The 225,579-nt window shown below is 67.0% G+C and carries 212 protein-coding genes, 1 tRNA gene and 1 other RNA gene (2 of these 214 only partly in view); 96 read left to right on the top strand and 118 right to left on the bottom strand.

Annotation, left to right across the window (positions count from 1 at the left end; all coding sequences use genetic code 11):
* Together mepK and J8I82_RS09680 are read right to left on the bottom strand one after the other, a co-directional pair.
* Positions 1 to 218, bottom strand: the 5' end (the start) of a protein-coding gene (mepK, locus tag J8I82_RS09685; protein ID WP_209756712.1) for a peptidoglycan L,D-endopeptidase MepK. It extends 343 nt beyond the left edge of the window; 218 of the gene's 561 nt are visible here — the first part of the coding sequence; the start codon lies at positions 216 to 218; its stop codon lies off the left edge, out of view.
* A gap of 30 nt (positions 219 to 248) precedes the next feature.
* Positions 249 to 1,907: a L,D-transpeptidase family protein gene (locus J8I82_RS09680; RefSeq protein ID WP_209756841.1), complete on the bottom strand. Its 1,659-nt coding sequence runs from the start codon at positions 1,905 to 1,907 to the stop codon at positions 249 to 251.
* A 506-nt stretch (positions 1,908 to 2,413) separates the two neighbouring features.
* Here J8I82_RS09680 and J8I82_RS09675 point away from each other — a divergent pair.
* The 3 genes from J8I82_RS09675 to J8I82_RS09665 all read left to right on the top strand — a co-directional run bounded on the left by J8I82_RS09675 (position 2,414) and on the right by J8I82_RS09665 (position 6,551).
* The gene (locus tag J8I82_RS09675; protein WP_209756710.1) at positions 2,414 to 2,956 is read left to right on the top strand and encodes a fimbrial protein; all 543 of its coding nucleotides are present in this window, start codon (positions 2,414 to 2,416) and stop codon (positions 2,954 to 2,956) included.
* A 182-nt stretch (positions 2,957 to 3,138) separates the two neighbouring features.
* Entirely contained in the window at positions 3,139 to 3,900 is a 762-nt protein-coding gene (locus tag J8I82_RS09670) for a fimbria/pilus periplasmic chaperone (RefSeq protein ID WP_209756708.1), read from the top strand.
* Between the two features lie 86 nt (positions 3,901 to 3,986).
* Positions 3,987 to 6,551: a fimbria/pilus outer membrane usher protein gene (locus tag J8I82_RS09665; protein ID WP_209756706.1), complete on the top strand. Its 2,565-nt coding sequence runs from the start codon at positions 3,987 to 3,989 to the stop codon at positions 6,549 to 6,551.
* Positions 6,552 to 6,559: 8 nt separating this feature from the next.
* Here J8I82_RS09665 and J8I82_RS09660 read toward each other — a convergent pair whose 3' ends face one another.
* The 3 genes from J8I82_RS09660 to J8I82_RS09650 all read right to left on the bottom strand — a co-directional run bounded on the left by J8I82_RS09660 (position 6,560) and on the right by J8I82_RS09650 (position 8,886).
* The gene (locus J8I82_RS09660; protein ID WP_209756704.1) at positions 6,560 to 7,186 is read right to left on the bottom strand and encodes a response regulator transcription factor; all 627 of its coding nucleotides are present in this window, start codon (positions 7,184 to 7,186) and stop codon (positions 6,560 to 6,562) included.
* 158 nt (positions 7,187 to 7,344) lie between these two features.
* Positions 7,345 to 7,770 (bottom strand): carboxymuconolactone decarboxylase family protein, encoded by a 426-nt coding sequence (locus tag J8I82_RS09655; RefSeq protein WP_209756703.1) that lies wholly within the window; start codon positions 7,768 to 7,770, stop codon positions 7,345 to 7,347.
* Positions 7,771 to 7,818: 48 nt separating this feature from the next.
* Positions 7,819 to 8,886, bottom strand: coding sequence for a CaiB/BaiF CoA transferase family protein (locus J8I82_RS09650; protein ID WP_209756701.1), 1,068 nt, complete (start codon positions 8,884 to 8,886; stop codon positions 7,819 to 7,821).
* Between the two features lie 373 nt (positions 8,887 to 9,259).
* On the opposite strand from J8I82_RS09650, the gene J8I82_RS09645 reads away from it, so the two are divergent.
* The gene (locus J8I82_RS09645; protein ID WP_209756699.1) at positions 9,260 to 9,697 is read left to right on the top strand and encodes a universal stress protein; all 438 of its coding nucleotides are present in this window, start codon (positions 9,260 to 9,262) and stop codon (positions 9,695 to 9,697) included.
* A 45-nt stretch (positions 9,698 to 9,742) separates the two neighbouring features.
* Here the strand turns inward: J8I82_RS09645 and J8I82_RS09640 are convergent, their stop codons facing one another.
* Together J8I82_RS09640 and J8I82_RS09635 are read right to left on the bottom strand one after the other, a co-directional pair.
* On the bottom strand, positions 9,743 to 10,795 hold the full coding sequence (locus J8I82_RS09640; RefSeq protein WP_209756697.1) for a serine/threonine protein kinase: 1,053 nt from the start codon (positions 10,793 to 10,795) through the stop codon (positions 9,743 to 9,745).
* 4 nt (positions 10,796 to 10,799) lie between these two features.
* Positions 10,800 to 12,389, bottom strand: coding sequence for a DEAD/DEAH box helicase (locus J8I82_RS09635; protein ID WP_209756695.1), 1,590 nt, complete (start codon positions 12,387 to 12,389; stop codon positions 10,800 to 10,802).
* Between the two features lie 330 nt (positions 12,390 to 12,719).
* Here J8I82_RS09635 and J8I82_RS09630 point away from each other — a divergent pair, with 330 nt between their 5' ends.
* The 15 genes from J8I82_RS09630 (at position 12,720) to J8I82_RS09560 (ending at position 28,731) form a co-directional block, all read left to right on the top strand.
* Positions 12,720 to 14,405: a ClcB-like voltage-gated chloride channel protein gene (locus tag J8I82_RS09630; protein WP_209756693.1), complete on the top strand. Its 1,686-nt coding sequence runs from the start codon at positions 12,720 to 12,722 to the stop codon at positions 14,403 to 14,405.
* Between the two features lie 113 nt (positions 14,406 to 14,518).
* Positions 14,519 to 14,926: a hypothetical protein gene (locus tag J8I82_RS09625; RefSeq protein WP_209756691.1), complete on the top strand. Its 408-nt coding sequence runs from the start codon at positions 14,519 to 14,521 to the stop codon at positions 14,924 to 14,926.
* 85 nt (positions 14,927 to 15,011) lie between these two features.
* Complete coding sequence (miaB, locus tag J8I82_RS09620) at positions 15,012 to 16,364, top strand: tRNA (N6-isopentenyl adenosine(37)-C2)-methylthiotransferase MiaB (RefSeq protein WP_209756689.1); 1,353 nt, start codon at positions 15,012 to 15,014, stop codon at positions 16,362 to 16,364.
* Between the two features lie 18 nt (positions 16,365 to 16,382).
* A complete protein-coding gene (locus J8I82_RS09615) occupies positions 16,383 to 17,390 on the top strand; it encodes a PhoH family protein (protein WP_209756687.1) in 1,008 nt (335 codons plus the stop codon).
* Positions 17,391 to 18,152, top strand: coding sequence for an rRNA maturation RNase YbeY (ybeY, locus tag J8I82_RS09610; RefSeq protein WP_209756685.1), 762 nt, complete (start codon positions 17,391 to 17,393; stop codon positions 18,150 to 18,152).
* A 133-nt stretch (positions 18,153 to 18,285) separates the two neighbouring features.
* Complete coding sequence (locus J8I82_RS09605; protein ID WP_209756683.1) at positions 18,286 to 19,173, top strand: CorC family transporter; 888 nt, start codon at positions 18,286 to 18,288, stop codon at positions 19,171 to 19,173.
* Entirely contained in the window at positions 19,170 to 20,777 is a 1,608-nt protein-coding gene (gene lnt, locus J8I82_RS09600) for an apolipoprotein N-acyltransferase (protein ID WP_209756681.1), read from the top strand. The genes J8I82_RS09605 and lnt overlap by 4 nt, the downstream gene beginning before the upstream one ends.
* Before the next feature lie 531 nt (positions 20,778 to 21,308).
* Entirely contained in the window at positions 21,309 to 22,256 is a 948-nt protein-coding gene (gene glyQ, locus J8I82_RS09595; protein WP_209756679.1) for a glycine--tRNA ligase subunit alpha, read from the top strand.
* A complete protein-coding gene (locus tag J8I82_RS09590; RefSeq protein WP_209756677.1) occupies positions 22,253 to 22,882 on the top strand; it encodes a hypothetical protein in 630 nt (209 codons plus the stop codon). Before glyQ ends, J8I82_RS09590 begins: the two co-directional genes overlap by 4 nt.
* A 35-nt stretch (positions 22,883 to 22,917) precedes the next feature.
* Complete coding sequence (glyS, locus tag J8I82_RS09585; RefSeq protein ID WP_209756675.1) at positions 22,918 to 25,041, top strand: glycine--tRNA ligase subunit beta; 2,124 nt, start codon at positions 22,918 to 22,920, stop codon at positions 25,039 to 25,041.
* Positions 25,042 to 25,072: 31 nt separating this feature from the next.
* Positions 25,073 to 25,663, top strand: coding sequence for a D-glycero-beta-D-manno-heptose 1,7-bisphosphate 7-phosphatase (gmhB, locus tag J8I82_RS09580; RefSeq protein ID WP_209756673.1), 591 nt, complete (start codon positions 25,073 to 25,075; stop codon positions 25,661 to 25,663).
* A 46-nt stretch (positions 25,664 to 25,709) separates the two neighbouring features.
* Entirely contained in the window at positions 25,710 to 26,474 is a 765-nt protein-coding gene (locus tag J8I82_RS09575) for a lysophospholipid acyltransferase family protein (protein WP_209756670.1), read from the top strand.
* A complete protein-coding gene (locus tag J8I82_RS09570) occupies positions 26,471 to 27,325 on the top strand; it encodes a M48 family metallopeptidase (protein WP_209756668.1) in 855 nt (284 codons plus the stop codon). Before J8I82_RS09575 ends, J8I82_RS09570 begins: the two co-directional genes overlap by 4 nt.
* A gap of 72 nt (positions 27,326 to 27,397) precedes the next feature.
* Positions 27,398 to 27,805, top strand: coding sequence for a lactoylglutathione lyase (gene gloA / locus J8I82_RS09565; RefSeq protein WP_209756666.1), 408 nt, complete (start codon positions 27,398 to 27,400; stop codon positions 27,803 to 27,805).
* 59 nt (positions 27,806 to 27,864) lie between these two features.
* The gene (locus J8I82_RS09560) at positions 27,865 to 28,731 is read left to right on the top strand and encodes a DMT family transporter (protein ID WP_209756839.1); all 867 of its coding nucleotides are present in this window, start codon (positions 27,865 to 27,867) and stop codon (positions 28,729 to 28,731) included.
* Between the two features lie 176 nt (positions 28,732 to 28,907).
* On the opposite strand, the gene trpS is transcribed toward J8I82_RS09560, so the two are convergent.
* The 5 genes from trpS to J8I82_RS09535 are packed head-to-tail and all read right to left on the bottom strand — an operon-like array spanning position 28,908 to position 35,936.
* Complete coding sequence (trpS, locus tag J8I82_RS09555; RefSeq protein WP_209756664.1) at positions 28,908 to 29,945, bottom strand: tryptophan--tRNA ligase; 1,038 nt, start codon at positions 29,943 to 29,945, stop codon at positions 28,908 to 28,910.
* A 55-nt stretch (positions 29,946 to 30,000) separates the two neighbouring features.
* Positions 30,001 to 30,834, bottom strand: a complete 834-nt coding sequence (rsmA, locus tag J8I82_RS09550) for a 16S rRNA (adenine(1518)-N(6)/adenine(1519)-N(6))-dimethyltransferase RsmA (protein WP_209756837.1) — start codon at positions 30,832 to 30,834, stop codon at positions 30,001 to 30,003.
* A 29-nt stretch (positions 30,835 to 30,863) separates the two neighbouring features.
* Positions 30,864 to 31,967 (bottom strand): 4-hydroxythreonine-4-phosphate dehydrogenase PdxA, encoded by a 1,104-nt coding sequence (pdxA, locus tag J8I82_RS09545; RefSeq protein WP_209756662.1) that lies wholly within the window; start codon positions 31,965 to 31,967, stop codon positions 30,864 to 30,866.
* Between the two features lie 33 nt (positions 31,968 to 32,000).
* Positions 32,001 to 33,473 (bottom strand): peptidylprolyl isomerase, encoded by a 1,473-nt coding sequence (locus J8I82_RS09540; protein WP_209756661.1) that lies wholly within the window; start codon positions 33,471 to 33,473, stop codon positions 32,001 to 32,003.
* A 9-nt stretch (positions 33,474 to 33,482) separates the two neighbouring features.
* Positions 33,483 to 35,936, bottom strand: coding sequence for an LPS-assembly protein LptD (locus tag J8I82_RS09535; RefSeq protein WP_209756659.1), 2,454 nt, complete (start codon positions 35,934 to 35,936; stop codon positions 33,483 to 33,485).
* 200 nt (positions 35,937 to 36,136) lie between these two features.
* Between J8I82_RS09535 and J8I82_RS09530 the strand changes: the two genes are divergently transcribed.
* The 17 genes from J8I82_RS09530 (at position 36,137) to J8I82_RS09450 (ending at position 51,564) form a co-directional block, all read left to right on the top strand.
* Positions 36,137 to 37,171 carry an aminoglycoside phosphotransferase family protein gene (locus J8I82_RS09530; protein ID WP_209756657.1) on the top strand — a complete coding sequence of 345 codons (1,035 nt, stop codon included), beginning with the start codon at positions 36,137 to 36,139 and terminating at the stop codon, positions 37,169 to 37,171.
* 4 nt (positions 37,172 to 37,175) lie between these two features.
* Complete coding sequence (locus tag J8I82_RS09525; RefSeq protein ID WP_209756655.1) at positions 37,176 to 37,958, top strand: AzlC family ABC transporter permease; 783 nt, start codon at positions 37,176 to 37,178, stop codon at positions 37,956 to 37,958.
* Positions 37,955 to 38,278 carry an AzlD domain-containing protein gene (locus tag J8I82_RS09520; RefSeq protein WP_209756653.1) on the top strand — a complete coding sequence of 108 codons (324 nt, stop codon included), beginning with the start codon at positions 37,955 to 37,957 and terminating at the stop codon, positions 38,276 to 38,278. The genes J8I82_RS09525 and J8I82_RS09520 overlap by 4 nt, the downstream gene beginning before the upstream one ends.
* On the top strand, positions 38,278 to 39,015 hold the full coding sequence (gene murU / locus J8I82_RS09515) for an N-acetylmuramate alpha-1-phosphate uridylyltransferase MurU (protein WP_209756640.1): 738 nt from the start codon (positions 38,278 to 38,280) through the stop codon (positions 39,013 to 39,015). The genes J8I82_RS09520 and murU overlap by 1 nt, the downstream gene beginning before the upstream one ends.
* A gap of 118 nt (positions 39,016 to 39,133) precedes the next feature.
* A complete protein-coding gene (locus J8I82_RS09510) occupies positions 39,134 to 40,525 on the top strand; it encodes an aminopeptidase P N-terminal domain-containing protein (RefSeq protein ID WP_209756638.1) in 1,392 nt (463 codons plus the stop codon).
* On the top strand, positions 40,522 to 41,004 hold the full coding sequence (locus J8I82_RS09505; RefSeq protein WP_209756636.1) for a hypothetical protein: 483 nt from the start codon (positions 40,522 to 40,524) through the stop codon (positions 41,002 to 41,004). The genes J8I82_RS09510 and J8I82_RS09505 overlap by 4 nt, the downstream gene beginning before the upstream one ends.
* Complete coding sequence (locus tag J8I82_RS09500) at positions 40,985 to 42,214, top strand: UbiH/UbiF/VisC/COQ6 family ubiquinone biosynthesis hydroxylase (protein ID WP_209756634.1); 1,230 nt, start codon at positions 40,985 to 40,987, stop codon at positions 42,212 to 42,214. The genes J8I82_RS09505 and J8I82_RS09500 overlap by 20 nt, the downstream gene beginning before the upstream one ends.
* 293 nt (positions 42,215 to 42,507) lie before the next feature.
* Positions 42,508 to 43,575 (top strand): tRNA dihydrouridine synthase DusB, encoded by a 1,068-nt coding sequence (gene dusB, locus J8I82_RS09495; RefSeq protein WP_209756632.1) that lies wholly within the window; start codon positions 42,508 to 42,510, stop codon positions 43,573 to 43,575.
* On the top strand, positions 43,572 to 43,805 hold the full coding sequence (locus tag J8I82_RS09490) for a Fis family transcriptional regulator (protein WP_019447044.1): 234 nt from the start codon (positions 43,572 to 43,574) through the stop codon (positions 43,803 to 43,805). Before dusB ends, J8I82_RS09490 begins: the two co-directional genes overlap by 4 nt.
* A 22-nt stretch (positions 43,806 to 43,827) precedes the next feature.
* Positions 43,828 to 45,402: a bifunctional phosphoribosylaminoimidazolecarboxamide formyltransferase/IMP cyclohydrolase gene (gene purH / locus J8I82_RS09485; protein ID WP_209756630.1), complete on the top strand. Its 1,575-nt coding sequence runs from the start codon at positions 43,828 to 43,830 to the stop codon at positions 45,400 to 45,402.
* Between the two features lie 217 nt (positions 45,403 to 45,619).
* On the top strand, positions 45,620 to 46,165 hold the full coding sequence (gene ruvC / locus J8I82_RS09480) for a crossover junction endodeoxyribonuclease RuvC (protein WP_209756628.1): 546 nt from the start codon (positions 45,620 to 45,622) through the stop codon (positions 46,163 to 46,165).
* A 91-nt stretch (positions 46,166 to 46,256) separates the two neighbouring features.
* On the top strand, positions 46,257 to 47,438 hold the full coding sequence (locus J8I82_RS09475; RefSeq protein WP_431831539.1) for a glycerophosphodiester phosphodiesterase: 1,182 nt from the start codon (positions 46,257 to 46,259) through the stop codon (positions 47,436 to 47,438).
* Between the two features lie 74 nt (positions 47,439 to 47,512).
* Positions 47,513 to 48,094, top strand: coding sequence for a Holliday junction branch migration protein RuvA (gene ruvA / locus J8I82_RS09470; RefSeq protein WP_209756625.1), 582 nt, complete (start codon positions 47,513 to 47,515; stop codon positions 48,092 to 48,094).
* Between the two features lie 45 nt (positions 48,095 to 48,139).
* The gene (gene ruvB, locus J8I82_RS09465; protein ID WP_209756623.1) at positions 48,140 to 49,198 is read left to right on the top strand and encodes a Holliday junction branch migration DNA helicase RuvB; all 1,059 of its coding nucleotides are present in this window, start codon (positions 48,140 to 48,142) and stop codon (positions 49,196 to 49,198) included.
* A gap of 215 nt (positions 49,199 to 49,413) precedes the next feature.
* Complete coding sequence (locus J8I82_RS09460; protein WP_245179581.1) at positions 49,414 to 50,028, top strand: hypothetical protein; 615 nt, start codon at positions 49,414 to 49,416, stop codon at positions 50,026 to 50,028.
* A gap of 44 nt (positions 50,029 to 50,072) precedes the next feature.
* Positions 50,073 to 50,657 carry a BPSL1445 family SYLF domain-containing lipoprotein gene (locus J8I82_RS09455; RefSeq protein ID WP_209756621.1) on the top strand — a complete coding sequence of 195 codons (585 nt, stop codon included), beginning with the start codon at positions 50,073 to 50,075 and terminating at the stop codon, positions 50,655 to 50,657.
* Between the two features lie 181 nt (positions 50,658 to 50,838).
* The gene (locus J8I82_RS09450) at positions 50,839 to 51,564 is read left to right on the top strand and encodes a queuosine precursor transporter (protein WP_209756619.1); all 726 of its coding nucleotides are present in this window, start codon (positions 50,839 to 50,841) and stop codon (positions 51,562 to 51,564) included.
* Between the two features lie 39 nt (positions 51,565 to 51,603).
* Here the strand turns inward: J8I82_RS09450 and J8I82_RS09445 are convergent, their stop codons facing one another.
* The 4 genes from J8I82_RS09445 to tyrS all read right to left on the bottom strand — a co-directional run bounded on the left by J8I82_RS09445 (position 51,604) and on the right by tyrS (position 54,734).
* A complete protein-coding gene (locus J8I82_RS09445; RefSeq protein ID WP_209756617.1) occupies positions 51,604 to 52,278 on the bottom strand; it encodes a histidine phosphatase family protein in 675 nt (224 codons plus the stop codon).
* A gap of 29 nt (positions 52,279 to 52,307) precedes the next feature.
* Positions 52,308 to 52,955, bottom strand: coding sequence for a YbhB/YbcL family Raf kinase inhibitor-like protein (locus J8I82_RS09440; protein ID WP_209756615.1), 648 nt, complete (start codon positions 52,953 to 52,955; stop codon positions 52,308 to 52,310).
* 65 nt (positions 52,956 to 53,020) lie between these two features.
* Positions 53,021 to 53,482, bottom strand: coding sequence for a D-aminoacyl-tRNA deacylase (dtd, locus tag J8I82_RS09435; protein ID WP_209756613.1), 462 nt, complete (start codon positions 53,480 to 53,482; stop codon positions 53,021 to 53,023).
* 10 nt (positions 53,483 to 53,492) lie between these two features.
* Entirely contained in the window at positions 53,493 to 54,734 is a 1,242-nt protein-coding gene (gene tyrS / locus J8I82_RS09430; RefSeq protein ID WP_209756611.1) for a tyrosine--tRNA ligase, read from the bottom strand.
* Positions 54,735 to 55,004: 270 nt separating this feature from the next.
* Here tyrS and J8I82_RS09425 point away from each other — a divergent pair, with 270 nt between their 5' ends.
* Both J8I82_RS09425 and J8I82_RS09420 read left to right on the top strand, forming a co-directional pair.
* The gene (locus tag J8I82_RS09425; protein ID WP_209756609.1) at positions 55,005 to 56,399 is read left to right on the top strand and encodes a M23 family metallopeptidase; all 1,395 of its coding nucleotides are present in this window, start codon (positions 55,005 to 55,007) and stop codon (positions 56,397 to 56,399) included.
* A gap of 50 nt (positions 56,400 to 56,449) precedes the next feature.
* On the top strand, positions 56,450 to 57,535 hold the full coding sequence (locus tag J8I82_RS09420) for an anhydro-N-acetylmuramic acid kinase (protein WP_245179600.1): 1,086 nt from the start codon (positions 56,450 to 56,452) through the stop codon (positions 57,533 to 57,535).
* On the opposite strand, the gene J8I82_RS09415 is transcribed toward J8I82_RS09420, so the two are convergent.
* Positions 57,523 to 58,440, bottom strand: a complete 918-nt coding sequence (locus J8I82_RS09415; RefSeq protein WP_209756605.1) for a LysR family transcriptional regulator — start codon at positions 58,438 to 58,440, stop codon at positions 57,523 to 57,525. The two genes, J8I82_RS09420 and J8I82_RS09415, sit on opposite strands and share 13 nt — an antisense overlap.
* Positions 58,441 to 58,530: 90 nt before the next feature.
* On the opposite strand from J8I82_RS09415, the gene J8I82_RS09410 reads away from it, so the two are divergent.
* A complete protein-coding gene (locus J8I82_RS09410) occupies positions 58,531 to 59,340 on the top strand; it encodes a phytanoyl-CoA dioxygenase family protein (protein ID WP_209756603.1) in 810 nt (269 codons plus the stop codon).
* Between the two features lie 54 nt (positions 59,341 to 59,394).
* Here the strand turns inward: J8I82_RS09410 and erpA are convergent, their stop codons facing one another.
* From erpA to rplM, 5 genes are all read right to left on the bottom strand, one after another.
* Positions 59,395 to 59,763 carry an iron-sulfur cluster insertion protein ErpA gene (erpA, locus tag J8I82_RS09405; protein ID WP_010813904.1) on the bottom strand — a complete coding sequence of 123 codons (369 nt, stop codon included), beginning with the start codon at positions 59,761 to 59,763 and terminating at the stop codon, positions 59,395 to 59,397.
* Between the two features lie 112 nt (positions 59,764 to 59,875).
* Positions 59,876 to 61,573 (bottom strand): group II intron reverse transcriptase/maturase, encoded by a 1,698-nt coding sequence (gene ltrA / locus J8I82_RS09400; protein WP_116369473.1) that lies wholly within the window; start codon positions 61,571 to 61,573, stop codon positions 59,876 to 59,878.
* A gap of 1,239 nt (positions 61,574 to 62,812) precedes the next feature.
* A complete protein-coding gene (locus tag J8I82_RS09395; protein WP_209756600.1) occupies positions 62,813 to 63,310 on the bottom strand; it encodes a bactofilin family protein in 498 nt (165 codons plus the stop codon).
* Positions 63,311 to 63,565: 255 nt separating this feature from the next.
* Positions 63,566 to 63,958 (bottom strand): 30S ribosomal protein S9, encoded by a 393-nt coding sequence (rpsI, locus tag J8I82_RS09390; RefSeq protein WP_018312775.1) that lies wholly within the window; start codon positions 63,956 to 63,958, stop codon positions 63,566 to 63,568.
* A 12-nt stretch (positions 63,959 to 63,970) separates the two neighbouring features.
* Entirely contained in the window at positions 63,971 to 64,399 is a 429-nt protein-coding gene (gene rplM / locus J8I82_RS09385; RefSeq protein ID WP_010813907.1) for a 50S ribosomal protein L13, read from the bottom strand.
* Between the two features lie 734 nt (positions 64,400 to 65,133).
* Here rplM and J8I82_RS09380 point away from each other — a divergent pair.
* On the top strand, positions 65,134 to 65,556 hold the full coding sequence (locus tag J8I82_RS09380; protein ID WP_209756598.1) for an OsmC family protein: 423 nt from the start codon (positions 65,134 to 65,136) through the stop codon (positions 65,554 to 65,556).
* A 64-nt stretch (positions 65,557 to 65,620) separates the two neighbouring features.
* On the opposite strand, the gene rnpB is transcribed toward J8I82_RS09380, so the two are convergent.
* From rnpB to J8I82_RS09355, 5 genes are all read right to left on the bottom strand, one after another.
* Positions 65,621 to 65,961, bottom strand: an RNA gene (gene rnpB, locus J8I82_RS09375) — RNase P RNA component class A.
* A gap of 23 nt (positions 65,962 to 65,984) precedes the next feature.
* The gene (locus tag J8I82_RS09370) at positions 65,985 to 66,833 is read right to left on the bottom strand and encodes a DUF3025 domain-containing protein (protein ID WP_209756596.1); all 849 of its coding nucleotides are present in this window, start codon (positions 66,831 to 66,833) and stop codon (positions 65,985 to 65,987) included.
* Positions 66,834 to 66,844: 11 nt separating this feature from the next.
* On the bottom strand, positions 66,845 to 67,879 hold the full coding sequence (pyrC, locus tag J8I82_RS09365; RefSeq protein WP_209756594.1) for a dihydroorotase: 1,035 nt from the start codon (positions 67,877 to 67,879) through the stop codon (positions 66,845 to 66,847).
* 49 nt (positions 67,880 to 67,928) lie between these two features.
* Positions 67,929 to 69,236, bottom strand: coding sequence for a glycerate kinase type-2 family protein (locus J8I82_RS09360; protein WP_209756592.1), 1,308 nt, complete (start codon positions 69,234 to 69,236; stop codon positions 67,929 to 67,931).
* Positions 69,233 to 70,306: a tartrate dehydrogenase gene (locus tag J8I82_RS09355; RefSeq protein WP_209756590.1), complete on the bottom strand. Its 1,074-nt coding sequence runs from the start codon at positions 70,304 to 70,306 to the stop codon at positions 69,233 to 69,235. Before J8I82_RS09355 ends, J8I82_RS09360 begins: the two co-directional genes overlap by 4 nt.
* A gap of 157 nt (positions 70,307 to 70,463) precedes the next feature.
* Between J8I82_RS09355 and J8I82_RS09350 the strand changes: the two genes are divergently transcribed.
* On the top strand, positions 70,464 to 71,294 hold the full coding sequence (locus J8I82_RS09350) for a class II glutamine amidotransferase (protein ID WP_029048545.1): 831 nt from the start codon (positions 70,464 to 70,466) through the stop codon (positions 71,292 to 71,294).
* Positions 71,295 to 71,356: 62 nt separating this feature from the next.
* Here the strand turns inward: J8I82_RS09350 and J8I82_RS09345 are convergent, their stop codons facing one another.
* From J8I82_RS09345 to J8I82_RS09315, 7 genes are all read right to left on the bottom strand, one after another.
* Complete coding sequence (locus J8I82_RS09345) at positions 71,357 to 72,091, bottom strand: amino acid ABC transporter ATP-binding protein (protein WP_209756588.1); 735 nt, start codon at positions 72,089 to 72,091, stop codon at positions 71,357 to 71,359.
* The gene (gltK, locus tag J8I82_RS09340; RefSeq protein ID WP_209756586.1) at positions 72,088 to 72,771 is read right to left on the bottom strand and encodes a glutamate/aspartate ABC transporter permease GltK; all 684 of its coding nucleotides are present in this window, start codon (positions 72,769 to 72,771) and stop codon (positions 72,088 to 72,090) included. The genes J8I82_RS09345 and gltK overlap by 4 nt, the downstream gene beginning before the upstream one ends.
* A gap of 9 nt (positions 72,772 to 72,780) precedes the next feature.
* On the bottom strand, positions 72,781 to 73,509 hold the full coding sequence (locus J8I82_RS09335; protein WP_209756584.1) for an amino acid ABC transporter permease: 729 nt from the start codon (positions 73,507 to 73,509) through the stop codon (positions 72,781 to 72,783).
* Between the two features lie 75 nt (positions 73,510 to 73,584).
* Positions 73,585 to 74,484, bottom strand: coding sequence for a glutamate/aspartate ABC transporter substrate-binding protein (locus tag J8I82_RS09330; RefSeq protein WP_133093716.1), 900 nt, complete (start codon positions 74,482 to 74,484; stop codon positions 73,585 to 73,587).
* A 277-nt stretch (positions 74,485 to 74,761) separates the two neighbouring features.
* Positions 74,762 to 76,069: a Glu/Leu/Phe/Val family dehydrogenase gene (locus J8I82_RS09325; protein WP_209756582.1), complete on the bottom strand. Its 1,308-nt coding sequence runs from the start codon at positions 76,067 to 76,069 to the stop codon at positions 74,762 to 74,764.
* A 143-nt stretch (positions 76,070 to 76,212) separates the two neighbouring features.
* The gene (locus J8I82_RS09320; protein ID WP_209756579.1) at positions 76,213 to 77,160 is read right to left on the bottom strand and encodes a LysR family transcriptional regulator; all 948 of its coding nucleotides are present in this window, start codon (positions 77,158 to 77,160) and stop codon (positions 76,213 to 76,215) included.
* Between the two features lie 122 nt (positions 77,161 to 77,282).
* Positions 77,283 to 79,184 (bottom strand): ABCB family ABC transporter ATP-binding protein/permease, encoded by a 1,902-nt coding sequence (locus J8I82_RS09315; RefSeq protein WP_209756576.1) that lies wholly within the window; start codon positions 79,182 to 79,184, stop codon positions 77,283 to 77,285.
* Positions 79,185 to 79,295: 111 nt separating this feature from the next.
* On the opposite strand from J8I82_RS09315, the gene J8I82_RS09310 reads away from it, so the two are divergent.
* On the top strand, positions 79,296 to 79,700 hold the full coding sequence (locus J8I82_RS09310) for an acyl-CoA thioesterase (RefSeq protein ID WP_063236959.1): 405 nt from the start codon (positions 79,296 to 79,298) through the stop codon (positions 79,698 to 79,700).
* 96 nt (positions 79,701 to 79,796) lie between these two features.
* Here the strand turns inward: J8I82_RS09310 and J8I82_RS09305 are convergent, their stop codons facing one another.
* The 7 genes from J8I82_RS09305 to clsB form a co-directional block, all read right to left on the bottom strand.
* On the bottom strand, positions 79,797 to 80,573 hold the full coding sequence (locus J8I82_RS09305) for an enoyl-CoA hydratase (RefSeq protein WP_209756574.1): 777 nt from the start codon (positions 80,571 to 80,573) through the stop codon (positions 79,797 to 79,799).
* Between the two features lie 20 nt (positions 80,574 to 80,593).
* Positions 80,594 to 81,550, bottom strand: a complete 957-nt coding sequence (locus J8I82_RS09300; protein ID WP_209756572.1) for a DegV family protein — start codon at positions 81,548 to 81,550, stop codon at positions 80,594 to 80,596.
* Between the two features lie 123 nt (positions 81,551 to 81,673).
* Positions 81,674 to 82,873: an acetyl-CoA C-acyltransferase gene (locus J8I82_RS09295; protein ID WP_209756832.1), complete on the bottom strand. Its 1,200-nt coding sequence runs from the start codon at positions 82,871 to 82,873 to the stop codon at positions 81,674 to 81,676.
* Between the two features lie 21 nt (positions 82,874 to 82,894).
* On the bottom strand, positions 82,895 to 85,351 hold the full coding sequence (locus J8I82_RS09290; protein WP_209756570.1) for a 3-hydroxyacyl-CoA dehydrogenase/enoyl-CoA hydratase family protein: 2,457 nt from the start codon (positions 85,349 to 85,351) through the stop codon (positions 82,895 to 82,897).
* Between the two features lie 221 nt (positions 85,352 to 85,572).
* Entirely contained in the window at positions 85,573 to 87,360 is a 1,788-nt protein-coding gene (locus tag J8I82_RS09285; protein WP_209756568.1) for an acyl-CoA dehydrogenase C-terminal domain-containing protein, read from the bottom strand.
* A gap of 76 nt (positions 87,361 to 87,436) precedes the next feature.
* Entirely contained in the window at positions 87,437 to 88,027 is a 591-nt protein-coding gene (locus tag J8I82_RS09280; protein ID WP_063236773.1) for a TetR/AcrR family transcriptional regulator, read from the bottom strand.
* A 344-nt stretch (positions 88,028 to 88,371) separates the two neighbouring features.
* The gene (clsB, locus tag J8I82_RS09275; RefSeq protein ID WP_209756566.1) at positions 88,372 to 89,727 is read right to left on the bottom strand and encodes a cardiolipin synthase ClsB; all 1,356 of its coding nucleotides are present in this window, start codon (positions 89,725 to 89,727) and stop codon (positions 88,372 to 88,374) included.
* A 58-nt stretch (positions 89,728 to 89,785) separates the two neighbouring features.
* Between clsB and mobB the strand changes: the two genes are divergently transcribed.
* Entirely contained in the window at positions 89,786 to 90,295 is a 510-nt protein-coding gene (mobB, locus tag J8I82_RS09270) for a molybdopterin-guanine dinucleotide biosynthesis protein B (protein WP_209756564.1), read from the top strand.
* A 43-nt stretch (positions 90,296 to 90,338) separates the two neighbouring features.
* Here mobB and J8I82_RS09265 read toward each other — a convergent pair whose 3' ends face one another.
* From J8I82_RS09265 to J8I82_RS09185, 17 genes are all read right to left on the bottom strand, one after another.
* Positions 90,339 to 91,124 (bottom strand): endonuclease/exonuclease/phosphatase family protein, encoded by a 786-nt coding sequence (locus tag J8I82_RS09265; RefSeq protein ID WP_209756562.1) that lies wholly within the window; start codon positions 91,122 to 91,124, stop codon positions 90,339 to 90,341.
* The gene (nudB, locus tag J8I82_RS09260) at positions 91,121 to 91,603 is read right to left on the bottom strand and encodes a dihydroneopterin triphosphate diphosphatase (RefSeq protein WP_209756559.1); all 483 of its coding nucleotides are present in this window, start codon (positions 91,601 to 91,603) and stop codon (positions 91,121 to 91,123) included. The genes J8I82_RS09265 and nudB overlap by 4 nt, the downstream gene beginning before the upstream one ends.
* 89 nt (positions 91,604 to 91,692) lie before the next feature.
* Entirely contained in the window at positions 91,693 to 92,607 is a 915-nt protein-coding gene (locus J8I82_RS09255) for a hypothetical protein (protein WP_209756557.1), read from the bottom strand.
* Positions 92,608 to 92,826: 219 nt separating this feature from the next.
* Positions 92,827 to 94,632 (bottom strand): aspartate--tRNA ligase, encoded by a 1,806-nt coding sequence (aspS, locus tag J8I82_RS09250; RefSeq protein WP_209756555.1) that lies wholly within the window; start codon positions 94,630 to 94,632, stop codon positions 92,827 to 92,829.
* A gap of 65 nt (positions 94,633 to 94,697) precedes the next feature.
* Positions 94,698 to 95,408 (bottom strand): DUF502 domain-containing protein, encoded by a 711-nt coding sequence (locus tag J8I82_RS09245; protein ID WP_209756553.1) that lies wholly within the window; start codon positions 95,406 to 95,408, stop codon positions 94,698 to 94,700.
* A gap of 13 nt (positions 95,409 to 95,421) precedes the next feature.
* Positions 95,422 to 95,760 carry an FmdB family zinc ribbon protein gene (locus tag J8I82_RS09240; protein WP_209756551.1) on the bottom strand — a complete coding sequence of 113 codons (339 nt, stop codon included), beginning with the start codon at positions 95,758 to 95,760 and terminating at the stop codon, positions 95,422 to 95,424.
* A 195-nt stretch (positions 95,761 to 95,955) separates the two neighbouring features.
* Positions 95,956 to 97,392 carry a high affinity choline transporter 1 gene (locus J8I82_RS09235; protein ID WP_209756549.1) on the bottom strand — a complete coding sequence of 479 codons (1,437 nt, stop codon included), beginning with the start codon at positions 97,390 to 97,392 and terminating at the stop codon, positions 95,956 to 95,958.
* Positions 97,393 to 97,681: 289 nt separating this feature from the next.
* Positions 97,682 to 98,302 carry a methyltransferase domain-containing protein gene (locus J8I82_RS09230; protein ID WP_209756547.1) on the bottom strand — a complete coding sequence of 207 codons (621 nt, stop codon included), beginning with the start codon at positions 98,300 to 98,302 and terminating at the stop codon, positions 97,682 to 97,684.
* A 44-nt stretch (positions 98,303 to 98,346) separates the two neighbouring features.
* The gene (ubiB, locus tag J8I82_RS09225) at positions 98,347 to 99,921 is read right to left on the bottom strand and encodes a ubiquinone biosynthesis regulatory protein kinase UbiB (protein ID WP_209756545.1); all 1,575 of its coding nucleotides are present in this window, start codon (positions 99,919 to 99,921) and stop codon (positions 98,347 to 98,349) included.
* Positions 99,922 to 99,996: 75 nt separating this feature from the next.
* On the bottom strand, positions 99,997 to 100,662 hold the full coding sequence (locus J8I82_RS09220; protein WP_209756543.1) for a ubiquinone biosynthesis accessory factor UbiJ: 666 nt from the start codon (positions 100,660 to 100,662) through the stop codon (positions 99,997 to 99,999).
* A gap of 141 nt (positions 100,663 to 100,803) precedes the next feature.
* The gene (locus J8I82_RS09215; protein WP_209756541.1) at positions 100,804 to 101,766 is read right to left on the bottom strand and encodes a Tim44 domain-containing protein; all 963 of its coding nucleotides are present in this window, start codon (positions 101,764 to 101,766) and stop codon (positions 100,804 to 100,806) included.
* A 61-nt stretch (positions 101,767 to 101,827) separates the two neighbouring features.
* Entirely contained in the window at positions 101,828 to 102,559 is a 732-nt protein-coding gene (ubiE, locus tag J8I82_RS09210; RefSeq protein ID WP_209756539.1) for a bifunctional demethylmenaquinone methyltransferase/2-methoxy-6-polyprenyl-1,4-benzoquinol methylase UbiE, read from the bottom strand.
* Between the two features lie 30 nt (positions 102,560 to 102,589).
* On the bottom strand, positions 102,590 to 103,015 hold the full coding sequence (locus J8I82_RS09205) for a gamma-butyrobetaine hydroxylase family protein (protein WP_209756831.1): 426 nt from the start codon (positions 103,013 to 103,015) through the stop codon (positions 102,590 to 102,592).
* A 92-nt stretch (positions 103,016 to 103,107) separates the two neighbouring features.
* A complete protein-coding gene (locus J8I82_RS09200) occupies positions 103,108 to 104,973 on the bottom strand; it encodes an ABC transporter ATP-binding protein/permease (RefSeq protein ID WP_209756537.1) in 1,866 nt (621 codons plus the stop codon).
* A gap of 132 nt (positions 104,974 to 105,105) precedes the next feature.
* A complete protein-coding gene (locus J8I82_RS09195) occupies positions 105,106 to 105,543 on the bottom strand; it encodes an HIT family protein (protein WP_209756535.1) in 438 nt (145 codons plus the stop codon).
* Between the two features lie 180 nt (positions 105,544 to 105,723).
* Positions 105,724 to 109,698 (bottom strand): DUF3683 domain-containing protein, encoded by a 3,975-nt coding sequence (locus J8I82_RS09190; protein WP_209756533.1) that lies wholly within the window; start codon positions 109,696 to 109,698, stop codon positions 105,724 to 105,726.
* Between the two features lie 180 nt (positions 109,699 to 109,878).
* On the bottom strand, positions 109,879 to 110,457 hold the full coding sequence (locus J8I82_RS09185) for a YqaA family protein (RefSeq protein WP_209756530.1): 579 nt from the start codon (positions 110,455 to 110,457) through the stop codon (positions 109,879 to 109,881).
* A 331-nt stretch (positions 110,458 to 110,788) separates the two neighbouring features.
* Here J8I82_RS09185 and J8I82_RS09180 point away from each other — a divergent pair, with 331 nt between their 5' ends.
* The 8 genes from J8I82_RS09180 to J8I82_RS09145 all read left to right on the top strand — a co-directional run bounded on the left by J8I82_RS09180 (position 110,789) and on the right by J8I82_RS09145 (position 118,946).
* A complete protein-coding gene (locus J8I82_RS09180; protein ID WP_209756528.1) occupies positions 110,789 to 111,286 on the top strand; it encodes a (2Fe-2S)-binding protein in 498 nt (165 codons plus the stop codon).
* 11 nt (positions 111,287 to 111,297) lie between these two features.
* Positions 111,298 to 113,673: a xanthine dehydrogenase family protein molybdopterin-binding subunit gene (locus tag J8I82_RS09175; RefSeq protein WP_209756526.1), complete on the top strand. Its 2,376-nt coding sequence runs from the start codon at positions 111,298 to 111,300 to the stop codon at positions 113,671 to 113,673.
* A 23-nt stretch (positions 113,674 to 113,696) separates the two neighbouring features.
* The gene (locus J8I82_RS09170) at positions 113,697 to 114,497 is read left to right on the top strand and encodes an FAD binding domain-containing protein (RefSeq protein WP_209756524.1); all 801 of its coding nucleotides are present in this window, start codon (positions 113,697 to 113,699) and stop codon (positions 114,495 to 114,497) included.
* Positions 114,498 to 114,599: 102 nt separating this feature from the next.
* Positions 114,600 to 115,496, top strand: a complete 897-nt coding sequence (locus tag J8I82_RS09165) for an AAA family ATPase (protein WP_209756522.1) — start codon at positions 114,600 to 114,602, stop codon at positions 115,494 to 115,496.
* Between the two features lie 9 nt (positions 115,497 to 115,505).
* Complete coding sequence (locus tag J8I82_RS09160) at positions 115,506 to 116,756, top strand: vWA domain-containing protein (RefSeq protein WP_209756828.1); 1,251 nt, start codon at positions 115,506 to 115,508, stop codon at positions 116,754 to 116,756.
* A complete protein-coding gene (locus J8I82_RS09155) occupies positions 116,747 to 117,304 on the top strand; it encodes an SRPBCC family protein (RefSeq protein WP_209756520.1) in 558 nt (185 codons plus the stop codon). Before J8I82_RS09160 ends, J8I82_RS09155 begins: the two co-directional genes overlap by 10 nt.
* Positions 117,277 to 118,317, top strand: coding sequence for an XdhC family protein (locus tag J8I82_RS09150; RefSeq protein WP_209756518.1), 1,041 nt, complete (start codon positions 117,277 to 117,279; stop codon positions 118,315 to 118,317). Before J8I82_RS09155 ends, J8I82_RS09150 begins: the two co-directional genes overlap by 28 nt.
* Before the next feature lie 23 nt (positions 118,318 to 118,340).
* Positions 118,341 to 118,946 carry a nucleotidyltransferase family protein gene (locus tag J8I82_RS09145; RefSeq protein WP_209756516.1) on the top strand — a complete coding sequence of 202 codons (606 nt, stop codon included), beginning with the start codon at positions 118,341 to 118,343 and terminating at the stop codon, positions 118,944 to 118,946.
* 57 nt (positions 118,947 to 119,003) lie between these two features.
* On the opposite strand, the gene J8I82_RS09140 is transcribed toward J8I82_RS09145, so the two are convergent.
* The 4 genes from J8I82_RS09140 to otsB all read right to left on the bottom strand — a co-directional run bounded on the left by J8I82_RS09140 (position 119,004) and on the right by otsB (position 123,541).
* On the bottom strand, positions 119,004 to 119,339 hold the full coding sequence (locus J8I82_RS09140; protein ID WP_209756514.1) for a 4a-hydroxytetrahydrobiopterin dehydratase: 336 nt from the start codon (positions 119,337 to 119,339) through the stop codon (positions 119,004 to 119,006).
* Between the two features lie 41 nt (positions 119,340 to 119,380).
* A complete protein-coding gene (otsA, locus tag J8I82_RS09135; RefSeq protein ID WP_209756512.1) occupies positions 119,381 to 120,772 on the bottom strand; it encodes an alpha,alpha-trehalose-phosphate synthase (UDP-forming) in 1,392 nt (463 codons plus the stop codon).
* Positions 120,773 to 120,834: 62 nt separating this feature from the next.
* Positions 120,835 to 122,700, bottom strand: a complete 1,866-nt coding sequence (locus tag J8I82_RS09130) for a glycoside hydrolase family 15 protein (RefSeq protein WP_209756510.1) — start codon at positions 122,698 to 122,700, stop codon at positions 120,835 to 120,837.
* 13 nt (positions 122,701 to 122,713) lie between these two features.
* The gene (gene otsB, locus J8I82_RS09125; protein WP_209756508.1) at positions 122,714 to 123,541 is read right to left on the bottom strand and encodes a trehalose-phosphatase; all 828 of its coding nucleotides are present in this window, start codon (positions 123,539 to 123,541) and stop codon (positions 122,714 to 122,716) included.
* Between the two features lie 300 nt (positions 123,542 to 123,841).
* On the opposite strand from otsB, the gene ilvA reads away from it, so the two are divergent.
* The gene (ilvA, locus tag J8I82_RS09120; RefSeq protein ID WP_209756506.1) at positions 123,842 to 125,380 is read left to right on the top strand and encodes a threonine ammonia-lyase, biosynthetic; all 1,539 of its coding nucleotides are present in this window, start codon (positions 123,842 to 123,844) and stop codon (positions 125,378 to 125,380) included.
* A 28-nt stretch (positions 125,381 to 125,408) separates the two neighbouring features.
* Positions 125,409 to 126,242 carry an NADPH-dependent 7-cyano-7-deazaguanine reductase QueF gene (gene queF / locus J8I82_RS09115; protein WP_209756504.1) on the top strand — a complete coding sequence of 278 codons (834 nt, stop codon included), beginning with the start codon at positions 125,409 to 125,411 and terminating at the stop codon, positions 126,240 to 126,242.
* 195 nt (positions 126,243 to 126,437) lie between these two features.
* Here queF and J8I82_RS09110 read toward each other — a convergent pair whose 3' ends face one another.
* A complete protein-coding gene (locus J8I82_RS09110; RefSeq protein WP_209756501.1) occupies positions 126,438 to 127,814 on the bottom strand; it encodes a carbohydrate porin in 1,377 nt (458 codons plus the stop codon).
* 169 nt (positions 127,815 to 127,983) lie between these two features.
* Here J8I82_RS09110 and J8I82_RS09105 point away from each other — a divergent pair, with 169 nt between their 5' ends.
* Genes J8I82_RS09105 through J8I82_RS09085 form a run of 5 tightly spaced genes read left to right on the top strand, consistent with a single transcriptional unit; the run spans position 127,984 to position 133,398 of the window.
* Positions 127,984 to 128,727 carry a TetR/AcrR family transcriptional regulator gene (locus J8I82_RS09105; protein ID WP_209756499.1) on the top strand — a complete coding sequence of 248 codons (744 nt, stop codon included), beginning with the start codon at positions 127,984 to 127,986 and terminating at the stop codon, positions 128,725 to 128,727.
* Positions 128,724 to 129,722, top strand: coding sequence for an HlyD family secretion protein (locus J8I82_RS09100; RefSeq protein ID WP_209756489.1), 999 nt, complete (start codon positions 128,724 to 128,726; stop codon positions 129,720 to 129,722). The genes J8I82_RS09105 and J8I82_RS09100 overlap by 4 nt, the downstream gene beginning before the upstream one ends.
* Positions 129,719 to 130,705 carry an ABC transporter ATP-binding protein gene (locus tag J8I82_RS09095; protein ID WP_209756487.1) on the top strand — a complete coding sequence of 329 codons (987 nt, stop codon included), beginning with the start codon at positions 129,719 to 129,721 and terminating at the stop codon, positions 130,703 to 130,705. The genes J8I82_RS09100 and J8I82_RS09095 overlap by 4 nt, the downstream gene beginning before the upstream one ends.
* Positions 130,702 to 131,889: an ABC transporter permease gene (locus tag J8I82_RS09090; RefSeq protein ID WP_209756485.1), complete on the top strand. Its 1,188-nt coding sequence runs from the start codon at positions 130,702 to 130,704 to the stop codon at positions 131,887 to 131,889. The genes J8I82_RS09095 and J8I82_RS09090 overlap by 4 nt, the downstream gene beginning before the upstream one ends.
* A 12-nt stretch (positions 131,890 to 131,901) precedes the next feature.
* Positions 131,902 to 133,398 carry an efflux transporter outer membrane subunit gene (locus J8I82_RS09085; RefSeq protein ID WP_209756483.1) on the top strand — a complete coding sequence of 499 codons (1,497 nt, stop codon included), beginning with the start codon at positions 131,902 to 131,904 and terminating at the stop codon, positions 133,396 to 133,398.
* Between the two features lie 21 nt (positions 133,399 to 133,419).
* Here J8I82_RS09085 and J8I82_RS09080 read toward each other — a convergent pair whose 3' ends face one another.
* Genes J8I82_RS09080 through J8I82_RS09055 form a run of 6 tightly spaced genes read right to left on the bottom strand, consistent with a single transcriptional unit; the run spans position 133,420 to position 139,981 of the window.
* Complete coding sequence (locus J8I82_RS09080; RefSeq protein WP_209756481.1) at positions 133,420 to 136,662, bottom strand: pilus assembly protein; 3,243 nt, start codon at positions 136,660 to 136,662, stop codon at positions 133,420 to 133,422.
* A 47-nt stretch (positions 136,663 to 136,709) separates the two neighbouring features.
* Positions 136,710 to 137,261: a pilus assembly PilX family protein gene (locus J8I82_RS09075; protein ID WP_209756479.1), complete on the bottom strand. Its 552-nt coding sequence runs from the start codon at positions 137,259 to 137,261 to the stop codon at positions 136,710 to 136,712.
* A gap of 23 nt (positions 137,262 to 137,284) precedes the next feature.
* Positions 137,285 to 138,328, bottom strand: a complete 1,044-nt coding sequence (locus J8I82_RS09070; protein ID WP_209756477.1) for a PilW family protein — start codon at positions 138,326 to 138,328, stop codon at positions 137,285 to 137,287.
* Entirely contained in the window at positions 138,325 to 138,966 is a 642-nt protein-coding gene (locus tag J8I82_RS09065) for a type IV pilus modification PilV family protein (RefSeq protein ID WP_209756475.1), read from the bottom strand. The genes J8I82_RS09070 and J8I82_RS09065 overlap by 4 nt, the downstream gene beginning before the upstream one ends.
* Positions 138,963 to 139,460, bottom strand: coding sequence for a GspH/FimT family pseudopilin (locus J8I82_RS09060; RefSeq protein WP_209756473.1), 498 nt, complete (start codon positions 139,458 to 139,460; stop codon positions 138,963 to 138,965). The genes J8I82_RS09065 and J8I82_RS09060 overlap by 4 nt, the downstream gene beginning before the upstream one ends.
* 2 nt (positions 139,461 to 139,462) lie before the next feature.
* A complete protein-coding gene (locus J8I82_RS09055; RefSeq protein WP_280906369.1) occupies positions 139,463 to 139,981 on the bottom strand; it encodes a type IV pilin protein in 519 nt (172 codons plus the stop codon).
* 287 nt (positions 139,982 to 140,268) lie between these two features.
* On the opposite strand from J8I82_RS09055, the gene J8I82_RS09050 reads away from it, so the two are divergent.
* Positions 140,269 to 141,201: a MurR/RpiR family transcriptional regulator gene (locus J8I82_RS09050; protein WP_209756471.1), complete on the top strand. Its 933-nt coding sequence runs from the start codon at positions 140,269 to 140,271 to the stop codon at positions 141,199 to 141,201.
* 8 nt (positions 141,202 to 141,209) lie between these two features.
* On the opposite strand, the gene J8I82_RS09045 is transcribed toward J8I82_RS09050, so the two are convergent.
* The 5 genes from J8I82_RS09045 to J8I82_RS09025 all read right to left on the bottom strand — a co-directional run bounded on the left by J8I82_RS09045 (position 141,210) and on the right by J8I82_RS09025 (position 145,079).
* On the bottom strand, positions 141,210 to 142,079 hold the full coding sequence (locus J8I82_RS09045) for a transporter substrate-binding domain-containing protein (RefSeq protein ID WP_245179595.1): 870 nt from the start codon (positions 142,077 to 142,079) through the stop codon (positions 141,210 to 141,212).
* Between the two features lie 433 nt (positions 142,080 to 142,512).
* Complete coding sequence (locus J8I82_RS09040; protein ID WP_209756467.1) at positions 142,513 to 142,866, bottom strand: hypothetical protein; 354 nt, start codon at positions 142,864 to 142,866, stop codon at positions 142,513 to 142,515.
* A 131-nt stretch (positions 142,867 to 142,997) separates the two neighbouring features.
* The gene (locus J8I82_RS09035) at positions 142,998 to 143,492 is read right to left on the bottom strand and encodes an ion channel (protein WP_209756465.1); all 495 of its coding nucleotides are present in this window, start codon (positions 143,490 to 143,492) and stop codon (positions 142,998 to 143,000) included.
* 120 nt (positions 143,493 to 143,612) lie between these two features.
* Complete coding sequence (locus tag J8I82_RS39060) at positions 143,613 to 144,698, bottom strand: collagen-like protein (RefSeq protein WP_209756463.1); 1,086 nt, start codon at positions 144,696 to 144,698, stop codon at positions 143,613 to 143,615.
* Between the two features lie 168 nt (positions 144,699 to 144,866).
* Complete coding sequence (locus tag J8I82_RS09025) at positions 144,867 to 145,079, bottom strand: hypothetical protein (protein WP_209756461.1); 213 nt, start codon at positions 145,077 to 145,079, stop codon at positions 144,867 to 144,869.
* Between the two features lie 146 nt (positions 145,080 to 145,225).
* On the opposite strand from J8I82_RS09025, the gene J8I82_RS09020 reads away from it, so the two are divergent.
* A complete protein-coding gene (locus J8I82_RS09020) occupies positions 145,226 to 145,474 on the top strand; it encodes a PA2433 domain-containing protein (RefSeq protein WP_209756458.1) in 249 nt (82 codons plus the stop codon).
* A 96-nt stretch (positions 145,475 to 145,570) separates the two neighbouring features.
* Here the strand turns inward: J8I82_RS09020 and J8I82_RS09015 are convergent, their stop codons facing one another.
* The 6 genes from J8I82_RS09015 to J8I82_RS08990 form a co-directional block, all read right to left on the bottom strand.
* Positions 145,571 to 145,918, bottom strand: coding sequence for an RcnB family protein (locus J8I82_RS09015; RefSeq protein ID WP_209756456.1), 348 nt, complete (start codon positions 145,916 to 145,918; stop codon positions 145,571 to 145,573).
* Between the two features lie 199 nt (positions 145,919 to 146,117).
* Complete coding sequence (locus J8I82_RS09010; protein ID WP_209756455.1) at positions 146,118 to 146,765, bottom strand: hypothetical protein; 648 nt, start codon at positions 146,763 to 146,765, stop codon at positions 146,118 to 146,120.
* Between the two features lie 25 nt (positions 146,766 to 146,790).
* On the bottom strand, positions 146,791 to 148,287 hold the full coding sequence (locus J8I82_RS09005; RefSeq protein ID WP_209756453.1) for an ATP-binding protein: 1,497 nt from the start codon (positions 148,285 to 148,287) through the stop codon (positions 146,791 to 146,793).
* Positions 148,288 to 148,426: 139 nt separating this feature from the next.
* Entirely contained in the window at positions 148,427 to 149,071 is a 645-nt protein-coding gene (leuD, locus tag J8I82_RS09000) for a 3-isopropylmalate dehydratase small subunit (RefSeq protein ID WP_209756451.1), read from the bottom strand.
* Positions 149,064 to 150,482, bottom strand: a complete 1,419-nt coding sequence (gene leuC / locus J8I82_RS08995; protein ID WP_209756449.1) for a 3-isopropylmalate dehydratase large subunit — start codon at positions 150,480 to 150,482, stop codon at positions 149,064 to 149,066. Before leuC ends, leuD begins: the two co-directional genes overlap by 8 nt.
* Before the next feature lie 28 nt (positions 150,483 to 150,510).
* Complete coding sequence (locus J8I82_RS08990) at positions 150,511 to 151,485, bottom strand: tripartite tricarboxylate transporter substrate binding protein (protein WP_209756447.1); 975 nt, start codon at positions 151,483 to 151,485, stop codon at positions 150,511 to 150,513.
* A gap of 102 nt (positions 151,486 to 151,587) precedes the next feature.
* On the opposite strand from J8I82_RS08990, the gene J8I82_RS08985 reads away from it, so the two are divergent.
* Positions 151,588 to 152,514 (top strand): LysR family transcriptional regulator, encoded by a 927-nt coding sequence (locus J8I82_RS08985; RefSeq protein WP_209756445.1) that lies wholly within the window; start codon positions 151,588 to 151,590, stop codon positions 152,512 to 152,514.
* Positions 152,515 to 152,539: 25 nt separating this feature from the next.
* On the opposite strand, the gene kdpE is transcribed toward J8I82_RS08985, so the two are convergent.
* The 4 genes from kdpE to J8I82_RS08965 form a co-directional block, all read right to left on the bottom strand.
* Positions 152,540 to 153,235: a two-component system response regulator KdpE gene (gene kdpE, locus J8I82_RS08980; protein WP_209756443.1), complete on the bottom strand. Its 696-nt coding sequence runs from the start codon at positions 153,233 to 153,235 to the stop codon at positions 152,540 to 152,542.
* Positions 153,236 to 156,145, bottom strand: a complete 2,910-nt coding sequence (locus tag J8I82_RS08975; RefSeq protein WP_209756441.1) for a sensor histidine kinase — start codon at positions 156,143 to 156,145, stop codon at positions 153,236 to 153,238.
* A gap of 277 nt (positions 156,146 to 156,422) precedes the next feature.
* Positions 156,423 to 156,989, bottom strand: a complete 567-nt coding sequence (locus tag J8I82_RS08970) for a single-stranded DNA-binding protein (RefSeq protein ID WP_209756439.1) — start codon at positions 156,987 to 156,989, stop codon at positions 156,423 to 156,425.
* Between the two features lie 278 nt (positions 156,990 to 157,267).
* Positions 157,268 to 158,518 carry an MFS transporter gene (locus J8I82_RS08965; RefSeq protein ID WP_209756437.1) on the bottom strand — a complete coding sequence of 417 codons (1,251 nt, stop codon included), beginning with the start codon at positions 158,516 to 158,518 and terminating at the stop codon, positions 157,268 to 157,270.
* Between the two features lie 409 nt (positions 158,519 to 158,927).
* On the opposite strand from J8I82_RS08965, the gene uvrA reads away from it, so the two are divergent.
* The gene (gene uvrA / locus J8I82_RS08960) at positions 158,928 to 161,792 is read left to right on the top strand and encodes an excinuclease ABC subunit UvrA (protein WP_209756434.1); all 2,865 of its coding nucleotides are present in this window, start codon (positions 158,928 to 158,930) and stop codon (positions 161,790 to 161,792) included.
* 19 nt (positions 161,793 to 161,811) lie between these two features.
* On the opposite strand, the gene J8I82_RS08955 is transcribed toward uvrA, so the two are convergent.
* Positions 161,812 to 162,414: a histidine phosphatase family protein gene (locus J8I82_RS08955; protein ID WP_209756432.1), complete on the bottom strand. Its 603-nt coding sequence runs from the start codon at positions 162,412 to 162,414 to the stop codon at positions 161,812 to 161,814.
* A 114-nt stretch (positions 162,415 to 162,528) separates the two neighbouring features.
* On the opposite strand from J8I82_RS08955, the gene J8I82_RS08950 reads away from it, so the two are divergent.
* Positions 162,529 to 163,014, top strand: a complete 486-nt coding sequence (locus J8I82_RS08950) for an adenosine-specific kinase (protein WP_115679317.1) — start codon at positions 162,529 to 162,531, stop codon at positions 163,012 to 163,014.
* Positions 163,015 to 163,023: 9 nt separating this feature from the next.
* Here the strand turns inward: J8I82_RS08950 and J8I82_RS08945 are convergent, their stop codons facing one another.
* From J8I82_RS08945 to J8I82_RS08935, 3 genes are all read right to left on the bottom strand, one after another.
* Positions 163,024 to 164,703, bottom strand: coding sequence for a Na/Pi cotransporter family protein (locus J8I82_RS08945; RefSeq protein WP_209756431.1), 1,680 nt, complete (start codon positions 164,701 to 164,703; stop codon positions 163,024 to 163,026).
* A 169-nt stretch (positions 164,704 to 164,872) separates the two neighbouring features.
* Positions 164,873 to 165,484, bottom strand: a complete 612-nt coding sequence (locus J8I82_RS08940) for a LysE family translocator (protein WP_209756430.1) — start codon at positions 165,482 to 165,484, stop codon at positions 164,873 to 164,875.
* Positions 165,485 to 165,530: 46 nt separating this feature from the next.
* Positions 165,531 to 166,103 (bottom strand): adenine phosphoribosyltransferase, encoded by a 573-nt coding sequence (locus tag J8I82_RS08935; RefSeq protein WP_209756428.1) that lies wholly within the window; start codon positions 166,101 to 166,103, stop codon positions 165,531 to 165,533.
* A gap of 160 nt (positions 166,104 to 166,263) precedes the next feature.
* Between J8I82_RS08935 and J8I82_RS08930 the strand changes: the two genes are divergently transcribed.
* Positions 166,264 to 166,842, top strand: coding sequence for a DJ-1/PfpI family protein (locus tag J8I82_RS08930; RefSeq protein ID WP_029046786.1), 579 nt, complete (start codon positions 166,264 to 166,266; stop codon positions 166,840 to 166,842).
* An 84-nt stretch (positions 166,843 to 166,926) separates the two neighbouring features.
* Entirely contained in the window at positions 166,927 to 167,316 is a 390-nt protein-coding gene (locus tag J8I82_RS08925) for a ribbon-helix-helix domain-containing protein (protein ID WP_209756426.1), read from the top strand.
* Between the two features lie 19 nt (positions 167,317 to 167,335).
* Here J8I82_RS08925 and J8I82_RS08920 read toward each other — a convergent pair whose 3' ends face one another.
* Positions 167,336 to 169,315: a monovalent cation:proton antiporter family protein gene (locus J8I82_RS08920; RefSeq protein ID WP_209756823.1), complete on the bottom strand. Its 1,980-nt coding sequence runs from the start codon at positions 169,313 to 169,315 to the stop codon at positions 167,336 to 167,338.
* Between the two features lie 151 nt (positions 169,316 to 169,466).
* On the opposite strand from J8I82_RS08920, the gene J8I82_RS08915 reads away from it, so the two are divergent.
* From J8I82_RS08915 to J8I82_RS08865, 11 genes are all read left to right on the top strand, one after another.
* Positions 169,467 to 170,450 (top strand): KpsF/GutQ family sugar-phosphate isomerase, encoded by a 984-nt coding sequence (locus J8I82_RS08915; RefSeq protein WP_209756424.1) that lies wholly within the window; start codon positions 169,467 to 169,469, stop codon positions 170,448 to 170,450.
* Positions 170,451 to 170,484: 34 nt separating this feature from the next.
* Entirely contained in the window at positions 170,485 to 171,114 is a 630-nt protein-coding gene (gene lptC / locus J8I82_RS08910; protein WP_209756422.1) for an LPS export ABC transporter periplasmic protein LptC, read from the top strand.
* Between the two features lie 120 nt (positions 171,115 to 171,234).
* Positions 171,235 to 171,882: a lipopolysaccharide transport periplasmic protein LptA gene (gene lptA, locus J8I82_RS08905; protein WP_209756419.1), complete on the top strand. Its 648-nt coding sequence runs from the start codon at positions 171,235 to 171,237 to the stop codon at positions 171,880 to 171,882.
* A 53-nt stretch (positions 171,883 to 171,935) separates the two neighbouring features.
* Positions 171,936 to 172,736: an LPS export ABC transporter ATP-binding protein gene (lptB, locus tag J8I82_RS08900; protein WP_133093642.1), complete on the top strand. Its 801-nt coding sequence runs from the start codon at positions 171,936 to 171,938 to the stop codon at positions 172,734 to 172,736.
* Positions 172,737 to 172,891: 155 nt separating this feature from the next.
* Entirely contained in the window at positions 172,892 to 174,370 is a 1,479-nt protein-coding gene (locus tag J8I82_RS08895; protein WP_209756417.1) for an RNA polymerase factor sigma-54, read from the top strand.
* Between the two features lie 48 nt (positions 174,371 to 174,418).
* Positions 174,419 to 174,769, top strand: coding sequence for a ribosome hibernation-promoting factor, HPF/YfiA family (gene hpf / locus J8I82_RS08890; protein ID WP_029046778.1), 351 nt, complete (start codon positions 174,419 to 174,421; stop codon positions 174,767 to 174,769).
* A gap of 368 nt (positions 174,770 to 175,137) precedes the next feature.
* A complete protein-coding gene (gene ptsN, locus J8I82_RS08885) occupies positions 175,138 to 175,593 on the top strand; it encodes a PTS IIA-like nitrogen regulatory protein PtsN (RefSeq protein WP_029046777.1) in 456 nt (151 codons plus the stop codon).
* 79 nt (positions 175,594 to 175,672) lie between these two features.
* A complete protein-coding gene (hprK, locus tag J8I82_RS08880; protein ID WP_063236682.1) occupies positions 175,673 to 176,644 on the top strand; it encodes an HPr(Ser) kinase/phosphatase in 972 nt (323 codons plus the stop codon).
* A 177-nt stretch (positions 176,645 to 176,821) separates the two neighbouring features.
* Positions 176,822 to 177,154, top strand: a complete 333-nt coding sequence (locus J8I82_RS08875; RefSeq protein ID WP_209756415.1) for a PsiF family protein — start codon at positions 176,822 to 176,824, stop codon at positions 177,152 to 177,154.
* 124 nt (positions 177,155 to 177,278) lie between these two features.
* Positions 177,279 to 178,166 (top strand): RNase adapter RapZ, encoded by an 888-nt coding sequence (gene rapZ / locus J8I82_RS08870; protein WP_209756413.1) that lies wholly within the window; start codon positions 177,279 to 177,281, stop codon positions 178,164 to 178,166.
* Positions 178,167 to 178,275: 109 nt separating this feature from the next.
* Positions 178,276 to 178,944 carry an LON peptidase substrate-binding domain-containing protein gene (locus tag J8I82_RS08865; RefSeq protein ID WP_209756411.1) on the top strand — a complete coding sequence of 223 codons (669 nt, stop codon included), beginning with the start codon at positions 178,276 to 178,278 and terminating at the stop codon, positions 178,942 to 178,944.
* 18 nt (positions 178,945 to 178,962) lie between these two features.
* Here J8I82_RS08865 and mutY read toward each other — a convergent pair whose 3' ends face one another.
* From mutY to mutM, 3 genes are all read right to left on the bottom strand, one after another.
* Positions 178,963 to 180,135 carry an A/G-specific adenine glycosylase gene (gene mutY / locus J8I82_RS08860; protein ID WP_209756408.1) on the bottom strand — a complete coding sequence of 391 codons (1,173 nt, stop codon included), beginning with the start codon at positions 180,133 to 180,135 and terminating at the stop codon, positions 178,963 to 178,965.
* Positions 180,136 to 180,261: 126 nt separating this feature from the next.
* Positions 180,262 to 182,211, bottom strand: a complete 1,950-nt coding sequence (locus J8I82_RS08855) for a dynamin family protein (protein WP_209756406.1) — start codon at positions 182,209 to 182,211, stop codon at positions 180,262 to 180,264.
* Positions 182,212 to 182,491: 280 nt separating this feature from the next.
* Positions 182,492 to 183,376 (bottom strand): bifunctional DNA-formamidopyrimidine glycosylase/DNA-(apurinic or apyrimidinic site) lyase, encoded by an 885-nt coding sequence (gene mutM, locus J8I82_RS08850; protein ID WP_209756404.1) that lies wholly within the window; start codon positions 183,374 to 183,376, stop codon positions 182,492 to 182,494.
* Between the two features lie 140 nt (positions 183,377 to 183,516).
* Between mutM and J8I82_RS08845 the strand changes: the two genes are divergently transcribed.
* The 8 genes from J8I82_RS08845 to J8I82_RS08810 all read left to right on the top strand — a co-directional run bounded on the left by J8I82_RS08845 (position 183,517) and on the right by J8I82_RS08810 (position 191,823).
* Positions 183,517 to 185,478: a tetratricopeptide repeat protein gene (locus tag J8I82_RS08845; protein WP_209756402.1), complete on the top strand. Its 1,962-nt coding sequence runs from the start codon at positions 183,517 to 183,519 to the stop codon at positions 185,476 to 185,478.
* Between the two features lie 105 nt (positions 185,479 to 185,583).
* Positions 185,584 to 186,192 (top strand): lipoprotein insertase outer membrane protein LolB, encoded by a 609-nt coding sequence (gene lolB, locus J8I82_RS08840; RefSeq protein WP_209756400.1) that lies wholly within the window; start codon positions 185,584 to 185,586, stop codon positions 186,190 to 186,192.
* Entirely contained in the window at positions 186,189 to 187,073 is an 885-nt protein-coding gene (gene ispE, locus J8I82_RS08835) for a 4-(cytidine 5'-diphospho)-2-C-methyl-D-erythritol kinase (RefSeq protein WP_209756398.1), read from the top strand. The genes lolB and ispE overlap by 4 nt, the downstream gene beginning before the upstream one ends.
* Before the next feature lie 59 nt (positions 187,074 to 187,132).
* A tRNA-Gln gene (locus J8I82_RS08830) sits at positions 187,133 to 187,209 on the top strand.
* Between the two features lie 97 nt (positions 187,210 to 187,306).
* Complete coding sequence (locus J8I82_RS08825; protein ID WP_209756396.1) at positions 187,307 to 188,260, top strand: ribose-phosphate pyrophosphokinase; 954 nt, start codon at positions 187,307 to 187,309, stop codon at positions 188,258 to 188,260.
* Positions 188,261 to 188,383: 123 nt separating this feature from the next.
* Entirely contained in the window at positions 188,384 to 189,001 is a 618-nt protein-coding gene (locus tag J8I82_RS08820; protein ID WP_209756394.1) for a 50S ribosomal protein L25/general stress protein Ctc, read from the top strand.
* Positions 189,002 to 189,162: 161 nt separating this feature from the next.
* Complete coding sequence (gene pth / locus J8I82_RS08815; protein ID WP_209756392.1) at positions 189,163 to 189,759, top strand: aminoacyl-tRNA hydrolase; 597 nt, start codon at positions 189,163 to 189,165, stop codon at positions 189,757 to 189,759.
* A gap of 207 nt (positions 189,760 to 189,966) precedes the next feature.
* The gene (locus J8I82_RS08810) at positions 189,967 to 191,823 is read left to right on the top strand and encodes a PhoX family protein (protein WP_209756390.1); all 1,857 of its coding nucleotides are present in this window, start codon (positions 189,967 to 189,969) and stop codon (positions 191,821 to 191,823) included.
* A gap of 133 nt (positions 191,824 to 191,956) precedes the next feature.
* On the opposite strand, the gene J8I82_RS08805 is transcribed toward J8I82_RS08810, so the two are convergent.
* From J8I82_RS08805 to J8I82_RS08785, 5 genes are all read right to left on the bottom strand, one after another.
* Positions 191,957 to 192,217, bottom strand: a complete 261-nt coding sequence (locus J8I82_RS08805) for a YfhL family 4Fe-4S dicluster ferredoxin (RefSeq protein ID WP_209756388.1) — start codon at positions 192,215 to 192,217, stop codon at positions 191,957 to 191,959.
* Between the two features lie 67 nt (positions 192,218 to 192,284).
* Entirely contained in the window at positions 192,285 to 192,770 is a 486-nt protein-coding gene (gene coaD / locus J8I82_RS08800) for a pantetheine-phosphate adenylyltransferase (RefSeq protein ID WP_029046761.1), read from the bottom strand.
* 239 nt (positions 192,771 to 193,009) lie between these two features.
* Positions 193,010 to 193,708: a 16S rRNA (guanine(966)-N(2))-methyltransferase RsmD gene (gene rsmD, locus J8I82_RS08795; protein ID WP_209756386.1), complete on the bottom strand. Its 699-nt coding sequence runs from the start codon at positions 193,706 to 193,708 to the stop codon at positions 193,010 to 193,012.
* A gap of 88 nt (positions 193,709 to 193,796) precedes the next feature.
* A complete protein-coding gene (locus J8I82_RS08790; RefSeq protein ID WP_209756383.1) occupies positions 193,797 to 195,188 on the bottom strand; it encodes a M16 family metallopeptidase in 1,392 nt (463 codons plus the stop codon).
* 9 nt (positions 195,189 to 195,197) lie between these two features.
* On the bottom strand, positions 195,198 to 196,736 hold the full coding sequence (locus J8I82_RS08785; protein WP_209756381.1) for a M16 family metallopeptidase: 1,539 nt from the start codon (positions 196,734 to 196,736) through the stop codon (positions 195,198 to 195,200).
* A 227-nt stretch (positions 196,737 to 196,963) separates the two neighbouring features.
* Between J8I82_RS08785 and ftsY the strand changes: the two genes are divergently transcribed.
* Complete coding sequence (gene ftsY / locus J8I82_RS08780) at positions 196,964 to 198,094, top strand: signal recognition particle-docking protein FtsY (protein ID WP_209756379.1); 1,131 nt, start codon at positions 196,964 to 196,966, stop codon at positions 198,092 to 198,094.
* Positions 198,095 to 198,349: 255 nt separating this feature from the next.
* On the opposite strand, the gene maiA is transcribed toward ftsY, so the two are convergent.
* Positions 198,350 to 198,997, bottom strand: a complete 648-nt coding sequence (gene maiA / locus J8I82_RS08775) for a maleylacetoacetate isomerase (protein WP_209756377.1) — start codon at positions 198,995 to 198,997, stop codon at positions 198,350 to 198,352.
* A 4-nt stretch (positions 198,998 to 199,001) separates the two neighbouring features.
* Positions 199,002 to 199,703 carry a fumarylacetoacetate hydrolase family protein gene (locus tag J8I82_RS08770; RefSeq protein ID WP_209756375.1) on the bottom strand — a complete coding sequence of 234 codons (702 nt, stop codon included), beginning with the start codon at positions 199,701 to 199,703 and terminating at the stop codon, positions 199,002 to 199,004.
* A 244-nt stretch (positions 199,704 to 199,947) separates the two neighbouring features.
* On the opposite strand from J8I82_RS08770, the gene J8I82_RS08765 reads away from it, so the two are divergent.
* The 5 genes from J8I82_RS08765 to ybiB all read left to right on the top strand — a co-directional run bounded on the left by J8I82_RS08765 (position 199,948) and on the right by ybiB (position 205,184).
* On the top strand, positions 199,948 to 200,583 hold the full coding sequence (locus J8I82_RS08765) for an ANTAR domain-containing response regulator (RefSeq protein WP_209756372.1): 636 nt from the start codon (positions 199,948 to 199,950) through the stop codon (positions 200,581 to 200,583).
* Between the two features lie 383 nt (positions 200,584 to 200,966).
* Positions 200,967 to 202,307: a CmpA/NrtA family ABC transporter substrate-binding protein gene (locus J8I82_RS08760; protein WP_209756370.1), complete on the top strand. Its 1,341-nt coding sequence runs from the start codon at positions 200,967 to 200,969 to the stop codon at positions 202,305 to 202,307.
* A 56-nt stretch (positions 202,308 to 202,363) separates the two neighbouring features.
* Entirely contained in the window at positions 202,364 to 203,275 is a 912-nt protein-coding gene (gene ntrB / locus J8I82_RS08755) for a nitrate ABC transporter permease (protein ID WP_209756367.1), read from the top strand.
* 18 nt (positions 203,276 to 203,293) lie between these two features.
* Positions 203,294 to 204,097, top strand: a complete 804-nt coding sequence (locus J8I82_RS08750; RefSeq protein ID WP_209756365.1) for an ABC transporter ATP-binding protein — start codon at positions 203,294 to 203,296, stop codon at positions 204,095 to 204,097.
* A 94-nt stretch (positions 204,098 to 204,191) separates the two neighbouring features.
* A complete protein-coding gene (ybiB, locus tag J8I82_RS08745) occupies positions 204,192 to 205,184 on the top strand; it encodes a DNA-binding protein YbiB (protein WP_209756821.1) in 993 nt (330 codons plus the stop codon).
* A 27-nt stretch (positions 205,185 to 205,211) separates the two neighbouring features.
* Here the strand turns inward: ybiB and J8I82_RS08740 are convergent, their stop codons facing one another.
* On the bottom strand, positions 205,212 to 206,090 hold the full coding sequence (locus J8I82_RS08740; RefSeq protein ID WP_209756363.1) for a pirin family protein: 879 nt from the start codon (positions 206,088 to 206,090) through the stop codon (positions 205,212 to 205,214).
* A gap of 359 nt (positions 206,091 to 206,449) precedes the next feature.
* Between J8I82_RS08740 and rpoH the strand changes: the two genes are divergently transcribed.
* Complete coding sequence (gene rpoH, locus J8I82_RS08735; protein WP_209756361.1) at positions 206,450 to 207,379, top strand: RNA polymerase sigma factor RpoH; 930 nt, start codon at positions 206,450 to 206,452, stop codon at positions 207,377 to 207,379.
* 94 nt (positions 207,380 to 207,473) lie between these two features.
* Here rpoH and J8I82_RS08730 read toward each other — a convergent pair whose 3' ends face one another.
* The 5 genes from J8I82_RS08730 to J8I82_RS08710 all read right to left on the bottom strand — a co-directional run bounded on the left by J8I82_RS08730 (position 207,474) and on the right by J8I82_RS08710 (position 211,809).
* Positions 207,474 to 208,088 carry an SCO family protein gene (locus tag J8I82_RS08730; protein ID WP_209756359.1) on the bottom strand — a complete coding sequence of 205 codons (615 nt, stop codon included), beginning with the start codon at positions 208,086 to 208,088 and terminating at the stop codon, positions 207,474 to 207,476.
* Positions 208,089 to 208,210: 122 nt separating this feature from the next.
* A complete protein-coding gene (gene cyoE, locus J8I82_RS08725) occupies positions 208,211 to 209,155 on the bottom strand; it encodes a heme o synthase (RefSeq protein ID WP_209756357.1) in 945 nt (314 codons plus the stop codon).
* Positions 209,152 to 210,264: a COX15/CtaA family protein gene (locus tag J8I82_RS08720; protein WP_209756354.1), complete on the bottom strand. Its 1,113-nt coding sequence runs from the start codon at positions 210,262 to 210,264 to the stop codon at positions 209,152 to 209,154. Before J8I82_RS08720 ends, cyoE begins: the two co-directional genes overlap by 4 nt.
* A 10-nt stretch (positions 210,265 to 210,274) precedes the next feature.
* Complete coding sequence (locus J8I82_RS08715; RefSeq protein ID WP_209756352.1) at positions 210,275 to 210,952, bottom strand: SCO family protein; 678 nt, start codon at positions 210,950 to 210,952, stop codon at positions 210,275 to 210,277.
* Between the two features lie 74 nt (positions 210,953 to 211,026).
* Complete coding sequence (locus J8I82_RS08710) at positions 211,027 to 211,809, bottom strand: SURF1 family protein (protein ID WP_209756349.1); 783 nt, start codon at positions 211,807 to 211,809, stop codon at positions 211,027 to 211,029.
* A gap of 117 nt (positions 211,810 to 211,926) precedes the next feature.
* On the opposite strand from J8I82_RS08710, the gene J8I82_RS08705 reads away from it, so the two are divergent.
* A complete protein-coding gene (locus tag J8I82_RS08705; protein ID WP_029046742.1) occupies positions 211,927 to 212,136 on the top strand; it encodes a twin transmembrane helix small protein in 210 nt (69 codons plus the stop codon).
* 123 nt (positions 212,137 to 212,259) lie between these two features.
* On the opposite strand, the gene J8I82_RS08700 is transcribed toward J8I82_RS08705, so the two are convergent.
* The 8 genes from J8I82_RS08700 to J8I82_RS08665 all read right to left on the bottom strand — a co-directional run bounded on the left by J8I82_RS08700 (position 212,260) and on the right by J8I82_RS08665 (position 219,074).
* Positions 212,260 to 213,120, bottom strand: coding sequence for a cytochrome c oxidase subunit 3 (locus tag J8I82_RS08700; RefSeq protein WP_209756347.1), 861 nt, complete (start codon positions 213,118 to 213,120; stop codon positions 212,260 to 212,262).
* Positions 213,121 to 213,260: 140 nt separating this feature from the next.
* On the bottom strand, positions 213,261 to 213,485 hold the full coding sequence (locus tag J8I82_RS08695) for a DUF2970 domain-containing protein (RefSeq protein WP_209756345.1): 225 nt from the start codon (positions 213,483 to 213,485) through the stop codon (positions 213,261 to 213,263).
* 13 nt (positions 213,486 to 213,498) lie between these two features.
* Entirely contained in the window at positions 213,499 to 214,146 is a 648-nt protein-coding gene (locus J8I82_RS08690; RefSeq protein ID WP_209756343.1) for a cytochrome c oxidase assembly protein, read from the bottom strand.
* A gap of 17 nt (positions 214,147 to 214,163) precedes the next feature.
* Complete coding sequence (locus J8I82_RS08685) at positions 214,164 to 214,295, bottom strand: cytochrome oxidase small assembly protein (protein ID WP_209756341.1); 132 nt, start codon at positions 214,293 to 214,295, stop codon at positions 214,164 to 214,166.
* A 69-nt stretch (positions 214,296 to 214,364) separates the two neighbouring features.
* A complete protein-coding gene (ctaD, locus tag J8I82_RS08680; protein WP_209756339.1) occupies positions 214,365 to 215,972 on the bottom strand; it encodes a cytochrome c oxidase subunit I in 1,608 nt (535 codons plus the stop codon).
* A gap of 38 nt (positions 215,973 to 216,010) precedes the next feature.
* Positions 216,011 to 217,273: a cytochrome c oxidase subunit II gene (coxB, locus tag J8I82_RS08675; RefSeq protein ID WP_209756337.1), complete on the bottom strand. Its 1,263-nt coding sequence runs from the start codon at positions 217,271 to 217,273 to the stop codon at positions 216,011 to 216,013.
* A gap of 58 nt (positions 217,274 to 217,331) precedes the next feature.
* Positions 217,332 to 217,841: a DUF2244 domain-containing protein gene (locus J8I82_RS08670; RefSeq protein WP_133094196.1), complete on the bottom strand. Its 510-nt coding sequence runs from the start codon at positions 217,839 to 217,841 to the stop codon at positions 217,332 to 217,334.
* Positions 217,842 to 218,102: 261 nt separating this feature from the next.
* Positions 218,103 to 219,074, bottom strand: a complete 972-nt coding sequence (locus J8I82_RS08665) for a methyltransferase domain-containing protein (RefSeq protein WP_284183046.1) — start codon at positions 219,072 to 219,074, stop codon at positions 218,103 to 218,105.
* A gap of 120 nt (positions 219,075 to 219,194) precedes the next feature.
* Here J8I82_RS08665 and J8I82_RS08660 point away from each other — a divergent pair, with 120 nt between their 5' ends.
* Both J8I82_RS08660 and trmL read left to right on the top strand, forming a co-directional pair.
* Entirely contained in the window at positions 219,195 to 219,902 is a 708-nt protein-coding gene (locus J8I82_RS08660) for a ComF family protein (protein ID WP_245179578.1), read from the top strand.
* Between the two features lie 62 nt (positions 219,903 to 219,964).
* Positions 219,965 to 220,435, top strand: coding sequence for a tRNA (uridine(34)/cytosine(34)/5-carboxymethylaminomethyluridine(34)-2'-O)-methyltransferase TrmL (gene trmL / locus J8I82_RS08655; protein ID WP_209756331.1), 471 nt, complete (start codon positions 219,965 to 219,967; stop codon positions 220,433 to 220,435).
* Positions 220,436 to 220,449: 14 nt separating this feature from the next.
* Here the strand turns inward: trmL and J8I82_RS08650 are convergent, their stop codons facing one another.
* The 5 genes from J8I82_RS08650 to J8I82_RS08630 all read right to left on the bottom strand — a co-directional run bounded on the left by J8I82_RS08650 (position 220,450) and on the right by J8I82_RS08630 (position 224,116).
* Positions 220,450 to 221,427: a Bug family tripartite tricarboxylate transporter substrate binding protein gene (locus tag J8I82_RS08650; protein WP_209756329.1), complete on the bottom strand. Its 978-nt coding sequence runs from the start codon at positions 221,425 to 221,427 to the stop codon at positions 220,450 to 220,452.
* A gap of 45 nt (positions 221,428 to 221,472) precedes the next feature.
* Positions 221,473 to 222,489, bottom strand: a complete 1,017-nt coding sequence (locus J8I82_RS08645) for an NAD(P)H-dependent glycerol-3-phosphate dehydrogenase (RefSeq protein ID WP_209756327.1) — start codon at positions 222,487 to 222,489, stop codon at positions 221,473 to 221,475.
* Between the two features lie 97 nt (positions 222,490 to 222,586).
* The gene (gene secB / locus J8I82_RS08640) at positions 222,587 to 223,105 is read right to left on the bottom strand and encodes a protein-export chaperone SecB (RefSeq protein ID WP_029046730.1); all 519 of its coding nucleotides are present in this window, start codon (positions 223,103 to 223,105) and stop codon (positions 222,587 to 222,589) included.
* 180 nt (positions 223,106 to 223,285) lie between these two features.
* Positions 223,286 to 223,543, bottom strand: coding sequence for a glutaredoxin 3 (grxC, locus tag J8I82_RS08635; protein ID WP_209756325.1), 258 nt, complete (start codon positions 223,541 to 223,543; stop codon positions 223,286 to 223,288).
* Positions 223,544 to 223,702: 159 nt separating this feature from the next.
* Positions 223,703 to 224,116 (bottom strand): rhodanese-like domain-containing protein, encoded by a 414-nt coding sequence (locus J8I82_RS08630; RefSeq protein WP_209756323.1) that lies wholly within the window; start codon positions 224,114 to 224,116, stop codon positions 223,703 to 223,705.
* Positions 224,117 to 224,297: 181 nt separating this feature from the next.
* Between J8I82_RS08630 and gpmA the strand changes: the two genes are divergently transcribed.
* Together gpmA and J8I82_RS08620 are read left to right on the top strand one after the other, a co-directional pair.
* Positions 224,298 to 225,044, top strand: a complete 747-nt coding sequence (gene gpmA, locus J8I82_RS08625; RefSeq protein WP_209756322.1) for a 2,3-diphosphoglycerate-dependent phosphoglycerate mutase — start codon at positions 224,298 to 224,300, stop codon at positions 225,042 to 225,044.
* A 201-nt stretch (positions 225,045 to 225,245) separates the two neighbouring features.
* On the top strand, positions 225,246 to 225,579 hold the 5' portion of the coding sequence (locus J8I82_RS08620) for a S41 family peptidase (protein WP_209756321.1). Its footprint extends 1,256 nt past the window's final position; 334 of the gene's 1,590 nt are visible here — the first part of the coding sequence; it begins with the start codon at positions 225,246 to 225,248; its stop codon lies beyond the right edge, outside the window.

Here is a 225,579-nt window from a genome sequence, read left to right as displayed (position 1 = left end):
TTGAGCGATGTGAGTGCCTCGGGAACAAAGTTGTCGCCGACGGCATAGACGAGCTTGATGCGCTCGCCGGTATGGGTATGGTCAAAGGCCAGCGAGCGTGCATCGGGCAGGCTGGCAAGCGCCTGGCGCGACGCCAGGGGCATCAGACCGGCGGCCAGAGCCAGGCCTCCGGTGGTATGTAGAAAGCGGCGGCGTGCCTTGCGCGTCGCATCATTCATGGTACTTCCTCTGCGTGTGCTGGGCGCGCCTTACTGCCTGGCAGCAGCGGCGCGCGCGATGGCTGGCGGCGAGGGGCGCCCGGTGCGTTGCCGCAGCGCCTTGTCCAGCAGTTTGTCGTGACCGTAGATGTCAGGCAGGAAGGATACACGACCATCGGCCCGGGCGATGACCGTGCCATAGGCCAGCACCACCGGCAGAGGCTGCTGCAGCCTCACCGTGCTCGACTTCCCGCGGGTCATCGCCTCGCGGATGCGCGCCTCGTTCCAGTCTGGCATATCCTGCAGCACGAACTGCGCCAGTGCCACTGGGGATTCCACGCGGATGCATCCATGGCTGAAGTCGCGCCGGTCGCGCTTGAACAGCTGCGGCGTCGGGGTGTGGTGCAGGTAGATGTTTTCGTTGTTGGGAAACACGAATTTGATGTCGCCCAGCGCATTCACGGGGCCGGGGCGCTGCCGGATGCGCATGCGGCCATTGAGCACGGCCTCGAGGTTGTCCTCGGACAACGTGGTCACGGCCTTGCCGTCGCCGGTGACGAACTCAAAGCCCTGCTGGTTGAAATATGCCGGATCGCGCCGCAGCCGGGGCACCGTCTCGCGTTTGGCAATCGAAGGCGGCACGTTCCAGTACGGGCTGAACTCGATGTAGCGCATGCCTTCCTCGAACAACGGCGTGCGCGTGTCCAGCGCCTTGCCGACGATCACTTTCATCTCCAGCTTGATGTCGAGCTTGCCATCGCGGATCTCGTAGGCGCGCAGCATGAACTCGGGCACATTGACCACGATCATGCGCGGACCATCCAGCGGGGTCCAGCGCATCCGCTCCATGGTCAGTTCGATCTGCCGCACCCGGCTGGCCATGGGCAGATTGAGTTGCCCCAGCGTTCCGGCGCCGATCACGCCGTCGGCCTGGAGCCCGTGCCGCGACTGGAACGCCTTGACGCCATTGACGAGTGCGCCTTCATAGCGCGCCGGCGGCTTGGAGCCGGCCGGCAGGTCCCCCAGTGCCACCAGGCGGGCCGTCAGCGCGGCAGTGCCCGCCCACGGCTGCCCGGGTGCCAGCTTGCCCGCGGGCAGCGCGGGTAACGGCTGCGCCCAGACCGGCTGCGCGGCGATCTCGCGGTAGCGCGCCAATGCTTCGCGCAGCGTGCCATACAGGGGAAAAGTGGGCGCGGCCTGGCGCACGGCGTCCGGCACGCGGTGTTGCGCAACCGCTTCGCGCAGCACCGTCGCGGCGTCATACGGGCGTTCTTCCTGAGGCGCGAAATTGGCATGGACCGCGCGGGGATTGATACGGCCGCCGTGCAGGTCGGACAGCATGCGCTCCATCGCAGCAGTCAGCGCGGCGTCAAGACGCGCGGCGGCATCCGCCGCGAGCACCGGCCCGCTGGCCGCCTGGTGCACTGCCTGCCGCAGCGCCTCGGCATCGTAGTCGCTGGGATCAAGCCCATCAGCGGCCGCGTTGGACAGCGCGTCGACCGCCCGCCTGGCCTCCGGTATGGGCCTGCCCTGGGCGAACCATAGTGGTCCCTGAGGTGCCGGAGTGGCTTGTGGCAACGACGCTTGGGGCGCTTGGGACGATTGGGACGCCTGTGGCGCTTGTGGGGTCTGGGTCGTCTGAGGTGGCTGGGCCAGGACCGGGGTTCCGAAGGCGCCTGCCAGCAGCAACGCGGCGAACGCATGCTTCATGTCGGGATGGCGGCTCGGACGGTGGCCGCTGGCCTGACGCACGGCCAGGCAAAACGAAGGAAGAGCAGCCTTGGCTGCAGCAAGACTGGCGCCGGTCAGGCGCATGGCGGCTGTCGGGAACGAAGGCATCGTGGGGACGGGCTCGTTTCGTGGCACACGCCCACAGTCTACCCGTGTTGGGGAAGCGGCGTCAGGAGCGCACGGCGGCCGCTCGGCGACTGGGTTGAATCGGAATCTGGCCAGTCCCCCGGCAAGCCAATGCGAGGCAAATCGGCTTCAGACCACATCGAACGTCGCAAGTCACCGGTCCAGTACGTTGAGAAGGCAAATTCGGCCGATTCACTCAGCTTGCTCGGAAGTTTCACACGGTGGGCGTATCGCCATATTCCTACACTGGGCGCGGTTCACAAGGCAATTCCGATGTCCGGATGCAGCCACTGCCTTGGAACGCCCGCGTGCCACGGCAATCGTGCGGCGGCACGCCTTCCACAACCAAGAGACCCAACATGAAATTCGCATTCGCGCCGGTGGTACTTGCCGCCGGCATCGTCTTCGCGTCCCAATCCGCGCATGCCGTCGACGGCACCATCACCTTCAACGGCAACATTACCCCCAACTCGTGCGTGATCAACGGCAATGGCACCGGCTTGAAGTCGTTCACCGTTACCCTGCCGACGGTGTCGGCAAAGACGCTGGACACGGCGGGTGCGCGCGCCGGCCGCACCCCGTTCACGATTGCGCTGAACTGCGATATGGATACCGGCGCGGTCCATACCTACTTCGAACCGGGACCGACCACCGACGCCAGCACCGGCAACCTGGTGGTCAACAGCGGCGCCGGCACGGCGACCAACGTGCAGATCGGGCTGCTCAATGCCAACTTCACCCCGATCAAGGCTGGCTTTGCGGACAGCGCCCAGAACTCGCTGTCAGTGCCGCTCGTAAGTGGCGCGGCCACCCTGTCCTACTTTGCCGAATATGTCGCCACCGGCCAGGCCACCTCGGGCGCGGCCAATTCCAGTGTGATGTACACCATCGCCTATCCGTGACGCCAGCGCGTCCCTGAGATTTCCCCGAAAGGTAAATCCGATCCCGGGCGTGGCACACATGTGGTGCAGTCCGGTGCGTCGGCACGCGCCGTGTTGGCGGCGCGTGCCGACCCATTCTCCTCCGCTGTGCTTGCCGGTCCTGCCGACGACTGATTCTTCAAGCCCTGTTTTCCCGCCTCACCATGCTTTCCACATCCCTGCGAAACTTGCTGGCCGCCCCCATGGCCGCGCTGGCGCTAGCGTGCGCATTGCCCGTCAGCGCGTCCGTCATCGTTGGCGGCACGCGCGTGGTCTATCGCGCCGCGGACAAGGAAGTCACGCTAAAACTGACCAATGAAGGGCAATCGCCCGCGCTCACGCAGGCGTGGGTCGATGCAGGCACGGCGACCCCGACGCCTACCTCGATCGACGTGCCCTTCACGATCACGCCGCCGATTGCGCGCATCGACCCGGGCAAGGGCCAGACGCTGCGCATTCTCTATACCGGCGAGCCGCTGCCGCAAGACAAGGAGTCGCTGTTCTGGCTCAACGTACTCGAAATCCCGCCCAAGCCGTCCGCCAATGAAGCTGGCGTCAACTCGCTGCAAATGGCGTTCCGTTCGCGCTTCAAGCTGTTTTTCCGCCCCGCAGGACTGCCGGGCAGCGCCACCGAGGCGCCGGCCGCGTTGCGCTGGGAACTTGGCAACCGCGACGGCAAACCTGTGCTGGTGGCGCATAACCCGACGCCATACCATGTCTCGCCAGTCAGCGTCGAGGTCGTCGCCGGCGAGCACCTTGCCAAGGCGACAGACCCCGACATGATCGCGCCTGGCGCCAGCGCGACCTTCCACCTGGACAGCGACGTCCGCAACCCTGCCGGCGCCACCGTGCGCGTGCACTGCATCAACGACTTCGGCGGCAGGGACAAGTTCAGCGCGCCGCTGAGCACCTCCGGCTCTCGCTAGCCCTCATCAACCCACGGTCCGTTACGCCCTTCGGCAGCCGCCGGCTGCCGGCGCCTGCGTGCGGCCATCGTCGACACGCCGGTTCCATGCTGACACTCCCTCCCCGTCACGTCCCGTTTCGCCTGCGCCCGCTTCATGCCATGCTGCTGGCCCTGTTCGCCAGCGGCGCAGGCGCGGCCGGACAACCCCAGGCCAGCCCGATGCCTGTCCGCTCCGCGCAGGACGTGGAGTTCAGCGATACCTTCCTGCAGGGTACGGCGGGCGGCGTTGCGGACCTCAGCCGCTTCAGCAAGGGCAATCCGGCGTTGCCCGGCCAATACCGTGCCGAGTTGTACGTCAACGAAATCTGGCTGGGCCGCGCCGACGTGGAGCTACGCCAGGCCGGCGACCCCTCTGCCCCTGCGACGCCGTGCTTCGATCGCGCCCTGCTGGAGCGCATCGGCGTCGACCTGGCCCGGCTGCCGGCGGCAGCATCGCTGAACGGCAACGGCTGCCAGCCGCTGGCAGCGCTGATCGCCGATGCCACGGCGAACTTCGACAACGGCGAGCAGCGGCTCGACGTCAGCGTGCCGCAGGCTGCGATGGTGCGCCGCGCGCGTGGTTACGTCAGTCCGGAGAACTGGGACAACGGAGTTCCGGCTGCGCGTTTGCAGTACAACGCCAACCTCTACCACTCCGACGCATCCGGCCTGTCGACCACGCAGGCCTATGTGGGCCTGAACGCAGGCATCAACGTGGGACCATGGCGCTTCAGCCACCAGGGCAGCCTGAACCGCAATGACCGGCAGGGAACGCGCTACCAGAGCGTGCTGACCAATCTGCAGCGCGCCATCGCGCCCTGGAAAAGCCAGTTGGTGATCGGCGATGCCTTTACCGACGGCACCCTGTTCGACAGCATCGGTTTTCGCGGCGTGCGCCTGGCCAGCGACGAGCGGATGTATCCTGAATCGCTGCGCGGCTATGCCCCCATCGTACGCGGCATCGCGCGCAGCAATGCCCGCGTGCAGGTCCGCCAGCAGGGCAACATCCTCTACGAAACCACGGTGGCACCCGGGCCATTCGAGATCGATGACCTGTACCCCACGGGCTACGGCGGCGACATCGAAGTCGTGGTTACCGAGGCGGACGGCAGCGTGCACGTATCGACGATGCCTTATGCCGCCGCGGTGAACGCCTTGCGCGCCGGCCAGAGCCGCTACAGCGTCACCGCGGGCCAGTACCGCAACACGGTGCTGCAAGGCTCGACCCTGCTGCTGCAGGGCACTTACCTGCACGGCTTCACCAATACGGTCACCGGCTACGGTGGCTTCGTGGCCGCGCAAGGCTATGGTGCAATCGCCGCCGGCGCGGCGCTGAATACCGACCTGGGTGCCTTTGGCGCGGACATCACGCATGCCAGCACGCGGCTGCAGGGTCAACCGGACCGCAGCGGCCAGAGCGTGCGGCTGAGCTACAGCAAGCTGGTTGCGCCCACCAACACCAATTTCTCGGTCGCGGCATACCGCTACTCCAGCCGGGGCTACCTTGGCCTCGCCGACGCCATGTCCTGGCTTGCGCTTGACCAGGCGGGGAGGCTGCCAAGCCTGCCGACCGCGCGCGGCAAGCTGCAGCTGAGCATCAACCAGGCCTTGCCGGGCGGCTATGGCAACTTCTACCTGACCGGGTCGGTGCAGAGCTACTGGCAGGGCAGCAGCACCGTCAGCCAGTTCCAGGCCGGCTATAACAATACCTACCGCGCCATCGCCTATGGCGTGTCGGCGTCGCGGCAATTGAATGTTGCCACCAGCAAGTGGGACACGCGCGTCATGCTGACCGTCGGCCTGCCGTTGGGCAAGTCGCCACGGTCACCCTACTCGCTGACCAGCGTCGAGCGCGGCTCCGACGGTTCCTTCACGGCACAGGAGACCGTGACCGGCACGCTCGGGAGCGACAATGCCTTCAGCTATGCCCTCAATGCGGGTCATAGCGGCGGTGGGTCCGGCAGCAGCGCCAACAGTATCGGTGGCAGCGCCGCCTATATCTCGCCGTTCGCGACGATGACTGCCAGCGCATCCAGGAGTACCGCTTATACGCAGGCCGGCGCGGGCATTTCAGGCGGCATCGTGGCTTATGCGGATGGCGTGGCGTTCTCGCCTTCCCTCGGCGATACGGTCGCGGTGGTCGAGGCCAGGGACGCTGCCGGCGCGCGCCTGGCCAATGGCGCGGGCCTGCGCGTCGACCCGTGGGGCCATGCCGTGGTCTCTAACCTGGTGCCGTTCGCGCGGAACGAAATCGAGATCGATCCGCAGGGCCTGCCTCTGGAAGTCGCGCTCAAGTCAACGCAGCAGCGGATCGCGCCCACCGCGGGCGCGGTGGTGCGGGTGCGCTTCGAAACCGAGAATCCGGGCCGTGCGGCGATCCTGCGCACGCGCCTGCCTGATGGCGCGCCGGTACCATTCGGCGCCGAAGTGTTCAGTGCCGATGGCAAGCCGGTCGGGACCGTGGCGCAGGCGGGCCGCGTGCTGGTGCGCGGGCTGGCAGCGGACGCCGGCACGCTGACGGCGCGGTGGAGCCAGGCCAGCGGCGATGCCTGCACGCTGCACTACGATCTAGGCAAGCCTGGCCACCAAGCGGCGGCGGCGGTGGTCAGGGATGCACCGTGCACGCCCTGATGCAGCCGTCACCACACCAGCTGGTGGCGCCGCGCATAGTCGACCATCTCCACCAGCGAGCTGACGTTGAGCTTGGCCATGATATTGGCCTTGTGGGTGCTGACCGTCTTGCTGCTGATCAGCAGCTCCGCGGCGATCGCCTTGTTGGAATGGCCGCGCGCCAGGTATTGCAGAATGGTGATTTCGCGATTGCTTAGCCGCGGGATGCCAGAGTCTTGCGCTTCGCCGAGCTGGCGCGCGGCTTCCAGCGTGTACATGGGGAACACCAGGTAGCCGCTCAGCACGCCGCGCGCGGCCTGCAGCACCTCGGGCACGCCGCGGTGCTTGACCACGAAGCCGTGCGCGCCGGCGCGCAGCGCCCGCACCGGGGCAGCGGTGGCGTCGGTGCCGGACAGCACCAGCACGTGTACCGTGGGAAAGGTCGCCGACACACGCCGGACGAAATCGACGCCGGGATTGCCGAAATACTCGACATCGACCAGCACCAGCCCGGGGCGGTGATCGCGCACCAGCCGGAAGGCATCGCGCACGCCGTCGGCTTCCAGCACTTCGGCGGCATCCAATGCCGCGGTCAGTTGGCCGGACAGCGTAGTGCGGAACCGGGAAGGCTCGTCGACGATCAACGCGTGGTGCAATTGGAACTCCTTGACAGCTTGGGGAACTGCCAAGGTTAAGGGCCATGCTGCGTGCTGAAGCGCGGAATACTCGCTGCTCGGGAGCAGCAGAATCTGCGCGGCGCTTGGGCAATTCCGCAGGAGTGGACAGCCAGGCGTAGTCCAGGCCGGCCCGCGCGTCAGGGCCCGGCGGCGTCCAGCACTTCGGTCAGTTTGCGGCTAGCGTCCAGCGCGGCGGGGAAACCGCAGTAGACGGCGCTGTGCACCATCAGCTCGCGCAGTTCCTCGGGCGTGACGCCATTGGCCAGCGCGCCGCGCAGGTGGCCAGCCAGTTCCTGCGGCCGGTTCAGAGCGATCAGCATCGATACCGTGGCCAGGCTGCGCTGCTTGCGGTCCAGCCCTTCGCGGGTCCACACCGTGCCCCATGCAAATTCCGTGACCAGCTGCTGCAGGCTGGTATCGCCCTGCTGCACGCCGGCATCGAGCGCTCGCTGCACGTGCGCCCGGCCAAGGACCTCGGTGCGGACTTCGAGGCCGGCCGCGAACGCGGCCGTGGGGGTGTAGTCGGCAGGGGTGTGGTCATCATTCTGGCTGGGTTCGGCCATGGCATCTGTCTCCGGTGATTGGTGACAGATGTTAGCCGAAGCCGCCGCTCACTCCGTGCCGGCGGGCAGGAAGCGCGGCGCCGGGGCCGAGCGCGGCACTTCGCGCTCGCCCTGCCGGAACATCCGGTAGGTGCCGCGCGCCTGGTTGTGCGGATGGCGGGCGGCCTCGTCCAAGGTCAGCACGCGCGCGAAGCAGACATCGGTGCCGCCCAGCAGCGCTTCCCAGTGCGTGCTCGGCTGCGCCGCAATGCAGGCGGCGATGCGCGCCTTCATTGCGGGCCACTGGGCGCGGTCGTATTGCGCAGCGGGATCGACGTCGGCCAGTTCCAGCCGTTCAAGCAGTTCGCGGTAGAACTGCGGCTCGAGTGCGCCCAGCGTGATGGCGCGTCCGTCGGCGCAGCGGTAGACGTCATAGAACGGCGAATCATGGAACGGGCTGGGCTGGGGTCCGCCGAGCGAGCCGGCGGCCCGCGATACCTGCACCAGCGAGCCGAGCATGGCAACAATGTCGGTGATCGCCGCATCGACCACGCAGCCCTCGCCGCTGGCACGCGCGCTCAGGATGGCGCTGGTCAGGCCGAAGGCCAGGCCGAGCGCACCGGTGGCGTCGCCCATCACGGTCGGCGGCACCATCGGCAGCGCATCGTCGCGCGCGGCCATCGACAGCAGGCCGGTCAGCGCGATGTAGTTCAGGTCATGGCCCGCGCTCTGCGCCAGCGGGCCGCTTTGCCCCCAACCGGTCATGCGGCCGTACACAAGGCGCGGATTGCGGACGTGGCAGGCCTTGGGACCCAGGCCCAGCCGCTCCATCGCCCCGGGGCGCAGCCCTTCGATCAGCGCATCGGCGCCTGCCACGAGGTCGAGCGCCGCGGCGAGGCCCTCGGGCGATTTCAGGTTCAGCTGCACTACCTGCTTGCCGTGCTCCAGTTCCATCTCCGGCGGCACGGCCTGGCCGCGCAGGATGCGGCGCGCGTCAGGCGCGACCGGGCGGGTCACCAGCGTTACCTCGGCGCCGAGGCCGGCCAGCATGGCGCCGCACAGCGGGCCGGGGCCGATGCCTTCGAATTCCACCACCTTGATGCCGCGCAGGGGCAGCAGCTTGCCATGCTCACTCATTTGCTTGTCTCCGGTTGCCGTGCGCCGGGATCCGGATCCCGGGCCAGCCTGTGTGGGATGTGTGGTGCGCCGCGTCAGAACGGCCCCTTCGGACCCGTCACGGCGCTTGCGAGCCATGCTACGCGGTACGGCGCCGGGGCGGCAATGGCCGAAACTGCCAGCCGGGTTGACAGATTTGCCATGCGGCCGGTTATCGCACGCGAGACCGTGGCGGCATCGTAGTTTTCCGAACCAACTTGATCTAAGTCGGGTCACAGCGGGAAACTTGCTGCGATGATGGTTTCAGATGGCGCCGACGCCCCCGGCGGCAGCGTCAGGAGGTGTTCCTCAACCTGGCTCGTCCCGACAGCCCCCAATCCAGGAGATTCCCGTCATGACCAATATCGTCCTCGCTACCGATGGCTCGGCCTTCAGCGATGCCGCGGCTCGCTTCATTGCCGAAGGCAAGCTGCTGCAGAACGGCTTTACCGTGCATGTCGTGCATGTGGCCCCGGAAGTGAGCGGCCAGGTGCGCGCCTTTGTCAGCAAGGAAACCATCGACGACTGGCACAAGGAGGCCAGCGACAAGGCGATGGCGGGTGTCAGCGAGATCCTGTCGGCGGCCAGCGTGCCGTTCGAGCAGCATGCGCTGCACGGTTTTGCGCCGGAACGTATCGTGGCCTATGCGCGTTCGGTGAATGCCGAAGCCATCGTGATGGGCACGCATGGCCGCGGTTCGTTCTTTGATGCGGTGATCGGTTCGGTGGCCGGACGCGTGCTGGCGCAGGCGGATTGCCCGGTGCTGCTGGTCAAGGCGCCTGAGAAGAAGTAAGGCAATCTCGGGAAACGCGGCGCGCCCGGCGCCGCGTATCGCTTGTCAGGCGCCCCACAGGGGCGCTTCGTCCATCAGGGCTACCTGTTCGCGCAGTTCGAGAATGCGGTCCTGCCAGTAGCGCGCGGTGCCGAACCACGGGAACGCGGCCGGGAAGGCCGGGTCGGTCCAGCGGCTGGCCAGCCAGGCGCTGTAGTGCAGCAGGCGCAGGGTGCGCAGCGCCTCTACCAGCCACAGTTCGCGCGTGCGGAATTCGGCGAAATCCTCATAGCCGGCCACAACGTCGGCCAGCTGGTCCTGCATCGCCGCGCGGTCGCCCTCCAGCAGCATCCAGATGTCCTGGATCGACGGCGCCATGCGGCTGTCGTCAAAGTCCACGAAGTGCGGGCCCGGCGCGCCGTGGCTGCCGCCACGCGCATCGTCTTCGTCGATCCACAGCACATTGCCGCGGTGGCAGTCGCCATGCACGCGCAGCAGCGGCACCTCGCCGGCGCGTTCGTAACAGCGGCGCACGCCGTCCAGCGCGAGGTCGGCGACCGACTGCCACGCCGGCAGCAGGTCTGCGGGGATGCAGCCGCTGGCCAGCAGCCAGTCGCGCGGGGCAACGCCAAAGGTGTCGATATCCAGTGCTGGCCGGGCCTGGTAAGGCTGCGTCGCGCCGACGGCGTGGATACGGCCGATAAAGCGGCCGAGCCAGGTCAGCGTGTCCTTGCGGTCGAGCGCGGGTTCACGGCCGCCGCAGCGCGGGAACACGGCGAAGCGGAAGCCGGCGTGGTGACGCAGCGTGCCGGCATCCGGCGCAGCGGCCGGCAAGTACAGCGCCGGCACGGCCGGGATCTCGGCATCGGCCAGCTGCTGCACGAAGGCGTGTTCTTCCAGGATGGCCGCGTCGGTCCAGCGGCCGGGACGGTAGTACTTGGCGATGACCGGACCGGCGTCCTCGATGCCGGCCTGCCACACCCGATTTTCATAGCTGTTGAGCGCCAGCAGGCGCCCGTCGGGGCGCAGGCCGGCACTCTCGAGCGCGTCCAGCATCAGCTCCGGCGTCAGGCCGGCATAGGGAATACCGGAATCGGCCGAAGCGGTGGACGCTGTCATGGTGTCAGTCGCGGTTGCGGTTGCCGCCGAGCAGCGCGGCTTGCGGCGCCGGGCGGCGGTTGCGCGCAGGGGCCGGGGCGGCATCGTGCGGCTGGCGTGCCGGCTGGGCGGCGGCACGCTGCTGGCCGCGTGCCGGCTCTTGCCCGCCCTGGCGCGGCGCGCCGCTGCGTGCGCCGCCATTGCCGCCACCATGGTTGCCGGCGTTGCCGTTGCCGCCGCCGCGGCGCTGGCCGCCTTCGGCCTGCCGTTGACGCGGCTGGCCGCCCTGGCCCTGGCGCGGTGCGTCCTGGGCCGGGCGCGGCGCGCGTGCGCGTTGTGCCGGCTCGCCATCGGCGTTGGCCGGACGTGACTGGCTGCGACCGCGGCCCTGCCCTTGCCCCTGCCCGCCACCACGTTGCTGGCGGCCCTTCTGGATCGGCTCGGGTGCGATAGTCGGGTCGACTTCAAACCCCGGCAGCACGGTCTGCTCGATCTTGCGCTTGATCAGGCGTTCGATATCGCGCAGCAGCGCGTGCTCGTCCACGCAGACCAGCGAGATCGCCTCGCCCTCGGCGCCGGCGCGGCCAGTGCGGCCGATGCGGTGCACGTAGTCCTCGGGCACATTGGGCAGGTCGAAGTTGACCACGTGCGGGAGCTGGTCGATGTCGATGCCGCGCGCGGCGATATCGGTCGCCACCAGCAGCCGCAGCGTGCCGGCCTTGAACTCGGACAGCGCGCGCGTGCGCGCCGACTGGCTCTTGTTGCCGTGGATCGCCAGCGCCGACAGACCATCCTTGGTCAGCTGCTCGGCCAGGCGGTTGGCGCCGTGCTTGGTGCGGGTGAACACCAGCACCTGGTGCCAGTCGTGCTGGCGCACCAGGTGCGCCAGCAGTTCGCGCTTGCGTTCGCGGTCGACCGGGTAGACGCGCTGGTCGACGGTCTCGGCGGTGGTGTTGCGCCGCGCCACCTCGATCGAGGCGGGGTTGTTCAGCAGGCGGTCGGCCAGCGCGCGGATATCGTCCGAGAACGTCGCCGAGAACAGCAGGTTCTGGCGCTTGGCCGGCAGCACGTTGAGGATCTTGCGGATATCGTGGATGAAGCCCATGTCGAGCATGCGGTCGGCTTCATCGAGCACCAGCAGCTCTACCTGCGACAGGTCGACGGTGCGCTGGGCCACGTGGTCGAGCAGTCGGCCGGGCGTGGCCACCACGATATCGACGCCGCGCTTCAGCTGCTCGATCTGCGGGTTGATGCCGACGCCGCCGAACATCACCATCGAGCGCAGGCGCAGGTACTTGCCATAGTTGCGCACGCTCTCCTCGACCTGCGCGGCCAGCTCGCGCGTCGGCGTCAGCACCAGCGCGCGTACCGGCGGCTTGCCGGCGCGCGGTGCGTTGCCGGCGGCACGGGCCGCGGCGGACTCGGACAGCAGGTGCAGCATCGGCAGGGTGAAGCCGGCGGTCTTGCCGGTGCCGGTCTGGGCGCCGGCCAGCAGGTCGCCGCCCTTGAGGACGGCCGGGATTGCCTGCGCCTGGATGGGAGTCGGTGAGGTGTAGCCCTGCTCGGCCACCGCACGCACAATCTTTTCGGACAAGCCGAGTTCAGAAAAAGACATGAATTGCTGCTTCGGCCATCCCTGCGCACGCGGTGCGCCGATCGCGGGATGGCTCGTGTAATCGATGTTCGGTATCGGTAACAGGAGCGGCCGGAGGGCCGGCCCGGCAGGCCAGTGGCCCGCCCGCGGGAAAGGTCGCTAGTGTACCAGTCCATCGCGAGCCGGTTCTGCACATGCGGCAGGGCCGCATGCGTGGCTGCGCACATCGGCCCCGCCAGGTGACGCTGCGCTATCATGACTGGCGCCGCAGTCGGCCCGCCCCCGGAGCCGTCGCCATCACGCCGGCCCCCTTCCTGCCCCGGCACCCTGCTGTGCCCTCCGGAGCCCGCCATGCGCTTGCGTTTCCTTGAAGACCAGGAAGTCACCCTGTTTGCGGCCATCCCGGTCGGCATCGTGGCGGCCATTGCGACCACGCTCTTCAAGGAGGCGCTGGAAGGTGCCGGCGTGGTGCTGTTTTCCAGCCATGCCGACGTGGTGGTCGTCTTTGCGGAACTGGCACTGGGCTGGCGCGTGGTGGTACCGGCAGTGGGCGGTGCACTGGCCGGCGCATTGCTGGTCCTGTCCAACCGGCTGGCCAGCAGCCATCGCGGCGCGACCGACTATATGGAAGCGGTGGCGAATGGCAGCGGCCGGCTGCCGGTACGGATCACGCTGCTACGGGCCATGTCGTCGTTCTTCTCCATCGTCAGCGGCAGCTCGGTCGGCAAGGAAGGCGCGATGATCCAGCTCGCGGCGCTGTGCGGCTCGTTGTTTCCGACCACCCGGCTGGAACGGGGCGGCGGCTCGAACATGCGCCGGATGCTGACCGCGTGCGCCGCCGCAGCAGGCCTGGCAACCGTCTATCACACCCCTTTCTCCGCGGCCGTCTTTGTCGCTGAAGTGGTTTTTGGTGCACTGGCGGTGCAGCGACTGATGCCCCTGTTCCTTGCCTCGGTAGCCGGCGCGATGGTCAGCCAGTGGCACGGCGGACTGCAGCCCCTGTATCCGGGGCTGGATATCGCGCCCGACCTGCGCCCGCATATCCTGCTCGCAGCAGCCGGGCTCGGCGTGGCGGCCGGCATCGTCGGCGCGCTGTTCATGCGCGCGTCTGGCTTTGCCCGCAGCCGCTTCGCCGCGATGCCGGGCGGGCCGGTGGCGCGGCTGGCGCTGGGCGGCGCGCTGGTCGGGGTGCTGGCGATGGCAGTGCCCGAAGTCGTGGGCAACGGCTACCACACCATCCAGACCATCCTGCAGGAACAGCCGCTGAGCGTGCCGGTGGCCGGGGTGCTGCTGGCCAAGCTGGTGGCCACGGTGATCAGCATGGGTTCCGGCGCGGTCGGCGGGGTGTTCACGCCGTCGCTGTTCGTTGGCGCGGCGCTGGGGCAGCTGCTGGCGCTGGCCATGCATGGCGTCGCCGACGGCGCCACGCCGCTGCTGCCGCTGGTCGGCATGAGCGCGTTTCTGGCGGCGACCAGCCAGGCACCGCTGATGTCGGTGCTGATGGTATTCGAGATGACGCTGGCGCCGGCGCTGCTGCTGCCGTCGATGATCGGCGCGGTGGCGGCGTACTATACGGCGTCGCGCTGCCAGACGCTGTCGCTGTACAGCGTGATCGCCGAGCGCGCACAGGCGTCGGCCGCGGCCGAGCACGCGCGCACCATGACGCTGGCGGGGCTGTGCGATCCGACCGCCACCGTACTCGCCCCCAACGCCAGCCTGGCCGAGGCGGCCGACAAATTCGCCGAGACCGGTACCCGCTATCTCTACCTGGTGCAGTTTGACGGGCGCCTGCTGGGCGCGCTTTCGATCCACGCCGTGCAACGCGCCCAGCGCGAAGGCTCGCAGCAGGGCGTGCTGGAGTTGGCCGAACGCGACTTCCCGGCGCTCACGCCTGATTCGCGCCTGCGCGATGCGCTTGAGGTGTTCGCCGAACACGGCATCAACCGGATCCCGCTGGTGCGGGACACGGTCGACCGTGAGCTGATCGGCACCGTGTCAAAGCAGCGTGTGCTGCAAGAGGCATCCTGCCTGTTCTGAGTGCCGTCTTGCCGGGCCGCCCCCGGGCAGCGCCAAGCGAGTAAAATGGCGGGTTGCGCCCGCTCCGGGCCATCCCCACCCACACGCTTCGCCTCACTTGACGGAGTTTTCCCATGCCAGCAGGTCGTGATACGCGCCGCGAGGCGCCGGAAGAAGCCAGGTCCTTGCGCGGACGGCTGCCGCGGCTGGCGGGCGTAACGTTAACGGTAGCGACCCTGCTGTTCGGCACGGCCGCCGCCTTGGCCCAGCCGGTGCGGGTGATCCCGGAGGACGCGCAGGCAGCCAGGCTGGTGCTCGCCGCCCCGTCGGCCAGCGCGCCGCCGACCGCCACGCTGGACGGCAAGACCGTGGGCGTGGCCCCGGGCCTGCGCCTGTTCGGCACCGACAACCAGTTGCTGGCCACCGCCGCGGTGGCAGGCCAGAAGCTGCCGGTGCGCTACAAGCTCGACCTCTACGGCCAGTTGCTGACCGCCTGGGTGCTGAGCGAGCCGGAGCAGAAGGCGCTGAAGCAGAAATCGTAGTCCCCGAAAGAGCGCGGCGTGCCCCACGCGACCGCGCGTTGTTGCAACACCCTGATGCCCCCAGGTCAACCACTGAGATCGGCATATGAAGAAAGTTTTCGTCAAGACGTACGGCTGCCAGATGAACGAGTATGACTCGGACAAGATGGTCGACGTCCTCAACGCCAGCCAGGGGCTGGAACCCACCGACAACGTCGAAGACGCCGACGTGATCCTGTTCAACACCTGCTCGGTGCGCGAGAAAGCGCAGGAGAAGGTGTTTTCCGAACTGGGCCGGATGAAGGCGCTCAAGGCGGTCAAGCCCGACCTGGTGATCGGCGTGGGCGGCTGCGTGGCCAGCCAGGAAGGCGCCAGCATCGTCTCGCGCGCCCCGTATGTCGACGTGGTATTCGGCCCGCAGACGCTGCATCGCCTGCCCGACCTGATCGCGCGCCGCCAGCGCACCGGCCAGTCGCAGGTCGACATTTCCTTCCCCGAGATCGAGAAGTTCGACCACCTGCCGCCGGCACGCGTGGAAGGCCCGAGCGCCTTCGTCTCGATCATGGAAGGCTGCTCCAAGTACTGCAGCTACTGCGTGGTGCCCTATACCCGTGGCGAGGAAGTATCGCGTCCGTTCGAGGACGTGCTGGCCGAAGTGGCCGGACTGGCCGAGCAAGGCGTGCGCGAAGTCACGCTGCTGGGCCAGAACGTCAACGCCTATCGCGGCAAGATGGGCGATACCACCGAGATCGCGGACTTTGCGCTGCTGATCGAGTACGTGGCCGAGATCCCGGGCATCGAGCGCATCCGCTACACCACCAGCCACCCGAAGGAATTCACCTCCCGGCTGGTCGATCTGTACGGCCGCTGCGACAAGCTGGTGAATCATTTGCACCTGCCCGTGCAGCATGCTTCGGACCGCATCCTGATGGCGATGAAGCGCGGCTACAGCGTTCTGGAATACAAGAGCATCATCCGCAAGCTGCGCGTGCTGCGCCCGCAGATGTCGATGTCGTCGGACTTTATCGTCGGCTTCCCCGGCGAGACCGATGCCGACTTCGAGAAGCTGATGGCGATGATCGAGGAGATCGGTTACGACACCTCGTTCTCGTTCATTTTCAGCCCGCGTCCGGGCACGCCTGCCGCCAACCTGCACGACGACACCCCGCACGAGGTCAAGCTGCGCCGGCTGCAGCGCCTGCAAGCCACCATCGAGGAAAACGTGCAGCGCATCAGCCAGAACATGGTCGGCACGGTGCAGCGCATCCTGGTCGAAGGCCCGGCGCGCAAGGATCCGACCGAGCTGCATGGCCGCACCGAGAACAACCGCGTGGTCAACTTCGCGCTGCCGGGCGTGCCCCAGGCGGGACGCGACCGGCTGGTCGGCCAGATGGTCGATGTCAGCATCACGCAGGCGTTCCCGCACTCGCTGCGCGGCGAGATCGTGGTGCGCCAGTAATCGAGCCTCCGGCAAAAGATGAAAATCCCTTCGGCAGAATTCGTCGCCCCCAAGGACGACAACACCCGCCTGCAGAACCTGTGCGGGCCGCTCGACGAAAACCTGCGCCAGATCGAGCAGGCGCTGGACGTGACCATCCAGCGGCGCGGCCATCGCATGACGGTGCGCGGCAACCATGCGCAGGACGCCGCGCTGGCGCTGGAGCGTTTCTATAACCACGCGCGCACGCCGCTGTCGATCGACGACGTGCAGCTGGGCCTGGTGGAAACGCGCCAGCTCAGCGCGCATGGCAGCTACCTGCCCGGCAACGACGACGACAAGGGCAACAACGACGAGCGCGAGTTCGAAGATGAATCGCCGGTGCTGCACACCCGCCGCACCGGCCTGCAGGGCCGCACCGTGGCCCAGCGAGAGTACCTGCGCAATATCCTGTCGCACGACCTGACCATGGGCGTCGGCCCGGCTGGCACCGGCAAGACCTACCTGGCGGTGGCGTGCGCGGTCGACGCGCTGGAGCGTGACGCGGTCAAGCGCATCGTGCTGACGCGCCCGGCGGTGGAAGCCGGCGAGCGCCTGGGCTTCCTGCCCGGCGACCTGGCGCAGAAGGTCGATCCTTACCTGCGCCCGCTGTATGACGCGCTTTACGACCTGCTCGGCTTCGACCGCACGCAGAAGATGTTCGAGCGCCAGATGATCGAGATCGCGCCTCTGGCCTATATGCGCGGGCGCACGCTGAACCACGCCTTCATCATCCTGGACGAGGCGCAGAACACCACGCCCGAGCAGATGAAGATGTTCCTGACCCGGATCGGCTTCGGCTCCAAGGCGGTGATCACCGGCGACATCACGCAGATCGACCTGCCCAAGGGCCAGAAGAGCGGCCTGGTGGAAGCGCAGCACGTGCTGCGCGACGTGCGCGGCATCGCCAGCACCCGCTTTACCAGCATCGACGTGGTGCGCCATCCGCTGGTGGCGCGCATCGTCGATGCCTATGACGAATACCACGCCCAGCACAAGGACGCGTAATTGAAATCCCCGAAGAACCAGAAACTTAAGCCCCCCGGCGTCAGCCTGACCCTGTTCGATGGCGACGGCCGCGCGCGCAAGAGCGCCGCGCACGCGCTGCGCGTGCAGCTGCCCGACGGCCGCAGCCTGACGCTGGACCTGTCGCAGGCCGCCGACGGCGTGGTCGCGCTGCTGGCCGAGCACACCGACACCAACCAGCAGGCCGGCCTGCTGGTACGCCCGGACAACCATGACTCGCTGTCCGTGGCCGTGACCGCCACGCCGGTCGTGACCACCACCGGCACCCCGGCCACGCCGCCGGCGCTGGAACTGGAAATCCAGCAGGGCGACGGCATCGGCAAGCAGGACGGCCTGCCGCCGCGCAGGAAGATCGAAACCTGGGTCAAGTCGGCACTGTATGCCGATGCCGCACTGACGATCCGCTTCGTCGGCGAGGAAGAAGGCCGCCTGCTCAACCGCACCTACCGCGGCAAGGATTACGCCACCAACGTGCTGACCTTTGCCTATGCGGAGAACGAGGACGACCCGGTGACCGGCGATATCGTGCTGTGCTGCCCGGTGGTCGAAGCCGAGGCGCGCGAGCAGCGCAAGCCGCTGGAAGCGCACTATGCACACCTGATCGTGCACGGCGTGCTGCATGCCCAGGGCTACGAGCACGAGGAAGACGCCGAAGCCGAGGAAATGGAGGCGATCGAGACCGAGACCCTGCAGGCGCTGGGCTACGCGGATCCCTACCTCGCCGAGCGCACCGGCACGGCGTGATTGACGGCGCACCGGCGGCGCGGCACAAAGGCCGCCGGCATCACATCCAACTACGGCGGCCCGGCGGCTGTCACGGGATCGACAGCCTTTTGGTGTATCCTTCAGTCGATCTCCACCACGCGCTCGCCGCGAAATGAACGACCCCTATCCCAGTTCGAAGCCCGCCTACCTGAAGCAGGTCGATCGCCCCAGATCGCTTCTCGAACGCCTGTCAGACCTGATCTCCCCCGAGCCGGACACCCGCGCAGAACTGCTCGAAGTGCTCCAGGACGCGCATGAGCGCAACCTGATCGACGCCGACTCGCTGTCGATGATCGAGGGCGTGTTCCAGGTCTCCGAACTGACTGCCGGCGACATCATGGTGCCGCGCGCGCAGATGGACATGGTCAATATCGCCGACGCGCCGGAAACCTTCATCCCCTTCATGCAGCAGACCGCGCACTCGCGCTTCCCGGTCTGTGAAGGCAGCCGCGACAACATCATCGGCATCCTGCTGGCAAAGGACCTGCTGCGCTACTACACCGACCCCGCCTTCGACCTGCGCGAAACGCTGCGCCCGGCGGTGTTCATCCCCGAATCCAAGCGCCTGAATATCCTGCTGCGCGAATTCCGCATCAACCGCAACCATATCGCCATCGTCGTCGACGAATACGGCGGCGTGGCCGGGCTGGTGACGATCGAAGACGTGCTCGAGCAGATCGTCGGCGATATCGAGGATGAGTTCGACCTGGACGAAGACCAGGACAATATCCTGCCGATGCCCGACGGCAGCTGGCGCGTCCACGGCCTGACCGAAATCGCCCAGTTCAACGAGGCCTTCGGCACCGGCTTTTCCGACCACGACGTCGACACCGTGGGCGGACTGCTGTCCAACCATGTGGGCCACGTGCCCCACCGCGGCGAGGTCATCATCCTGCCGCCGATCCGCTTCGAAGTGCTGCGCGCCGACGCGCGGCAGGTGCACCTGCTGCAGGTGCGCCGCGAATCCCTGGCTGACAGCGCGAGCGCTGCCGGCGCATGAAGCGTCCCGCCCCGATCCCCAACGGCGCGGCCGCTGCCGACGCCGGCGTAGGCAGCGTGCCCGGCGCGCGTTCGCGCGCAGCCGCCATGGCGCGCCTGCTGCTGGCCGGCGTGCTCGGCGTTGCCCATACGCAGGCCTTCGCCCCGCATGACTGGTGGTGGCTGCAGATCCTTTCGCTGGCCGGCCTGGCCGCGCTGATGACCGACGCGCCGCGCGCACGCATCGCCGCGGCCACCGGCTATGCCTTCGGCCTGGGCTGGTTCCTGTCCGGCATCTGGTGGCTCTATATCAGCATGCACGTCTACGGCGAAATGCCGGCGTGGATGGCGGCGCTGGCGGTGGTGCTGTTCTCGGGCTACCTTGCGCTGTGGCCGGCGCTGGCGGGCGCGCTATGGCACCGGCTGACGGCACGACTGCGCGCAGGCACATGGGCCGCCGCGCTGCTGGCGCCGCTGGCGTTCGGTGCCGCGTGGGGGCTGTCGGAGTGGCTGCGCGGTGTCGTTTTCACCGGTTTCCCGTGGCTGTCGGGCGGCTATGCCCATACCGACGGGCCGCTTGCCGGCTTCGCGCCGCTGGTCGGCGTCTACGGCATCGGGGCGCTGGCGGCCGCCGTCGCGGCCTTGCTCGCCGGGGCTGTGCGCGGGCTGGGGCAGGGAGCGCACACGCGTGCCATCGTTTCGCTGGTGCTGGCGCTGTTGCTGCCGTCGCTTGGCGCGGCGCTGTCGCCGCTGGCCTGGACCACGCCGGCCGGCAAGCCGCTGACGGTGCGGCTGCTGCAGGGCAACGTGCCGCAGGACATCAAGTTCGAGGCCGTCGGCATCCAGCGCTCGATCGCGCTATACCGCGACATGATCACCGCCGCGCCCGCCGACCTGGTGGTGACGCCCGAAACCGCGTTCCCCGTGATCTTGCAGGACCTGCCGGTCGACGTCGCCGTGGCGGTGCGCGACTACGCGCTGCAGAGCGGCACCACGGTGCTGTTCGGCGCGGCCGGAGCCGATTCGCCGGTCGATTTCACCAACAGCGTGTTCGGGCTGGGGCCGCTGACCGAACGGCTGTACCGCTACAACAAGCACCACCTGGTGCCGTTCGGCGAGTTCATTCCGCTGGGCTTCCGCTGGTTCGTCGACATGATGAAGATGCCGCTGGGCGATTTCCGCCGCGGCGGACTCGACCAGCCTTCGCTGCCGGTGCGCGGCGTGCGCGTGGCGCCCAACATCTGCTACGAGGATCTGTTCGGCGAGGAGATCGCGCAGACGTTGCGCCAGCAGCCCGCGCCAGCCAACGTGCTGGCCAACCTGACCAACCTGGCCTGGTTCGGCGATACCATCGCACTGGACCAGCATCTGCAGATCTCGCGCATGCGCGCGCTGGAAACGCGCCGCCCGATGCTGCGCTCGACCAATACCGGCATGACCGCGGTGGTACGCCCCGACGGCACCGTGCAGGCGCGCCTGCCCACCTTCACGGTCGGCACGCTGGAGGCCGAGGTGCAGGGCATGCAGGGGCTGACCCCATATATCCGCTGGGGCAACGCGCCGGTGCTGGCACTGTTTGCGCTGGTGCTTGGCGCGACTGCCTGGCGCGCGCGGCGCGCGGGCTGAACCCGGATCCGGGGCGCGCGGCGGGCTTCCGCCGCGGTCTCGCGAGCCGCGGCGTCCATGGCGCGTCAGACGCGCGCCGGCTGCGTCAGTTGATCAGCCCCGTCGCCACCGACACGACGGCCGCGGCGATCATGACCGCGATTGCGACCAGGTAAGGTTTGCGAGAAAGCAGCGTCATGATTCCAAGTCCCCATCATTAATCGTCTACCGGCAGGACGGCCAGGCCTGCCAACCGCAACTCTCGAGCGGGTTGCTTACTAATACTGTATACAAAAACGTTATCGGTTAGCGTTGCCGCAACTTGAAAACGGGGTCGGTATTTTCCCCATGCGTTGCGAAAGACCGACATCGGCCGGCACCTCCGTGCACCAGCCGACACCCCGCCAATCGGGGCGGGCGGCCAAAAAGCCGATAGAATTCAGGGTTTGGCAAAATCCGTATGCGGCGGCCCCGGCACGCGCTGCGCCGCCAGCACGCCGGGCGGAGCAAGTTCGCCCGCAGCCGACCGATCAGCCACTACCTAGTCTTCATATGCTGACCTTCCAACAAATGATTCTGACCCTGCAGGCCTACTGGGACCGGCAGGGTTGCGCGCTGTTGCAACCCATCGATCTGGAGGTCGGCGCCGGCACTTCCCACGTGCATACCTTCCTGCGCGCGATCGGCCCCGAGCCGTGGCGCGCCGCCTACGTGCAGCCGTCGCGGCGGCCGAAGGACGGCCGTTATGGCGAGAACCCGAACCGCCTGCAGCACTATTACCAGTATCAGGTCGTGCTCAAGCCCGCGCCGGAGAACATCCTCGAGCTGTACCTGGGCTCGCTGGAGGCGCTGGGCCTGGACCTGAAGCAGAACGATATCCGCTTCGTCGAGGACGACTGGGAGAACCCGACGCTGGGCGCGTGGGGCCTGGGCTGGGAGGTCTGGCTCAACGGCATGGAAGTGACCCAGTTCACCTATTTCCAGCAGGTCGGCGGCATCGACTGCAAGCCGATCACGGGCGAAATCACCTACGGCATCGAGCGCCTGGCGATGTACCTGCAGAAGGTCGAGAACGTCTTCGACCTGGTCTGGACCGAATGGGTCGAGAACGGCGACACGCGCCGCCTGACCTACGGCGACGTGTACCACCAGAACGAAGTCGAGCAGTCGACCTACAACTTCGAGCACAGCAACACCGAAATCCTGTTCCGCCATTTCGCCGAGCACGAGGGCGAGGCCAAGCGCCTGATGGGCAATGCCGAAGGCGCCGAGGCGAGCGAGGCCACCGGCACGCGCCTGGCGCTGCCCGCCTATGAACAGGTGCTGAAGGCCGCGCACACGTTCAACCTGCTGGACGCCCGCGGCGCCATCTCGGTGACCGAGCGCGCCGCCTATATCGGCCGCATCCGCAACCTGTCGCGCCAGGTGGCGCAGGCCTACTACGATTCGCGCGAGGCCCTCGGCTTCCCGATGTGCGGCAACGGCGGAGCCCGGGCATGACGCAACTGGCGCGCAGCGCGCTGTGCTGCGCCTTGGCCATCGCCACGCTGTCAGCCACCGGCAATGCCGCCGCCGCGCGCGCGGTGGCTGCCCCCGCGCCGCAGGCGCTGCTGCTGCCGGCCGAGCTGAGCAATGTCTGCGAGGCCGACCCGCAGGCGCTGCAGCTGGCCATGTCGCGCCACTGGCGCCCGTCGCTGAACGCGCTCGACCAGTGGACGCAGCTGGTGCGCTCGTTCGCCTGCGACCTCTCGGGACAGCGCGACCTGGGCTGGCACCGCGTGCCGCTGCGCGCCTATGAAAGCGCGATCCGCTACCCGCTGACCTGGGTGGAGGTGGAAACCACCAACGGCCGCACCCGGCGCAAGACCAAGACCTATTACTCGGCCGCCCAGCTGCCGCCGAAGATCGACTTCTGGGTGGGCGGGCGCATCGACGAGATCCGCTATGACAAGCGCCTGCGCCGCATCGACGCGCGCTTCCCCGCCGCGGGCAGCCGCGGCGGCAGCAACGGCGCCGCCAGCGCCGCGGCGGCCGCGCAATGCGCCTTCACCACGTTGCAATTCCGGCAACAGAACGGCCTGTGGCTGCTGTCCGGAGTGGAACCTAATCATTCGCCGCGCTGCTGACAGCGGCGCGCGCCACAACCTGTTGGATACGATTCATGTCGCAACCCATGACCGACTCGCTGCTGATCGAACTGTTCACCGAAGAGCTGCCTCCCAAGGCGCTGGCGCGTCTGGGCGACGCCTTCGCGCAGGGCCTGTTCGCCGGCCTGGGCGAGCGCGACCTGCTTGAGCCGGGCGCCACCGTGACGCCGTTCGCCACGCCGCGCCGGCTGGCAGCGCTGGTGTCGGGCGTGCGCCGCAGCGCGCCCGACCGCGAGCAGCGCGAGAAGGTCCTGCCGCTGTCGGTGGCGCTTGGCGCCAACGGCGAGCCCACCCCGCCGCTGGCCAAGAAGCTGGCCGCGCTGGCCAAGTCGGTCGGCGTCGCCGAGATCGACTGGCAGTCGCTGGAGCGTGCCTCGGACGGCAAGGCCGAGGCCTTCTTCTACCGGTACACCGCACGCGGCGCCGAGCTCGCCGCGGGGCTGCAGGCGGCGCTGGAAGATACGATCGTCAGGCTGCCCATCCCCAAGGTGATGAGCTACCAGCGCCCGGACGGCAGCACCGTGCATTTCGTGCGCCCGGCGCACAGCCTGATCGCGCTGTTCGGCAGCGAGATCCTGCCGGTGTCGGTGCTGGGCCTGCAGGCCAGCAATGTGACGCAGGGCCACCGCTTCCTGTCGCACGGCATGATCGAGATCACGCATGCCAGCGACTACGCGAAGCAGCTTGAATCGGCAGGCCGCGTGCTGGCCAGCTATGCCGAACGCCGCGAGCGCATGCGTGCCGCATTGCTGGCCGAGGCCGGCGCCGACCAGGTGATCATGCCCGAGTCGCTGCTCGACGAAGTCAACTCGCTGGTGGAATGGCCGGTGGTCTACGCCTGCCATTTCGAGGAAGCGTTCCTGGCGGTGCCGCAGGAATGCCTGATCCTGACCATGCAGACCAACCAGAAGTACTTTGCGCTGACCGATGCCCAGGGCCACCTGCGCAACCGCTTCCTGATCGTATCGAACCTGGCCACCGAGACGCCGCAGTCGATCATCACCGGCAACGAGCGCGTGGTGCGTCCGCGCCTGGCCGATGCCAAGTTCTTCTTCGACCAGGACCGCAAGAAGACGCTGGCCTCGCGCGTGCCGCAACTGGCCAGCGTGGTCTACCACAACAAGATCGGCACGCAGCTGGACCGCGTGCAGCGCCTGCAGCAGATCGCCGGCCATGTCGCCGATGCTCTCAACGCCGCCGGCGTGGCCACCGACAAGGCGGCCGCGATGCGCGGCGCGGAGCTGGCCAAGGCCGACCTGCTGACCGACATGGTCGGCGAGTTCCCCGAACTCCAGGGCACCATGGGCACGTACTATGCGCGCCACGACGACGAAGCCGGTGACGTGGCGCTCGCCTGCTCCGAACACTACCGCCCGCGCTTCGCCGGCGATGCGCTGCCCGAGGGCTCGGTCAGCACCGCCGTCGCGCTGGCCGACAAGCTCGAAACGCTGGTCGGCATCTGGGGCATCGGCCTGCAGCCGACCGGCGAGAAAGACCCGTTCGCTCTGCGCCGCCATGCGCTGGGCATCCTGCGCATGCTGATCGAGAAGCCGCTGGCGCTGTCGGTGACCGGGCTGCTGGCGCTGACGCAGCAGACGTTCGAAGGCATTGCCGCGGTCAAGCCGGCGCCGGATGCCATCGCCGACTTCCTGTACGACCGCGTGCGCGGCTACCTGAAGGAAAAGGGCTACACCACCAACGAGGTCGAGGCCGTGGTCAGCCTGCGCCCGGACCAGTTGCACGACGTGCTGGGCCGCATGGAGGCGGTGCGTACCTTCGCCGCGCTGCCCGAGGCCGAGGCCCTGGCCGCCGCCAACAAGCGCATCACCAATATCCTGCGCAAGAACACCGAGCCGGTCGGCGCGGTAAACCCTGCGCTGTTCCAGGAAGAGGCCGAAGGCGCGCTGCACGCGGCCATCGAGAAGGTACGCCCGGCCGTGGAAGCCGCCTTCGCCAGCGGCGATTTCACCGCCGCGCTGCGCGACCTGGCCCAGCTGCGCGATGCCGTCGACCGCTTCTTCAACGACGTGATGGTGATGGCCGAGGACGCGCAGCTGCGCGCCAACCGCCTGGCGCTGCTGGCCTCGCTGCATGCGCTGGCCAACCGCGTGGCCGACATCTCCAAGCTGGCCGCCTGAGCGCCGCCAGCACGCGATACCGGAGCCGCACATGCCGCAGACGCCGCCCAAGTTCGTCATCCTGGACCGCGACGGGGTGGTCAACCTCGACAGCGACCAGTTCATCAAGTCGCCGGACGAATGGATCCCCATCGACGGCAGCCTGGAAGCCATTGCCGCGCTGAACCAGGCCGGCTATCGCGTGGTGATCGCCAGCAACCAGTCCGGCATCGGCCGCGGCCTGTTCGAGATGAGCGCGCTCAATGCCATGCACGAGAAGATGTACACGGCGCTGGCGCGCCTGGGCGGGCGCGTCGAAGCCGTATTCTTCTGCCCGCATACCGCCGCGGACGGCTGCGACTGCCGCAAGCCCAAGTCCGGCATGCTCGAGCAGATCAGCGAGCGCTTCGGTATCGAGCTCAGGGGCGTGCCGATTGTCGGCGATTCGCTGCGCGACCTCGAGGCCGGCGTTGCGGTCGGTTGCGCGCCGCACCTGGTGCGCAGCGGCAAGGGCATGAAGACCCTCGACAAAGGCGGCCTGCCGCCCGGCACGCAGGTGCATGACGACCTGCGCGCCTTCGCGAGCTGGCTGACCGGCAACCATGGCGGCAACGACGGCGCCACCCGCGAGTCCGCACAATAATCCATTGCCGACGCTGGCACCGATCCTCTTTTTTGCGCCCCCACGCATGACGTTTCTCCGTTCCCTGCTGTTTGCGCTGTACCTGCTGGTGCTGACGCCTCCCTACGCCTGCGCCTGCTTCATAGTGTTTCCCTTCATGAATGCCGACCAGCGCTTCCGCTTTGTGCGCGGCTGGCCGCGGCTGGTGATCTGGGCCGCGCGCGGCATCTGCGGCATCCAGTACCGCATCGAAGGCCATGAGCATATGGACAGCATGCTCGACAAGCCCGTGGTGCTGCTGTCCAAGCACCAGTCGGCGTGGGAAACGGTGGCCTACGTGGCGCTGATGCCCAGGCCGCTGTGCTTCGTTTTCAAGCGCGAGCTGCTGCTGGTGCCTTTCTTCGGCTGGGCGCTGGGCATGCTGAAGATGGTGCATATCAACCGCAAGGAAGGCACCCGCGCCTTCGCCTCGGCTGTGCGCCAGGGACGCGAGCGGCTGTCCGAAGGCGCCTGGATCATCATGTTCCCGGAGGGCACGCGCACGCCGTCGGGGCTGGAAAAGCCGCGCTACAAGAGCGGCGGCGCGCGCCTGGCGGTCGAGACCGGCGCCTGGGTGCTGCCGATGGCGGTCAACTCCGGCCGGGTGTGGCCGCGCAACAGGTTCCTCAAGTACCCGGGCATGGTGACGATCTCGGTCGGACCGCCGATCGCCTCGGCCAACAAGACCGCCGACCAGCTCAACCAGGAAGTGGCCGACTGGATCGAGGGGGACATGCGCCGCATCGACGCGGACAGCTATCGCAGGGAAGCACGGGTAGAGCCGGCCGCATGAAGCTGCTGCGCCCCGCCTCCGACACCGACGGCGCGCAGCTGGAACTGCCGCTGGCAGAGGCCCCTGCCGGCGTCCACGCGCCGGCCGCGCCGCTGGTGCCGGAGCAGCCGGCATGGCCGGTACCGCAGCCCAATGCCCGTCTGCTGCACGTCGGCGAGCGCGCGCTGCACTATACGCTCAAGCGTTCGTCGCGACGCACCATCGGCTTCACCATCGACGACCGCGGCCTGTCGATCACCGCGCCGCGCTGGGTCACGCTGGCCGACATCGAATCGGCCATCCTGGAGAAGCAGCGCTGGATCTTCAACAAGATGGGCGAGTGGCGGCACCGCGAGGCACGCCGCGTGCTGCCCACCGTGCAGTGGCGCGACGGCGCCAGCCTGCCCTTCCTGGGCCAGCCGCTGACGCTGTCGCTGGAGTCGCCGATCGGCGCGCTGCTGTTCGATGCCGACCGCCGCTTGCTGCACCTGGCGCTGCCCGCGCACGCCGACGAGCAGCAAATCAAGGATCGTGTGCAGGGCTGGCTTCAGCAACAGGCGCGCCGGCTGCTGGCCGAGCGGCTCGACGTCTATGCCGGCAAGCTGGGCGTGCGCCATACCGGCTTTGCGCTGACTTCGGCGGCCACGCGCTGGGGCAGCTGCACCGCCGACGGCAAGATCCGGCTGAACTGGCGCCTGATGCATTTCCCGCTGTCGATGATCGACTACGTTGCGGCGCACGAGCTCGCCCACCTGAAGGAAATGAACCACGGGCCGCGCTTCTGGGAAACCGTGGAATCGATCTTTCCGGAATTCCGCGACGCCCGCGCGCAGCTGCGCGCGCATCCGCCCGAGCTGCTGCCGAGCTTTTAAGCAGCCGGTGCGTTTCGGCTAAACGCACTAAAATGGCGCCTTCCAATACCTAAAACAGTTGAAGGCCCTCAAATGCGACTCCTCCACACCATGCTGCGCGTTGGCGACATGCAGCGCTCCATCGATTTCTACACCCGCATCCTCGGCATGCAACTGCTGCGCGAGAGCGACAACCCCGAGTACAAGTACCGCCTGGCCTTCGTCGGCTACGGCCCCGAAAGCGAGACCGCGGTGCTGGAGCTGACCTATAACTACGGCGTCGACCAGTATGACCTGGGCACCGCCTACGGCCATATCGCGCTGGAGACCGACAACGCCGCCGCGGCGTGCGAGCGCATCCGCGCGGCCGGCGGCAAGGTCACCCGCGAAGCCGGCCCGGTCAAGGGCGGCACCACCGTGATCGCCTTCGTCGAAGATCCGGACGGCTACAAGATCGAGCTGATCGAGCGCCATTCCACCCGCGACGCCGGCCGCCCGTAACCCGTCCATCGACCGCGGCCGTGGACGCGCAAACCCTGACCCGCCGGCCGCTGGACGGCATGGCGGTGGGCCTGATGGTGGTGCTGTGCGCCGCCTGGGGCCTGCAACAGGTGGTGATCAAGGTGACCGCGCCGCTGATGGGCGCGGTGCTGCAGGCCGGCGTGCGCTCGGCCGTGGCGGCGCTGCTGGTGTTCGGCTTTGCCGCGTGGCGCGGCACGCCGATCTGGCGCCGTGACGGCACGCTCAACGCGGGGCTGCTGGCGGGGCTGCTGTTCGGCGCCGAGTTCTTCTGCATCTTCGTCGGGCTGGGCCACACCACGGCCTCGCGCATGGCCGTGTTCCTGTACACCGCGCCGATCTTCACCGCGCTGGGACTGCATTTCGTGGTGCCGGGCGAGCGGCTGCACACCGGGCAATGGCTCGGCGTGGCGCTGGCGTTCGCAGGCATGGCACTGGCGTTCGCCGATGGCATCGCGGCGCCGTCGGCCCATGGCAGCACACTGCTGGGCGATGCGCTCGGCATCCTGGCCGGGGCGCTGTGGGCCGCCACCACCGTAGTGGTGCGCGCCAGCCCGCTGGCGACCGCGCCGGCCAGCAAGACGCTGCTGTACCAGCTGGCGGTATCGGCGGTGCTGCTGCTGGCGATGGCGGTGGCCGCGGGCCAGACCGCGACCGTGCAGGTCGACGGCGTGGTGCTGGCGAGCCTGTTCTACCAGTCGGTGCTCATCGCATTTGCCAGCTACCTGACGTGGTTCTGGCTGCTGCGGCGCTACCTGGCGTCGCGGCTGTCGGTGTTTTCCTTCCTGACGCCGCTGTTCGGGGTGGCTTTCGGCGTGGTGCTGATGCACGACGCGGTGGGGCCGCGTTTTGCGGTGGCGGCCGTGCTGGTGCTGGCAGGGATCGTGCTGGTCAATCGGCGGGCGTAAGGCGCACGTCAGGGTTCGGGTTAAAACCGTGACCTTGCTTGGTGTGGCGCCTTGCTAGCCCACCCCTCACCCCGGGCCCTCTCCCCCTGAGGGGAGAGGGAGAACACCTTGCTCAGGCAAGCTCGGACGGCCGGGGAGCACCCAAAACCGGTGGGCGCTTTTGGCCGCCCCCAAGATCAGCGGCGCGCCTCGAACGAGAACATTCCCAGCGCGTCGCGCACTTCCTCCAGCGTCTGCTGGGTCAGCTTGCGTGCCTTTTGCGTGCCCTGGCGCAGCACATCGAACACATAGTCCGGATTCTTGGCCAGCTCTTCGCGGCGGGCACGGATCGGGGCGAGCATGTCCTGCAGGATGCCTTCGATGCGGCGCTTGAGCACCATGTCGCCCAGGCCGCCCTTGCGATAGTGTTCCTTCAGCGCTTCGACTTCCTCGGTGTTGGGATCGAACGCGTCCAGGTACGTGAACACCACGTTGCCCTCGACCTGGCCAGGATCCGACACCTTCAGGTGGTTCGGGTCGGTGTACATGCTGTGCACCGCGGCCTTGATCTGCTCCGGCGACGCGCCCAGCGCGATCGCGTTGCCCATCGACTTGCTCATCTTGGCCTTGCCGTCGACGCCAGGCAGGCGGCCGAACTTCGGGATCAGCGCCTTGCACTCCGGCAGCACGTCGCGGCCGACCTGGTTGTTGATGCGGCGCACGATCTCGTTGGTCTGCTCGATCAGCGGGGCCTGGTCTTCGCCCACCGGCACCACCTGGGCCTTGAAGGCAGTGATGTCCGCGGCCTGCGCGGCCGGGTAGCACAGGAAGCCCGCCGGGATATCACGGCCGAAGCCGCGCGCCTGGATCTCTTCCTTGATGGTCGGATTGCGCTCCAGGCGCGAGACCGTGACGAAGTTCAGGTACATCAGCGTCAGCTCGGCCAGCGCCGGCAGGTGCGACTGCACGGTGATAGTGGTCCTGGCCGGGTCGATGCCGACCGCCAGGTAGTCCAGCGCCACTTCCAGCACGTTGCGGCGCACCTTGTCGGGATCGTGCGCGTTGTCGGTCATGGCCTGGGTGTCGGCCAGCAGCAGGTATTGCTCATGCGAATCCTGCAGCGCCACGCGGCTCTGCAGCGAGCCGACGAAGTGGCCGAGGTGCAGCGGGCCGGTGGGACGGTCGCCGGTCAGGATCACGGGACGCCGGTTGGTTTGGCTGGTTTGGGCTGTCATGGGACGGTCTTGCACGAAATAAGTCGCGGAAATTCGGGTTCGTTGATCTGGGGCTTCAGGCGGCCTGCCCCGCGGCGCCGCCACCCAAGCGGCGGGCCAGTTCGACATACTCGCCGACGGGCACTTCCTCGGCGCGGCGGCCGAGGTCGAAACCCATCGCGTCGAAGTCGACCTGGTCGCGCAGGAACGACAGCGTATTGCGCAGCACCTTGCGCCGCTGCGAGAACGCCGCGGTGACCACGTCGCCGAGCACGGTGATGTCGCAATCGGCATGCGGCGAGCGCAGGCGGCCGTCGTGATGGCGCGGCCACGGGATCATCCGCACCACCGCCGAATCGACCTTGGGCGGCGGGTTGAAACTGCCGGGCGGCACGTCCAGCACATGTTCCATGTAGTAGCGCACCTGCAGCATGATCGACAGCCGCCCGAAGGCCTTGCTGCCGGGCTCCGCCACCATGCGCTCGACCACTTCCTTCTGCAGCATGAAGTGCTGGTCGCGCACCCGGTCGGCGAACTGCATCAGGTGGAACAGCAGCGGGCTGGAAATGTTGTACGGCAGGTTGCCGACGATGCGCAGCGGCCTGCCCGGCACTTCCAGCTTGCCGAAGTCGAAATCCAGCGCATCGCCGGCATGTACCTGCAGGCGCTCGCCATAGCGGCGGCGCAGGCGCTCGACCAGGTCGCGGTCGAGTTCGACCACCTGCATCTGCGGGATCCGTTCGAGCAGCGGGCTGGTCAGCGCGCCGAGCCCCGGCCCGATCTCGACCAGCACGTCTTCGGCTTGCGGATTGATGGCATTGACGATGCCGTGGATGATGGTGTCGTCGACCAGGAAGTTCTGCCCGAATCGCTTGCGGGCCACATGGCCCTGGTGCACGTTGGAACGCATGGTTCGATGTTGCAGCATGAGGTCCGGCTTCAGCAAGGCGGCTGCAAGCCAGGATTGGGATGGCCCGGATGGCTGGTGCCGGCGCCATCGGGATGGCGGCCGTTGGCATGGCCGGCCATGGTGACCGCACTGCGGATGGCCTCGATCATGCTGCCATGCTCTGCCTGGCCGGTGCCAGCCAGGTCCAGCGCGGTGCCGTGGTCCACCGAAGTGCGGATGAAAGGCAGCCCCAGCGTGATGTTCACGCCGTGGCCGAAGGTGCCGTATTTGAGCGGCGCCAGCCCCTGGTCATGGTACATCGCCAGCACGCAGTCGGCATCTCGCAGGTGGCGCGGCTGGAACAGCGTGTCGGCCGGGAAGGGACCGCGCGCATCGATGCCGGCATCCTTGGCCTGCGCCAGCGCGGGCACGATCACGTCGATCTCTTCGCGGCCCATGTGCCCGCTTTCGCCGGCATGGGGGTTCAGGCCCGTGACCAGGATGCGCGGGCGCGCGATGCCGAAGTAGCGGCGCAGGTCGGCATCGATGATGGTCAGGGTGTGCAACAGCAGCGGGACGGAAAGCGCGTCGGGCACCGCGCGCAGCGGCAGGTGGGTGGTCGCCAGCGCCACGCGCAGCATGGCGTTGTCGTGCGCGGGCTGCGGGCCGGCCAGCATCATCACCACGCGCGGCACGCCGGCGCTGTCGGCCAGGTATTCGGTGTGGCCGGTGAAGGGCACGCCGGCATCGTTGATGGTGCTCTTCTGCACCGGCGCCGTGACCATGGCCGCATAGCGCGGCGCGGCGCGGCCATGCGGGCGGCAGCCGGCGATGGCGGCATCGAGCAGCGCCAGCACGTACCGGCCATTGCGCGCGTCCAGGCGGCCCGGTTCGCACGCGACCGCCAGCTTGATATCCTCGATCACCACGTCGCCGTCGGCGATGCGCCGCTCCCAGGCGTGCGTCACGCCCAGCGCCGCGGCGCGATCGGCCAGCAGGCGGGCATCGCCCAGCACATGGAAGCGGTAGTGCCCGCTGCCGCCGTTGTTGCCATGGTTGGCGCCGGCGAGCTGCAGCAACGCCCCGATGGTGATATCGGGGCCGATGCCGGCGGGCTCGCCGGTGGAAATGGCCAGGGATAGCGGGTCAGGCATGTCGGCGTGGGCGGTCGGCGGCGCTTGCGCGTGTCAGCGCTGGCGGTTGATGCGGTACTCGACGTACGCCTGCGAGCGCAGCTGGCGCACCCAGTCATCATACGCGGCCCGCAGCTTCTGTTCGCGGACCTCGGCGCGGGCAAAGTCGCGCTGCTTCTCGGGCGACAGCTCGGTCTCGCGGCGGTTCAGCACCTGGATCAGGTGCACGCCGAATTGCGTGACCACCGGCTCGGAGATCTCGTTCGGGCGCAGGCGGCTCATGGCCTGCTCGAACTCGGGCACCAGCTCGCCCGGCGAGACCCAGCCGAGGTCGCCGCCGTTCTGTGCCGAGCCATCCTGCGAGAAGCGCTTGGCCGCGTCGGCAAAATCGCCGCCGTGGGTGATGCGGTCGCGCAGCGTGCTGAGCTGGCGGCGCGCCTCGGCTTCGGGCATGTTGGGGCCGGTGCGGATCAGGATATGGCGCACTTGCGTCTGCGTGATCTTGCCTGCAGCGGCCGTGCCGGATGCCGGCGCGGCGCGCTTGGCCAGCAGCTTGACCACGTGGAAGCCCGCGGCGCTTTCCACCACCTGGGGCGCCACGGCGCCAGGCTGGAGGTCCACCACCAGGTTGGCGAACAGCGCCGGCAGGCGGCCGATCTCGCGGAAGCCCATCACGCCGCCCTGGGCGGCTTCCGGGCCTGTCGAATTGGCTTGCGCCAGCTGCGCAAAATCCGCGCCGCCCTGGGCCTGCTTCAGCAGCCCCTCGGCCTTGGCGCGCTGCGCCTGCTTCTGCGCGTCCGAGGCATTCTCGGGCACGCGCACGAGGATCTGCGCCACGTTGTATTCGGTCGGGCCGGTAGCGCCGGCCTGGCCGCCGCGGGCAGCGAGGAAGTTGTCGATCTCGCCGTCGTAGACCTGCACCTTGGAATCGACCTCGCGCTCGCGCAGGCGGATCACCTGCACCTGCTTGCGCAGCTCATCGCGGTATTTGGTCCAGGTCATGCCGCTGGCTTCCACGCGGCGGCGCAGCTCGGTGGCGTTCATGCGGTTCTGCTGCGCCACCGATTCGATGGCGCGGTCGATCTCCTGGTCGGTCACGCGGATGCCGGCTTCCTGCGCGGCCTGGGTCTGCACGCGTTCCATCACCAGGCGCTCCAGTACCTCGCCGAGCAGGTCGGCGCGCGGCGGGACGGGACGGCCGGCGGCACGCAGCTGGCCTTCGATTTCATCGGCGCGGTCGAGCAGCTCGCGGCGCGTGATCACGCTGTTGTTGACCACGGCGACCACCTCGTCGACCAGCTGCGAGCGCTTCTGGTCGCCGGGCCGCGGCACGCCGAGCTTGGGCTGGCTCGCCGGCGCGGCGACGTCGGAAGACTGCGGCACGAAGATGCCGGTGGCACGCCCGGTGCCCGGCGCCTTCAGCTGCGCGGCGGCCGGAACGGCGATCGCGGCCAGCACGGCCGGCAACAGCAGGCGGTGCCACGACGTCATGAGAAAGGAAAACAAGGCGAATTCTTGACGTTTCATCTTAATCCGTCATTCATAGTGATCGTACTGGGTCGTCGGTACCGGCTTGGCGGACACGGGCTCGTAGCCCGGCACGTTCAGGCGCAGGATGTTCAGCGGATTGGACCCGATCTTGGAAAGGCCACGGAACTCCACCTGCAGGAAGACCCGCCCGGTGTAGCCCTGCGTGGTGTTGCGGAAACGCTGGTAGACCACCCGGCCGACCCAGCAGTCCGCGGCGTATTCGACGCCGGCCAGCGTATCGACCATCTGGCTCGCGCTCAGGTCGAAGGCGAAGCGCGCGATGGCGTAGGCACGCCGCGTGATCGGCCACTGGCCCGACAGCTCGAACTGGTCGATCGCGGTGTTGTCGGTCACGGCGGTCGGACGGCGGTAACGGTAGCCGGCGTTGAAGACCTTGCGCGGCTCGGGGCGGTACGCAAAAGCCACGTTGCCGTAGTTGATCCGGTCGGTATCCAGGTTGTACTGCACGCCCATGTCCAGGTAATAGCCCCGGAACATCTGGATAGTGGTCGCCGCGAGCAGGTCGGAGGCGCCAGGCTTGGGGTCCGCCAGCGTGCCATTGATCTGCACGCGCTGCCCGGTGAAATCGTAGCGCTGCGCGATGGTGCCGCGGAAGCGCTCGATGCCGGAGTCAGCCTCGATCAGGCGCGTGGTCAGGCCACCCGTGATCTTGTTGTTGTCGGCAATGCGGTCATAGCCGGTGAACGGGTTCTCGCTGAAGATCTGGCCATAGCCGAAGTCGGACTGGACCGTGTCGAACAGCGGGAACAGGCTCTGGTCGCGGAACGGCGTGTAGACGTAGAACAGGCGCGGCTCCAGCGTCTGCAGGTAGTTCACGCCGAACAGCCGGCTCATGGTTGGCGCCTCGCGCTCGAACGTCATGCCCGAATCCAGGCTGACGGTGGGCAGCACGCGCGAGAAATTGGTCTGCGCGTTGGGCGTATTGTCCTGCGACTCCATCTGGTACTGGGTCGCGTTGAACGTGACCTTCGGCGTCACGTACCAGCCGGCGCGCACGATCGGGTAGCTGATGCTCGGCTGGATGAACATGCGCTCGCCCTGCGGCTGCTGGAAGCCGGTGGACGTCAGCGGGATGCGGAAACGGGTGTAGTCCGCCTCCACCTGCACATCGAAGCCGCGCAGGTCATAGCGGATGTACTTGCCGTTGAGCTGCGGCTCGCGCTCGTACGACGGCTCGCTGGGGCGCAGCGTCTGGAACTTCTGCACCCGCGCCATCAGGAAGAAATCCTGCCAGTTGTAGGTAACGCCGCCTTCCTGAATGTACTGGCGCTGCGCGGACTGCGCCACGCTGCGGTTGAAGTCGTCCGGGTACTGGTCGTCCGAGACCCGGTTGACGTTCAGGTAGGCGTTCAGCCCCTTGGCCAGGTTCTGGTTGTGCTGGATCGAGTAGGCCCAGCGGTTCGAGTTGGTCTTCTGGTCATCAGGCAGGAACTCGGCGCGGATGCGGCCGGAGTAGCCCTGCCCCAGGTAGCGGTACTCGCCGCCCAGCTGCAGCCCCCGCTCCGTCATCAGCCGCGGGTAGATGGTCAGGTCGCGGTTCGGCGCGATGTTGACGTAGTACGGCATCGTCAGGTCGAAGCCCGAGCGCGAGCTGTAACCCATCAACGGCGCCAGGAAGCCGCTGCGACGGTCATCATTCAACGGAAAGCTGAATGCCGGCGCTGCCGCGATCGGCACCCCGAAGAAATTCAGCACGCCGCCATAGGCAACGCCCACCTGGCGGTCGCTGTCCAGGTCGATCTGGTTCGCGCTGAAATACCAGTCCGCGTTGTCCGGCGAGCAGGTGGTGTACGACGCCCGCTTGATGGTGCTGCGGTCCTTGTCCAGGAAGTCGATGCGCTCGGCCTTGCCGGCGCCGCCGGTCTGCTGGAAGTAGTAGTCCGGCGACAGCATGTAGCCTTCGTTGGCCTCGACCTTCAGCTTGGCCTCGGGCCCTACCGCCAGCGTGCCGCTGCGCGACAGCCGCACGTTGCCCTGGGCATGGGCCTCGTCCGTATCCTGGTCGTAGCTCAGCTTGTCGCCCTTGACCACGCCGCCGTCGCGACGCAGCTCCGCGTGACCCTCGAGCTCGACGCCGCGCTCGCTGTAGCCGGTCATGCGGTCCCCCTCGATGAACGTCGGCGCGCCGGAATCAGGCTCGCTGGTCTTGGGGGGCTCGGCCAGCCGCGGCACCAGTTCGCCGGATACCGCGGGCAGCTCGGGCGCCTGCGGTGCGGCTTCGAACACCGGCTCGACCTGGTCCAGGTCCGGAATCGCCGAGCCCGACATCTGCGCCTGAGCGCCGGCCGACAAGCCGGCCATGGCCAGCACCAGCGGGCGCAGCCGGCCCGCGTTCAGGCGGCCCTTCAGGCGACCAGCGAGCCTGGCGCCGGCGGCGGCGCCAGTGGGGGCAGGCGAAAGCAAGGCCCTGTTATTCGGTGTTCGTCGTTGTTCGGTCATTCGCACGGGTTGTCAGTCTCGGCGTGGGCTGCGGCCGCCTGCAAGCCGCCAACCCCTGCCAGAGCAGGCTGCGGGGCAACGAAGGCCCCTCCCGGGGGCCGCCCGGCGCCCGGGTCTGGTCGGGTATTATACGGGGCAACCAAACCTGCCCTTGCGGCCGGCTTGCCCCGCTCCACGATATTTTTCCGCGCCCTTCCTGTATGGCAGCTCTTCCCCACGACCTACGCCTGGACCAGCTCAAGGCTTGGGTGTCCGGCCTTGGCCCGGCATGGTCCGCCGACCCCGACTCCTGCGTACCCGCATCGGCCGATGCCAGCTTCCGTCGCTATTTCCGCGTGCGCACCGGCAACCCGGCGCACCCGACTGCCATCGTCATGGACGCGCCGCCGGCACACGAGGACTGCCGACCCTTCATCCACGTCTGCCAGTTGTTCGGCGAGGCCGGCGTGACCGTGCCGACCGTGCTGGCGCAGGACCTGACGCAGGGCTTCCTGCTGCTCGCGGACCTGGGCAGCCAGACTTACCTGTCGCGGCTGGACGACTCCACGGCCCATGGCATGTATACCGATGCTGCCACGGCGCTGGTCCGCATCCAGGCCGCCACCCGCCCAGGCGAGCTGCCCGCCTACGACCGCGCGCTGCTGCAGCGCGAACTCGACCTGTTCCCGCAGTGGTACGTGGCCAGGCACCTTGGCGCAACGCTGAGCGACGCCCAGCAGGCCGACCTGCTCGAAGTGATGAATACGCTTCTTGCCAACAACCTTGCGCAACCGCAGGTCTACGTGCACCGCGACTACCACTCGCGCAACCTGATGGTGCTGGATGGCGGCGCCAATCCTGGCGTGCTGGATTTCCAGGACGCGGTGATCGGCCCGATCACCTATGACGCCGTCTCGCTGTGGCGCGACGCCTATATCGAATGGGAAGAAGAGCAGCAGCTCGACTGGCTGATCCGCTACTGGGAGCGCGCACGCAAGGCCGGCCTGCCAGTCAATGCGGATTTCGGCGAGTTCTACCGCGATTTCGAATGGATGGGCCTGCAGCGCCACCTGAAGGTGCTGGGCATCTTCGCCCGCCTGTACCACCGCGACGGCAAGGACGGCTACCTGGCCAACTTGCCGCTGGTGCTGAAGTACACCCGCAGCGTTGCCGGCCGCTATACGGAGCTGCGCAAGCTGATCCGCCTGCTGGATGCGCTGGAAGGCGTGGCCAGCCCGGCCGGCTATACCTTCTGACAACATGCCTGACGTCGACGGCAAGGCCGGCCCCGCCCCCATCACCGCCTTCGGCGAGTGGCTGGCCGGCGCGCGCGCGCTCGCGCCGATGCTGCTTGGCGTGGTGCCGTTCGGCCTGATCTACGGCGTGCTGGCGGTGGGCGCCGGCATGCCGGCATGGCTGGCCTGTGCCATGAGCGTGATCGTGTTCGGCGGCGCGTCGCAGATGATCCTGACCCAGTTGTGGACCGCCGGCACGCCCGCGGTGGTTATCACGCTGACGGTAGCCATGGTCAACCTGCGCCACGCGCTGTATTCCGCGACGATAGCGCCCACGCTGGCTCACCTGCCGCGCCGCTGGAAGGCGCTGATCGCTTACCTGCTGACCGACGAAGCCTTCGCCGCGATGACACACCGGCTGGGCGATACCGGGCCGCGCGCGCAATACCGCCACTGGTACTACTTCGGCGGCGGCTTCGCGCTGTGGGCCAGCTGGCAGGTGTCGACGCTGGCCGGCGTGCTGGTTGGCGCCCAGGTGCCGCGCGACTGGCCGCTCGATTTCTTCCTGCCGCTGACCTTTATCGGCATCATCGTGCCCGGTCTCAAGCACCGCTCGCACGTGGCCGCCGCGGTGGCCGCCAGCGTACTGGCGGTGGCCTGCTACGGCCTGCCGCACAAGCTCGGACTGATGGTGGCGGCACTGGGCGGCATCGCCGCCGGCATGCTGGTGCTGGGCCGCAACCGCCCCGGCGCGCGCCGGGCCGGCGCGGCAGATCGGTCCGGCTCGGTCGGCAAGGAGGCCGCATGAATGCGCTGACCTTGCTATGGGTCTTTCTGGCCGCCGGCATGGCGACCTTCCTGATCCGCCTGTCATTCATTGCCGTGGAAGGCCGCGTGCGGCTGCCGGCGTGGTTCCGAACCGCGCTGCAGTTCGTCCCGGCCGCCATGCTGTCGGCGCTGATCGCCCCCGACCTGCTGATGCAGGGCGGCGAACTCGCGCTCACCCCAACCAATGCGCGGCTGGTGGCCGGCGTGGTCGCCATCCTGATCGCCGCGCGTACCCGCAGCGTCGGCTGGACCATCGCCGGCGGCATGGCCACGCTGCTTGCCCTGGAGGCCCTGTTCTGATGAAGGTGATGATCTTCGCCGCCGGCCGCGGCGACCGCATGCGCCCGCTGACCGATACCTGCCCCAAGCCGCTGCTGGCCGTGGGCGGCAAGCCGCTGATTGTCTGGAAGATCGAAGCGCTGGCGCGTGCCGGCCTGCGCGACATCGTCATCAACCACGCGTGGCTCGGCGAGCAGATCGAAGCCGCGCTCGGCGACGGCAGCCGCTTCGGCGTGCGCATCGCCTACTCGCCCGAAACCGAGGCACTGGAAACCGCCGGCGGCATCGCCAGGGCCCTGCCGCTGCTGTCGCACGACCCGGCCCGCGGCGAGATCTTCCTGGCCGTGTCGGGCGACATCTTCTGCGACTACGACTTCCGCACGCTGCTGCCCCGCGCCATTGCGCTGGCCGGCCAGGCCGAGCCACGCATGCACCTGGTGATGGTGCCCAACCCCGCATTCCACCCGCGCGGCGACTTTACGATGGATGCGCAGGGCCGACTGTCGCTGGACGAGGATCCGACGCACGGCGAGCGCCTTACCTTCGGCAATATCGGCCTGTACGACACGCGCTTGTTCACTGGCATCGCCCCCGGCAGCCGTGTCGCCATGACGCCGCTCTACCGCGCCGCGATCACCGCGGGCACCGCTACGGGCGAACGTTTCGCAGGTCGCTGGGAGAACGTCGGCACGCCGGCGCAGCTGGACGAGCTGAACGCCAGTATTACGCCTGTGGCGGCCGCCTTCGTGGGCCGTTGATCGAGGCGGGCCGGAGCCCTGCCATGGCAGTGGCGCGGCGCGCCTTTTGCTGCACCGACGCTGCAACGCGCCCGGCGGCGTTAGAATCGGCCTGATCCTCCTCTTCCCAGGCCACACCATGTCCGCACCCGACAACGCCCTCCTCGCCGCCTGCCGCGAACGCCGCGCCCGTGTGCTGCAGCACCTGCGCGCCGGCGGCGGTGGCGTGGCGATCCTGCCTACGGCGCCGGAAGCCATGCGCAACCGCGACAGCGACTATCCGTACCGGCACGACAGCTATTTCTATTACCTGACCGGCTTCACCGAGCCCGAGGCCGTGCTGGTGCTGGTGGCCGGCGCGCCGGGCGACCCCGCCGATGCCGACCGCAGCATCCTCTTCTGCCGCCCCAAGCACGAAGAGCGCGAGATCTGGGACGGTTTCCGCTACGGCCCCGAAGGAGCGCGCGCCGCGTTTGGCTTTGACGAAGCGCATTCGGTCGAAGAGATCGACGCGACGCTGCCGCCGCTGCTGGCCAATCGTGCCCAGGTGGCCTACCCGCTGGCCGAGTCGACCCGCACCGACATGCAGATGCGCCGCTGGCTCGACGCCGTGCGCATGCAGGGCCGTGCCGGCGTGGCCGCGCCGTCGGTGGCGATCGATATCCGCACGCTGCTTGACGAGATGCGCCTGTTCAAGGACGCCGGCGAGCTGGCGATCATGCGCCGCGCGGGTGAAATCTCCGCCGGCGCCCATGTGCGCGCGATGCGGGCCACGCGCCCCGGCCTGCGCGAGTACCACCTCGAAGCCGAGCTGCTCTATGAATTCCGCCGCCATGGCGCGCAGAGCGTGGCCTACAACTCGATCGTCGCGGCTGGCCCCAATGCCTGCGTGCTGCACTACCGCGCCGGCCCGGCCGAGCTGAAGGACGGCGACCTGTGCCTGATCGACGCCGGCTGCGAGCTCGACGGCTACGCTTCGGACATCACCCGTACCTTCCCGGTGTCGGGGCGCTTTTCGCCCGCGCAGCGCGAGCTGTATGACCTGGTGGTGGCGGCGCAGGAAGCCGCAATCGCCGAAACCCGCGCCGGCGTGCCCTACAACGTGCCGCACGATGCCGCCGTGCGCGTGCTGGCGCAAGGCATGCTCGATACCGGCCTGCTCGACCGCAACAAGGAAGGCACGCTCGACGACGTGCTCGCCAGCGGCAGCTACCGCCGCTTCTACATGCACCGCACCGGGCACTGGCTTGGCATGGACGTGCACGACGTGGGCGAATACCGCGTCGCCAGCCACAGCGGCGAAGGCGAGCGTCCGTGGCGGCCGCTGCAGCCGGGCATGGTGCTGACCATCGAGCCCGGCATCTACGTGCGCCCGGCGCAGGACGTGCCGGAGCGCTACTGGCATATCGGCATCCGCATCGAGGATGACGCCGTGGTGACCGATGGCGACTGCGAGCTGATCACCCGCGGCGTGCCGGTGCATGCCGGCGAGATCGAAGCGCTGATGCGCGATGCCGGAGGCCGGCGATGATCGGTTGGCTGCGCAGGCTCTTTCCCGGCCAGGCCAGCGCCCAGGCCGCGGCCGCGCGACCGCGCGACCCGTCAGAACCGTTCATCATCAACCTGTTCGACGACCGCGTCGTGGTGCACCGCCCCGATGGCCAGCGCGAGGAAATCGCGTGGGACACGCTGGAACGCGTCGTGGTACGCGTCTCCAACCGCGAGCCCTGGGCGGGCGCCGCCTGGCTGATCCTTGTCGGAGCGCCCGACAGCGGCCAGGGTTGCGTGGTCCCGGCCGATGCCGCCAACTATGCCGCGCTGCTCGAGCAACTGCGCGCGCTGCCCGGTTTCAACCAGCAGAAGCTCGACAATGCGCTGCGCGACGCCGCGGCCGGCAAGTCGCGCACTGACGCGATCTGCTGGAAGCGCGGTGCCGGCGAGACTGGCGGCGGCAGCGATGCCCCGGGCGGCAATACCGGAGGCAGTGACGATGCCGGCCGCACCAGCTGATCTCCACGACATCGCCATCGTCGGCGGCGGCCCGGTGGGACTGGCGCTGGCCTGCCAGCTGCTGCGCACCACCGACTGGCGCATCGCGCTGATCGATGCGGCCACGCCGGCGCGCGCCGCGCGCGATCCGCGCGCAATCGCGCTGTCGCACGGCAGCCGCCAGTTGCTCGAACAGATCGGCGCCTGGCCCGTGCCCGGCAGCCCGATCGAGCATATCCACGTGTCGCAGCGCGGCCGCTTCGGCCACGTCCGGCTGCACCATGACGACTACGGCGTGCCGGCATTGGGCTACGTAGTCCGCTATGGCGAGCTGTGTGACGTGCTCGAACGCGCCCTCGCGCGCGCCGCGCAGGCTTGCCCGGCCGACCGGCTCCAGCGCGTATTCGAGACCCGCATCGACCAGATCGAGCAGCCGACATCGGCCGGCACCGGCGACGATGCCGACGGCGGCACAGTGCAGCTGACCGGCACCGCCCATGACGGGCAGACAGCGGTCTTTGCCTCCCGGGTGGCGATCCAGGCCGAGGGCGGCTTGTTCCACGAGCAGGCCCGGCACCAGGGCCGCGGTGCGCGTACGCGCGACTACGGGCAGACCGCCGTGATTGCCCATGTGGCCTGCTCGCGCCCTCAGCCAGGCTGGGCCTGGGAGCGCTTTACCGAGGAAGGCCCGCTGGCGCTGCTGCCGTACGACGAGCACGGCGTGCCGGGCTACGCGCTGGTGTGGTGCTGCCCGCCGGAACAGGCCGCACGGCGGCTGGCGCTGCCCGAGGCGGAGTTCGCACTGGAACTTGGCCGTACCTTCGGCGACCGCATGGGCTATTTCACGCTGGCGGGCAAGCGCCATGCCTTTCCGCTGGGGCTGAACGCCGCGCCGGTCACGGTCAGCGGCCGCGTCGCGGCGGTCGGCAATGCGGCGCAGACGCTGCACCCCGTGGCGGGCCAGGGCCTCAACCTGGGTCTGCGCGACGCCTTCGCGCTGGCCGACTCGCTGCGCGCCGCCTGCACGCCGCAGGCGCTGCAGGCCTTTGCCAGCCGGCACCGGTTCGACCGCGCGGTCACCATCGGCGTCACCGACCTGCTGCCGCGTCTGTTCGGCGTGCCCTACCCGCTTGCGGCGCATGCCCGCGGGGCGTCGCTGGCAGCACTCGCCTGCCTGCCGCCGCTGCGGCACGCGCTGGCGCGCCACATGATGTTCGGCATGCGCCGCTGAGGCCGGGCATCGGGTATCTGTGGCGCGTGCGCCACGCCCCACGGATCCCGTTACCGATTGCGCCATCGATGCTCAAATCTTGGGCAGTCGCTCCCGTTTGGCGGTAGAATCTCGCCCTCGCACATGTCCCGATCCATCGCCGGCTGCAGTTTCGGCAGGGGCATGTTTTTCCGTTTCGTCTCTGTTTCGCCCGATCGTCACAAGGTCTCCCGAACCAGAGCAGGCCATCCCGATCCCTTCCCGGCGCGCGTGCCGCGAGGGCGGCAGGGCCCCAGCTGAACCGCCGCCCTATCGTGCAGATCGGACCTCACCAACTCCGCAACAACCTGTTTGTCGCCCCCATGGCGGGCGTGACGGACCGGCCGTTCCGCCAGCTGTGCAAGCAGCTCGGCGCCGGCTATGCGGTGTCGGAAATGGTGGCGTCCAACGCACAACTGTGGAAAAGCGAAAAGACCATGCGCCGCGCCAACCACGCCGGCGAGGTCGAGCCCATCTCGGTGCAGATCGCCGGCGCCGAGCCGTCGATGATGGCCGAGGCGGCGCGCTACAACGTCGACCGCGGCGCGCAGATCATCGATATCAACATGGGCTGCCCGGCCAAGAAGGTGTGCAACGTCGCCGCCGGCTCGGCGCTGCTGCAGAACGAGCCGCTGGTGGTCCGCATCGTCGAGGCGGTGGTCGCTGCCGTTGGCGATCGCGTGCCGGTCACGCTGAAGATCCGCACCGGCTGGAACCGCGAGAACCGCAATGCGCTGCGCATCGCGCGCATGGTCGAGGATGCGGGCATCAGCATGCTTACCATCCACGGGCGCACCCGCGCCGACCTGTACCACGGCGACGCCGAGTACGAGACCATTGCCGCGGTCAAGGCAGAAATCTCGATCCCGGTGGTCGCCAACGGCGATATCACCACGCCGCAGAAGGCGAAGCAAGTGCTGGCGCTGACCGGCGCGGACGCGATCATGATCGGCCGCGCGGCACAGGGCCGGCCGTGGCTGTTCCGTGAAATCGAGCACTTCCTGAAGACCGGCGAAATGCTGCCTTCACCCGAGGTGGCCGAGATCCGCGCGATCATGAACGCGCACCTGGAAGACCACTACGCCTTCTACGGCGAGTTCACCGGCGTGCGCACCGCGCGCAAGCATATTGCCTGGTACACGCGCGGCCTGCGCGGCGCGAACCTGTTCCGGCACCGGATGAACACACTGGAATCCACCACCGAGCAACTGTCGGCGGTCAATGCCTTCTTCGACGAGCAGGCGGCGTTCTCGGACCGGCTGGTGTACGGGGACGACGACCAGGGCAAACAAGATAAAGACGAAGCGAACAACAACAAAAACGGGGAGTTGCTTGCCGCATGAGCCGCAACGCTATCGACCAGTGCATCCGGGACAGCCTGGACACGTATTTTCGCGACCTGGACGGTGAAGAGCCTTCCAATATGTACAACATGGTGCTCGAGGCCGTCGAACGGCCGCTGCTGGAAGCCGTGATGGTGCGCGCCGAGCGCAACCAGTCGCTGGCGGCCGCCTACCTGGGCATCAACCGCAACACGCTGCGCAAGAAGCTGCAGCAGCACGGTTTACTTTGAATTTGAAGCGTTTCCCACAGCCATGATCAAGCAAGCCCTCCTTTCCGTTTCCGACAAGACCGGCATCGTCGAATTCGCGCGCGAACTGAACGCGCTCGGCGTGACGCTGCTTTCCACCGGCGGCACCGCCAAGCTGCTGGCCGACAGCGGCCTGCCCGTGACGGAGGTGGCCGACTACACCGGCTTCCCGGAAATGCTCGACGGCCGCGTCAAGACGCTGCACCCGAAGGTCCACGGCGGCATCCTGGCGCGCCGCGACCTGCCCGAGCACATGGCCGCGCTGGCCGAGCACAATATCCCCACGATCGACCTGCTGGTGGTAAACCTGTACCCGTTCCAGCAGACCGTGGCCAAGGATGACTGCACGCTGCCGGACGCAATCGAGAACATCGATATCGGCGGCCCGACCATGCTGCGCTCGGCGGCCAAGAACCACCGCGACGTGACCGTCATCGTCGATCCGGCCGACTACGCCGTGGTGCTCGACGAAATGCGCGCCAATGGCAACGCCGTTGGCTACGACACCAACTTCCGCCTCGCCACCAAGGTGTTCGCGCACACGGCGCAGTACGACGGCGCCATCACCAACTACCTGACCAGCCTGGGTGCCGACAAGTCGCACCAGGCCCGCAGCGCCTACCCGCAGACGCTGAACCTGGCGTTCGACAAGGTCCAGGAAATGCGCTACGGCGAGAACCCGCACCAGTCGGCGGCGTTCTACCGTGACCTGAAGGCGGTGGATGGCGCGCTGGCCAACTACGTGCAGCTGCAGGGCAAGGAGCTGTCGTACAACAATATCGCCGACGCCGATGCGGCGTGGGAATGCGTGAAGTCGTTCGATGCGGCCAATGGCGCGGCCTGCGTGATCATCAAGCACGCCAACCCGTGCGGCGTGGCACTGGGCGCCAACGCGCTGGAAGCCTATGAGAAGGCATTCAAGACCGATTCCACCTCGGCCTTCGGCGGCATCATCGCTTTCAACGTGGAACTGGATGAAGCCGCTGCGCAGGCCGTGGCCAAGCAGTTCGTTGAAGTGCTGATCGCGCCGTCGTTCAGCGCCGCCGCGCGCGCCGTATTCGCGGCCAAGCAGAACGTGCGCCTGCTGGAGATTCCGCTGGGCAAGGGGATCAACCAGTATGACTTCAAGCGCGTCGGTGGCGGCCTGCTGGTGCAGAGCCCGGATGCCAAGAACGTGCAGCCGTCCGAACTGCGCGTGGTGACGCGTCGTCATCCGACGCCGAAGGAAATGGATGATCTGATGTTTGCCTGGCGCGTGGCGAAGTTCGTCAAGTCCAATGCCATCGTGTTCTGTGGCGGTGGCATGACGCTGGGTGTCGGTGCGGGGCAGATGAGCCGTGTGGATTCGGCCCGGATTGCCAGCATCAAGGCGCAGAATGCCGGGCTGACGCTGGCTGGTTCCGCGGTGGCTTCGGATGCGTTCTTCCCGTTCCGTGATGGGTTGGATGTTGTTGTGGATGCGGGTGCTACGTGCGTGATCCAGCCGGGTGGGTCGGTGCGGGATGATGAGGTGATTGCTGCTGCTGATGAGCGGGGGATTGCGATGGTGCTGACTGGGACGCGGCATTTCAGGCATTAAGCGTTTTGGTTGACGGCTGGGGTTGTTGCTGTTGGTGACATGCTGTCGGCTTTTGAAGCTGTGTTGTCGCCGTTGATGACATGCTGTCGGCCGTTGAAACGCCTGGTTCAACGGCCGACAGCATGTCATCAACAGCGACAAAGCAGCTTTAGAAGCCGACGAGCATGTCACCAATACCGACCACAGCGCCAAAACCCAACACCAAATCAATCCCAAAATGCGAATCCTAGGCATCGACCCCGGCCTGCGCACCACCGGCTTTGGCGTGATCGAGAAACAAGGCAACAAGCTTGCCTACATCGCCTCGGGCACGATCAAGAGCAACGGCAACGAGAGCCTGCCGGAACGGCTGAAGACGCTTTACGACGGCATCAGCGAGGTTTCCCGCACCTATGCCCCCGACTGCGCCGCGATTGAAAAGGTCTTCGTCAACGTCAACCCGCAATCCACACTGCTGCTCGGCCAGGCCCGCGGCGCAGCGATCTGCGGGCTGGTCGGCTACGGCCTGCCGGTATTCGAATACACCGCGCTGCAGCTGAAGGTCGCTGTGGTCGGCTACGGCCGCGCCAACAAGGCCCAGGTCCAGGAAATGGTGACCCGCTTGCTGATGCTGCCAGGCCAACCCGGCAGCGACGCGGCCGATGCGCTGGGCGTGGCCATTTGCCATGCCAACGGCGGCGATACCCTGGGCACACTGGCCGGCATGGCCCCTGAACTGGTGCGCAAGGGCATGCGCGTGCGACGCGGCCGGCTGGTCGGCTGAGCCAGTCTCCGGAGTCTCTTACAATCAGGCATTCGTCTTCCCGCAGGAATACTGAATGCCAAGCCAGATTGATGTCCTCGCCCGCCCCGTAATGCTTGCCTTGCGGCGCTGGCGGATCCCGGTCACCGCGGCCGCCGCCAGCGCCATGCTGGTCGCCGGCTGTGCCACCGCGCCCCGGCCGAAGCCCCATGCAACGCCTGCGCCAGCACCGGCCCCGGCACCAGGCGCGCCGCAGCCCCCCACCGCAGAGAAGCCCAAGGCCCTGGTCATCGCCCACCGCGGCGCCAGCGCATTGCGCCCCGAACACACGCTGGCCGCCTATGCCAAGGCGATCGAGGACGGCGCCGATGCAATCGAGCCCGATCTCGTCATCACCCGCGATGGCGTACTGGTAGCCCGCCACGAGAACGACATCACCGGCACCACCAACGTCGCCGACGTGGCGCAATTTGCGGACCGCAAGCGCACCAAGGTCATCGACGGCGAGCGCCTGACCGGCTGGTTCACCGAAGACTTCACGCTGGCAGAACTCAAGACGCTGCGCGCGCGCGAGCGCATCCCGCAACTGCGCCCGGCCAATGCGCGCCTGAACGACCAGTTCGAGATTCCCACTTTCGATGAGATTGTTCGCCTTGCCGAGCAGGCATCGCTTCGCACCGGCAAACCCATCGGCATCTACGCCGAGCTGAAGCATCCGAGCTATTTCCGCGGCATCGGCCTGCCCATGGAAGACAAGCTCGCCGCCGCGGTGCGCGCCAAGCCTTATCTCGGCCAGGCACCGCTGTTCATCCAATGCTTTGAAGGCGGCAGCCTGCGCGCACTGCGGCGCACGTTCGGCCACGCGCAGCCCAACGTCAAACTGGTGCAACTGGTCGGCAACCCGCGCAAGAGCCCCGCCGACTGGAAGCTCGCCGGCGACACCCGCACCTTCGGCGACATGCTGAATACGACCGGCCTGCGCGAAGTCGCGACCTACGCCGACGGCATCGGCCCGGAGAAAAGCAGTGTAGTGCCGCGCGACGCCCAGGGCGCGCTCGCCGCGCCGACCGCGTTGGTCCGCCAGGCTCATGCCGCCAGCCTGTTCGTCCATCCCTATACCTTCCGCCCGGAGAACAGCTTCCTGCCCAAGACGCTGCAGACGGGCGGCGACGAGGCCACGCGCAGCCCGTCGGGCATGGTGCGCGAGCTGGAAGCGTTTATCGCGGCGGGCGTCGATGGCTTCTTCACCGACGACCCGGCGCTGGGGCGCCGCGCGGTCGATGGAAATCGCTGAGGCCACAAGATGGCGGCAATGCGGCCGCGGGGTACACTTGCGGCCGCCTTATTCCCCACCCAACAAACCCAGACATGATCGGACGCATCGCCGGCACCCTCATCGAGAAAAATCCTCCGCACCTGCTGGTCGACTGCCATGGCGTCGGCTATGAAGTCGACGTACCGATGAGCACCTTCTATAACCTGCCGGCGGCGGGCCAGCCGGTCACGCTGCTGACGCAGCTCATCGTGCGCGAGGACGCGCACCTGCTGTACGGCTTCGGCACGGCGGCCGAGCGCAATACCTTCCGCGAGCTGATCAAGATCAGCGGCATCGGCGCGCGCATGGCGCTGGCGGTGCTGTCGGGCATGTCGGTATCCGAGCTGGCGCAGGCGATCACGCTGCAGGAAGCGGGCCGGCTGACACGCGTGCCGGGCATCGGCAAGAAGACCGCCGAGCGGCTGCTGCTCGAGCTCAAGGGCAAGCTGGGCGCGGAACTGGGGCACGCGCCCGGCGCCACGGCGGTGCCCGACAGCGCCGTCGATGTGCTTAACGCGCTGCTCGCGCTGGGCTACTCGGAGAAGGAAGCCGCCTCGGCAATCAAGCAGGTGCCGGCCGGTACCGGCGTGTCCGAGGGCATCAAGCTGGCGCTCAAGGCCTTGTCCAAGGGCTGAGGCGTAGAATGGCGGGGTGTTTTCCGGGTATCCCCCATTAGCGCCATGATCGAGACCGACAAGCTTTCCGCCCCCGCCCGCGTGATTACCGCCACCCCCGCCTCGTCGCAGGAGGAGGCGTTCGAGCGCGCGCTGCGGCCCAAGCTGCTGGATGAGTACGTCGGCCAGGAAAAGGTGCGCGGGCAGCTCGATATCTTCATGCACGCCGCGCGCAAGCGGCGCGAGGCGCTCGACCACGTGCTGCTGTTCGGCCCCCCTGGCCTGGGCAAGACCACGCTGGCCCATATCATCGCGCGCGAAATGGGCGTAGGCCTGCGCCAGACTTCCGGGCCGGTGCTGGAGCGCCCGGGCGACCTCGCGGCGCTGCTGACCAACCTGGAAGCCAACGACGTGCTCTTCATCGACGAGATCCACCGGCTGTCGCCGGTCGTCGAGGAGATCCTGTACCCGGCGCTGGAGGATTACCAGATCGACATCATGATCGGAGAAGGCCCGGCGGCCCGCTCGGTCAAGCTCGACCTGCAGCCGTTCACGCTGGTGGGCGCCACCACGCGCGCCGGCATGCTGACCAATCCGCTGCGCGACCGCTTCGGCATCGTGGCGCGGCTGGAGTTCTACAACGCCGAGGAACTGGCGCGCATCGTCACGCGCTCGGCGCAGTTGCTGCACGCCAGCATCGATCCGCAAGGCGCGCTGGAGATCGCGCGGCGCGCGCGCGGCACCCCACGTATCGCCAACCGGCTGCTGCGCCGCGTGCGCGACTATGCCGAGGTCAAGGGCGACGGCACCATCACGCGCGAGATGGCCGATGCCGCGCTGGCCATGCTGGACGTCGACCGCGTCGGCTTCGACCTGATGGACCGCAAGCTGCTGGAAGCGGTGCTGCACAAGTTCGGCGGCGGCCCGGTGGGCGTGGACAACTTGGCCGCGGCCATCGGCGAGGAGCGAGACACCATCGAGGACGTGCTCGAACCCTACCTGATCCAGCAGGGCTACCTGCAGCGCACGCCGCGCGGGCGCGTGGCCACGGCGGCAGCCTACCGGCATTTCGGGCTGGCGTCGCCGCAGTCTGGCGGCGGCGGCGAGTTGTTCGACGGGCAGTAAGGCGCGGCGCCGACGCAGGGGCATCAGCCAATTAAACGTTTTAATTTCGCGCCACAAATTTTTTCGAAGTGGATTGCTGGCCCATGGCCCATTGTCCACAATGGCTTCATCGGCACCTGCCTGGTGCCCGCCGATGACCGCCCAGGAGGCAGCCCAGGGTTGCCCCGCGGTTGCGGCGCCATTGTGAACCGGTTTCCGACCCTGCAAGGAATGCCATGAGCCGTCGCCTGCGTCGCTCCACCTCGTCCCTTCTCGCCGCCACCCTGGCCAGTGCCGCATTCGCGTTACTAGCTGCCGGGAACGCCAACGCCCAGCGTGCGCAGGGGCCCGTCGGCGTCGCCGAGGAAGCCGTGATCAGCGGCAAGATCATCGATATCGATCCCAACTCCAAGGCCGTGCTGGTGCAAGGCCCGCGCGGCAATGTGGTCGAACTGGTCGCGGGCGACGAAGCGAAGAACTTCGGCCAGGTCCGCAAGGGCGACATCGTCACCGTGACCCGAGGCGCGGCCCTGGTGGCATCGCTGGAACCGCTCGACAGCAAGACCACGGCCATGGCCGAACAGGTTGACCGCACCACGCGCGCCGCCGACGGCGGCAAGCCCGGCATCGCGCGCGAGATCACCACTACGGTCACCGCGGAGATCACCAAGGTCGATCCGGCCAAGCGCCTGGTCACGTTCCGTGGACCGCGCGAGACGCTGCGCACCGTCAAGGTCGAGGATCCCGCCATCGACCTGAACCAGATCAAGCGCGGGCAGATGGCCAAGCTCGTCTATCGTGAAGTGGTGGCCATCACGGTCAAGGCACCGGCGGCGGCCGCAGCCAACTAAACACCGTGCCGGGCGCGGTACTTTTCCCCACCAGGAGGTTACCTATGAATCGTCGCCACTTTGTTACCCGGGTTGCCGGCTCGGGCCTGCTCGTTGCCACCGCAATGGCGGCAGGCTGCACCACCACCGGCACCAGCGCCTCGAAGGATCCGGTCGCCAAGAAGCAGGAAATCGATGCCGGGGTGGACGGCGCGCTGAACCGGCTGTACTCCGCCAACGCCGGCGCACGCGACCTGGCGCAGCGTGCGCAAGGTGTCCTGGTGTTCCCGCGTGTCATCTCGGCCGGCCTGGTGGTGGGCGGCGAATACGGCGAAGGTGCGCTGCGATCGAAGGGCGCGACGGTCGGCTACTACAGCACGACGCAGGCCTCGGTCGGGCTGACCGCCGGCGGGCAATCGAAGGCCGTCATCATCATGTTCATGACCCCGGAGGCCTACAACAAGTTTGTCTCCAGCAAGGGCTGGACCGCCGGCGCCGATGCCAACGTGGCGGTGGCCAAGGTCGGCGCGGATGGCAGGCTCGACACCCTGACCAGCCAGCAGCCGGTGATTGCCTTCGTGCAGACCAATGCCGGCCTGATGTTCGACGTCTCGGTGAACGGCTCCAAGATCACCAAGCTGGATATCTGACGCGGCCGCCCGATCCCGCAATTTGTGCAATTCCCGGCTTCGGCCGGGAATTTTCATTTCGGACGGCCGCGGCAACACCCGGGCTCGCCTGGCTCACCGCCTCAGGCGCGGCAGATTGCGAGGCCCGCTGGCATAATCGCGCCCAAAACACCGCGCGCCAGCGCCTCCGACCGGAGCCCTCATGTCCGCCGTCCCCGCCAGCACGACCCATCCGGGCCGCGTCTACCGCTACTATGACTTCGTCATGGTGGCATTCGTCACCGTGCTGCTATGCTCGAACCTGATCGGCGCGGCCAAGGCGGCGCAGGTGACGCTGCCCGTGATCGGCACGGTGACCTTCGGCGCCGGCGTGCTGTTCTTCCCGATTTCGTACATCTTCGGCGACGTGCTGACCGAGGTCTACGGCTATGGCCGCGACCGGCGCGTGGTCTGGGCCGGCTTCGCCGCGCTGGCGTTCGCCACCTTCATGAGCCTGGTGGTGCTGAACATGCCGGTCGCGCCGTTCATGGCCGACTACCAGAAGAGCTTGCAGGATGTGTTCGGCAACACCTGGCGCATCGCGCTCGGTTCGCTGATCGCATTCTGCTGCGGCAGTTTCACCAACAGCTATGTGCTGGCGAAGATGAAGCTGTGGACGGGAGGGCGGTGGCTGTGGACGCGCACGATCGGCTCGACCCTGGCGGGCGAGCTGGTCGATTCATCGCTGTTCTACGTGATCGCCTTTTATGGCATCTGGCCGCTGGAAAAGGTAGTCCAGGTCGCCGTGGCGCAGTACGTGCTGAAGACCGGCTGGGAAGTCGTGATGACGCCGGTGACGTACAAGGTGGTGGGGTTCCTGAAGCGGGCGGAGAACGAGGACTACTTCGACCGGCATACCAACTTCACGCCGTTCCGCGTGAGGGTCTGAAGCCCTCTCCCGCCGGTCGGGAGAGAGAAATCCAAGGATTCAGGGGACCCGCCGGTCGACCTCGTCCAGCGCCAGGTTTTCCAGGTAGCTGACATCGCCCCACGCCGCCAGCATCAGGTGCGAGCTGTCGCTGCGCAGCCGGTTGACGCTGGCATTGAGCAGCTCGTGCTGGCGCGGCGCTTCCAGCGTCATGCCGGTTGCCTCGCGGTACAGGCAGTCGAGCACGCCGCCATGCGCGACCAGCGCGATACGCTCGCCGGGATGGCGGCGCGACAGCGCCAGCACAGCGTCGACGGTGCGCTCATGGAAACCGAGCAGCGATTCGCCCTCCGGCGGCGCGTAGTCCGGCACGCGCGCCTGCCAGCGGGCGAAGTCTTCGGGCAGATCCTCGGCCACTTCGGCGTAAGTCTTGCCCTGCAGCGTGCCGTAGCTGCGCTCGCGCAGGCGCGCGTCGGGGCATATCTGCAGCCCCAGCGCCTCGGCCAGCGGCGCCGCGGTTTCCATGGCCCGCGACAGGTCGCTGGAATACACCGCATCGATCGGCTCGCCGGCCAGCGCGGCCGCCAGCGCGCGCGCCTGGGCGCGGCCGGTCTCGTTCAGCGGAATATCGAGCTGGCCTTGCAGCCGGCGCTCCCGGTTCCAGGCCGTTTCGCCATGGCGGATTACGATCAGGTGGGTAAAGGCCAGCGATTGCAGCCCGGGGCTTAACGACATGCCGATTCCTTCGGTTTCCTTGAAGCCGCTTACTTCGCCAGCTTGGGATTAAGCGTGTAGGTGCCGGTCAGGCTGGCCTGCGCCAGCACGTGGCCCTGGATCGCGTCGCGCACCTGCGCGCCGGTGAAGGTGCCATCGAGCGGCAGGCGGTCGATGTCCAGCGCATACAGCGTGAACACGTAGTGATGCAGCAGCGTGTCGTTCCACGGCGGGCACGGGCCGTCATAGCCAAAGTAGTCGCCCTTCATGTCGGCATCGCCGGCGAACCAGCCGGTGTAGTCGTTGATGCCGTGGCGCAGGCCACCCGCGGTAGCGGTGCCGCCGGTAGCCTCGGGGCCCGGCTTGCCGCGCGCGATCACGCCATCGCTGTGCGAGGCGGCGGCGATCGAGCTCAGGCCCGGCGGAATGTCGACCAGCACCCAGTGGAAGAAGTCCACGCGCGGCAGCGAGGCCGGCACTTCGCGGCCTTCCTGGTTAACGTCGTCGCCCTTGCTGGGCACATCGCGGTCGTGGCAGATCAGCACGAACGAACGCGTCTCGGCCGGTGCATCTTCCCAGTGCAGGTCGGGATTGCGGTTGGTCGACAAGGCCACGTGGCTGGCGGCGTCGGGCACGCAGAAAGCAAACTCGCCAGGGATCGGCGCGTTGTCGTTGAAGGACTTGCTCCAGAGTTTCATTTGTCTCTCCTGTCTTGATGCCGCGCCGGGGCGCGGCAGCTTGGATCTGTGTCTTGAGACCTGTGTCAGGCCGGCGGCACCCGCAGCCAGAACGTGACCGGCCCGTCGTTGACCAGGCTGACCTGCATCATCGCGCCGAACTCGCCGGTCTCCACCCGCGGATGCGCCGCGCGCGCCTTTGCCACGAAATGTTCGTACAACCGCTTGCCGTCCTCCGGCGACGCCGCCGGCGTGAAGCTGGGCCGCGTGCCGCTGTTGGTGTCGGCCGCCAGCGTGAACTGCGACACCACCAGCAGGCCGCCGGCATTGCCGTTGCCGTCCATGTTCTGCACCGGCAGGTTCATCTTGCCGGCGGCATCCGAAAACACCCGGTATGACAGCGTCTTGGCCAGCAGCCGCTCGGCCTGCGCCTCGGTGTCGCCGCGCTCGGCGCAGACCAGTGCCAGCAGGCCGGCGCCGATCTCGCCGGTGGTGCGGCCGTCGACGGTCACGCGGGCCTGCGCGACACGCTGGATCAGTGCGATCATGCCCGCTGCCTCAGGACAGCGTCACGCGCGCGAAGCGGCGCTTGCCGACCTGCACAACGTAGGTGCCGGCGGCGACCCTGGTCGCCTTGTCACTGACCGTGGCGCCGTCGATCTTGACACCGCCCTGCTCGATATTGCGGTTGGCTTCCGAAGTCGACGGCACCAGGTTCGCCTGCTTGAGCAGTTGTGCGATGCCCAGCGGCGCACCTTCCAGGCTGACCGCGGGGATATCGTCCGGCACACCGCCGCGCGCGCGGTGGTTGAAGTCTTCCAGCGCCTTCTCGGCATCGGACTGGCTGTGGAAGCGCGCCACGATCTCCTGCGCCAGCATCACCTTGCAGTCGCGCGGGTTGCGGCCCGCGGCGATTTCCTGCTTCATCAGGTCGATCTCGGCAAGCGGGCGGAACGACAGCAACGTGTAGTACTGCCACATCAGGTCATCGGAGATGCTCATCAGCTTGCCGAACATGTCGTTGGGCGCCTCGGTCACGCCGACATAGTTGCCCTTGGACTTGGACATCTTTTCCACGCCGTCCAGGCCCACCAGCAGCGGCATGGTCAGGATGCACTGCGGCTCCTGGCCGTATTCCTTCTGCAGTTCGCGGCCAACCAGCAGGTTGAATTTCTGGTCGGTGCCGCCGAGCTCCAGATCGGACTTGAGCGCGACCGAGTCATAGCCCTGCATCAGCGGGTAGAGGAATTCATGCACCGAAATCGGAATCCCGGAGCGGAACCGCTTGGTGAAGTCGTCGCGCTCCATCATCCGTGCCACGGTGTACTTGGCGGCCAGCTGGATCATGCCGCGCGCGCCCAGCGGGTCGCACCACTCGCTGTTGTAGCGGATTTCGGTGCGGGCCGGGTCCAGCACCAGGCTGGCCTGGCGGTAGTAAGTCTGCGCGTTGGCCTCGATCTGCTCGCGCGTCAGCGGCGGCCGCGTGCTGTTGCGGCCCGACGGATCGCCAATGGTCGAGGTGAAATCGCCAATCAGGAAAATCACCTGGTGGCCGAGGTCCTGCAGCTGGCGCAGCTTGTTCAGCACCACGGTGTGGCCGATATGGATGTCGGGCGCGGTCGGATCCAGGCCCAGCTTGATACGCAGCGGCACGCCGGTGGCCTCGCTGCGCGCCAGCTTCTGCGCCCATTCGGATTCGATCAGCAGCTCGTCGCAGCCACGCTTGGAGACCTCCAGGGCGTGCAACACCGACGGCGTCAGGGGGAATTTGGCCGCGGGGCCCGTGGAAACTTCAGTCATGACGTAAGTCTTTGAAATACATGAAATTTTAGGAAAGATTCCGACAGCCGCGAGCAGCGGATTTTGGTATAATCCGCCTTTCCGGGCGCCAACGGGACCCTTTCCTGTGCGCCACCCGTCACCTGCCGCAGCACTCGATCCGAATCGAGGCCGCGATCCGATGCAGATGGCCCGATAAAGTGAACAGCACACGCCGCACCTCGGGGGAGGAAGGCAGACGAGACACATCGTTCCGGCAGCGGTGCTCAGACCAAGGTTGAATTTTACGTGATGTGGTCAAGACTCCGCGAAGTTTTCGCGCGCGAGCTGGTGGTTCTTGTTGACCCAACCAACCCCCAGCATGCGCGCCGGCGCAAGCAACTCACTGCCTCTGTGGGCGCGATCTTCACGCTCGGCATGGCCGCGGCGATGGGCGTTGCACCGCGCAGCGCCTTCGATGATCCGCTCGCCCCGCGCACCGAGCAGGCCCTGCGCATGCCCGATGTGCGCGAGCAGCTCGACCTGCTCACCGACAGCCAGGCCGTGTACGTGCGCGAAGAGCGCATGCAGCGCGGCGACACCATCGGCAGCCTGCTGCGCCGTCTCGGCGTGGACGATCCCGATGCGCAGTCCTTTATCGTCAAGAACCCCACCGCGCGCGGGCTGTTCAGCCTGAACCCCGGCCAGGCGGTGCAGGCGGAGATCGATGAAAGCAACATGCTGGTGTCGCTGCAGGCCAACCTCGGGGGCGACGCCGCGGCCTCGCGCGAGCTGGTGATCGAGCGTGTGCGCGCGGCAGCCGGCAATGGCAGCGCCACCTACAAGGCCAAGGTCCAGCGCGTCGACAACGACGTGCACTACGAGATGGCGTCGGGCGCGATTTCCGGCGCCGGCTTCTTCAAGGCCATGGATGCAGCCAACGTGCCCGACGAGGTCGTGCAGCAGATGCTGTCGATCTTTTCCGGCGTGATCGACTTCCACCACGATATCGCCAGCGGCGACCGCTTCCGCATCATCTATGAAGCGGGCTTCCGCGACGGCACCTTCGTGCGCAATGGCCGCGTGATCGCGATCGAGCTGATCAACCGCAACCAGCTGCACCAGGCGCTGTGGTTCTCGCCGGAAGACAGCAAGGATGGCGCCGGCGCCTACTACACGTTCGACGGGCGCAGTATGAAGCGGCCGTTCCTGCGTTCGCCAGTGGAGTTCTCGCGCGTGTCGTCGGGCTTCGGCGGCCGCGAGCATCCGCTGCACCACGACTGGGCCCAGCACAAGGGCGTCGACTTCGCAGCCCCGACCGGCACCAAGGTGCTGGCCACCGGCGACGGCGTGGTCGAATTCGTCGGCCAGCAGAACGGCTACGGCAACATCGTCATCCTGAGCCATGCCAACGGCTACTCGACCTACTACGCGCACCTGTCCGGCTTTGCCGGCATGCGCCAGGGCCAGCCGGTGCGGCAAGGCCAGCTGATCGGCTATGTCGGCTCGACCGGCTGGGCCACCGGGCCGCACCTGCACTATGAGTTCCGCTTCAATGACGTGCCGCAGAACCCGCTGACCATCACGCTGATGGAATCCCCGCCGCTGAGCGGCAAGTCGCGCCAGGAATTCCAGACCTACACCAGCGGGCTGCTCAGCCGCATCAATGCGCTGCGCGCCTACAACGTGCTGACCGCTTCCAACTAACGCGGACCGTGAGCCAGCCCGTGCCAGGCAGCGAACGCTATATCGGCATCATGTCCGGCACCAGCATGGATGGTGCCGATGCGGTGCTGGTCGATTTCAGCGGCGCGCGGCCGGAGGTACTGGCCGCCGCCAGCGAACCCTTCGCCGACGCGCTGCGCGCGGCATACAGCGCCCTGCAGCAGCCGGGCGAGGATGAGATCCACCGCGAGGCACTGGCGGCCAATGCGCTGGCCGAGGTCTACGCCGCATGCGTGGCCACGCTACTGCGCGAGTCGGGCGTAGCAGCCGCCTCGGTCGCCGCCATCGGCGCGCACGGCCAGACCATCCGGCACCGGCCCGGCCTGTACGACGGCATCGGCTATACGCGCCAGAGCCAGCATCCGGCCCGGCTGGCCGAACTCGCCGGCATCGATGTGGTGGCGGACTTCCGCAGCCGGGACGTCGCCGCCGGCGGCCAGGGCGCCCCACTGGTGCCAGCGCTACATCATGCGCTGTTCGGCAGCGACGCCGAGACCCGTGTTGCCTGCAATATCGGGGGCATTTCCAATATCAGCATCCTGCCTGCCACCGGCGCCGTCAGCGGCTTCGACTGCGGCCCGGGCAATGCGCTGCTCGACTACTGGATCCATCGCCACCGCGGGCTGCCGTTCGACAGCAATGGCGACTGGTCAGCCGGCGGGCGCGTCGACGATGCACTGCTGGCGCGGTGCCTGGCGGAACCCTACTTCAGCGTGCCGCCGCCCAAGAGCACCGGCCGCGACCTGTTCCATCCCGGCTGGCTGGAGCTCCAACTGCAAGCTTTCGCACACCTCGCGCCTGGCGACGTGCAGGCGACGCTGGCGGCGCTGACCGCCGAAGCCATCGCGCGCGACGTCCGTATCCACGCGCGTGATGCAAGGCGCCTCGTGGTCTGCGGCGGCGGCGCCCGTAACGCCTTCGTAATGGCGCGGCTGGCGCAGGCGCTGCCCGGCGTGGCCATCGAGACATCGGAACACTACGGCGTACCGGTCTCGCAGGTCGAAGCCATCGCCTTTGCCTGGCTGGCGCGCCAGTGCACGCTGCGCCTTCCTGGCAACGTACCTGCCGTGACCGGCGCTGCCGGGCCGCGCGTGCTGGGCGCGATCTATCCGCGCTGAACGGCTTGCGCCTCGGCGGCGCCCTCTTCCACGTACATCATGAATGCCTGCGCCAGCGGCGACGCCCGCATGGCCGGCGAGCGCGCCAGCACCACGTGCTGCGGCGTCACCGGCTCGCGCAGCGGCAGGCAGACGATTGGCATGCCGTCATAGCTGTGGTCCCCGGCCGGCCGTGTGCAGGACAGCGCCACGCCGTAGCCATGCGCGACCAGTCCGCGCTGCATCTCGAAGGTCTGCGTGTACTGGTGCGGCGCCGGATGCAGGCCATGCGTCCAGAACAGCGACAGGAAGTATTCGCGCGTCTGCGGGATGTCCTCGAGGATCAGGCGCTCGCCAGCAAGGTCGGCCAGGCTCACGTCGGCGCTGCATGCCAGCGCATGCCCCGTGGGCAGCAGCGCGTAAGGCGGCAGTCGGGCAAGCGTGCAGCGCTCGGTGCGCGCATCCAGCCCGAGGTCGTAGGTCAGCGCCAGTTCCGCCTTGCCGGCCTGCAGCGCGCGGTGCACGGTAGCGAGATCAGCCTCGAACAGGGTCACCGAGACGCGGGGGTGCCTCTCGCGAAAGCCGGCCAGCAGGCGCGGCACGAAATACGGCCCCAGGTCCTGGAAACACGTCAGCGACAACTGGCCGCTCAGGCCGCGCTCGCCCGCTTCGTCGGCAGTCAGGCCCGCGGCCAGCGCCAGTATGTCGCGCGCACGGCCAAGCAGGCGCTGTCCGGCCGGCGTCAGCGCCAGGCCACGGCTGACCTGGCGCCGGAACAGCGACTCGCCCAGCGCGTCCTCCAGCTGTGCGATCGCGGTCGACACAGACGGCTGCGACACATGGCGGGCGCGCGCCGCGGCGCTGATGCTGCCATGCTCGGCGGCGGCGACGAAGTACTCGAGCTGGCGAAAAGAGAAAGGGATCATGTTTTCCTATATCACACCATAGGAAATATATGCTTTTCCTATCCATCGCCGATGCCGATACTGCGAGCATCGCCAAACGGAGCCCCCACCATGGAAATTACCCAGGAACAGATCGATACCTACCAGCGCGACGGCGTGCTGGTGCTGCGCGGCGCGTTCGCTGAGTGGGTCGAGCCCTTGCGCGAAGGTTTCGCGCAGAACCTGGCCGAGCCCGGCCCCTTCGCCATCGAGAACGTACGGGCCGGCGAAGGCGGGCGCTTTTTCGAGGACTACTGCAACTGGCAGCGCATCGCGCCATTCGATGCCTTTATCCGCCAGTCCCCGGCGGCGTCCATCGCCGGCCGCATCATGCAATCGCATGCCGTGCAGGTGTTCCACGAACACATCCTGGTGAAGGAGCCTGGCACGGCCAAACCCACGCCGTGGCACCAGGACCTGCCCTACTATTGCGTCGACGGCACGCAGACCGCGAGCTACTGGATCCCGCTGGATCCCGTCACGCAAGCCAATACCCTGCGCGTGGTGGCCGGCTCGCATCGCTGGCCAAGGCTGGTGCGGCCCAAGCGCTGGGCCAGCAACGAAAGCTTCTATGGCAGCCAGGACGACGATGACAGCGCGTTCATGGACATGCCGGATGTCGAGGACGGCAGCCACACCCTGCTCGCGCCCGAACTCGAGCCGGGCGATGCGGTAGTGTTCGACTTCCGCACCGTGCACGGTGCCGCGGGCAATACCGGCAACGGCCGCCGGCGTGCGTTCTCGGCGCGTTTCCTTGGGGACGACGTGCGCTTCATGCAGCGGCCGGGACGTACCTCGCCCCCGTTTCCCGGCATCGGCCAGCAGACTGGCGAGCGTTTGCGCGAAGACTGGTTTCCGGTGGTGTGGCGCGCCGGCCAGTAATCACGATCCAAAAAAAACGCACCCGAAGGTGCGTTTTTTTAAGGCCGGAACCGCTCAGACCGAGAACGACGAGCCGCAACCACAGGTGGTCGAGGCGTTCGGGTTCTTGATCACGAACTGGGCGCCGTTGATGTCTTCCTTGTAGTCGATCTCGGCGCCGACCAGGTACTGGTAGCTCATCGAGTCGATCAGCAGGGTGACGCCGTTCTTGACCATGGTGGTGTCGTCTTCGTTGACTTCCTCGTCGAAGGTGAAGCCGTACTGGAAGCCCGAGCAGCCGCCGCCCTGCACGAACACGCGCAGTTTCAGCTCGGCATTGCCCTCTTCCTCGATCAACTGCTTGACCTTGTCGGCGGCGCTGTCGGTAAAGACGAACGGTGCCGGCACGTCCTCGGTAACGGGTGCCTCTGCGACTGCGTTCATGGGGTGTTCTCCTGTTTAGTTGGGTAGGGACAGGTCATTGCTGACCCATCCCCCCCTAAGAACCGTACGTGCGAGTTTCCCCGCATACGGCTCAAGCCTTTCAAAGTACGTTTTATTGTACCGGTTTCACTACGGGTCTGCCGTGGTGGTGCACTTGCTTGTGGCAATCAGGGTGTAGCAGCACACGATTCCCTAGAGCGTCCGAGCCTCCGTATGTACGGTACTCGATGTGATGGTCTTCCCACCCTGTCTCTTTGGTGATCTTGCACTCACACACCGCACACAACCCCCGCTGGGAAATGTAGAGCTTAATCCACTGCTTCCGGTGCGACATGTTGTTTAACATGCGCTCCTGACGCAGCGTTTCACCATACCTTTCCTGCGCTGGGTCGAAGGGATGATAGTCCCCACGAACCTTGTTGTGCCTTCGGATAGGGGTACCCGCGAGGGAATAAAGCCCCATCCATCGGCTATTGCCGTCGCCATCCACGATTGTGGTTCCAAACACCCAACTCCGATCCCCTACTGGCGCGTAGTACTTCTTCCGCACCCATTGGGTGTTCTTCTGTGGATGTCGCCGTTTCGCCCACCGCCATAGAGCCTTGGATACTTCGTACTCCAAGCGGTTGAACGTCGCCTTCGCAACCACCGGGCTGTGATACTGCGCCCATCCTCTTAGCATCGGGTTCAGCAAGTTGATGATGCTAACTTGCTTCGCCGTCTTGTTAGCACTGATGACCCCTTTCACCTTGCTATAGAACGTTTGCACGTTCTTCTTGCTCGGCTTAATGAGCAGCGTTCCCGAATATTTCCGGAAATTCCACCCAAGGAAGTCAAAGCCGTCAGCGATGTTGACGATCCGCGTTTTCTCCGTCGATAGCGTCAGCCCCCGTACTGCCAAGAACTGTTCTACCCACGGCTTCACTTCGCTTTCTAGGATCTCCGGCGTACTGCCAGTGATCACGAAGTCGTCCGCGTAACGCACTACATTCACTTTCAGCTTCTTCGTGTTGACGACGCCTAGCTTAGTCTCGAGAGACTTAACCAGTTGCCGTTCCAACCCATTCAGCGCCACGTTAGCCAGAGTCGGGGAGATGATGCCCCCCTGCGGTGTTCCGGCTTCGGTCGCCTGAAACTGGCCCTGAAATACCACGCCAGCTTTCAACCACTTCTGAAGGATTGCGCTGTCCATTGGGACATTGCGCACCAGCCAGGCATGATCGATATGGTCAAAGCAGCCCTTAATATCCGCTTCCAGAATCCATTGGGACGAGGCCTTCTTGGACAGGTTTCGGAATAGCTGGGACATAGCGTCCGCTGTAGAACGGTTGATCCGGAACCCGTAAGAGTTCGGATCGCTCGTCCCTTCGGACACCGGCTCCAGCGCCAGCAGATACAGCGCTTGCATGGCTCGGTCTAACATGGTCGGGATGCCCAGAGGGCGCTCCTTCCCATTGGCCTTGGGGATAAAAACCCTCCGTAATGGCAAAGGTCTGTACCCCCGGCGCTTCAACCTCCCGATGGCTTCCCACCGAGCTTCAGGCGAGTCCCACTTTTCGCGATCGACGCCTGCCGTTCGCTTACCTTGGTTCTCCGTCACTCGCTTCACCGCCGATGCCTTGGCGGAAAACGAGCGGGTCAGAGACCGTTGCAGGGCTTTCACCCTCCGCCAGTCCCCTTCCTGTGTCGCCTTCGCAATTCGAATCTGCGTCGCTCGAACGTTCCGCTCCACACGGCGCCAATCAATGGCACCCCAGGTTTGCGGCACGCCGGAGGGCGCAGATTCATCCTCGCGGATCAATGCTTCCATGCTGCCCTCCTATCTTGAGGATCTTCCCCAAACATTCGAGAGACAGCACGCCCCTTGAGGGACGTGTTGCCCCCCAAGGGAAGAAAATTTAAACAAGCGAGATCAGTCAGCCGTCCTGCGACGATTGACCAGTTGGAAGTCTGCCCGCTTTCGCGTGGGATGATGTTTCAACCCCTATCCGAGCCATTACAGCCAGGCATTCGCTTTCTCCAACCTCCCATACCCGCACAGCCAACAGCGTTCCTTGCGGTTCGCTTGCCTGAGCCAAACTGCACTCCGGCAGCCATACGGGCTTACCACGTTCCCTGCGCATTACACGACTGGGTTAGGGCCTGCCTTTCCGCCGGCGGTTGTATGGCGACGTGTTCCGGCGTACCAGCGGAACAACCAACCGCACACCTTTTGGTTGATGCCTATCAGCAGCTTTGGCATCTCAATACTGACGACGTTTACCAGCAGTTCACTTACGTTGCCCGTACCAGCCAGCCTAGCTCCTCGACCCCATTGCTGCTCGGAGTCTCTGCCATCAGTCTCACAACTGGGTGACACCCTTGCGGGGAAACATTGTCGGGAGAGCTTCATACCCCACCGTTGCCAGTGACGCATGTCCCCCTAGGCTACTGCTAGTCGCATAGCAGGTTCTCTATCGAAGCACCCGCATGAGCGCATTCGACCGAACCATAACGCGCAGAGCTTGCGCTCCGGGACCTCACTTCCTTACTTCATGTGCCCCCATACTGGCGAGCGCTTGACGGTGGCTAGCTCTCGAGAGCGCCAACCTCCGTCCCAAGGACTGCAGCGCCGACCCCACTGGATCGGTTCAAATGCATGTAACGATTTAGCAACAAAACAGACGTTGCATAGCCGTCCGCACCTCCGTAGAGGGGCGTTTACAAAGAAACTCGCCCAAAGGCGAGCGTCCCCGCCCTTGGGCAATGGCTGGAAATTCATCCAGCAAAAAGCAAACCGTGGGGCACCAATACTCCGGCTCCCACAGCACATCGGACTCACCCTGGCTGTTAGGCTGGGCTTGTCTAAGCAAGAAATGGTTGGGATTGGACGGTCTGGCCGAAGCCTTTCCTTGTCCCAACAAGGTCGATGCTCCTTACGTTGGAGCTACCCGGACACGATAGTGCGTGTCGCACGATACGCCTGTATTCTAAGCGCTACTGAAAGATCGTGCCGAACCCCTTTGTTTTCAAGGGTTTCGTGCAGGGTTTCGTGCGTGCGGCAGGCCGCTCAGGCGGCCTTTTCCGTGGGACTGGCGGCATCCGCCGGAGTTTCCCCGGCCGCCGCGTCGTCGCCAGGCGGCGTTTCCGCAACTTCGGTAACCGGTCCTGCGTCGACCACATTGGGCAACGCCTTGATTTCGCCGGCCGCGCCCTGCGCAAGCGGGACCAACCGGCCTTCGACCAGCGCGCCCTGGTGCATCTCCAGCGCTGCGTAGCGCACGTCGCCCAGCACGCGGGCCTCCGGTTGCAGTTCCAGCAGGTCGGTCGCCTGCACCGGACCCTTCACCGTGCCGTTGAGCACGAGGTGACCGACGCTGATCTCGCCTTCGACCACACCCTTCTCGCTGACCACCAGCATGCTCGGCTTGCCGGGCGCCGCAATAACGTTGCCGCGCACACGCCCGTCCAGCCGCAGGCCGCCGCCAAACACCAGGTCGCCGTCGATGGCGGTATCTGCGCCGATCAGCGTATCGATCGAAAGGCCCTTCTTCTTCGAAAACAACATCGCTCTCACTCCTCTCTCGTTCGTACCGGGCGCCGCCGGGCCCGGGGCGCGTCGCCATGGCAGACGGCTTGCCGATGGCGACAGGGCGTGATTGTATCCGCGTGCAGCTCATACCCTACAAAAGTCTGGTGGCCCATCCGCAATTTCGGCAGCCGCGGGTGAAACCGTTGCGTCGTGGCAAAAAAAAACCGCACGGCAAGCGTGCGGTTTTTTGGATTTCGCGGCATCCAGTTGGACCGGATCCGCGAAAACGCATCAGCGCTTCGAGAACTGCTTGCGACGACGCGCCTTGTGGAAGCCGACCTTCTTACGTTCGACTTCACGTGCATCGCGCGTGACGTAGCCAGCCTTCGACAGGGCCGACTTCAGGGTCGCATCGTAGTCGATCAGGGCGCGGGTGATGCCGTGGCGCACTGCGCCGGCCTGGCCCGTTTCGCCACCGCCAGTCACGTTGACCTTGATGTCGAACGTTTCGCCGTGGGCGGTCAGTTCCAGGGGCTGGCGCACGATCATCAGCGAGGTTTCGCGAGCGAAATACTCTTTGATGGGCTTGCCGTTGACGACGATGTCGCCCTTGCCCGACTTGATGAAGACACGAGCCACAGCGCTCTTGCGGCGGCCAGTACCGTAATTCCAGTTACCGATCATGGATTGGCCTCCTTAGATTTCCAGCGCCTTGGGCTGCTGCGCTTCGTGCGGATGCTCGGCTTCGGCGTAAACCTTCAGCTTCTTGATCATCGCGTAGCCCAGCGGACCCTTCGGCAGCATGCCCTTCACAGCCTTTTCCAGGGCACGGCCCGGGAAACGCTGCTGCATCTTGCCGAACGTCGTTTCGTAGATACCGCCCGGGTAACCCGAATGGCGATAGTACTTCTTGTCCGTTTCCTTGGTACCCGTGACACGCAGCTTGGCTGCATTGACGATGATGATGTAATCACCCGTGTCGACGTGCGGAGTGAATTCCGGCTTGTGCTTGCCGCGCAGACGGCGTGCCACTTCGCTGGCGACACGGCCGAGGACTTTGTCCGTCGCGTCAATCACGTACCAGTCGCGCTTTACCTCATGAGGCTTGGCGGAAAAGGTCTTCATGATTTTTCCTGACTATTAGTTCGTGCCCGAAATCCGACTCGCGAAGGCTTGTGCTCGCCCCTGCAAGTCTTGTGGCCCGCCCTGAGACTGGCCGGATGCTGCTTCTCTTTCCCGCGGGCATGACGGAAAAGCCCACGATTATAATGGCGGCTGTCGGACTGGCACAAGCAAAGACTGAGGTTTTCGTCAAGATCGTCGCCCACAATTCGCCCGCCCGGGCAGCATGCGCCACGCCGCTGCTCTGGTCGCGCGGGAACTGCGCCCTCGCACGGACGAAAAAAAACCCAAGCTGGTTTAGCTTGGGTTTGAATCCACCAAAGGAGGAGGGTGGAGGAGACACCTGGAGATCGACGGGGAACTGCGGGCGGTGCGGCTGGCGTATCCGGAAGGCTTCGCTTTCGCACTCTGGCGCGCTGTTGGCGCCGTCGTTCAATGATTGGAATTATACATGGGGTTTTCCCGGATGCAAGGGAAATTTGTACTGCGAAATGCGATTTCGTATTGCGGGAAGACGTCCTGCTTTCCCGCCGCGTACAAATTTCCTTTAAAAACAAAAGCTTGATCGAAAAAATATGTCATTGCCGAGCCGGCACATTAGAGGAAACCCTCAGGTTTCTTAAGGATATCGGCATCCCAGAGCCAGACTTGACGATGCCATATACTGAGAATTGCAAGATGCGAGATCACGCGATAGTGATTGCAATAGCACAACACAAACGACAGGAACGAACAAAATGGAATGCAAAGTGACATGGATGGGTGCCGACGGCATGAGCTTCGTGGCCCAGACCGGCAGCGGCCATATCGTTGCGATGGACGGCGCTCCCGAGGGCGGCGGCCATAACCTTGCGCCGCGGCCGATGGAAATGGTGCTGGTCGGCACCGGTGGCTGCACTGCCTATGACGTAGTGCTGATCCTCAAGCGCGGCCGCCAGGACGTGCGCGGCTGCAGCGTGCAGCTGCAGGCAGAGCGCGCCAGCGAGGACCCCAAGGTCTTCACCCGCATCAACTTCCATTTTGTGGTGACCGGCAAGAATCTCAACCCCGCCACGGTCGAGCGCGCGATCAAGCTGTCGCACGAGAAGTACTGCTCGGCGTCGATCATGCTGGCCAAGACGGCCGAGATCACGCACACGCTGGAAATCGTCGAAGGCTGAAAAAAGCAGATGGAAGTTTGCAGACCCGGTAAGCCGCGCGGGCGCCGGGTCATGCCGAAGACTGAAGCAAAGCAGGCCGATAAGCCGGATTCTGTGCACACCGCTCGCCTTGCGGCCAGCGGCGCGTGACAACCATTCCTCTAGGCCGGCTGTTACCAGCCGGCTCCAGCTCCCTACCCGCAGACTCAGCGGGCCGCTTCATCGCCTGCCTATTTGGGATTGCTCCAGGTGGAGGTTACCGCGTTTCACCCTTCCCGCCAGGCGAACCCGGCGGCAAGACTCGTCTCTGTGGCCCTATTCCGCACGTTGCCGTGGATGGCTGTTAGCCAACACCCTGCCCTGTGGAGTCCGGACTTTCCTCCCCCTGCACCTCGCGGTGCAGGCAGCGGTTGCCTGGCCTGCTTTGCGGGCCGCAGTCTAACACCGATTCAATCCGGTTGCCGGCGTAAATCCCGCATGCGTCCGGGCCGGAACACCGTGGTGTCGGCATAGAAACCGGGCGAGGCGTTGTCGTCACACCACCCCGGGATTCCCATGACGGGCAGCGGCGCGAAGCAACGGCCGCCGCGCAGCGTGCCGGCTACAGCCGCCGCCTGCAACGACAGCGCCACCGCCTTATCCAGCATATCCGGCGCGCCACCCGGCACCAGCGGCAGCGTCCAGGCATGCGCGGTCACGGCCTTGTACGGCCGCACCAGCTTTTCCAGCAGTGCATGGCCGAACGGCACGACTCTGCACGCGGTGTCCCACGCGTGGCGCCGCGCGACAAAAAGCTGCTGCCAGGCAAACCCTCGCAGCGCTTCGGCATGTTCATCGCCCTCGCTCATGAACAGCACCGCGTTTTCGTCAAACAGCGTGGCGGCATCGCGTACACCGCCGCGCGCGGTCCGCACGCCTTCGCGCGCGATCACCGTGGCCTGGATCTGGTTAAGCACGCGCTTGGCCTGCGGGAAATGCAGCCAGACCAGCGCGTTGAAGAAATCGTGGAGGTTGTCGCGCGTCGGGACTTCGCCGGTGGCGTCGATATGCGCTTCATAGGCGCTGCCCTCGGCCAAGGCCTGCTGCGGGACAAAGCGCAGCGACAGGCCGCGCGCGTTGCGCAGGCCCAGCGCGCCAGACTGGGCATCCAGCAGTGCGCGCAGGTCGGCACCGCGATGCACTGCCGCGGCCAGCGCTGCGCCGCGCGCGGCAAAGGGTTGGAACCATGGCCGGGACCAGTCGATCCCGGCCAGCGCGGCGACGAAGGACTCGGCCGCCGCGCTTGCTCCGGCGTGCAACGCCGCAGCGGTCAGCGCGCCTTCCAGCGCAGCGTTTCGCCGCCGCGCAGCGGCACCATCGTGGTGTCGCCGTACGGCAGTTCGGCTGGCAGCTGCCAGTCTTCGCGCTCCAGCGTCAGCGTGCCGGTGTTGCGCGGCAGGCCGTAGAAGGCCGGGCCGTTGAAGCTGGCGAAGGCTTCCAATTTGTCCAGTGCACCGGCGGCGTCAAAGGCCTCGGCGTACAGCTCCATCGCGTGCAGGGCCGTGTAGCAGCCGGCACAGCCGCAGGCGTGTTCCTTCAGGCCGCGCGCGTGCGGCGCGCTGTCGGTGCCCAGGAAGAAGCGCGGGTTGCCGGAGGTAGCGGCCGCGACCAGCGCCTCGCGGTGGGTTTCGCGCTTGAGCACCGGGAGGCAGTAGTAGTGCGGGCGGATGCCGCCGGTGAAGATCGCGTTGCGGTTGTACAGCAGGTGGTGCGCGGTAATGGTGGCGCCGACCGGGCCGCTGGCTTCCAGCACGTACTGGGCGGCATCCTTGGTGGTGATGTGCTCGAACACCACTTTCAGCTCGGGCATGTCTCGGCGCAGCGGGGTCATCACCTGGTCGATGAACACGGCCTCGCGGTCGAAGATATCGATGGCCGGGTCGGTGACTTCGCCGTGCACCAGCAGCGGCAGGCCTTCGCGCTGCATCGCTTCCAGCGCGGCGTAGCAGCGGCGGATGTCGGTCACGCCGGCGTCGCTGTTGGTGGTGGCGCCCGCCGGGTACAGCTTGACACCGTGCACGAAGCCGCTGGCCTTGGCCGCGACGATTTCCTCGGGGCTGGTGTTGTCCGTCAGGTACAACGTCATCAGCGGCTCGAACTGCACGCCGGCCGGCAGCGCCGCCAGGATGCGGGCACGGTAGGCCTGCGCCTGCTCCACCGTGGTCACGGGGGGCTTCAGGTTCGGCATGATGATCGCGCGGGCGAACTGGCGGGCGGTGTCGGGCAGTACGGCGGCAAGCGCCGCGCCGTCGCGCAGGTGAAGGTGCCAGTCGTCCGGGCGGGTGATGGTGAGCTTCTGGGTCATGGCTTGCGTGGGCCCGCCGCGGGTGACGGCGGCGGGCACTTTTTCAGAATCAGAGAATCAGGATGGCGCGGTAATCGTTCACGTTGGTGCGCGTGGGTCCGGTGACAACCAGGTCGCCGATGGCGTCGAACAGGCCCCAGGCGTCGTGCACGTCGAGCTGGCGCTGGCCCGGCAGGCCGGCGGCTTCGGCGCGCGCCAGTGTGGTCGGGTCGGCCAGCGCGCCGGCGTTGTCTTCCGAGCCGTCGATGCCGTCTGTGTCGGCCGCGATCGCGTGCACGCCGGGCGTGCCTGACAGTTCGACCGCCAGCGACAGCAGAAACTCCGAGCAGCGCCCGCCGCGCGCCTTGCCCGCGCCGCCGCCGGCCGGCAAAGTGACCGTGCACTCACCTCCGGAAATCAGCGCCACGGGCGTGGCGAACGGCGCATTGTACGCGCGAATCTCGCGCACCAGCGCGGCATAGACCCGCGCCACTTCGCGCGCCTCGCCCGTCACCGTGTCACCCAGTACCACCGGCGTGATGCCGCGTGCGCGGAACAGCGCCGCGGCGGCTTCCAGGCTGCCGTGGGCGGTCGCGATCATGATATTGTCGACACGCTCGAACAAGGGATCGCCGGGCTTGGGCGTCTCGGCCACTTCGCCACGCGCGCCGCGTTCCAGGTGCGACTGCACGCTGGCCGGCACCTGCGCGCCATAGCGGCGCAGGATCTGCAGCGCATCATCGAAGGTGCTGGGGTCGGCCACGGTCGGGCCCGAGGCGATCGCGCTGGGATCATCGCCGGCCACGTCCGAGACAATCAGCGTGGTCACCGGCGCCTGGCTCGCCTGCGCCAGCCGGCCGCCCTGGATGCGCGAGATGTGCTTGCGCACGATGTTCATGTCGGTGATCGGCGCGCCACAGCGCAGCAATTCCCTGGTGGTCGCCTTCAGGTCGGCCATCGGAATGCCCTCGGCCGGCAGCGACAGCAGGCTCGAACCGCCGCCCGAAACCAGCACCAGCAGCCGGTCCTGCGGCGTCAGCGATTGCACCGCGGCCAGGATCTCCGCCGCGGCCTGCTCGCCCGACTCGTCCGGCACCGGGTGGCCGGCCTCGATCACTCGGATATGGTCGGTCGGCATGCCGTGCGCGTAGCGCGTGACCACCAGCCCTTCGAGCGTCGCCTTGCCGGCATAGGCGCGCTCGACCGCCGCAGCCATCGATGCGGCGGCCTTGCCTGCGCCCACCACCAGCGTGCGGCCACCGGCGTGCGGCGACGGCAGATGCTGCGCGACGATCTGCAACGGATCGGCGGCGGCCACGGCGGCGTGGAAGGTCTCGAGCAGCAGAGCGCGGGCGTCCCCCGCGAACGCGGCGCTCACAGCGCCTCCGCGATGGCGCGGCCCAGGTCGGCGGTACCGGCCTTGCCGCCGATATCGCGCGTCAGCGGCGCCTGCTCCGGCCCGGCGGCCAGCACCTTTTCGATCGCGCCCAGTACGGCGGCGCCGGCTTCGTCATGGCCCAGGTGTTCCAGCATCATGGCACCACACCAGATCTGGCCGATCGGGTTGGCCACGCCGCGCCCGGCGATGTCCGGGGCCGAGCCGTGCACCGGCTCGAACAGGCTTGGGAAGGTCCGGTCCGGGTTGATATTGCCCGACGGCGCAATGCCGATGGTGCCGGTGCAGGCCGGCCCCAGGTCGGACAGGATGTCGCCGAACAGGTTGCTGGCGACCACCACGTCGAACCAGTCCGGGTGCTGGACGAAATGCGCGGTCAGGATGTCGATGTGATATTTGTCGACCTTCAAGCCGGGGTAATTCGCGGCCATTGCCTCGACTCGCTCGTCCCAGTACGGCATCGTGATCGAGATGCCGTTGGACTTCGTCGCCGAGGTCAGGTGCTTCTTCGGCCTCTTCTGGGCGAGCTCGAAGGCAAACTTCAGGATGCGGTCGACGCCGGTGCGGCTCATCACCGTTTCCTGCACCACGATCTCGCGGTCGGTGCCCGGGAACATGCGGCCGCCGATGCTGGAGTATTCGCCCTCGGTGTTCTCGCGCACTACGTAGAAATCGATGTCGCCAGGCTCGCGGCCCGCCAGCGGGCTCCTGATGCCGGGCATCAGCCGCACCGGGCGCAGGTTAACGTACTGGTCGAAGGAACGGCGGAACTGCAGCAGCGAACCCCACAGCGAGACGTGGTCGGGCACCGTATCCGGCCAGCCGACCGCGCCGAAGTAGATGGCGTCGTACTTGACCAGCGTGTCGAACCAGTCGTCGGGCAGCATCTTGCCGTGACGGGCGTAGTAGTCGCAGCTGGAAAAATCGAAGTGATCCCACTGGAAGTCGATGCCGAAGCGGCGCGCCGCGGCGTCCATCACGCGTATGCCCTCGGGCATGACTTCCGTGCCGATTCCGTCTCCGGGAATCACGGCAATCTTGTATTGGCTCATCGTTCTCGGGATTGTTAGCAGGTATGGTGGCGCCATGGTTGGCGCCATTGGCACCGCACTGGAGCGCCCGCGGGTTGCTTGGCAGCGGGCCGGGCGCGCGGGATAATGTCTGCATTCTATTGCAAAGCGGCAGCCCGCTGCCGACCGGTGCCCCGATATGTGCCAGTTGCTAGGCATGAACTGCGCCACGCCGACCGACGTGACGTTCTCCTTCACCGGCTTCGCTGCCCGCGGCGGCGTGACCGACCACCACGCCGACGGCTTCGGCGTCGCCTTCTTTGAAGACAAGGCCTGCCGCCTGTTCATCGACAACCAGTCCGCCGGCACCTCGCCGGTGGCCGACCTGATCAAGCGCTACCCGATCAAATCCAAGAACGTCATCTCGCATATCCGCAAGGCGACGCAGGGCACGGTGCTGCTGGAGAACTGCCACCCGTTCATGCGCGAGCTGTGGGGCCGTCACTGGATCTTTGCCCACAACGGCGACCTGTTGAATTTCTCGCCGTTCCTGTCGGGCGTGTACCAGCCGGTGGGCGATACCGACAGCGAACTGGCCTTCTGCACGCTGATGCAAGGCCTGCGCAAGCGCTTCCCGGGCTCGCAACCGCCGCTGAATGAACTCGGCCATGCGCTGGCCGATATCACACGCGATATCACGCTGCATGGCGTGTTCAATTTCCTGCTGAGCAACGGCCAGGCCCTGTTTGCCCACTGCTCGACCCGCCTGTACTACATCGTGCGGGAGTGGCCTTTCTCGACCGCTCACCTGATCGATGCAGACCTGTCGATCGACTTCGCCCAGGTGACCACGCCGGACGACCGCGTTGCCGTGATCGCCACCGCCCCGCTGACCGACAACGAGACCTGGACCCAGTTCGCCCCGGGCGAGCTGATCATGTTCGAGCACGGGCGTCCGGTGATGACGCTGACCGTGCCGATCCCGCCCGAAGTCCAGGCCAAGAACGCCGCCAATACAGCCTGTACCTGAGCCATCCGGCATAAGGGAAAAAGGGACGCCGAGGCGTCCCTTTTCATAAGCTGGCAGTCCGTTCAGTGGTGCAGGATCTTCGACAGGAACTGCCGCGCACGCTCCGACCGGGCTTCGATATTGCCGAAGAATTCCTCCTTGTCGGCGTCCTCGACGATCTTTCCCTGGTCCATGAAGATGACGCGGTTGGCCACCTTGCGCGCGAAGCCCATTTCGTGGGTCACGCACATCATGGTCATGCCTTCCTGCGCCAGCTGCACCATCACGTCCAGCACTTCGTTGACCATTTCCGGATCAAGCGCGGAGGTCGGCTCGTCGAACAGCATGCAGATCGGATCCATCGACAGTGCGCGCGCGATCGCCACGCGCTGCTGCTGGCCGCCAGACAGCTGGCCGGGGTACTTCTCGGCCTGGCTCTTCAGGCCCACGCGCTCCAGGTATTTCATGCCCTTCGCCATCGCCTCGTCCTTCGAACGGCCAAGCACCTTCATCTGTGCGATGGTCAGGTTCTCGGTGATCGACAGGTGCGGGAACAGCTCGAAGTTCTGGAACACCATGCCCACGCGCGAACGCAGCTTGGGCAGGTTGGTCTTGGGATTGCCCACCGAGGTGCCGTCGACCAGGATGTCGCCCTTCTGGAACGGCTCCAGTGCGTTGACAGTCTTGATCAGCGTGGACTTGCCCGAACCCGACGGGCCGCACACCACCACCACTTCACCCTTGGCAACCTTGGTGGTGCAGTCGGTCAGCACCTGGAAGGAGCCGTACCACTTGGAAACATTGTTGATTTCGATCATACAGCCACCTTTTTCTGGTAACGCTTGACCAGCAGCGAAGCGGAGAAACAAATGATGAAGTACACCAGGCCGGCGAACAGCAGCAATTCGACGATACGCCCGTCGCGCTCGCCAATGCCGTAGGCCTGGCCGAAGAAATCAGCCAGCGCGCTCACGTACACCAGCGACGTATCCTGGAACAGGATGATGCCCTGGGTCAGCAGCAGCGGCACCATGTTGCGGAACGCCTGCGGCAGGATCACCAGCCGCATCGACTGCCCGTAGGTCATGCCCAGCGCCTGCGCCGCGAACATCTGCCCGCGCGACACGCTCTGGATCCCCGCGCGGATGATCTCGGAGTAGTACGCCGCCTCGAACAACGCGAACGCCACCAGCGCCGAGGTCATGCGCAGATCGGTCGCGGGCGACAGGTTGAAGATCCCCTGCAGCACCTGCGGAATGATCAGGAAAAACCACAACAGCACCATCACCAGCGGGATGGAGCGGAAGATGGTCACGTACCCCTGCGCGAACCAGTTCAGCAGCCTGAACGACGACAGCCGCATCATCGCCAGGATGGTGCCCCAGATGATGCCGACCACCACCGCGGTGACGGTAATCTTGAGCGAGACCATCATGCCCTCGCCCAGCACGTGCAGCGTGCTGGCGTTGATCGAGGTGAAATCGAAGGAATAAGCCATGGCGCCCCCTTACTTGCCGCCGATGAAGCCGGGCACGCGCGTGCGGGCCTCGACCCAGCGCATCAGCAGCATCACCGTGATGTTGATCAGCGCGTACATCAGCGTGACCGCGATGAACGATTCATACGGGCGCGCGGTGTAGTCCACCAGCTGGCGGCCCTGCGCGGCCAGCTCCAGCAGGCCGATGGTCGACGCCACTGCCGAGTTCTTGAAGATGTTCAGGAATTCGGAAGTCAGCGGGGGGACGATCACGCGGAACGCCATTGGCAGCAGCACGTGGCGATACGTCTGCGGCAGCGTGAAGCCCATCGCCAGGCCCGCGTTCTTCTGCCCGCGCGCCAGCGAGTTGATGCCCGAGCGCACCTGCTCGCAGACCCGCGCGGCCGTGAAGGTGCCCAGGCACAGCATGGCGGCCAGGAACTGCTGCGCGAACGGGTTCATCTGCTTGATCGCCTCGCCGCCGGGCAGCAGCTCGGGCATGACGAAATACCAGATGAACAGCTGCACCAGCAGCGGGATGTTGCGGAAGATCTCGACGTAGGTGGCGGCGAAACCCGACAGCCACTTGTTGGGCACGGTGCGCAGCACGCCGAGCACCGACCCGATGACCAGGGCAATGACCCAGGACGAAAGTCCCAGCGCGATCGTGACCTTCAGGCCGGAGATCATCCAGTCCAGGTAGGTCTCGTTCTGGGCGGCCTGTTCGAGGAAGACTCCCCAATGCCAGTTGTAGTTCATGTTGCGTCCTCAAAAAGAAACGGAAGGACATGCCTTCCACATGCCCTTCCGTCGCGCACTGCTGTCCCCGTCAGATCAGTCCAGCGCCTTGTCGTTCGGCGCCTTGATCAGGGCCTTCATGTCATCGGACAGCGGGAAGTCCAGGTTCAGGCCCTTGGGCGGAACCGGTTGCATGAACCACTTGGTGTACAGCGTGTTGACCGAACCGTCCTTCATCATGCCGGAGATCACGGTGTCGGACAGCTTCTTGAATTGCGGGTCGTCCTTGCGGATCATGCAGCCATACGACTCGCGCGACTGGGCCTTGCCCACCACGATCCAGTCGGCCGGGTTCTTGGCCTTGGCGCGCTCGCCGTACAGCAGCGCATCGTCCATCATGAACGCCACCGCGCGTCCCGATTCCAGCGTCAGGAACGACTGGCCGTGATCCTTGGTGCTGATGATGTTCAGGCCCAGCTTCTGGTCGTCGTTCATCTTGCGCAGCAGGCGCTCCGACGTGGTGCCGGCGGTGGTGACGACGTTCTTGCCCTTCAGGTCGGCCCAGTCCTTGATGCCGGCATCCTTCTTCACCATGATGCGCGTGCCAATGATGAAGATGGAGTTGGTGAAGGCGACCTGCTTCTGGCGTTCCAGGTTATTGGTGGTCGAACCGCACTCCATGTCGATAGTGCCGTTCTGCAGCAGGGGGATGCGGTTCTGCGAGGTGATCGGGATTTCCTTGACCTGCAGGTTCGGCAGCTTGAGCTGGTCCTTGATGGCTTCCACGATCTTCATGTTGATATCGTAGGAATAGCCGACCTGGCGCACGCCGCCCAGGTTGTAATTGAACGGAATCGACGACTCGCGCACGCCCAGCGTAATCACGCCGGTGTCCTTGATCTTCTTCAGCGTGCCCGTCAGTTGTTCAGCTGCCTGAGCCGTTCCGCACATCACCCCGGCGGCAATCATCAGGGAAGCCAACTTGGCAAAATTCATAACATCTCCTTGACCATAGAAGAGAAAGCGGGATTCTAGAGACAAAACCCCCTCTGGTGAAACAGTATTGCGCAGCATCCGCCGCAATACAACTGGGTTTTCTCCTAGAACCCTTGTTCAGGGCAATCGGTGCGCACGTCGTCCGGATACGACAACGCGGTCTCCGGCGCTTGCCGGAGACCGCGTCTGGCGGTCATGAACCTGGGGAACCGGATCGGCTGCTGCATCGCACCATGCCAGTGCCACGCGCCTGTTCCGGTTCACCCGTACCTTGCGATCAGGGATACAGGCCGCGCATTTCGCGCGCCTGCAGAATCCGCGAGCAGGCCACGATAAATGCGGCAGTCCGCAGCGTTACCTTGTTGTCCTGCGCCACCTGCCAGATTGCGCGGAACGCCTCTTGCATGATTCGTACCAGGCGCTGGTTGATTTCTTCTTCGGTCCAGAAGAACGACGAGAAATCCTGCACCCATTCGAAGTAGGAAACCGTTACGCCGCCGGCGTTGGCGATCACGTCCGGCGCCACCAGGATATTGCGCTCGCGCAGGATATCGTCGGCTTCCGGGGTGGTCGGGCCATTGGCGCCCTCGATTACCAGGCGGGCCTTGATCAGCGGCGCGTTCCTGGCGGTGATCTGGCCTTCCAGCGCGGCCGGAATCAGGATGTCGCAGTCGACTTCCCAGAACTGCTCGGTGCGCAGGACTTCGCCGCGGAAGCCTTCGATGGTGCCGCTGTGCGCGGCGTATTCCATCATCGCCGCCACGTCCAGGCCGGCCGGGTCGAACAGCGTGGTGCGGTGGTCCTGCACCGCCACCACCTTGGCGCCGGCCTCATGGAACAGCTTGGCCGCCACGGCACCCACGTTGCCGAAGCCCTGCACGGCGACGCTCGCGCCCTTGATGTCCAGGCCGATATTGCGTGCAGCCTCCGAACCCACCACGAACACGCCGCGGCCGGTCGCCTCATGGCGGCCCAGCGAGCCGCCCAGCGAGATCGGCTTGCCGGTCACCACGCCGGTGGAGGTGCTGCCCGAGTTCATCGAGTAGGTGTCCATCATCCATGCCATCACCTGGGCGTTGGTGTTGACGTCCGGCGCCGGGATGTCCTTGCTCGGCCCGATGATGATGTTGATTTCGCTGGTGTAGCGGCGCGTCAGGCGCTCCAGCTCGGCGTGCGACAGCGTGCGCGGGTCAACGCGGATGCCGCCCTTGGCACCGCCGTAGGGCACGTTCACCGCGGCGTTCTTCACCGACATCCATGCCGACAGCGCCATCACTTCCGACAGCGTCACGTCCTGGTGGAAACGCACGCCGCCCTTGCCCGGGCCGCGCGACAGGTTGTGCTGCACGCGATAGCCCTCGAAGTGTGCGATGGTGCCGTTGTCCAGCTCGATGGGAACGTCGACGACCAGCGCGCGCTTGGGGCGCTTCAGGGTTTCAACCCAGCGTGCCAGCGAGCCCAGGTAGGGCGTGACACGATCGACTTGCTGCAGGTAGATGCCCCAGGGGCCGAGGTTGTCGGCGTTGAGGTAGGACGGGAGTGCGTGCTTTTGGCCAGCAATGTTGGTCGGTGCTGCGGAGGACATCGGTTGGTTCCGGGGTGGAGGATGGCCGCAAGCTTAGGCTTGGCGGCCTGCCGGAATCCAATGCCGTTTGCTCATCCGGTTATGCAAGATGCGCATAACGTTTGAGGGTGACCTGTCAACGCTCTGCTTGCCGACGGGACGTGTCAGGCTTCCAGCAAGGTCGACCACACCCGGTCCACCAGCTGCCGCTTGCGCCGTGCTCCCGCACCACGCCGCTCGCCACCGTTCTCCCCGGGTTTCTCGCGATACAAGCGGATCTCCATGTCGATCGACAACGGCAGTCCGCGCGCCGACTCCGCCCGCACCAGCTTGCCCTGCGCCACGTCCTCGCGCACCGCGCTCTCCGGCAGGAACGCCATGCCGTGGCCGGACAGGGCCATGACCTTGAGCGCCTCGGCCATGTCGGTCTCGTAGCATTTGTCGAGCTTGAGCGCTTCGGCGGTATCCGACAGCAGCAGGTCTACCATGCGCCCGAGGAAGGCATTGGGGGTGTAGCTCAGGAACGGCACCGGCTTCTTGTCGGTGCCTGGCAGCCGGAACTGCGGCTTGCCGGCGGCGTCCGGCACGCTGTACGGCGACAGCCGCTCGGTACCAAGCACCAGCATGTCGTACCGCGCCGGATCGAGCTGAATGGCCTGGCGCGCGTGGTGGTAGACCATCACCAGGTCGCAGCCGCCCTCGACCAGCATCAGCACCGCATCATGGACGTTGAGCGCGCGCAGCCGGCACGGCAGCGTGCCGATCTTGCCTTCCAGCACCTTGAGCCATTCCGGAAAGAACGTCAGCGACAGCGTATGCGGCACCGCGAACTCCAGCACCTGCGCGTTGGCCGAGCGCTGCCCGCGCATCAGCGCGCGGGTCTCGCTGACCTGCGCCAGCATGGCCAGGGCCTGCTCGTAGAACACCTTGCCGGCCGCCGTCAGGCTGGTGGGATAGCTGGAGCGGTCGATCAGCTCGGTCCCGACCCACGCCTCCAGCGACTGGATGCGCCGGGAGAAAGCGGGCTGCGTCACGTGGCGCAGCTCGGCCGAGCGCGAAAAGCTGTGCGTCTCGGCCAGGCTGACGAAGTCTTCAAGCCATTTGATTTCCATGACGCAGGATTATCCACCCGCTGCATGGGCGCCGTCACGTGGCTTTGGCGGCCTGCCGCTGGCGCAGCCACGCGTTGCGCCCACCGCGCCTGCGGCGAGCTTCCGGCGCCCCGCTTGCGGCGCTACGCGTCCTGCGTGGCGTCGCCCACGTCCACCGCAAGCGCGTCCGCGCTGCGCTCTGCCTCGCCACCTTTTGCCGCCGCGCGGGCCTGGATGTCCCACATTTCCGCATAGCGGCCGCGCGCGCGCATCAGTTCTGCATGCGTGCCGCGCTCGACCACACGGCCATGGTCCATCACCAGGATCTGGTCGGCATGCACCACGGTGGAAAGGCGGTGTGCGATCAACAGCGTGGTGCGGTTCTGCGCCAGCCGCATCAGCTCGGCCTGGATCGCCTGCTCGGTGCGCGAGTCCAGCGCGGAGGTGGCCTCGTCAAAGACGAGCACCGGCGGGTTCTTCAGCAGCGTGCGCGCGATCGCCACCCGCTGCTTCTCGCCGCCGGACAGCTTCAGGCCGCGCTCGCCTACCGGCGTGTCGTAGCCCTGCGGCAACTCGCGGATAAAGGTGTCGATCTGCGCCGCCTGCGCCGCCGCGATGACTTCCTCGCGCGTCGCATCCGGGCGCCCGTAGGCGATGTTGTAGTAGATGCTGTCGTTGAACAGCACCGTGTCCTGCGGCACGATGCCGATGGCGCGACGCAGGCTGTCCTGCGTGATCGCGCGGATATCCTGCCCGTCGATCTCGATCGCACCGCTGTTGACGTCGTAGAAGCGGAACAGCAGCCGCGCCAGCGTCGACTTGCCCGAGCCGCTGTGGCCGACCACCGCAGTGGTGGTGCCGGCCGCGATGTTGAAATCCACCCCATCCAGGATCGTGCGGTCCGGCTCGTAGCCGAAGCGCACGTCGCGGAACCGCACCTGCGCGCCGTTGACCTTGAGCGGCTGCGCGCCCGCAGAGTCGGCCACCTCCTGGTTCGTGCCCAGCAGCACGAACATCCGGTCCATGTCGGTAGTGGCCTGCTTGATCTCGCGGTAGATCACGCCGAGGAAGTTCAGCGGGATATAGAGCTGGATCATCAGCGTGTTGACCAGCACCAGGTCGCCCAGCGTCAGCTTGCCGTCGACCACGCCCACCGTGGCGCGCCACAGGATCAGGATCAGCCCGACGGCGATGATGACCTGCTGGCCGAAGTTCAGGAACGACAGCGAATTCTGCGAGCGGATCGCCGCGGCGCGGTAATTGAGCAGGTTCTCGTCGTAGCGCCGGGCTTCGTATTCCTCATTGCCGAAGTACTTGACGGTCTCGAAGTTCAGCAGCGAATCGATCGCCTTCTGGTTCGCGCGCGAATCCAGCTCGTTCATCTTGCGGCGGAAATGCGTGCGCCACTCCGTCACGACGATGGTGAAGACGATATAGCTGACCAGTGCGCAGCCGGTGATCGCCGCGAACCAGATGTCGTAGTGCAGCACGAAAAAGCCGATCACCAGCGCCATCTCGACCAGCGTGGGCAGGATGCTGTACAGCGAGTACGAGATCAGCGACTGGATGCCGCGCGTGCCACGCTCGATGTCGCGGCTCATGCCGCCGGTCTGCCGGTCCAGGTGGAAGCGCAGCGACAGCGCATGCAGGTGGCGGAACACCTGCAGCGCGATCTCGCGCACGGCGCTCTGCGTGACCTTGGAAAAGAGGATTTCCCGCAACTCGGTGAACAGCGTCGCCGACAGCCGCAACATGCCGTAGGCGACGATCAGCCCGACCGGCACCACCAGCAGCGCGCGCGGGTCGCCCGCGGTGATATTCATGCTGTCGATCAGGCGCTTCATCAGCACCGGCACGCCCAGGTTGGCCACCTTGGCCGCGACCAGGCATGCTAGCGCCAGCATCACGCGCCACTTGTAGTGCCAGACGTAGGGCAGCAGGTTGCGGACGGTCTGCCAGTCGCTGCGGGGGGCGCGCTGGCCGGGAAAGAGCTTGACCGAGGCTGGGTCGGGGGCCTGCTCGGAGGTCGTGGAATAGCGGCGCATACGTTAGAATTCGGGCCAATGCGCGATTGTCGCAGGAATCGCATTGCGCGGCAGGCGAAGGGTTTTTCGCCGCGGCCGGCGCCCCCTTCGGAAGTCCACCCGCATACCGTCATGAACGCTCCCCATACCGTCCCCGCCCTGCCCGCCGGCAAGAATCCCGCGCTGCGCGTGGTGCCGATGCCCGCCGACGCCAACGTGCACGGCGACGTGTTCGGCGGCTGGATCATGGCGCAAGTGGATATTGCAGGGTCGATCCCGGCGGTCGAGCGCGCGCAAGGACGTGTCGCGACCGTAGCGGTCAATTCTTTCCTGTTCAAGCACCCGGTATTTGTTGGCGACCTGGTGAGCTTCTACGCCGATATCGTCAAGACCGGGCGTACCTCGATCACGGTCGAGGTGGAAGTCTATGCGCAGCGGATGCGGCATAGCAACGAGATCGTCAAGGTGACCGAGGCGACGTTGACGTACGTGGCGACGGATGAGTCGCGGCAGCCGCGGGTGTTGCCGACGGCTTGAGGTCCCAGAGGCTATCGCTCATCGATCGGTGTGCTCCCCTCTCCCGCAAGCGGGAGAGGGGAGCAAACAAGTGGCAAAGCGAAGTCTCCCCGCCCCTCACTCAAACTTCGAAAAATCCGGCTTCCGCTTCTCAAAGAACGCGCTGAACGCCTCCTTCGCCTCCGGCGCCACCAGCATGCGCCGGAACACCTCGCCTTCATCGGCCATCTGTTTTTCCACTTCGGCCATCGCGCCGGATTTCATCAGACGCTTGCTCTCGCGCAGCGACGAGGCCGGCAGCGCCGCGAGCTTGCGCGCCTGCTGCAGCGCGAAGTCGTGCAGTTCCGCCACCGGCAGCACGCGCGTCACCAGGCCCATCTCCAGCGCTTCCTGCGCACTGAACGCCTCGCCCAGCATCAGCTTCTCGGCGGCGCGCTGGTAGCCGACCAGGCGCGGCAGCAGCAGGCTCGATGCCGCCTCGGGACACAGCCCCAGCTGCACGAACGGCAGCGACAGCTTGGCCGTGTCCGACGCATAAACCATGTCGCAATGCAGCAGCATGGTGGTGCCCACGCCGACCGCCGCGCCGCTGACCGCCGCCACGACGGGCTTGCTGGCATGGCTGATCTGGTACAGGAACTGGAACACCGGCGCCTGTTCCGCGCCCTCGCCTGCAGTCGGCGGGCGCTGCATGAAATCTTCCAGATCATTGCCGGCGGTAAAGATCTCTGGCTTGCCGCGCAGCAGGATCACGCGCACGTTGCGATCGGTCTCGGCCGCGCGCAGCGCGTCAGCCAGCGCCTGGTACATCGCCGCGGTGATGGCGTTCTTCTTGTCGATGCGGTCGAACTCGAGCGTCAGGATGCCCTGCTCGATGCTGGTACGGATGCTCATGGTGTCCTCGTCTGTGGGATTTATTCGAAAGGTGGCGGCGATTCGGAAAGGTAGCTCAGGCCGAATGCCCGCGCACCGACATTCAGCGCCACCGTCAGGCTCATCGGCGCCAGCATCAGCTCGACACCCTGGCTGCGCGCGACATGTGCCAGCGACTGGTAGGCCGGCATCGCGCGCACGTCGTCGAGGGGACCGGCGTAGCAGACCGAAATCGCCGGCACCAGCAGCTCGCCGGCGCGGATGCATTGCTCGGCATGCTGCAGCACCCGTCGTGCGCCCTCTTCCGAGCCGCGCGCCCTGGCGATGGCTTCGGTATGGCCGCGATGCATGCGCACCACCGGCCGGATATTGAATGCGCTGCCCATCACGTAGCGGCCCCAGGTGATGCTGCCCTCGCCCTTCTGCCGCGCGCGGGTGTACATGTAAAGCAGTTCGTCCGGCACCAGGAACATGTGGGCGGCATCGCGCAAACGCGTGTCCACGGCCTCGCGGACGGCCTGCGGGCTGGCGCCGTCCATGGCGATGCGCGCGGCTTCGCGCACGATCAGCGCCTGGCCCGGACCAATGGCGCCGGTGTCCACCACGGTCAGGTCGAACAACCCCGAGCGTCCGGCTTCCTTGCGCAGCCGCACGCTGCGGGCCACGGTGCCGATCACCGCGCCGCTCGCATGCGCGTACAGCTTGCTGCGCGCGCTGGCGATGGTGAACAGGATCGCGCGGTCGCATTGCGTGACCACGTTGCGCAGCAGGTGTTCTTCCAGCTCGCGTTCCAGCAGCGGAATGGATTCGGCGTAGTGGTCCTGCCGGCCGACCAGGTATTGCCGGTAGAGCGTGGGCAGCGCATCTTCGTCGCGCGTGTCGGCGACAAAGCGTTCGCCCGCGCGGATGCGGAACGGAATGGTGTGGACCTTCAGCGCGGCCATGATGTCGCGCGGCAAATCGCACGCGGCGTCGGCCAGGATGGCTGTCTCCTGCATATTGTTGTCTCCTCCCTGCTGGTGACCCGCGCTCGCGGGCGGCAGCCCCCGGTACTGCTTTCTTCACCTGACAGAAGGGCGGGACGGTCTCCCCCCGTAAAGCCGTCCCGCAGGCGCGTTTGCTTATACGCGCTCGAAGATCCCTGCAGCGCCCATGCCCGTGCCGACGCACATGGTCACCATGCCGTACTTCAGGTTGTGGCGGCGCAGCGCATGCACCACCGTGGCCGAACGGATCGCGCCGGTCGCGCCGAGCGGGTGGCCCAGCGCGATCGCGCCGCCCATGCGGTTGACCCTGGCGGGATCAAGGTCCAGGTCGCGCATCACGGCCAGCGATTGCGCGGCGAACGCTTCGTTCAGCTCGATCCAGTCGATCTGGTCCTGGATCAGGCCCGCTGCCTTCAGCGCGGCCGGGATCGCTTCCTTCGGGCCGATGCCCATGATTTCCGGCGGCACGCCGCGCACCGCGAACGAGACGAAGCGCGCCAGCGGCACCAGGTTGAACTGCTTGAGGATCTTTTCCGAGACCAGGATCAGCGCGCCGGCACCGTCCGAAGTCTGCGAGCTGTTGCCGGCGGTGACGCTGCCCTTGTTGGCAAACACCGGGCGCAGCTTGGCGAGGCCTTCCAGCGAGGTTTCAGGCCGCGGGCCTTCGTCCAGCGAGATGGTGCGCGTCTTCACGCTGACCTGGCCGCTGGCGAGGTCAGGGAAGCGCTCGACGATCTCGATCGGCGTGATCTCGTCCTTGAACTCGCCGGCCTGTTGCGCGGCGATGGCCTTCTGGTGCGAAGCGAGCGAGAACGCGTCCTGGTCCTCGCGGCTGACCTTCCATTGCTGCGCCACCTTCTCGGCGGTCAGGCCCATGCCATAGGCAATGCCCACGTTGTCGTCGCGAGTAAAGATATCCGGCGACATCGACGGCGAGTTGCCCATCATCGGCACCATGCTCATCGACTCGATACCGGCGGCGATCATTACATCGGCCTCGCCCACGCGGATGCGGTCGGCCGCCATTGCCACCGCGCTCACGCCAGAGGCACAGAAACGGTTGACGGTGATGCCGCCCACGGTATTGGGCAGGCCCGACAGCAGCGCGCCGATACGCGCCACGTTCAGGCCCTGCTGCGCTTCGGGAATGGCGCAGCCGACGATGGCGTCCTCGATCAGCTTCGGGTCCAGCTCCGGCACCTGTGCCACCGCGGCCTTCAGGATGGTAGCCAGCAGGTCGTCCGGGCGCGTGTTCCTGAACGCGCCCTTGGGGGCCTTGCCGATCGGTGAGCGGGTGGCCGCAACGATATATGCGTCTTGCAGTTGTTTCATGATGTCGGTTCCTCGCTTGCCCTGTTAGTTACGCACCGGCTTGCCGGTCTGCAGCATGCCCATGATGCGCTCCTGCGTCTTGCCGGTTCCCAGCAGGTCGACAAAGGCCTTGCGCTCCAGCGTCAGCAGCCAGTCTTCGCTGACCAGCGAGCCGGCCTCGACCTCGCCGCCGCACACGACTTCGGCGATGCGGGCGGCGATCAGGAAGTCATGCGCGGAGATAAAGCCACCGTCGCGCATATTGACCAGCGATGCCTTGATGGTGGCGATGCCCGAGCGGCCAGCCACCGGGATCAGCGCCGGCAGCGGCGCTCGGTAGCCGGCATCGGCCAGCGCGCGCACTTCGTTCTGCGCCACGTGCAGCAGCTCGTGCACGTTGAAGACGATCTTGTCGGACGGCTGCAGGTAGCCCATCTGGCGCGCTTCCAGCGCTGATGCGGATACCTTGGCCATCGCCGCGCTCTGGAAGCGGCTGGTCAGGAATTGCAGGTAGTTGGTGCTGCCTGCCGCCTGCGCGGCGCTTGCAGCGGCCAGCGCGGCTTCCTTCAACCCGCCGCCGGCCGGGACCAGGCCCACGCCGACTTCCACCAGGCCGACATACGTTTCGAGCGCAGCCACGCGTGCGGCGGAGTGCAGCATCAGTTCGCAACCGCCGCCCAGCGCGATGCCGGACGCCGCCGACACCACCGGCACCGAGGCGTACTTCACGCGCATCATGCCGTCCTGGAACTTCTTCACGAACGGCTCGATGCCCTTGGCGCCGCCCATCATGAAGGCAGGCATCGCCGCTTCCAGGTTCGCGCCCGCGGAGAACGGGCCGCCCGGGGCGCCGAGCTGCAGCGAAGTCGGCTGCCACACCACCAGGCCCTTGTACTGCGCTTCGGCGAGGTCGATGGCGCGGGTCAGGCCGTCGATCACGTCCGGCCCGATGGTGTTCATCTTGCTCTTGAACGAGACCACCAGCACGTCGTCCTGGCCTTCGCTGACCCAGATGCGCACGGCATCGTTTTCCTCGACGGTGCGGCCCGCCTTGCGCGGATCGACAGCTTCGCTGCCCTTCAGCGCGGCACGGAACACCTGACGCTGGTACACCGGCAGCGTGCTGCGCGCAACGAACGACTGCGTCGCCGGCGACCACGAGCCTTCGGGGGTATGCACGCCCTGGCGCTCGGCGACGGCGCCGTCAAAGACCCATGCCGGCAGGGGTGCGGCCGACAGTGCCTTGCCCGCGACCACGTCTTCCCTGACCCACTCGGCCACCTGCTTCCAGCCGGCCGACTGCCAGTCCTCGAACGGGCCCGAGTTCCAGCCGAAACCCCAGCGGATCGCCAGGTCGATATCGGCGGCCGAGCCGGCGATCTGCTCCAGGTACACGGCGATGTAGTGGAACACGTCACGGAACACCGCCCACAGGAACTGCGCCTGCGGATTGGTCGATTCACGCAGCAGCCTGATGCGCTCGGCGGGCTCCTTCTTCAGCATGCGCACGACGATCTCGTCGGCCTTCTTGCCCGACTCGACATACTGGCCGGTCCTGGCGTCGAGCACCTTGATGGCCTTGCCTTCCTTCTTGTAGAAGCCGGCGCCGGTCTTCTGGCCCAGCGCGCCCGCATCGACCAGGCCCTGGAGCACGGCCGGGGTCTTGTACACCGGCGCGAACGGGTCGTCGTGCAGGTTGTCCTGCATGGTCTTGATCACGTGCGCCATGGTGTCGAGGCCGACCACGTCCGCGGTGCGGAAGGTGGCGGACTTGGCGCGGCCCAGCTTGGAACCGGTCAGGTCGTCGACCACGTCGAACGGGATGCCGAACTTCTCGGCCTCGGCGAACACGGCCAGGATCGAGAAGATGCCAACGCGGTTGGCGATGAAGTTGGGTGTGTCCTTGGCGCGCACCACGCCCTTGCCGAGCGTGGTGGTCAGGAAGGCTTCCAGCTTGTCGAGGATCTCCGGCTGCGTGGTCGCGGTCGGGATCAGCTCGACCAGGTGCATGTAGCGCGGCGGGTTGAAGAAGTGGACGCCGCAGAAGCGCGACTTCAGGTCGGCATCAAACCCGTCGGACAGCGCGGTGATCGACAGGCCCGAGGTGTTGGTGGCGAAGATCGCATGCGAAGCCAGGTGCGGCGCAACCTTCTTGTACAGGTCGTGCTTCCAGTCCATGCGCTCGGCGATCGCCTCGATCACCAGGTCGCATTCCTTGAGCAGGGCGATATCGTCTTCGTAATTGGCGGCCTGGATCAGCCCGGCCTCGTCCTTGAGGCCCAGCGGCGCGGGCGACAGCTTCTTCAGGTTCTCGATGGCGCGCAGCGCGATACCGTTCTTCGCGACCGGGGAAGCGGACGGGGCCCCTCCCCCGTCCTTGTCCTTTGCAGGCAGGTCGAACAGCACCACGGGCACGCGCGCATTGATCAGGTGGGCGGCGATCTGCGCCCCCATGACGCCGGCACCCAGCACGGCGACTTTCTTGACGATGAAATTGGACATGCTCGCTCCTAGGTCAGTGAGCGTTGAGGTGAGAGTGTGTGGCTCTCCCATTGCCGGCGGTTGGCTCCCCTCTCCCGCTTGCGAGAGAGGGGTAGGGAGTGAGGGCAGGAGGTTGTTATGCCGATGCACTGCGTTGAAGCGCCCGCCCTCACCCCCGGCCCCTCTCCCATAAATGGGAGAGGGGAGCAAACCGTCAGCAGGAGTCAGCCATGCAGATCAGATCAGAACAAATCCGCGTCCAGCGCCATCAGCGAAGCCGAACCAGCCCGCGCCTTGCGGATTTCCGCCGCGGTTTCCGGCAGCAGCTTGGCAAAGTAGAAGCGCGCCGTGGCCAGCTTGGCGGTGTAGAACTTGTCGCCGCTGGCTTCCTTCTCCAGCGCGATCTTGGCCATCCGTGCCCAGAAGTACGAGAACACCAGGTGGCCCACCACGCGCAGGTACGGCACCGCGGCAGCGCCCACCTCATCGGCGTTGCCCATGGCCTTCATGCCGATTTCCATGGTCAGTTTCTGCACCTTGTCGCCCAGGTCGGCCAGCGGGTTGATGAACTCCTGCATGGCTTCGTTGGTGCCCTCTGCTTCCACGAACTCCTGCACGATCTTGCCGAAGGCCTTCATCCTGGCGCCCATGTCGCCCAGGATCTTGCGGCCCAGCAGGTCCAGCGACTGGATCGTGTTGGTGCCTTCGTAGATCATGTTGATGCGGGCGTCGCGCACGTATTGCTCCATGCCCCATTCGGAGATGTAGCCATGGCCGCCGAACACCTGCATGCCTTCGTTGGTCGAGGTGAAGGCGTTGTCGGTCAGGAAGGCCTTGATCACCGGCGTCAGCAGCGAGACCAGGTCGCCGGCCTGCTTGCGCACGGCTTCGTCCGGGTGCGACAGCTCGCGGTCGATCTGCAGCGCGGTCCAGTAGCTGAAGGCGCGGCCGCCTTCGGCGTAGGCGCGCTGGGTCAGCAGCATGCGGCGCACGTCGGGGTGCACGATGATCGGGTCGGCGGCCTTCTCCGGCGCCTTCGGGCCGGTCAGCGCGCGCATCTGCAGGCGGTCCTTGGCGTAGGCGACCGAGTTCTGGTACGCCACCTCGGTCAGGCCCAGGCCCTGCGCGCCCACGCCCAGGCGCGCGGCGTTCATCATCACGAACATGGCGTTCAGGCCCTTGTTGGCCTCGCCCACCAGCCAGCCGCGCGCGCCATCCAGGTTCATCACGCAGGTGGCGTTGCCATGGATGCCCATCTTGTGCTCGATCGAGCCGCATTTGATGCCGTTGCGCTCGCCCGGGTTGCCGCTGGCATCGGGGATGAACTTGGGCACCACGAACAGCGAGATGCCCTTGGTCCCGCCCGGCGCGTCCGGCAGGCGGGCCAGCACCAGGTGGATGATGTTCTCGGCCAGGTCATGCTCGCCGGCGGAGATAAAGATCTTGGTGCCGGTGATCAGATAGGAGCCGTCTGCCTGCGGTTCTGCCCGGGTGCGCAGGATGCCCAGGTCGGTGCCGCAGTGCGGCTCGGTCAGGCACATGGTGCCGGTCCAGACGCCGGACACCAGCTTGGGCAGGTAAGCCTGCTGCAGCTCGGGCGTGCCGTGCGCATGCAGCGCCTCATAGGCGCCGTGCGACAGGCCCGGGTACATGGTCCACGCCTGGTTCGCCGAATTCAGCATCTCGTAGATCACGTTATTGACCACGATCGGCAGGCCCTGGCCGCCAAAGGCCGGGTCGCACGCCAGCGCCGGCCAGCCGGCTTCGACGTACTGCTGATAGGCTTCCTTGAAGCCGGTGGGGGCCTTGACCACGCCGTCGCCGACATAGGTGCAGCCCTCGCGGTCGCCCACCTGGTTGAGCGGGAACACCACGTCCGAGCAGAACTTGCCGGCTTCCTCGATGACCTGGTTGATGGTGTCCGCGTCGATGTCCGCGTGCGGCGGCATCGCCTTGAGTTCGGCTTCGGCGCCGAGCAGTTCATGGAGCACGAACTGCATGTCGCGCAACGGTGCGGTGTACTGGCCCATCAGAGACTCCTTGGAGTTATACGATGCCGCCACGCCGCCCGCCTCGCTTGTCGCGCTCCGGTCCGACCCGACGGCCTCAGGTACGGTAAGACTGAATCAGTTTGTTGAGCGCGACCATGGCAAGCTCGGCACTGTCAGGCAGGCGCAGGAAACGGGCGTCATGATGCAAGCCTAGTTCAAGGCTATACATCTCGAACAGCATCAGGCGCGGATCGCAATCCGCACGCAGGTGCCCCTCTTCCTTGGCCTGGTCGATGGCGCGATTCAGCGCTGCCCGCCAGATGGTGACGCTCTTGACCAGCTCGTCACGCACCAGGCTGCCGGTGCGGTCGTCGTACTCCACCGCGCCGCTGATGTAGATGCACCCAGTCGTCACTTCCTGGATGCGCTTCTCCATCCAGCGCCGCACCATCGACCACAGCCGGGGCAGACCGCGCGGTTCTTGCAGCGAGGGGTAGAACACCTCCTGCTCGAACCTGCGGTGATACTCCCGCACCACCTCCACCTGCAGGTCTTCGCGCGAACCGAAATGCGCGAAGACGCCGCTCTTGCTCATCTGCATGCGTTCCGCGAGCAGGCCGATGGTCAGACCCTCAAGCCCGTCGCGGGACGACAGTTCCAGTGCGGCATCCAGAATCGCCACGCGCGTCATTTCACCCTTGCGCATAGGCGCGGGGGAAGCGGCGGTGGATTCGAGACGGGCTGACTGGTGTCGCATGTTATTTCTCCGTTCTGCAAAGGCCCTGCTGCGGCCTGTGCGTATGACCCTGACGTTGCATTTTGTTTGCGGACGCTGGCGAATTTGCCGCTGCATACCGCGAATGCACGCAGTCTAAGCCAAAAAAGAACGGTCGTTCAGATTATTCTGGCGCAGCAGCCGACCTTCAAGCTTTTAATTAGACCCGTGTTTCTAAACGGGCCGCAATGCAGCATGCCCGTCACGCAAGGCGCCACAAAGGCGTGCAAGCCGCGCCTTGCCGCATGGCAGCAAACGCACAGTGGGTAACGGTTTCAGTAGCGCCCCGTGACGCCGGCGATGATCACGCCGAGCCGCAGCAGCATGTACGCGGTCCAGTTCGCCAGCCGGTGCAGCGGCGAGCGCCGTGCATGGACCTCCGGCATGACGCGCACGCTGCGGTGCGCAATGGCGCGTTCCAGCGCCGTACGCAGTTCCGCGGCAAAGGCAGCATCATAAACGGCCACGTTGGCTTCGCGCGCCAGCAGCAGGCTGAACGGGTCCATATTGCTCGAGCCCACGGTGGCCCACGCTTCGTCGACCACGCCGACCTTGGCGTGCAGGAAGCTCTCTGCGTACTCGTAGATCTCCACGCCGGCTTCCAGCAGGGAGGCATAAAGCGCGTGCGTGGCGTAGTGCTGCAGCCGGTATTCGACCATGCCCTGCAGCAGCAGCCGCACGCGCACGCCGCGCTCGCGGCAGGCCAGCAGCGCGCGCCGCATCTTGTGGCCGGGCAGGAAGTAGGCGTTGGCCAGGATCACGTCCTGGCGCGCGGCGCCGAGCGCGCGCAGGTATTCGCGCTCGATGGTGCGGCGGTTGCGCAGGTTGTCGCGCAGCAGCAGCGCGGCGCGCACGCCGCCGGTGGGCTCGGCACGCGGTGGCAGGTCGGTCAGCAGCGGGTAGTCGGCCACCGCCGCGGCGCGGCCGCCGGCGTGCGTGTCCCGAAGTGCCAGGCGCCACCAGAGCCGTTCGGCGGTCAGCGCGATGCGGTCCACCAGCGGGCCGCTGACCTGCACCGCGAAGTCGTAGCGCGGTCCCAGGTCGGCGCCCTCGAACGGGCCGTGATTGAGGTCGTCGATGATGTTGATGCCGCCGACGAAGGCCACTTGCCCGTCGATCACGGCCAGCTTGCGATGCAGCCGGCGCAGGTGGCGCCGGGCCAACCGGAAGCCGCGCAGCTTGCGGTAGACGCGCAGCTGCACGCCGCCCGCGCCCAGGCGTTCGGCCATTGCGGCGGGCATGTCGCCGGCGCCGAAGCCGTCGACGGTGACGCGCACCGAGACGCCGCGCGCGGCGGCACGTACCAGCGCGTCGCTGACGGCGCGGCCGATATCGTCGTCGGCATAGATGTAGGTTTCCAGCACCACCTGGAAGGCAGCCTGGTCGATCGCTTCGATCAGCGCGGGAAAGAAGTCCTGGCCGCCGTGCAGCAGGCGCACGGTGTTGCCTGTGGTCGGCTTGCCGCGGCGCCATGTCCAGCGCAGCATGCGGTGGCGTTGCCCGCCGGCCTGTTGTTCGGAGGTCTGTTCGGCGGTGCCAGCGGCGGTCGCGTCCGGCCGCTCGGAGTGGGAAATCCGTGACATGCCGAGATTATCGGACAGAATGCTGTCCGAAAGGCGCCGCGCGCACATGCCGCCGGATCTCTGCTATCGTCGTTGCCATCATCGACGCGCCCCGACGGACCTGAACGTGAAGGTATTTGGCATCACCGGCTCGTCCGGCAGCGGCAAGACCACGCTGCTCGACCAGCTGATCCCCCGTTTTGTCGACGCCGGCCTGCGCGTGGCCGGGGTCAAGCATACCCACCACGGCTTCGATCCCGACACGCCGGGCAAGGACTCCTGGCGCATGCGCGAGGCTGGCTGCGCCAACGTCGTGCTGGTCGGCGCGCGCCACCTGACGTTGATGCGGCATTACCCCGAGGCGGTGCCGTCGCCGGAGCTGGACGATGCGCTGGCGGTGCTTCCGGCTGACACCGACCTGGTGCTGGTGGAGGGCTACAAGCGCAGCGATTTTCCCAAGCTTGAGGTGTTCCGGCCCGGACTGGGACGTACGCCGCTGTGGGACGAGGTGCCCGGGGTGGTCGCGGTAGCGAGCGACGACGTGGCCGTCGCCGCGGCGATGACGTCGTTGCCGGTGCTGGACCTGAACGACGCCGACGCCGTCTTTGCCTTTATCCGCGACTACTCGAGCCGTTGACGGTTGCCAGAGCGTTGAGCAAGCCGCGGCATCCGTGACGGCCTCAGGCCGCCTTGTCCCGCTGCTCAGCCGCCGCTTCCACTGCTTCCTTGTGCTGCCGACCCAGCTCCGCGACCAGCGGCACATGGTCCGACCGCTGCGCCCAGTCCCGCCCGGTCAGCGCATGCGCGCGCTCGATCTCGAAGCCGCGTACGTAGATCCGGTCCAGCTGCCACCACGGCATATGGCTCGGAAACGTATGCAGCCGCGCGCCGCGCGCGTGCGACGCCTCCACCGCATGCAGCGTATTGCAGATCTGCGCGTCGAGCCGGTGGTTCCAGTCGTTGAAGTCGCCGGCGATCACCAGCGGCACCCCCTCGGGCACCACGTTGCGCACGCGCTCGACGAGTGCCTCGGCCTGGCGGGCGCGGCTGCGGGCGAACAGGCCGAAATGCACGCAGATCAGGTGGGTCTCGATGCCGTGGATGTCCGCTACCGCGTGCAGCAGCCCGCGCTGCTCGAAACGGTGGTCGGAAATGTCGAGGTTTTCGGACATCAGGATCGGATGGCGCGACAGGATCGCGTTGCCATGATGGCCGTAGTCATAGACCGCGTTGCGTCCGTAGACCGAATGCGGGTACGCATCGGTCGCCAGGTAGTTGAGCTGGGTATGGTCGGGGTCGAACAGCGCCGCCGCCACCAGGCGGTCGTTGCGGTCCTGCACTTCCTGCAGGAAGACGATGTCCGCATCCATCGCATGCAGGCCGGCCCGCACGTTCTGGATGCGCGGGCGCCGCGACAGGCCGGTCACCCCCTTGTGGATGTTGTAGGTGACCACGCGCAGCTTCATGGCTGCGCTCCGCATAATGCCTGCCGCCCAGAAGCACCGGTCGAGCGCCAGGCCAGCTGGCGGATGGCTTCGGCGTTGCTGCTGGAGAAGCATTGCGCGGCGGCCTGCTCCCACGGCAGCCACTTGTATTGCAGGTGCTCGCGTGGCGCCAGCATCACCGGCAGCGCTTCGTGCACGCGCAGGCCGAACCAGTGCTCGGTATTGCGCGTCACGCCTTCGGCATAGCGGTGCCGCCACTGCGGGTAGATTTCGTACTGGATCGAATGGCCCCAGTCGGCCAGCAGGTGCTCGCCAGCGATGATGCCGGTTTCCTCCGCCACCTCGCGCGCGGCGGTCAATGCCAGGGGTTCGTCCAGGGTATCGAGGCTGCCGGTCACGGACTGCCAGAATCCTGGGCGATCGGCGCGTTCCAGCAGCAAGACTTGAAGATCTGGCGTGTAGATCACGACCAGCACGGATTCCGGAATCTTGTAGGGCATGGGACTGGGCGAAAGGACAAACCCAAGGATAGCGCAGCCGCGCGCGCTTGCCACGCGAAAGCGCTGCCCTCGGGAGCGATGGCCCTGTCTCAGGCGGCGTTGCGCGCGGGGGCGTGGGGCGCCAGGTAAGGCTCGGTGCCCTGGCCGGTGACTTTATGCTGCCAGGTATCGAACACCTGCGGTGAATCGCCATGGCCCCAGGCTGCACGCAACTGTTCCATCAGCGGCGCCAGTGACTCGCGGTAGCGCCGCGAGGCAGCATGGGCGCGCTCGGCCAGCACGTCGGCGCTCAGCCGCGCCTGGGCCTGCAGGTGTACGCGCTCCTGGGCGATTTCCTTTTCACGCTGGCCAAGAGCGTTGTACTTCTGGATCAGGAAGCGCTGGTAATCGCCGCCATCGACGCCCTGGGCAGCCTGCGCATTGACCTGCTCGAAGCGCAGCACAATGCTGCCGGTTTCCTGCTCGATATGCGCCGCCTCGGCGTCAAGCGCCTGCAGCGCTTCCTGGTGGCGCTGGGCATCGCGGCGCAGCCCCTGCACCTGCGCGGCCTCGTCCTCGAATACGCGCTGGGCCGCCAGGTAAGCCTGCACCGCCGGCTGCGGCGCCACCACCAGCAGCGGGTCGGCGCCGCCGGCACGCTGGCCGTCCAGCAGCGCGTCGTCGGCCAGGCGCAGGTTGCCCAGTTCATCGAGCCAGCGCCCGCGCGTCATGACCGCGCCGACGGTGTCCAGCGCCAGCCGCCGCAGCGCTTCGGCGCGCTGCATCTCGACCGGCTCGGCCAGCGGCTGCGGCGACGCCGCCTGCACTGCGTGAGCGATATCGGGCACGCAGGCGGCCACCGTGGTCGCCACCGATTCGGACATGGCCAGCGCCGCGCGGCGCTGGGCGCGCCGCAGCTCGAAGCGGGCCAGCAGCATCATCACCAGCCCCGCCACCAGCCAGGTCAGGATGGTTTCCTGGTGAGCCAGCAGGAACTGGCGGATCAGTTCGGTATCCAGATTCATGTTCACGAATTTCCTCCCGAGCGCCGGGAGCCTTCATCGTGGGGCCCCTCGGCAAATTGCGTGTCAAAGAAAGGAGACACGGCCGCCGCGGGCTTCGTTCCGACCAGTAACAAATCGAAACCAAAGCGCTGGCCGGCGGCACCGAGGAACCAGTATTGCGCAAAAAGCAAAAAAGCCGCGCATTGGCGCGGCTTTTTTTTACCCGGGAGCTTGAATAGCTCAGGCGTTCGGCTTCGGCTCGGCAGCGCGCAGGCGGATGTGCAGCTCGCGCAGCTGCTTCTCGTCGACCGAGCTCGGGGCCTGGGTCAGCAGATCCTGGGCGCGCTGGGTCTTGGGGAAGGCGATCACGTCGCGGATCGAGTCGGCACCGGCCATCATCGTCACGATACGATCCAGGCCGAAAGCCAGACCGCCGTGCGGGGGCGCGCCGTACTGCAGCGCGTCCAGCAGGTAGCCAAACTTGGCAGCGGCTTCCTCGTCACTGATGTTGAGTGCGCGGAACACCTTGCTCTGGATGTCCGAGCGATAGATACGGACTGAACCGCCGCCCATTTCCCAGCCGTTCAGCACCATGTCGTAGGCCTTGGCCACGCACTTGCCCGGGTCCGTCTCCAGGTACTCCAGGTGCTCGTCCTTGGGGCTGGTGAACGGATGGTGCATGGCGACCCAGCGGGCGTCGTCCTCGTCGTACTCGAACATCGGGAAATCCACCACCCACAGCGGCTTCCAGGCGTCCTCGAACAGGCCGTTGGCCTTGCCGAAGTCGGAGTGGCCGATCTTCAGGCGCAGTGCGCCGATCGAGTCGTTGACCACCTTGGCCTTGTCCGCGCCAAAGAAGATGATGTCGCCGTCCTGGGCGCCGGTGCGCTTCAGGATCTCGGCAATGGCGGCGTCGTGCAGGTTCTTGACGATCGGCGACTGCAGGCCGTCGCGGCCCTTGGCCACTTCGTTGACCTTGATCCAGGCCAGGCCCTTGGCGCCATAGATGCCGACGAACTGGGTGTAGGCGTCGATCTCGCCACGCGAGATGGCACCGCCGCCCGGCACGCGCAGGCCGACCACGCGGCCGTTGTCGCTGTTGGCCGGGCCCGAGAACACCTTGAAGTCGACGTCCTTCATCACTTCGGTCAGCTCGGTGAATTCCAGCTTGACGCGCAGGTCAGGCTTGTCCGAGCCGAAGCGGGCCATGGCCTCGCGGAACTCCATCACCGGGAAGGCGTCCAGGTCGACGTCGATGGCGTTCTTGAACACCGTGCGCATCATGTCCTCGAACAGGTCGCGGATCTCCTGCTCGGTCAGGAACGAGGTCTCGCAGTCGATCTGCGTGAACTCGGGCTGGCGGTCGGCGCGCAGGTCTTCGTCGCGGAAGCACTTGGTGATCTGGTAGTAGCGGTCGAAGCCAGAGACCATCAGCATCTGCTTGAAGATCTGCGGCGACTGGGGCAGCGCGAAGAAGTGGCCCGGGTTCACGCGCGACGGCACCAGGTAGTCGCGTGCGCCCTCGGGCGTGCTCTTGCCCAGCATCGGGGTCTCGATGTCGATGAAGCCCTGGGCGTCCAGGTACTTGCGCACTTCCATCGCCACCTTGTAGCGCAGGCGCAGGTTGTACTGCATCTGCGGGCGGCGCAGGTCGAGCACGCGGTGCGTCAGGCGCGTGGTTTCCGACAGGTTGTCGTCGTCGAGCTGGAACGGGGGCGTGACCGACGGGTTCAGCACGGTCAGCTCGTGGCACAGCACTTCGATCTTGCCCGAGGTCAGGTTGGCGTTCTCGGTGCCGGCCGGGCGCGGGCGCACCTTGCCGGTGACGCGGATGCAGAACTCATTGCGGATCTCTTCCGCGGCCTTGAACATCTCGGGACGGTCCGGGTCGCACACCACCTGCACCAGGCCTTCGCGGTCGCGCAGGTCGATGAAGATCACGCCGCCATGGTCGCGGCGGCGCTGGACCCAGCCGGTCAGGGCCACTTCCTGGCCCGAGAATTGTTCGGTCACCAGACCGCAGTAGTGAGTACGCATGGAGGACATAAGGAGATTCCCGGTAAAACGCTGCCGCCCGAAGCAGATCGGGCGGCTCGTATCTGTTTGAATGCTTAAGGATCGGTCGTCTCGACCGCTTCCCCGCTGCTGGCGCGGCTCGCCGGCGGCCGCTGCGGCGGCACTGGCCCGCTGTCGCTCTTGCGGGGCAGTTCGGCCGGCGCCACCACGCCCATCGAGACGATGTACTTGAGCGCCGCGTCGACAGTCATGTCGAGTTCGATGGTGTCGGCCTTGGGCATCATCAGGAAGAAGCCCGAAGTCGGGTTCGGCGTGGTCGGCACGTAGACGCTGACGTACTCGCCCTGCAGGTGGTTCTGCACGTCGCCGCCGGGGCGGCCGGTCAGGAAGGCGATGGTCCAAGAGCCCTCGCGCGGATACTGCACCAGCAGCGCCTTGCGGAAAGCATTGCCCGACGACGACAGCAGCGTGTCCGACACCTGCTTGACACTGGTGTAGATCGGGCCGACCACCGGGATATGGCCCAGCAGCGCTTCCCACCAGCGCACCAGGCGCTGGCCGATGAAGTTATGCGCCAGCAGGCCGACCAGCAGGATGAACAGCAGCGTCAGGATGGCGCCGAGCCCGGTGACGCGCTTGCCGAACATGAGCCGGTCCGGGCGCCAGGCCTCGGGCAGCAGTGCCAGGCTCTGGTCCATCGTGCCGATGATCAGGCTGAGCACCCACAGCGTGATGCCCAGCGGCACCAGCACCAGCAGACCGGTCAGGAACCAGGTCTTGAGGGCGGAAGTCTTCTTGGCGACCACGTGGCGATCCGGATCAGTGGCAGGCGCAGGCGCTGCCGCAACCGCCGGCGGCAGGTGCGGCGGCGGCCGTGCTGGCCGAAGACGATTCGGCGGCGGCAGCCGGGGCGCTGGCCGCTGCGGCGCCGGCAGCCGCACCGCCGGCGGCGGGCGCGCTGGTGCCGCCGCTGCCGCCGCGGAAGTCGGTCACGTACCAGCCCGAGCCCTTGAGCTGGAAGCCGGCCGCGGTCAGCTGCTTCTTGAACGAACCGGCGGCGCCGCACGACGGGCAGTCCGTCAGCGGGGCATCGCTCATTTTTTGCAGCACATCGCGCCCGTGTCCGCAGGCGTCGCAACGGTAGGCATAGATCGGCATGGTGTCTTTTCGCGAGAAAACTACGGAAATCGGTACAAAGGCGGGCATCGCCGCCGGTGCCGGGAGCGCGGAAACCCGCGCAGGCCGTCCCGCATGGCGATGCAAAGCCTTGAATTATAAACCGTTCTGTGGCTGGCTGATGGCCGGAAATGGAGGGCTATCGGGACCCTGCGCGAGGGTGGCGATCCCGCCGGGTCAGGCGATATGCACTTCCTTGACCGGCGCGTGATCCGCGATCCACTGCGGCAGCAGCGAGCCGACCACCATGCCGCTGATCGAGAACAGCAGGCCGACCATCTGTGGCGGCACCACCGCATCGGCAAAGGCAACCTCGCAGGTCAGCCACGAGGTCAGGCCCAGCAGGATCGCGGCCAGGCCGCCCTGGCGGGTGGCGTGCTTCCAGAACATGCCGAAGGCCAGCGGCACGAAGGACGACACCAGCGTGACCTTGTAGGCATTTTCGACCATATGGAAGATCGACAGGTGCGAGTTCAGCGCGAACAGCGTCACCAGCGTGGTGAACACCAGCACCACCGCCTGCATCACGCGCAGGAACTGCTTGTCGTCGAGGTGGCGGAAGTAAGGGCGCAGGATGTTCTCGGCAAAGGTCACCGACGGCGCCAGCAGCGTCGCCGAGGCGCAGCTCTTGATCGCCGACAGCAGCGCGCCGAAGAACATCACCTGTGCGAACATCGGGGCATGCTGCAGGATCAGCTGCGGCAGGATCAGCTGCGAATCGGAGTCGATGTACTTGGCCACCATGCCCGGATCGATCAGCGTGGCCGAATACGCCAGGAACATCGGGATAAAGGCGAAGCAGAAATACAGCACGCCGCCCAGCACCGAGGCGCGGCCCGCGATCAGCTCGGTGCGCGACGAAGTTACCCGCTGGAACACGTCCTGCTGCGGGATCGAGCCCAGCATCATGGTGAACAGCGCAGCGGCGAACCCTATGATCTGCACGAAATCCAGCGCCGGCAGGAACTCGAACTTGCCCGCCGCGGCCGCATGCGACACCACCGCGGTGACGCCGCCAGCCTGGCCGCTGACTTCGTAGCCGATATACATCATGCCGATCACGATGATGATCATCTGGATGAAGTCGGTGATCGCCACCGACCACATGCCGCCAAACAGCGTATAGACCAGCACGCTGGCAGCGCCGATCATCATGCCGGCCTCCTGCGACAGCGCGCCGTCCGACACGGTATAGAACACCAGCCCCAGCGCCTTGATCTGCGCCGCGACCCAGCCCAGGTACGAGACCACGATGCACAGCGTGGTCAGCACCTCGGCCAGCCGGCCGTAGCGGTTGTGGTAGTAATCGCCGATGGTCAGCAGGTTCATCCGGTACAGCGGCCGGGCGAAGAACAGGCCCACCAGGATCAGGCACAGCGACGAGCCGAACGGGTCGGACACCACCCCCGACAGCCCCTCCTTGAGGAACACGGCCGGGATGCCCAGCACGGTCTCGGAGCCGAACCAGGTGGCAAAGACGGTGGCGGTGACGATGTGGAACGGCAGGCTGCGCCCGGCGACGGCGAAATCGGTGGTGTTGCGCACGCGCAGCGCCGCCCACAGGCCGATGCCGACCGAGATTACCCAGTAGATGATGACGAACCAGATCAGCATGCCGCTGCCCTATGCAGAAAGTGCCCTTGTGGCGAAAAACCGAATGCCGGGCGGCTTGCGTGATACGTCAGGTGCGCACCTGCCCGGAGTCCAATTCATCGGTCGGGGCCGCGTGTGGAGCTTCTTGGCGAGTTCCCGGGTCGGGAGCGCGCGGCAGGGCCTGCGGTCGTAGCCGAATCAAAACGCGGATTATAGCGACGCAGACCAGCGCGGGAGAAAAAAATTCCCGGGTGGGGCAAAAGCGCCACGCGGGTGCATCCGGGGCGCCACAACGGCTGGAAGCGTGCGCTCAGCCGCCCAGCCGCCGCCACACCTGCCAGCGCTCCTGCCCCTGGAATACGGGCAGCGGCGCGGCCGAGGGGCGGTCTTCCATGCGCTCGAAGGCTGGCCCGAGCAGGGCATCGAGCTCCGCCTCGGGCATCGCGAACGGCGGTCCGCCGCGATTTTCGCCCAGGTAGAAGTAACCAGCCAGCAAGCCGCCCGGCGCCAGCAGCTCGGCCACGCGGACGGCATACGCGCCACGCATCGCTGGCGGCAGCGCACACAGGAAGGCACGCTCGTAGACCAGCTCGCACGGCGGCTGGGGCGTGAAGGCGAAGAAATCGGCCTGCTCCACCACCGCCCCTGCCGGGCCCAGCGCGCGTTTGGCCGAGGCCACTGCCTCCGCCGAAAAATCGATCGCCGTCACCGGCCAGCCCCGCTCGAACAGCCAGGCTGCCTCCCAGCCGTTGCCGCAGCCCGGCACGAGGGTCGGGCACGGGTTGCGGCCGGCGATGAACTGGCGGAACTCCTCCGGCACGCCGCCCGCGTCCCAGGGCGTGAAGTTCTGCGCGAAACGCTCGTCCCAGAACGACGGATCGCCGGCGTTGCGCGTACTGAACGCCGGGGCGGGCTTGGGCACGTCGGCCATGGGGTCTCCTAGTCTCCCTGCTTGTTTATATAACAGGCCGCTTATCAGTAGCCGCCCCACGCCAGCACGTGCGTCAGCACGATGCCGGCGACAAAGCCGCCGACCAGCAGCAGCGCCGTGCCCAGCAGCCGGTTGGTGCGGCGCTGCTCGGCCACCAGTTGCGCCAGCAGCCTGTCCTGCTCGCCGTTGCCGGCCAGCGCGCGCCGCTCCAGGAACTGATGCGCCAGCCGCGGGAAGTCCGGCAGCATCTTGGCCCACTGGGGGGCTTCCACCTTGACCCGCTCCCAGGCGCCCTTCCAGCCGACCTGCTCGTACATCCAGCGCTCCAGGAACGGCTTGGCGGTCTTCCACAGGTCCAGGTCCGGATCGAGCTGGCGGCCCAGCCCTTCGATATTCAGCAGCGTCTTCTGCAGCAATACCAGCTGCGGCTGGATCTCGACATTGAAGCGGCGCGAGGTCTGGAACAGGCGCATCAGCACCATGCCCAGCGAGATTTCCTTCAGCGGCTTGTCGAAGTACGGCTCGCAGCAGGCGCGCACCGCGCTTTCCAGTTCTTCCACGCGGGTCTCGGGCGGCACCCAGCCGGATTCCACGTGCAGCAGCGCCACGCGATGGTAGTCGCGGCGGAAGAAGGCAATGAAGTTCTGCGCCAGGTAGTTCTTGTCGAACTCCGACAGCGCCCCGACGATGCCGAAGTCCAGCGCGATATAGCGGCCGAAGGACTCAGGCTGCACCGACACCAGGATGTTGCCCGGGTGCATGTCGGCATGGAAGAAGCCGTCGCGGAACACCTGGGTGAAGAAGATCTCGACGCCCTCCTCGGCCAGCTGGTGCATGTCGACGCCGGCGGCCTTGAGCGATTCGGTGCGCGAGATCGGGATGCCGTGCATGCGCTCCATCACGAACACCGAGCTGCTGCACCAGTCCCAGAACACCTCGGGCACCAGCAGCAGGTTGGTGTCGGCAAAGTTGCGGCGCAGCTGGCTGGCGTTGGCCGCCTCGATCATCAGGTCGAGCTCGTCGTGCAGGTATTTGTCGAACTCGGCCACCACCTCGCGCGGCTTCAGCCGCTTGCCGTCGGCCCAGAAGCGCTCCAGCCAGGTGGCCATGTCGCGCATCAGCGCCAGGTCGCTGTCGATCACCGGCAGCATGCCCGGGCGCAGCACCTTCACCGCGACCTCGCGGCCGTGGTTGGGGCCGCCCTTGAGCGTGGCGAAGTGGACCTGCGCGATCGACGCGCTGGCCACCGGCTGGTGCTCGAAGGTGTCGAACAGCTGGGCGATAGGCCGCCCCAGCGAGCGCTCGATGATCCTGACCGCCACCGCCGAATCGAACGGCGGCACCTGGTCCTGCAGCTTGGCCAGCTCGTCGGCGATGTCGGGCGGCATCAGGTCGCGCCGTGTCGACAGGACCTGGCCGAACTTGACGAAAATCGGCCCCAGCGCCGTCAGCGCGCGCCGCAGGCGCTCGCCGCGAGGCATGTCGAGCTTGCGCCCGATGGTGATGACGCGAACCAGGAAACGGATCTTGCGGTTGCTGAAGCCGGACAGCACCAGCTCGTCCAGGCCGTAGTAAAGGATGACGAAGAGGATCTTGCCAAGGCGCAGGAGGCGGGTCATTCGGAAGTCTTCTCGGGGCCGGGGCGGGCAGTCAGGGTAGCGGTTGGCATGGGGTGGATGCGGGCGGGGCCGGACTCAGCGGTGCGGCGACGGCAGCTGGCCGGGCGCCGGGCTGGCGCGCTCGAGCTTTTCCAGCCGCTTCTCCAGCCGGGCCAGGCTGTCGCGCAGCTGGCCCACGTCGGCGCCGAAGGCATCCAGCGCGGCATGGCGCACCAGCGTCGGCTGCTCGTCCAGCAGGTAATCGGTGACGTTGTCGACCAGCGCACGGCCGATGCGCGTGGCCTGTTCGTGGACCTGGCGCGCCCCGCCGACCACGCGCTGCGCCACGCTGTCGCTGAGCGGCCCGCCCAGGATGCCGCGCAGCGCGAGGGACAGGTCTTCCTCGGCATCCCAGCGCAGGTTGCGCGCCAGTGCCGACACGGTGTTGGCCAGTTCGGCATCGCCCTCGATGCGTACATGGCGCATGGCCGCGGCCTGGCCGCCTTCGGCGACATCGGCGGCAACCAGCGGCCACTGCTGCACCGGCACGCGCAGCGTCACCGCCGGGGCCTCGGCTTCCGGCGCCAGCTCGGTGCCGCCATGCTCGGTCACCTTCAGTGACAGCACGAAGGCAGCGGCATCGAAGCGGATCACGCGCCCGGCAAACGGGGCGAGCTGGTTGCGGGCCCACGGCTCCTGCTCGAGCAGGTGGTTCAGTGCCGAGATCGCGGGAGTGGCCAGGGCGGAAGGCAGAGTGGTCATGGCAGCGCGGATTGGCTGGCGGTGAGGCATCCGGCGAGGTTGCACGCCGGGTGCCCAAAAACAAAAAAGGCCCACGCTTTCACGTGGGCCTCCATTCTAAGCTACTCCCCCGGGCGCATCACTCGCCACGGAGGCGCGGCATCACGACTCCTGCTGGATGCCGGCCAGCAGCCAGCCGCCGGTGCCGGTCGCCGGCTTGGCCAGGTTCCAGACTTCGGCGAACGGCTGCGCCGCCTCGCCGGCCTTCTCGCGGATCATGCCGGAGAAGCGGACGCTGGCGATATGCTGGGCCGGCGTCGATTCGATGCCGAGCAGCTGGCCTTCCAGTGTGACCACGTCGGTCTTGTTGACCTCGGCGCCGCGCTCGGACAGGTCCATCTTGATCTCGGCGAACATTTCCGGCGTGGTGAATTCGCGGATGTCGTCGAGATTGCCGGCGTCCCAGGCTGCCTGCAGGCGCACGAAGTGGACCTTGGCGTTGCGCAGGAAGTTTTCGGTATCGAAGTCGGCCGGCACGCCCCAAGGCTGCGGGGCGACGGCATCAGCCGCCACCGGTGCGGCCGCCGCGCCCGGCATCACCGGGTTCGACGCCGGGGTCGCAGTAGGCTGGCGCAGCATCGGCTCGGCGCTGCGGCCCATGCCGCCGGCATTGCCGGCGCCCGCATAAGCCGGCTGCTGGCTGCGCTGGCTGCCGCCGCGGAACTTGCGGATCAGCCAGATCACCGCGAAGGCGACGATCGCGATCAGGATCAGGTTGGACAGGAAGCTCAGCGCCGCGCCGCCCAGGCCGAAGTGCGACAGCAACCAGCCGATACCCAGGCCGGCAGCGATGCCGCCCAGGATGCCGCCCCAGTTACGCTTGGGCGCCGCGGCCGCTGCCGCGCCGGCCGCCCCGGCCGTAGCCGGCGCCGCCTGCTGTGCAGGTTGCTGCGCTTGCTGCGTGGGCGAGGTGGGCTGGGTCTGCTGACGCTGGGTCACCGATTCAGACTGCTTGCCAACGCTGCGCGAGCCGCCCATGCGCTTGGCCTCGGCGTCGAACGCCATCCCGACGGCCAGCGCCGTGACCAGCGACCCCACCAGGAACTTTCCACGAATTGACGACATATGCTGTTATCCCCTGTCAGATTCACCCATATATGGGCGAGCATGGCGATTTCAAGTGTTCTTAATACTTCCGCCCGACGTGGAGCGCCACCACTCCGGCCGTCAGATTGAAGTATTCGACATTCTCCAGGCCCGCATGTTCCATTAAGCGTACAAGTGAAACCTGGTCTGGATGCATTCTGATCGATTCCGCGAGATAGCGATAGCTGGGAGCGTCCCCTGCCACGCGTTCGCCCAGCCAGGGCAGTACCTTGAAAGAATAGACGTCGTACGCCTTCTCCAGGGGTTTCCACACCTTGGAGAACTCCAGCACCATGACCTTGCCGCCCGGCTTGACCACACGGCGCATCTCGGCCAGCGCGGCCTCCTTGTGCGTCATGTTGCGCAGGCCGAAGGCCACCGTGACCAGGTCGAAGTAGTTGTCGGGGAACGGGATCTTCTCGGCGTCGCACAGCGCCACCGGCGTGACGATGCCCTTGTCCAGCAGCCGGTCGCGGCCGACGCGCAGCATCGACTCGTTGATGTCGGTCAGCCAGACCTGGCCGGTCGGGCCGGCCTGCCGGGCGAACGCCTTGGCCAGGTCGCCGGTGCCGCCCGCGATGTCGAGCACCTTGTGGCCGGGCCGCACATTGGCCTGGGCGATGGTGAACATCTTCCACAGCCGGTGCATGCCGCCCGACATCAGGTCGTTCATCACGTCATACTTGCTCGCCACCGAATGGAACACGCCGGCGACCTTGCCAGCCTTTTCCGTTTCGTCGACTTTCTCAAACCCGAAATGGGTTTCACTCATTTCTCAGACTCCAGGGTGGTCGGGGGCGGCTCAATGATGGTGGCCGCAACCGTGGCCGCCGGCAGCGCCGGCGCCAGGCATGGGGGTATCGCGATCGACGCCGGCGGCTTCCAGCCGCTTCAGGTAGTCCTGCCACAGCGCGTCCTGCTGGTCGCCCAGCCGGTACAGCAGTTCCCACGAATAGATGCCGGTATCGTGGCCGTCGGTGAAGCGGATCAGGATGGCGTAGTTGCCCACCGGCTCGACCGCGCCGATGCCGACGTCGCGCTTGCCGGTCTGCAGGACTTCCTGCCCGGGGCCGTGGCCCTGCACTTCCGCCGATGGCGAATACACGCGCAGCAGCTCGAACGGCAGGCGGAAGCTGCGGCCGTTGTCGAAGCCGACTTCCAGCACGCGCGATTGCGTGTGGACGGTCAGCGCGGTGGGATAGGGGGTGTCTTTTTCCAGGCCAGCCATGGTGATCGCGGCCCGGTTCACGGGCGCTCTATAGGAGGAATCCGGCGCGGCGGCATGGGCGAGCGTCGCTTCAGGCGCCGCATCACGCCGCATCACGCTTCGCTTACGACCCGATAGCTTACCCCAGGCTCGCCGGCTTGCGCAGCCCGCGCCGCCTCCTCGTCCTGCGGCACGTAGCGCAGGCGCCGGCCATGGAAGGCCGCGACCGTGCTGCGGTGCGCAATGCTTACGATGGCCGCATCCGGCAGCGATTCCACCATCAGCCGGTACATCGCCTCTTCGGTGTCTTCGTCGAGCGCGCTGGTGGCTTCATCCAGGAAAAGGTAGTCGGGCTTCTGCAGCAGTGCGCGCGCGAACGCCAGCCGCTGCTGCTCGCCCGGCGACAGCCGCAGCGACCAGTTGTCGAATACGTCGAGCTGGTCGGTCAGCGCCGCCAGCCGCGCCTGGCGCAGCGCCGCCTGCAAGGCTTCCTTGCTGTGCTCCGTCCCGGCGTCCGGGTAAGCCAGCGCATCGGCCAGCGTGCCGATCGGCAGGTAGCTGCGCTGCGGCAGGAACAGCATGCGCTTGTCCTCGGGCATGCTTACGGTGCCGCTGCCATACGGCCAGATACCGGCGAGCGCACGGAACAGCACGCTCTTGCCACAGCCGGAGGGGCCGCTGACCAGCCAGCGCTCGCCCGGCGCGACCGACAGCGAGAACGGCGCCACCAGCGGGCGCTGGCCGACGGCAGCGCCGCGCGCGGCGCGCACCGGCAGCGCCAGCGCGAGGCCCTCGATCACGATGCCTTGCTGCGGCTTGCCAGTATGCTCGACCTCGATGTCACGCGTGCCGCCGGGGGCCAGGTCCTGGCGCTCGGCCACGCGGATCGCTTCCTGGAAATCGATCAGGCGGTTGGCCGCGGCCTTCCAGCCCACCAGCGTGGCATAGCTGTCGACGAACCACGACAGCGCCCCCTGCACCTGCCCGAACGCGGAACTGGTCTGCATCAGACCGCCCAGCGTCATCTTGCCGGCGAAGTAGCGCGGCGCCGCCACCAGGATCGGGAAGATGATGGCGAACTGCGCATAGCCGGAACTGACGAAAGTCAGCCGCCGCGTATAGCGCATCAGCTGGTTCCAGTTGGCGCGGATGCGGTCGAAGCGCGCGCGCAGACCGGCCTGCTCGGTCGGCTCGCCGCGGTACAGCGCCACCGGCTCGCTGTTCTCGCGCAGGCGCACCAGCGTGAAACGGAAATCCGCTTCGTACTGTTCCTGCTGGAAGTTCAGCCCGATCAGCGGGCGTCCTACCAGATGCGCCACCAGCGAGCCAATCACCGCATAGCCGGCCGCGAACCAGACCATGTAGCCGGGGATGGTCCATTCCCTGCCGCCCAGCACAAAGCTGATCGGCCCCGACACCGCCCACAGGATGCCGACGAAGGACAGCAGCGTCACCACCGAGTTGAGCAGCCCCAGCGACAGCGACAGCGCGCCGTCGGTGAACAAGCGCAGGTCGTCGGCAATCCGCTGGTCGGGGTTGTCGGTGGCGCGGGTCTGTTCGATGCGGTAGTAGGCCTGGTGCCCGAGCCAGTGGCCCATGAAGCGGCCGGTCATCCAGGTACGCCAGCGCATCTGCAGCATCATGGTGTAGTACTGGCGCGAGATCGCCGCCACGATAAAGAACGCCGCGATCCACGAGAAGCGCAGCAGCAGCACCTTGAACGAGGCGTAGTCGCGCTGCTCCAGCGCGTTGTAGAACACGCGGTTCCACTCGTTGAGCAGCACGTTGATATAGACGATGCCGAGGTTGAGCACGACCACCAGCGCGAGCAGGCCGAGCCCGGCGACACGGTCTTCGGATTTCCAGTAGGGCTTGATCAACGCCCAGGTCGCGGCCATGCGCAGCCGGCTCTGGATCTTGAGGGCCTTGGCGGGGACGGCCGGGCCCGGTACGGTGACGGAAGTGGGAGTCGAGGACATAGCGGCAGCTTTCTGGCCCGCCAGCGGGATGCGTGGCCGGGCTTGTTGTTCTCGTGCCGCGGCGCGCGGGCGCGACCGCGGCGGCAACAGCATTCAGACGGTTGCCGGCCGGCGCGGGTTCCGCGCCCGGCTTCAGGCGTCGTCGGCTTCGATCAGCGAAAGTGCCGTACGCAGCGCCGGCAGCCGGCTAGCCAGCTCCTGCACGCGCACGCTGTCCGCCGCGCGCTGCGGCGCCGCCCAGATCGCCTCGGGGAAATGCGTGTCCCAGCAGTAGCGCGGGATGATGTGCCAGTGCAGGTGCGGCACCATGTTGCCGAACGCGGCCAGGTTGACCTTGTCGGGCGCCATCACCTCGCGCACCACGCGCTCCACGCGCGCCACCAGCCGCATCAGCCAGGCCTGGTCGGCCTCGTCCAGGTCGGTGAGCTCGGCCACGTGGTCGTTCCAGACGATGCGGCAGAAACCGGGAAAGCGGTCATGCTCGACCAGGAGCAGGCGGGCGCGGTCGCCCATCCAGACCAGTTCGCCGCCGTCGGTTTCGCAGAGGGGGCAGTTGGGGGTGCGGGGCATCGTGGTGCGTACCTTTCTTGCTGAGTGTGGTCTCCCTCTCCCGCCTGCGGGAGAGGGGTTGGGGGAGAGGGCGGGAGCCGCCACGAAGTGAGCGACGTCGCCATGCGATACGCCGGCCCTCTCCCCCGGCACCTCTCCCGCGCTCGGGAGAGGGGAGCAAACCCGCGGGCAGCGTAGGACCTACACCAGCACCCGCTCGATGCCGCCCGCATTGGCCTTGGCCACATACTCCGGCATCCAGTTCTCCCCAAGCAGATGCCTGGCCATCTCGATCACGATGTAATCCGCCTGCACCGACGCATCTTCCTTGTAGCGCGACAGGCCCTGCAGGCACGACGGGCAGCTGGTCAGGATCTTGACGTCGCCGGTAAAGCCGTCGGCACGCAGCTTGTCGGCGCCCTTGGTCATTTCCTCTTCCTTGCGGAAGCGGACCTGCGTCGAAATGTCAGGACGCGTCACCGCCAGCGTGCCCGACTCGCCGCAGCAGCGCTCGTTCTTCTCGATCTTGCCCAGCCCGGGGTTGCCGCCCATCAGGTCGTTGACCAGCTTGGTCGGATCCATGGTCTTGATCGGCGTGTGGCAAGGATCGTGGTACATGTAGCGCGTACCGGTCACGCCTTCCAGCTTGACGCCCTTCTCCAGCAGGTACTCGTGGATGTCGATGATGCGGCAGCCCGGGAAGATCTTCTCGAATTCATACCCGGCAAGCTGGTCGTAGCAGGTGCCGCAGCTGACCACCACGGTCTTGATGTCGAGGTAGTTCAGCGTGTTGGCCACGCGGTGGAACAGCACGCGGTTGTCGGTGACGATCTTCTCGGCCTTGTCGTACTGGCCGCTGCCGCGCTGCGGATAGCCGCAGCACAGGTAGCCCGGCGGCAGCACGGTCTGCACGCCGACGTGCCACAGCATCGCCTGCGTGGCCAGCCCGACCTGCGAGAACAGCCGCTCCGAGCCGCAGCCCGGGAAGTAGAACACCGCCTCCGATTCCGGCGTGGTCGCCTTCGGGTCGCGGATGATCGGCACGATCTCGTTGTCTTCGATGTCGAGCAGCGCGCGCGCGGTCTTCTTGGGCAGGTTGCCCGGCATCTTCTTGTTGATGAAGTGGATCACCTGCTCGCGCACCGGCGGCTTGCCCACCGTCGCGGGCGGATGCGCGGTCTGCTTCTTCGCCAGCTTCTTCAGCACCTCGTTGCCCAGGCGCTGCGCCTTGTAGCCCCAGTCGATCATGACCTTGCGGGTCAGGTTGATGGTCTCGGGGTTGGTCGCATTGAGGAAGAACATCGACGCCGCTGTGCCGGGGTTGAACTTCTTCTGCCCCATCTTGCGCAGCAGGTTGCGCATGTTCATCGAGACGTCGCCGAAGTCGATCTTGACCGGGCACGGCGTCACACACTTGTGGCACACCGTGCAGTGGTCAGCCACGTCGGAAAACTCGTCCCAGTGCTTGACCGAGATGCCGCGGCGGGTCTGCTCTTCGTACAGGAAGGCCTCGACCAGCAGCGAGGTCGCAAGGATCTTGTTGCGCGGGCTGTACAGCAGGTTGGCGCGCGGCACGTGCGTGGCGCACACCGGCTTGCACTTGCCGCAGCGCAGGCAGTCCTTGACGCTTTCGGCAATGGCGCCGATGTCGCTCTGCTGCATGATCAGCGACTCATGCCCCATCAGGCCGAACGACGGCGTGTAGGCATTGCGCAGGTCGGCGCCAGGCAACAGCTTGCCCTTGTTGAAGCGGCCCTGCGGGTCGACCTTCTGCTTGTAGGCGCGGAAGTCGCCGATCTCTTCCTCGGTCAGGAACTCAAGCTTGGTGATGCCGATGCCGTGCTCGCCCGAGATCACCCCGTCCAGCGAACGCGCCAGGTCCATGATGCGGGCCACCGCGCGGTGCGCGTCCTGCAGCATGTCGTAGTCGTCGGAGTTGACCGGGATATTGGTGTGCACGTTGCCGTCGCCGGCGTGCATGTGCAGCGCGACGAAGACCCGGCCGCGCAGCACCTGTTTGTGGATCTTCTGGGCCTCGTCCAGGATCGGCTTGAATTCGCCGCCATTGAAGATCTTGCGCAGCTCGGCGCGGATCTCGTTCTTCCACGACACGCGGATGGTGCGGTCCTGCAGCAGGTGGAACACGCTGGCGTCCGGCTGCTGATGCAGCCGCGCTTCGAATTCCTGGCCGAGCAGCCCCAGCCCGTGCCCGATCAGCGAGGCCTTGGCCTGCGCCAGCGGCGTATCCAAGTGGTCTTGCAGGTAGCGCCAGCGCGCGCGGATCTCGCGCAGCAGCGTCAGCGCGTGCTGAACGCGGTCTTCCAGCAGCTCGGCGCTGGGGATTTCGTTGGCGTCGTCGCTGCGGCCCAGCGGCAGGTTGCCGCGCGCGAAGAACGCTTCCAGCGCGTCGACCAGCTGCAGCTTGCTCTTGATCGACAGCTCGATATTGATGCGCTCGATGCCGTCGGTGTACTCGCCCATGCGGTTGAGCGGGATCACCACGTCTTCGTTGATCTTGAAGGCGTTGGTGTGCTTCGCGATCGCCGCGGTGCGCGAGCGGTCGAGCCAGAACTTCTTGCGGGCCTCGGGGCTGACGGCGATAAAGCCTTCGCCACTCTTGCCGTTGGCCATGCGGATCACTTCCGAGGTGGCGCGCGCCACGGCGTCTTCATCGTCGCCGACGATATCGCCGATCAGCACCATCTTCGGGAAGGCGTTGCGCTTGCTCTTGGTGGCGTAGCCGACCGCACGCAGATAGCGCTCGTCCAGGTGCTCCAGGCCGGCGAGGATGGCGCCGCCGGGCTTTTTGGTTTCCGCATCGAGGAAATCCTTGATCTCGACGATGCTGGGGATGGCGTCGCGCGCCTGGCCGAAGAACTCCAGGCACACGGTGCGGATGAACTTCGGCATGCGGTGCAGGATCCAGCGCGCGCTGGTGATGATGCCGTCGCAGCCTTCCTTCTGCACGCCGGGCAGGCCGGCCAGGAACTTGTCGGTGACGTCCTTGCCCAGGCCTTCCTTGCGGAACTTGCGGCCTTCGATGGCGAGCGTCTCGGTGCGCAGCACCTTCTCGCCCGGGGCGCGATTGCCGTCCGACCACTTCAGCTCGAAGGTGGCCACCGGCACGTCGTGGATCTTGCCCAGGTTGTGGTCCAGCCGGGTGATTTCCAGCCAGTTGCCCTCCGGGTCCACCATGCGCCACCAGGCCAGGTTGTCGAGCGCGGTGCCCCACAGCACGGCCTTCTTGCCGCCGGCGTTCATGGCGACGTTGCCGCCGATGCATGAAGCGTCGATCGAAGTCGGATCGACCGCGAACACCAGGCCAGCGCGATCGGCGGCATCGGCGACGCGGCGCGTCACCACGCCGGCGCCGGAGAAGATGGTCGCCACCTTGTGCGACACGCCGGGCAGGTCGGTCTGCTCGACCGGCCCCAGCTGTTCCAGCTTCTCGGTATTGATCACCGCGCTCATCGGCGTCAGCGGCACGGCGCCGCCGGTGTAGCCGGTGCCGCCCCCGCGCGGGATGATGGTCAGGCCGAGTTCGAAGCAGCCCTTGACCAGGCCGGCGATCTCTTCCTCGGTATCCGGCGTCAGCACCACGAAGGGGTATTCCACGCGCCAGTCGGTGGCGTCGGTCACGTGCGACACGCGCGACAGCCCATCGAACTTGATGTTGTCCTTCTGCGTGACGCGGCCCAGCACGCGCTGCGCGCGCTTGCGCAGGTCGTAGGCGGCGGCGAATTCGTTCTTGAAGTCCTCGATCGCCTGCTTGGCGAAGGCGACCAGCTGCTCCACGCGGTGCGAGCGGTCCTCGGCCGCGGGCTCGGCGTGCTCGGCACGGTCGGCGGCGCGGCGCTTCTCGATCTCGTTCAGGCGGTGGTGCAGCGCGCTGACCAGCATCTGGCGGCGCTTGGGATTTTCCAGCAGGTCGTCCTGCAGGTAGGGATTGCGGCGAACCACCCAGATATCGCCCAGCACCTCGTAAAGCATGCGGGCCGAGCGGCCGGTGCGGCGCTCGCTGCGAAGCTCGTCCAGGATGCGCCAGGCCTCTTCGCCCAGCAGGCGGATGACAATCTCGCGGTCCGAGAAGGACGTGTAGTTATAGGGAATTTCACGCAGGCGCGGCGGGGCGTCCTGCGCGGCGAGCTTGGCGTCGAGCACGAGTGGGGCGTTCATTGGGGGACCGCTTCCTGCTGCGCACGGGGACAGTGCGCGAATCGTTCATTAAAGGGCGATTGTACTGCAAGGCCCGGTTTCGCCGCACCGCAACAAAGCGGAATCCTTGTCGGAACAAGGGATTAGGCGTGGCCCGGCGATGATGACGTCACGCGGCATATGCCCCGTGAAGCACTTTCTTCAGAAGAAGGACTTGAACGTTTGCGCAATGTTCTGCCAGAAGCTGTCTGGAATCCATAGCAGGCTGGCAGTCATTGCCAGGTAGCGCAGAAACTTGCCGACGGCCATCCAGGCCAGGCTGGGCCAGAACGACAGCCGCAGCCAGCCGGCCAGCGTGCACAAAGGATCACCGATTCCCGGCAACCACGAGAGCAGCAGCGTGGGCGGCCCCAGCCGGCGCATCCAGCGGAAATACCTGGCGTCGAGCTTGGGCTTGGGCGGCTTGCGTGCGTGCTCGCGGTGCTGTTCGTGCTCCAGCTCGTGCTCGCGCGCCCGGCGCCGCAGGTGGTAGCGCACCAGCGCCAGCTTGGCCGCATAGCCCAGCCACCAGTCGATCGCTCCGCCCACGGTATTGCCGGCGGTGGCCACCAGGATCGCCGGCCAGAACATCTCGGGATTGAGCTTGATGTAGCCGAATACGGCCGGCTCCGAGCCCAGCGGCAGCAGCGTGGCCGACACCAGGCTGACCACGAAGATCGCGGGCAGGCCTACCTTGGGCAAGGCGACGGTTTGAAACAGCCAGTCGAAGAAGGCTTCCATGTCGGGGCAGGCGGGGGGGCCGGGCCATTCTAGCAGCGGCCCCGCCGAGGGCGCCCTACCCCGGTTGGGGCGGGCAAACCTCATGGCACCTGTCAGGGATTTGTGATTAACTGTTAGAGCCTGTCGCGGCCAAACGTTCGCCGGCCGTGCCAATGCGCCGGCCGCAGCGTTCGCTGGCGCACCTGGAGCAGTTGCAGCGGCAGCACCAATATCACGAATTAGCCGTCCTATAGCCGTCTTAAGCGGCAGTACCGCGTCGTGGCCAGTCCCGCGCAGTTGCTTTCGGGATCTGGGAATTGGTCATGCGCGTCCACCCCACATGGAGACAAGCATGGCGATTCCGATCCGCCTGACGGTCAACGGCAAGCCCGTTGACGCGCAGGTAGAACCCAATACCCTTCTGGTCCAGTTCCTGCGCGAACAGCTGCGCCTGACCGGCACCCACGTCGGCTGCGACACCGCGCAGTGCGGCGCCTGCACGGTCCACCTGGATGGCCGGGCGGTCAAGTCGTGCAACATCCTGGCGCTGCAGGCGGACGGCGCCACCGTAACCACCATCGAAGGGCTGGCTGGCGACAGGATTGGCAACGGCCTGCACCCGATGCAGGAAGCCTTCCGCGAATGCCACGGGCTGCAATGCGGCTTCTGCACGCCAGGCATGGTGATGAGCGCGACCGCGCTGGTCCAGCAGTATCCCAACGCCGACGCCGCCACCATCCGCGCCCACCTGGAAGGCAACCTGTGCCGCTGCACGGGCTACCACAACATCGTGCGTGCGGTGCAGCAGGGCCAGGCGGCCATGCAGGGCACCACCGCCAGCGCTGAATAAGGGGACCGGCCATGAACGCACCCGAGAATCAACGCCTGGTCGGCGCCCCCGTCAAGCGCAAGGAAGACTACCGCTACCTGACCGGCAATGGCCAGTACACCGATGACATCGTGCTGCCGCAGCAAAGCTACGCGTATTTCCTGCGCTCGCCGTATGCGCACGCGCGCATCCGTTCGATCGACAAGACCGCGGCGCTGGCCGCGCCCGGCGTGATCGCCGTGCTGACCGGCGACGACCTCGCCGCCGACAAGGTGGGCGGCCTGCCCTGTGGCTGGCTGATCCACAGCATTGACGGCACGCCGATGAAAGAGCCCCCGCACCCGGTGATCGCACAGGGCAAGGTGCGCCATGTGGGCGACCAGGTGGCACTGGTGATCGCCGAGACGCTGCAACAGGCGCGTGACGCCGCCGAGAAGATCGACGTCGACTACGAAGAGCTGCCCGCCGTGGTCCGCGCCGCCGATGCCGCGTCGGCGTCGACGCTGGTGCACGACGACGTGCCGGCCAACACCTGCTACACCTGGGGCCACGGCGACAAGGCCGCCACCGACGCCGCCTTTGCCAAGGCCGCGCACGTGACCACGCTGGAGATCGTCAACAACCGGCTCATCCCCAACGCGATCGAGCCGCGCGCGGTCAACGCCAGCTATACGCGCCAGGACGACAGCTACACCGTCTACGTCGCCAACCAGAACCCGCACGTCGAACGCCTGCTGATGGGCGCGTTCGTGCTGGGGCTGCCGGAATCGCGGCTGCGCATCATCGCGCCCGACGTGGGCGGCGGCTTCGGTTCCAAGATCTTCCTGTATCCGGAAGACGTGGCGCTGACGTGGGCCTCGAAGAAGGTCGGCCGCCCGGTCAAGTGGACCGCCGACCGTAGCGAGTCCTTCCTGACCGACGCGCACGGCCGCGACCACGTGACCAAGGCCGAGCTGGCGCTCGATGCCGACGGCAAGTTCCTGGCGATGCGCGTGCATACGGTCGCCAACATGGGCGCGTACCTGTCGACCTTCGCCAGCAGCGTGCCGACCATCCTGTACGCGACGCTGCTGGCCGGCCAGTACTCCACGCCGGCGATCTATGCGGAGGTCAAGGCGGTGTTCACCAACACCGCGCCGGTCGATGCCTACCGCGGCGCCGGACGGCCCGAGGCGACCTTCGTGGTCGAAAGGCTGGTCGAAACCGCTGCGCGCGAGCTGAAGACGGATCCGGCCGAACTGCGCCGCAAGAATTTCATCCGCCAGTTCCCATACGCCACCCCGGTGGGGCTGACTTACGATACCGGCGATTACGAGCCCTGCCTGGCGCGCGCGCAGGAACTGGCCGACGTCAAGGGCTTCCCGGCACGGCGCGATGAAGCGAAGCAGCGTGGCAAGCTGCGTGGCCTCGGTTATTCCTGCTACATCGAAGCGTGCGGGCTGGCACCGTCGAACATCGCCGGCGCGCTCGGCGCGCGCGCTGGCCTGTTCGAAGTCGGCGAGATCCGCGTGCACCCGACCGGCACCGTGACGGTCTTCACCGGCTCGCACAGCCACGGCCAGGGGCACGAGACCACCTTCGCGCAAGTGGTGGCCGACCGCCTCGGGCTGCAGCTCGACCAGGTCGAGATCGTGCACGGCGATACCGGGCGCGTGCCGTTCGGCATGGGCACCTACGGCTCGCGCTCGCTGGCGGTGGGCGGCTCTGCCATCGTCAAGGCGCTCGACAAGATCGAGGCCAAGGCCAAGAAGATCGCCGCGCACCTGCTGGAGGCGTCGGACAACGACATCGAGTTCAGCAACGGCGTGTTCCGCGTGGCGGGCACGGACCGGACCAAGACCTTCGGCGAGGTCGCGCTGAGCGCCTACGTGCCGCACAACTACCCGCTCGACAAGCTGGAGCCGGGCCTCAACGAAAACGCGTTCTACGACCCGGCCAACTTCACCTACCCGTCGGGCGCCTATGTGTGCGAGGTCGAAGTCGATCCCGACACGGGCGAGTCGCAGGTGGTCAAGTTCACCGCGGTGGACGACTTCGGCAACATCATCAACCCGATGATCGTCGAAGGCCAGGTGCATGGCGGCATCGGCCAGGGGCTGGGCCAGGCAATGCTGGAGCAGTGTGTGTACGACGAGGACAGCGGCCAGCTGTTGACCGGTTCCTACATGGATTACGCCATGCCGCGCGCCGGCGACCTGCCCGACTTCACCGTCGAGACCGCCAGCGGCACACCGTGCACGCACAACCCGCTGGGCGTGAAGGGCTGCGGCGAGGCCGGCGCGATCGGCTCGCCGCCGGCGTTCATCAACGCGCTGGTCGATGCGCTGTCGCCGCTGGGCGTGAAGGACATGCAGATGCCCGCCACGCCGCATCGTGTGTGGCAGGCGATCCAGGCCGCGCGCCCCTGACCCGCACCGCAAAGGAAACCGACATGTACGCATTCAACTTTGAACGCGCCGCGGATGCCAAGGCGGCGGTAACCAGGCTCAAGGCCGATCCCGACGCCAAGTTCCTCGGCGGCGGCCAGAGCCTGCTGGCGGCGATGAAGCTGCGGCTGGCATCGCCTTCCACGCTGGTCGACGTGACGCGCATTCCCGGCATGGCCGCGATCCGCGTCGATGGCAAGGAGATCGTCATCGGCGCCGCCACGCGCCATGCCGACGTGGCCGAGAACGCCGAGGTGCGCCAGCGCATCCCGGCGCTGGCGGCGCTGGCCGGCGGCATCGGCGACCGCCAGGTGCGCGCGATGGGAACCATCGGGGGCGCGCTGGCGAATGATGATCCGGCGGCCTGCTATCCGGCAGCGGTGCTGGGGTTGGGCGCTACGGTGGTCACCGACCGGCGCAGCATCGCGGCGGATGATTTTTTCAAGGGTCTGTATGAGACCGCGCTGGAGCCGGACGAACTGATCACCGCGGTGCGCTTCCCGATCCCGGATCAGGCGGCATATGTGAAGTTCCGCAATCCTGCATCGCGCTTTGCGCTGGTGGGGGTGATGGTGGCGCGCTCCGGGAATACGGTGCGCGTGGCGGTCACCGGAGCTGCCGACAGCGTGTTCCGGTGCCAGCCGCTGGAGCAGGCGTTGTCGGCCGACTTCAGCGCGCAGGCGGCGCGTGGCGTGAAGGTCGATGCGGGGCAGCTGAATACCGACCTGCATGCGTCGGCGGAGTACCGGGCGCATCTGATTCCGGTGCTGGCGGCAAGGGCGGTGGAGGCGGCGTTGAAGGGCTGATGGCGCTTCGCCTCTCGCATTGTGGCCTCCCCTCTCCCGCAACGCGGGAGAGGGGTGCAAACCGACGGCGCGTTTGGTTGCGTCGGCAAACAAGATCGCCCCATGCTCCCCACCTCCATCGACCACACCCTTGTACAGCTCGAACACCAGCAATACTTCGCCGACCGCGAGACCGCCACGGTGCTCTACCTTGCCCTGCGCATGCAGCGCCCGCTGTTCCTCGAAGGCGAGCCCGGCGTCGGCAAGACCGCGCTGGCGCAGGCGATGGCAGGCGTGCTCGGCACGCGGCTGCTGCGGCTGCAGTGCTATGAAGGACTCGATGCCGCGAGCGCGCTGTATGAATGGGACTATCCGCGCCAGATCATGGCGCTGCGCCTGGCCGAAGCCCGCGGCGAGCGGCCCGAGGCGCAATCGCTGTACCACGACGACTACCTGCTCAAGCGCCCGCTGCTGGAGTCGCTGCTGCCCGACCCCGCCGCACCGGGCGTGCCGCGCGTGCTGCTGATCGACGAGATCGACCGCGCCGACGAACCGTTCGAGGCCTTTCTGCTTGAGGTGCTGTCCGAATTCCAGGTTTCGATTCCCGAAATCGGCGTGATCCGCGCGGAGCGGCCCCCGCTGATCGTGATCACCTCCAACCGCACACGCGAGGTCCACGACGCGCTCAAGCGCCGTTGCCTGTACCAGTGGGTGGGCTATCCCGAGCGCGACCGCGAACTGCAGATCGTCGCCGCGCGCGCGACCGAGGCTGCCGCCGCGCTGCAGGCGCAGGCAATCGACTTCGTGCACCGGCTGCGCGGCATCGACCTGTTCAAGGCGCCCGGCATCGCCGAAGCCATCGACTGGTGCCGCGCGCTGGCGGCGCTGGGCGTGACCGAACTCGACCCGCAATCGGTGCGCGACACGCTCGGCGTGCTGCTCAAGTACCAGGACGACCTGGCGCGCGTCGACGGCCCCACCGTGGCGGAACTGCTGGCAGGCGCCGCGCCGGGAGGCTGAACCGTGCCCATGCTGCACGCCGCGGTGCGCAGCGGCGGTCCGCAAGCAGGACTGCCGGTGCTGGCGCGCAACGTCACCCATTTCATGCGGCTGCTGCGCGACGGCGGCTTCGCCCTGTCGCCGGCGCACGCTGTCGATGCACTGACCGCGCTGCGCCTGGTCGACATCGGCCGGCGCGACGACGTGCGCGCCGCGCTGGCGGCGCTGGTGCTGTCCGGCCCCGACCAGCGGCCGCTGTTCGACGCCGCCTTCGACCTGTTCTGGCGCGACCCCGACTGGGAAGGCAAGCTGCGCGCGCTGCTGCTGCCGCGCGTCGACGCGGGGGCGCCGCCGCCCAGGCGCAGCAACCGGCTCGCCGACGCGCTGGCCGCGCGCCAGCCGGAAATGCCATCGCGCCCGGCGCAGGCCGAGGCGGAACGCATCCACGTGCCGCTGACCTTCTCCGACCAGGAACGCCTGGCGCAGCGCGACTTCGAAACCCTGACCGCGCAGGAATGGCGTGCGCTGCAGCACCTGGTACGCACCCGGCGCACGCACCTTGCACTGCAGCGCACGCGCAGGCTGCGCGCCGCCACCTGCGGCACGCACGCCGACCTGCGCGCCAGCGCGCGCCTGGCGGTGCGACAGCACGGAGAATGGCTGCGCTGGAAATTCCGCAAGCACGCCGAGCGCAAGCCGCCGCTGGTGCTGCTGCTCGACATCTCCGGCTCGATGAGCCAGTACTCGCGCGCGGTGCTGTACTTCTGCCATGCGCTGATGCAGTCGCGCGAGCGGCTGTCGGTGTTCCTGTTCGGCACCCGGCTGACCAACATCACCCGCTCGCTGCGCGAACGCGACCCCGACGAAGCCGTCACCATGATCGCAGGCCAGGTGCGCGACTGGGCCGGCGGCACCCGCATCGGCGCCGCGCTGGCGAACTTCAACCGCCACTGGGCGCGCCGCACGCTGTCCGGGCGCGCCACCGTGCTGCTGGTCACCGACGGCCTCGACCACGAGCATATCGACCTGCTCGGCGACGAAATGGCTCGCTTGCGCCGCTTTGCGCACCGCATCGTCTGGCTCAACCCGCTGCTGCGCTACCCTGGATTCACGCCGCAGGCGCGCGGCGTGCAGGCGATCCTGCCGCATGTCGACGCCTTGCGTCCCGCGCATAACCTGGACAGCCTGCTGGCGCTCGAATCGCTGCTGTCCGACCAGGGCGGCCCCGCGCGGGCCGGCGCCCCCAACCCACCAAGAAAGGAAGCCCCGCCATGGAAATGAACCAGAGCCAGCGCCTGCCGATTCCGCAGCAGGTGGCATGGGAAGCGCTCAACGATACCGCGCTGCTCAAGCAATGCATCCCGGGATGTGAGAGTATCGAGCCCGACGGCGACAACGCCTACCAGGTGGCCATGACGGCCGCGGTGGGCCCGGTCAAGGCGCGCTTCAAGGGCCGCATGGCGCTGGAAGACATCCAGGCCCCGGACAGCTACACCATCCGCTTCGACGGCCAGGGTGGCGCGGCCGGATTCGGCAAGGGTACGGCCCGCGTCAAGCTGGAGCCCGACGGCGACGAGACCGTGCTGACGTACACCGTCGACGCCCATGTGGGGGGCAAGATCGCACAGATCGGCTCGCGGCTGGTGGACGCCGCGGCGCGCAAGCTGGCGGATACCTTCTTTGCGCGCTTCACTGAGGCGGTCACACCGGACACCACACAAGAAGCGCCAGCGGCCGAGGGCGCCCCCGCCGCAGCCGCTGGCGAGAATGAACAGACAGAGGAACCGAAGCGGAAACGATCATGGACAGCGTGGATCTCGAAGTCCTGAAGAACAGCGTGCACTGGCAGCAGCAGGGCCATCGCGTGCTGCTGGTCACGGTAGTGCGCACCTGGGGCTCGTCGCCCCGCCCTGAGGGCGCGATGCTGGCGGTGCGTGATGATGGCCTGGTGGTCGGCTCGGTCTCGGGCGGCTGCATCGAAGACGACATCATCGACCGCGTGCGCCGGCAAGGCATCACGTCGGACCAGCCCGAGGCCATCAAATACGGCATCAGCGCGGAAGAAGCCCACCGCTTCGGGCTGCCGTGTGGCGGCACCATCGAACTGGTCACCGAGCCGCTCAAGCCGGCCAGCGGCATTGCCGAATTGCTCGACGCCGTGGAAAACGGCCGGCTGGTCGCACGTACGCTTGACATGGCTACGGGCGTGGCCACGCTCGGGCCGGCCAGTGCCACCGACGGGCTGGTCTTCGACGGCAAGACGCTTCTGACCATCCACGGCCCACGCTACCGCATGCTGGTGATCGGCGCGGGACAATTGTCCAAGTACCTGTGCCAGATCGCCGTCGGGCTGGGCTTCCAGGTCACCGTGTGCGATCCGCGCGAGGAATACACGGAAACCTGGGACATCCCCGGCGTGACCATGGTGCGCACCATGCCGGACGACACCGTGATGGACATGAAGCTGGACGAGCGCTGCGCAGTGATCGCGCTGACGCACGATCCCAAGCTGGATGACCTGGCGCTGATGGAAGCGCTGCGCACCAGCGCCTTCTATGTGGGCGCGCTGGGCTCTCGCCGCAACAACCAGACGCGGCGCGAGCGGCTGAAGGAATTCGATCTGACCGAACTGCAGCTGGCACGGCTGCATGGGCCGGTTGGCATCTATATTGGCAGTCGTACGCCGCCGGAAATCGCCATCTCGATTCTGGCCGAAGTGGTCGCGGCCAAGAACCATGTGTCGCTGCCGGACATCCTGCAGGTGGAAGGCGCCAAGGCCGCGCGCGAGATGGCGGCCAGCACCGGCAGCAGCTGCGATGTTTCCCCTGGTCCGTCGACCTGACGCGTGATAGCCGAGTGCCCGCCATGACTGCCGCCCCCAATGCTCCCTTGCTTCGCACCGACCTGCCTACCGGGATTTTGCTCGCAGCGGGTTTTGGCCGACGGTTCGATGCTTCCGGCACGCGGAACAAGCTGCTTGAAGTGTTGCCCGGTGGGCGCACGGTTGCCTGGCGCAGTGCGCGTACGTTGGCGGCGGCGTTGCCGGATTCGATTGCGGTGATCCGGCCGGGAAATCCCGCGCTGGCGGAAGAGCTCAGGCGCGGGGGGTGCCGTGTGCTCGAATCGGCCGACGCCGAGCAGGGCATGGGGGCCGCGCTGCGCGCGGCGGTGGCGGCGACGCCTGATGCGCGGGGATGGGTGGTTGCGCTTGCCGATATGCCTTGGCTGCCGTTGGAACTGGTACGGGCGGTGGCGCTGACGATCACCACCCCTGAAACGATTGCCGCGCCATGGCGCGATGGCCAGCGCGGGCATCCCGTGGGCTTTGGTGCCGCCTGGCGGGACGATCTGCTGAAGCTCGATGGGGATGAAGGGGCGCGGGGTTTTCTTCAGGGGAAGCCGGTGACGCGGATATTGACTGAGGATGAGGGGGCGTTTAGGGATATTGATACGCCGGGGGATATGGGGTGAGTTTTTTTGCCTCTGTGTCTGTGCCTGTGTCTGTGTCTGTGCCTGCGGCAACAAACTCTACCCCACCAATTCCCCCGTCTTCACCGCCATAATGAAATCATTCCGATGCAGCCCTTTGATCTTCTTGGTCCGCCAGGAAACCGTGGCATGCCCCCACCCAAAACTGATCTCCGGATGATGCCCCTGCTCTTCCGCCAGCTGACCAACGCGAGCAACAAACGCCAGCGCCTCGGCAAAATTGGGAAAAGCAAACCGCCTCTCCAACCGCGTAGCCCCATCCACCAAATCCCATCCCGGTGCCTGCGGCAATAACGCCTCAGCCTCGTCAGGCGTCAACGGCGGCACCCCGCCGCGGCACGGCGTGCAAGTTTGCGATGCCAGATCTTCACTCATAGTCCCCACTCCCCGACTGGCGGGCAAGCAGAAGAAAAACCTCACCCGCCCTCAGTCTCAGACAACGCGCGCAGAAATTCACTGCTCCACCAGTGCACATCCTGCGCCCGGATCCGTTCCAGCAGCTTCTGGTGCCGCGACTGGCGCTCGGCCAGCGGCATATGCAACGCCTGCTGGATCGCCTGCGCAGTCGCACGGGTATCGTAGGGATTCACCAGCAGCGCTTCCTTCAACTGCTCGGCCGCCCCGGCAAAGCGCGACAACACCAGCACCCCCGGATCTTCCGGATCCTGCGCAGCAATAAACTCCTTGGCCACGAGGTTCATCCCGTCTCGCAGCGGCGTCACCAATGCGACGCGACTCGCGCGGCACAGCCCGGGCAGCCGCTTGCGCGCGGTAGTGCGATGGATATACCGCACCGGCATCCAGTCCAGCTCGCCGAACTCGCCATTGATCGCCCCAGTCAACTGCTCCATCGCGCTGCGCAGGTCCACATAGGCATCGACCGACTCGCGCGACGGCGCGGCGATCTGCACCAGCGTGGCGCTCATCCGGTTTTCCGGATACTCCGCCAGCAGCCGGTAGAACGCTTTCAGCCGCTGCGGCAGGCCCTTGGAGTAATCGAGCCGGTCGATGCCAAGCAGCAGCCGCCGGCGCGCGTACTGGGCGCACATCATCTCGAAGGTTTCCTGCGCTTCCTCGCCGCGGCCGAGTGTGATGAACTCATCCACGTCGATCCCGATCGGGAACGCCTGCGCCCGCACCGTGCGATGGAAGGCGCGGTAGCGGTGCTCGCCCATCGGCTCGGCCTGGGCTTCGGCCTGCACGTAGCGCGAAAAGTGCTCCACGTCGGCGTGGCTCTGGAAGCCGAGCAGGTCGTACGCAAACAGAGCGCGCATCAACCACTCATGCTGCGGAATGGCTGCCAGGATCAGCGGCGGCGGCAGCGGCACGTGCAGGAAGAAGCCGATCTTCTGGCCGCAGCCGATCGCGCGCAACTCGGACGCCAGCGGGATCAGGTGGTAGTCGTGGATCCAGATGACGTCGTCGGGCTTGAGCAGCGGCGCCAGCTTGCGCGCAAACAGCTGGTTTACCCGGCGGTAGCCGTTGAGGAAGTTGGAATCGAAGTCGGCGAGGTCGAGCCGGTAGTGGAACACCGGCCACAACACGCCGTTGCTGTAGCCAAGGTAATACGCGTCGTGGTCTTCGCGGCTCAGGTCCACCGTGGCCAGCGTCACATTGCCGGCCTGCTGCAGGTGCAGTTCGCCTTCGCCGGGGGTGCCGCCCTGGGCGGAGTCCAGCGCCTTGCCGCTCCAGCCAAACCACATCCCGCCGGTCTGGCGCAAGGCTTCGGAAAGCGCCACGGCGAGGCCGCCGGCGGCCACGTTGCGCGGATCTGCGACACGGTTGGATACCGCTACAAGTCTTGGCATATGTTGTTTTCTGGATTCCTTTGTTCTTGTCGTGCGGGATGCCGGGAGCGCGGGTGCTAGGATCAGATCACCGTGTCCCACGGCGCCGACAACCGCATCGCGCCATTGATCAGTCCGACCATCGAGTAGGTCTGCGGGAAATTGCCCCACATCTCGCCGGTCACGGGATGGGTGTCCTCGGACAGCAAGCCGAGCGGATTGCGTGCGGCGAGCATCGCTTCGAAGATCTCGCGCGCCGCTTCGCGCCGGCCGATGCGCGCCAGTGCGTCGATGCGCCAGAAAGTGCAGATATTGAACGCGGTCTCGGGCTTGCCGAAATCGTCGGGCGCCTCGTAGCGGCGCATATACGGCCCGTCGCACAGCGAAGTCTCCAGCGCCTTCACCGTGGCGATAAAGCGCGGATCGCGCGGATCGATGAAGTTGACCTCGGCCATCAGCAGCACGCTGGCGTCGAGCTCGCGCCCGCCGAAGCTTTCGGCAAAGGCCTGGCGCGATTCGCTCCACGACTCGGCCAGGATCTGTTCCTTCATGCGGTTGGCATGGTCATGCCAGTACGCCGCGCGCGTCGGGATCTGCAGCTTTTCGGCGACCTTGGCCAGCCGGTCGCACGCGGCCCAGCTCATCAGCGCCGACGAGGTGTGCACGCGGGCGCGCGTGCGCAACTCCCACATGCCGGCGTCGGGCGTGCCGAAGACTTTCACCGCCTGCTCGCCCACCTCCTCCAGCCGGTGGAACTCGGCGGGGCCGCCGCGGTGCAGCAGCCGGTGGTCATGGAAGGCCTGCGCCGCGCCCAGCACCACGTTGCCGTAGACATCATGCTGGAAGTGTTCCTGCGCCTGGTTGCCCACCCGCACCGGCCCCATGCCGCGGTAGCCGGACAGGTGGTCGAGCATGCTTTCGGGCAGCTCGCGTTCCAGGCCGATGCCGTACAGCGGCTGGATATGCCCGTCCTGCGACTGCATCACCACGTTGGAGAGCCAGCGCAGGTAGTCTTCCATGGTGCCGACCTCGGACAGGCTGTTGAGCGCGCGCACCACGAAAAACGCATCGCGCAGCCAGCAGAAGCGGTAGTCCCAGTTGCGGCCGCTGCCCGGCGCCTCGGGAATGCTGGTGGTCATCGCCGCGACAATGGCGCCGGTCTCTTCGTACAGCGACATCTTCAGCGTGATGGCGGCGCGGATCACCGCGTCCTGCCATTCGCGCGGCACCGCCAGCCGGCGGCTCCACAGGCGCCAGTAGGCGGTGGTTTCCTGCTCGAAATCGCGCGCGATCTCTTCCACGCCATGCGCCAGGGTCTCGTCGGGGCCCAGGATGAAGTTGTGCCCGCGCGTGACCAGGAAGGGCGTGTGCGACAGCACGTAGGCCAGCGGCGCATCGGTGGTCATGCGCAGCGTCATGGATTCACCGATGTAGCGCACGTGGCTGCTGCCGCGCGTGATCTCCGGCGCCTTGCGACCCCATTCGAAGCGCGGCGCCACCACCACCCGCACGCGCGGCGCGCCGCGCACGGGGCGGATGCGCCGGATCAGCGTGGTCGGACGGAAATAACGGCCCAGCCGGAAGAAGCGCGGCGCGAAGTCGGTGATCTCCAGACAGTTGCCATGGATGTCGGTCAGCCGCGTGCGCAGCACTGCGGTATTGGGTTCGTACCACTGCCTGGCACTGTGGAAATCCTCGATCTCGATAGAGAACTGGCCCGCGTTCTCGCTGGTGTCCAGCAGCGCGTTGAAGACCGGGTCGCCGTCAAAGCGCGGCAGGCACGACCAGACGATGCGCCCGCGGCCGTCCACCAGCGCGGAGATCGCGCAATTGCCGATCATGCCCAGCGACAGCGACGGCTCGGCATACCGGCTGCTGCCGTCCACGGTCTTGTTCACGCCTTCGCTCGGCGGCTTGCCCAGCTCGCTGGGGCTGCTCGTATTGGTCACAGCAATACCTCCCTCAGGATGCTGTCGGATGCGGGTTGTGGCGCGGTGCGCCTTCGCGGCCTGGCTCGGCCTCGTGCGGCGCGGCGCCGGGCTGGCCGGCGGCGCGCGCGAATTGATCCAGCGCCCGTGCCGACCGATGCAGCCAGCTGCGCAGCGCAGCGGGCCCTTCCACGCAGATGCCGGCCACGGTCTCGCGCCGGCCCACCAGCACGCCCAGCCCGCCGAGCTTGCGCACGGCGGCAAAGCCGGGCTCGTCGGTCATGTCGTCGCCGGCAAACAGCGGCGTGCGGTCGCAGAACGGCGCCGATTTCATGAAGGCGGCGATGGCATCGCCCTTGTCGACACCGGCGGGCTTGATCTCTACCACCATCTTGCCGGGCAGCGCTTCCAGCCCGACGGCGTGGCGCAATACGTCAGTGACCGCGGCATCGACGAGGCCGGCCAGCTCGGGGGCCTGGCGGTAGTGGATGGCAACGGCAACGGACTTGCGCTCCAGCCGCAACGCCGGATAGGCGTGCACCAGCGCTTCAAGGTGTGGGATCAGGGGCTCGAGGGCGGGCGCTGGTGTCTTGGACACCATGCCGCCATCGGTGCGGAATTCGGCGCCGTGTATCCCGGCCGCAGGCAGTTGCAAGGGCTGCAGGAAGTGGTCCAGCTCGAGGATCGGCCTGCCGGAGATGACGGCGAGCGCTCCGTCCAGCCGCTGGTACAGCGTTCGCAGCGTGCCGACCAGTTCAGATTCTACCTGCACCAGTTCGGGCCGCGGCGCGAGGTCGGCCAGCGTGCCGTCGAAGTCGAGAAACAGGGCGGTATTGGGTTCGATAAGCGGTAGCTGAGGCATCGCGTTACACCGTAACACGTCGTTTTGACCGGCGTCCACCGGGCGCAGTCCTACACGGCGGCAGCGCAATCGTCAGCCGACGCAAGTCCGGGGCCAGCCCCGGCGCATCGTTCCAAGCCCCGTCGCCAGTGCACTCCCCACCACTTCAAGGCACACCCACTTTCATCCCGCGCAAGTTCTGGCGGGCGACGGATGGGCCGCCCCGGTGGGGTGCGCGGCGCCGCCATCCTTTATCATTGGCGGTTTCCGCCAGAATTTCCGGTTTTTTTGCGCCGCCCCCGCGGCCCCTGCCCTGACACCATGACCCGCTCGTCCGCCGCCCGCCCCGATTACCTGAAGAAAATCCTGACCGCCAAGGTCTACGACGTGGCGCAGGAAACCGAACTGACCTATGCGCACCAGTTGTCGGCGCGCACCGGCAACTCGGTCTGGTTCAAGCGAGAAGACACCCAGCCGGTGTTCTCGTTCAAGCTGCGCGGCGCGTACAACAAGATGGCCTCGCTGTCGGCGGAGGAACTCAGGCGCGGCGTGGTTGCGGCCTCGGCCGGCAACCATGCCCAGGGCGTGGCGCTGTCCGCGGCCCGGCTGCAGTGCAAGGCCATCATCGCGATGCCGGTGACCACGCCGCAGGTAAAGATCGACGCGGTGCGCGAGCGCGGCGGCCAGTGGGTCCAGGTCGAGCTGCACGGCGAGTCCTACAGCGATGCCTACCACCACGCCGCCGAGCTGGAGAAGAAGCACAAGCTGACCTTCATCCACCCGTTCGACGACCCCGAAGTGATCGCGGGCCAGGGCACCATCGCCATGGAAATCCTGCGCCAGCACCCGGGCCCGATCCATGCCGTGTTCGTCGCCATCGGCGGTGGCGGGCTGATCTCGGGCGTCGCCGCGTACATCAAGGCGGTGCGTCCGGAGATCAAGGTGATCGGCGTGCAGACCGTGGACTCGGATGCGATGAAGCGCTCGGTCGATGCCGGCAAGCGCGTCGAGCTGAAGGAAGTGGGCCTGTTCTCGGACGGCACCGCGGTCAAGCTGGTCGGCAAGGAGACCTTCCGCATCACGCGCGAGCTGGTCGACGACATCATCCTGGTCGACACCGATGCCATCTGCGCCGGCGTGAAGGATGTATTCCAGGACACGCGCAGCATCCTGGAGCCGGCCGGCGCGCTGGCGGTGGCCGGCCTGAAGGCATATGCCGAACGCGAGAAGCTCAAGGGCCAGCACCTGGTCGCGATCGCGTGCGGCGCCAACATGAACTTCGACCGCCTGCGCTTCGTCGCCGAGCGCGCCGAGGTGGGCGAGGCGCGCGAAGGCGTGTTCGCCGTGACCATCCCCGAAGAGCGCGGCAGCTTCAAGCGTTTCTGCGAGCTGGTCGGCACGCGCAGCGTGACCGAGTTCAACTACCGTATCGCCGACACCAGCATGGCGCATATCTTTGTCGGCGTGCAGATCGCCAGCCGCGCCGAGAACGACAAGATCGCGGCCAGCTTCCGCAAGCATGGCTTCGACACGCTCGACCTGTCCAACGACGAACTGGCCAAGCAGCACATCCGCTACATGGTGGGCGGCCGCTCGGCGCTGGCGCATGACGAACTGCTGTACCGCTTCGAATTCCCGGAGCGCCCGGGCGCGCTGATGAAGTTCCTGTCGAGCATGAGCCCGAACTGGAACATCAGCCTGTTCCACTACCGCAACCAGGGGGCGGACACCTCCAACATCCTGGTCGGCATCCAGGTGCCGAAGAACGAAAAGCGCGCCTTCCGCGCGTTCCTTTCGACGCTGGGCTACGTACACTGGGACGAAACCGACAATCCGGTGTACAAGCTGTTCCTGTCATGATGCTGTCCCGATTTCTGCTGAGCGCCCCATGAGCCTCCCCGAACACTCGCCGCTGGGCAAGCCCTCGGCCTACAAGACCGAGTACGACGCCTCGCTGCTGTTCCCGATCCCGCGCCAGCCCAAGCGCACCGAGATCGGCCTGCCCGAAGGCAAGCCGGTGCCGTTCTTCGGCGTCGACATCTGGAACGCGTACGAGCTGTCGTGGCTGAACCTGAAGGGCAAGCCGCAGGTGGCGCTGGCTACCTTCATCATTCCGTCGGACACGCCCAACATCGTCGAGTCCAAGTCGTTCAAGCTGTACCTGAACTCGTTCAACCAGACCAGGATCGCTTCGCCCGAAGCGCTGCAGCAACTGCTGCACCACGACCTGTCCGAAGCCGCCGGCGGCACGGTGCAGGTGCGGCTGGTCACCGAGGCGGATCTCGGCAAGCAGCAGATGGGCGAACTCGATGGCCTGCTCCTGGACCGGCTCGACATCGAAGTCGACCGCTACGAGCCCGCGCCGGAACTGCTATTTGCCGACCAGGACGAAACACCGGTGGAAGAAACGCTGGTGTCGCACCTGCTCAAGTCCAACTGCCTGGTCACGGGCCAGCCCGACTGGGGCAGCGTGCAGATCCGCTACGTCGGCGCGCCGATCAACCAGGAAGCGCTGCTCAAGTACCTGATCTCGTTCCGCAACCACAACGAGTTCCATGAACAATGCGTCGAGCGGATCTTCATGGACGTGCTGCGGCAGTGCAAACCGGTGAAGCTGGCGGTGTATGCGCGCTATACGCGGCGTGGAGGGCTGGATATCAATCCGTTCCGGACGAACTTCAATACAGCCTGGCCGGATAACAAGCGCAACGCACGGCAGTAGGGCGTCATCAATCCCTGCCGGTTTGCTCCCCTCTCCCGCCTGCGGGAGAGGGGCCGGGGGTGAGGGCAGGCGCGTGCCTCGCGACAAGCGCTGTCAGCCCGCGACGCTCTGGCCCTCTCCCTAACCCTCTCCCGCAAGCGGGAGAGGGGACCGGCCCGCGGGATTTGAAACGGCATCACCGAATGCCGACGCGCTTCAAAACTCCCCGTGAAACCTCACCCCATAGAACTTCACCGGCCCGCGATCCCGGTTGTACCCGGGATTGCGCACAAGTTGTAAGTCCGGGCTGATGCTCAGGTACTTCACCGGCTGGAAGCTGTAGTAGATCTCCAGGATCTGCTCGGGCCCATAGCGCAGCGCGCCGTCGCCAAGAAATGCGCCCTGCCCGCCTGCAGCAAGGTAGCTGCGATGCTGGCTACCCAGCATATTGATCGCCACGGCCACGCCCAGCGCATCGCGGGCACGTCCCCACGCATCCCCCTTCAGCACGCCGCCTGCTGACACCTGCCTGCCGATCTCGGTAAAGGCATAGGTCTCGGTCTTGTCGTCCGACAGGCTGGCGCGCGCGAACACCCCCAGCGAATCCGTCACCTCCTGCAGCAGCGTCACGCCGACGCCGGTCTTGGCATGCTCGCGCCGCACCTCGGCCACGTCTGGCGTGGTGTTGTTGGCGATGCCGAACTGGATCGCATCGCTGAACGCGCCCATGCGCGCCTTGTTGCGGAACAGCAGCAGCCGCGCTGTGCCGGGCCGGCCCGCAAGCTGGTAGCGCTTCTCCAGTTCGATGATGTCGCCGTAGTGCTCGAACACGCGCGTATCGAGCTCCAGCCCGTTCGATTCCAGCGGCTGCAGGAAGCGCCCGATGCGCGCCGACCAGCCATCGCCGATGTACTCCAGCGACACGCCCCAGGTATAGCCGCGCGAATCCGCTGCATAGTCGAAGGCGCCGTGCGTCAGGAACGACCAGTTCATGAATTGCGTGCGCGGGTCAGAGCCGAATTCGTTCTGGTCGAAGACGTCGAGCACGCCGAAGTTGCCGGCGGTCAGCACCAGGCGGCGCTGGTCCACCGTGCGGGCGAACTGGTTGAAGTCGGCCTCCAGCGTCTCGGTGGGGCCGCCCAGGCCCCAGTTCTGCCGGATAAACGCGCGCGCGCGGTAGAACACCGGGCTGGTGCTCGCGCCCTTCGCCAGCTCGCCGTTCGACAGGCCGCCCACGCCGTGCAGCCCCGAGAACGGCACGCCCTGCGCGACTTCCGGGTTGAAGTGGAACTCGGCGCCCTGCCACAGCCGCAAGCCGAGGTCGAGCGTGGCGGTGAACGAGTAGCTTTTCGCGCGCTCGGTGCCGAGGCTGTTCGGGCCCGAGTAAGCGGCACCGAAGGCCGGCTTGCGCTGCCAGATATAGGTGCTCTGGCCATGAAAGGCGAACGGGCTTTCCGTGTCGGCGGCGTCGTCCTCAGCAGTTGCCTGCTGCGCGGTGGCGGGCAAGCAGGCGCAACAAGCCAGCGCGGCCAGCGCGCGGCGGAAACGTCGTCGGGCGCGCGGGTACCCGGCGGCAAGTGGCGAAAACAGCATGGGCAAAGGGACTGGCGGACGATGTGGCGGGAGCTGCGCGTGCAGCATATCCAAGGCCATATGACATGTCCACCGCAAGCCAGGTGCGGAAATGCCGACGTTGTAACCGGACTTGAATTAATTAACGTAAAAATTAATATTGAGTCGATACAGCTTCCGGCAAATACCCATGCCACGCAAACCCGCTACTCCCAAGCCCCCTGAGCGCCGCACACCCGGCCGTCCTGCGGCGGGCCAACCCGGCCAGCGCGAGCGCATCCTCGATGCCGCCACCGACCTGTTCTCGCGCCAAGGCGTCGCCGGCACGCCGGTCAAGGCCATCGCCGTGCAGGCAGGCGTCACGCCCGCGCTGGTCCACTACTACTTCAGCGACCGCGAACAGCTGCTCGATGCCGTGATCGAGGAAAAGGTGCAGCCGCTGGTGGCACAGTTCTTCGCCACCGGCCCGCAGGAACCGGAGCCATTGGCGATGCTGGTCGGCATCGCCACCCGCCTGGTGCGCACCGCGGCCGATACGCCCTGGTTTCCCGGGCTGTGGATCCGTGAGGTCGCCAGCGACGACGGCGCGCTGCGCGAGCGCGTGCTGAACCGGTTCGCGCTGCAGCGTGCCGGAGCCATGATGGCGCCGCTGGCGGCGGCGATCGCCAACGGGCAGCTGAACCGCGGGCTGGAGCCTGCGCTGGTGATGCCGTCGCTGGTCGGGCTGACGCTGCTGCCGCTGGCCACCACGCATATCTGGGGCCGGCTGCCAGGTGCCGAAGCGGTCGATACCGAGGCGCTGGTGCGCCATGTCTCGGCGCTGCTCACGCACGGCCTGGCCCCCGCGCCGACTGCCCGCGCCGAAACCTCCCCTGCAACCGCATCGAAAAAGAAGGGCCGTGCGCCCAGGCATTCCCCGGAGTCCGCTGCATGAACACCGCTGTTCCCACCGCTGCTTTCCCCCTTCCCGCGCTGCCGCGCGCGCTCCCCATCGCTGCGCTGCTCGGCGCCGCGCTGCTGGCTGCAGGCTGCAGCAAGTCCGGCACCGACAGCTGGCAAGGCTATATCGAAGGCGAGTTCGTCAGCGTCGCCTCGCCCTTTGCCGGCCGCCTCGACACGCTCTCCGTGCAGCGCGGCCAGCAGGTCGCGCAGGGCGCCGCGCTGTTCGTGCTCGAATCCGACGACGAACGTGCCGCGCGCCAGCAGGCCGAAGACCAGCTGCGCGCCGCCGAAGCGCAGCTGCAGGACATGAAGACCGGCAAGCGCCCGGTCGAGGTCGACGTGAGCCGCGCCCAGCTGGCGCAGGCTCAGGCCCAGGCGCAACGCAGCGCCGCCGCGCTGCGGCGCGACGAGCGCCAGTTCGAGATCGGCGGCATTGCACAGGCGCAGCTCGACGAATCGCGCGCCCAGGCCCGCAGCGATGCGGCGCGCGTGCGCGAGCTGCAGCGCGATATCGACGTCGCACGGCTGCCGGGCCGCGATGCGCAACAGGCGGCGCAGGCCGCGCAAGTGGCCGCGGCGCGCGCCGCGCTGGCGCAGGCGGACTGGAAGCTGTCGCGCAAGACCGTGGCCGCCACGCAGGCCGGTCTGGTCTACGACACGCCCTATCGCCTCGGCGAATGGGTGCCCGCCGGCAGCCCGGTGGTGCGCATGCTGCCCCCGGGCAACGTCAAGGTGCGCTTCTACGTGCCCGAGGCCGTGGTCGGCGCGCTGCGCAATGGCCAGGCGGTGCAGGTGCGCTGCGATGGCTGCGCCGCGCCGGTGGCGGCCAGCATCACCTATGTCGCCAACGAAGCCGAATTCACGCCGCCGGTGATCTACAGCAACGAGACCCGCAACAAGCTGGTGTTCCTGGTGGAAGCGCGCCCGTCCGCCGCCGATGCCGTCAAGTTGCGGCCCGGCCAGCCCGTCGAGGTGGTGCGGCAATGAACTCGAACACGAACACCAATGCCAACGCCAACGGCGCCGCGCACGGGCTCGCCATCGACGTGCGCGGACTGAACAAGCACTTCGGCGACAAGCACGTGGTCAACGACCTCAGCATGCAGGTCGCGCGCGGCGAGATCTTCGGCTTCCTCGGCCCCAACGGCAGCGGCAAGACCACCTCCATCCGCATGATGTGCGGCCTGCTGACGCCGGATTCGGGCGCAGGCACTTGCCTGGGTTTCGACATCCTGACCGAGTCCGACGAAATCAAGCGCCGCGTCGGCTACATGACGCAGAAGTTCTCGTACTGGGACGACCTGTCGATCCGCGAGAACCTTGACTTCGTCGCGCGCGTGTACGGCATGCCGGACCGGCGCAATGCCGTCGACCGCGCGCTCGAAGACCTCGGCCTGGCCACGCGTTCGGCACAACTGGCGGGGTCGTTGTCAGGCGGCTGGAAGCAACGGCTGGCGCTGGCGGCCTGCCTGCTGCACGAACCGGAGCTGCTGCTGCTCGACGAACCCACCGCCGGTGTCGACCCCAAGGCGCGGCGCGATTTCTGGGAGCAGCTGCACCTGCTTGCCGCGCGCGGCATCTCGGTGCTGGTCAGCACGCACTACATGGACGAGGCAGAGCGCTGCCACAAGCTCGCCTACATCGCCTATGGCAAGCTGCTCGCGCAAGGCACCGCCGACGAGGTCGTGGCCAGCCAGCACCTGTCGACATGGAGCGTCGAAGGCGACGACCTCGCCACGCTGTCGGAGCAGTTGCAGGGTGCGCCCGGCGTGGAGCAGACCGTGGCATTCGGCACCGCGCTGCACGTCACCGGCCGCGATGCGCAGGCGCTGGCCGCCACGCTTGAACGCCTGGCGGGACCGGGGCGCCGCGTGGCGCAGACCGAGACCAGCCTGGAAGACGTGTTCATCCACATGATGAGCCGGGCCGAAGACAACATGGGCACGCGCAAGGCGAAGGAGCCGACATGAACGCCGCCGCAATCCGCAACCCCCGCCTCCCCCGCACGCCACGCGCCAATGGCACGCGCTTTTCGCTCCAGCGCTGGTGGAGCATCGTGCTGAAGGAATTCCTGCAGCTGCGCCGCGACCGCGTCACCTTCGGCATGATCGTCGGCCTGCCGATCATGCAGCTGCTGCTGTTCGGCTTTGCCATCAACACCGACCCGCGCCACCTGCCGACCGCGGTGATCGCCGCCGACCAGAGCGAATTCACCCGCACCTTTATCGCCAGCATGCAGAACTCCACCTACTTCAAGGTGGTAGCGACGCTGCCCGACGAAGCCGCCGGACGCCAGGCGCTGATGAAGGGCGACGTGCAGTTCGTGCTCAGCATCCCGCCCGACTTCACGCGCAAGCTGCTGCGCGGCGAACGCCCCGCGCTGCTGGTGGAGGCCGATGCCACCGATCCCTCTGCCACCGGCCAGGCAATCGCGGCGCTGCCGCAACTGCCGTTCAGCGTCGGCACGCATGACCTGAAAGGCGCGCTGGCGCCGCTGGCGGGCGGCAAGGCGCCGTTCGACGTGCAGGTGCAGCGCCTGTACAACCCCGAGGGCCTGACCCAGTACAACATCATCCCCGGCCTGATGGGCGTGATCCTGTCGATGACCATGGTGATGATGACCGGGCTGGCGATGACGCGCGAACGCGAGCGCGGCACCATGGAAAACCTGCTGGCCACGCCGGTGCGGCCGCTGGAGGTGATGACCGGCAAGATCGTGCCCTACATCTTTATCGGGCTGATCCAGTCGACCATCGTGCTGCTGGCCGCGCGCTGGGTCTTCGACGTGCCCTTCGTCGGCTCGGTGACGGCGGTGTACCTGGCCTCGCTGCTGTTTATCGCCGCCAACCTGACGGTGGGCATCACGCTGTCGTCGCTGGCGCAGAACCAGTTGCAGGCCATGCAGCTGACCTTCTTCTATTTCCTGCCCAACATCCTGCTGTCGGGCTTCATGTTCCCGTTTGCAGGCATGCCCGGCTGGGCGCAGGCGATCGGCAACATCCTGCCGATGACGTATTTCAACCGCATGGTGCGCGGCATCCTGCTCAAGGGCAGCGGCTGGGCCGAGCTCTGGCCGCAAGTCTGGCCGATGGCGCTGTTCATTGTGGTGGTGATGACGATCGCGGTGCGCTTCTACCGCCGCACGCTGGACTGAAGGATTGCTGCCATGACCCGATTTCTTCCTTTTGTGGCCGTGGCCGCGGCCGCGCTGCTGGCCGGCTGTGCCGTCGGCCCGGACTTCCGCAGCCCCGCGCCGACCGACGATGCCGGCTACGTGCCGGGCCCGCAACCGGTCGCCACCGTGGCGGCCGACAGCGGCGAGCGCCACGCGCAATCCCACGCGCAGACACTGGCCGCCGGCGCCGACGTGCCGGCGCAATGGTGGACACTGTTCCGCAGCGCGGAGCTCGACGCCACCATCCGCATGGCGCTCGACGCCAGCCCCACGCTGGCGCAGGCGCGCGCGCGGCTGCGCGAGGCTCAGGAAAACCTCGCCGCGCGCACCGGCGCCACGCGCTGGCCGGCGGTCGACGCCCAGATCGATACCACGCGCCAGCAGGTCAATTTCCAGTCGATGGGCATCACGTCGATCCCCAGCCCGGGACCGTTCACGCTGTATGGCGCCACGGTGCAGGTGTCATACGTGCTCGACCTGTTCGGCGGCCAGCGGCGCGAGCTGGAAGGGCTGCAGGCGGCGGTCGACTACCAGCGCTACGAGCTGGAAGCGGCACGGCTGGCGCTGGCGGCGAACGTCGCCACCGCGGCGATCCGCGAGGCCGGACTGCGCGCGCAGCTGGCCGATACGGTGGCCCTGGCCGAAGCCCAGCGGCGGCAGCTCGGCATCGCCGAGGAACGCCTGCGCACCGGCGGCGTCGCGCGTGTCGACGTGCAGCGCCAGCGTGCACAGCTCGCCCAGACGCAGGCGCTGGTGCCGGGCCTGCAGCGCCAGCTGGAAGCGACCCGGCACCAGCTCGCGGTCTACACCGGCCAGACCCCGGCGGCGGCGTCGTTGCCGGCATTCACGCTGGACGCGCTGCACCTGCCCGACACCCTGCCGGTCAGCCTGCCGTCCACGCTGGCGCGGCGCCGCCCCGACATCCGCGCGGCCGAAGCGCTGCTGCAACAGGCCAGCGCCGATATCGGCGTGGCCACCGCCAACCTCTATCCGCAGGTCACGCTGAGCGCCAGTGGCGGCAGCCAGGCCACCGCGGCGCGCGACCTGTTCAGCAGCCTGAATGTGTGGAGCCTGGCGGCCGGACTGGTGCAGCCGGTGTTCCGCGGCGGCGAGCTGCAGGCCCGCAAGCGCGCCGCCGAAGCGGCGTACGAGCAGGCGCTGGCGGCCTACCAGCAGGCCGTGCTGCAAGGCTTGCAGAACGTGGCGGATTCCCTGCGCGCGCTCGAAGCCGACGCCGCCACGCTGCGCGAACGCGCCGACAATGCGCGCCAGGCGCGCGACACGCTGGCGGTGGTGTCGGAACAGTACCGGCTCGGCGGTGTCAGCCAGCTGGCCGTGCTCGATGCCGAGCGCGAGGCGCGGCAGGCTTCACTGGACCTGGCGCAGTCGCGCGCCGACCGGCTGGCGGATTCGGCGGCGCTGCTGCAGGCGCTGGGGGGCGGGTGGTGGCAGGAAGGCGACGCGACGATGGCCGCGGCGCCCCGGTAAGCGCGCCGCGGCCGTGGCCGGTCACTTCCGGTCGGTCTGCGTGTACCAGTAAGTGCGCTTGCGCTTGCCGATCCCCGGCGGCGAGATCTTCTGCGCGCCCAGCGACGAGGTATTGTCGCCGCCGCCGGGACCGGTCTGGTTGCCGCCGCCGATCAGCACCGGCACGTTGCTGGTATTGCCTGCCGAATCCGTGACGGCAACCACCCCGAACACCGGCGACGGCGGCAGCCCACCGTTGTTGAACACGACATGGCGGTCGTTGTTCAGGCCCTTGCCGGTGAGGAACGAGACCGCATAGCCGCGCGCCTTGCCCAGATCCGGATAGCACGCGCCCGACTTGGGCACACTTGGCTGATTGGTGCCGAAGTACGTGTAGCCGGCCACGGTCAGCGGCGCGTTGACCACCTTCTCTCCGGTGCCGAGCACCAGGTAGAAGCCCTTGCCGGCGGTCGTGTCGGCGTATGCGGTCGAAGTCGCGTTGAAGAGATCGGCGTCGGTCAGCGCCGTCCATGTCGACGGCAGCCCGCCGGTGAGCGTCGTGTCCTTCAGCATGTAGAAGCGGTTGCTGACGTTGTAGGCCAGGCCCGGCGTGGTGCTGGTGGTGTACAGCGGATGCTCGCGGTCGCCGCTGCCGATCATCACCGCATCGTAGGTGCCGGTGGTGATGACATCCGGCGGATACATGAACTTGCGCGCATCGTTGGTGCCCTGCGCGCCGCCCAGGGACGCGAACTTGTGCAGCGTCCATGCGGCCGAGCCGGTGCCGGCCGCCGTCTCGAAGTCCAGCCGCCAGACGTTGCCGCCGACGTCGCCGACATAGCCCTTGTCTACCAGCCCGTCGCCGTTGCGGTCCACCACCGCCACGTCGGACGGGATCGCGCGGTTCATGCCGGCAGGCGTCGTGCACACCGTCGCGGACAGGCCGGTGCAGTCGGCCAGCCATGCGCGCACCACGTTGCCCTCGAAGGCATCGAACACGATCACGCCACGCCCTTGCCCCGAACTGCCGCCACCCTGGGAAGGCTCGGCATCCTCCGCGGGATCATAGCCAGCGCCCATCACTACCAGCGGGTTGGCATAGCCCTTGACGCGGATCACGCGCGGCTGCGACCAGGTCTGCCCCAGTTCCGGGATGCTGGTGCTGTCGGCCTTCCACAGGAATTCCGGCGCCATCGGGTCGGTTACGTCCAGCGCGTAGGTCAGGCGCCCGCCGCGGCGCGCGGTCAGGTAGATCACCACACGCGGCTTGGCCGGGTCGCGCAGGTCCTGGAACACCGTGGTGGTGCCATCGAAGAAATAGTCGCGCGGCTTCGCGCCCGAACCGGCGGGCGATCCACTCAGCTGCACTTCGGGCGTATTGGTGTAGAGACGGCCGAGCTTGCTATAGAACTCCGGCGGGATGAAGCCCCACAGTTCCCCGCCCGGCCGCACGCCACCGATTCCGATGGTCTGGTTGCCATTGACCGCATGGAAGACGCCGTCGTTGGCGCCATAGAACACCACCACGCCGGTCGTGCCGCCATAGTTGATCACCACCGGGCGCGAATGCAGCACGTCGCCATGCACCGAGCCGCGCACGGTGACGCTGCCGCCGGGACCTTTCTGCAACTCCGCGCCGGCGATCGTGCTTTCGCTCAGCGCGCGCACGTCGCGGCCGCGCACCCAATTGATCAGGTTGTTGACGTCGGCAACCGTGGTGTTGAGCGCGGCCTGCCCGCTGGTGCCGGTCAGCCAGCCATTGGACGTATCGAACGAAGCCAGGGTCTTGCCGCTGCATGCCCCCGACGCGCAGGTGTAGAGCTTGCGCCCGCTCTGGTCGGTGGTGAACTGGGCGCGCAGCATTTCACCGGCACCACCCTTCTCGACAATCTCGCCGTCGCCGCCGACCACACCCGCCACGCCGTCGGCCGAATCCAGCGCGCCCGCGGCCCCGGTCGGACTGTTGACCCAAAAGCCCTTGGCAGGCCAGCCGCTTGCCTGGCTCCCGGTATAGCTCGAACCACTGAACCCCAGTGGCGGCTCGGCGGTCCAGAAACTCTTGGCGTTGGGCGAGATAAAGCCCGTGCCGGCGTTGCTGATCGCGCTCTGCTGGTTGGGGCCGCTGGGGTTGGCGTCCAGCACCACGATCTGGTTCTTGTTGTCGTAGCCCAGCTTGTACTGCTTCAGGTTGCCCATCCAGCGCGGCGCCGCGGTGGCGTCGGGCCGGAACATGCCGATATAGATCTGGTTCAGGTACGAGCCCTGCCCGTTCACGCTGACCGGCAGGCTCACCGACGAGAACACGTTGTTGACCGCCTGCATCTCGTTGAAGATCTGCAGCAGTGCCTGCACCAGCGCATCCACGTCGCCCAGGCTGACCACGTAGCGCTTGCCGCCGGCGTTGTCGGCCATGCTGCGGGTCGACTCGACATAGTCAGGATTCCTGCCGTCCGTGACGGCAATGGTATAGGTGATGATGTTCTGGTTATTGTCGAGATTGCCGTTCACGTCGGTTTCGTACATGAACCGCGCCCACTCGTCGCCCCAGTTGCTTTCGTATTTGTTGGCGGTCGTGTCGAGCTTGAGCTGGGTCATCTGCCTGGTGCTCGCGCCCGCCGCGGCAAGCGCGTCCTTGGCCTCGGTGCCGGTGTCCTGCGGCTTGCCGTTGTTGACCGCGTTGGCGATGTAGATGACGAAGTTCTTCTGGCACGGGTTGGTGATCGGCGACGCATACTGCGTGCCCGACAAACCCTTCCTGCCGCCGAAGAACGCCCAGGCTTCCTGCATGCCCCCGCCCACCTGGGAGTTGTTCGAGTTGTCGGCCTGGCGGTCGATGCTCTTGATGTACTCCAGGAATTGCGCGCCGTTGGCGGTATCCATCAGCGGCAAGGTGTATGGCGCCGCCGACGGATAGCGGAACTTGCCGCCGGGGTTGGTGCCGGTGCCGAACATCATCAGCCCCATGTTGATGTTGCCGGACAGCTGCGGGTTGGTCACGAGCGTGCTCACCGCGCGGTACAGCGCGCACTGGATCGCGCCGACGTCGGTGCCCGCGTTGTTGGCGCTGACCACATTGGGGACATCGCAGCCACGGATGGTTGTGGCCGCATTCCACGTGGACGCATTGTCCAGCAGCAACAACACATTGGGCTTGGTGCCGGCATTGCTCTGCAGGCCGGTGAACAGGTCGATGTCTTCGGCATGCGCGCCCTGCCATCCGGCCAGGGCAAGCAGGACTGCGGCGAAGGCGGCATGGCGCCGATTCCGGCGGGCTGGGCTCGTCATCCGGGTTCCTGTGCGATCAATGGTGAATGGGTGGCACGCCGATGCGCTCAGGGGCAGGCCGAACCGGTCGGCATGCGCACAGCCACGCCCTGGTGGACCGTCGCCACGGCGCCGGTGCCGGCGCTGTCGTCGACGGTGGCGGAAACGTCCCACTGGGTGGCGTTGCACAGCGAGTTGCCAGCGTTGTTGCCCGCCGTGACGATGCCGGTGTTCTGCACGCCGCTGCCGATCATGCACGACACATCGTCGGGGTCCTTCAGGTCGAGCTCGACGTTCTTGATAGGCTTGCTTGCCACGCATTCCGGCTTAGCCACCTGGGCCACGTAGTCGGCCTTGCCGTCGCCGCTGACATCCACCGGCACGCTGATGGCTGCCGGCGCCTTGGTGAAGTCGTCGGAGAGTACCTGCTCGATCGACTGCTGCGCGACGTCGCGCGCTTCGGCGGTGTGCTGCTGGTTGGCCGCGACCTTGACGTTGACCAGGCCCGAATTGACCAGCGCCACGGCAACCAGCAGGAACAGCACCATGAACACGAGCGTCACGACCAGCGTGACCCCGGTCTGCCTGCGGCGCAGCGGCCGGCCGGATAACTTCGTCATTGCTTGCCCTTCGCGGTATCGCATCATTGCTCGCGCAGTCCGGCCACGTTGACCAGCCGCGCCACCTGGGCGTAGACATGGCGCTTGAAGCCATCGTTGAACGGGCCGCTGGCGGCGGCGCGCCCCAGGTCATAAGTGCGGGTGTCCACCTGGCCGCCGGAGGTCCTCAGCGTGCGTGCCAGCAGGTTCACACGCACAGTGGTCACATTGCTCCAGTTGGCCAGCGCATTGGTCCAGTCGTAGCCCGGCACGATGGCGCAGGCTGCGGCATTGTTGGCGCCGGGGTCGTCCACATAGCAGTCCGCGGAGCCATTGCTGTCGAGATCCACACCGTAAGCCAGGTGCATGTCCTGGATGCCTTGCGCCAGCGAACGCGACTGGAATGCGCCGTTGACCAGCTCGGCCATCTTCAGCGTGGGGATGCCGTCGCCGCCGTTGCTGCAACGGTCGCATGGCGCGAGGTAGAACGCGCGCACCACCGCCTCGCGCAGCGCTGCCGGTATCGCTGCATCGCAAGCCTTGGTGCGCAGCGGAAAAGCCACCGCCGCGCTCGCATCGAAGATAAAAGCGGTGCTGTCGTTGGGGCAGGCCGACACCTGCAGGTAAGGCACGCCCGGTGTCGGTGCCGCGACCGGCGTGGTCGATACGCGCCGCACCACCAGCACCTCCGAGGTGGCGGCAAGGTCCGGCAGGCAGGGCGCCGCCACGCCGGCCGCATAGCCTGCAAGGGGCAGCGGAACGGTGCCGCCGGCGGCGAAGCCGAGCGCCGCGGGGTCCGTCGCGCACAGCGCCGGGCCAGCCACCGTGGCGCCCCGCGCAATGCTGCCCGCCCCGAAGAACCCCGCCAGCTCCACCTCGCGCCGGATCTGCTCCAGCGCATAGCGGCCGTTCTCCACCTGCTCGGCCGACTTGACGAATTCTGTGCGCGACAGGCTGTTGGCGTAGTACAGGCTGGCCAGCGCGGTCAGCATCAGCAGGCCGATGGTGATGCCAATCATCAGCTCGACCAGCGATACGCCGCGCTGGCGCAGGCGGCGTTGTGCGAGACGTGCAGGCAGACGCTTCATGACACGGTCCCCAGCGAGCCGATGCGGATCTGCGTGCTGACCGCGCGGCGGTAGGACTCGTTGCCGTACTGGTTCTGGCCGCAGCCGAGCGCGGGCGCGCCGGTGGCGGCCAGGCCCTGCCAGGCGACGGTGATGCGGTAGACGTTGGCGGCCGCATCGATGGTGTCGATGCAGCCGCGCGCGCCGATCATGGCGCCAACCGCGCTCGCCGCCACGCCGCTGGCCGCGGCCGTCATCTCGGCACTGCCCAGCAGCGCGGTGTTCCATGCCTGCAGGTCGCCGTTGGCGGTGGCGTTCTGCGCGTCCGTTCCCAGCGTGCAGGCCGCCGGCGCAGCGCTGCCGGTGCCCAGCCGCACGCCGTTGGCGCCATTGGCGTAGCACTGCGCCACCTGGCGGTTGGCATTGATGCGGGCGGCCATGTCCTGCAGCAGCGCGAGTGCCTGCACGCGCTGGTAGGACTCCATCTCGTTCTGGCCCGAGCGCGCCACCAGTCCCGCCGTGCCCAGCAGCGCGGCAAGCAGGATCACCACCGCCACCAGCACTTCAATCAGCAGCACGCCACGCTGCGCGCCGCGTCGCGGCAGGCGCGCAGGCCGTTGCCCGTGGCGACGGGCAGCACTGTCAAGGATGCGGGTCATGTGCAGGCTCCCGTTTCGGAGGCGACGCGGCCGGTCTCGCTGACCTGCACGCACACACGCAGGGCGGCCGTCGTGTCGTTGGCGGGCGCCAGCTCGAAGCGCATCGCCGCGCCGGCAAGCCGGCCGTCGTTGCCGACCGACAATGCCCCGGCGGCGCTGGGGGTAATGGTGAGGCTGGCGTAGGGCCCGAAGGTGCGCACTGTCTCCGCGCCGGCGCTGACGGACCAGCCCGCGGTCCAGGCCGCGCCGGCGGGCGCCAGCGTCACGGTGGTGTTGCGCTTGACCGCCTCGCTGCGCGCAAGCAGCAACGCGGAGCTCAGGTCGAGCGAGGCGCTGCGCACGCGCTGCCCCGCCATCAGCGACGCAAACGAGGGCGCGGCGGCGACTGCCAGGATTGCCAGCACGGCCAGCGTGCACATCAGTTCGACCAGGGTGAAGCCGCGCAGCGCCACATGCCGCGGCTGCCGCTGGGGAATCCGGTAGGTGGCTGCCATGGTCAGTTCCAGCAGTCGGTGCCGCCGCCGGACGCCGACCTGGCGCCGGCGCTGGTCAGCGTCAGCGTGCCGCAGCCGCTGTCGGCGCTCAGCTGGCTGCCCGTGGGCGTGGCGACAATGCTGTAGCCCGGTGGCAGCGCGCCGTTGGGAGTGACGGTGACGTTGTAGCGCGTGCTCTGGGCGGCCGGCACCGACATGCCGAGCGCGCCGAGGCTGGCGGCATAGGTGCGGTTGTCGACGAGAAACCGCTCCTGCGCGCCGGAGACTTCGAGCATGAACGACTCGATCGCGGCGCGGTGCGATCGCACCACATAGCGGCTGTAGTTGGGGATGGCGATGGCGGCCAGGATGGCGATGATCGCCACGGCGATCATCAGCTCGACCAGCGTAAAGCCGCGCGCGGGCGCGCCGCGGCCCGGCATGGCGCCCGCCGTGTCTGTCCCTGCCCCGATTTGACCCTTGACCCGAAACGGCGGCCTGACCGAGCCGCCGTGTCGCACTGCAGGGCTTCTATGTCCCATGCTCGCGCTCCGTACCAATTATGTTCCGGATGACCAATTCCGGAGGTTATGGCGCGGAGTGTAAGTCACCGCCCTTTAAGTGGGTAAGGAAATTCTGATGACCCTGCGCCGGCGTTGCGGCAATCCGACAATTGGCAGCTGTCCTGAACCGCCGGGTACAGCTTTGCCGGCGCGCGGACGTTAACCGGCTGATGTGACGACTTTGGCACCGCACCATCCAAGGCGGCGGCCGGCCCGCCTGGGCGCAGCTGTGCAACAATCGTTACAACCACGAATCCGGAGTGTCCATGCCGTCCGACAGCCCCACCCATCCGCCGCAACCTCCCGATGCCGGTCCCACGCCGGCGCCGCTGCAAGACCTCGACGCGCTGCTGGTCTTGCTGCGCGCCAGCTTCCCGACGCTGAGCACGCAGTTCCAGAGCGGCGCACGCTACCTGCTCGACCACCCGCAGGACGTGCCGGTGCTGTCGATGCGCAAGATCGCCGCCAGCGCCGGCGTGCAACCCGCCACGCTGGTCCGGCTGTCGCAGCACCTTGGCTTCGAGGGCTGGCAGGGCCTGCGCGAACTCTTTGTCGATGCCCTGCGCGGTGGCAGCCAGCCGTATGCCCGGCGCGCGCGCAAGGTGGTGCGCGAAAGCAGCGCCAGCCGCATGCTGGGCGAGATGCTCGATGCGCAGCACCACAACCTTGACCTGATCGCGACCAACAACGACAAGACGCTGCAGCAGGCGGCCGAGTTGCTGTCGCACGCGCAGAACGTCCACGTGGCGGGCTTCCGCTCGTGCTTCCCGATCGCGTTCACCTTCCACTATGTCTACCGGCTGTTCCGCAGCTCGGTGCAGCTGATCCGCGCCGATGCCGGCACGCTGGAAATGGAACTGCGCGGGCTGGCGCCCAGGGATGCCGTGGTGGTAGCCAGCTTCGCCCCGTATTCGCAGGAAAGCATCCGTGTGGCAGCGGCCGCGCGCGAGTGCGGCTGCAAGGTGATCGCTCTGACCGACAGCACCGTGTCGCCGATCGGGCTGGCAGCGGACTGCACGCTGCTGTTTTCTGTCGAGAGCCCGTCGTTCTTCCCCTCGATCACGGCCGGCGTGGCCATGGTCGAGGCGCTGGTCGAACAGTTGCTGGCGCGCAAGGGCAAGGGTGCGATCCGCGCGCTCGAACAGGCCGAGGGCGAACTGCACCGCGCCGGCGCCTACGTGCCCGCCGGCCGCGGCTGACGAAGAGATTATTCGAAGGCTTCGTCGCTGGGGCTGGCGTAGGCCTTCTTCAATGGCTCGCTCATCGGCAGTTCGAAATTGACCTGCTTCGGCGGCACCGGCGCGGCAAACCACTTGCTGTAGAGCTTGCTGATCTCGCCGCTGCGGATCAGCGCGCTGATGGCGCCGTCGACCACCTGCTTGAAGCCGGGATCGTCCTTGCGCAGCATGAACGCATAGGCCTCGAACGACTGCGGCGTGCCCACCACGGTCCAGTCGGCGGGGTTGGGCGCCAGCGTGCGCGCGCCGGACAGCAACACGTCGTCCATCATGAACGCGGCCACGCGCCCTGATTGCAGGATCAGGAACGACTCGCCATAGTCCTTGGCGCTCTGGATGGTGATGTTGGCCTGCTTTTCGTCGTTGAGCCGGCGCAGGATGCGCTCGGACGTGGTGCCGGCATTGGTTACCACCGCCTTGCCCGAAAGATCGCCGAAGTCGCGCACCGGGCTGCCTTTCTTCACCAGCAGCCGCGTGCCGGCGACGAAGAACGTGGTCGAGAACGCTACCTGCTGCTGGCGCGACTTCAGGTTGGTGGTGACGCCGCATTCCAGGTCGACGGTTCCGTTCTGCACCAGCGAGATCCGGTTCTGCGAGGTCACCGGCACCATGCGCACCTGCAGCGCCGGCACGCCGGTCTCGCGCTTCACCGCATCGATCACCCGGTCGCAGATGTCCTGCGAGAAGCCGATCACCTTCTGGTTGGCGTCGTAGTACGAGAACGGGATCGAGGAGGTGCGATGGCCGATGGCGATCGTGCGTGACGACTTGATCTTCCCGAGGGTCGGGCTGGCGGCGACGTCGGCGGCATGCGCCGTGCCGGCGCCGCCGCAGAGCATCAGCGCTGCTGCTGCGGCCACTGCAACCGCAGACCAGCGCGGGGTCGCGGAACTGCCGCGCGGACGGGTCACTTCTGCTGCTTTCATGCTGGCTCCTTGGATGCGTAAGTAGCTGGTTGGCGGGTAGCGGATCAGCGACGCGCCATCGCACCGCCAATGCTAGGCAAGCAGAAACAAGTGTTCCATCATGGATAACTATGAAACATATGTATTTTTTACGGGCACGGGGAAACGTCTGTTGGCGCAGCGGGCGGATGTGCGCAAACGTGGCGCTTCAGCGCGCCAGACTGTGCGGCGCAGCATGGTTACGACCGGGGAGGCGGTGAATGCGGCGCGGGACAGCGCCGGGAAATGGGCGGGGAGATGGGCGGGGAGATGGGCGGGGAAATGAGTGGCGGACGCCGCTGGCACACCCCGTCCGCCGTGGAGCCGGCTAGCGGGTGCACTTCTCCTGGTACGCCTGCTGCAGCGACTTGCGCGGCCGCTCGCGTTCCAGCTCGGGCACCTGCCGCCCTTGCGCGGTCTCGATAGTCGAGTCGGTGGTGCGGTACTCGCGCTTGGGCGCGGTGGCGATCTGGGCGGCGAGTTCGCGGCATTCCGCCGACTGGATGCTGTCCGGCGTCGCGCCCGGGTCGGGGCGGTAGGGTGTGGTGCCCTGCTGGACTGCCTCGTTGATGGCAGCGGCGGCGGCGCCCTGGCCGTCTTGCTTCTGCGCCTGGGCGCTGCAGGCCACGGCAAGGGTGGCAAGTGCGGCTAGCCGGATCAGGGTGCGCTGGCGGCTCGGCATGGTGGCTCCTCGGAAGTGTGCTCGTTGATTTGAAGGAGTTGCCAGCTTAAACGTTCGCGGCTGGTCTGGCACTGGCGGCATCTGCGGCACTTCCGGCATTTGTGCCGGCGCTGGCCGGGGCATGCGCCGCGCTAGCGCCCGCGGTGCTCGCTTTCGTCGTCGAGCTGCCAGTCGCGCCGCATCATCACATAGGTAAAGGACGCGGACCAGCCGATCAGGATCAGGCCCACCAGCGGCTCGATGGTCGCGATCAGGCGGGTCGCGCCGACCGGATAGAGGTCGCCCAGGCTCTGCGTGGTGAAGGTCTCCAGCGCAAAGTAGGCATAGACCAGCAGCGACGGCTGGCCATGGCGGGTCGGCATGCCCGGCGCGGTCGATCCCGCCAGCCAGCCGAGGCCGAGCACGTTGTCGGCAAACCAGAACCCGAACGCGAACACCATCGCCTCCAGGCAGTGGACCAGGATGATGCAGACGATCAGCACACCGATATTGACGCGTCCGCTCCAGCGCCGCGGATGCAGCGACGACAGTACGCGCAGCGCTTCATAGTGGATGCCGACCACGGTCGCGGTCAGCACCGCGGCGCACAGCAGGGCCAGCAAAAAATTCTCGGCAGAGTTTTCCATGCGCAACCGGTCGAGTGGCTGAGGCGTACGGCTCCCGGACGGCAAAAAAATGACGCCCTCCAACATAACATTGGAAGGCGCGGGAAAACCAGCACGGGAACGCCAGGAGAATCGCGTGGCTTACTGCGTCTTGCAGGACAGGTTGACGTACAGGCCGCCGTCCCAGTTGAAAGTGTGGTTGCCGGTGACCTGGACCTGGATGATGTCATTGGCTCCCACCGGCACCGTTGCCGGCGTCGAGCAGGTCCGGGCCGAGCCGCTCAGCTTGCAGCTGGACAACCCGGTAATGGCGACCGAACCGAGCGTCTGCAGCGCCGTGCCGCTGGCCACGCGGTAGGCGGTCACGGCGTACTCCGTGCCGGTATCCGGCGAGCCGGCCAGGGTCGCCGTCATGGTCAGGCCGCCCGCGCAGCCGACCGGCATCAGCGCGCCGAAGTACGGGTCGTGGCTAGGCATGTCGAGACTGCTGCCGTTCATGACATAGGTGCCGTTGCCGCCGGACGATTTGGAAACAGCGAAGTTGGCGGTGTAGATCGTTGTACCAGACTCACCTTGTTCGCCCTGTTCACCTTGTTCGCCCTTGTCTCCTTGCGGGCCTTGTGCGCCGGTATCTCCCTTCTCGCCTTGCGGCCCCTCGGGGCCTTGCGCACCGCTGTCGCCCTGTTCGCCCTGTTCGCCTTTCTCTCCCTGCGGCCCTTGCGCCCCAGCCGCGCCATCAGCGCCGGTGGGTCCGGCCGGACCCACCGGACCGGTCAGCCCGACCACCGAGACGCCCGCCGGCCAGCTGTCGCCGGTCTTGGGACCGAACAGCGTATTGGTGGTGGTGTTGAGGTAGAAGCTGCCTTCGGTGCCGTCGGCGGCGGTCGGGTCCGCCGCGCCGTGCAGCAGCGAAGCACCCGGCGCGCCGGCAATGCCTTGCGGCCCGACCAGCGGCACACCGGCCGGCCATTCGCCGTTGGCCTTCGGCCCATACAGCGTCGAGGTGGAGAGATTGAGGTAGAAATCGCCGTCCGTGCCCACGCTCGCGCCCGGGGCGCCGAGACCGGACAGGATGGTCTTGCCGTTGACGCCAGCCGGGCCGGGCACGCTTTCCGACGGGGCGATGCTGCTGGCCGGCGCCGCATCCCCGCCACCGCCGCAACCGGCCAGAACAAACGCCAGGCACGCGACCGCAATGGCCGCCCGTTTCAGGTGGTCATGTTTCATGGTGAAGCTCCCCGTATATTTTTTATTTCGCTATCCGGCTGCTTGCCGTGCGCGTTGAATTTAATTTTTGCGGAGGCTTATAAGAATCGTGCATTGGCACGGGCTGATTCAGGAATGAAGCGCGCGGCAGGGATGAAGAAAATCGTCGCGCCGGCCTGGCCCGTGGCTTCAAACATAGCGGCGTTTTAAACCAGCGGAATTTGCGGACTGGTATTTTCCGATTCCCGAAAACCACATGCCGTCGCGTATTGCCGCATGCCAGGGGGCGTCGGCGAACGGGACAATCAAACGCATTGCCACTGCAATGGCGCGCTCGGGACAAAAGACTGAGGCCTCGCCCGAATGGATGAAATCCGGCTGAGGCGAACCGGAATCGCGCATTTCATCCGGGAAACGTCGGGTCCCGATTTAGCCCTTGCCCCGGGGTATGGCCGGGACCGGCATCGGCTGCAGCCGGCAGCGGGCATGTTCGCCACGCGGGCCATGCACTATGCTGGAAATCCCACCATTCCCAAGCGGAGGCCGACGTGCGTAAATCCATTCCGATCCTCGCGGCGCTGGTGTTGTGCGGCGCCAGTGGCCTGGCTCTCGCCCACAACTGCCCCAACGAAATGAAGGCGATCGATGCCAAGCTCTCGACCAAGCCCGCGCTGTCGCCCGAAGATGCCGCCAAGGTGGCCAAGCTGCGTGCCGACGGCGAGGCCTACCACAAGGCCGGCAAGCATGACGAATCGATGAAATCGCTGCTCGAGGCCAAGAAGATACTTGGTATCTGAAGCGGGGCGCCGCACAAAAAAAGAGCCGCCGCGCACCCCGCGCGACGGCTTTGGATTTGCTGCGCGGCCAGGGGCGAAAGCCCCGGCCGATGTGAGTCAGGAGCCCGACCCGACCTGCTGGATCACGCCATTGGGCGCGACCAGGTAATACTCGGCGCCGACCCCTACCCAGCGCGTGCCCTTGCGCGGCGCCGGCAGGTTGTATTGCTTGTAATCGTCGATCACATACTGACGGTCCCTGAACTCGGTCGGCAAGCGGTCGCCCTTCTTCCATTGCTGCACCTGCACATACGGGGAGCTTTGCGGGGCTGGCGCCGGCGCAGACGCCGCGGGTTCCGTCATCGGCCGGGTGGAAGTCCGGCCACTGCCCTGCGCCATGGCAAACGGCGCCGCCAGCACGCTTGCCGCCAGCAACAGGGCCGGCATCGCTTTCTTGGTATTCATCGTGATCTCCTTGCGTACGGAAAACCGAACTGCCGGAGGATCCGGACAGCTTCTACCAGATTAGTCACAAAAGCGGGAAACCGTGGCAACCGTGGCCCGGCAGCCACGGCTCTGGCGTTCACAATTGTTTGCCCGGCGGCGGCGGGCGACATGCGCCACGTGCCATGGTGGTGGCTAGAATGAGACCCGACGGAAACACTCAGCAGGCCACGGCAAGCGCCGCGCCCGCCCGGGCGCCCATGCGCCCCATAATGTTCCCTGGCCATGCCCTTCGGCCGCGCGATGCCGCGACGCATGCGCGCCCTCGCCGGAGCTTGCAGACACCCCTGCCAGAGAACGACAAGAACAGGGGACTCTCGTGTTGCAAGACGCTGGTCGATTCCTGGCACTGGTCAATCCCGCCATCGCCATCGCCATCGCCATCGCCATCGCCATCGCCATCGCCATCGCCATCGCCATCGCCATCGCCATCGCCATCGCATTCTCGCTGTGCTTCGTGCTGGCCTGGCGCTATGAGCGCACCCGGCACTACCTGCTGCTGCCGGCTGCCGCGTACTGCATGTACGCGATCGCCATCACCCTGCAGATCGTCTGGCCACCGCGCCCCGGCGGCGGACAGGTCACGGTGACCGGCCTGCTGTACCTGGGCAGCGGCGTGCTGTTGCTGCGCGGCATACTGGCGCGCATCGGTGCGCGGGTCGATACCTGCGCGCAAGTGGCATTGCCGCTCGCGCTGCTCGGCGCGATCGCGTGTGCTGCTGCCCGATACCGCGCCCGATACCGCGCCCGATACCGCACCCGACGCCGCGCTGCAACTGGCCGAGCGCTGCGCCACACCCTCGAGCACACGCCGATGACAGTGCTGCCCGGGATCATGGCAACAAGCGTGAATTGCGGTAGCCGGGAAAGCAGGCATCCAGGATCAGGCCGAGGTCGCCGATGCGATCCTGCGCCGCCTGCACGGCCCACGCGGCGCCGGCCTCCAGTTCGCGGCACACCTCGGCCGCCTCGCGCGCGGCTTCGCTCTGCGCGAGAGTGCCGCGCATGTGATGCGCATGGGCCTGTACCGCGCCCAGGTCGCCGCGGCTGGCAGCGGCAAGCAAGGCATCGAAATCAGCATGCACGCTCTGCGCCAGCAGCGCGGCATTGGCATCGGCGTCGCCGCTGGCAACCGGCGCCATCCGCGCGCGCCCTGCCACCAGCGCTTGCAGGCATGTCGCCAGCTCTTGCAGCAGCACCGGCTTGACGAGGCAGCGGTCCATGCCGGCGTCGTGGCAGCGACCGGCTTCGCCAGCGCCGGCGTTGGCGGTCAGCGCGACGATACGCACCGGGTTGCCCGCCGCGCGCAGCCGGCGGCTGAGCGCGTAGCCATCCATGACCGGCATCTGCACATCGGTCAGCACGACGTCGAAGGCCCCTGCGGCGCAGGCCGCCAGCCCCTGCGCGCCGTCGCTCGCAAGTTGCACTGCGCAGCCAAGCCCCTCCAGCTGGCCACGCAGCAGTAGCCGGTTGTGCGGATTATCCTCCACGACCAGCACACGCAGCCCGAGCTGCGGCAGCGCCGCCATCGCAGGCGCCGCATCCGCACCGGCGGCGCCGCGCAATGGCCGTGAGGTGGTGGCAGGCAACTGCAGCGCAACGGTAAAGCGGCTGCCCTGGCCCGGCGCGCTGTCAGCGGTGATGTCGCCGCCCATCAGCCGGGCCAGCTTCCTGCAGATGGCCAGCCCGAGCCCCGCGCCGCCGAGCTCGTCCGCGCGCGTGGCTTCGCCCTGCATGAAGGGCTCGAACAGGTGCGGCAGCAGCGCGCCATCGATGCCAGGGCCGGTGTCGGCCACTTCCAGCATCAGCCCGACGCGGTCCGCGGAGGGATGCGGTTCCTGCCACAGGCGCAGCGTGACGCGTCCCTGCGCGGTGAACTTGATCGCATTGCGCAACAGGTTGGCCAGCACCTGCCGCACGCGCAGCGGATCGCCCAGCAGCCACGGCACGCCCGGCTGCAGGTCGCAGTCCAGGGCCACACCTTTGCGCATGGCGAGCGGCTCCTGCGCGCGCGCCACGGTTTCGGCCAGCGCCACCGGATCGAACGGCACCGCGTCCAGCCGCAGTTCGCCGGCTTCGATGCGCGAGAAGTCGAGCACGTGATCGAGCATCTGCAGCAGCACACGCGATGACTCGGTGATGGTCGCCACCTGCCGGCGCTGCGCCACCTCCAGCCCGCTCATCGACAGCAGTTCCAGCGTGCCGAGCATGCCGTACAGCGGCGTGCGGATCTCGTGGCTCATCGCGGCCAGCAGGCGCGCATTTACAGTTCGGGCGGTCCGGGCCGCGTCGGCCGGCACCGGGCCCGCGCTGTCGTCGTTCGTCGTCATGGCATTGTCCTCCGGAGCTGCCTGCCTGGGGCTGGCGGAGATATGCCAAGCATAGCCATGCGCGGCCGCGGGCGCATGAAATCCGGCTTGCTCGATTTCCGAAACGCGGGAAGGCGCGCGGTCCGGCTCAGGTCATCGATCAGGTCGTGCCCAGCCTGTCCCGCGTGCGCCGGGCCACATCCTTCGCCCACGGGAACGCATCCCAGTAGCGGCGCGCAAACTGCTCGATCTCGGCGCGCTGCTTCAGCGACAGGCCGATCATGTCGAGTCCCTCCAGGAACATGCGGCGATGCCGCGCCGAGAGCTCGAACGGGAAGTCGCCCGCCGGCGTGCGCACCTGCATCGCTTCGACGTCGATGCGGATCTCATTGGCGCTGTCGGCATCGACCGCGTCCATCAGGCGCTCGATCACCTCGCGCGGCAGCATCACCAGCAGCAGCCGGTTGTTCATCGCGTTCGAGTAGAAGATCTCCCCGAAGCTGGGCGCGATCACGGCGCGGATCCCGAACTGCTGCAGGCCCCACACGGCATGCTCGCGGCTGGAGCCGCAGCCGAAGTTGGCGCCGCCGACCAGGATGCTGGTGCCGGCGTACTCCGGCCGGTTCAGCACGAATTCCGGGCGCCGCGCGCCGGTGGCGTCGAACCGGTGGTCATAGAGAATGCCTTCGGCCAGGCCCGACTTGTCGATGCCGCGCAGGAACTGCTTGGGAATGATCTGGTCGGTGTCGAGGTTTTCGAAACGGATCGCGGCGGCTTTGCCGGCGAGGCAGGAAAGTTCAGGCATGGGACAGCTCCATATTGCGGACGTCGGTGATCGCGCCGGTAATGGCCGCCGCGGCCGCCATGGCCGGGCTCATCAGGTGGGTGATGGCGCCGCGACCCTGCCGGCCTTCGAAATTGCGGTTGGTGGTGGAAGCGCAGCGCACGCCGTCGGCGAGCACGTCGTCGTTCATGGCCAGGCACATCGAGCAGCCGGGCTGGCGCCATTCGAAACCCGCCGCGATGAGGATGTCGGCCAGCCCTTCGCGCTCGGCCTGTGCCTTCACCGCGCCCGATCCCGGCACCACCATCGCGCGCACCCCCGCGGCGACGGTCTTGCCGCGCACCACGCTCGCGACCGCGCGCAGGTCTTCGATGCGGCCGTTGGTGCATGAGCCGATGAAGACGTGCTGGATCGGCGTGCCGGCCAGCGTCGCGCCCGGCCGCAGGTGCGTGTAGGCCAGCGCGCGCTCGACCGAGCGCTGCTCGGCTTCATCGATCTGGTCTTCCGGGAACGGTACCTGGCCCGACACCGGCAGCACCTGGTCGGGGCTGGTCCCCCAGGTCACGTGCGGCTCGACCTGGCTGGCGTCGAACACGTATTCCGTGTCGAATTGCGCGCCGGCATCGCTGTGCAGCGTCTGCCAGTACCGCAGCGCGGCGTCGCGCTGCTGGCCATCGATATCCGGAGCGCGACGCAGCACGTAATCGATGGCGGCCTCGTCCGGCGCGATCAGCGCGCCGCGCGCGGCGGCCTCGACCGTCATGTTGCACAGCGTGAAGCGGGCTTCGATGCTCAGGTCGCGGATGGCCGAGCCGCAGTACTCCACCACGTAGCCGCGCGCGCCCTGCGCGCCGATCGCGCCGATGATGCGCAGGATCAGGTCCTTGGCGGTGGTGCCGAGCGGCAGCTTGCCGTCCACGCGGATGCGCATGGTCTTTGCCATCCGGTAGACCAGCGTCTGCGTGGCCAGCACGTGCTCGACCTCTGACGTGCCGATGCCGAAGCCGAGCGCGCCGAGCGCACCGTAGGTGGTGGTGTGGCTGTCGCCGCAGATCACCACCGTGCCCGGGCGGATCATGCCGTGCTCGGGCGCCACCACGTGCTCGATGCCCTGCAGCGCGTCGTTGGTGTCGAACAGCGGGATCGCGTGCCGCTCGCAGTTGGCATGCAGGTTGGTGGCCTGCAACGCCGACGCCGGATCGGCAATGACGCGGATCGCGCCGGGGTGCGTGGGGATGATATGGCTGACCACGGCCACGTTCTGTCCCGGCACCAGCACGCCACGCCCTTGCTCATGCAGGCCGGCAAAGGCCTGCGGGCTGGTGTATTCGTTCATCAGGTGCAGGTCGCAATACAACAGCACGTTGTCGTCGTCGATCCTGGCGACGGTGTGGGAATCGACCAGCTTCTGGTACAGGGTGCGGGGTGTCATGGCACAAGCCTTGGTAACGGTATGACGGTCATTCCGCGGTGATGCCGCGCTGCTTGATCAGGTTGGCCCACACGGGCATTTCTTTTTCCAGCCGCTGGCGGGCGGCCGCGGGCGTGCTCGGCGTCGGCTCGAAGCCTTCCTTGAGCATGCGGTCCCGCGTGGCCGGCGTCGCGAGCGCGGCATTCAGCGCGGTGTTCAGCTTGTCGATGACCGGCTTGGGCGTGCCCGTGGGCGCGAACACCATGAACCAGGTTTCGAAGTTGTAGCCCGGCAGACCGGCCTCGGCCGCCGTCGGCACGTTCGGCAGCTGGGCGGAGCGCTTCGAACCGGTCACGGCGAGCGCCTTGAGCCTGCCGCCCTGCACATGCTGCTGGGCCGCGGACACCACCGGGAAGCTCATGTCGACCTGGCCGGCAATGGTGTCGACCAGCGCCGGGCCGCCGCCGCGATACGGCACGTGGACGATGGACACGTTGGCCACCGACTTGAACAGTTCCGCCGACATATGGAAGGTGCTGCCATTGCCGGCCGAGCCGTAGGTCAGCTTGCCCGGCTGAGCCTTCGCCGCGGCGATCAGTTCCGGCAGCGTCTTGGCCGGGATGTTGTTGTTGACCACGAGGACGTGCTGCGAGCTGGCGACCATGCCGATCGGCGCGAGGTCCTTCAGGGTGTCGTACGGCATGCGCGGGAACAGGCCGGGGTTGATCGCCAGCGACACCGTCTGCAGGCCGATGGTGTAGCCGTCGGCGGGCGCCTTGGCGACCGCGTCGACACCGATGTTGCCGCCTGCGCCGGCGCGGTTCTCCACCACGATGGTGCCGGCCAGGCTCCTGGCCCAGGCATCGGCGACCAGGCGCGCGGCGATGTCGGCGCTGCCGCCGGGGGCATACGGCACGATCAGGCGCACCGGACGCTGGGGATAGGACTGGGCGGCGGCACTGCCAGCGGTGGCGGTGAAAGCCGCGGCACAGGCCAGCATGGCAGTCAGGCGGACAAGTTTCACGGGCGTCTCCTGTGGGATGAATTGTTGTGGAAACGATCGTATCATTGCCCCGGAGAAACATAATTCAGACTCCGTTACTTCTTTAGTTCCTGCAATTCAGCAATGGACAACTTTTCCGACCTCGCCTTTTTCCAGTGCATCAACAAGCACGGCAGCCTGGCCGCGGCAGCGCAGGAACTCGGCGTGACGCCACCCGCGGTCAGCAAGCGGCTGGCGGCACTGGAAGCGCGGCTGGGCGTGCGGCTGCTGCACCGGACCACGCGGCGCATCAGCCTGACGCCGGAGGGCGAAAGCTACCTGGTCGAAGGCACGCGCATCCTGGCGGAAATGGAAGCGCTGGAACGCGCCATCGCCGGCAGCAGCAGCACGCCGCACGGCCTGCTGAAGATCGGCGCGACGCTGGGCTTCGGCCGCCGCCATATCGCGCCGGCGCTGTCGGCATTCGCGCGCGCGTTTCCCAGGATCGAGGTCCAGCTGCACCTGAGCGACCGGCCGCTCAACCTGGTCGAACAGGGCCTGGACGCGCTGATCCATTTCGGCGAGCTGCCCGACGTGCGGCTCACCGCGCGGCTGCTCGCCAACAACCGCCGCCTGCTGTGCGCCGCGCCGTCCTACCTGCAGGCCGCTGGCGAGCCGGCGAATCCGCGCGAGCTGGCGCGGCACAACTGCATCTTTATCCGCGAGGCCGACGAGACCTTCGGCACCTGGCATCTGCGCAACGGCGCGCAACAGGAAACGGTCAAGGTACGCGGCACCATGAGCACCAACGACGGCGAATCGGCGCTGGCATGGGCGCTCGACGGACAGGGCGTGCTGGTGCGCTCCGAATGGGACGTGGCCGAGCACCTGCGCAGCGGGGCGCTGCGCCGCGTGCTGCCGCAGTGGCAACTTGCGCCGGCGGACATCTACCTGGTGTTCCCCGCGCGCAATCACCGGCCCGACAAGGTGCGGGCACTGGTGGATTTCATGCTGGAGCGGTTTGCCGGCCACCGTGCCCGCGGGCCGGGCGGCGCGGACAGCGCGTGGTAGCGGGATGACCGCTGAAAGTACCGTCTTATCCGGCGAACCGGTAGCCCAGCCCCACTTCGGTCAGCAGGTGGGCCGGCTGCGCCGGGTCCGCTTCGAGCTTGTGCCGCAGGTGTCCCATGTAGACGCGCAGGTACTGGCTGCTTTCCGACTGCGCGGGCCCCCACACCTCGCGCAGCAGTTCGCGGTGCGTCATGACCTTGCCGCGATGCGCGATCAGCACGGCCAGCAGCCGGTACTCGATCGGCGTCAGGTGCACTGCCTGCCCGCCGCGCGTGACCACGCGGTTGGCAAGGTCGACCTGGACCTCGCCGAACGTGACCTGGCTGGAGCCGTGCGCGTCGGCGCGGGCATGCCGGCGCAGCAGCACGCGCAGGCGCGCCACCAGCTCGGCCACGCCGAAGGGCTTGGTCAGGTAGTCGTCGGCACCCGCATCCAGCGCGCCGACCTTGTCGGCTTCGCCGCTGCGCGCGGACAGCACCAGGATCGGCACGGCGGTCCACGTTCGCACCTCGCCGATCAGCTTGAGCCCGTCGCCGTCCGGCAGGCCGAGGTCGAGGATGACCAGGTCGGGCTGCCGCGTGCCGGCCTCGATCAGGCCGCGCTTGAGCGACTCGGCCTCGTGCACCGTGCAGCCCTGGGCCTCCAGCGTCAGGCGGACAAAGCGGCGGATATGCGGTTCGTCCTCGACGAGCAGGATCGTTGGCGAAAAATCGAACGGCATCTAGGCCTCTCCTTGCCTGGTTGGCGACGGCTCGGGCGGCTCGGGCAGAGCGGCCGGCTCCGGCTCGATCGCCGGCGGATTGCCGCGCGGCAACGCGATCGTGAAGCGCGCGCCGGTGCCGTCGTCGGGATGCGCTGGCTGATCCTGCCGCTGCGCCGGCTCCACCCAGATGCGGCCGCCGTGCGCCTGCATAATGGCCTCGCATACGGCCAGACCCAACCCGACACCCGCGGTCGCGGACTCGCGTTCGCCGCGCGTGAATTTCTCGAAGATCTGCCGCTCCCTGCCGCGCGGCACGCCCGGGCCGTCGTCTTCGACCACGACCCAAACCTCGTCGCCCGCAGCCATGGCGGACAACCGGATTTCGGTGCCTGGCGGGGTGTACTTGGCGGCATTCTCCAGCAGGTTGCACAGCACGCGCTCGACCAGTACGGCATCGCACTCCACCAGCGGCACTTGCGACAGGTTGGCCACGACAACGCGGTGGCGCGCCAGCGCTTCGCGCATCGCCGCCACGCTCGCGCCGGCCAGTTCCTCGATCGACTGCCACTCTTGCCTGATGCGCACGTCGCGGCCCTGCAGCCTGGCCATGTCGAGCAGGTTGACTACCATGGTCCGCATGCGGCGCGCCTGCTCCAGCATCGCGGCGACGGTTTCGTCCAGTGGCGGGGCCAGCGGCGGCGTGCCGCGCTGCATGGTTTCCGCCATGCCGATCAGGCTGGTCAGAGGCGTGCGCAGGTCATGCGAGACCGCGGCCAGCAGCGAGCTGCGCAGGCGCTCCGATTCCATCGACAACAGCGCCTGCTGTGCCACCTCGACATAGTGCAGCCGCTCGATCGCGATCGCGATCAGCGTGCAGAACACGTCGGCCTGGCGTCGTAGCGCTGGCTGCGCGAACGCGTGCGGCACCGCAGGCTCTATGGCGAGCACGCCGCGGGTGCGCATCGGCGCCTTCAGCGGCAGGTACAGCACCGTGCTGCCCGGCAGCGTGTCGGTGCCGGTGCCTGCCGGCTGGCCATGGTGGAACACCCATTCGGCAAGCACGCGGTCGATCGAGTCGGTGTGGCCGGTGCTGTCTCCCATGCTGCGCGCCGGGCCGTCATCCGACACCGGCGGCAGCAGCCGCCCATCCGCCGAGACCAGGAAGAAGGCCGAACTGGCATCGAAGGCGGCGCGCAGGAAGCGGCTGCCGATCGCGACGATCTGTTCGGACTGCAATGCCGCCGACAGCTCGCGCGCCAGCTCGTACAGCGTGCGCGCATCCTCTTCGCGCTGCACCGCCAGCCGCGCCTGCTCGCGCAGCCCGGCCGTAAGCTGGCCGATCACCAGACCCACCGACAGCAGCACCAGGAAGGTCAGCAGGTACTGCACGTCGCTGACGGCGAACGACAACCGTGGCGGCACGAAGAAGAAATCGAACGCCGCCACCGCCAGCACCGACGCCAGCGCCGCCGGCCCGCGGCCATGGCGCAGCGCCACGCCGACCACCGCCACCAGGAAGAGCATGACGATATTGACCACGTCGAACCACGGCAGCGCCAGCGCCGACAGCAGCGTCGCGCCCGCGCACCAGACCACGGCCCAGGCGTAGTCCTTGCGCCTGGCGCCTTCGGTGCTTGCCGTGGTTGCCGTGTCGTCGGCGGCATGGCGCGGACGCAGGTCGGCGCGCGTCATGACGGCGGCCACGCGGATGATATCGATCTCGGGGCAGCCGCGCGCCAGCGCATCGGCAAAGCTGGCGCGGCGGCCGGGTAGCCAGCCTGGCCCACTGACGAACGGCGCCAGTGCCAGCCCCAGCAGCGTGCGCGCGCGCTCCACCAGCGAGCCGCCGTGGCGCCAGTCCGCCGGCGCGCGGCCGAGCACGACCTTGGTCAGGTTATGGCGCCGCACGTATCCGGCCACCGCCAGCACCATGTCGTTGCCGGCCAGTGTCTCGGTCCGCGCGCCCAGTTCCTCGGCTAGACGCATTGCCGCCTGCAGGCGCAGCCGCGCGGCTTCGGAACGGGGTGCGAGCCGGGGCTTCGCCACCGTCACCACGTGCCAGTCGCAATCGAGCTGCCCGGCGAGCCGGCGCGCGCTGCGCACCACCTGCTCCGCATCGTCGCCGCTGCCGATGCAGGCAAGCACCGCCTCGCGCGTGCGCCACACCGCCTGCACGGCTTCGGACTGGCGCCAGGCGCGCATATCGTCGTCGATGCGGTCAGCGGTGCGGCGCAGCGCCAGTTCGCGCAGCGCGATCAGGTTGCCCTTGCGGAAGAAGTTGCGCGCCGCATGCCGCGCCTGCTCGGGCAGGTAGACCTTGCCCTCCTTCAGCCGGCGCAGCAGTTCATCGGCCGGCAGGTCGACCAGCACGACCTCGTCGGCGCCGTCGAAGACCGTGTCGGGCACGGTCTCCCACACGCGGATGCCGGTGATGCCGCCGACGGCCTCGTTCAGGCTCTCGAGGTGCTGCACATTGACCGTGGTCCACACGTCGATGCCGGCCGCCTGCAGCTCCTGGATGTCCTGCCAGCGCTTGGGATGGCGGCTGCCCGGCGCGTTCGAATGCGCCAGTTCGTCGACCAGCACCAGCGCGGGACGGCGCGCCAGCGCCGCGTCGAGGTCGAACTCGCTCAGCACGCGCTCGCGGTACGGCACCGCCTTCATCGGCAGGCGCTCGATGCCGTCGACCAGCGCTTCGGTTTCCGCGCGGCCGTGGGTCTCGACCACGCCGATGACGACGTCGACGCCTTGCGCCGCCGCCGCGCGCGCCGCGGCAAGCATGGCAAAGGTCTTGCCGACACCCGCCGATGCGCCGAAGTAGACCCGGAGCTTGCCGCGCGCGGCCCGTGCCGTTTCGGCCTGCACCTGTCTGAGCAGGGCATCGGGATCGGGGCGTGCGCCGGCGGCGCGGAGTTCGGTATCAGGCATGGGAAAGCTCGCGCCCCATGCTAGCAGAACCGCCTGCCCGAAGCGCCGCATCGGCGCCTGGCTGGCGCAGTGCGGCCGGTCACGGCTGGCATCCTTGAGTGAGGCCCGGCATGCAGCTTACCGACTGCGCCGTAAAAGCCGGGTAGAAAGGAAGCGGATCGGCGTAAAAAACGTATAAAAAACACGCCGGCATGGCCAGCGCAGGGAGACGTCTGCGGATATAAAAAAACCCCGCGCAGAGGCGGGGTTGATCTTCTCGGAGTCCGGTTACACGAGATCAGAACGGAATGTCGTCGTCCATATCCTCGAAACCGTTCGACGGTGCCTGCTGCGGGCGACGCGCGCCGCCACCACCCTGGCCGCCGCCCTGGCCGCCCTGGCCGCCCTGGCCGCCCTGGCCACCACGGCCGCCGCCGTAGCCACCACCACCACCTTGCGCTTCACGGCTGTAGCCACCGCCACCGCCACCACCGCCGCCATAGCCGCCTTCATCGCCACCGCCGCCGCCCTGGCGCGAGCCCAGCATCTGCATCTGGTCGGCAACGATTTCGGTCGAGTACTTGTCCTGGCCGGACTGGTCCTGCCACTTGCGCGTGCGGATGCGGCCTTCGATATAGACCGACGAACCCTTGCGCAGGTACTGGCCGGCGATTTCGGCCAGCTTGCCGAACATCGAAACGCGGTGCCACTCGGTGGCTTCCTTCATCTCGCCGGACTGCTTGTCCTTGTAGCGATCGGTGGTCGCCAGGCGAAGGTTGGTGACGGCATCGCCGCTGGGCATGTAGCGGGTTTCGGGGTCGGCGCCGAGGTTGCCGACGAGAATGACTTTGTTGACCGAGGCCATGTGAATGTTCTCCAAAAGCCACGCGCTGTGTTGAAAAGCGTGGCAATACGGTGGCAATACGATGAGGGTGAAGCTGACTGCAAGTGTGATCCGATACTGCGCCGGCGGCTACCGTGGCCGGTTGCCTGGTTCGGCACTGCGCCGTCACTGCGGCGCAGCAACGGGCGCAAGCAACGTAAACGAACATCGCGCCGCCCGGCCGGTGTCGGGTGGCGCGATCATGCTAGGCCATTTTCGGCCCGGAAAGCGTTACGGATTGATGCGATGCCAGGGCAACTTCATGCAGCCTGCGCAGGTGCGGCCTCCTGCCCGCGGGCGGGGGGTGCCTTCATGCTCCAGGCGATTATAAGCCAGAGCAGCAGCACGGCCGCGCAGCCGACGAACACCGCGCTGCGGCCCTCGTGCTTGAGCAGCCAGCCGCCGACGGCGCCGCCCAGGAACAGGCCCAGCGCCTGCGTGGTGTTGTACACGCCGAGTGCCGCGCCGCGCGCGGCCGCGGCGTAGCGCGACACCAGCGAGGGCTGCATCGCCTCCAGCACGTTGAACGCGACAAAGAACAGCAAAAGCACGCCGACGATGGCCCACAGGCCGTGCACCGCTGCGAACAGCAGCTGCACCGCGGTCATCAGCGCCACCGCGCCCAGCAGCACCGGACGTACACGGCCGTAGCGCTCGGCCGCCATCATCGGGCCCAGCATCAGCACGAACGACACCAGCACCACCGGCAGATAGACCTTCCAGTGCTGGTCGAGCGGCATGCCGGCATCGGTCAGCATCGCCGGCACCACCATGAACATGGCCACCTGCGATGCATGGAGCGCCAGCACGCCGACATTCAGCCGCGCCAGGTCGGCGTTGAGCAGCACCTTGCGAAAGGGCAGCCGCACCGGGTGGGGCGCGGGCGGCGTCGGGACCAGGAACAGCGTCACGCCGATGGCCACCAGCCCCAGCACCGACATCAGGCTGAAGATGCCCGGCATGCCGATGCTGTGCAGCAGCGGCGAGGCAATCACCAGCGACAGCGCAAAGGTCAGGCCGATGCTGCCGCCGACCATCGCCATCGCCTTGGTGCGATGGCGCTCGCGCGTGAGGTCGGCGATGCAGGCGGTGATGGCCGCCGAGATCGCGCCCATGCCCTGCAGCGCGCGGCCGGCGATGATGCCCGTCAGAGTATCGGAGAAAGCCGCCACCAGGCCGCCGGCGATGAACAGCAGCAGCCCGGCCACCATCACCGGCTTGCGTCCGATACGGTCGGACAGCCAGCCCAGCGGGATATGCAGGAAGGCCTGCATCAGGCCATAGATGCCCATGGCCAGGCCGACGCGCTGGGCGTCGTGCCCGTCGGGCAGGTTGCGGGCGTATTCGGCGAATACGGGCAGGATCAGGAACAGCCCCAGCATGCGCAGGGCAAAGATGCTGGCCAGCGACACGCTGGCGCGCAGCTCGGTGCGCGTCATGCGTTCGCGGGCGGGAGCCTGGGACGCGCCGGCAGGGCTCGCGTCCGGGGAAGAAGACTGGATCGGCGGCATTGCGATCGTGAGGATCTCTGGAAAGCGGGTCGGCTGGCGGGGCCTGCCGGGTGGCCGTTTTGTGACGGCGTTGGCCGGTATGGCCTCTGGCCGGTGTCCGCCCGCCTTCCGGGTCGCCCTGGAAATGAGGCCGGTGACGGCTCCGCGCCGGGGTTCCCGGCATGCGCCCGTTCTGGGCCGGCTACCCCGGAAACCGAAGTTGGGTATATTAACAGGTTTGCTCCTTCGCGCTTCCCGGGTCACCTGGCCTTGCCAGGGAGCCCCCGGGCGTGTGCCCGGATGCGCATTCTGCCGTCGCCAGCGGCAGGAAGTGCAAGCCAGCGCACTTTGACACTGGGTTTTGCCTTTCCTTCAGACAGCCTCGGCCAGCCCGGCCCGGGCGGCCTGCCTGGCGACGACTTTTCGGCATATGGAAGAAATCAAGATCCGTGGGGCGCGTACCCACAACCTGAAGAACATCAATCTCGACCTGCCGCGCAACCGGCTGATCGTGATCACCGGCCTGTCGGGCTCGGGCAAGTCTTCGCTCGCCTTCGACACGCTCTATGCCGAGGGCCAGCGCCGCTACGTGGAGTCGCTCTCCGCCTACGCCCGCCAGTTCCTGCAGCTGATGGAAAAGCCGGACGTGGACCTGATCGAAGGCCTGTCGCCGGCGATCTCGATCGAGCAGAAGGCGACCAGCCACAACCCGCGCTCGACCGTCGGCACCGTCACCGAGATCCACGACTACCTGCGCCTGCTGTACGCGCGCGCCGGCACGCCCTACTGCCCCGACCACAACCAGCCGCTGCAGGCGCAGAGCGTGTCGCAGATGGTGGATGCAGCGCTGGCGCTGCCGGAAGACACCAAGCTGATGATCCTGGCTCCGGTCGTGGTCGACCGCAAGGGCGAGCACTCGGACCTGTTCGACAGCATGCAGGCGCAGGGCTTCGTGCGCTTCCGCATCCGCTCGGGCGGCGGCACCGCGCACGAGGCGCAGGCCAGGGTGTATGAGGTCGACCAGCTGCCGAAGCTGAAGAAGACCGAGAAGCACAGCATCGACGTGGTGGTCGACCGCGTGAAGGTCCGCGCCGACATCAAGCAGCGCCTGGCCGAATCGTTCGAGACCGCGCTGCGCCTGGCCGACGGCCGCGCGCTGGCGCTGGAGATGGACAGCGGCAAGGAGCACACCTTCAGTTCGCGCTTTGCCTGCCCGATCTGCTCGTACTCGCTGCAGGAGCTGGAGCCGCGGCTGTTTTCGTTCAACAACCCGATGGGCGCGTGCCCGAGCTGCGACGGGCTGGGCCAGATCACCTTCTTCGATCCCAAGCGGGTGGTGGCCTTCCCCAACCTGTCGCTGGCCTCGGGCGCGATCAAGGGCTGGGACCGGCGCAACCAGTTCTACTTCCAGATGCTGCAGAGCCTGGCGGCGTTCTACGACTTCGATACCGAGACAGCGTTCGAAGAATTGCCGGAGAACGTGCAGCAAGTGGTGCTGCACGGCTCGGGCGAGCAGGAGATCCCGTTCACCTACATCAACGAGCGCGGCCGCACCACGGTGCGAGCGCACGTGTTCGAGGGGATCATCCCCAACCTGGAACGCCGCTACCGCGAGACCGATTCCGTCGCCGTGCGCGAAGAGCTGGCCAAGTACCAGAACAACCAGCCCTGCCCCGCCTGCCACGGCACGCGGCTGCGTACCGAGGCGCGCCACGTCAAGCTGGGCGAGAACGAGCAGGCGCGCGCGATCTATGAGATCAACGGCTGGCCGCTGCGCGACACGCTGACGTACTTCCTGACGCTGGACATGCACGGCGCCAAGCGCGAGATCGCCGACAAGATCGTCAAGGAAATCACCGCGCGGCTGAACTTCCTCAATAACGTAGGGCTGGACTACCTGTCGCTGGAGCGCAGCGCCGACACGCTGTCGGGCGGCGAGGCGCAGCGGATCCGGCTGGCATCGCAGATCGGCTCGGGCCTGACCGGCGTGATGTACGTGCTGGACGAGCCTTCGATCGGCCTGCACCAGCGCGACAACGACCGGCTGATCGGCACGCTCAAGCACCTGCGCGATATCGGCAACTCCGTGCTGGTGGTCGAGCACGACGAGGACATGATCCGCGCCTGCGACTACGTGGTCGATATCGGCCCGGGCGCGGGCGTGCACGGCGGCATGATCGTGGCCGAGGGCACGCCGCGGCAGATCGAGGATTCGCCGGCTTCGCTGACCGGGCAATACCTGTCCGGCCAGCGCCGCATCGAAGTGCCGAAGCAGCGTGCCGCCCCGGACGAAGAACGGCTGCTGCGCATCGTCAACGCCAGCGGCAACAACCTGCGCAATGTCACCGCCGAGGTGCCGGTGGGCCTGCTCACCTGCATCACCGGCGTGTCCGGCTCGGGCAAGTCGACGCTGATCAACGACACGCTCTACCACGCCGTGGCGCGCCACCTGTACGGCTCGACGCCGGAGCCGGCGCAGCACGACCGCATCGAGGGGCTGGAGCATTTCGACAAGGTCATCAACGTCGACCAGAGCCCGATCGGCCGCACGCCGCGCTCCAACCCGGCCACCTACACCGGCCTGTTCACGCCGATCCGCGAGCTGTTCGCCGGCGTGCCCTCGGCCAAGGAGCGCGGATACGATCCGGGCCGCTTCTCGTTCAACGTCAAGGGCGGGCGCTGCGAGTCATGCCAGGGCGATGGCGTGCTCAAGGTCGAGATGCACTTCCTGCCTGACGTCTACGTGCCCTGCGACGTCTGCCACGGCAAGCGCTACAACCGCGAGACGCTGGAGGTGCTGTACAAGGGCAGGAACATCTCCGAGGTGCTGGACCTGACCGTCGAGCAGGCGCATGAGTTCTTCAGCGCGGTGCCGGTGGTGCGGCGCAAGCTGCAGACGCTGCTGGACGTGGGCCTGGGCTATATCCGGCTGGGGCAGTCGGCGACCACGCTGTCGGGCGGCGAGGCGCAGCGCGTCAAGCTGTCGCTGGAGCTGTCCAAGCGCGACACCGGGCGCACGCTCTATATCCTGGACGAGCCCACCACGGGCCTGCACTTCCACGATATCGAGCTGCTGCTCAAGGTCATCCACAAGCTGCGCGACCAGGGCAATACCGTGGTCATCATCGAGCACAACCTGGACGTCATCAAGACCGCCGACTGGCTGATCGACATGGGCCCGGAGGGCGGCGCCGGCGGCGGCCAGGTGATCGCGCGGGGCACGCCGGAGGCGGTGGCGAAGAGCAAGGCCAGCTTCACCGGCAAGTACCTGGCGCCGCTGCTCAAGCGCGGCTGACCTGCCGACTGGTCGTGGCTCAGTCGACTCCGGCGGCTGGCAGCACGCGCATGCGCCGCGCCGTGCCGCCCTGCGGCAACTCGATCGCCACGCCGCCACCGCTGTCGGCCCCATGGCCGGTCAGCGCGCTGATCACCACCTGGTGCGTGACCATCAGGTAGGGCCCGCCCCGCGGGTCGAGCCCGTCGATCAGGCGCGACAGCTGCGCGACCTGCGCGTCGCGGCGCGGCGCATCCGCCCCGAAGAACGAATTGAGCAGCGGCTGCACCTGTACCGGCCCCAGGCCGATCAGCCGCGCCGTGTCCTGGCAGCGGCACCACGCGCTGCTCCACACCTGAGTCGGCCTGAAGCCGGCCGCCTTCCAGCTCGTCCCCAGCCGCGCTGCCTGCTCGCGTCCGCGCGCATCGAGATTGCGCTGGGTGGCGCAATCGGCCAGCCGGAACCCGGGCGGGTCGCCCACGCCCGGCGCGCTGGCATGGCGCAGCACCACCAGGACATTCGGGCGCTGCAGCTCGCGCACGGAGATCTCGTGCTGTGATGCCGGACCGACCTGCGCGGCGGCAAGCGTGGGAACCATGGCGACTACGGCAAGCAGGGCAAGCAAGCGGCCAAGGGCAGGCATCGGCTGCTCCGGTGGTGGGTCAACCCTTCCGGTATAGCAGGCGCCGGCTTGCTTTCACCACCTCGCGCCCTACCATGAACCGGACGGCGACACGCATCGCACAGGAGCCCCGCCATGGAACTGACGGTCGTACCGGTCACCAAGCCGGAAGCCACCAACTTCATTTTCGGCCAGTCGCATTTCATCAAGACCGTGGAAGACCTGCACGAGGCACTGGTGGGCACGGTGCCCGGCATCCGCTTCGGGTTGGCATTCTGCGAGGCCTCGGGCAAGCGGCTGGTGCGCTGGTCGGGCACCGACGAGCACCTGATCGACATGGCCTGCGAGAATGCGCGCGCTATCGGCGCGGGGCACAGCTTCCTGATCTTCCTGGGAGACGGGTTCTTTCCGGTGAACGTGCTGGGCGCGGTGCGCGCGGTGCCGGAGGTGTGCCGGATCTACTGCGCGACCGCGAACCCGACGCAGGTGATCGTCGCGCAGACCGATGCCGGCCGCGGCGTGGTGGGCGTGATCGACGGCGCCTCGCCGCTGGGTATAGAAACCGAGGCGGATGTGGCGGAGCGGAAAGCGCTGTTGCGCAAGTTCGGCTACAAGCTGTAGCCGTGCCGCTCAGTGCTGCGCCGCCTGCACGCGCGTGACCGGCGGCACATCGTCTTCCTTCATCCGGCTGCGGTTCAGCACGCCGGCCTGCTCCAGCACCGGATAGGCCGTCGCGCAGAACAGCGAATTCAGCCGCTTCAGCTCGCTGATCACATCGAGATGCAGCGAACTGGTCTCGACGCTTTCTGCTGTCTGCACCGCCACGCGCTGCAGGTGGGTGCGCGCGTACTTGCGCTCCAGCTCGCGGAAGTTGGCCTTCTCCGCCATCAGCGCCTGCGCGCTCTTCAGGTCACCGTTGAGGAACACCGACAAACCCAGCCGCAGGTTGGCCACCAGCCGTGCATGCATTTCGGCGATTTCCTCCATGCCCGCTTCGGAGAACATCAGGTTGTGCGCGATCTTCTTGTCCTTGGTATCGAGCAGGATGCGCTCGATGATGTCGCCGGCATGCTCAAGGTTGATGGTCAGCGAGATGATTTCGGTCCAGCGCTGCCCGTCGCGCTCATCCAGCGCTTCGAGGCTGATGCGGGTCAGGTAGAGCTTGATCGCGGTGTAGAGGTCGTCGACCTCGTTGTCGATGCGGCAGGTGGCGGTGGCCAGCTTGGCGTCATTGGTGCGCATCACGCGCAGCATGTTGTCGAGCATCTGCTCGACGCGGTCGCCGATGCGCAGCACCTCGCGCGCGGCATTGGACAGCGCCAGCGTGGGCGTTGACAGCGCGGCCGCATCGAGATGGCGCGGCGTGACCTGGCTGTCGCCGGTATTGCGTCCGGGCAGCACCTTCTCGCACAGGCGCGCCAGCGGCGCGGTGGCTCCCAGCAGCAGCATCGCCAGCGCCACGTTGAACAGCAGGTGGAAATTGACGACCAGCCGTTGCGGCTCGTTGTCGATCAGCGCCAGCAGCTCCCCCGCCTCGGTCAGCAGCGGCAGTGCGATGAGGCAGCCCAGCAGGCGCGACAGCAGGTTGCCCAGCGTCACGCGCTTGCCCGGCTGGTTGTTGCCCGAAGTAGTCAGCAGCGCGGAGATGCCCGAGCCCAGGTTGGCGCCCAGCACCAGCGCCAGCGCCACGTGGATCGACACCACGCCGGCCGAGGCCAGCGCGCCGCAGAACAGCACCACGGCCAGGCTGGAATAGCACAGGATGGTCAGGAACGCGCCCACCAGCATGTCGAGCCCGGAGTCGCCGGTCAGCGAGGCGAACAGCACCTTGACCCCGGCGGCCTGCACCACCGGGCGCGTGGCAATGGAGATCAGCTCCAGCGCCAGCGTGATCAGGCCCAGCCCGATCAGCACGCGCCCGACGTGGCCGGGCTTGTTGCCCTTCCAGGTCAGGTGGACGATCACGCCGACGAAGATCAGCAGCGGCGACAGCCACGACAGGTCGAGCGAAAACACCTGCACCATCAGCGCGGTGCCGACGTTGGCGCCGAGCATGATCGCCAGCGCCGGCGCCACGGCGATCAGGCCCTGGCCGACGAAGGAACTGACGATGACCGCGGTGGCGTTGCTGCTCTGGACCAGCCCGGTGACCCCGAGCCCGGCCAGGAAGGCGGTGAAGCGGTTGGAGACGCTGGTCGACAACACATGGCGCAGGTTGGCGCCGTAGACGCGCAGGATGCCGACCTTGACGATGTTGGTGCCCCAAACAAGCAGGGCAACGCCCGAGAGCAGATGAAGAAGTACGCCCATTGTGCGCCTCAGTGTGACCGGTGCCGAATTACTGCCGGAGGCGGCCCTGCCCGGTCATCGTGTAGTTGTCAATGAGGCATTATGCGCCCGCCATGGGGCAGCGGCAACGGCACAGGGCAAGGGGTGGGGGCAACAGGCAACACATGCCGCGGCACGGCCGCGGCTGCCCTCAGGGCAGCGCGACCTTGATCCCCAGCCCGACGAAGATCGCTCCCGCGGCACGGTCGAGCCAGCGTCCCGTGGCCGGACGGCGCCTCAGCCATGCGCCCAGCCAGGCCGCGCACAAGCCGAACAGCGAGAACACCACCGCGGTCTGCAGCATGAAGATCACGCCCAGCAGCAGGAACTGCAGCCCGGGATGCGCGGCATCGGTGCGCACGAACTGCGGCAGGAACACCAGGAAGAACAGCGTCACCTTGGGGTTCATCATGTTGCCAAGCACGCTCTGGCGGAACACGCGGCCCAGCGGCACCGCGTCGACGTCGCCGCCCTGCGCCAGCCCGCCCCTGGCGCGCAGCGCCTGGATGCCGATCCAGATCAGGTAGGCGGCGCCGGCATACTTGATCAGCTGGAACGCGAGCGGCGAAGAGCGCAACACCGCCGCCAGCCCGACCGCCGCGATCACGGTATGGAACAGGCAGCCGACCGAGAATCCCAGCGCCGCCACCAGCCCCGCGCGCCGCCCCTGCGCCATGCCGCGCGCGAGCACCTGCAGGTTGTCGGGTCCGGGCGCGATGGTGACTGCGACCGAGGTCAGCAGAAACAGCAGCAGATCTGGCATAAGGGCTCCGTGTCGATCTTGGTGGCGTTGCGTCAGTGAGCGTGGATCAGTGCCCGTCGAAGCGGCACACCGTGAACAGCGGCAGCCCGCCGTTCTGCAGCAGCTTGGAGCCGCCCAGTTCCGGCAGGTCGACGATCGCGGCGCCCTCCACGACCGTGGCGCCCAGCCGCTCCAGCAGCTTGCGTCCCGCCATCATGGTGCCGCCGGTCGCTATCAGGTCGTCGACCAGCAGCACACGGTCGCCGGCCTTGCAGGCATCGGCATGAATCTCGACGGTCGCACTGCCGTACTCCAGCTCGTATTCCTCGGCCACCGTCTGGAACGGCAGCTTGCCCTTCTTGCGGATCGGCACGAAGCCCAGGTTCAGTTCGTACGCGACGATCGCGCCCAGGATAAAACCGCGCGCGTCGATGCCGGCGACGAGGTCCAGTTCGGCGTCCATGTAGCGGTGCACGAAGACGTCGATCAGCACGCGCAGCGTCTTGGGGTCCTGCAACAGCGGCGTGATGTCGCGGAACATCACGCCCGGCATGGGCCAGTCCGGCACGGTGCGGATGCGGTCGCGCAGGTAGCCGGTGACGTCGCCGAGGTCGGGGGACTGGATGATGGAATCTGCCATAGGGTCTGGAAAAATCAGGAGCGCAGGAGCGCGGCTGGCGCGCCGGTGAAAGCTGTCCGCGCCGGCTGCGGTAACGGGCTACCACCCGCGCCGCCGGGCCGGCCAGCACAATAGCCCTGCCGGCTGCCGCCGGACACCCGTAACCATACAGGAGACCGTGATGGCGAAGAAGATACTGATGCTGGTCGGCGACTACGCCGAAGACTACGAGACCATGGTGCCGTTCCAGGCACTGCAGATGGTCGGCCACACCGTCCACGCCGTCTGTCCCGACAAGAAGGCAGGCGCCGCCTGCGCCACGGCGATCCACGACTTCGAGGGCGACCAGACCTACACCGAAAAGCGCGGCCATAATTTCACGCTGAACGCCAGCTTTGCCGAGATCGACCCGGCCGCATACGACGCGCTGGTGATCCCCGGCGGCCGCGCGCCCGAATACCTGCGCCTGAACGCCCGCGTGCTGGAGATCGTGCGCCACTTCGCCCAGGCCGACAAGCCGATCGCCGCGGTCTGCCACGGCGCCCAGCTGCTGGCCGCCGCCGGCGTGCTGGAGGGCAAGGGCTGTTCGGCCTACCCTGCGTGCGCGCCCGAAGTCAAGCTGGCAGGCGGCACCTATGTCGATATCCCGGTCGACCAGGCGCATACCGACGGCAAGCTGGTCACCGCGCCGGCCTGGCCCGCGCACCCGGCGTGGCTGGCCCAGTTCCTTGCGGTGCTGGGCACGCGGATCGTACATTAGAGCCTTCCGCCACGCGGCGACGCGCCATCACAGGGCGGCGCCGCATGCACTCGCGCCGCTCGCGGCGCAGCACGGAGAGCTTCGATGTGTGAGATCTTTATCCGCGCCAATCCGGCCTCGTACCAGACCCAGGCGCGATCGCTGCGGCTGCATGGCGTGGCCACCAGCATCCGCCTGGAGAGCCTGTTCTGGGAAGTGCTGGAAGAACTGGCCACGCGCGACGGCATGACCGTCAACCAGCTGATCGCAAGACTGCATGACGAACTGACCGCTTACCGCGGCAGCGAGGCAGTAGCGGGCAACTTCTCTTCCTTCCTGCGGGTGTGCTGCCTGCGCTACCTGAAGCTGCAAGGCGAGGGGCGGATTCCGGCGGACCAGTCGGTGCCGATCCGTTCACTGGACGCGCGCGCGGTGCTGAACGACATGCCGGAGTCTTGGGTGGAAGCGCGCCCACGCCAGGCGTTCTCCCACTGATGCGCGCCCCGGACGGCGGCTAGCCGTTCAGGATCCGCATCTCGGCGGCTTCCAAGGCTTCCGGCTGGCCGCGCAGCACGACGATATCGCCCGGTTCCAGCACGGTCTCGGGCTCCGGATCGAAGGCGCGGATACCACGCCGGCGCACCGCGGTCACTTCCACACCGATCCGCTCCAGCCCGAGCATGCCCAGGCGCCGCCCCACCGCGGTGGACTGCGGCCCCAGCGATACGGAATGCAGCCGCACCGAATCGCGCTCGACCATGTCTTCATCGTCGTCGCGGCCGTGGAAGTAGCCGCGCAGCAGGCTGTAGCGCGCGTCGCGCGCCTCCTGCACGCCGCGCAGCACATGCCGCATCGGCACGCCCAGCAGCACCAGCGCGTGCGAGGCCAGCATCAGGCTGCCCTCGATGATCTCCGGCACCACCTCGGTGGCGCCGGCCTTTTGTAGGACATCCAGCTCCGAATCGTCGACGGTGCGCACGATCACCGGCAGCGCCGGCTCCAGTTCCTGCACGTGGTGCAGCACCTTGAGCGCCGACGGCGTGTTGGCGTAGGTGACGATCAGCGCCGCGGCGCGGTGGATACCGGCGGCGATCAGCGCCTCGCGCCGGCCGGCGTCGCCGTAGACCACGGTGTCGCCCGCGGCGGCGGCTTCACGCACGCGGTCGGGGTCCAGATCGAGCGCGACATAAGTGATGCCCTCGCGCTCCAGCATGTGCGCCAGGTTCTGCCCGCTGCGGCCGAAGCCGCAGATGATGGCGTGTTTTTCCGTCTGCAGGCTCTGCGCGGCGATGCGGGTCATGTTCAGCGACTGCATCAGCCATTCGTTGGCAGCAAAACGCAGCACGATGGCGTCGCTGTACTGGATCAGGAACGGCGCGGCCAGCATCGACAGCAGCATCGAGGCCAGGATCACCTGGATCAGCACCGGGTCGACCAGGTTCAGGCCGTCGATCTGGTTCAGCAGCACGAAGCCGAATTCGCCGGCCTGCGCCAGCCCCAGGCCGGTACGGATCGCCACCCCCTGGCGCGAGCCGAATACCCGCGCCAGCACCGCGATCAGCACCAGCTTGAACAGGATCGGCACCAGCAGCAGCGCCAGCACCAGCCACAGGTGGTCCAGCACCACGCGGATATTGAGCAGCATGCCGATGGTGACGAAGAACAGCCCCAGCAGCACGTCGCGGAACGGCTTGATGTCTTCTTCCACCTGGTGCCGGTACGGCGTCTCGGAGATCAGCATGCCGGCCATGAACGCGCCCAGCGCCATCGACAGGCCCAGCCGCTCGGTCAGCGCCGCCATGCCCAGCGTCACCAGCAGCAGGTTCAGCATGAACAGTTCCTGCGAACGGCGCGCCGCCACGATGTGGAACCAGCGGCTCATCAGGCGCTGGCCGAGGAAGAAGATCGCGCCCAGTGCCACCACGATCTTGACCGTGGCCAGCCCCAGCGCCATCACCAGGTCGCCGGGATCGCGCGACAGCGCCGGGATCACGATCAGCAGCGGCACCACCGCCAGGTCCTGGAACAGCAGGATGCTGATGATGTTGCGGCCGTGCTCGCTCTCGAGCTCCATGCGCTCGGACAGCATCTTGGAGACGATGGCCGTGGACGACATCGCCAGCGCCCCGCCCAGCGCCACCGAGGCCTGCCACGACAGCGGAAAGAGCCAGTTGAAGGCCCAGCTGGCTGGCACCACCGCCAGCATCGACAGCACCACCTGCGAGCCGCCCAGTCCGAACACCAGCCGCTTCATTGACCGCAGCTTGCTCAGGCTGAACTCCAGCCCGATCGAGAACATCAGGAACACCACGCCGAACTCGGCCAGGTACTTGGTTTGCGCGGTGTCGCTGGCCAGCCCCAGCGCATGCGGGCCGATCAGGATGCCAACGGCCAGGTAGCCGAGCATAGGCGGTAGCTGCAGCATGCGGAACGCGACCACGCCGAAGACGGCAGCGGCCAGCAGCACCAGGGTCAGTTCCAGCGGTGAATGCATCAGGATGGTCGGGTAACCGGCCAGGCGCGCGTCCGACCCGGCACGGGCACCCTGCCGGGGAAACTTGGCAAGCGCGTCGATGCGGCGGGCACGCGGGGGCACATCGAGCCAGCCCCGGGCGACGTCGCATTCGTTGGTATACTTCGACGCCATGATAGCCAATTTCGATGCGGATCGAGCACTCCGGCTCGCCCGCGACACACTCCAGACCGAAGCCGAAGCGGTTTCCGCACTTTCCGGCCGCCTGACCGACGACTTTGCCCGTGCCGTGCAGATGATCCTGCAATGCAGCGGGCGCGTGGTGGTCTCCGGCATTGGCAAGTCCGGCCATATCGGGCGCAAGGTGGCGGCCACGCTGGCTTCCACTGGCACCCCCGCGTTCTTCGTCCATCCGGCCGAGGCCAGCCACGGCGACCTGGGCATGGTCACGCGCGACGACGTGCTGATCGCCTTCTCCAATTCCGGCGAGACCGGCGAGCTGCTGTCGATCATCCCGATCGTCAAGCGCATCGGGGCGCGGCTGATCTCGGTCACCGGCAATCCGGAATCGAACCTCGCCAAGCTGGCTGACGCGCACCTGGACGCCGGCGTGGAAAAGGAAGCCTGCCCGCTCAACCTGGCGCCAACGGCAAGCACCACCGCCGCGCTGGCACTGGGCGATGCGCTGGCGGTCGCGGTGCTGGACGCGCGCGGCTTCGGCGAGGAAGACTTCGCCCGCTCGCACCCGGGCGGCGCGCTCGGCCGCAAGCTGCTGACCCATGTGCTCGACGTCATGCGCACCGGCAATGCGGTGCCCGAAGTCCGCGAGAACACCCCGCTGGCCCAGGCGCTGATGGAAATCACGCGCAAGGGCATGGCCATGACCGCGGTAGTCGATCCCGATGGCCATGCCATCGGCGTCTTCACCGACGGCGACCTGCGCCGCCTGCTGGAAACCCCGCGCGACTGGAAGACCGTGCCCATCGGCGAGGTCATGCACCGCAACCCGCATGTGGTCAACCAGAACCAGCTCGCGGTCGAGGCGGTTCAGGTGATGGAAGCCAACCGCATCAACCAGTTGCTGGTGGTGGACGACGACGGGCGCCTGGTCGGCGCGCTGCATATCCACGACCTGACCCGCGCCAAGGTCATCTGAACGGGGCGCGGAGAAGCACACCGACAAGCAAACCATGCAGGCACTCATCGCCTCCCTCAGCGGCATCGTCATGCGCCTGCTGCCGCTGCTGCTGATGGCCATCGTCGCCGGCAGCACCTTCTGGCTGGTGCAGATCAACTCGCCCAAGGAAAGCCAGGACACGCAGGCGACCAAGAAGCACGAGCCGGACTATTTCATGGACCGTTTCTCGGCCACGGAACTGGCGCAGGACGGCAGTACCAAGATCCGCTTCACCGGCGAACGCATGGTCCACTTCGAGGACGACCAGACCTACGAGGTCACGCGTCCCGCGCTGCGCGCCTATGAACCGGACCGTCCGCCGGTGACGGCGCGGGCCGATCTTGGCCGCATGAACGCCGAAGGCTCGGTGATCGACCTGTACGGCAACGGCCATGTGCTGCGCCAGCAGGGCGCCGATCCGTCCAAGGACCCGCAGCTGACCGCCGCGTCGAGCTATTTCCAGCTGCTGGTCAATGACGACATCGTCAAGACCGACAAGCCGGTAAAGCTGACGCGCGGCCCGTCGGTGATGACCGCGAACGGGCTGATCTTCAACAACGTCACCCGCGAAGTACAATTGCTCGGCAATGTACGCGGCACCATCGTCACCGGGCCGTCTCCGGGCCGTACGCCGGGGCCCTGACCCGGTCCGCGCGGCCGGCCGCCGGCAACGGCAATGCCGCTGCGCGCCCTGCCTGCCCCGCAAGATCCGCCTGACCCGCCCTAACCCGCATCACCACGCCCTCTAGCCACCGCTGCCAACATGACTGCATTCCTGACGACTTCGTCCCGTCGACACGCCGCTCCGGCCCTGCTCGCCACGGCCATGGCCTTCGGCCTGCTGCTGGCCCAGCCCGCGCTGGCCGAGCGCGCGGACCGCGACAAGCCGATGGTGCTGGAGGCCGACAACGCCAGCTATGACGACGTCAAGCAGATCTATACGCTGACCGGCAACGTGGTGCTGACCAAGGGCACGATGGTCCTGAAGTCGGATGCGGCCGAACTGCGCACCGACCCCGAGGGCTACCAGTTCGCCGTGGCCACCGCCAAGGCGGGCAAGCAGGCCTATATCCGGCAGAAGCGCGAGGGTGTCGACGAGTACATCGACGGCTGGGGCGACCGCATCGAATACGACGGCAAGCAGGAGCTGTCCAAGCTGATCGGCCACGCGCGCATGGCGCGCCTGCAGGGCGCCAAGATGCTCGACGAGATCCGCGGCGCGGTGCTGACCTACGACAGCCGCAAGGAGTTCTACACGGCTGCTGGCGGCGGGGATAACACCTCCGCCGCCAATCCGTCGGGCCGCGTGCGCGCGGTGCTGTCGCCGCGGCAGGACCCGAATGCGCAGGGTTCGGGCAGCGGCTCGCCGCTGGACCTGAAGCCGGCGCCCGCGCCCGCCAACAAACCCTGACGCCTCGCGGGGACCGTGTCTCCGCCTGAAACGCTGAACGCCAGACTGTGCCAATGACCGATACCGCCACCATCGCCGAAAAGCCTTCCGTCCAAGCCACGGCCGTCCTCGAAGGCGGCAGCACGCTGGTCGTGCGCCACCTGAAAAAGCGCTATGGCTCGCGCACGGTGGTCAAGGATGTTTCGCTGGACGTGAAGAGCGGCGAAGTGGTGGGCCTGCTCGGCCCCAACGGCGCGGGCAAGACCACCTCGTTTTACATGATCGTGGGGCTGGTGAACCTGGACGAGGGCGATATCGTGCTCGACGGCGACCACATCAGCGGCCTGCCGATCCACGAACGCGCGCGCATGGGCCTGTCCTACCTGCCGCAGGAAGCATCGGTCTTCCGCAAGCTCAACGTCGAGGAAAACATCCGCGCCGTGCTGGAACTGCAGGTGGAGAACGGCAAGCCGCTGGCCAGGGCCGAGATCGACCGCAGGCTCGACGCGCTGCTCGACGACCTGCAGATTGCGCACCTGCGCAACAATCCGGCGCTGTCGCTGTCCGGCGGCGAACGCCGCCGCGTGGAAATCGCGCGCGCGCTGGCATCGTCGCCGCGCTTCATCCTGCTGGACGAACCGTTCGCCGGCGTGGATCCGATCGCAGTGGGCGAGATCCAGCGCATCGTCAGTTTCCTGAAGGCGCGCAACATCGGCGTGCTGATCACCGACCACAACGTGCGCGAAACACTTGGCATTTGCGACCACGCATACATCATCAGTGAAGGCACGGTGCTGGCCGCCGGGCGGCCCGAAGAGATCATCGCCAACGAATCGGTGCGGCGCGTCTACCTCGGCGAAAACTTCCGCATGTGATGTACTGGCCTGCCCGCAGCGGCAGGCCATTGATTCTCCCTGCTTTCGGCCCCATGATCTGGGTGTGGGCCAGCCCACTGCCGGCGTCGATCGAGCCGCGACATTGATAGCAATTTCCGTTCCAACAACGGAAAGATGCGCATAAAATAGGTCGCATGAAACCGTCGCTACAGCTCCGCCTCTCCCAGCACCTGGCACTGACTCCGCAACTGCAGCAGTCGATCAGGCTGTTGCAGCTTTCGACGCTGGAACTGCAGCAGGAAGTCGAACAGGCGCTCACGGAAAACCCCCTGCTCGAACGCGAGAACGACTGGATCGAAAGCCCCCTGCGCGTGGCCGCCGATGGCTCGGTCAACGTGCAGAGCGCGCCGGCGTCGGCACCGGCCGAACCGCAAGGCAACGGTGAGGCGCGCGCCGATGGCGCGGGCGATGACGACAGCTACGGCGACAGCAACAGCGGCGACGACTATGGCGGCGACTGGAGCCTTGACGACTTTGCGCGCCGCCCGCAAGGCGACGAAGACGAAAAGACGCCGATGCAGCTGCGCGAGGCCGAGCCCACGCTGCGCGAATACCTGATGGAACAGCTCACGCCGCTGAAAATTTCGGTGCGCGACAAGGGCCTGGCCATCTTCCTGATCGAATCGCTCGACGACGATGGCTACCTCAGCGCGACGCTCGAAGAGATCTGCGCCGAACTGCCGGAAGAGCTCGAATTCGAGATCGAGGAAGTGCAGGCGATGCTGAGGCTGCTGCAAAGCTTCGACCCGCCGGGCGTGGGCGCGCGCAACGCGGCCGAATGCCTGGGCCTGCAATTGCGCCGGCTGCAGCACCCGCAGCGCGAGCTGGCACTGAACATCGTGCACAACCACCTCGAACTGCTGGCAGTGCGCGACTACACGCGCCTGAAAAAAGCGCTGCAGGTAGACGAGCCTGCACTCAAGGCCGCGCACGAACTGATCCGCTCGCTGGCCCCATACCCTGGCCATGCATACAGCCGCCCGGAAGCCGACTTCGTTGTGCCCGATGTGTTCGTGCGCAAGAGCGGCAGCGGCTGGATCGCGCAGCTCAATCCCGATGTGATGCCCAGGCTGCGCATCAACGACATGTATGCGCAGATCCTGCGCGGCGCCAAGGGCGAGTCGGGAACCGCGGGCCTGCAGCAGAAGCTGCAGGAAGCGCGCTGGCTGATCAAGAATATCCAGCAGAGGTTCGACACGATCCTGCGTGTCTCGCAGGCCATTGTCGAGCGTCAAAAGAACTTTTTCACGCACGGCGAAATCGCCATGCGCCCCTTGGTTTTGCGGGAGATTGCCGATACACTGGGATTACACGAGTCAACCATCTCCCGGGTGACGACCAATAAATACATGGCAACGCCGATGGGTACTTTCGAACTTAAGTACTTCTTCGGCAGCCACGTGTCCACCGAAACCGGTGGCGCGGCTTCATCAACGGCCATCCGCGCCTTGATCAAGCAACTGATAGGAGCCGAAGACCCGAGGAATCCCCTTTCCGACAGTCGCATCGCCGAACTGCTGGGTGAGCAAGGCTTCGTTGTCGCACGCCGCACCGTTGCCAAATATCGCGAAGCCCTGAAGATCCCCGCAGTGAATCTCCGCAAGTCTTTGTAGCCGAGCCCACCGCCTGCCTGGTGAGGCTCTTTCAGAAGGAGAAGCGCTATGAACTTCAAGATCAGTGGACACCACCTTGACATCACGCCGCCGTTGCGTGAGTACGTGGAAACGAAGCTGGAGCGAATCGTCAGGCATTTCGATCAGGTCATTGGCGTTAGCGTGCTGCTCTCTGTCGACAATCACAAGGAAAAGGACAGGCGGCAATATGCGGAAATCAATCTACATCTCAGGGGCAAGGACATCTTCGTTGAAGCGCATCATGAAGACCTGTATGCAGCGATCGACGCACTAGTCGACAAGCTGGACCGTCAGGTACTGCGCTACAAGGACCGCGTGCAAGGCCACGACCGCGAAGCGGTCAAATACCAGATGGCCGCAGCGCAGATGCAGCAATGAGCGTGCCCGGTGGCCCCGCAGAGGGCCGCTGAATCAAGACTGAACAGGCAAGCCGCGCAAAGCGCGGCTTTTTTGCGCCTGCGCCGCTGTGGCGCCAGCGCAAAGGCCTGTCACCCGTTTGAGGCGGAGTGTTCGCAACGGCCGCATCAGGGTGTATGCTGCGCCATACATGCAGAGCCGCATCCTGCCCGCGTCCGGTAAAGGTGCGGAGGCCCACCGGGACGGCGCTGCGCTGCACAATCAGAGGGAGGCCGCTGCTCTATAATGGCCGGACGCCTTGGCGTTGCCGGCGACCGGCAGCCCCTGAGCCACACACTGCCCGGCGGAACGGCGGATCCGCCCGCTAACTGAACTCCTGCGCATCGCCCATGAATCGTTTGGCCAAATTGCTGCCACCCGGCAACATCACCCTCGACGTCAGCGTCACCAGCAAAAAGCGTGTGTTCGAGCAGGCCGGGCTCCTCTTCGAGAACAACCATGGCGTGGCGCGCGCCACTGTGACCGACAACCTGTTCGCGCGCGAGTCGCTGGGCTCCACCGGACTCGGCGCTGGCGTGGCGATCCCGCACGGCCGCATCAAGGGCCTGAAGCAGCCGCTGGCTGCCTTCATGCGCCTGGCCGAGCCGATTCCGTTCGAATCGCCCGACGGCAAGCCGGTATCGCTGCTGATTTTCCTGCTGGTGCCGGAACAGGCCACGCAGCAGCACCTGGAAATCCTGTCCGAGATCGCGCAGCTGCTATCGGACCGCGACATGCGCGAAGGGCTGGCCACCTTGCCCACTTCCGAAGCCGTGCACCAGCTGCTGACCGAATGGCATCCGTGATTCACCGACTCTCCTGAACGGGCCGGCACAGACCGGACAGGCGCAGCGCCTGGCACACCGCCCCACACGTCATACCCGCATGGAACTCACCGGCGTCACCTCCCAGTCCATCTTCGACGACAACGCAGCCGACCTCAAGCTCTCGTGGGTGGCCGGCCTGGAAGGTGCGGACCGCGCCTTCGACGTGGAATTCGCCCGCGAGGCGACCTCTGCCGCGGACCTTGTGGGGCACCTGAACCTGATCCACCCCAACCGCATCCAGGTGCTCGGCAAGCCCGAGATCACCTACTACCAGCGGCTGGACGACGATATCCGCAAGCGCCAGATGGGCGAGCTGATCCTGCTGGAGCCGCCTTTCCTGGTGGTGGCCGACGGCATGGAGCCGCCGCCGGACCTGGAACTGCGCTGCACGCGTTCTTCCACGCCGCTGTTCACCACGCCGGTGTCGTCGGCCGCGGTGATCGACCACCTGCGGCTGTACCTGTCGCGCATTTCCGCGCCGCGCGTGACCATGCACGGCGTGTTTCTCGACATCCTCGGCATGGGCGTGCTGATCATGGGCGAATCGGGCCTTGGCAAGAGCGAACTCGGCCTGGAACTGATCTCGCGCGGCCACGGCCTGGTGGCTGACGACGCGGTCGACTTCGTACGGCTGGGGCCCGACTTCATCGAGGGCCGCTGCCCGCCGCTGCTGCAGAACCTGCTCGAAGTGCGCGGCCTGGGCCTGCTCGACATCAAGACCATCTTCGGCGAGACCGCGGTGCGCCGGAAGATGAAGATCAAGCTGGTGGTACAGCTGGTGCGCCGCAACGACGGCGAATTCGAGCGCCTGCCGCTCGATTCGCAATACCTCGACGTGCTGGGCCTGCCGATCCACATGGTCAAGATCCAGGTGGCGGCCGGCCGCAACCTTGCCGTGCTGGTCGAGGCGGCGGTGCGCAACACCATCCTGCGCCTGCGCGGCATCGACACGCTGCGCGATTTCATGGACCGCCAGCGCGCCGCGATGCAGGCCGATGCAGTCTCGCGCGGCCAGGGCCGCCTGCTCTGATCGGACTGATTGCCCGCGCACGCATTTTCAATTGCTTACAACGGCGGCCTCCCCCGCCGTCAACGCCGACATCCAGTCTGTCGTTTTGTGCTGTAATGGGCATCGAGCCCATTACCAGGCCGCCGCGAGCCCTGACACCGTGCGGCCGTGATGTTTTCCACACCAAGGAGAGCAAGCATGAAAAAACTGATCGCGATGTGCGCGCTGGTCACCCCGCTGCTGGCATCCGTGGCCTTCGCCCAGTCGGCGTCGGCACCGGCGGCCCCGGCAAAGGACGCCGCCAAGGCGCCCACCGCGCAGCAGGAAAAGATGAAGACCTGCAATACGCAGGCCGGCGACAAGAAGGGCGACGAGCGCAAGGCGTTCATGAAGCAGTGCCTGTCGGCCAAGCCGGACGCGGTGCCCAAGACCCAGCAGGAAAAGATGGCGGCCTGCAGCAAGGAAGGCAAGGGCAAGAAGGGCGACGAGTACAAGGCGTACATGAAGGAGTGCCTGTCGAAGTCGGCCTGAAGCAAGTCTTCTTCCGAGCAAACCACGACATGGCGAACCGCGAGGTTCGCCATTGTTGTTTCCGGGTCCGCAGTCATCCCACTGCCATGACGCGGCCATCACGTGATGCTATGCTTCAGTTGCTATGCGCATCATCCTCATCACCGGCATTTCCGGTTCCGGCAAGTCCGTCGCACTGAACGTCCTCGAAGATGCGGGGTACTACTGCGTGGACAACCTGCCGGCGCAGTTCATCCCGGAACTGGCCCGCTACCTCTCCAGCCAGGGCTATACACACCTGGGCGTTGCCACCGACATCCGCAGCCGCGAGTCGCTCGATCATCTGCCCGATACCGTGCGCACGCTCGCCGGCGAGCACCAGGTCGAGGTGCTGTTCCTCACCGCCAGCACGGACGCGCTGGTGCAGCGCTACTCCGAGACGCGCCGGCGGCATCCGCTTTCGATCCGCACCGATGGCGGCGTGGTGAACCCCGGGGGCGAGCCCGCCTTCAACGACACCGCGCTGATGGAAGCGATCGAAATGGAGCGCGAGCTGCTGAGCCCGCTGGCCGAGGCCGCGCACCGCATCGATACCAGCAATGTGCGCACCAATACGCTGCGCAGCTGGATCAAGGAGCTGATCCGCAACGACAGCGAGCGCCTGACGCTGCTGTTCGAGTCCTTCGGCTTCAAGCACGGCGTGCCCAGCGACGCCGACATGGTGTTCGACGTGCGCTCGCTGCCCAATCCCTATTACGACCTGGCGCTGCGCCCGCTGACCGGGCGCGACACGCCGGTGATCGATTTCCTGCAGGCGCAGCCGATGGTGCTGGCGATGGCCGAGGATATCCGCGCCTATGTGGAAAAGTGGCTGCCGAGTTTCATCGCCGACAACCGCAGCTACCTGACCGTCGCAATCGGCTGTACCGGCGGCCAGCATCGCTCGGTCTATATTGCGGAAAGGCTCGCCAACTATTTCCGCGCGCATGGTAATGTGCTGGTGAGACACCGAGAGCTCGCGCCGGCGGGCTGACGCCAAGCGTGCGTGCCTGCGGGCAGCGGCGGCGTGGCGTACGGTCCGGCGGCGCGCCGTTGCTGCATTCTGGCATCCCACTGCATCCCCTTATGCACGCTGGCACCGCATGTCTTCCACCGACCTATACCGCCCCACCTCGTCCGCCGGGTCCGATCCCGAGCCACAGACGCTAGACAACCTCCCGCTGTTCCCGCTGCACACCGTGCTTTTTCCCGGTGGCCGGCTGCCGTTGCGCGTGTTCGAGGCGCGCTATGTCGACATGGTGCGCAACTGCCTGCGCGACAGCACGCCGTTCGGCGCCTGCCTGATCGAAAGCGGCGACGAAGTGGCGCGGCCAGGCAAGTCCACCGTGCCGGAAACGGTCGGCTGCCTGGCCGAAATCGTCGACTGCAACATGGAGCAACTGGGCGTGCTGCTGATCCGCGCGCGCGGGCGCGAACGTTTCCGGATCATCAGCCACGAGACCCGCGACGACGGCCTGCTGGTCGCGCGTGCCGAGGTGCTGCCCGCCGATATCATCGACTGCAAGCTCGAACTGCTGGGCGAGTGCCTGGACGCGCTGCGCCGGATCGTGACGCGGCTGCATGCCGAGCAGCCCGACCGGATGCCGTTCGACGAGCCTTACCTGTGGGACGATCCCAGCTGGGTCGCCAACCGGCTGTGCGAACTGCTGCCGGTGCCGCTGAAAGCCAAGCAAATGCTGATGGCGCTGCCTGACGCGGGCATGCGCATCGAGATCGTCCACCGCTACATGCGGCAGAACCACATCGTCTGAGCCGCGCCGGGGCCCGTTTCAGAACAGCCCGCCGTGGGCCTGGTCTTCCAGCAGCCTGCGCACCGGCGCGGGCGTGCCCAACGCATCGAGATCGTCGAGCGAGAGCCAGCGTTGCGCGGCATCCGTGGCGCTGTCCCGCACCAGCAAGTCCCCTGCGCCCACATCGACGCGAATCGCGCGGATCAACAGGCGGAAGTGCGTGAAGACATGGGTCAGTTCGCCCGCCATCGCGGCGCGCACGGGGGCACCGTAGGCTCGGGCGTAGTCGAGCGCGGCGGCTTCGGCGGCTTCCGCATCGAAGGGCACGGTGTCGACCGCCATCTCCGGCAGGCTCCACAGGCCGCCCCAGATGCCGCTGTCAGGGCGCAGCCGCAACAACACTTCACGCTCGCGCCGTACCATCAGCATCACCGTGCTGCGCTCGGGGATCGCGGCGCGCGGCTTTGGCGTGGGCAGCACGCCAGTCAACCCTTCGCGGCGCGCCACGCAGCCGGCGGACAGCGGGCACGCGCCGGCATCGGCCAGGCACGCCGGCTTGCCGCGCGAGCAGATCGTCGCGCCGAGATCCATCAGTCCTTGCGTATAGGCGATCATGTCTTCGGCCTGGCGCGGGCCCGCTGCGGGCAGCGCGATCCCCGCCAGCTGCCACATGCGCGTTTCCACCGCGCGCTCGCCCGGATGGCCATGGATGCCGAAGCAGCGCGCAAACACGCGCTTGACGTTGCCGTCGAGAATCGGCGAGCGCACGCCGGCGCTGAAAGCGGCGATCGCCGCCGCGGTCGAGCGGCCGATGCCGGGCAGCGTCGCCAGCACCGCGGGATCGGTCGGAAAAACGCCGCCGTGCTCGCTGACCACCTGCATGGCGCAGCGGTGCAGGTTGCGCGCGCGCGAGTAATATCCGAGCCCGGCCCAAAGCGCCATCACCTGGTCGGCAGGCGCAGCGGCCAATGCCTGCACCGTCGGCAACGTGGCGACAAAGCGCTGGAAATATTCGATCACCGCGCTGACCTGGGTCTGCTGCAGCATGATTTCCGACAGCCAGATGCGGTAGGCGTCGCGCGTGTTCTGCCATGGCAGGTCGTGCCGGCCGTGGACGCGTTGCCAGTTGACGACCCGTGCGCCGAAATCGGGGGGCACGTGGATGTCGTCGGGAATGGCTGCGGTAGCTCGGGGGGCGGACTTGCGGGGCATGGAGTACGGCCAGTGGTGTGACGCCTGGTGTTGACGACCGGCGTTTTGCATCAAAAAAAAGCGCCGCTATGCGCGGCGCTACATGATATACCGGCGCGGAAATCGATTCCCGTCAGCCGCTTCCGGTCACGCCACCGCCAGGCTCGCTTGCTCCGTCCCGGTCGCCGGCCGCAGCAACCGCTGCGCAAACCCCTCGATCTTCCCGCTGCGCTCGTCCAGCCCGTTCAGTACTTCCTCGAGCTGCGCAATACGGCTTTCCAGCGTATCGGTCGCTTCATGGATGCGCTCGATCGAATCGACGCGCCGGCGCAGCTGCTTCTGGTGCTCGCGCACCTGCGCTTCCAGCGGCGTCATCACCGATTTGAGCCACACCTCGATATCGCGATTCAGGTCGCGGAAGTTTTCCAGCACGCGGCTGGCCATGGTGCTGAATGCGTTCTGCACCAGTTGCGGCCGCGAGCGCGTCAGCATGCTGACCGTGCCGAAGTGCGCATGCACCAGCCGCAGCGTTTCCTGCAGCTCGGCCACGTAGCGCTCGGCGGTGAACTGCATCGGCGCGGGCAGCGTGAAGCCATGCTCGGCATTGAAGCGCCGGTACATGCTTTCGATCAGCTGGTGCAGCTGCCCGATCTTGCTGTCGGCATCGGTCACCAGCGCGGTGAGCTGGGCGAACAGCGCGTCCATGTCCTCGCGCAGGCCGCGCGAGAAGAAGCGCTCCTTCATCTGCTCGCGCGCCGCCCGCATGGTCCGGCGCACGTCGCGCAGCTGCAGGCTCTTGATGATGTCGGCGCTGTGGCGGCCGAACACCAGCCGCAGCGCCTGGAACTTGCTGATGCTCTGCTCGAACTCGTCCTTCTCGCCCTGCACGCGCATCAGCATGTGCTTGACCATCGCGTGGTTCTTGCCGCGCAGCCCCCGCAGCTCGAACAGCTGCTCGACGATATCGCGGCGGCGGCTCTGCAGCAGCTGCTGCGCGGCCCGGGCCATGTCCTGCGCCTGGCGGTGGACCTGGTCCGAGACGATGTCGCGCCGCCGCGGGATCAGCTGGTCGGAGAGCACATGCTCGAACTCCGGCAAGCCGCTGCGCCCCAGCAGCGCGTCGTCGTGCGTGACCTTTGCCACCAGGCCCTTCTGCGCCGACACCGGATACACACGCGCCTGCTCGATGCCCAGCACCTGCGCCGTGCTTGAGACCTGCCGCCCGATCTCTCCCGCGATCTCGGACGGCTGTCGCAGCGGGTCCCACAGCCCGTCGATCTTGTTGAGCACCGCCAGGCAGCCGCGCCGGTGGCCGGCGTCCACGTGCGTGCGCCACAGCTCAAGGTCGCTCTTGGTCACGCCGGCATCGGCAGCCAGCACGAACACCACCACGTGCGCGTCGGGGATCAGGCGCAGCGTCAGTTCGGGCTCGGTGCCGATCGCGTTCAGCCCCGGCGTGTCGAGGATGACCAGCCCCTGGCGCAGCAGGGGGTGCGGGAAATTGATCACCGCATGGCGCCAGCGCGAGATCTCGACCATGCCCTCGGCATCGACCGCGTAGGCGGCATCGGGGTCGCTCTCATGGTAGAGGCCCAGCGCCTCGGCTTGCTGCGGCGGCACGCGCACGGTCTGGACCACGTGCTGGAAGGCTTCGAGCATGCCCTCGGGCGAGGATGGGTCAAGCGGCACCGTATGCCAGTGTGCCGACGGGCCGGCCTCGAGAAAATCCGCGGTCGAGGCGTCCTGAAGCCGGGTTTCGATCGGCAGCAGCCGGATGCAGGGCGGCTCGGCCTCGTCGTAGCGCAGCTCGGTCGGGCACATCGTGGTGCGGCCCGCCGACGATGGCAGGATGCGGCGCCCGTAGTCGGCGAAGAAGATCGCATTGATCAGCTCGCTTTTGCCGCGCGAGAACTCCGCAATGAAGGCGACCTTGAGCCGGTCGCTGCGCAGCACGTTCTGGATGCGCTGCACGCGGTCGTCGGCCTGCGCGTCGTACAGGTCGTGCTGCTGCAGCCACGACTGGAATTCGGCCAGGGACTGGAGGACCCCCGTTCTCCAGGCGCCGTATTGTTCGAATTGGTGGGCGAGCGTTGTCATGGAGCTGTTCGGCTGACTCGGTTTTTGCCTCGGGGCCGCCGCCGGCGGAGGCGTGCCCGTGTTCCCGCAATGCCGGCCCGCCGCAGTCCTCGGGCGAGCCAATCTGTTCCATTTTTGTAACTTTTTATAACTGCTGCACACAATACAGGTTTCCACGGCGGTTTTGTGGAATTCGCGTCCCTTGCGATTGGCGTGCGGACAGAGTGTTGCGCCGAGCCATCGACAATCGGCAGCGGCGCGCATTGTGCGCCACACGGCGCATCGCAACGGCACTCGCCGGTCAGTGCTGGCAGTTGGGGCAGTAGAAGGTGGAGCGCTGGCCTTGCACGATCTGCCGCACCGGCGTGGCACAGATGCGGCATGGCTGGCCCGCCCGGTCGTAGACAAAACAATCGAGCTGGAAGTAGCCGCTGGCGCCGTCGCTGCCGACGAAATCGCGCAGCGTGCTGCCGCCCCGTTCGATCGCCTGCGCCAGGGTCTCGCGCACCGCCTGCGCCAGCCGGTCGCAACGCTCGCGGCTGAGGCGGCCGGCCGGCGTGGTCGGCCGGATGCGCGCGCGGAACAGGCTTTCCGACGCGTAGATGTTGCCGACCCCGACCACGATGCCGCCCGCCAGCAAGACCGTCTTGATGGCGGCACTGCGGCCGCGCGTGTGCCGGTGCAGCCAGGCACCGTCGAAAGCAGCATCGAAGGGCTCGATGCCGAGGGTGCGCAGCAGCGGGTGGGATGGCAGTTCTTCCTCGGTCAGCGTGGTCCACAGCACTGCACCGAAGCGGCGCGGATCCCGGAAACGCAGCACCAGCGGGCCCCCGGCGCCCGCTGCATCGCCTACACCTTCGGCACCAGCGGCCAGCACCATGTCCAGGTGGTCGTGGGCGCCCGGCGGCGGCGCCTGCGGCAACACCCTCAGCGTGCCGGTCATGCCGAGATGCACCAGCAGCCAGCCGGCCGGTTCGGCGGGATCTTCGCTGACACACTCGAGCAGCAGGTACTTGCCGCGGCGTTCGATCCGGCGCACCACGCGCTGCGCCAGGCGGGTTTCGAGGTCCGGCTCGACCGGCCAGCGCAGCCCCCGGTGGCGCACCGTCACCGCTTCAATGCGCCGCCCCACCACATGCGGCAGCAAGCCGCGCCGGGTCACTTCGACCTCGGGCAATTCAGGCATCGAACCTCTCCGTTGGTTACCGCTCCAAACTCCTGCCGGCCTTGCTGGCCATGGGCCAGCGCGCCGAGCAGCGCATTGTAGCGGCAGGCTACAATGCCTTTATCCATTCCTTCGCCAGCGCGCGCCGGAGCACTCGATACATGTCGGACCTGAAGTTGGACCTGACGCCGGACCTGATGCCGGACGCCACATTGCACGCCTCCAAGTGCAGCATCCCCGCGCACGAGGGCGTATTTTCGCGCACAGCAGGCGTCGCAGGAGCCTTTGCCAATACCCGCCGCCACGCACGTGCGCTGGGCGCCGCCGCACTGCTCGCCCTGGCTGGCGCCGCGCATGCGGCACCTCCGGCCGGCGACGGACCGCTGCCGCAGCTTGCGCCGATGCAGATCGCAGCCTCCGACGACACGCGCCCCGCGGGCAGCACCGGCAAGTCGGCACGCAGCCAGCTGCCGTCGCTGGAACTGACCGACGACATCGTCTATATGGTGCTGGCGGCCGAGATTTCCATGCAGCGCGGCCTGGTCGGACCGGCCTATCGCACCTACCTCGAACTGGCGCGGCAGACCCGCGACCCACGCTTCGCGCAGCGCGCCACCGAGATCGCGTTCAATGCGCGCATCCCGCAGCAGGCGCTGGACGCGGCCCGGCTGTGGCGCGAAATCTCGCCCGGTTCGCCCGCCGCCGCGCAGGTCCTGTCGACGTTGCTGGTGCTGAACGGACGCTGGGACGATGCCCGCCCGCTGCTGCAGCAGCAGTTGGCCGCGGTGCCCGCCAGCCACCGCGGCGACGCCATCCTGCAGATGCAGCAACAACTGTCGCGCACCAGTGATCCCGCCGGCGCGGCAGCGCTGCTGCAGGAACTGACGCGCAATGATACGAAACTGCCGGAAACCCATGTGGCGCTGGCGCGCGCGCGCGAAATCGCCGGTGACGTGCCGGGCGCGATCGCCGCGCTCGACCAGGCACTGAAACTGCGGCCGGGCTATGAGGCCGCCGCGCTGATGGCCGCCGAGCTGCGGGCCGAAAAGGAACCCGACGAAGCCGTCGCCATCCTGAAGCGCTTCCTCGACAAGTCGCCCGACTCGGTCAACGGCCATATCACGCTGGCACGGCTGTACCTGCTGCGCAACGACATGCAGGCGGCACGGCAAGAGTTCGAGACCTTGCGCAAGGTGGCGCCCGCCGATCCGCGCGTGCCACTGGCGCTGGGACTGACGAGCCTGCAGGCCAAGAACTACAGCGAAGCCGAGCAATACCTGCAGGAGTACCTGCAGCTGGTCGAGAAGCAACCCACGGCCAATCCCGATATCGCCTACCAGTACCTGGCGCAGATTGCCGAGGAACGTAAGGACTATGCCGGCGCGATCCAGTGGCTGGACCGCATCGAGGACATCCGCCTGGCCCCGGCGGCCACCGCCAAGCGCGCGCAGTTGCTGGCCCGCCTGGGCAAGCTGGACGATGCCCAGGCACTGTTCGGCGAGATGCTTGCCGATGCCGACGAAATCCCCGATCCGGGCCAGCGCGCGCAGCGCGTCATGGCGATCCGCCAGGCCGAGGTGGCCACGCTGATGGAGACCAAGGCCTACGACCGCGCGCGCAAGCTGCTCGACGACCGCGTCGCCGCCGAGCCCGACAATGCCGACTGGATCTACGAGCTGGCCATGCTCGACGAGCGCCAGAAGCGCTACGACAGCATGGAAAAAGGCCTGCGCCGCGTGATCGCGCTGCAGCCGCAGCAGAAGCAGGGCTACAACGCGCTTGGCTACTCGCTCGCCGATCGCAACGAGCGGCTGCCGGAAGCGCGCATGCTGCTTGAACGCGCAACCGAGCTGGGCCCGGACGATCCCTACATCATGGACAGCCTGGCCTGGGTCAAATTCCGCATGGGCGAGTTGCGCCCCGCAGCGGACCTGTTGCGCAATGCCTATTCCAAGGCGCCCGAAGCCGAAATCGGCGCGCACCTGGGCGAGGTGCTGTGGCAGCTCGGCGAGCACGAGGAAGCGCGCAAGACCTGGACCGAGGCCATGCGCATCGATCCAGAGAACGAAACCCTGGTCGATACGCTGCGCAGATACAAGTTCGACGTGCAGCTGGCCAAGTAGCCAACCCCGTAACCCCGCTTGCCGCGCTTGCGTTGCCGGGCGCGGCACGGGATTTCCGTCAGTCCGGCGGCCGCGGCCGCGCGCCGCCGCTCCACGACCATGCCCATGAATCGAACCAGACGCCTGGCACTGCTTTGCCTGGGCGCCCCATTGCTGCTGCAGGCATGCGCCAGCGTGGCTCCGTCGCGTGGCTTCGATGCCGGCGAATCCAGCGCGAACCAGCAATATACCGGCCGTTTTTCGGCCAACTACCAGCGCTACGGCCGCGACGAAGGCGTGACCGGCAGCTTCCGCTGGGAAGAGCAAGGCCGCAACGTGCGGCTCGACCTGGTTTCGCCGCTGGGCCAGACGCTGGCGGTGGTCACCGCCACGCCGTCCGGTGCCACGCTGGACCTGCCCAACCAGCCGCCGCGCAATGCGCCCGAGGTCGACACGCTGATGGAAGAGGCGCTCGGATTCGCGCTGCCGGTGGCCGGCATGCGCGACTGGCTGCACGGCCGCGCCGCGCAGGGATCCCCCGCGCGCACCACGCGCGACGAGCAGGGGCGCCTGTCGACGCTGGCGCAGAACGGCTGGACCGTGCGCTACGTCGCGTGGCAGGACGCGCAGCCCGCAGGCACCGCCGTAGCGCTGCCGCGCCGCATCGACCTCGCGCGCGACTCCGGCAGCAATCCGCTGTCGGTGCGGCTCGTCATCGATCCCCAGACGCCATGAACCCTGACCGCACCCCGGCACTGCCGCCGGCCGAACTGCGCGACTGTCCCGCGCCCGCGAAACTCAACCTGTTCCTGCACGTGACCGGGCGCCGCACCGACGGCTACCACACGCTGCAGACCGTGTTCCAGCTGGTCGACTGGTGCGACACGCTGCATTTCCGCCGGCGCGACGACGGCATCGTGGCGCGCGTCTCCGACGTCCCCGGCGTGCCCGCCGACAGCGACCTCGTCGTGCGCGCCGCGCGCGCGTTGCAGGCGGCTACAGGCACCCCCTTCGGCGCCGACATCGCGATCGACAAGGTGCTGCCGATGGGCGGCGGCATCGGCGGCGGCTCGTCGGACGCCGCGACCACGCTGCTGGCCCTGAACCACCTCTGGGGCCTGGGCCTGCCGCGCGAGGAACTGATGCGCATCGGCCTGGCGCTGGGTGCGGACGTGCCAGTGTTCGTGTTCGGCCAGAACGCATTCGCCGAGGGCGTGGGCGAGCAGCTGACCCCGGTGGAGTTGCCCGAAAGCTGGTTCGTGGTCATTCATCCGAAACAACATGTACCAACGTCTGAAATTTTTTCGGACCAGCGCTTGACAAGGGATACGCCCGTCTCCATAATTGCGGTCTTCGCTGCTCGCACAAACAAATTCGATTTCGGTCGCAACGACCTGGAACCGATAGCAACAGCGAAGTTCGGCGAAGTCGCCCGAGCCCTGGAATGGCTGAAGCAATACAATCAGCATGCCAGGATGACCGGTTCCGGAGCCTGCGTGTTTGCGCGTTTTCCTGACGCAAAGACAGCGCAGCAGGTTTTGGAAAGGTTGCCTCCCGAATGGGATGGCAGGTGTGTGAGGAGTCTGGCACATCATCCGCTCGCAGCGTTCGCATAGCAAGTTATCGTTCGGCGCGGTACGGCAGGTTGGTACCACGAAGAACGGCCCGGTTGTGTAGGGGAGTCGCCAAGTTGGTCAAGGCACCGGATTTTGATTCCGGCATTCGAAGGTTCGAATCCTTCTTCCCCTGCCATTACTTCCTATAGTGTCCTAACGGAACACGATATCTTCCAAGTCACCGGCTTCGCCGGTGACACCAAGCTCCCCCAGCAGCAAGACAGGTGCCCCGAATGAGCAGCGAAGGCTTGATGGTATTTACCGGCAACGCCAACCCCAAACTCGCGGAGGCTGTCGTACAGCACCTCGGCATTCCGCTGGGCAAGGCCCAGGTTGGCCGTTTCTCCGACGGTGAAGTCCAGGTTGAAATCCAGGAAAACGTTCGCGGCAAGCACGTCATCGTGCTGCAGTCCACCTGCGCGCCGACCAACGACAACCTGATGGAACTGATGGTGATGGTCGACGCGCTCAAGCGCGCCTCGGCACGCAGCATCACCGCCGCCATGCCCTACTTCGGCTATGCCCGCCAGGACCGCCGCCCGCGTTCGGCGCGCGTGGCAATCTCGGCCAAGGTCGTGGCAAACATGCTGGAAGTCGCCGGCGTCGAGCGCGTGCTGACGATGGACCTGCACGCCGACCAGATCCAGGGCTTCTTCGATATTCCCGTCGACAACATCTACGCATCGCCGGTACTGCTGGGCGACCTGCGCGAGAAGAACTACGGCGACCTGCTGGTGGTCTCGCCGGACGTCGGCGGCGTGGTTCGTGCGCGTGCACTGGCCAAGGAACTGAACTGCGATCTCGCGATCATCGACAAGCGTCGTCCCAAGGCCAATGTGGCCGAGGTGATGAACATCATCGGTGAAGTCGAGGGCCGCAACTGCGTCATCATGGATGACATGATCGACACCGGCGGCACGCTGTGCAAGGCGGCCCAGGTGCTGAAGGAACGTGGCGCGCTGAAGGTGTTTGCATACTGTACGCACCCGGTGCTGTCCGGCGGCGCCGCCGCCCGCATCGCCGACTCGTCGCTGGACGAAGTGGTGGTGTGCGACACCATCCCGCTGTCGGAAGAAGCGGCCAAGTGCGGCAAGATCCGCCAGCTCTCGACCGCCCCGCTGCTGGCCGAGACCTTCACCCGCATCGTCAAGGGCGACTCGATCATGTCGCTGTTTGCGGGTTCTTAAGGCTTTACTGCGCTGGCTGCCGTTTTGCGGCGGCCAACGTGACTTGATCGGCGCTGATTCTCTTGTTTGCGCCGCAACTAGGCTGTCTGGTCGCGGACAGCCTTCCTTACTTTTGGAGTCATCATGAAAGTTGTCGCTTTCGAGCGTAGCGTACAGGGTACGGGTGCGAGCCGCCGCCTGCGCAATTCGGGCAAGACCCCCGGCATCATCTATGGCGGCGCTGCCGAGCCGAAGATGATCGAACTGGATCACAACGCACTGTGGCACGCCCTGAAGAAGGAAGCGTTCCACTCGTCGATCCTGGACCTGGAAGTCGCTGGCAAGTCGGAAAAGGCCCTGCTGCGCGCATTCCAGATGCACCCGTTCAAGCCGCTGGTGCTGCACGTCGATTTCCAGCGCGTGTCGGCCTCGGAAAAGATCCACGTCAAGGTGCCCCTGCACTTCATGAACCAGGAAACCGCTCCTGGCGTGAAGCTGGGCCATGGCCTGGTCAACCACATCGTCAACGACCTGGAAGTGTCGTGCCTGCCGGCCGACCTGCCTGAGTTCATCGAAGTGGACGTCGGCGCGATGGAACTGGGCCAGACCCTGCACCTCGCCGACCTGAAGCTGCCGAAGGGCGTGACCGTCATCACCCACGGTGACGAAAACCCCGCCATCGCCAGCATCTCGCTGCCGGCTGGCGCTGCTTCGGCCGCCGAAGGCGCTGCCGAGGGCGAAGGCGAAACGCCGGCTGCCTAAGCTGCTGCTGCAGCGGGCGCGGCTTCCGGGCGCGCCACGGAAAAAACCGCCGCCCTTCGCGGCGGTTTTTTTTCGACCCTGCCGAACCGGCACCTGGCTGGATTTTCGGTATCCTTGGCGCCTGTGGCGCAGCCCTGCGCGCCAACGACTCAGTCAATCGCATGATCAAGCTCATCGTCGGCCTCGGCAATCCCGGTGCGGAGTACGAGGCCACCCGGCACAACGCCGGCTTCTGGCTGGTGGACCAGCTTGCCCGCATGGGCGGCGCCACGCCGCGCGTGGAAGGCCGCTTTCACGGGCTGGCCGCACGCGCGCGGCTGTGGGACCAGGACATCTGGCTGCTCAAGCCGTCGACCTTCATGAACCGCTCGGGGCTGGCCGTGGTCTCGCTGGCACGCTTCTACAAGATCCTGCCAGACGAGATCGTCGTCGCCCATGACGAGATGGACCTGCCGTCCGGCACCGTCAAGCTCAAGCGCGGCGGTGGCGCGGGCGGCCACAACGGCCTCAAGGACATCTCGGCCCACCTGACCACGCAGGACTACTGGCGCCTGCGCATCGGCGTCGGCCATCCGCGCAATGCGCCTGGCGGCGCCGGCGCGGGCCGCGAGGACGTGGTCAACTTCGTGCTCAAGCCGCCGCGCAAAGAGGAGCAGGAAGCGATCGACGCGGCCATCGACCGCAGCATCGATCCGCTCGGCCTGCTGGCGCGCGGCGATGCCGAACGCGCGATGGCGCAGTTGCACACCACGCGTTGACGCCGGGCGGCGCAGGCACATTCGCGCGACATCCATGTGACACGGGCCGCACGCGCGGCCCGTTTGTCGTTGGCGCGCTGCAACTCTTATGTTGCAGACAAGCTGTCATCAAATTTCCACGGGCAGTCCCTATATTGCGGGGTTTCCACGACGCCGGCATCACATCGTAACCGGCGCGCATGACAAACCCACAAGAGAGGAAAGCCCATGTCGTACCTGACCGACGAAGCGCGCGCCGCCGGCCGTGCTGCAAAGCCTGACGTTGACGTGCCCGGCCAGCGGCTGGAAGACATCGTTGCGGCCAACCCGGCCCGCCGCCGGGTGCTGCGCGGCGGCGTGGGCCTGTCGCTGTTTTCCGCCTTTGGCAGCGGCCTGCTGGCCGCCTGCGGCGGCGACGACGACCCTGCGCCTGCGCCGGCGCCCGCTCCGGCTCCGGCTCCCGGCCCGGCACCTGGCGCTGTCACACCCAGCTATGACGTCACCTTCGAGCCGGTCGCCAAGTCGACCGCTGACACGGTGGTCGTGCCGAACGGCTACAGCGTCGACGTGCTGTTTTCCGCTGGCGATCCGGTCGAGGCCGGCGCCACCGGCTATGCCGGCGCGTTCCAGTCCTCGGCCGAGACCGAGCGCCAGGCCGGCGGCAACCATGACGGCATGCATTTCTTCGCGCTGTCGGGTGTCGATCCGCAGAAGGGCGGCCTGCTCGCCATCAACCACGAACTGCCGGACTACAAGATCCTGTTCGCCGGCGGCACCTACGCCGAAGCCACGGCCAGCCCCGAGCAGAAGCGCATTGCGCTGTCGGCGGTCGGCATCTCGGTGATCGAGGTCGAACTGGCTGCCAGCGGCAAGTGGCAGGTCAAGCGCGACTCGATCTACAACAAGCGCTACACCGGCAACACCCTGTACCGCGTTGGCGGTCCGGCCGCTCCGGTGGTGGGCTCCACCGTGGTCGGCATGCTCAACAACTGCTCCAGCGGGTACACGCCCTGGGGCACCTACCTGACCTGCGAAGAAAGCACGGACAACTACCTGGACACGACCCAGGACGAGAAGGGCTACGGCTGGGTCGTCGAGATCGACCCGTATGGCACGCTGGGCGCACCGGCCAAGCGCACGGCAATGGGCCGCTTTGACCATGAAAACGTCGCCTTCATGACCGATGCCGGCAACAACGTGGCCTTCTACATGGGCGATGACGGCACGCCGGGCTGCATCTACAAGTTCATCCCGAGCAAGGCGTTCGACCCGAACAACCGCGCGGCCAACGCCAACCTGCTGGACAGCGGCACGCTCTACGTGGCGAAGTTCAACGCCGATGGCAGCGGGCAGTGGGTCGAACTCACGCAAGGCAAGAATGGCCTGACCGTTGGCGCCTCGGATCCGGGCATCTGGACCCAGTCTGCCACCTCGCCGGCACCGACGACTGTCGACTTCGCCACGCAGGCCGACGTGCTGGTCAACACCAAGGCTGCCTCGCGCGTGGCTGGCGGCACGCTGATGGACCGCCCGGAATGGATCACGGTCGGCCTGGACAAGACCGTCTACTGCACGCTGACCAACAACAGCGGCCGCCAGCAAACCGACGCCGCCAACCCGCGCGTGCAGAACCTGCACGGCCACATCGTCCAGTGGAAGGAAGCCGGCGACTCGCCGCTGGCCACCACCTTCAGCTGGAGCATCCTTCTGCAGGCCGGCGACCCGTCGCTGGCCACGGACAACCTGAAGGGCAACATCAACGGCGATACGTTCTCGAGCCCGGACGGCCTGCGCGTGGACCCGAAGGGTCGTATGTGGGTGCAAACCGATTCGAGCACCAGTTCGACCTACACCAACACCTTCGGCAACAACAGCATGTACTACATCTCGCCGACCGGGCAGTCGAAGCGATTCCTGGTCGGCCCGACCGGTTGCGAGATCACCGGCATCGCCTACACGCCGGACCTGACCACCTGCTTCATCAACATCCAGCACCCGACCGGCCAGTGGCCGGACGCCGCCAAGCCGCCGCGCTCCTCGACTATCGTCGTGCGCCGCACGGACGGCAAGCCGATGGGTGCGTAACCGAGTAGTGCCGTAGTACCGTAGTAACTGGGGAAAAAGTTAAGCCCCCGCCACCTTTCGGTGACGGGGGCTTTTTTTACCTCTGAGTGCAGTGCGAAGTGATGCGAAGCCGCGCAAGCCGACGGTCAGCGGTTCAGGCAGCGTGCTTGGCCGCGGTCAGCAGCCGATAGCGCTGCATCAGCACGTCTTGCGACTCCACCCGGTTCGGATCCTTGGGGATGCAGGCGACCGGACAGACCTGCTGGCATTGCGGCTCGTCGAAGTGCCCGACGCACTCGGTGCACTTGTTGGGGTCGATTTCATAGATCTCGGGCCCCATCGAAATGGCTTCGTTCGGGCACTCGGGTTCACAAACGTCGCAGTTGATGCAGTCGTCGGTGATCATCAGCGCCATGGTGTTTCCTTCCTGCGGACACGCCCGCGCCCGACTGGCCGCAGTCTGACGTGTCTGAAGCCGTATTTTATTCCGGTTTGGCGATTTTCTCTTGCAGCCAGCGCTCCACCGACGGGAACACGAACTTGCTGACATCGCCGCCCAGCACCGCGATCTCGCGCACGAAGGTGCCGGAGATGAACTGATACTGGTCCGACGGGGTCAGGAACATGGTTTCCACGTCGGGCAGCAGGTAGCGGTTCATGCCCGCCATCTGGAATTCGTACTCGAAGTCGGACACCGCACGCAGGCCGCGCACGATCACGCGCGCATTGTTCTTGCGCACAAAGTCCTTGAGCAGCCCGGCGAAGCCTTCCACACGGACGTTTGGATAGTGCCCAAGCACTTCGCGTGCAATGCCGATGCGCTCGTCGAGCGAAAAGAACGGGCGCTTGTTGGGGCTGTGCGCCACGCCGACCACCAGTTCGTCGAAGATGTTCGACGCACGGCGGACCAGATCCTCGTGTCCCCGGGTCATTGGATCGAAGGTGCCGGGATAGACCGCGATGACCATACTTCCTCCTTGATCTGCCCGCTGCCGGCCGTTGTGGCCGCCTCGTTCGCCGGCCGGACCGGCGCGGGTGCTGCGTCGCGAGCGTTGTGACAGCGGCGTAGTGTAACCCTAAATGCGCCGCTTGGAAGGCGTGCGGCGCGCCGTTTTGCGGCACTGCACCCAAGAATCCGTCTTGCAATTGGAATGGCGCCCTTAGCCCATGACGAAACAGGTGCTACGGGCAATGCCGGCGCAGGCCGTCAATCCGCGCCGTTGCCTTGCTGGCGGTGCTGCAGCAAATGGAAATGCACCGCGCCGGCGCGCGCATGGCGCACGATCTCAAGCGATGCCGGGACCGGGGCGTCGGCGCCGGTCAGCCCATGGTCGGTTTCGACATAGACGGCGCCACCGGGCCGCACCAGCCGCGCGGCGTGCTCCAGCGACGGGCCGATCCAGTCTTCAGCAAAGGGCGGGTCCAGGAACACCACGTCGAAGCTGCCGTCGGGCAGTTGCGCCGCGACCGTAAAGGCATCGCCCTGGACGACGCGCACCTGGCTGGCATTGAGCCGGTACTGGTTGTCGCGCAACTGCTTGGCCACGCGGGCATTGGACTCCACCAGCGTGACCGCGGCCGCACCGCGCGACGCGGCTTCGAAACCGAGCGCGCCGGAGCCGGCGAACAGGTCCAGGCAGGCGAGCCCCGACAGATCCTGGCCAAGCCAGTTGAACAAGGTCTCGCGCACGCGGTCGGGTGTCGGGCGCAAACCCTGCGAGTCGGGCACGGGCAGCAGCGTGCGCTTCCAGCGCCCGCCGATGATGCGGACCTGGGACGGTGCCTGTCGCGGCACCGGCCGCGGAGGCGCTGCGGGAGAACGACCGCCGGCGGCAGCGGCGGCCGGCGCGGAGGAAGGAGTACGCCCGCCGGGAGCGGGCGAAGGCAATCGGGAACGCGAATTCATCCCGTGATTGTAGAGCCTGCGAGACGGTTCGCCGCAGCCGCGCGAGGGGCGGCGCGCATATGCCGCCCCTCGCCGTGCGGCGCCTGCATCACTGCCGTGACGCTGTCGGCGTGCTGCCGACCGGGCCGCCGACAATTACCGTGGCCATGCCGTCCGGGCGCACATGGCGCTGGAAGGCTGCCCTGACCTGCTCGCGCGTGACCTTGCGGACCTGCGCGGTCCAGGTGTCCAGGTAGTCCAGCGGCAGTCCGTACCAGCCGATATTGGCAACGTTTGTCAGCAGCTTGCGGTTGTTGTCGATGCGCAGCGGGAAGCCGTTGATCAGGTTGTCCTTGGCCGCGCGCAGTTCCTTGTCGCTCGGCCCTTCGGCAACAAAGCGCGCCAGCACCTGGCGCACCAGCGCCAGCGCCTCGTCGGTCTGCGCTTTCTTGGTCTGCAGGCTGATGCCGAACGGCCCCGGCTGCTTCGATGGCGCGAAATAGCTGTCGACGCCGTAGGTCAGGCCGCGCTTCTCGCGCACCTCATCGGTCAGGCGCGAGCTGAAGCCGCCGCCGCCAAGCACGTAGTTGCCCACCAGCAGCGCGAAATAGTCAGGATCGCCGCGCGCGATCGACGGCTGGCCGATGGCCACGCTCGATTGCTGCGCCGGATGCGGCAGGCGCTGCTCGCTGGCCGGGATGTTGAGCTTGACCTGAGGCAGCGCCGGGGCGGCACTGCCCTGCGGCAGCCCGCTCGTCAGCCGTTCGGCAAGGGTTTCGGCCTGCTTGCGGTCGATCGCGCCGATCAGCGTCACCACCGCGCGCTGCGCGCCGTAGTTGTCGCGCCAGAATCTGGCAATGTCATCGCGCGTGATCGACTGCACGCTCTCCGGCGTGGCGGCGATGCCGTAGGGATGGTCCGGGTACATGGCCCTGGCCAGCGCCTTGTCGGCGATCACGCCCGGCTTGGTGTCGGCCTCGCGGATGGCGGTGATCAGGCGCTGCTTCTCGCGCCCGACCACGGCGTCCGGGTAGGTCGGCGCCTTGATCAGTTGCGCGGCCAGCGCCACCGACTGGTCCAGCTCGGGTTGCGCGGTCAGCGTGCGCAGGCCGATGCCGCCGCGGTCGCCGCCCGCCGCGCCGCCGAACGCCGCGCCGGTATCGGCAAAGGCGTCGGCGATCTGCGCCTCGTCGCGCGCCGGCTGGCCGTCCTGCGCGGCCGCGCCCTTGTCCAGCAGCGCCGCCGTCAGTGTCGCCAGCCCTGCCTTGCCGGGCGGGTCATAGCGGCTGCCGGCATCGAAGTCGATATTGACGTCGAGCATGGGGATAGACGGGCTGTGGACAAAGTACACGCGCGCGCCGGTGGACGCAGTCCAGTGCTCGATCGGGATCGCGGCCTGGGCCAGCTGCGCGGCCAGCAGCATGGCGGAGCCGAGCGCCGCGCCGGCCAGCGCGCGCAGCGTGCGTGGCCGCGCGTTGAATGAAGTGGCAGACTGGGACATCGTCATTCCTCAGTGGCGCAGGCCCGACGGGGCCTGGGTCTTGGGCTTGTTCGGATCGATCGGCTGCGGCAGCAGTGTGGCCACGGTCAGGTTGTCGTCGTTGAAATATTTCGAGGCGACGGCCTGCACCTGCGCCGGCGTGACGGCCTTGATCTTGTCGAGCATACGGTCGATCTGGCGCCACGAGATATCAGAAACCTCTGATACGCCGATCTCCATGCCTTGCCCGAACACCGAATCGCGCTTGTAGATCTGCCCGGCCACCACCTGCGCCTTGACCCGCTTGAGCTCTTCCGGCGAGACCCCTTCCCTGGCGATGCGCTGGATCTCGGCGCGCAGCGAGCGCTCGATCTCTTCGGTGCTGTGGCCGGTCGCCGGCGTGCCGTCGAGGACGAACAGCGACTCGCCGCGGTTGATGCTGTCGTAGCCGACGTTGACATCGTCGGCCAGTCGCTGCTCGCGCACCAGCTCGCGTGTCAGGCGGGCATTGTCGTAGCCGTTGAGCACGGCCGCCAGGACTTCCAGCGCGTAGGGGTCGACGTCCTTCTCGACATCGCGCAGCCGCGGCACCTTGTATGCCATCACCATGTACTGGTTCTCGGCCGGGGCCTTGACCCAGATGCGCTTGATGCCCTTCTGCTCCGGCTCTTCCTGATCCTTGCGCAGCGGCAGCGTGCGCGGCTTGAGCTTGCCGTAGTAGCGCTCGGCGAGTGCGCGCACTTCCTCGGCCTTGACGTCGCCGGTGACGATCACCATCGCGTTGTTCGGCACGTACCACTGGCGGTACCAATCCTTGACGTCCTCGACGCGCATATTGACCAGGTCGTCCATCCAGCCGATCACCGGGTGGCGGTACGCCGCTGCGGTATAGACCGTGGCGAGCAGTTGCTCATAGACGGTGCCGCGGGAGGAGTCGTCTGTGCGCAGGCGGCGCTCTTCCATCACTACCTTCATCTCGCGGTCGAACTCGTCTTTTTTGATGATGAGGTTGGCCATGCGGTCGGCCTCCAGCTCCATCATCTTCGGCAGGTACTGCTTGCCGATCTGCTGGTAGTACATGGTGAAGTCGCGGTTGGTCAAGGCGTTCTCGCGCCCGCCCAGTGCCGCCACCTGCTTGGAAAATTCGCCCACGCCGACCTTGGGCGTGCCCTTGAACATCATGTGCTCGAGCATGTGAGCCACGCCCGTGGTGCCGCTGACCTCGTCGATGCCGCCGACGCGGTACCAGATCTGGTGCGCCACCGTGGGCGCCCGGTGGTCTTCCTTGACGATCAGCCGCAGGCCGTTGGAGAGCCGGTATTCGGTAGTGCCATGCGCGGTGGCGCCGGCGGGCGCGGTCTGCGCGGAAGGCATCGGCGATCCAACCACCCCTTGCGCGCCGGCCGGCGACGACCAGGGCAGCAGGCCGAGCAGCAACGCTGGCACGATGCACCGTACCAGGAGCCCGGCGCCGGCCGGAAATGTTGAGGAGGTAGGCTGGCAGTGCCGTTGGATGCGTGCTTGAGCACCTTCGGCGCCCGCCGCGGTCAGGACAGCGCAATGGTTCATGCGACCCCGTCTGCTAGAATTTTGCCGATCGATCCGCGCGGGCAGCACGCGCGCGCGGATCAGCCATGTAGCGAACTGATGTAGCGAACTATACGCAATCGCCGGCCGGGACCACAACGGGTTCTCCCCGACCTTCGCGATGTCAGCGTAAGCCCTTGATTATTAACCGGTCGCCTGCCGGCAATGTGCCACCAGGGTATCGGCCCCGGTATTGACTCCATTCCCCAATGTTTAGTTTCTGGAAGAAGCGCAAGGCCGAGCCCGCGTCCGTCGAGACGCCGGCCCCGGCGCCCGCGCCCACCCCCGCGCCTGCCCCGGTCCCCGCCTCCGTTCCGGTCCCGACGCCGACACCGGTTCCCGCCCAGGTGCCGCCCCCGGCGTCAGCCCCCGTGGCGTCCGCACCGGCCCCCGCCATCGAAACGCTTGAACTGGTTCCTCCGCCCGCCACCAGCGCCGAAGCCCGGCAGGGATGGATGCACCGGCTGCGCACTGGCCTGTCCAAGACCAGCCGCAACATCGGCACGCTGTTCGTCGGCGTCAAGGTCGACGAGGCGCTGTTCGAGGAGCTGGAGACCGCGCTGCTGATGGCAGATGCCGGCGTGGAAGCCACCGAATATCTGCTGGCCGAGCTCCGCAAGCGGGTCAGGTCCGAGCGCATCGAATCGGCCGATGGCGTCAAGGCCGCGCTCAAGACACTGCTGACCGACCTGCTGCGCCCGCTGGAAAAGACCATGGCGCTGGGCCGCGAGCAGCCGCTGGTGATGATGATCGCCGGCGTCAACGGCGCCGGCAAGACCACCAGCATCGGCAAGCTGTGCAAGCACTTCCAGCGCTACGACCAGAAGGTGCTGCTGGCCGCCGGCGATACCTTCCGCGCCGCCGCGCGCGAGCAGTTGTCGATCTGGGGCGAGCGCAACAATGTCACCGTGGTGGCGCAGGAAAGCGGCGACCCCGCGGCGGTGATCTTCGATGCGGTCAATGCGGCCAAGGCGCGCGGCATCGACATCGTGATGGCCGATACCGCCGGCCGCCTGCCGACGCAGCTGCACCTGATGGAGGAGCTGAAGAAGGTCAAGCGCGTCATCAGCAAGGCCATGCCGACCGCGCCGCATGAGGTGCTGCTGGTGATCGACGCCAATACCGGCCAGAACGCGCTGCAGCAGACTCGCGCCTTCGACGATGCGCTGGGGCTGACCGGCCTGATCGTGACCAAGCTGGATGGGACTGCCAAGGGCGGCATCCTGGCGGCGATCGCGCGCCAGCGCCCGGTGCCGGTGTACTTCATCGGCGTGGGCGAGAAGGTGGAGGACCTGCAGCCGTTCAAGGCGGAGGAGTTCGCTGAAGCGCTGCTGGGCTGACCCTACCACACCCTAACCCGAACCAAAGCCAACGGTTTGGGGTGCTCTCAAGCCGCCCGAACACGCCCAAGCAAGATGTTCTCCCTCTCCCCTCATGGGGAGAGGGTTGGGGTGAGGGGTGGGCTAGCTGGGTATCACAGCAAGCGAAGCCTTCGGTTTTAGCCCCGAGGACGTCAGCCAATGATGCTCCCGCCCTCACCCCCGGCCCCTCTCCCGCGAGCGGGAGAGGGGAGCAAACCCCAGCAGATAAACGTCCTATTCCGCGTCCGGCTGCGACTTGGGCTCCGCCTTCTGGAATGCCTCCATCTCCATGCACGCCTCATAGATTTTCGCGATCGCCGGATAACGGCTCACGTCGACATTGAAGCGCTGCGCGTTGAACACCTGCGGCACCAGGCAGATATCGGCCAGCGTCGGCGTATCGCCAAGGCAGAAGCGCCCCGCCTTGCCGCTGCGCGCCAGGTTGGCCTGCAGCGACTCGAAGCCCAGTTCGATCCAGTGGCGGTACCACGCGTCCTTGACCTCGTCGGTCACGCCCACCTTGTGCTTCAGGTATTTCAGCACGCGCAGGTTGTTCAGTGGATGGATCTCGCACGCGATTTCCTGGGCCAGCCCGCGCACATAGGCGCGGTCCAGCGCCGTGCCGGGCAGCAGCTTCGGCTCGGGATGGACTTCATCCAGGTATTCAACGATGGCGAGCGATTGCTGCAGCACGTTGCCGTGGTCGGCGAGCGCCGGCACCAGGCCGTCCGGGTTCACCGCGCGGAACTCGGGCTTGAGCTGCTGGCCGCCGTCCTTGAGCAAATGCACTGGCACGTATTCGTACGGCAGCCCCTTCAGTTCCAGCGCGATGCGCACGCGGAACGAGGCCGAGCTGCGGAAGTAGCTGTAAAGCTTGAGCATCGGATCAGACTACCTTGATGGTGAGGTCACCCACGCCGCCGACGTGGCACTGCATGACGTCGCCCTTGACCACCGGGCCCACGCCTTCTGGCGTGCCGCTGAAGATCAGGTCGCCCGGCTGCAGTTCGAACAGTTTCGACAGGTACGACACCATCTCCGGCACCGACCAGATCAGGTCGGACAGGTCGCCGCGCTGCTTTTCCACGCCGTTGACCGAGAGCGTCACTTCGCCCTTCTGCGGGTGGCCGATGGCCGAGACCGGCACGATCGGGCCGATCGGCGCCGACTTGTCGAAGGCCTTGCCGGTTTCCCAGGGGCGGCCGGTCTTCTTGGATTCGTTCTGCAGGTCGCGGCGCGTCATGTCCAGGCCCACGGCGTAGCCGAACACGTGCTGCGCCGCGCTTTGCACCGGGATATCGCGCCCGCCCGTGCCGATCGCCACCACCAGTTCCACTTCATAGTGGCAATTGCTGGTGCCCGGCGGGTACGGGAACGTGCCTTCGGTGCCGTCGGCGACGTAGCTGACCGCGTCGGACGGCTTGCAGAAGAAGAACGGCGGCTCGCGGTCGGGGTCCGAGCCCATTTCGCGGGCATGGGCTGCATAGTTGCGGCCGACGCAGTACACGCGGCGGACCGGGAAGCTAGCGTCGCTGCCCCGCACCGGCACGCCAACAGGGGCCGGCGGGGCGAACACGAATTCGGTCATGCATCTCTCCAGAATTTTTCTGATCGGTTCCGCGGCACGGGATGCGAGGATGTGCATCGCGGCGTCGCCAGCAGACGCCCCCGGCGCGGCAGGGCAACAGGATACACCGCACGCGGTGGGCTGCGTACGACGGCATACAATGAATCCAGGCGGGCCTGCGACCACACTGCACCATGGCAGTGCGACGTGGACCGCCCCGCACCCGGCGCGAATCTTGCATGGCGCACTGCAACAGAATGAAGCCATGACCCGACGCCATCCGCCCCCATCGCCATCGACGCCAGCACCCACCGCCGGACGGACGCTGCGTATCCTGCTGGTGCGCGATCCCCTTGACGCCAATCCGCTTAACGTCGAGACCATCCGCAACGGGCTGGTCAGCGCCGGCTTCAGCGAGATCCGGATCGTCGATGCCGACCTGCACTTGCCGGACGTGATCACCGCCACCCAGCCCGATATGCTGATCATCGCCTCGGAGTCGGCCGCGCGTGACACCATCGAGCACGTCTGCGTCTCGACCCAGCATGCGCCGCGGCCCATCGTGCTGTTCACCGACAACGATGACAGCCAGCGCATCAAGGCCGCGCTGTCGGCCGGCATCACCGCCTATATCGTCGACGGCCTGCGCGCCGAGCGCGTCAAGACCGTGCTCGACGTCGCCTACGCCCGCTTCGAACTGGACCAGCAGCTGCGCGCCGAGCTCGACGCCACCCGCCTCAAGCTGGCCGAGCGCAAGGTGGTCGAGCGCGCCAAGGGCCTGCTGATGCAGGCGCGCGGCATCAGCGAGGACGAGGCCTACAAGCGCCTGCGCAGCATGGCGATGGAGCGCGGCCTGAAGCTGGTCGATGCCGCCCAGCGCGTGATCGACGTCATGGGCTGAGCGCCCCTGCCAGCCGCGGGGCACGACAGCCCGCGGCTGGTGCAATGCACGATACTGGCGCCGCCCCAAAGCGAATCCTTGACGCACGGCTGTCCCCGGCGCTGCCCCGCGATGCGGCAGCGCAGCCGGCGCACGCACCGCGCCTGCTCATTTCGTCTCGATGCGTCACCTCCACCGGCACGATTCGCCCCGAAATGCTGCACTGCACAGGCTGGCACACGCCTTGCGGTATGCAAACATCGGCCAACGGCGGCCGATCACAATTTGGGCGGACACAGCCAACGCAGGCTGCGTCACGCCATGGACAACGGCGTCCCTGCACCGTACCGGACTTCTGGCGAAGCCGGCCGCGGACGGGGACGCTTTTTTCTTGGAGTTTCGCAATGCCCTCTCGCCTCAGGATTGCCAAGCCGCTGCACGCGGCGGTGAACGCTTCTGAAGCCGCCTCGGCGGCCGCAGCCGACGCGGTGCCGGCCAGCAGCGGCCGCCGCCGCGCACTGGCGACCATCGCCGGCGCCAGCGTGATGACGCTGGTCGATCCGCTGGTGCGCGCCGGGGCGTGGGCGGCGGGCTCGGACGCTCCGGAGAAGACCGACGTGCGCATCGGCTTCATCCCGCTGACCGACTGCGCTTCAGTGGTCATGGCGTCCACGCTCGGCCTCGACAAGAAATACGGCATCAAGATCACGCCGACCAAGGAGGCCTCGTGGGCCGGCGTGCGCGACAAGCTGGTCAATGGCGAGCTCGACGCCGCGCACGTGCTGTACGGCCTGGTCTACGGCGTGCAGCTCGGCATCGGCGGTCCCAAAAAAGACATGGCGGTGCTGATGAGCCTGAACCACAACGGCCAGGCCATCACGCTGTCGTCTAAGCTGGCCGAAAAAGGCGTGCGCGACGGCGCCAGCCTGAAGGCGCTGATGGCCAGGGAAAAGCGCGACTACACCTTTGCGCAGACCTTCCCCACCGGCACGCACGCGATGTGGCTGTACTACTGGCTCGCGGCCAACGGCATCAACCCGATGCAGGACGCCAAGGCCATCACCGTACCGCCGCCGCAGATGGTGGCCAACATGCGCGTGGGCAACATGGACGGCTTCTGCGTGGGCGAGCCGTGGGGGGCGCGCGCCATCGCCGACAAGATCGGCTTCACTGCCGAGACCACGCAGTCGATCTGGAAGAACCATCCGGAAAAGACGCTCGGCACCACTGCGGAATTCGTGCAGAAGTACCCCAATACCGCGCGCGCGATGGTGGCGGCGGTGCTGGAAGCATCGAAGTTCATCGACGCGTCGGCCTCCAACCGCCGCAAGACCGCCGAGACCATCGCAGCCAAGTCCTACGTCAACACCGACATGGACATCATCCTGGACCGCATGCTCGGCCGCTACAACAACGGGCTGGGCAAGACCTGGGACGACCCCGATGCGATGAAGTTCTACCAGGACGGCAGCGCCAACTACCCGTTCCTGTCTGACGGCATGTGGTTCCTGACCCAGCACAAGCGCTGGGGCCTGCTCAAGGACCACCCGGACTACCTTGCGGTGGCGAAACAGGTCAACCGCATCGACATCTTCAAGCAGGCCGCCGCCGCCGCGCAGGTGCCGCTGCCAAAGAGCGACTTCCGCACCGCGAAGCTGATCGACGGCGTGGTCTGGGATGCCGCCAGGGACCCGAAGGCGTATGCCGACGGCTTCAAGATCAGGGCCGGCGCGCAGAACGCTTGACGCCAAACCGACACCTCCCGACTGATCCGCAGCGCCCCTGGAATAAGGAGCCCGACGTGAATGCCATCGCCCACACCGCGCCTGAAAGCGCCAATACCGCCAATGCCGCTGCCACCGATACCGATGCCAAGGAACGCGCACGGCGGCGCGAGCTGGAAATCGCCGCGCAGGATCGGCGCGCACAGCGCCAGGACATGCTCGGCGCGCTGGTGCTCAAGGCCGTGCCGCCGGTACTGGGCTTTGCCCTGTTCGTGCTGGCCTGGCACGGCATCGCCACGCTGATCCCGGCGATTCCGACGCCGGGGGCGACGTGGAACGCGGCGGTGCCGCTGTTCTCGGACCCGTTCTACCGCAACGGCCCCAACGACCAGGGCATCGGCTGGAACGTGCTGGCGTCGCTGGCGCGCGTGGCCGCTGGCTTCGGCCTGGCCGCCGTGATCGGCATTCCAGCCGGCTTCGTGATCGGGCGCTTTGCGTTCCTGAACGCGATGACCGCGCCTGTGATCAGCCTGCTGCGGCCGGTCTCGCCGCTGGCCTGGCTGCCGATCGGACTGCTGCTGTTCAAGGCCGCCAACCCGGCCGCGATCTGGGCGATCTTCATCTGCTCGATCTGGCCGATGGTGATCAACACCGCGGTAGGCGTCACGCGCGTGCCGCAGGACTACCTGAACGTGGCGCGCGTGCTCGACCTGTCGGAGTGGAAGGTGTTCACGCGGGTGCTGTTTCCCGCGGTGCTGCCCTACATGCTGACCGGCGTGCGGCTGTCGATCGGCACCGCGTGGCTGGTGATCGTCGCGGCCGAGATGCTGACCGGCGGCACCGGCATCGGCTTCTGGCTGTGGGACGAGTGGAACAACCTGAAGGTGGAGCACATCGTGATCGCGATCTTCGTGATCGGCATCATCGGCCTGATGCTCGAGCATGCCTTGCTGGCACTGGCACGGCGCTTCAGCTACGGCACCAACTAAGAGCGAGGGAGAGACGCCATGGACAAGTTCGTCAGCATCGAGAACGTCGGACAGACCTTCAGGACGCGCAATGGGCCGTTCGTCGCCCTGCGCGACATCAGCCTGCAGATCGCCGAGGGCGAGTTCATCACGCTGATCGGCCACTCCGGCTGCGGCAAGTCCACGCTGCTGAACCTGATCGCGGGGCTGGCCACGCCGACCACCGGCGCGCTGATCTGCGCCGGGCGCGAGATTGCCGGACCGGGGCCGGAGCGCGCCGTGGTGTTCCAGAACCATTCGCTGCTGCCCTGGCTGACCTGCTTCGAGAACGTCTACCTGGGCGTGGAGCGCGTGTTCGGTGCCAGCGAGGACAAGGCACAGTTGAGGGCGCGCACGCACGAGACGCTGGCGCTGGTGGGCCTGACGCACGCCGAGAGCAAGTACCCGCACGAGGTTTCCGGCGGCATGAAGCAGCGCGTCGGCATTGCCCGCGCGCTGGCGATGGCGCCCAAGGTGCTGCTGATGGACGAACCCTTCGGCGCGCTCGATGCGCTGACGCGCGCTCACCTGCAGGATGAACTGATCAAGATCGTGGCGCGCACGCGCAGCACGGTGGTGATGGTCACGCACGATGTGGACGAGGCCGTGCTGCTCGCCGACCGCATCGTGATGATGACCAACGGCCCGGCCGCCACCATCGGCGAGATCCTTCGGGTGGACCTGCCGCGTCCGCGCGATCGCGTGGCGCTGGCCGACGACAGAGACTACCACGCGTGCCGTACCGCGGTGCTGGACTTTCTCTACCGCAAGCAGCGCAATCCAGCGCTACAGGAGGCAGCCTGAGCGAGCGCCCCGCCGTCGCGCCGGTCGGCGGCGATGGGCGCGGCGGCGCTGCTCCGCTATCATGAACCCAGAACAGACTCCTCCCCACGCCGCCATGACCACGCCAGCCAACCCGTTCCCCGCCGCCCGCTATATCAAGGAGGTCGGCCGTGGCGTCAACGGCGCGCGCGCACTGCCGCGCGACGACGCCAAGACCTTGTTCGGCGCGATGCTGGCCGGGCGCGTGTCCGACCTCGAGCTGGGCGCGATCCTGATGGCCTACCGCATCAAGGGCGAGGCCCCGCACGAGCTGGCCGGCATGCTCGAGGCGGCCCATGAACACTGCCAGCCGCTGCCCGCGCCGCCCGAGCGCGCGGTGGTGGTGATCCCCAGCTACAACGGCGCCCGCAAGCAGCCCAACCTGGTGCCGCTGCTGGCGCTGCTGCTGGCGCGCGACGGCATCCCCGTACTGGTGCATGGAACGCGCGTCTTCAATGACCGCATCACCAGCATGACCCTGTTCGAGGCGCTGGGCATTCCCCTGTGCACGAGCACGGCCGAAGCCTCGGCACGGCTGCGCGAGACTGGCAGCGAAGGGCTGCTGGCGGTGCTGCCGGTCGATGTGCTGTCGCCCGGCCTGTCGCAGCTGCTGGAGCGGCGCACCGTGATCGGCCTGCGCAACTCGTCGCATACCGTGGCCAAGATGCTGCAGCCGGTGGGCGAGCACACGCCGGCGGAGGCATTGCGGCTGTACAGCTATACCCACCCGGAATACCGCGAGACGCTGACCGACTACTTCTCGCACGAGCCGGCCAACGTGCTGCTGGCACGCGGCACCGAGGGCGAAGTGGTCGCCGATGCGCGCCGCAACAGCCGCATCGACTGGCTGCATGAAGGGCACCAGCAGACGCTGGTCGATCCCACCGGCGGGTCGCTGGCAGAAGTGCCGGAACTGCCGCCCGGCAACGATGCCGGCCTGACCGCAGCATGGATCCGGCGCGTGCTCGACGGCGCGGTGCCGGTGCCGGCGCCGATCGCCACGCAGGTCGAAGCCATCCGCGAGTGCCTGAAGCTTGGCACTCGCGTCACCTGGGCCAGTCCGGTCTGAGCGCAGCCTGAGCCCGGACCACCCGGTTCAGGGCTTGCGTGCCGGCAGCGGAATGCGCTCGCGCTCGTCGCCCGGCACGTGCGGAAACTGGTCGTCCTCCCAGCGCCTGGCGGCGGCCTCGATGGCCTCCTTGCTGCTGGCCACGAAATTCCAGTAGATAAAGCGGCGGCCGTCGGTCGGATCACCCCCAAGCAGCATCACGCGCGAAGGCGCTGTCGCCATCAGCAGCGCCGGCTGCCCCGGCGTCAGCACCACCATGTGCTCGGCCGGCAGCGGCTCGCCGTCCAGCGACACCGCGCCGTCCACCGGATAAATGCCGCGCTCGGCATGGTCGGCAGGTATCTCCACGCTCGCTCCCGCATCCAGTTCGATCGCCACGTACAGGGTGCGGCTGAAGACCTTGACCGGCGAAGTCTTGCCAAAGGCGTCGCCTGCGATCACCACCATGCGCACCCCCGGCTGCTCGACGCGCGGCAGTGTTGCCGCGGGATGGTGGAAAAAGGACGGTTCAGCGGTTTCGTGCGATTTAGGCAGTGCCACCCACGTCTGGATGCCGTGCAGGCGCGCGCCGTCGGCTCGCACGGAATCGGGCGAGCGCTCCGAATGGACGATGCCATGGCCGGCCGTCATCCAGTTGACGTCGCCCGGCCGGATCGCCTGCTCGCTGCCGAGGCTGTCGCGGTGCATGATCTCGCCTTCGAACAGGTAGGTGACAGTCGCCAGCCCGATATGCGGATGTGGGCGCACATCGGCACCTTCACCCGGCGGCATCTGCACCGGTCCCATATGGTCGAAGAAGATGAACGGCCCGACCGTCTGGGTCGCAGCGGCCGGCAGCAGCCGGCGCACGGTGAAATCGCCCAGGTCGCGCACATGCGGCTTCAACAAGTGTTCGATAGCAGACATAACTCCTCCGGGGATGTGAGAGAGGCTGGCAAGCATGCCAGCTTGCCGCCGCTTGCGTCGAGTGTAGCCGTTGGCGCAACGAATCATTCCACCGGCGTGTAGAACCGGCGGGCATGCACTAGCTCTAACAAAAAGTGTATTCAGCCGCGAGTATCCCCGGCGCCGCTTCATAGCGCAGTAGCTATGCAATTCGATAAGTCCATCGACGGGAACTATCAAGGCCATTGGGACTCCAATTAGCACTCACCCGGTTGGAGTGCTAAGATGTGTTGCAGTGCCGCCGCCGGTCCCATAAGGACGTACGGGACGCGCGGGGCATGACCGGCAACCCAACCGCCGGATGCGAAAGGAGCAATTGAGTGAACGCAGTCTTGTCTGCCGACCAAACCCTGACGAACAACCGTCTGCCGACGGCACCCCGTAGCGGGAACAGCTTTGCGCTGACCTTCCCGGCGACCGTCGGCAATCTCGACAGCTATATCCAGGCTGTCCACCGGATTCCGTTGCTGACCGCGGAGGAAGAGCAGCGCCTGGCGCGCGATCTCCGCGATAACGATTCCGTCGATGCCGCCCGCCAGCTGGTGATGTCTCACTTGCGCCTGGTGGTGTCGATCGCCCGCCAGTACCTGGGCTATGGCCTGCCGCACGCCGACCTGATCCAGGAAGGCAATATCGGCCTGATGAAGGCCGTGAAGCGCTTCGATCCCGAGCAGGGCGTACGCCTGGTCTCGTATGCGATGCACTGGATCAAGGCCGAGATCCACGAGTACGTGCTGAAGAACTGGCGCATGGTCAAGGTGGCGACCACCAAGGCCCAGCGCAAGCTGTTCTTCAACCTGCGCAGCCACAAGCAGGGTTCGCACACGTTCACGCCGGAGCAGGTCGAGGCCGTCGCGCGCGAGTTGAACGTAAAGCCGGAAGAAGTGATGGAGATGGAAACCCGCCTGTCGGGCGGCGACCTCGCGCTGGAAGGCCAGGTCGACGACGGCGAAGAGGAATTCGCCCCCATCGCCTACCTGGCGGACAACCACAACGAGCCGACGCGCGTGCTGGAAGCCAAGCGCCAGGACCGCATGCAGGTCGAGGGCCTGGAAGAAGCGCTGGGCCGGCTGGACGAGCGCAGCCGCCGCATCATCGAGGCACGCTGGCTGAACGTCTCGGACGACGGCTCGGGCGGCGCCACGCTGCATGAGCTGGCCGCCGAGTTCGGCGTCTCGGCGGAGCGCATCCGCCAGATCGAAGCCGCGGCGATGAAGAAGATGAAAGGGGCGCTGCAGGCATTTGCCTGATTGCGCGCGGCCCATGCAAAAAGCCGGTCCATCTGGACCGGCTTTTTTTCGTCCGTGATTGCAGCGGTGCGACGTTATGCCGCACCGTCTGGCGTCAGGAAAGCAACTGCTTCAGGTCGTGCGCGATCGGCTCCGGCCCCTGGCCGTGGCGGATGAACAGCCGCAGCCGGCCTTCCGGATCGAACACATAGCTGCCGGCCGAGTGATCCACCGTGTAGTTGTTGGGCGAACTGCCCGGCACCTTGGCGTAGAACACCTTGAAGTCCTTGGCCAGCTTCTGCAGCGCGGCGTCATCGGCCGGGCGCAGGCCCAGGAAGCGCGGGTCGAATGCGGGGACGTACTGCGCCAGCAGCGCCTGCGTGTCGCGCTCCGGATCGACCGTGACGAAGAGCACCTGGACCCGGTCGGCATCGGGACCCAGCTGCTCCATCACCGCCTTGAGTTCGGCCATGGTGGTCGGACATACGTCCGGGCAATGGGTGTAGCCGAAGAACATCACTACCGCCTTGCCCTTGAAGTCGGCAATGGTGCGGACTTTGCCGTGATGGTCAGGCAGCGAGAAATCCTTGCCGAAATCCGCGGCACCGCTGATATCGACATTGCGGAATGACGCCTTCTGCTGTCCGCAGGCGGCCAGCGCGAGCGCGAGCGCGGCAAGCACGGAAAAGCGGCGGAAGGCTGAGAACAGGCCGGGAGCGGGTCTGGACATGCGTGAAAGCTTGTGTAGAACGGTCAGTATTGGAACGGCGAAAGCACCCAGTATCGCCGATCGCGCCGCTGCGCCGCGCCGGCCGCGGCAACATGCCGCAGCCCGCAGCGTGGCGGTACAGGTCAGACCTGCGGCACGAACTTGAAGTAATGGTCGACCAGCAGCGCCGCGAACAGCAGCGACAGGTACAGGATGGAGAAGCGGAAGGTGCGTTGCGCCAGCTCGTCCGAATAGTTGCGGTACATCTTCCAGGCATAGGCGAGGAAGCCACCACCCAGCCCCAGCGCGGCCACCAGGTAGATATAGCCGCTCATGCCGTAGACGAACGGCAGCAGCGTCGCCGCAATCATGATCAGCGTGTACAGCAGGATATGCAGCAGCGTGTAGCGCTCGCCATGGGTGACGGGCAGCATGGGCAGGCCCGACTTGGCGTAGTCGGCGCGGCGGTACAGCGCCAGCGCCCAGAAGTGCGGCGGCGTCCATGTGAAGATGATCAGCACCAGGAACCAGGCCTCGGCCGGCACTTCGCCGGCGACGGCGGCCCAGCCGAGCGCCGGCGGCATCGCGCCTGACAGGCCGCCGATGACGATGTTCTGCGGCGTGGCCGGCTTGAGCAGGATGGTATACACCACCGCGTAGCCCAGGAACGTGGCAAAGGTCAGCCACATCGTCAGGTCATTGGCGAACTCGTGCAGCATCCACATGCCGGCGCCGCCCAGGATGGCGGAGAACACCAGCGTCTGCGCGGTGGTGATCTCGCCGGTGGCGGACGGGCGCCAGGCGGTACGGCGCATCAGCGCGTCGATCTTCTGCTCGACCAGGCAATTGATGGCGAAGGCGGCCCCGGCGAGCAGCCAGATGCCGGCGGCGCCGCCGATCAGCACGCGCCACGGCACCATGCCGGGCGTGGCCAGGAACATGCCGATGATGGCGCAGAAGACTGCCAGCTGCGTCACGCGCGGCTTGGTCAGGGCGGCATACTGCCGGGACAGGTGCCGTATCCGGCTCAACTTGCCCAGTGAATGAGGGTGTGTAGCGGTAACCACGGAAGGGGTCTTGTCTTTCATGTGGCGCGGGCGGCGTTCGGTGCGGGGGCGATGGCGCGGGCGGCCCCGAGTGTGAGCCCGGCGAGCCCTATATTGTAGTGGAGGCGGAGCAGCAGCATCAGGAGCACCGCCGCGCCGCCGTTATGGGCGACCGCAGCGACAAGGGGCCAGTCGAACACGATATTGGACATCCCGGTCGCCAGCTGCAGCACCAGCATGCCGAGCAGCCAGCCTGCCTGACGGTGCAGCCCCTCCAGCCGGCGCGCACGCAAGCCGAACCACGCCAGGTAGCCCAGCACCACGAATGCGAAGCCCCGGTGCACCCAGTGGATCGCCACCAGCGCCGCGTGCGGGATGTAGTCCCCATCGGCCGTCATGCCAAGCTGGCGCCACAGCGTGAAGCCGTGCCGGAAGTCCATCTCGGGCACCAGTTGCCCATTGCACAGCGGGAAATCCGTGCAGGCAAGCACCGCATAGTTGGTGCTGACCCAGCCGCCCAGGAAGATCTGGATTGCCAGCAGCAGCAGGCCGATGCGCACCGGCCAGTGCAGCCGCGCCGCCTGGGGCGCGACCGGGTGCGGCGGGTCGCTGCGCGAGCCCAGCCGGATCAGCGCCGCCAGCAGCCCCATGCCCAGCATCAGGTGCGTGACCACGATGATCGGCTGCAGCTTCATGGTCACCGTGAAGGCGCCGAACGCACCCTGCACGCACACCAGCACCAGCACGCCGGTGGCGAACCATGGCGATTGCTTCAGCTCGCGGCGCTTGACCCAGGCCAGCACCATCAGCGCGATGATCAGCACGCCCACCGCCATCGCAAAGTAGCGGTGGATCATTTCGATCCATGCCTTCATCAGCGTCACCGGGCCGCTGGGCAGCGCGGTCTCGGCCGCGCGGATCGGCTCCATCGCGGCGTGCGGGTTGGAATGTCCGTAGCAGCCCGGCCAGTCCGGGCAGCCCAGGCCGGAGTCGGTCAGCCGCGTGAAGCTGCCGAACATGATCAGGTCCAGCGTCAGGAACGCGGTGATCCAGACCAGCTTGCGGTACTTGTTGCGATCGCCCTTGACCAGCACATAGCTCAGCGGCAGCAGTGCGATCAGGACGCCGATGATGGCCAGTTGCAGCAGCATGCCCTTCCCCTTAGCCGATGCGCGAGACCTTGAGCAGCTTCTTCAGGTCGCCGCTCAGCTTCTTGGGGTCCGGATCCTGCGGGAAGCGCATCATCAGGTTGCCGAGCGGATCCACCAGGAAGATGGTGTCCTCGGCGCGTTTGCCCGCTTCGGCCGGCAGCCATTGCTGCGCCACCTGCCGGTCCATGCGCAGGAAGCGCACGCCGGCATAGGGCTCGTTGTAGGCGGCGCTAAGGCGCTCGTCGACCTTGCCGTCATCGGTAATCAGCCACACCGGCACGATGCGCTCGCGGTCCTGTCCCTGGCCGGCGCGGATCTGGCGGATGGTAAAGAGCTTTTTGGCGCAGGCTTCGTCGCATGCGGACGGGTCGGCCGTCACCAGCAGCCACTTGCCGCGGTACTGCTCCAGCGGCACGGCGTTGCCCTGCTCGTCGGTGACGCGCACCGGCGGCATCGGCCGTTGCGGATCGACCAGCGCGCCATAGTTGGTGGCGCCGCCCCTGGGCTTGATGACGTAGTAGGTGAAGTAAGACGCGATCACCGGCGAGGCGCACACCAGCAACAGCATCAGCATCTGCAGGCGGCCACGGCGCGTGCGCGCGTCGATGCGGGGATCCTGCGGCGAGGCCGGGATCGCCGGGTGCGCCGGAGTCTGGGCGGGCGCCGGTGCGGAGTCTTGCTGTGCCATGGAAGTACGTCTGTCCTTTTTCATCTGCAGTCAGGGCCCGTCCGGGAACCTGCCCCGTCGTGCCTGCCATTCGTTCATGCGTTGTTGCGGGCCGTGGACGACGCCGCGCGCCGGCGCGCGCGCCAGCCCAGCACGGCCACCAATACGACCGTCAGCGTAGCCAGGCCGAGCCACTGGAAGGCATAGCCATAGTGCCGGTCCGCGCCCGCGTCAGCCGGCGCCCAGTCGCGAGCGAGGCCGTCGCCGGTATCGTTGCGCTGCGCGACCACCAGCGGCTGCAGCGCCAGCCCGGTTTCGGCGGCGTAGTCGGCGATTTCCAGGTTCTGGCGGATCTTGCTGCCGGCCTCGGCGCTGGCCGCCTGTCCCAGGCTATAAACCCGCGGCACGGCCGCCAGTGCCGTGCCTTCGACGGTCACCTCGCCCTCGGGGGTCGGAAACGGCGCGATCCGGGTGCGGTCCTGCGCATCGCGCGGCAGCCAGCCGCGCAGCACCAGCACCGCCCGCATCGCGCCGGCACCGTCCTGTGCCGGACCGATCACCAGCGGCGTGACCACCAGGAAGCCGGCACGGCTGTCGCCGCTGCGGCCGCCGGCGCCGTGGGGGCGATTATCCAGCAATACGGTGCGGGCCGTGTCGAAACGCCCCGTGACCCGCACCCTTCGGTCAGTCACAACTTGTGACAGCGGCGCCGCACCCAGCTCCACCGGCGGCTGTGCCGCCAGTGCCTGCAGCCGCGCGGCGCGCGCCTCTTTCTCGTGCGCGCGGTTGAGCTGCCAGTTGCCAAGGGCAGCGGTCACGGCGATCACCACCAGCGCGGCGGCCAGCGGCAGCACGCCCAGGATGCGGCCTGCCTTCATTGCGCCGACATACCCGGCGGCATGCGTGCGGGGCCGGTGCGATAATGTGCAGAACCGTCATCCATCGCGGCCACTACTACGAGACTGCGGCAAGCTCCGCTGCCAACCTGCCCCGCCATGCGCTTCGTCATCATCGTCGCCTTCATCCTGATCATCGCCAGCCTGGCCTCCGCCCTGTTCTTCATGATGCGCGACCGCGGCAAGACGCCCAACATGATGCGCTCGCTGATGCTGCGCGTGGGCTTCTCGGTGGCGCTGTTCCTGTTCATCCTGTTCTCGAGCTGGATGGGGTGGATCCACAGCACGGGCATCCGCATGGCGCCCTGACCGGGCCACCTGGCTGATTACCTTCGCAAAAGAGAAACGCCGCAGGCTGCCGGGCCTCCTGCGGCGTTTCTCTTTTGCGTTGGCGCCGGCGCCCCGCTGCGGGGTGCCGGCGGGTACGGCAGATTACAGCCAGTACACCACGACGTAGAGCAACAGCCACACCACGTCAACGAAGTGCCAGTACCAGGCGGCGCCTTCGAAGGCAAAGTGGTGATCCGGCGTGAAGTGGCCCTTGAGCACGCGGCCCAGCACCACCGCCAGCATGATCGCGCCCATGGTCACGTGGAAACCGTGGAAGCCGGTCAGCAGGAAGAAGGTCGAACCGTAGATGCCCGAGGTCAGCTTCAGGTTCAGGTCCTGGTAGGCGTGCATGTATTCGTACACCTGCAGGCACATGAAGATCGCGCCCAGCAGGATGGTCAGCACCATGCCCTGGATCAGCTGGTTGCGCTTGCCGGCCAGCAGCGCGTGGTGCGCCCAGGTCAGCGTCACGCCCGACATCAGCAGCAGCGCAGTGTTGATGGTCGGGATCGGCCACGGACCCATGGTCTGGAACGATTCCACCACGCCGGCCGGCCCCAGGTTTGGCCACACCGCGGCGAAATCGGGCCACAGGATCTTGTTGTTCAGGTCGCCCAGCCACGGCATGGCGATGGCGCGTGCGTAGAACAGCGCGCCGAAGAAGGCCGCGAAGAACATCACCTCGGAGAAGATGAACCAGCCCATCGACCAGCGGAACGAGACGTCGATGTTCTTGCCGTACATCCCGCCTTCGGACTCGCTGATGGCGTCGCCGAACCAGCTCTTGAGCACGAACAGGAACCACAGCAGGCCGAAGACGCACAGGTACGGCGCCCAGGATTGCCCGTTTACCCAACCGGCGGCGCCGGCACCTGTCATCAGCAGGCCGAAGCTTGCCGTGATCGGGTGGCGCGACGGGCCCGGTACGAAGTAGTACGGAGCGTTTGCGCGATTCGCACTCATTCTTTTATCTCCAGCTCAGAGTCTTTGATTCAGTATTCGTTATCCGTGCCGGTTTCCCGGGGCCGCCCGCCTCCTCTGGACGGCCACGCCGGCGCGGTTGTTTTTCTGCGACTGCCTTGTTGTCTACCCTTCCTGCCTTGCTACCCTGCCGCCTGGCTGACCACCATCCGCACGATGACGACCAGCACCGCGATAAACACTGCCGCGGCGATCAGCCCGGCGATGACCACATGCACCGGGTTCAGCCGCGCCATGTCGCGCTCGTGCTCCGCGCCCTTGCGCAGGCCGATGAACGACCAAAGCACCGCGCGCATGGTCTGCGCGAATGACATCTTGCGTTTGACGGCGTCCTTCAGCTCGTCCATCGCGCCCTCCGCCTCAGCTGCCCTTGCCCGCCGGCGCCGGTGCCGTCGCCGGTGCCGACAACTGGCCTTCGGGCGCCTGCGCCACCGGCGTGCCCACCTCGAAAAAGGTGTACGACAGCGTAATGCTCTTCACATCCTTGGGCAGCGCGGGGTCGATCACGAACACCACCGGCATCTCGCGCGCCTCGTTCGCCTTGAGCGTCTGCTGCTTGAAGCAGAAGCACTCCAGCTTCTTGAAATACTGGGTCGCCTGCTTGGGAGCGTAGCTCGGGATGGCCTGCGCGGAAATATCGCGCGACTGCCCGTTGGCCACCTCGTAGACGATGGTCATCATCTCGCCCGGATGCACTTCCATGCTGTTCTTCACCGGACGGAAGGCAAAGGGCCCGCGCGCGTTGGAGTCGAACTCCACCGTGACCGTGCGGCTCTTGTCGACCTGCGTGTTCTTCACCGAGCCGCCATGCAGCTCGCGCGTGGTCACCACGTTGATGCCGGTGATGTCGCAGATCTTCTTGTACAGCGGAACCAGCGCATAGCCGAAGCCGAACATCACCGCGACGATCACCACCAATCGCACCATCATGCCGCGGTTGAAGCGCTTGTCGACTTCCTGCGCTTCCTGCGCTTCCTGCGCTTCCCTGCCCTGCCGGTCGACGCTCATCTCGCTACCCTGCCACCTCAGCCAAGGAACACCATCTTGGCGAAGAACCCCAAAAAGAAAACCACCACGATCGACAGCAGGATCAGGCCAAGGCGCCGGTTGGCGGCCTTCGGGTCCGGGTGTGATGGGTTTTTGTCTGGAGCCTGCATCGTTTGCTTGCCTGCGGGAGCGGGGGGCGGACGCTGCCGCCTCCCGCTGCCTTGTTGCGCTATACCGCCTTAGCGGACCTGCGGGGGCACTTCAAAGGTGTGGAACGGCGCCGGCGACGGCACGGTCCATTCCAGCCCTTCGGCGCCTTCCCACGGCTTGTCCGCGGCCTTCTCGCCGCCACGGTACGACGGCAGCACCACGAAGAAGAAGAAATACACCTGCATCAGGCCGAAGCCGAGCGCGCCGATCGACGCAATCGCGTTGAAGTCGGTGAACTGGGTCGGGTAGTCGGCATAGCGGCGCGGCATGCCGGCGAGGCCCAGGAAGTGCATCGGGAAGAAGGTCACGTTGAAGAAGATCAGCGAACCCCAGAAGTGGACCTTGCCGCGGGCTTCGTTGTACATGAACCCGCTCCACTTCGGACCCCAGTAGTAGAAGCCCGCGAACAGCGCGAACAGCGAGCCGGCCACCAGCACATAGTGGAAGTGCGCCACGATGAAGTAGGTGTCCTGCAGCTGGATGTCGATCGGCGCCACCGCCGGCATCAGGCCGGTGAAGCCGCCGATGGTGAACACGAAGATGAAGCCGATCGAGAACAGCATCGGGGTCTCGAAGGTCATCGAGCCGCGCCACATCGTCGCGATCCAGTTGAAGATCTTCACGGCCGTCGGCACCGCGATCAGCATGGTCGCGTACATGAAGAACAGCTGGCCGGTCACCGGCATGCCGGTCGTGAACATGTGGTGGGCCCACACGATGAACGACAGGATGGCGATCGAAGCGGTGGCGTACACCATCGAGCTGTAGCCGAACAGGCGCTTGCGGGCGAACGCCGGCACCACCTGCGAAATGATCCCGAAAGCCGGCAGGATCATGATGTACACCTCGGGGTGGCCGAAGAACCAGAAGATGTGCTGGTACATCACCGGGTCGCCGCCGCCGGCGGCGGAGAAGAAGCTCGTGCCGAAGTGGCGGTCGGTCAGCACCATGGTGATGGCGCCGGCCAGCACGGGCATCACGGCGATCAGCAGGTAGGCGGTGATCAGCCAGGTCCAGCAGAACATCGGCATCTTCATCAGCGTCATGCCGGGGGCGCGCATGTTGAGGATGGTCACGATGATGTTGATCGAGCCCATGATCGACGACGCGCCCATGATGTGCATCGCGAAGATGGCCATGTCCATGCCCGGGCCCATCTGCACCGACAGCGGCGCGTACAGGGTCCAGCCGGCGGCGGTGGCGCCGCCCGGGGCGAAGAACGAGCCGGCCAGCAGCAGCGCGGCCGGCGGCATCAGCCAGAAGCTGAAGTTGTTCATGCGCGCGAACGCCATGTCGGACGCGCCGATCTGCAGCGGGATCATCCAGTTGGCGAAGCCGACGAAGGCCGGCATGATCGCGCCGAACACCATCACCAGGCCGTGCATGGTGGTGAACTGGTTAAACAGCTCGGGGCGGAAGAACTGCAGGCCCGGCTCGAACAGCTCCAGGCGGATCAGCAGCGCCAGCACGCCGCCCGACAGCAGCATGATGAACGAGAACAGCAGGTACAGCGTGCCGATGTCCTTGTGGTTGGTGGCGAACAGCCAGCGGCGCCAGCCATGCGGGTGATCGTGCGCGTGGTCGTCATGCGCATGATCGTGCGGATGGGCGAGCGCGTCCGGGGTAGCAGTACTCATCGCAAATGCTCCTCTAATCCTGTTCTGTCTTCAGCGGGTCAGCCTGCGACGCGGTTGCCCGCGAGGCTGGCCTGCTTGGCGCCGGTCTTGTCCGCGGGCCTGGCGTCGGCCTTGGGGGCCTCGCCGCCTGCGCCGCCGCCTTCGGGGAACTTGCCCGCGCGGGCACCCACGAAGTCGCCCGGCTGGATCACTTCACCCGTCTTGTTGCTCCAGGCGTTGCGCGTATAGGTCATGACCGCTGCCAGCTCGGTATCCGACAGCTGCTTCCACGACGGCATGCCGCCCTTGCCTTCCAGCAGGATGTGCATCTGGCCGGCCTTCGGGCCATTGACCAGCTTGGAGCCGTCGAGCGCCGGGAAGGCGCCGCCGCCCTTGCCGTTGGGCTGGTGGCAGACCGCGCAGTTGGCGGCGTAGACCTTCTCGCCACGAACCTTGGATTCGTCCAGCGTCCAGGTCTTGTTGGGATCGTCGGCCTTGGCCATCAGCTCCTTCTTCTTGCCGTCAACCCACTTGGTGTAGTCGGCATCCGACACCACGCGCACCACGATCGGCATGAAGGCGTGTTCCTTGCCGCACAGCTCGGCGCACTGGCCGCGGTACACGCCGATCTTCTCGGCCTTGAACCAGGTGTCGCGCACGAAGCCGGGAATCGCATCCTGCTTGACGCCGAAGGCCGGGATCATCCAGGCGTGGATCACGTCGTTAGCGGTGGTGACGATGCGAATCTTCTTGTTGACCGGCACGACCACCTCGTTGTCCACCTCCATCAGGTAGGTGTTGCCCTTGGGCTGCTCGTTGTTGATCTGCTCGCGCGGGGTGGTCAGGGTCGACACGAAGGAGATGCCCTCGCCTTCGCCCTTCAGGTAGTCATAGCCCCACTTCCACTGGTAGCCGGTGGCCTTGATGGTGATGTCGGAGTTGGTGGTGTCCTTCATCGCGACCACGGTCTTGGTGGCCGGCAGAGCCATCGCGATCACGATCAGGAACGGGACGATGGTCCAGACCACCTCGACCGTGATGCTTTCGTGGAAGGAAGCGGGCTTGGAACCCTTTGCCTTGCGGTGCGTGAAGATGGAATAGAACATCACGGCGAACACCGCGACGAAGATCACCGTGCAGATGATCAGCATCATCCAGTTCAGCCAGTGAATCTGTTCGGCGATCTTGGTAACGGGCTCGGTCAGGTTGAGCTGGCGCACGGCGGGGCCGCCGGGCATGTCGCTGACTGCGAACGCCGCGTGGCTGGCAAGCAGGGACGCACCTGCCAGACAAGCTGCGGATGCCTTCTTCCACATTTTCATTTGTTATCTACCCAATTTACAGATTCAAATCTGTCCCCGCCGCCGCCCCTGCCCCCTCTCAGAGGTGGCGCAAGGCCGCTGCGAGCTCCTGCGCGAACTTGCGTCGCCGATACGGGTCCACGTAACACCCCACCTGTACCTCACGCCCGCCCGAGCGCAGCGTCACCAGCGCGCGGAGCGATTCACCCAGTTCGACCCGCACCCAGCGCGGGTTGAATTCGTGGCGCGTCACCTGCGTGCCGCTGGCTGTCTCCACGACCAGCATGCCGTCGGTAATGCTGACGCGCTCATAGTCTGTCGCATGGCGCGCATACACAAGCAGGGCGATCCCCAGCCCGGCCAGCTCGATGCTGGCAAACGGCAGCACGAGCCAGGACCCTTGCCACGCGAAAAACAACGCGATGGCAAGCGAGACAGTGAGGATCGAGAGGTAAAACCAGCCGACCTGGCGTGGACTCAGCGAGCAATTCCGCTTCATCAGCCAGTCGTGGGGCGCGGGGAGAGGTCCGTCGTGATTTCCGCCGGAGTCACCACCTGCCGTCTGGAATGCGATACCCAAGTCTTGCATCGCCAACCACTCTGCATCGGATGCACACCCGGGACGTTGGCGCCCGGGCTGCACAGTGCAGGTGCAAAACCAGGACGTTCTTGTGCCAGGGGACCACTGCGACAAACTGGCGCATTATAGGGCGCTTCCCATACACGGACAAGGGCGGCCCTTGACCAGGGCGCTTGCGCGCCGCTCGATTCTGTGCATGGGAAATAGCCCGGAATGCCGCGCCGGCCCTCAGTCTGCGGCAATCTGTCGCACGCGCAAGTTAACTCTGTTTTAACCTGCCCGACGGGGCTTTGCACGCCCGATCTGGTCCAGCGGCACCACGGCGCGGCCCTGGTCGTCGCGCACCTGGCCCCCGCGCGCCGGCAGTTTCCACGCATGGCCGTAGACGATCTCGAAGGTCAGCGGGATCACCCCGTCGGCGTTGCGGCGCCGCTCCAGCGCCTGTGTCAGCGCCTGGTACCAGCGCCTGCCGCGCAGGCCTTGCGGCAGCGCGCTGGCCGGGCCGCGCAGGCCGCCGAAGGCCTGCACCTCGTGCAGCAGCGTGGCGGGCGACTCGTAGGTCACGGTCAGGGTTTCCATGTCCATCACCGGTGTAGACCAGCCGCCGTGGACCAGCATGTCGCCAATGTCGTGCATGTCGACAAAGCGCAACGTATGGGGCGCGCCATCGACTTCGGCAAAGGCCGCGCGCAGTTCGCCAAGGGTATCGGGGCCGAACAGCGAGAACAGCACCAGCCCTTCGTCACGCGTCACGCGGTGCCATTCCGGGAATACGCGGTGCGGCTCCGGATGCCAGTGCAGCGCCAGGTTGGACCACAGCAGGTCGAAGCTCGCGGGCGCAAAAGGCAGTGTGGCAAGATCACCCTGGACCAGGTCGAACAGCGGCCGCTTGCCCAGCATGCGGCCGAGCCAGCCCGGGCGGCGCTGCTGGTCGCGCTGGCCGGCTTCCGCCAGCATTGCCCCGGAGATGTCCAGGCCAGCGATCTGCGCATCCGGGAAGCGGGCGCGCAGCGCCGCCAGCCCCTGGCCATGGCCGCAGCCGATGTCCAGCGCGCGTTGCGGCGCCAGCCGGATCACCTCCATGCGCTCTTGCATGCGGCGGCCGATCTCGCCCAGAAGGAAGTCGAGCTGGCCGAAATGGCGGCTGCGCCGGTCGAAGGCGAGCCGGGTCAGGCGCGCGGGCGGCAGGAAGGCATCGTTACCAGCGGAGCTATCGGGGAGATCGGCGGCATGCAGGGACACGGACAGGCAGGGCAGCAAGAAAACCAGGAACCGGCGCGCGCGCCGGACGAACGCGGCCGCCGCGCAAGATGGGCCGCGGCCGGACGGCAAGTATACGCGCGCGCCGCGATAGGCGCCGGGATGGTCCGCCGCGCCTGGCGGTCCGCTGTCCCCGCGCTGCTGCCAAGTGCCTGCGCGCTGTGCGGCAGCGTGCAGCGGGATGTGGTGTGCGCGCCCTGCGCCGCGGACCTGCTGCGGCCGCTACGGCGCTGCCCCGTTTGCGCGCTGGCGCTGGGCCGCCATGCCGGCTGCCCGGGCTGCGCCGCCATGCCGCCGGCGTTCGACCATGCCTGCACGCTGGGCGACTACGCCAGCCCGCAGGACAGCCTGGTGCTGTCTCTCAAGTTCGGCCACGCGCTGCCGCTGGCCGACTGGCTGGCGGGCAGCCTCGCTGCGATCCTGCCGGCGGCTTGGGCGGCGCAGGGGCTGGCGCCGCCCGACCTGCTCGCCCCCATCCCGCTGGCGCTGCAACGGCTGGCCGCGCGCGGCTTCAACCAGGCATGGGAAATCGCCCGCCCGCTGGCGCGCCGGCTCGACCTGCGCGCCGATCCCGTGCTGCTGCGGCGCCGGCGCGATACCGGCAGCCAGCGCGCGCTGGACCTGGCCGCGCGGCAGGTGAACCTGCGCGATGCGTTCCGGCTGACGCGGCCCGCGCGGCTGGATGGGCTGCATGTGGCGCTGGTGGACGACGTGATGACTTCCGGCGCGACACTGCATGAGGCAGCGCTTGTCCTCAAGGCGCACGGCGCGGCACGCGTCAGCGTGATCGTTGCGCTGCGTACGCCCTAGCCCGGATGACAGCGCCCGGTGCGCGCGTTAAGCTGCGCACCGTTCTCAAGAAGCTGCGCATCATGTTTAACGTCGTCCTGGTCGAACCTGAAATCCCGCCCAATACCGGCAATGTGATCCGCCTGTGCGCCAACACCGGCGCGCAGCTTCACCTGGTCAAACCGCTGGGATTCCCGCTGGACGACGCGCGCATGCGCCGCGCCGGGCTGGACTACCACGAGTACGCGACCATGCGCGTGCATGAGAACTGGGACGCGCTGATGGCCAGCGAGCAACCCGATCCCGAGCGCATGTTCGCGCTGACCACGCGCGGCTCGATGCCGTTCGGACAGGTGGCATTCCGGCCGGGGGACTGGTTTGTGTTTGGCTCGGAAACGCGCGGGCTGTCGCCGGAGCGGCGCGAGTGGTTCCCGCCGGCGCAACGCATCCGGCTGCCGATGCGGCCGGACAACCGAAGCCTGAACCTGTCGAATACGGTGGCGGTGGTGGTGTTCGAGGCGTGGCGGCAGAACGGCTTCGCGGGCGGCAGCTAAGCGCCCTGCCCTGCCTACTCCGGCTGCACGCCCGCAGCGCGGATGACCTTGTCCCAACGCGCCTTCTCGCTGACCATGGTCTGGCGCAGCGACGCTGGCGCAGTTCCTGCCGGAATGAAATACTGCGCCCGCATCTTGTCGCGCACGTCGGCGCTGCCGATGATCGCCACCAGTTCACGATATAGACGATCGATCACCGGTTGCGGCGTACCGGCTGGCGCCAGCACGGCCTGCCACGAGATCGCCTCGAAGCCCGGATAACCCGATTCCGCCACCGTCGGCACCGAGGGCAGCACCGCGGTGCGGCCGGTCGTCGTCACCGCCAGCACGCGCAGCTTGCCCGCGTTGACCTGCGGCATCGCAATGGCCGGCACCATGAAGCCCGCCTGCACCTGCCCTCCCACCATTGCCGTGGCGATCTGCGGGAAGCCCGGATACGGCACGTGCTGCAGGTCGATCCCAGCCATGGCCTTGAGCTGCTCCATCGCCAGGTGCGACGCGCTGCCATTGCCGGGCGAGCCATAGTTCAGCGCGCCCGGTTTCGACCTGGCCAGCGCGACGAACTCGCGCAGGCTATGCACCGGCAGCCGCGCGTCGACCACCAGCACATTGGGCGAGGTGGCCACCAGCGTCACCGGGGCGAGCTGGCGGAACGGGTCGTAGTTGAGGTTGCGCGACAGCGTTGGCGCGGTGACCAGCGGCCCGTTGATGGTGAACAGCAGCGTATAGCCGTCCGGGGCGGCACGCGCCACCATGCCGGTGCCGATATTGCCGCCGGCGCCGGGCCGGTTTTCGATCACGACGGGCTGGCCCAGCGCGACGGCCAGCTTCTCGGTGACGATGCGGGCGATCAGGTCAGGCGACGAGCCCGGCGGGAACGGCACCACCATGCGGATGGGGTGCGCGGGCCACGGTTGCGCCAGCACGCTGGCGGAGGCGCCGGCAGCGCAGGCGGCGGCAAGCGCGATCAACGCGTGTCGGCGGGTAGGCATGCGGAAAATTTAAATGTCTTCAGGAGGATTGGAGCGCGCGCGGCGTCATTCATCGCGCGCATCGCGCTGGAGCAATTGCGCGACCGCATCGGCGGCACCCAGGCCGTCGAACAGCACGGCGCACACCGCGCGCGCGATCGGCATCTCGACGCCATGCGCGGCGGCCAGCTCGGCCACGGCCTGCGCGCAGCGCACGCCTTCGGCCACGTGGCCCAGGCCGGCCAGGATCTGCTCCAGGCTCTGCCCGGCGGCCAGTTGCTGCCCGACCTTGCGGTTGCGCGACAGGTCGCCGGTCGCGGTCAGGATCAGGTCGCCGACGCCGGCCAGCCCCATGAAGGTCTCGATCCGCCCGCCCAGCGCCAGTCCCAGCCGCGTCATCTCGGCCAGCCCCCGCGTCACCAGCGCGGCCCGCGCATTCAGGCCGAGGCCGAGCCCGTCGCTGGCCCCGGTGGCGATCGCCAGCACATTCTTGACGGCGCCGCCGACCTCGACGCCGGTCAGGTCGTCGCTGCCGTAGATGCGCATGGCGTGGTGATGGAAGGCCTGCTGGGCCCGCTCCGCCAGCGACGGCACGCTGCCCGCCACCGTCAGCGCGCACGGCAGGCCTTGCGCGACTTCGCGCGCGAAGCTGGGGCCGGTCAGCACGCCGTAGTCAAAGCCTTCCGTGCGGCCGGCGGCATCGAGTTCGGCGCGCACCATCTGGTGCGGCAGCAGGTGCGTGCCGGCCTCGAAACCCTTGCACAGCCACAGCATCGACACAGGCCGGGCGCTGCGCGTGGCCAGCCGGCGCGTCATTTCACGCAGTCCGGAGACCGGCGTGGCGACCACCACAATGCCGTCCGGATTGTCCGCGGCATGGGCCACCGCTTGCTCGAAATCGGCTTGCACCGCCAGCCGCCCGGACAGCTTCACGCCAGGCAGGTAGGCAGCGTTTTCACGCGTCGCGGCGATGGCCGCCAGTTGCGCGGCATCGCGCCCCCACAGCACCACGTCATTGGTGGCCGCGGCATGGCTGGCGAGGGCGGTGCCCCAGGCACCGGCACCGAGAAAGGTCAGTTTCATGGCAGCTCGATCGGAGAGAAATCAGGCGCTACAACATGCGCACAAGCAAAACGGGGCCGCAGCCCCGTTCCGTAGCATGGCGCGGCAGGTCGCTCGCTCAGTGGCGGGCCTGGCTGCCGTCGGGCATCACGATGCCGCTGTTGCCGCCTTCGGCCGCCTGGGCTTCCTGCATGGCCGCCTGCAGGCGTTGCTCGTACAGCGCCTGGAAATTGATTTCCGACAGGTGGATGGCCTGGAAGCCGGCACGGGTGATCACGTCCGCGATATTGCCGCGCAGGTACGGGTAGAGGATGGTCGGGCAGGCGATGCCCAGCAGCGGGTCCAGCTGCTCCACCGGCACGTTGCGGATATCGAAAATGCCGGCCTGGTGCGCTTCCACCAGGAATGCCACCTTGTCCTGCACCTTGGTCGTCACGGTGCCGGTCACGACCACCTCGAAGATGCCTTCCTGCAGCTGCGAAGCGCCAACGTTGACCTGCACTTCCACCGACGGGGCTTCCGATTCCAGGAAGATGCCGGGCGAATTGGGCTGCTCCAGCGACATGTCCTTCAGGTAGACGCGCTGGATGTTGAAGAAGGGTTGATCGTCCTGCTGGGTGTTTTGCTGGTCGCTCATGAAAGGCTTCCGGGAGGATGGGCGTTGGGCGCGGCGGCGGCAGCGCCTGCGAGGCGCAAGGACTGGCCGGTGCCCGGTTGGAAAAGTGGAAAGCGCATATGGTACATGACGCGGGTGGCGATTTCACCCGCGCCGGCGCTGGGACGGCCAGGAATGAGAGAGTTCTGACCGCCAGCGCGATCAGGCTGCCAGCAGCGGCATCAGGCCGCCCTTGCGGTCCAGCGCCGAGAGGTCGTCGAAGCCGCCCACATGGGTCTCGTCGATGTAGATCTGCGGCACGGTACGGCGCCCGGTACGCGACATCATTTCTTCGCGCTTGCCCGGTTCGCGGTCGATCAGGATCTTCTCGATCGTCTCGACCCCGCGGGACTTGAGCAGGCGTTCAGCCATATTGCAAAACGGGCACACCACGGTGCTGTACATGACGACGCGTGCCATGTGGGTTCTCCTTCAATACGAGTTCAGCGCACGACCCGGCGGGCGGACGCCTTGTGACGGATACGGCGGAAATACGGCCCAGCGCCGACAACCAACGAGATCGACCAGGGGCCTCAGCCGGGTTTCTGCAATGAACGCAAAAGCCGCGCCATCGGCAGCTTACTTGACCAGCGGCAGACCCGCCTGCTGCCAGGCGGCGATACCGCCCTCGAGCGCATAGATCTCACTGTAACCGGCTTCCTTCAGCGCTGCCTGAGCCTTGCCCGCGCGCTGGCCGTTCTGGCATACCACGATGATGGGGGCCGCCTTATCCTTTGCAAGACCCGCGGCGCGCGAGGCCAGGTCGCCCAGCGGGGCACTCTTGGCCTGGGGCAGGTGACCCTTGGCGTACTCGGCGGGCTCGCGGATGTCGACCACGACGGCGCCACGCTTGTTGATCAGCTGCGTGGCGGCGGCCGTATTGACGGACTTGGCGCCGGTGCTGCGCGAGATCGCAGGCCAGGCCAGCAGGCCGCCGGAGACCACGGCCAGGGCGATCAGGGCGAGGTTGTTGTAGTCGGCAAAGAAATTCACGTTGGCTTTCCGGTAGGTTGGGTCGGCGGCATTATAAAATATGCGGTTTGGCGTCCGGGCCCCTGCCGCAGCGGGCCACCCGCCATTGTCGCCTGTCCGAGACATGGGGCGCCCATGAAGCACTTCGGACCAGGTGGCGGCGCGGACGCACGCAGGTTACCTACTCTCTGGAAGCAGCAGCATGTACAAGCTCGTCCTTATCCGCCACGGCGAATCCACCTGGAACCTTGAAAACCGCTTCACCGGCTGGGTCGACGTCGACCTCACCGAAACCGGCGCCGCCCAGGCACGCCAGTCCGGCAAGCTGCTCAAGGAAGCCGGCTTCGGCTTCGACATCGCCTACACCTCGGTCCTCAAGCGCGCCATCCGCACACTATGGCACGTGCAGGACGAAATGGACCTGATGTGGATCCCGGTGCGCAACGAATGGCGCCTGAACGAACGCCACTATGGCGCGCTGGCGGGGCTGAACAAGGCCGAGACCGCGGCCAAGTTCGGCGACGAGCAGGTGCTGGTGTGGCGCCGCAGCTATGACACGCCGCCCCCGGCACTGGAGCCGACCGATCCGCGTGCTTCGTTCGACGATCCCCGCTACGCCAATGTGCCGCGCAACGAGATCCCGCTGACCGAATGCCTGAAGGACACGGTCGCCCGCGTGATGCCGCTGTGGAACGAATCGATCGCTCCCGACATCAAATCCGGCAAGCGTGTGGTCATTGCCGCGCACGGCAACAGCATCCGCGCGCTGGTGAAGTACCTGGACCAGATTTCGGATGACGATATCGTTGGACTCAACATCCCCAATGGCACCCCGCTCGTGTACGAGCTGGACGCCGACCTGCGCCCGATCCGCCACTACTACCTGGGCGACCAGGACGCCATCGCCGCTTCGCTGGCGGCCGTGGCCAACCAGGGCAAGGCGCGCTGAGCCCCGCCTGGGCAGCCGCGCCGGCGCCTGCGCGCCGGTGTGCGGCCGCCCACCCTGAACCGGGACGTGGCAGGTCCATTTATCCACTCGCCCTTATACTGTCGGACACAAGCGCCCCGCAGTTCCGGTCTTCCCGACGCCGGGCGCCCGCAGCCGGCATAATCCCCATACGTACAATCCGTACACGTTCAGGCAGCCCTCATGCGCAAGACGCTCAAGAACATCAGTCTAGTTTCTGTCGGCCTCGTCGCCGGCGTGCTCGCCACGCTGCAGATCTCGGCGACCGCACAGAACTCATCGGGCCCCTTGCCGCTGGACCAGCTGCGGCTGATGGCCGATATCTTCGGGCAGATCAAGCGCGAATACGTCGAGCCGGTCGATGACAAGAAGCTGCTGACCGAAGCCATCAAGGGCATGGTCGCCAGCCTCGACCCGCATTCGTCCTACCTGGACGAGAAGGACTTCAAGGAACTGCAGGAAGGCACCCGCGGCCGCTTTGCCGGCCTGGGCATCGAGATCTCGCAGGAAGAAGGCC

This window comes from Cupriavidus consociatus, assembly GCF_017814975.1.
In the GTDB taxonomy this organism is placed as follows: Bacteria; Pseudomonadota; Gammaproteobacteria; order Burkholderiales; family Burkholderiaceae; genus Cupriavidus; species Cupriavidus consociatus.
Note: the sequence above shows the minus strand (reverse complement) of the source record. Positions and strands in the feature narration are given on the sequence as shown.

Bases quoted from the DNA above. Each gene is read 5' to 3' on its own strand.
- J8I82_RS09680 (WP_209756841.1), bottom strand. From the start codon at position 1,907: ATGAAGCATGCGTTCGCCGCGTTGCTGCTGGCAGGCGCCTTCGGAACC.
- J8I82_RS09675 (WP_209756710.1), top strand. From the start codon at position 2,414: ATGAAATTCGCATTCGCGCCGGTGGTACTTGCCGCCGGCATCGTCTTC.
- J8I82_RS09670 (WP_209756708.1), top strand. From the start codon at position 3,139: ATGCTTTCCACATCCCTGCGAAACTTGCTGGCCGCCCCCATGGCCGCG.
- J8I82_RS09665 (WP_209756706.1), top strand. From the start codon at position 3,987: ATGCTGACACTCCCTCCCCGTCACGTCCCGTTTCGCCTGCGCCCGCTT.
- J8I82_RS09655 (WP_209756703.1), bottom strand. From the start codon at position 7,770: ATGGCCGAACCCAGCCAGAATGATGACCACACCCCTGCCGACTACACC.
- J8I82_RS09650 (WP_209756701.1), bottom strand. From the start codon at position 8,886: ATGAGTGAGCATGGCAAGCTGCTGCCCCTGCGCGGCATCAAGGTGGTG.
- J8I82_RS09645 (WP_209756699.1), top strand. From the start codon at position 9,260: ATGACCAATATCGTCCTCGCTACCGATGGCTCGGCCTTCAGCGATGCC.
- J8I82_RS09640 (WP_209756697.1), bottom strand. From the start codon at position 10,795: ATGACAGCGTCCACCGCTTCGGCCGATTCCGGTATTCCCTATGCCGGC.
- J8I82_RS09635 (WP_209756695.1), bottom strand. From the start codon at position 12,389: ATGTCTTTTTCTGAACTCGGCTTGTCCGAAAAGATTGTGCGTGCGGTG.
- J8I82_RS09630 (WP_209756693.1), top strand. From the start codon at position 12,720: ATGCGCTTGCGTTTCCTTGAAGACCAGGAAGTCACCCTGTTTGCGGCC.
- J8I82_RS09625 (WP_209756691.1), top strand. From the start codon at position 14,519: ATGCCAGCAGGTCGTGATACGCGCCGCGAGGCGCCGGAAGAAGCCAGG.
- miaB (WP_209756689.1), top strand. From the start codon at position 15,012: ATGAAGAAAGTTTTCGTCAAGACGTACGGCTGCCAGATGAACGAGTAT.
- J8I82_RS09615 (WP_209756687.1), top strand. From the start codon at position 16,383: ATGAAAATCCCTTCGGCAGAATTCGTCGCCCCCAAGGACGACAACACC.
- J8I82_RS09605 (WP_209756683.1), top strand. From the start codon at position 18,286: ATGAACGACCCCTATCCCAGTTCGAAGCCCGCCTACCTGAAGCAGGTC.
- lnt (WP_209756681.1), top strand. From the start codon at position 19,170: ATGAAGCGTCCCGCCCCGATCCCCAACGGCGCGGCCGCTGCCGACGCC.
- glyQ (WP_209756679.1), top strand. From the start codon at position 21,309: ATGCTGACCTTCCAACAAATGATTCTGACCCTGCAGGCCTACTGGGAC.
- J8I82_RS09590 (WP_209756677.1), top strand. From the start codon at position 22,253: ATGACGCAACTGGCGCGCAGCGCGCTGTGCTGCGCCTTGGCCATCGCC.
- glyS (WP_209756675.1), top strand. From the start codon at position 22,918: ATGTCGCAACCCATGACCGACTCGCTGCTGATCGAACTGTTCACCGAA.
- gmhB (WP_209756673.1), top strand. From the start codon at position 25,073: ATGCCGCAGACGCCGCCCAAGTTCGTCATCCTGGACCGCGACGGGGTG.
- J8I82_RS09575 (WP_209756670.1), top strand. From the start codon at position 25,710: ATGACGTTTCTCCGTTCCCTGCTGTTTGCGCTGTACCTGCTGGTGCTG.
- J8I82_RS09570 (WP_209756668.1), top strand. From the start codon at position 26,471: ATGAAGCTGCTGCGCCCCGCCTCCGACACCGACGGCGCGCAGCTGGAA.
- gloA (WP_209756666.1), top strand. From the start codon at position 27,398: ATGCGACTCCTCCACACCATGCTGCGCGTTGGCGACATGCAGCGCTCC.
- J8I82_RS09560 (WP_209756839.1), top strand. From the start codon at position 27,865: ATGGCGGTGGGCCTGATGGTGGTGCTGTGCGCCGCCTGGGGCCTGCAA.
- trpS (WP_209756664.1), bottom strand. From the start codon at position 29,945: ATGACAGCCCAAACCAGCCAAACCAACCGGCGTCCCGTGATCCTGACC.
- rsmA (WP_209756837.1), bottom strand. From the start codon at position 30,834: ATGCGTTCCAACGTGCACCAGGGCCATGTGGCCCGCAAGCGATTCGGG.
- pdxA (WP_209756662.1), bottom strand. From the start codon at position 31,967: ATGCCTGACCCGCTATCCCTGGCCATTTCCACCGGCGAGCCCGCCGGC.
- J8I82_RS09540 (WP_209756661.1), bottom strand. From the start codon at position 33,473: ATGAAACGTCAAGAATTCGCCTTGTTTTCCTTTCTCATGACGTCGTGG.
- J8I82_RS09535 (WP_209756659.1), bottom strand. From the start codon at position 35,936: ATGACCGAACAACGACGAACACCGAATAACAGGGCCTTGCTTTCGCCT.
- J8I82_RS09530 (WP_209756657.1), top strand. From the start codon at position 36,137: ATGGCAGCTCTTCCCCACGACCTACGCCTGGACCAGCTCAAGGCTTGG.
- J8I82_RS09525 (WP_209756655.1), top strand. From the start codon at position 37,176: ATGCCTGACGTCGACGGCAAGGCCGGCCCCGCCCCCATCACCGCCTTC.
- J8I82_RS09520 (WP_209756653.1), top strand. From the start codon at position 37,955: ATGAATGCGCTGACCTTGCTATGGGTCTTTCTGGCCGCCGGCATGGCG.
- murU (WP_209756640.1), top strand. From the start codon at position 38,278: ATGAAGGTGATGATCTTCGCCGCCGGCCGCGGCGACCGCATGCGCCCG.
- J8I82_RS09510 (WP_209756638.1), top strand. From the start codon at position 39,134: ATGTCCGCACCCGACAACGCCCTCCTCGCCGCCTGCCGCGAACGCCGC.
- J8I82_RS09505 (WP_209756636.1), top strand. From the start codon at position 40,522: ATGATCGGTTGGCTGCGCAGGCTCTTTCCCGGCCAGGCCAGCGCCCAG.
- J8I82_RS09500 (WP_209756634.1), top strand. From the start codon at position 40,985: ATGCCGGCCGCACCAGCTGATCTCCACGACATCGCCATCGTCGGCGGC.
- J8I82_RS09490 (WP_019447044.1), top strand. From the start codon at position 43,572: ATGAGCCGCAACGCTATCGACCAGTGCATCCGGGACAGCCTGGACACG.
- purH (WP_209756630.1), top strand. From the start codon at position 43,828: ATGATCAAGCAAGCCCTCCTTTCCGTTTCCGACAAGACCGGCATCGTC.
- ruvC (WP_209756628.1), top strand. From the start codon at position 45,620: ATGCGAATCCTAGGCATCGACCCCGGCCTGCGCACCACCGGCTTTGGC.
- J8I82_RS09475 (WP_431831539.1), top strand. From the start codon at position 46,257: ATGCTTGCCTTGCGGCGCTGGCGGATCCCGGTCACCGCGGCCGCCGCC.
- ruvA (WP_209756625.1), top strand. From the start codon at position 47,513: ATGATCGGACGCATCGCCGGCACCCTCATCGAGAAAAATCCTCCGCAC.
- ruvB (WP_209756623.1), top strand. From the start codon at position 48,140: ATGATCGAGACCGACAAGCTTTCCGCCCCCGCCCGCGTGATTACCGCC.
- J8I82_RS09460 (WP_245179581.1), top strand. From the start codon at position 49,414: ATGAGCCGTCGCCTGCGTCGCTCCACCTCGTCCCTTCTCGCCGCCACC.
- J8I82_RS09455 (WP_209756621.1), top strand. From the start codon at position 50,073: ATGAATCGTCGCCACTTTGTTACCCGGGTTGCCGGCTCGGGCCTGCTC.
- J8I82_RS09450 (WP_209756619.1), top strand. From the start codon at position 50,839: ATGTCCGCCGTCCCCGCCAGCACGACCCATCCGGGCCGCGTCTACCGC.
- J8I82_RS09445 (WP_209756617.1), bottom strand. From the start codon at position 52,278: ATGTCGTTAAGCCCCGGGCTGCAATCGCTGGCCTTTACCCACCTGATC.
- J8I82_RS09440 (WP_209756615.1), bottom strand. From the start codon at position 52,955: ATGAAACTCTGGAGCAAGTCCTTCAACGACAACGCGCCGATCCCTGGC.
- dtd (WP_209756613.1), bottom strand. From the start codon at position 53,482: ATGATCGCACTGATCCAGCGTGTCGCGCAGGCCCGCGTGACCGTCGAC.
- tyrS (WP_209756611.1), bottom strand. From the start codon at position 54,734: ATGACTGAAGTTTCCACGGGCCCCGCGGCCAAATTCCCCCTGACGCCG.
- J8I82_RS09425 (WP_209756609.1), top strand. From the start codon at position 55,005: ATGTGGTCAAGACTCCGCGAAGTTTTCGCGCGCGAGCTGGTGGTTCTT.
- J8I82_RS09420 (WP_245179600.1), top strand. From the start codon at position 56,450: ATGTCCGGCACCAGCATGGATGGTGCCGATGCGGTGCTGGTCGATTTC.
- J8I82_RS09415 (WP_209756605.1), bottom strand. From the start codon at position 58,440: ATGATCCCTTTCTCTTTTCGCCAGCTCGAGTACTTCGTCGCCGCCGCC.
- J8I82_RS09410 (WP_209756603.1), top strand. From the start codon at position 58,531: ATGGAAATTACCCAGGAACAGATCGATACCTACCAGCGCGACGGCGTG.
- erpA (WP_010813904.1), bottom strand. From the start codon at position 59,763: ATGAACGCAGTCGCAGAGGCACCCGTTACCGAGGACGTGCCGGCACCG.
- ltrA (WP_116369473.1), bottom strand. From the start codon at position 61,573: ATGGAAGCATTGATCCGCGAGGATGAATCTGCGCCCTCCGGCGTGCCG.
- J8I82_RS09395 (WP_209756600.1), bottom strand. From the start codon at position 63,310: ATGTTGTTTTCGAAGAAGAAGGGCCTTTCGATCGATACGCTGATCGGC.
- rpsI (WP_018312775.1), bottom strand. From the start codon at position 63,958: ATGATCGGTAACTGGAATTACGGTACTGGCCGCCGCAAGAGCGCTGTG.
- rplM (WP_010813907.1), bottom strand. From the start codon at position 64,399: ATGAAGACCTTTTCCGCCAAGCCTCATGAGGTAAAGCGCGACTGGTAC.
- J8I82_RS09380 (WP_209756598.1), top strand. From the start codon at position 65,134: ATGGAATGCAAAGTGACATGGATGGGTGCCGACGGCATGAGCTTCGTG.
- pyrC (WP_209756594.1), bottom strand. From the start codon at position 67,879: ATGACCCAGAAGCTCACCATCACCCGCCCGGACGACTGGCACCTTCAC.
- J8I82_RS09355 (WP_209756590.1), bottom strand. From the start codon at position 70,306: ATGAGCCAATACAAGATTGCCGTGATTCCCGGAGACGGAATCGGCACG.
- J8I82_RS09350 (WP_029048545.1), top strand. From the start codon at position 70,464: ATGTGCCAGTTGCTAGGCATGAACTGCGCCACGCCGACCGACGTGACG.
- J8I82_RS09345 (WP_209756588.1), bottom strand. From the start codon at position 72,091: ATGATCGAAATCAACAATGTTTCCAAGTGGTACGGCTCCTTCCAGGTG.
- gltK (WP_209756586.1), bottom strand. From the start codon at position 72,771: ATGGCTTATTCCTTCGATTTCACCTCGATCAACGCCAGCACGCTGCAC.
- J8I82_RS09335 (WP_209756584.1), bottom strand. From the start codon at position 73,509: ATGAACTACAACTGGCATTGGGGAGTCTTCCTCGAACAGGCCGCCCAG.
- J8I82_RS09330 (WP_133093716.1), bottom strand. From the start codon at position 74,484: ATGAATTTTGCCAAGTTGGCTTCCCTGATGATTGCCGCCGGGGTGATG.
- J8I82_RS09325 (WP_209756582.1), bottom strand. From the start codon at position 76,069: ATGTCCTCCGCAGCACCGACCAACATTGCTGGCCAAAAGCACGCACTC.
- J8I82_RS09320 (WP_209756579.1), bottom strand. From the start codon at position 77,160: ATGGAAATCAAATGGCTTGAAGACTTCGTCAGCCTGGCCGAGACGCAC.
- J8I82_RS09315 (WP_209756576.1), bottom strand. From the start codon at position 79,184: ATGCGCCGCTATTCCACGACCTCCGAGCAGGCCCCCGACCCAGCCTCG.
- J8I82_RS09310 (WP_063236959.1), top strand. From the start codon at position 79,296: ATGAACGCTCCCCATACCGTCCCCGCCCTGCCCGCCGGCAAGAATCCC.
- J8I82_RS09305 (WP_209756574.1), bottom strand. From the start codon at position 80,573: ATGAGCATCCGTACCAGCATCGAGCAGGGCATCCTGACGCTCGAGTTC.
- J8I82_RS09300 (WP_209756572.1), bottom strand. From the start codon at position 81,550: ATGCAGGAGACAGCCATCCTGGCCGACGCCGCGTGCGATTTGCCGCGC.
- J8I82_RS09290 (WP_209756570.1), bottom strand. From the start codon at position 85,351: ATGTCCAATTTCATCGTCAAGAAAGTCGCCGTGCTGGGTGCCGGCGTC.
- J8I82_RS09285 (WP_209756568.1), bottom strand. From the start codon at position 87,360: ATGGGCCAGTACACCGCACCGTTGCGCGACATGCAGTTCGTGCTCCAT.
- J8I82_RS09280 (WP_063236773.1), bottom strand. From the start codon at position 88,027: ATGCGCAAGGGTGAAATGACGCGCGTGGCGATTCTGGATGCCGCACTG.
- clsB (WP_209756566.1), bottom strand. From the start codon at position 89,727: ATGTGCGCGCGGCGCCTTTCGGACAGCATTCTGTCCGATAATCTCGGC.
- J8I82_RS09265 (WP_209756562.1), bottom strand. From the start codon at position 91,124: ATGAAGCTGCGCGTGGTCACCTACAACATCCACAAGGGGGTGACCGGC.
- nudB (WP_209756559.1), bottom strand. From the start codon at position 91,603: ATGCCCTACAAGATTCCGGAATCCGTGCTGGTCGTGATCTACACGCCA.
- J8I82_RS09255 (WP_209756557.1), bottom strand. From the start codon at position 92,607: ATGAATCTGGATACCGAACTGATCCGCCAGTTCCTGCTGGCTCACCAG.
- aspS (WP_209756555.1), bottom strand. From the start codon at position 94,632: ATGTCCTCCATGCGTACTCACTACTGCGGTCTGGTGACCGAACAATTC.
- J8I82_RS09240 (WP_209756551.1), bottom strand. From the start codon at position 95,760: ATGCCGATCTATGCCTACCGTTGCGACGCCTGCGGACACGGGCGCGAT.
- J8I82_RS09235 (WP_209756549.1), bottom strand. From the start codon at position 97,392: ATGCTGATCTGGTTCGTCATCATCTACTGGGTAATCTCGGTCGGCATC.
- J8I82_RS09230 (WP_209756547.1), bottom strand. From the start codon at position 98,302: ATGGCCGACGTGCCCAAGCCCGCCCCGGCGTTCAGTACGCGCAACGCC.
- ubiB (WP_209756545.1), bottom strand. From the start codon at position 99,921: ATGACCCGCCTCCTGCGCCTTGGCAAGATCCTCTTCGTCATCCTTTAC.
- J8I82_RS09220 (WP_209756543.1), bottom strand. From the start codon at position 100,662: ATGACCACTCTGCCTTCCGCCCTGGCCACTCCCGCGATCTCGGCACTG.
- J8I82_RS09215 (WP_209756541.1), bottom strand. From the start codon at position 101,766: ATGTCGTCAATTCGTGGAAAGTTCCTGGTGGGGTCGCTGGTCACGGCG.
- ubiE (WP_209756539.1), bottom strand. From the start codon at position 102,559: ATGAGTGAAACCCATTTCGGGTTTGAGAAAGTCGACGAAACGGAAAAG.
- J8I82_RS09205 (WP_209756831.1), bottom strand. From the start codon at position 103,015: ATGGCTGGCCTGGAAAAAGACACCCCCTATCCCACCGCGCTGACCGTC.
- J8I82_RS09200 (WP_209756537.1), bottom strand. From the start codon at position 104,973: ATGTCCTCGACTCCCACTTCCGTCACCGTACCGGGCCCGGCCGTCCCC.
- J8I82_RS09195 (WP_209756535.1), bottom strand. From the start codon at position 105,543: ATGCCCCGCACCCCCAACTGCCCCCTCTGCGAAACCGACGGCGGCGAA.
- J8I82_RS09190 (WP_209756533.1), bottom strand. From the start codon at position 109,698: ATGAACGCCCCACTCGTGCTCGACGCCAAGCTCGCCGCGCAGGACGCC.
- J8I82_RS09185 (WP_209756530.1), bottom strand. From the start codon at position 110,457: ATGGAAGCCTTCTTCGACTGGCTGTTTCAAACCGTCGCCTTGCCCAAG.
- J8I82_RS09180 (WP_209756528.1), top strand. From the start codon at position 110,789: ATGGCGATTCCGATCCGCCTGACGGTCAACGGCAAGCCCGTTGACGCG.
- J8I82_RS09175 (WP_209756526.1), top strand. From the start codon at position 111,298: ATGAACGCACCCGAGAATCAACGCCTGGTCGGCGCCCCCGTCAAGCGC.
- J8I82_RS09170 (WP_209756524.1), top strand. From the start codon at position 113,697: ATGTACGCATTCAACTTTGAACGCGCCGCGGATGCCAAGGCGGCGGTA.
- J8I82_RS09165 (WP_209756522.1), top strand. From the start codon at position 114,600: ATGCTCCCCACCTCCATCGACCACACCCTTGTACAGCTCGAACACCAG.
- J8I82_RS09160 (WP_209756828.1), top strand. From the start codon at position 115,506: ATGCTGCACGCCGCGGTGCGCAGCGGCGGTCCGCAAGCAGGACTGCCG.
- J8I82_RS09155 (WP_209756520.1), top strand. From the start codon at position 116,747: ATGGAAATGAACCAGAGCCAGCGCCTGCCGATTCCGCAGCAGGTGGCA.
- J8I82_RS09150 (WP_209756518.1), top strand. From the start codon at position 117,277: ATGGACAGCGTGGATCTCGAAGTCCTGAAGAACAGCGTGCACTGGCAG.
- J8I82_RS09145 (WP_209756516.1), top strand. From the start codon at position 118,341: ATGACTGCCGCCCCCAATGCTCCCTTGCTTCGCACCGACCTGCCTACC.
- J8I82_RS09140 (WP_209756514.1), bottom strand. From the start codon at position 119,339: ATGAGTGAAGATCTGGCATCGCAAACTTGCACGCCGTGCCGCGGCGGG.
- otsA (WP_209756512.1), bottom strand. From the start codon at position 120,772: ATGCCAAGACTTGTAGCGGTATCCAACCGTGTCGCAGATCCGCGCAAC.
- otsB (WP_209756508.1), bottom strand. From the start codon at position 123,541: ATGCCTCAGCTACCGCTTATCGAACCCAATACCGCCCTGTTTCTCGAC.
- ilvA (WP_209756506.1), top strand. From the start codon at position 123,842: ATGACCCGCTCGTCCGCCGCCCGCCCCGATTACCTGAAGAAAATCCTG.
- queF (WP_209756504.1), top strand. From the start codon at position 125,409: ATGAGCCTCCCCGAACACTCGCCGCTGGGCAAGCCCTCGGCCTACAAG.
- J8I82_RS09110 (WP_209756501.1), bottom strand. From the start codon at position 127,814: ATGCTGTTTTCGCCACTTGCCGCCGGGTACCCGCGCGCCCGACGACGT.
- J8I82_RS09105 (WP_209756499.1), top strand. From the start codon at position 127,984: ATGCCACGCAAACCCGCTACTCCCAAGCCCCCTGAGCGCCGCACACCC.
- J8I82_RS09100 (WP_209756489.1), top strand. From the start codon at position 128,724: ATGAACACCGCTGTTCCCACCGCTGCTTTCCCCCTTCCCGCGCTGCCG.
- J8I82_RS09095 (WP_209756487.1), top strand. From the start codon at position 129,719: ATGAACTCGAACACGAACACCAATGCCAACGCCAACGGCGCCGCGCAC.
- J8I82_RS09090 (WP_209756485.1), top strand. From the start codon at position 130,702: ATGAACGCCGCCGCAATCCGCAACCCCCGCCTCCCCCGCACGCCACGC.
- J8I82_RS09085 (WP_209756483.1), top strand. From the start codon at position 131,902: ATGACCCGATTTCTTCCTTTTGTGGCCGTGGCCGCGGCCGCGCTGCTG.
- J8I82_RS09080 (WP_209756481.1), bottom strand. From the start codon at position 136,662: ATGACGAGCCCAGCCCGCCGGAATCGGCGCCATGCCGCCTTCGCCGCA.
- J8I82_RS09075 (WP_209756479.1), bottom strand. From the start codon at position 137,261: ATGACGAAGTTATCCGGCCGGCCGCTGCGCCGCAGGCAGACCGGGGTC.
- J8I82_RS09070 (WP_209756477.1), bottom strand. From the start codon at position 138,328: ATGAAGCGTCTGCCTGCACGTCTCGCACAACGCCGCCTGCGCCAGCGC.
- J8I82_RS09065 (WP_209756475.1), bottom strand. From the start codon at position 138,966: ATGACCCGCATCCTTGACAGTGCTGCCCGTCGCCACGGGCAACGGCCT.
- J8I82_RS09060 (WP_209756473.1), bottom strand. From the start codon at position 139,460: ATGGCAGCCACCTACCGGATTCCCCAGCGGCAGCCGCGGCATGTGGCG.
- J8I82_RS09055 (WP_280906369.1), bottom strand. From the start codon at position 139,981: ATGGGACATAGAAGCCCTGCAGTGCGACACGGCGGCTCGGTCAGGCCG.
- J8I82_RS09050 (WP_209756471.1), top strand. From the start codon at position 140,269: ATGCCGTCCGACAGCCCCACCCATCCGCCGCAACCTCCCGATGCCGGT.
- J8I82_RS09045 (WP_245179595.1), bottom strand. From the start codon at position 142,079: ATGCTCTGCGGCGGCGCCGGCACGGCGCATGCCGCCGACGTCGCCGCC.
- J8I82_RS09040 (WP_209756467.1), bottom strand. From the start codon at position 142,866: ATGCCGAGCCGCCAGCGCACCCTGATCCGGCTAGCCGCACTTGCCACC.
- J8I82_RS09035 (WP_209756465.1), bottom strand. From the start codon at position 143,492: ATGGAAAACTCTGCCGAGAATTTTTTGCTGGCCCTGCTGTGCGCCGCG.
- J8I82_RS39060 (WP_209756463.1), bottom strand. From the start codon at position 144,698: ATGAAACATGACCACCTGAAACGGGCGGCCATTGCGGTCGCGTGCCTG.
- J8I82_RS09025 (WP_209756461.1), bottom strand. From the start codon at position 145,079: ATGCGCGATTCCGGTTCGCCTCAGCCGGATTTCATCCATTCGGGCGAG.
- J8I82_RS09015 (WP_209756456.1), bottom strand. From the start codon at position 145,918: ATGAATACCAAGAAAGCGATGCCGGCCCTGTTGCTGGCGGCAAGCGTG.
- J8I82_RS09005 (WP_209756453.1), bottom strand. From the start codon at position 148,287: ATGACGACGAACGACGACAGCGCGGGCCCGGTGCCGGCCGACGCGGCC.
- leuD (WP_209756451.1), bottom strand. From the start codon at position 149,071: ATGCCTGAACTTTCCTGCCTCGCCGGCAAAGCCGCCGCGATCCGTTTC.
- leuC (WP_209756449.1), bottom strand. From the start codon at position 150,482: ATGACACCCCGCACCCTGTACCAGAAGCTGGTCGATTCCCACACCGTC.
- J8I82_RS08985 (WP_209756445.1), top strand. From the start codon at position 151,588: ATGGACAACTTTTCCGACCTCGCCTTTTTCCAGTGCATCAACAAGCAC.
- kdpE (WP_209756443.1), bottom strand. From the start codon at position 153,235: ATGCCGTTCGATTTTTCGCCAACGATCCTGCTCGTCGAGGACGAACCG.
- J8I82_RS08975 (WP_209756441.1), bottom strand. From the start codon at position 156,145: ATGCCTGATACCGAACTCCGCGCCGCCGGCGCACGCCCCGATCCCGAT.
- J8I82_RS08970 (WP_209756439.1), bottom strand. From the start codon at position 156,989: ATGGCCTCGGTCAACAAAGTCATTCTCGTCGGCAACCTCGGCGCCGAC.
- J8I82_RS08965 (WP_209756437.1), bottom strand. From the start codon at position 158,518: ATGCCGCCGATCCAGTCTTCTTCCCCGGACGCGAGCCCTGCCGGCGCG.
- uvrA (WP_209756434.1), top strand. From the start codon at position 158,928: ATGGAAGAAATCAAGATCCGTGGGGCGCGTACCCACAACCTGAAGAAC.
- J8I82_RS08955 (WP_209756432.1), bottom strand. From the start codon at position 162,414: ATGCCTGCCCTTGGCCGCTTGCTTGCCCTGCTTGCCGTAGTCGCCATG.
- J8I82_RS08950 (WP_115679317.1), top strand. From the start codon at position 162,529: ATGGAACTGACGGTCGTACCGGTCACCAAGCCGGAAGCCACCAACTTC.
- J8I82_RS08945 (WP_209756431.1), bottom strand. From the start codon at position 164,703: ATGGGCGTACTTCTTCATCTGCTCTCGGGCGTTGCCCTGCTTGTTTGG.
- J8I82_RS08940 (WP_209756430.1), bottom strand. From the start codon at position 165,484: ATGCCAGATCTGCTGCTGTTTCTGCTGACCTCGGTCGCAGTCACCATC.
- J8I82_RS08935 (WP_209756428.1), bottom strand. From the start codon at position 166,103: ATGGCAGATTCCATCATCCAGTCCCCCGACCTCGGCGACGTCACCGGC.
- J8I82_RS08930 (WP_029046786.1), top strand. From the start codon at position 166,264: ATGGCGAAGAAGATACTGATGCTGGTCGGCGACTACGCCGAAGACTAC.
- J8I82_RS08925 (WP_209756426.1), top strand. From the start codon at position 166,927: ATGTGTGAGATCTTTATCCGCGCCAATCCGGCCTCGTACCAGACCCAG.
- J8I82_RS08920 (WP_209756823.1), bottom strand. From the start codon at position 169,315: ATGCATTCACCGCTGGAACTGACCCTGGTGCTGCTGGCCGCTGCCGTC.
- J8I82_RS08915 (WP_209756424.1), top strand. From the start codon at position 169,467: ATGATAGCCAATTTCGATGCGGATCGAGCACTCCGGCTCGCCCGCGAC.
- lptC (WP_209756422.1), top strand. From the start codon at position 170,485: ATGCAGGCACTCATCGCCTCCCTCAGCGGCATCGTCATGCGCCTGCTG.
- lptA (WP_209756419.1), top strand. From the start codon at position 171,235: ATGACTGCATTCCTGACGACTTCGTCCCGTCGACACGCCGCTCCGGCC.
- lptB (WP_133093642.1), top strand. From the start codon at position 171,936: ATGACCGATACCGCCACCATCGCCGAAAAGCCTTCCGTCCAAGCCACG.
- J8I82_RS08895 (WP_209756417.1), top strand. From the start codon at position 172,892: ATGAAACCGTCGCTACAGCTCCGCCTCTCCCAGCACCTGGCACTGACT.
- hpf (WP_029046778.1), top strand. From the start codon at position 174,419: ATGAACTTCAAGATCAGTGGACACCACCTTGACATCACGCCGCCGTTG.
- ptsN (WP_029046777.1), top strand. From the start codon at position 175,138: ATGAATCGTTTGGCCAAATTGCTGCCACCCGGCAACATCACCCTCGAC.
- hprK (WP_063236682.1), top strand. From the start codon at position 175,673: ATGGAACTCACCGGCGTCACCTCCCAGTCCATCTTCGACGACAACGCA.
- J8I82_RS08875 (WP_209756415.1), top strand. From the start codon at position 176,822: ATGAAAAAACTGATCGCGATGTGCGCGCTGGTCACCCCGCTGCTGGCA.
- rapZ (WP_209756413.1), top strand. From the start codon at position 177,279: ATGCGCATCATCCTCATCACCGGCATTTCCGGTTCCGGCAAGTCCGTC.
- J8I82_RS08865 (WP_209756411.1), top strand. From the start codon at position 178,276: ATGTCTTCCACCGACCTATACCGCCCCACCTCGTCCGCCGGGTCCGAT.
- mutY (WP_209756408.1), bottom strand. From the start codon at position 180,135: ATGCCCCGCAAGTCCGCCCCCCGAGCTACCGCAGCCATTCCCGACGAC.
- J8I82_RS08855 (WP_209756406.1), bottom strand. From the start codon at position 182,211: ATGACAACGCTCGCCCACCAATTCGAACAATACGGCGCCTGGAGAACG.
- mutM (WP_209756404.1), bottom strand. From the start codon at position 183,376: ATGCCTGAATTGCCCGAGGTCGAAGTGACCCGGCGCGGCTTGCTGCCG.
- J8I82_RS08845 (WP_209756402.1), top strand. From the start codon at position 183,517: ATGTCGGACCTGAAGTTGGACCTGACGCCGGACCTGATGCCGGACGCC.
- lolB (WP_209756400.1), top strand. From the start codon at position 185,584: ATGAATCGAACCAGACGCCTGGCACTGCTTTGCCTGGGCGCCCCATTG.
- ispE (WP_209756398.1), top strand. From the start codon at position 186,189: ATGAACCCTGACCGCACCCCGGCACTGCCGCCGGCCGAACTGCGCGAC.
- J8I82_RS08825 (WP_209756396.1), top strand. From the start codon at position 187,307: ATGAGCAGCGAAGGCTTGATGGTATTTACCGGCAACGCCAACCCCAAA.
- J8I82_RS08820 (WP_209756394.1), top strand. From the start codon at position 188,384: ATGAAAGTTGTCGCTTTCGAGCGTAGCGTACAGGGTACGGGTGCGAGC.
- pth (WP_209756392.1), top strand. From the start codon at position 189,163: ATGATCAAGCTCATCGTCGGCCTCGGCAATCCCGGTGCGGAGTACGAG.
- J8I82_RS08810 (WP_209756390.1), top strand. From the start codon at position 189,967: ATGTCGTACCTGACCGACGAAGCGCGCGCCGCCGGCCGTGCTGCAAAG.
- J8I82_RS08805 (WP_209756388.1), bottom strand. From the start codon at position 192,217: ATGGCGCTGATGATCACCGACGACTGCATCAACTGCGACGTTTGTGAA.
- coaD (WP_029046761.1), bottom strand. From the start codon at position 192,770: ATGGTCATCGCGGTCTATCCCGGCACCTTCGATCCAATGACCCGGGGA.
- rsmD (WP_209756386.1), bottom strand. From the start codon at position 193,708: ATGAATTCGCGTTCCCGATTGCCTTCGCCCGCTCCCGGCGGGCGTACT.
- J8I82_RS08790 (WP_209756383.1), bottom strand. From the start codon at position 195,188: ATGTCCCAGTCTGCCACTTCATTCAACGCGCGGCCACGCACGCTGCGC.
- J8I82_RS08785 (WP_209756381.1), bottom strand. From the start codon at position 196,736: ATGAACCATTGCGCTGTCCTGACCGCGGCGGGCGCCGAAGGTGCTCAA.
- ftsY (WP_209756379.1), top strand. From the start codon at position 196,964: ATGTTTAGTTTCTGGAAGAAGCGCAAGGCCGAGCCCGCGTCCGTCGAG.
- maiA (WP_209756377.1), bottom strand. From the start codon at position 198,997: ATGCTCAAGCTTTACAGCTACTTCCGCAGCTCGGCCTCGTTCCGCGTG.
- J8I82_RS08770 (WP_209756375.1), bottom strand. From the start codon at position 199,703: ATGACCGAATTCGTGTTCGCCCCGCCGGCCCCTGTTGGCGTGCCGGTG.
- J8I82_RS08765 (WP_209756372.1), top strand. From the start codon at position 199,948: ATGACCCGACGCCATCCGCCCCCATCGCCATCGACGCCAGCACCCACC.
- J8I82_RS08760 (WP_209756370.1), top strand. From the start codon at position 200,967: ATGCCCTCTCGCCTCAGGATTGCCAAGCCGCTGCACGCGGCGGTGAAC.
- J8I82_RS08750 (WP_209756365.1), top strand. From the start codon at position 203,294: ATGGACAAGTTCGTCAGCATCGAGAACGTCGGACAGACCTTCAGGACG.
- ybiB (WP_209756821.1), top strand. From the start codon at position 204,192: ATGACCACGCCAGCCAACCCGTTCCCCGCCGCCCGCTATATCAAGGAG.
- J8I82_RS08740 (WP_209756363.1), bottom strand. From the start codon at position 206,090: ATGTCTGCTATCGAACACTTGTTGAAGCCGCATGTGCGCGACCTGGGC.
- J8I82_RS08730 (WP_209756359.1), bottom strand. From the start codon at position 208,088: ATGTCCAGACCCGCTCCCGGCCTGTTCTCAGCCTTCCGCCGCTTTTCC.
- cyoE (WP_209756357.1), bottom strand. From the start codon at position 209,155: ATGAAAGACAAGACCCCTTCCGTGGTTACCGCTACACACCCTCATTCA.
- J8I82_RS08720 (WP_209756354.1), bottom strand. From the start codon at position 210,264: ATGCTGCTGCAACTGGCCATCATCGGCGTCCTGATCGCACTGCTGCCG.
- J8I82_RS08715 (WP_209756352.1), bottom strand. From the start codon at position 210,952: ATGGCACAGCAAGACTCCGCACCGGCGCCCGCCCAGACTCCGGCGCAC.
- J8I82_RS08710 (WP_209756349.1), bottom strand. From the start codon at position 211,809: ATGAAGGCAGGCCGCATCCTGGGCGTGCTGCCGCTGGCCGCCGCGCTG.
- J8I82_RS08705 (WP_029046742.1), top strand. From the start codon at position 211,927: ATGCGCTTCGTCATCATCGTCGCCTTCATCCTGATCATCGCCAGCCTG.
- J8I82_RS08700 (WP_209756347.1), bottom strand. From the start codon at position 213,120: ATGAGTGCGAATCGCGCAAACGCTCCGTACTACTTCGTACCGGGCCCG.
- J8I82_RS08695 (WP_209756345.1), bottom strand. From the start codon at position 213,485: ATGGACGAGCTGAAGGACGCCGTCAAACGCAAGATGTCATTCGCGCAG.
- J8I82_RS08690 (WP_209756343.1), bottom strand. From the start codon at position 214,146: ATGAGCGTCGACCGGCAGGGCAGGGAAGCGCAGGAAGCGCAGGAAGCG.
- J8I82_RS08685 (WP_209756341.1), bottom strand. From the start codon at position 214,295: ATGCAGGCTCCAGACAAAAACCCATCACACCCGGACCCGAAGGCCGCC.
- ctaD (WP_209756339.1), bottom strand. From the start codon at position 215,972: ATGAGTACTGCTACCCCGGACGCGCTCGCCCATCCGCACGATCATGCG.
- coxB (WP_209756337.1), bottom strand. From the start codon at position 217,273: ATGAAAATGTGGAAGAAGGCATCCGCAGCTTGTCTGGCAGGTGCGTCC.
- J8I82_RS08670 (WP_133094196.1), bottom strand. From the start codon at position 217,841: ATGCAAGACTTGGGTATCGCATTCCAGACGGCAGGTGGTGACTCCGGC.
- J8I82_RS08660 (WP_245179578.1), top strand. From the start codon at position 219,195: ATGGTCCGCCGCGCCTGGCGGTCCGCTGTCCCCGCGCTGCTGCCAAGT.
- trmL (WP_209756331.1), top strand. From the start codon at position 219,965: ATGTTTAACGTCGTCCTGGTCGAACCTGAAATCCCGCCCAATACCGGC.
- J8I82_RS08650 (WP_209756329.1), bottom strand. From the start codon at position 221,427: ATGCCTACCCGCCGACACGCGTTGATCGCGCTTGCCGCCGCCTGCGCT.
- J8I82_RS08645 (WP_209756327.1), bottom strand. From the start codon at position 222,489: ATGAAACTGACCTTTCTCGGTGCCGGTGCCTGGGGCACCGCCCTCGCC.
- secB (WP_029046730.1), bottom strand. From the start codon at position 223,105: ATGAGCGACCAGCAAAACACCCAGCAGGACGATCAACCCTTCTTCAAC.
- grxC (WP_209756325.1), bottom strand. From the start codon at position 223,543: ATGGCACGCGTCGTCATGTACAGCACCGTGGTGTGCCCGTTTTGCAAT.
- gpmA (WP_209756322.1), top strand. From the start codon at position 224,298: ATGTACAAGCTCGTCCTTATCCGCCACGGCGAATCCACCTGGAACCTT.